Source organism: Ditibartonella choladocola, assembly GCF_002007565.1.
GTDB lineage: Bacteria > Pseudomonadota > Alphaproteobacteria > Rhizobiales > Rhizobiaceae > Bartonella > Bartonella choladocola.
On sequence record NZ_CP015625.1, the window covers coordinates 692,058 to 922,743 of the forward strand.

General features: G+C 45.2%; 191 protein-coding genes, 2 tRNA genes, 2 pseudogenes and 2 riboswitches (2 of these 197 only partly in view). Of the genes and pseudogenes, 107 read left to right on the top strand and 88 right to left on the bottom strand.

All coding sequences use genetic code 11. From position 1 onward, the window contains the following. On the top strand, positions 1-713 hold the 3' portion of the coding sequence (gene guaA, locus BBC0122_RS03125) for a glutamine-hydrolyzing GMP synthase (protein WP_077991235.1). 847 nt of this gene lie to the left of the window's left edge; the window shows 713 of its 1,560 coding nt (coding positions 848-1,560); the start codon falls outside the window, past its left edge; the stop codon is at positions 711-713. Between the two features lie 154 nt (positions 714-867). On the opposite strand, the gene trhP is transcribed toward guaA, so the two are convergent. From trhP to BBC0122_RS03165, 7 genes are all read right to left on the bottom strand, one after another. Continuing rightward, entirely contained in the window at positions 868-2,205 is a 1,338-nt protein-coding gene (gene trhP / locus BBC0122_RS03130; RefSeq protein WP_077970650.1) for a prephenate-dependent tRNA uridine(34) hydroxylase TrhP, read from the bottom strand. Between the two features lie 424 nt (positions 2,206-2,629). Next, on the bottom strand, positions 2,630-3,100 hold the full coding sequence (locus BBC0122_RS03135) for a hypothetical protein (RefSeq protein WP_077994459.1): 471 nt from the start codon (positions 3,098-3,100) through the stop codon (positions 2,630-2,632). Positions 3,101-3,320: 220 nt separating this feature from the next. After that, positions 3,321-9,071, bottom strand: coding sequence for an autotransporter outer membrane beta-barrel domain-containing protein (locus tag BBC0122_RS03140; protein WP_188318071.1), 5,751 nt, complete (start codon positions 9,069-9,071; stop codon positions 3,321-3,323). 837 nt (positions 9,072-9,908) lie between these two features. Beyond that, positions 9,909-11,240 carry an ATP-binding protein gene (locus BBC0122_RS03150; RefSeq protein WP_077991239.1) on the bottom strand — a complete coding sequence of 444 codons (1,332 nt, stop codon included), beginning with the start codon at positions 11,238-11,240 and terminating at the stop codon, positions 9,909-9,911. Beyond that, entirely contained in the window at positions 11,234-11,887 is a 654-nt protein-coding gene (locus BBC0122_RS03155) for a response regulator transcription factor (RefSeq protein WP_077991240.1), read from the bottom strand. The genes BBC0122_RS03150 and BBC0122_RS03155 overlap by 7 nt, the downstream gene beginning before the upstream one ends. A 3-nt stretch (positions 11,888-11,890) precedes the next feature. Then, entirely contained in the window at positions 11,891-13,537 is a 1,647-nt protein-coding gene (locus tag BBC0122_RS03160; protein ID WP_077991241.1) for a phosphoethanolamine transferase, read from the bottom strand. 3 nt (positions 13,538-13,540) lie between these two features. After that, positions 13,541-14,347, bottom strand: coding sequence for an acid phosphatase (locus BBC0122_RS03165; RefSeq protein WP_077991242.1), 807 nt, complete (start codon positions 14,345-14,347; stop codon positions 13,541-13,543). A 467-nt stretch (positions 14,348-14,814) separates the two neighbouring features. On the opposite strand from BBC0122_RS03165, the gene BBC0122_RS03170 reads away from it, so the two are divergent. Both BBC0122_RS03170 and BBC0122_RS03175 read left to right on the top strand, forming a co-directional pair. Beyond that, positions 14,815-16,191, top strand: a complete 1,377-nt coding sequence (locus BBC0122_RS03170; protein ID WP_077991247.1) for an amino acid permease — start codon at positions 14,815-14,817, stop codon at positions 16,189-16,191. A 766-nt stretch (positions 16,192-16,957) separates the two neighbouring features. Further along, on the top strand, positions 16,958-18,094 hold the full coding sequence (locus tag BBC0122_RS03175) for an iron-containing alcohol dehydrogenase (protein WP_077991259.1): 1,137 nt from the start codon (positions 16,958-16,960) through the stop codon (positions 18,092-18,094). A gap of 201 nt (positions 18,095-18,295) precedes the next feature. On the opposite strand, the gene ptsP is transcribed toward BBC0122_RS03175, so the two are convergent. Continuing rightward, positions 18,296-20,563 carry a phosphoenolpyruvate--protein phosphotransferase gene (gene ptsP / locus BBC0122_RS03180; protein ID WP_077991262.1) on the bottom strand — a complete coding sequence of 756 codons (2,268 nt, stop codon included), beginning with the start codon at positions 20,561-20,563 and terminating at the stop codon, positions 18,296-18,298. 102 nt (positions 20,564-20,665) lie between these two features. Further along, positions 20,666-21,919, bottom strand: coding sequence for an aspartate kinase (locus tag BBC0122_RS03185; RefSeq protein WP_077991265.1), 1,254 nt, complete (start codon positions 21,917-21,919; stop codon positions 20,666-20,668). A 181-nt stretch (positions 21,920-22,100) separates the two neighbouring features. Between BBC0122_RS03185 and ubiG the strand changes: the two genes are divergently transcribed. Further along, complete coding sequence (gene ubiG, locus BBC0122_RS03190; protein WP_077991267.1) at positions 22,101-22,847, top strand: bifunctional 2-polyprenyl-6-hydroxyphenol methylase/3-demethylubiquinol 3-O-methyltransferase UbiG; 747 nt, start codon at positions 22,101-22,103, stop codon at positions 22,845-22,847. Positions 22,848-22,892: 45 nt separating this feature from the next. On the opposite strand, the gene BBC0122_RS03195 is transcribed toward ubiG, so the two are convergent. Genes BBC0122_RS03195 through BBC0122_RS03205 form a run of 3 tightly spaced genes read right to left on the bottom strand, consistent with a single transcriptional unit; the run spans position 22,893 to position 24,338 of the window. Continuing rightward, the gene (locus tag BBC0122_RS03195; protein ID WP_077991269.1) at positions 22,893-23,318 is read right to left on the bottom strand and encodes a DUF1178 family protein; all 426 of its coding nucleotides are present in this window, start codon (positions 23,316-23,318) and stop codon (positions 22,893-22,895) included. Further along, positions 23,318-23,575 carry a glutaredoxin 3 gene (gene grxC, locus BBC0122_RS03200; protein WP_077991271.1) on the bottom strand — a complete coding sequence of 86 codons (258 nt, stop codon included), beginning with the start codon at positions 23,573-23,575 and terminating at the stop codon, positions 23,318-23,320. The genes BBC0122_RS03195 and grxC overlap by 1 nt, the downstream gene beginning before the upstream one ends. Before the next feature lie 43 nt (positions 23,576-23,618). Further along, a complete protein-coding gene (locus tag BBC0122_RS03205; protein ID WP_225868143.1) occupies positions 23,619-24,338 on the bottom strand; it encodes a ComF family protein in 720 nt (239 codons plus the stop codon). 248 nt (positions 24,339-24,586) lie between these two features. Here BBC0122_RS03205 and BBC0122_RS03210 point away from each other — a divergent pair, with 248 nt between their 5' ends. Next, positions 24,587-25,468: a methyltransferase domain-containing protein gene (locus BBC0122_RS03210; protein WP_077994460.1), complete on the top strand. Its 882-nt coding sequence runs from the start codon at positions 24,587-24,589 to the stop codon at positions 25,466-25,468. A 124-nt stretch (positions 25,469-25,592) separates the two neighbouring features. Here the strand turns inward: BBC0122_RS03210 and BBC0122_RS03215 are convergent, their stop codons facing one another. From BBC0122_RS03215 to BBC0122_RS03240, 6 genes are all read right to left on the bottom strand, one after another. Continuing rightward, on the bottom strand, positions 25,593-26,984 hold the full coding sequence (locus BBC0122_RS03215; protein ID WP_077991275.1) for an L-cystine transporter: 1,392 nt from the start codon (positions 26,982-26,984) through the stop codon (positions 25,593-25,595). A gap of 147 nt (positions 26,985-27,131) precedes the next feature. Continuing rightward, on the bottom strand, positions 27,132-27,389 hold the full coding sequence (locus BBC0122_RS03220; RefSeq protein ID WP_077991277.1) for a hypothetical protein: 258 nt from the start codon (positions 27,387-27,389) through the stop codon (positions 27,132-27,134). A 106-nt stretch (positions 27,390-27,495) separates the two neighbouring features. After that, positions 27,496-27,909 carry an 8-oxo-dGTP diphosphatase MutT gene (mutT, locus tag BBC0122_RS03225; protein WP_256435139.1) on the bottom strand — a complete coding sequence of 138 codons (414 nt, stop codon included), beginning with the start codon at positions 27,907-27,909 and terminating at the stop codon, positions 27,496-27,498. Next, positions 27,906-28,697 carry a GNAT family N-acetyltransferase gene (locus tag BBC0122_RS03230; protein ID WP_188318072.1) on the bottom strand — a complete coding sequence of 264 codons (792 nt, stop codon included), beginning with the start codon at positions 28,695-28,697 and terminating at the stop codon, positions 27,906-27,908. The genes mutT and BBC0122_RS03230 overlap by 4 nt, the downstream gene beginning before the upstream one ends. Further along, on the bottom strand, positions 28,678-29,916 hold the full coding sequence (gene argJ / locus BBC0122_RS03235) for a bifunctional glutamate N-acetyltransferase/amino-acid acetyltransferase ArgJ (RefSeq protein ID WP_077994462.1): 1,239 nt from the start codon (positions 29,914-29,916) through the stop codon (positions 28,678-28,680). Before argJ ends, BBC0122_RS03230 begins: the two co-directional genes overlap by 20 nt. 101 nt (positions 29,917-30,017) lie before the next feature. Beyond that, positions 30,018-31,010: a peptidylprolyl isomerase gene (locus BBC0122_RS03240; RefSeq protein ID WP_077991291.1), complete on the bottom strand. Its 993-nt coding sequence runs from the start codon at positions 31,008-31,010 to the stop codon at positions 30,018-30,020. A 446-nt stretch (positions 31,011-31,456) separates the two neighbouring features. Between BBC0122_RS03240 and secA the strand changes: the two genes are divergently transcribed. The 4 genes and pseudogenes from secA to prmC form a co-directional block, all read left to right on the top strand. Further along, the gene (gene secA / locus BBC0122_RS03245; protein ID WP_077991292.1) at positions 31,457-34,171 is read left to right on the top strand and encodes a preprotein translocase subunit SecA; all 2,715 of its coding nucleotides are present in this window, start codon (positions 31,457-31,459) and stop codon (positions 34,169-34,171) included. A gap of 318 nt (positions 34,172-34,489) precedes the next feature. After that, the gene (locus BBC0122_RS03250) at positions 34,490-34,906 is read left to right on the top strand and encodes a Fur family transcriptional regulator (RefSeq protein ID WP_077991294.1); all 417 of its coding nucleotides are present in this window, start codon (positions 34,490-34,492) and stop codon (positions 34,904-34,906) included. Positions 34,907-35,103: 197 nt separating this feature from the next. Then, entirely contained in the window at positions 35,104-36,183 is a 1,080-nt protein-coding gene (gene prfA / locus BBC0122_RS03255) for a peptide chain release factor 1 (protein ID WP_077991296.1), read from the top strand. A gap of 25 nt (positions 36,184-36,208) precedes the next feature. Then, positions 36,209-37,042 (top strand): annotated as a pseudogene (prmC, locus tag BBC0122_RS03260) (peptide chain release factor N(5)-glutamine methyltransferase); the annotation flags it as partial. A 49-nt stretch (positions 37,043-37,091) separates the two neighbouring features. Here the strand turns inward: prmC and BBC0122_RS03265 are convergent. Next, the gene (locus BBC0122_RS03265; protein WP_077991300.1) at positions 37,092-38,306 is read right to left on the bottom strand and encodes an MFS transporter; all 1,215 of its coding nucleotides are present in this window, start codon (positions 38,304-38,306) and stop codon (positions 37,092-37,094) included. A 226-nt stretch (positions 38,307-38,532) separates the two neighbouring features. Next, positions 38,533-38,739, top strand: a riboswitch (cobalamin riboswitch). 231 nt (positions 38,740-38,970) lie between these two features. Between BBC0122_RS03265 and nrdH the strand changes: the two genes are divergently transcribed. The 4 genes from nrdH to nrdF all read left to right on the top strand — a co-directional run bounded on the left by nrdH (position 38,971) and on the right by nrdF (position 42,751). Continuing rightward, positions 38,971-39,192, top strand: a complete 222-nt coding sequence (nrdH, locus tag BBC0122_RS03270) for a glutaredoxin-like protein NrdH (protein WP_077991302.1) — start codon at positions 38,971-38,973, stop codon at positions 39,190-39,192. A 1-nt stretch (position 39,193) separates the two neighbouring features. Further along, the gene (gene nrdI, locus BBC0122_RS03275; protein WP_077991303.1) at positions 39,194-39,610 is read left to right on the top strand and encodes a class Ib ribonucleoside-diphosphate reductase assembly flavoprotein NrdI; all 417 of its coding nucleotides are present in this window, start codon (positions 39,194-39,196) and stop codon (positions 39,608-39,610) included. Positions 39,611-39,687: 77 nt separating this feature from the next. Next, entirely contained in the window at positions 39,688-41,769 is a 2,082-nt protein-coding gene (gene nrdE, locus BBC0122_RS03280; RefSeq protein ID WP_236823810.1) for a class 1b ribonucleoside-diphosphate reductase subunit alpha, read from the top strand. A 13-nt stretch (positions 41,770-41,782) separates the two neighbouring features. After that, complete coding sequence (nrdF, locus tag BBC0122_RS03285; protein ID WP_077991311.1) at positions 41,783-42,751, top strand: class 1b ribonucleoside-diphosphate reductase subunit beta; 969 nt, start codon at positions 41,783-41,785, stop codon at positions 42,749-42,751. A 278-nt stretch (positions 42,752-43,029) separates the two neighbouring features. Here nrdF and BBC0122_RS03290 read toward each other — a convergent pair whose 3' ends face one another. From BBC0122_RS03290 to BBC0122_RS03330, 8 genes are all read right to left on the bottom strand, one after another. Continuing rightward, a complete protein-coding gene (locus BBC0122_RS03290; protein WP_077991312.1) occupies positions 43,030-43,938 on the bottom strand; it encodes an NUDIX hydrolase in 909 nt (302 codons plus the stop codon). A gap of 629 nt (positions 43,939-44,567) precedes the next feature. After that, positions 44,568-44,873 carry a hypothetical protein gene (locus BBC0122_RS03295; RefSeq protein ID WP_077991314.1) on the bottom strand — a complete coding sequence of 102 codons (306 nt, stop codon included), beginning with the start codon at positions 44,871-44,873 and terminating at the stop codon, positions 44,568-44,570. Positions 44,874-45,182: 309 nt separating this feature from the next. Then, positions 45,183-46,694 carry a UdgX family uracil-DNA binding protein gene (locus tag BBC0122_RS03300; RefSeq protein ID WP_077991316.1) on the bottom strand — a complete coding sequence of 504 codons (1,512 nt, stop codon included), beginning with the start codon at positions 46,692-46,694 and terminating at the stop codon, positions 45,183-45,185. Beyond that, the gene (locus BBC0122_RS03305) at positions 46,691-47,926 is read right to left on the bottom strand and encodes a putative DNA modification/repair radical SAM protein (protein ID WP_077991321.1); all 1,236 of its coding nucleotides are present in this window, start codon (positions 47,924-47,926) and stop codon (positions 46,691-46,693) included. The genes BBC0122_RS03300 and BBC0122_RS03305 overlap by 4 nt, the downstream gene beginning before the upstream one ends. A gap of 303 nt (positions 47,927-48,229) precedes the next feature. Next, positions 48,230-49,588, bottom strand: coding sequence for a Na+/H+ antiporter NhaA (nhaA, locus tag BBC0122_RS03310; RefSeq protein WP_077991323.1), 1,359 nt, complete (start codon positions 49,586-49,588; stop codon positions 48,230-48,232). A 345-nt stretch (positions 49,589-49,933) separates the two neighbouring features. Continuing rightward, positions 49,934-51,631 carry a hypothetical protein gene (locus tag BBC0122_RS03315; protein WP_077991325.1) on the bottom strand — a complete coding sequence of 566 codons (1,698 nt, stop codon included), beginning with the start codon at positions 51,629-51,631 and terminating at the stop codon, positions 49,934-49,936. A gap of 15 nt (positions 51,632-51,646) precedes the next feature. Beyond that, complete coding sequence (locus tag BBC0122_RS03320; RefSeq protein WP_077991328.1) at positions 51,647-53,695, bottom strand: hypothetical protein; 2,049 nt, start codon at positions 53,693-53,695, stop codon at positions 51,647-51,649. Positions 53,696-54,436: 741 nt separating this feature from the next. Beyond that, the gene (locus tag BBC0122_RS03330) at positions 54,437-56,152 is read right to left on the bottom strand and encodes a SulP family inorganic anion transporter (RefSeq protein WP_077991332.1); all 1,716 of its coding nucleotides are present in this window, start codon (positions 56,150-56,152) and stop codon (positions 54,437-54,439) included. A 195-nt stretch (positions 56,153-56,347) separates the two neighbouring features. Between BBC0122_RS03330 and BBC0122_RS03335 the strand changes: the two genes are divergently transcribed. The 12 genes from BBC0122_RS03335 to BBC0122_RS03395 all read left to right on the top strand — a co-directional run bounded on the left by BBC0122_RS03335 (position 56,348) and on the right by BBC0122_RS03395 (position 69,021). Next, the gene (locus tag BBC0122_RS03335) at positions 56,348-57,784 is read left to right on the top strand and encodes an MFS transporter (RefSeq protein WP_077991334.1); all 1,437 of its coding nucleotides are present in this window, start codon (positions 56,348-56,350) and stop codon (positions 57,782-57,784) included. 76 nt (positions 57,785-57,860) lie between these two features. Next, on the top strand, positions 57,861-59,633 hold the full coding sequence (locus tag BBC0122_RS03340; protein ID WP_077991336.1) for an SLC13 family permease: 1,773 nt from the start codon (positions 57,861-57,863) through the stop codon (positions 59,631-59,633). Beyond that, entirely contained in the window at positions 59,630-60,784 is a 1,155-nt protein-coding gene (locus BBC0122_RS03345) for an FUSC family protein (RefSeq protein WP_077991338.1), read from the top strand. Before BBC0122_RS03340 ends, BBC0122_RS03345 begins: the two co-directional genes overlap by 4 nt. Before the next feature lie 96 nt (positions 60,785-60,880). After that, positions 60,881-61,552, top strand: a complete 672-nt coding sequence (locus tag BBC0122_RS03350; protein WP_077991340.1) for a tetratricopeptide repeat protein — start codon at positions 60,881-60,883, stop codon at positions 61,550-61,552. 3 nt (positions 61,553-61,555) lie between these two features. After that, on the top strand, positions 61,556-62,983 hold the full coding sequence (der, locus tag BBC0122_RS03355; protein ID WP_077991341.1) for a ribosome biogenesis GTPase Der: 1,428 nt from the start codon (positions 61,556-61,558) through the stop codon (positions 62,981-62,983). Positions 62,984-63,239: 256 nt separating this feature from the next. After that, positions 63,240-64,547: a cell wall hydrolase gene (locus tag BBC0122_RS13385; protein ID WP_418214877.1), complete on the top strand. Its 1,308-nt coding sequence runs from the start codon at positions 63,240-63,242 to the stop codon at positions 64,545-64,547. Between the two features lie 231 nt (positions 64,548-64,778). Further along, entirely contained in the window at positions 64,779-65,198 is a 420-nt protein-coding gene (locus tag BBC0122_RS03365; protein WP_077991345.1) for an AtpZ/AtpI family protein, read from the top strand. An 11-nt stretch (positions 65,199-65,209) separates the two neighbouring features. Further along, a complete protein-coding gene (locus BBC0122_RS03370) occupies positions 65,210-65,968 on the top strand; it encodes a F0F1 ATP synthase subunit A (protein ID WP_077991349.1) in 759 nt (252 codons plus the stop codon). Positions 65,969-66,025: 57 nt separating this feature from the next. After that, positions 66,026-66,256 (top strand): F0F1 ATP synthase subunit C, encoded by a 231-nt coding sequence (locus BBC0122_RS03375; protein ID WP_075870187.1) that lies wholly within the window; start codon positions 66,026-66,028, stop codon positions 66,254-66,256. Positions 66,257-66,414: 158 nt separating this feature from the next. Then, positions 66,415-66,987 carry a F0F1 ATP synthase subunit B gene (locus BBC0122_RS03380; RefSeq protein WP_077991350.1) on the top strand — a complete coding sequence of 191 codons (573 nt, stop codon included), beginning with the start codon at positions 66,415-66,417 and terminating at the stop codon, positions 66,985-66,987. An 8-nt stretch (positions 66,988-66,995) separates the two neighbouring features. Continuing rightward, the gene (locus tag BBC0122_RS03385; RefSeq protein WP_077994464.1) at positions 66,996-67,475 is read left to right on the top strand and encodes a F0F1 ATP synthase subunit B; all 480 of its coding nucleotides are present in this window, start codon (positions 66,996-66,998) and stop codon (positions 67,473-67,475) included. Positions 67,476-68,712: 1,237 nt separating this feature from the next. Further along, positions 68,713-69,021, top strand: a complete 309-nt coding sequence (locus BBC0122_RS03395) for a YodC family protein (protein WP_077991354.1) — start codon at positions 68,713-68,715, stop codon at positions 69,019-69,021. 253 nt (positions 69,022-69,274) lie between these two features. On the opposite strand, the gene BBC0122_RS03400 is transcribed toward BBC0122_RS03395, so the two are convergent. From BBC0122_RS03400 to BBC0122_RS03420, 5 genes are all read right to left on the bottom strand, one after another. Continuing rightward, positions 69,275-70,186 carry a bestrophin family protein gene (locus tag BBC0122_RS03400; RefSeq protein ID WP_077991359.1) on the bottom strand — a complete coding sequence of 304 codons (912 nt, stop codon included), beginning with the start codon at positions 70,184-70,186 and terminating at the stop codon, positions 69,275-69,277. Between the two features lie 213 nt (positions 70,187-70,399). Continuing rightward, positions 70,400-72,694 carry a glycine--tRNA ligase subunit beta gene (glyS, locus tag BBC0122_RS03405; RefSeq protein ID WP_077991361.1) on the bottom strand — a complete coding sequence of 765 codons (2,295 nt, stop codon included), beginning with the start codon at positions 72,692-72,694 and terminating at the stop codon, positions 70,400-70,402. Next, positions 72,694-73,638: a glycine--tRNA ligase subunit alpha gene (locus BBC0122_RS03410; RefSeq protein ID WP_077991363.1), complete on the bottom strand. Its 945-nt coding sequence runs from the start codon at positions 73,636-73,638 to the stop codon at positions 72,694-72,696. Before BBC0122_RS03410 ends, glyS begins: the two co-directional genes overlap by 1 nt. A 135-nt stretch (positions 73,639-73,773) precedes the next feature. After that, on the bottom strand, positions 73,774-75,522 hold the full coding sequence (locus tag BBC0122_RS03415) for a tetratricopeptide repeat protein (protein WP_077991373.1): 1,749 nt from the start codon (positions 75,520-75,522) through the stop codon (positions 73,774-73,776). 120 nt (positions 75,523-75,642) lie between these two features. Further along, positions 75,643-76,659 carry a polyprenyl synthetase family protein gene (locus BBC0122_RS03420; protein ID WP_225868144.1) on the bottom strand — a complete coding sequence of 339 codons (1,017 nt, stop codon included), beginning with the start codon at positions 76,657-76,659 and terminating at the stop codon, positions 75,643-75,645. 173 nt (positions 76,660-76,832) lie between these two features. On the opposite strand from BBC0122_RS03420, the gene BBC0122_RS03425 reads away from it, so the two are divergent. The 12 genes from BBC0122_RS03425 (at position 76,833) to BBC0122_RS03485 (ending at position 87,702) form a co-directional block, all read left to right on the top strand. Beyond that, positions 76,833-77,057 (top strand): putative signal transducing protein, encoded by a 225-nt coding sequence (locus BBC0122_RS03425; RefSeq protein WP_077991374.1) that lies wholly within the window; start codon positions 76,833-76,835, stop codon positions 77,055-77,057. A gap of 19 nt (positions 77,058-77,076) precedes the next feature. Further along, the gene (locus BBC0122_RS03430) at positions 77,077-77,844 is read left to right on the top strand and encodes a tRNA1(Val) (adenine(37)-N6)-methyltransferase (RefSeq protein WP_225868145.1); all 768 of its coding nucleotides are present in this window, start codon (positions 77,077-77,079) and stop codon (positions 77,842-77,844) included. Positions 77,845-77,947: 103 nt separating this feature from the next. Beyond that, positions 77,948-78,796, top strand: coding sequence for a S49 family peptidase (locus BBC0122_RS03435; RefSeq protein ID WP_225868146.1), 849 nt, complete (start codon positions 77,948-77,950; stop codon positions 78,794-78,796). A 98-nt stretch (positions 78,797-78,894) separates the two neighbouring features. Next, a complete protein-coding gene (locus tag BBC0122_RS03440) occupies positions 78,895-79,080 on the top strand; it encodes a hypothetical protein (protein WP_077991375.1) in 186 nt (61 codons plus the stop codon). Positions 79,081-79,082: 2 nt separating this feature from the next. Next, positions 79,083-79,994, top strand: a complete 912-nt coding sequence (locus BBC0122_RS03445) for a 4-(cytidine 5'-diphospho)-2-C-methyl-D-erythritol kinase (protein ID WP_077991376.1) — start codon at positions 79,083-79,085, stop codon at positions 79,992-79,994. 15 nt (positions 79,995-80,009) lie between these two features. After that, positions 80,010-80,540, top strand: coding sequence for a molybdenum cofactor biosynthesis protein B (gene moaB / locus BBC0122_RS03450; protein ID WP_077991378.1), 531 nt, complete (start codon positions 80,010-80,012; stop codon positions 80,538-80,540). Between the two features lie 290 nt (positions 80,541-80,830). After that, complete coding sequence (locus tag BBC0122_RS03455; protein WP_077991380.1) at positions 80,831-82,912, top strand: hypothetical protein; 2,082 nt, start codon at positions 80,831-80,833, stop codon at positions 82,910-82,912. A 431-nt stretch (positions 82,913-83,343) separates the two neighbouring features. Continuing rightward, complete coding sequence (locus BBC0122_RS03465; protein ID WP_077991383.1) at positions 83,344-84,165, top strand: glycosyltransferase family 2 protein; 822 nt, start codon at positions 83,344-83,346, stop codon at positions 84,163-84,165. Between the two features lie 71 nt (positions 84,166-84,236). After that, positions 84,237-85,046, top strand: coding sequence for a lysylphosphatidylglycerol synthase domain-containing protein (locus BBC0122_RS03470; protein ID WP_077991384.1), 810 nt, complete (start codon positions 84,237-84,239; stop codon positions 85,044-85,046). Then, positions 85,043-86,509, top strand: coding sequence for a hypothetical protein (locus BBC0122_RS03475; RefSeq protein WP_077991386.1), 1,467 nt, complete (start codon positions 85,043-85,045; stop codon positions 86,507-86,509). The genes BBC0122_RS03470 and BBC0122_RS03475 overlap by 4 nt, the downstream gene beginning before the upstream one ends. Beyond that, complete coding sequence (locus tag BBC0122_RS03480; protein ID WP_210188148.1) at positions 86,499-86,897, top strand: HAD family hydrolase; 399 nt, start codon at positions 86,499-86,501, stop codon at positions 86,895-86,897. The genes BBC0122_RS03475 and BBC0122_RS03480 overlap by 11 nt, the downstream gene beginning before the upstream one ends. A 1-nt stretch (position 86,898) precedes the next feature. Next, the gene (locus BBC0122_RS03485; RefSeq protein WP_188318075.1) at positions 86,899-87,702 is read left to right on the top strand and encodes a glycosyltransferase family 2 protein; all 804 of its coding nucleotides are present in this window, start codon (positions 86,899-86,901) and stop codon (positions 87,700-87,702) included. A gap of 813 nt (positions 87,703-88,515) precedes the next feature. On the opposite strand, the gene BBC0122_RS03490 is transcribed toward BBC0122_RS03485, so the two are convergent. Next, positions 88,516-89,019 carry a hypothetical protein gene (locus tag BBC0122_RS03490; RefSeq protein ID WP_077991389.1) on the bottom strand — a complete coding sequence of 168 codons (504 nt, stop codon included), beginning with the start codon at positions 89,017-89,019 and terminating at the stop codon, positions 88,516-88,518. An 85-nt stretch (positions 89,020-89,104) separates the two neighbouring features. Between BBC0122_RS03490 and BBC0122_RS03495 the strand changes: the two genes are divergently transcribed. The 6 genes from BBC0122_RS03495 to BBC0122_RS03520 all read left to right on the top strand — a co-directional run bounded on the left by BBC0122_RS03495 (position 89,105) and on the right by BBC0122_RS03520 (position 94,906). Further along, complete coding sequence (locus tag BBC0122_RS03495) at positions 89,105-90,307, top strand: PA0069 family radical SAM protein (RefSeq protein WP_077991392.1); 1,203 nt, start codon at positions 89,105-89,107, stop codon at positions 90,305-90,307. A gap of 72 nt (positions 90,308-90,379) precedes the next feature. Beyond that, positions 90,380-91,033 (top strand): ribonuclease HII, encoded by a 654-nt coding sequence (locus BBC0122_RS03500; RefSeq protein ID WP_077991394.1) that lies wholly within the window; start codon positions 90,380-90,382, stop codon positions 91,031-91,033. Between the two features lie 12 nt (positions 91,034-91,045). After that, entirely contained in the window at positions 91,046-92,005 is a 960-nt protein-coding gene (locus tag BBC0122_RS03505; RefSeq protein ID WP_077991396.1) for an L-threonylcarbamoyladenylate synthase, read from the top strand. Between the two features lie 5 nt (positions 92,006-92,010). Continuing rightward, a complete protein-coding gene (locus BBC0122_RS03510; protein ID WP_077994473.1) occupies positions 92,011-93,420 on the top strand; it encodes an FAD-binding oxidoreductase in 1,410 nt (469 codons plus the stop codon). A gap of 151 nt (positions 93,421-93,571) precedes the next feature. Continuing rightward, complete coding sequence (locus tag BBC0122_RS03515) at positions 93,572-94,108, top strand: DUF6101 family protein (protein WP_077991397.1); 537 nt, start codon at positions 93,572-93,574, stop codon at positions 94,106-94,108. Between the two features lie 255 nt (positions 94,109-94,363). After that, a complete protein-coding gene (locus BBC0122_RS03520) occupies positions 94,364-94,906 on the top strand; it encodes a YcxB family protein (protein WP_077991401.1) in 543 nt (180 codons plus the stop codon). 347 nt (positions 94,907-95,253) lie between these two features. Here the strand turns inward: BBC0122_RS03520 and purD are convergent, their stop codons facing one another. Beyond that, positions 95,254-96,552, bottom strand: coding sequence for a phosphoribosylamine--glycine ligase (gene purD, locus BBC0122_RS03525; protein ID WP_077991403.1), 1,299 nt, complete (start codon positions 96,550-96,552; stop codon positions 95,254-95,256). 92 nt (positions 96,553-96,644) lie between these two features. Here purD and ubiA point away from each other — a divergent pair, with 92 nt between their 5' ends. Further along, on the top strand, positions 96,645-97,655 hold the full coding sequence (gene ubiA / locus BBC0122_RS03530) for a 4-hydroxybenzoate octaprenyltransferase (RefSeq protein ID WP_077991404.1): 1,011 nt from the start codon (positions 96,645-96,647) through the stop codon (positions 97,653-97,655). Positions 97,656-97,773: 118 nt separating this feature from the next. Here ubiA and pdxH read toward each other — a convergent pair whose 3' ends face one another. Then, the gene (gene pdxH, locus BBC0122_RS03535; RefSeq protein WP_077991406.1) at positions 97,774-98,397 is read right to left on the bottom strand and encodes a pyridoxamine 5'-phosphate oxidase; all 624 of its coding nucleotides are present in this window, start codon (positions 98,395-98,397) and stop codon (positions 97,774-97,776) included. A 76-nt stretch (positions 98,398-98,473) separates the two neighbouring features. Between pdxH and BBC0122_RS03540 the strand changes: the two genes are divergently transcribed. From BBC0122_RS03540 to BBC0122_RS03560, 5 genes are all read left to right on the top strand, one after another. Next, on the top strand, positions 98,474-98,944 hold the full coding sequence (locus BBC0122_RS03540) for an RT0821/Lpp0805 family surface protein (protein WP_077991408.1): 471 nt from the start codon (positions 98,474-98,476) through the stop codon (positions 98,942-98,944). 169 nt (positions 98,945-99,113) lie between these two features. Continuing rightward, positions 99,114-100,064, top strand: a complete 951-nt coding sequence (locus BBC0122_RS03545) for a DnaJ C-terminal domain-containing protein (protein ID WP_077991409.1) — start codon at positions 99,114-99,116, stop codon at positions 100,062-100,064. 59 nt (positions 100,065-100,123) lie between these two features. Beyond that, positions 100,124-100,588 carry a copper chaperone PCu(A)C gene (locus tag BBC0122_RS03550; protein WP_188318076.1) on the top strand — a complete coding sequence of 155 codons (465 nt, stop codon included), beginning with the start codon at positions 100,124-100,126 and terminating at the stop codon, positions 100,586-100,588. A gap of 557 nt (positions 100,589-101,145) precedes the next feature. After that, a complete protein-coding gene (gene fabI / locus BBC0122_RS03555; RefSeq protein WP_077991416.1) occupies positions 101,146-101,964 on the top strand; it encodes an enoyl-ACP reductase FabI in 819 nt (272 codons plus the stop codon). Between the two features lie 4 nt (positions 101,965-101,968). Next, entirely contained in the window at positions 101,969-102,562 is a 594-nt protein-coding gene (locus BBC0122_RS03560) for a histidine phosphatase family protein (RefSeq protein ID WP_077991418.1), read from the top strand. 183 nt (positions 102,563-102,745) lie between these two features. Here BBC0122_RS03560 and BBC0122_RS03565 read toward each other — a convergent pair whose 3' ends face one another. Continuing rightward, entirely contained in the window at positions 102,746-103,081 is a 336-nt protein-coding gene (locus tag BBC0122_RS03565) for a DUF1344 domain-containing protein (RefSeq protein WP_418214878.1), read from the bottom strand. A 221-nt stretch (positions 103,082-103,302) separates the two neighbouring features. Here BBC0122_RS03565 and aroC point away from each other — a divergent pair, with 221 nt between their 5' ends. From aroC to BBC0122_RS03580, 3 genes are read left to right on the top strand one after another with little or no spacing between them, the layout of a single operon-like run. Next, positions 103,303-104,397, top strand: a complete 1,095-nt coding sequence (gene aroC / locus BBC0122_RS03570) for a chorismate synthase (RefSeq protein WP_077994477.1) — start codon at positions 103,303-103,305, stop codon at positions 104,395-104,397. A gap of 10 nt (positions 104,398-104,407) precedes the next feature. After that, the gene (gene ribB / locus BBC0122_RS03575; RefSeq protein WP_077991419.1) at positions 104,408-105,520 is read left to right on the top strand and encodes a 3,4-dihydroxy-2-butanone-4-phosphate synthase; all 1,113 of its coding nucleotides are present in this window, start codon (positions 104,408-104,410) and stop codon (positions 105,518-105,520) included. A 7-nt stretch (positions 105,521-105,527) separates the two neighbouring features. Then, the gene (locus tag BBC0122_RS03580; RefSeq protein WP_077991421.1) at positions 105,528-105,785 is read left to right on the top strand and encodes an exodeoxyribonuclease VII small subunit; all 258 of its coding nucleotides are present in this window, start codon (positions 105,528-105,530) and stop codon (positions 105,783-105,785) included. Between the two features lie 94 nt (positions 105,786-105,879). Here the strand turns inward: BBC0122_RS03580 and BBC0122_RS03585 are convergent, their stop codons facing one another. Beyond that, entirely contained in the window at positions 105,880-106,371 is a 492-nt protein-coding gene (locus BBC0122_RS03585) for a DedA family protein (RefSeq protein ID WP_077991423.1), read from the bottom strand. A 289-nt stretch (positions 106,372-106,660) separates the two neighbouring features. Between BBC0122_RS03585 and dxs the strand changes: the two genes are divergently transcribed. Genes dxs through BBC0122_RS03600 form a run of 3 tightly spaced genes read left to right on the top strand, consistent with a single transcriptional unit; the run spans position 106,661 to position 110,580 of the window. Continuing rightward, positions 106,661-108,583, top strand: coding sequence for a 1-deoxy-D-xylulose-5-phosphate synthase (gene dxs, locus BBC0122_RS03590; RefSeq protein ID WP_077994479.1), 1,923 nt, complete (start codon positions 106,661-106,663; stop codon positions 108,581-108,583). 1 nt (position 108,584) lies between these two features. After that, positions 108,585-109,334, top strand: a complete 750-nt coding sequence (locus tag BBC0122_RS03595; RefSeq protein WP_077991425.1) for a TlyA family RNA methyltransferase — start codon at positions 108,585-108,587, stop codon at positions 109,332-109,334. Next, on the top strand, positions 109,327-110,580 hold the full coding sequence (locus BBC0122_RS03600) for a class I SAM-dependent RNA methyltransferase (protein WP_077991426.1): 1,254 nt from the start codon (positions 109,327-109,329) through the stop codon (positions 110,578-110,580). The genes BBC0122_RS03595 and BBC0122_RS03600 overlap by 8 nt, the downstream gene beginning before the upstream one ends. Positions 110,581-110,602: 22 nt before the next feature. On the opposite strand, the gene BBC0122_RS03605 is transcribed toward BBC0122_RS03600, so the two are convergent. The 4 genes from BBC0122_RS03605 to BBC0122_RS03615 form a co-directional block, all read right to left on the bottom strand. After that, positions 110,603-111,826, bottom strand: coding sequence for a YeeE/YedE family protein (locus BBC0122_RS03605; protein WP_077991428.1), 1,224 nt, complete (start codon positions 111,824-111,826; stop codon positions 110,603-110,605). 227 nt (positions 111,827-112,053) lie between these two features. After that, positions 112,054-112,248, bottom strand: a complete 195-nt coding sequence (locus tag BBC0122_RS12750; RefSeq protein ID WP_149866632.1) for a hypothetical protein — start codon at positions 112,246-112,248, stop codon at positions 112,054-112,056. A 154-nt stretch (positions 112,249-112,402) separates the two neighbouring features. Continuing rightward, positions 112,403-113,815: a metalloprotease TldD gene (tldD, locus tag BBC0122_RS03610; RefSeq protein WP_077991429.1), complete on the bottom strand. Its 1,413-nt coding sequence runs from the start codon at positions 113,813-113,815 to the stop codon at positions 112,403-112,405. Between the two features lie 125 nt (positions 113,816-113,940). Then, complete coding sequence (locus tag BBC0122_RS03615; RefSeq protein WP_077991431.1) at positions 113,941-114,483, bottom strand: invasion associated locus B family protein; 543 nt, start codon at positions 114,481-114,483, stop codon at positions 113,941-113,943. Between the two features lie 275 nt (positions 114,484-114,758). On the opposite strand from BBC0122_RS03615, the gene BBC0122_RS03620 reads away from it, so the two are divergent. The 6 genes and pseudogenes from BBC0122_RS03620 (at position 114,759) to rnhA (ending at position 120,411) form a co-directional block, all read left to right on the top strand. Continuing rightward, entirely contained in the window at positions 114,759-116,237 is a 1,479-nt protein-coding gene (locus BBC0122_RS03620; RefSeq protein ID WP_149866633.1) for a cbb3-type cytochrome c oxidase subunit I, read from the top strand. A gap of 565 nt (positions 116,238-116,802) precedes the next feature. Next, a pseudogene (locus tag BBC0122_RS03630) lies at positions 116,803-117,746 on the top strand (heme o synthase). 1 nt (position 117,747) lies between these two features. Next, positions 117,748-117,894: a hypothetical protein gene (locus BBC0122_RS12955; protein ID WP_188318077.1), complete on the top strand. Its 147-nt coding sequence runs from the start codon at positions 117,748-117,750 to the stop codon at positions 117,892-117,894. A 45-nt stretch (positions 117,895-117,939) separates the two neighbouring features. Next, positions 117,940-118,959, top strand: coding sequence for a 4-hydroxy-3-methylbut-2-enyl diphosphate reductase (gene ispH / locus BBC0122_RS03635; RefSeq protein ID WP_077991437.1), 1,020 nt, complete (start codon positions 117,940-117,942; stop codon positions 118,957-118,959). Positions 118,960-118,992: 33 nt separating this feature from the next. Next, positions 118,993-119,952, top strand: a complete 960-nt coding sequence (gene thrB / locus BBC0122_RS03640) for a homoserine kinase (RefSeq protein WP_077991438.1) — start codon at positions 118,993-118,995, stop codon at positions 119,950-119,952. Next, complete coding sequence (gene rnhA, locus BBC0122_RS03645; protein WP_077991440.1) at positions 119,953-120,411, top strand: ribonuclease HI; 459 nt, start codon at positions 119,953-119,955, stop codon at positions 120,409-120,411. Here the strand turns inward: rnhA and BBC0122_RS03650 are convergent. After that, complete coding sequence (locus BBC0122_RS03650) at positions 120,408-121,262, bottom strand: protein-disulfide reductase DsbD domain-containing protein (protein WP_188318078.1); 855 nt, start codon at positions 121,260-121,262, stop codon at positions 120,408-120,410. The two genes, rnhA and BBC0122_RS03650, sit on opposite strands and share 4 nt — an antisense overlap. Before the next feature lie 68 nt (positions 121,263-121,330). Here BBC0122_RS03650 and BBC0122_RS03655 point away from each other — a divergent pair, with 68 nt between their 5' ends. Next, the gene (locus tag BBC0122_RS03655) at positions 121,331-121,915 is read left to right on the top strand and encodes a YqgE/AlgH family protein (protein ID WP_077994480.1); all 585 of its coding nucleotides are present in this window, start codon (positions 121,331-121,333) and stop codon (positions 121,913-121,915) included. A gap of 269 nt (positions 121,916-122,184) precedes the next feature. On the opposite strand, the gene BBC0122_RS03660 is transcribed toward BBC0122_RS03655, so the two are convergent. The 4 genes from BBC0122_RS03660 to thrC form a co-directional block, all read right to left on the bottom strand. After that, on the bottom strand, positions 122,185-125,064 hold the full coding sequence (locus tag BBC0122_RS03660) for an EAL domain-containing protein (RefSeq protein ID WP_077991444.1): 2,880 nt from the start codon (positions 125,062-125,064) through the stop codon (positions 122,185-122,187). Positions 125,065-125,076: 12 nt separating this feature from the next. Next, positions 125,077-125,691 (bottom strand): GNAT family N-acetyltransferase, encoded by a 615-nt coding sequence (locus BBC0122_RS03665; protein ID WP_077991446.1) that lies wholly within the window; start codon positions 125,689-125,691, stop codon positions 125,077-125,079. A gap of 22 nt (positions 125,692-125,713) precedes the next feature. Further along, entirely contained in the window at positions 125,714-127,000 is a 1,287-nt protein-coding gene (locus BBC0122_RS03670; protein WP_077991451.1) for a M16 family metallopeptidase, read from the bottom strand. 80 nt (positions 127,001-127,080) lie between these two features. After that, positions 127,081-128,478 carry a threonine synthase gene (thrC, locus tag BBC0122_RS03675; RefSeq protein WP_077991452.1) on the bottom strand — a complete coding sequence of 466 codons (1,398 nt, stop codon included), beginning with the start codon at positions 128,476-128,478 and terminating at the stop codon, positions 127,081-127,083. Positions 128,479-128,668: 190 nt separating this feature from the next. Between thrC and BBC0122_RS03680 the strand changes: the two genes are divergently transcribed. Next, positions 128,669-129,214: a hypothetical protein gene (locus tag BBC0122_RS03680; RefSeq protein WP_077991454.1), complete on the top strand. Its 546-nt coding sequence runs from the start codon at positions 128,669-128,671 to the stop codon at positions 129,212-129,214. A 306-nt stretch (positions 129,215-129,520) separates the two neighbouring features. On the opposite strand, the gene BBC0122_RS03685 is transcribed toward BBC0122_RS03680, so the two are convergent. Then, the gene (locus BBC0122_RS03685; RefSeq protein ID WP_077991455.1) at positions 129,521-130,213 is read right to left on the bottom strand and encodes an HAD family hydrolase; all 693 of its coding nucleotides are present in this window, start codon (positions 130,211-130,213) and stop codon (positions 129,521-129,523) included. Between the two features lie 466 nt (positions 130,214-130,679). On the opposite strand from BBC0122_RS03685, the gene BBC0122_RS03690 reads away from it, so the two are divergent. Beyond that, positions 130,680-131,813, top strand: coding sequence for a site-specific DNA-methyltransferase (locus BBC0122_RS03690; protein ID WP_077991456.1), 1,134 nt, complete (start codon positions 130,680-130,682; stop codon positions 131,811-131,813). A 69-nt stretch (positions 131,814-131,882) separates the two neighbouring features. Here BBC0122_RS03690 and mutY read toward each other — a convergent pair whose 3' ends face one another. Further along, on the bottom strand, positions 131,883-132,974 hold the full coding sequence (mutY, locus tag BBC0122_RS03695; RefSeq protein ID WP_077991457.1) for an A/G-specific adenine glycosylase: 1,092 nt from the start codon (positions 132,972-132,974) through the stop codon (positions 131,883-131,885). Between the two features lie 111 nt (positions 132,975-133,085). Next, positions 133,086-134,405, bottom strand: coding sequence for an MFS family transporter (locus tag BBC0122_RS03700; protein WP_077991458.1), 1,320 nt, complete (start codon positions 134,403-134,405; stop codon positions 133,086-133,088). 1,043 nt (positions 134,406-135,448) lie between these two features. Between BBC0122_RS03700 and BBC0122_RS03715 the strand changes: the two genes are divergently transcribed. The 7 genes from BBC0122_RS03715 (at position 135,449) to BBC0122_RS03745 (ending at position 145,895) form a co-directional block, all read left to right on the top strand. Further along, positions 135,449-136,423, top strand: coding sequence for an SDR family NAD(P)-dependent oxidoreductase (locus BBC0122_RS03715; RefSeq protein WP_077991462.1), 975 nt, complete (start codon positions 135,449-135,451; stop codon positions 136,421-136,423). Further along, the gene (locus tag BBC0122_RS03720) at positions 136,423-136,944 is read left to right on the top strand and encodes a DUF721 domain-containing protein (RefSeq protein ID WP_077991463.1); all 522 of its coding nucleotides are present in this window, start codon (positions 136,423-136,425) and stop codon (positions 136,942-136,944) included. Before BBC0122_RS03715 ends, BBC0122_RS03720 begins: the two co-directional genes overlap by 1 nt. 99 nt (positions 136,945-137,043) lie before the next feature. Next, complete coding sequence (locus BBC0122_RS03725) at positions 137,044-137,778, top strand: DsbA family protein (RefSeq protein WP_077991465.1); 735 nt, start codon at positions 137,044-137,046, stop codon at positions 137,776-137,778. 77 nt (positions 137,779-137,855) lie between these two features. Continuing rightward, entirely contained in the window at positions 137,856-141,314 is a 3,459-nt protein-coding gene (gene smc, locus BBC0122_RS03730; protein ID WP_077991467.1) for a chromosome segregation protein SMC, read from the top strand. Positions 141,315-141,553: 239 nt separating this feature from the next. Further along, a complete protein-coding gene (ppdK, locus tag BBC0122_RS03735; protein ID WP_077991468.1) occupies positions 141,554-144,220 on the top strand; it encodes a pyruvate, phosphate dikinase in 2,667 nt (888 codons plus the stop codon). Between the two features lie 23 nt (positions 144,221-144,243). Beyond that, on the top strand, positions 144,244-145,113 hold the full coding sequence (locus BBC0122_RS03740; protein ID WP_077991470.1) for a polysaccharide deacetylase family protein: 870 nt from the start codon (positions 144,244-144,246) through the stop codon (positions 145,111-145,113). Further along, positions 145,110-145,895 (top strand): DUF1499 domain-containing protein, encoded by a 786-nt coding sequence (locus tag BBC0122_RS03745; RefSeq protein WP_077991472.1) that lies wholly within the window; start codon positions 145,110-145,112, stop codon positions 145,893-145,895. Before BBC0122_RS03740 ends, BBC0122_RS03745 begins: the two co-directional genes overlap by 4 nt. Here the strand turns inward: BBC0122_RS03745 and BBC0122_RS12755 are convergent. Continuing rightward, a complete protein-coding gene (locus BBC0122_RS12755) occupies positions 145,880-146,071 on the bottom strand; it encodes a hypothetical protein (protein ID WP_188318100.1) in 192 nt (63 codons plus the stop codon). The genes BBC0122_RS03745 and BBC0122_RS12755 overlap by 16 nt on opposite strands. An 8-nt stretch (positions 146,072-146,079) precedes the next feature. On the opposite strand from BBC0122_RS12755, the gene BBC0122_RS12760 reads away from it, so the two are divergent. After that, positions 146,080-146,202, top strand: coding sequence for a hypothetical protein (locus tag BBC0122_RS12760; RefSeq protein ID WP_418214879.1), 123 nt, complete (start codon positions 146,080-146,082; stop codon positions 146,200-146,202). Here BBC0122_RS12760 and BBC0122_RS03750 read toward each other — a convergent pair. Further along, positions 146,187-147,092, bottom strand: a complete 906-nt coding sequence (locus BBC0122_RS03750) for an MBL fold metallo-hydrolase (RefSeq protein WP_077991481.1) — start codon at positions 147,090-147,092, stop codon at positions 146,187-146,189. The two genes, BBC0122_RS12760 and BBC0122_RS03750, sit on opposite strands and share 16 nt — an antisense overlap. Positions 147,093-147,527: 435 nt before the next feature. Between BBC0122_RS03750 and BBC0122_RS03755 the strand changes: the two genes are divergently transcribed. Both BBC0122_RS03755 and BBC0122_RS03760 read left to right on the top strand, forming a co-directional pair. Beyond that, positions 147,528-148,034 carry a DUF2165 family protein gene (locus BBC0122_RS03755; protein ID WP_077991484.1) on the top strand — a complete coding sequence of 169 codons (507 nt, stop codon included), beginning with the start codon at positions 147,528-147,530 and terminating at the stop codon, positions 148,032-148,034. A gap of 408 nt (positions 148,035-148,442) precedes the next feature. Further along, positions 148,443-148,517, top strand: a tRNA-Gln gene (locus BBC0122_RS03760). Between the two features lie 316 nt (positions 148,518-148,833). Here BBC0122_RS03760 and BBC0122_RS03765 read toward each other — a convergent pair. The 3 genes from BBC0122_RS03765 to BBC0122_RS03775 form a co-directional block, all read right to left on the bottom strand. Next, positions 148,834-149,067, bottom strand: coding sequence for a hypothetical protein (locus BBC0122_RS03765; protein ID WP_077991486.1), 234 nt, complete (start codon positions 149,065-149,067; stop codon positions 148,834-148,836). Positions 149,068-149,163: 96 nt separating this feature from the next. Continuing rightward, complete coding sequence (locus BBC0122_RS03770) at positions 149,164-150,192, bottom strand: magnesium transporter CorA family protein (RefSeq protein ID WP_077991488.1); 1,029 nt, start codon at positions 150,190-150,192, stop codon at positions 149,164-149,166. Positions 150,193-150,195: 3 nt separating this feature from the next. Continuing rightward, positions 150,196-151,509: a methylmalonyl-CoA mutase family protein gene (locus BBC0122_RS03775; protein WP_077991490.1), complete on the bottom strand. Its 1,314-nt coding sequence runs from the start codon at positions 151,507-151,509 to the stop codon at positions 150,196-150,198. Positions 151,510-151,998: 489 nt separating this feature from the next. On the opposite strand from BBC0122_RS03775, the gene BBC0122_RS03780 reads away from it, so the two are divergent. Continuing rightward, the gene (locus BBC0122_RS03780) at positions 151,999-153,519 is read left to right on the top strand and encodes a helicase HerA-like domain-containing protein (RefSeq protein ID WP_077991492.1); all 1,521 of its coding nucleotides are present in this window, start codon (positions 151,999-152,001) and stop codon (positions 153,517-153,519) included. Between the two features lie 321 nt (positions 153,520-153,840). Here the strand turns inward: BBC0122_RS03780 and BBC0122_RS03785 are convergent, their stop codons facing one another. Continuing rightward, the gene (locus BBC0122_RS03785) at positions 153,841-154,551 is read right to left on the bottom strand and encodes a L,D-transpeptidase (RefSeq protein ID WP_077991494.1); all 711 of its coding nucleotides are present in this window, start codon (positions 154,549-154,551) and stop codon (positions 153,841-153,843) included. 393 nt (positions 154,552-154,944) lie between these two features. Between BBC0122_RS03785 and BBC0122_RS03790 the strand changes: the two genes are divergently transcribed. Then, positions 154,945-155,541, top strand: coding sequence for a superoxide dismutase (locus tag BBC0122_RS03790; protein WP_077991495.1), 597 nt, complete (start codon positions 154,945-154,947; stop codon positions 155,539-155,541). 119 nt (positions 155,542-155,660) lie between these two features. On the opposite strand, the gene BBC0122_RS03795 is transcribed toward BBC0122_RS03790, so the two are convergent. The 4 genes from BBC0122_RS03795 to msrB form a co-directional block, all read right to left on the bottom strand. Next, positions 155,661-155,999 carry a hypothetical protein gene (locus BBC0122_RS03795; RefSeq protein WP_077991497.1) on the bottom strand — a complete coding sequence of 113 codons (339 nt, stop codon included), beginning with the start codon at positions 155,997-155,999 and terminating at the stop codon, positions 155,661-155,663. Positions 156,000-156,030: 31 nt separating this feature from the next. Beyond that, on the bottom strand, positions 156,031-156,342 hold the full coding sequence (locus tag BBC0122_RS03800; protein WP_077991499.1) for a hypothetical protein: 312 nt from the start codon (positions 156,340-156,342) through the stop codon (positions 156,031-156,033). A gap of 386 nt (positions 156,343-156,728) precedes the next feature. Continuing rightward, complete coding sequence (locus tag BBC0122_RS03805) at positions 156,729-158,816, bottom strand: S9 family peptidase (protein ID WP_077991501.1); 2,088 nt, start codon at positions 158,814-158,816, stop codon at positions 156,729-156,731. Positions 158,817-158,848: 32 nt separating this feature from the next. Continuing rightward, positions 158,849-159,268, bottom strand: coding sequence for a peptide-methionine (R)-S-oxide reductase MsrB (gene msrB / locus BBC0122_RS03810; protein ID WP_077991503.1), 420 nt, complete (start codon positions 159,266-159,268; stop codon positions 158,849-158,851). Positions 159,269-159,674: 406 nt separating this feature from the next. Here msrB and BBC0122_RS03815 point away from each other — a divergent pair, with 406 nt between their 5' ends. Further along, positions 159,675-160,112, top strand: coding sequence for a Ros/MucR family transcriptional regulator (locus BBC0122_RS03815; RefSeq protein ID WP_077991505.1), 438 nt, complete (start codon positions 159,675-159,677; stop codon positions 160,110-160,112). Between the two features lie 160 nt (positions 160,113-160,272). On the opposite strand, the gene BBC0122_RS03820 is transcribed toward BBC0122_RS03815, so the two are convergent. Then, a complete protein-coding gene (locus tag BBC0122_RS03820) occupies positions 160,273-160,698 on the bottom strand; it encodes a SufE family protein (RefSeq protein WP_077991507.1) in 426 nt (141 codons plus the stop codon). A 126-nt stretch (positions 160,699-160,824) separates the two neighbouring features. Beyond that, a complete protein-coding gene (locus BBC0122_RS12960) occupies positions 160,825-161,208 on the bottom strand; it encodes a DUF5330 domain-containing protein (RefSeq protein WP_225868147.1) in 384 nt (127 codons plus the stop codon). 417 nt (positions 161,209-161,625) lie between these two features. Here BBC0122_RS12960 and BBC0122_RS03830 point away from each other — a divergent pair, with 417 nt between their 5' ends. The 3 genes from BBC0122_RS03830 to BBC0122_RS03840 all read left to right on the top strand — a co-directional run bounded on the left by BBC0122_RS03830 (position 161,626) and on the right by BBC0122_RS03840 (position 164,275). Beyond that, entirely contained in the window at positions 161,626-162,777 is a 1,152-nt protein-coding gene (locus BBC0122_RS03830; protein ID WP_077991509.1) for a sensor histidine kinase, read from the top strand. Positions 162,778-162,865: 88 nt separating this feature from the next. Continuing rightward, the gene (locus BBC0122_RS03835) at positions 162,866-163,720 is read left to right on the top strand and encodes a peptidoglycan-binding domain-containing protein (protein ID WP_188318080.1); all 855 of its coding nucleotides are present in this window, start codon (positions 162,866-162,868) and stop codon (positions 163,718-163,720) included. A 207-nt stretch (positions 163,721-163,927) separates the two neighbouring features. Next, positions 163,928-164,275, top strand: coding sequence for a DUF1491 family protein (locus BBC0122_RS03840; protein WP_077991512.1), 348 nt, complete (start codon positions 163,928-163,930; stop codon positions 164,273-164,275). A gap of 5 nt (positions 164,276-164,280) precedes the next feature. On the opposite strand, the gene BBC0122_RS03845 is transcribed toward BBC0122_RS03840, so the two are convergent. Genes BBC0122_RS03845 through BBC0122_RS03855 form a run of 3 tightly spaced genes read right to left on the bottom strand, consistent with a single transcriptional unit; the run spans position 164,281 to position 167,601 of the window. Continuing rightward, positions 164,281-164,814: a DUF1254 domain-containing protein gene (locus BBC0122_RS03845; RefSeq protein WP_077991514.1), complete on the bottom strand. Its 534-nt coding sequence runs from the start codon at positions 164,812-164,814 to the stop codon at positions 164,281-164,283. After that, entirely contained in the window at positions 164,807-165,403 is a 597-nt protein-coding gene (locus BBC0122_RS03850) for a DUF1214 domain-containing protein (protein ID WP_077991515.1), read from the bottom strand. Before BBC0122_RS03850 ends, BBC0122_RS03845 begins: the two co-directional genes overlap by 8 nt. A 32-nt stretch (positions 165,404-165,435) precedes the next feature. Beyond that, complete coding sequence (locus BBC0122_RS03855; protein WP_077991517.1) at positions 165,436-167,601, bottom strand: transglycosylase domain-containing protein; 2,166 nt, start codon at positions 167,599-167,601, stop codon at positions 165,436-165,438. 332 nt (positions 167,602-167,933) lie between these two features. Here BBC0122_RS03855 and BBC0122_RS03865 point away from each other — a divergent pair, with 332 nt between their 5' ends. From BBC0122_RS03865 to BBC0122_RS03875, 3 genes are read left to right on the top strand one after another with little or no spacing between them, the layout of a single operon-like run. After that, positions 167,934-168,164, top strand: a complete 231-nt coding sequence (locus BBC0122_RS03865) for a hypothetical protein (RefSeq protein ID WP_077991524.1) — start codon at positions 167,934-167,936, stop codon at positions 168,162-168,164. Between the two features lie 22 nt (positions 168,165-168,186). Beyond that, complete coding sequence (locus tag BBC0122_RS03870; RefSeq protein WP_077991530.1) at positions 168,187-168,852, top strand: response regulator; 666 nt, start codon at positions 168,187-168,189, stop codon at positions 168,850-168,852. Positions 168,853-168,866: 14 nt separating this feature from the next. Further along, positions 168,867-170,321: an ATP-binding protein gene (locus BBC0122_RS03875; protein ID WP_077991532.1), complete on the top strand. Its 1,455-nt coding sequence runs from the start codon at positions 168,867-168,869 to the stop codon at positions 170,319-170,321. Positions 170,322-170,577: 256 nt separating this feature from the next. Here BBC0122_RS03875 and BBC0122_RS03880 read toward each other — a convergent pair whose 3' ends face one another. Further along, on the bottom strand, positions 170,578-171,945 hold the full coding sequence (locus BBC0122_RS03880) for an NtaA/DmoA family FMN-dependent monooxygenase (protein ID WP_077991533.1): 1,368 nt from the start codon (positions 171,943-171,945) through the stop codon (positions 170,578-170,580). A gap of 240 nt (positions 171,946-172,185) precedes the next feature. On the opposite strand from BBC0122_RS03880, the gene BBC0122_RS03885 reads away from it, so the two are divergent. The 9 genes from BBC0122_RS03885 (at position 172,186) to BBC0122_RS03925 (ending at position 183,834) form a co-directional block, all read left to right on the top strand. Then, a complete protein-coding gene (locus tag BBC0122_RS03885) occupies positions 172,186-172,593 on the top strand; it encodes an RT0821/Lpp0805 family surface protein (protein WP_077991534.1) in 408 nt (135 codons plus the stop codon). A 99-nt stretch (positions 172,594-172,692) separates the two neighbouring features. Beyond that, positions 172,693-173,865 carry a c-type cytochrome biogenesis protein CcmI gene (gene ccmI, locus BBC0122_RS03890; protein WP_077991538.1) on the top strand — a complete coding sequence of 391 codons (1,173 nt, stop codon included), beginning with the start codon at positions 172,693-172,695 and terminating at the stop codon, positions 173,863-173,865. Positions 173,866-173,898: 33 nt separating this feature from the next. Next, complete coding sequence (gene ccmE / locus BBC0122_RS03895) at positions 173,899-174,393, top strand: cytochrome c maturation protein CcmE (protein ID WP_075914797.1); 495 nt, start codon at positions 173,899-173,901, stop codon at positions 174,391-174,393. Then, positions 174,383-176,365, top strand: a complete 1,983-nt coding sequence (locus BBC0122_RS03900) for a heme lyase CcmF/NrfE family subunit (protein ID WP_077991539.1) — start codon at positions 174,383-174,385, stop codon at positions 176,363-176,365. The genes ccmE and BBC0122_RS03900 overlap by 11 nt, the downstream gene beginning before the upstream one ends. Then, a complete protein-coding gene (locus BBC0122_RS03905; RefSeq protein ID WP_077991541.1) occupies positions 176,365-176,835 on the top strand; it encodes a cytochrome c-type biogenesis protein in 471 nt (156 codons plus the stop codon). The genes BBC0122_RS03900 and BBC0122_RS03905 overlap by 1 nt, the downstream gene beginning before the upstream one ends. A gap of 166 nt (positions 176,836-177,001) precedes the next feature. After that, positions 177,002-178,507, top strand: coding sequence for a Do family serine endopeptidase (locus BBC0122_RS03910; RefSeq protein WP_077991543.1), 1,506 nt, complete (start codon positions 177,002-177,004; stop codon positions 178,505-178,507). 123 nt (positions 178,508-178,630) lie between these two features. After that, positions 178,631-179,317 carry a response regulator transcription factor gene (locus tag BBC0122_RS03915; RefSeq protein ID WP_077994481.1) on the top strand — a complete coding sequence of 229 codons (687 nt, stop codon included), beginning with the start codon at positions 178,631-178,633 and terminating at the stop codon, positions 179,315-179,317. Then, the gene (locus tag BBC0122_RS03920; RefSeq protein ID WP_077991544.1) at positions 179,314-180,738 is read left to right on the top strand and encodes a sensor histidine kinase; all 1,425 of its coding nucleotides are present in this window, start codon (positions 179,314-179,316) and stop codon (positions 180,736-180,738) included. The genes BBC0122_RS03915 and BBC0122_RS03920 overlap by 4 nt, the downstream gene beginning before the upstream one ends. Before the next feature lie 174 nt (positions 180,739-180,912). After that, positions 180,913-183,834 (top strand): bifunctional [glutamine synthetase] adenylyltransferase/[glutamine synthetase]-adenylyl-L-tyrosine phosphorylase, encoded by a 2,922-nt coding sequence (locus tag BBC0122_RS03925; RefSeq protein ID WP_077991545.1) that lies wholly within the window; start codon positions 180,913-180,915, stop codon positions 183,832-183,834. 438 nt (positions 183,835-184,272) lie between these two features. Here BBC0122_RS03925 and BBC0122_RS03930 read toward each other — a convergent pair whose 3' ends face one another. Both BBC0122_RS03930 and pepN read right to left on the bottom strand, forming a co-directional pair. Beyond that, on the bottom strand, positions 184,273-186,597 hold the full coding sequence (locus tag BBC0122_RS03930; RefSeq protein WP_077991547.1) for a PAS domain-containing sensor histidine kinase: 2,325 nt from the start codon (positions 186,595-186,597) through the stop codon (positions 184,273-184,275). Positions 186,598-186,890: 293 nt separating this feature from the next. Continuing rightward, positions 186,891-189,518, bottom strand: coding sequence for an aminopeptidase N (gene pepN, locus BBC0122_RS03935; protein WP_077991549.1), 2,628 nt, complete (start codon positions 189,516-189,518; stop codon positions 186,891-186,893). A 303-nt stretch (positions 189,519-189,821) separates the two neighbouring features. Here pepN and BBC0122_RS03940 point away from each other — a divergent pair, with 303 nt between their 5' ends. Continuing rightward, positions 189,822-190,736, top strand: a complete 915-nt coding sequence (locus BBC0122_RS03940) for a DMT family transporter (protein WP_077994482.1) — start codon at positions 189,822-189,824, stop codon at positions 190,734-190,736. A gap of 17 nt (positions 190,737-190,753) precedes the next feature. Here the strand turns inward: BBC0122_RS03940 and BBC0122_RS03945 are convergent, their stop codons facing one another. The 13 genes from BBC0122_RS03945 to BBC0122_RS04005 all read right to left on the bottom strand — a co-directional run bounded on the left by BBC0122_RS03945 (position 190,754) and on the right by BBC0122_RS04005 (position 202,387). Beyond that, positions 190,754-191,587 (bottom strand): uracil-DNA glycosylase, encoded by an 834-nt coding sequence (locus tag BBC0122_RS03945; RefSeq protein ID WP_077991554.1) that lies wholly within the window; start codon positions 191,585-191,587, stop codon positions 190,754-190,756. Between the two features lie 354 nt (positions 191,588-191,941). Beyond that, on the bottom strand, positions 191,942-193,051 hold the full coding sequence (locus BBC0122_RS03955; RefSeq protein WP_077991560.1) for an acyl-CoA dehydrogenase family protein: 1,110 nt from the start codon (positions 193,049-193,051) through the stop codon (positions 191,942-191,944). A gap of 176 nt (positions 193,052-193,227) precedes the next feature. After that, on the bottom strand, positions 193,228-194,244 hold the full coding sequence (locus BBC0122_RS03960; RefSeq protein ID WP_077991561.1) for an endonuclease/exonuclease/phosphatase family protein: 1,017 nt from the start codon (positions 194,242-194,244) through the stop codon (positions 193,228-193,230). A gap of 37 nt (positions 194,245-194,281) precedes the next feature. Then, complete coding sequence (locus BBC0122_RS12965) at positions 194,282-194,422, bottom strand: hypothetical protein (RefSeq protein ID WP_188318081.1); 141 nt, start codon at positions 194,420-194,422, stop codon at positions 194,282-194,284. A 326-nt stretch (positions 194,423-194,748) separates the two neighbouring features. Beyond that, positions 194,749-195,270, bottom strand: a complete 522-nt coding sequence (locus BBC0122_RS03965; RefSeq protein WP_077991563.1) for an O-acetyl-ADP-ribose deacetylase — start codon at positions 195,268-195,270, stop codon at positions 194,749-194,751. Between the two features lie 110 nt (positions 195,271-195,380). After that, entirely contained in the window at positions 195,381-196,136 is a 756-nt protein-coding gene (locus BBC0122_RS03970) for a hydroxymethylpyrimidine/phosphomethylpyrimidine kinase (protein WP_077991564.1), read from the bottom strand. Next, positions 196,127-196,732: a thiamine phosphate synthase gene (locus tag BBC0122_RS03975; protein ID WP_077994483.1), complete on the bottom strand. Its 606-nt coding sequence runs from the start codon at positions 196,730-196,732 to the stop codon at positions 196,127-196,129. Before BBC0122_RS03975 ends, BBC0122_RS03970 begins: the two co-directional genes overlap by 10 nt. Next, entirely contained in the window at positions 196,732-197,502 is a 771-nt protein-coding gene (locus BBC0122_RS03980) for a thiazole synthase (RefSeq protein ID WP_077994484.1), read from the bottom strand. Before BBC0122_RS03980 ends, BBC0122_RS03975 begins: the two co-directional genes overlap by 1 nt. A 5-nt stretch (positions 197,503-197,507) precedes the next feature. Then, a complete protein-coding gene (gene thiS / locus BBC0122_RS03985; protein WP_077994485.1) occupies positions 197,508-197,705 on the bottom strand; it encodes a sulfur carrier protein ThiS in 198 nt (65 codons plus the stop codon). 5 nt (positions 197,706-197,710) lie between these two features. Beyond that, the gene (locus tag BBC0122_RS03990) at positions 197,711-198,673 is read right to left on the bottom strand and encodes an FAD-dependent oxidoreductase (protein WP_077991568.1); all 963 of its coding nucleotides are present in this window, start codon (positions 198,671-198,673) and stop codon (positions 197,711-197,713) included. A gap of 151 nt (positions 198,674-198,824) precedes the next feature. Continuing rightward, positions 198,825-198,952, bottom strand: a riboswitch (TPP riboswitch). Positions 198,953-199,133: 181 nt separating this feature from the next. Then, complete coding sequence (locus BBC0122_RS03995; RefSeq protein WP_077991570.1) at positions 199,134-199,496, bottom strand: DUF423 domain-containing protein; 363 nt, start codon at positions 199,494-199,496, stop codon at positions 199,134-199,136. A gap of 5 nt (positions 199,497-199,501) precedes the next feature. Further along, positions 199,502-200,623, bottom strand: coding sequence for a pyridoxal phosphate-dependent aminotransferase (locus tag BBC0122_RS04000; RefSeq protein WP_077991573.1), 1,122 nt, complete (start codon positions 200,621-200,623; stop codon positions 199,502-199,504). Between the two features lie 492 nt (positions 200,624-201,115). Then, the gene (locus BBC0122_RS04005) at positions 201,116-202,387 is read right to left on the bottom strand and encodes a porin (RefSeq protein ID WP_077991575.1); all 1,272 of its coding nucleotides are present in this window, start codon (positions 202,385-202,387) and stop codon (positions 201,116-201,118) included. A gap of 841 nt (positions 202,388-203,228) precedes the next feature. Here BBC0122_RS04005 and BBC0122_RS04010 point away from each other — a divergent pair. After that, a tRNA-Ser gene (locus tag BBC0122_RS04010) sits at positions 203,229-203,319 on the top strand. Positions 203,320-203,915: 596 nt separating this feature from the next. On the opposite strand, the gene BBC0122_RS04015 is transcribed toward BBC0122_RS04010, so the two are convergent. Continuing rightward, on the bottom strand, positions 203,916-205,274 hold the full coding sequence (locus BBC0122_RS04015) for an aminotransferase-like domain-containing protein (protein WP_077991579.1): 1,359 nt from the start codon (positions 205,272-205,274) through the stop codon (positions 203,916-203,918). A gap of 161 nt (positions 205,275-205,435) precedes the next feature. On the opposite strand from BBC0122_RS04015, the gene BBC0122_RS04020 reads away from it, so the two are divergent. The 8 genes from BBC0122_RS04020 to BBC0122_RS04055 all read left to right on the top strand — a co-directional run bounded on the left by BBC0122_RS04020 (position 205,436) and on the right by BBC0122_RS04055 (position 215,948). After that, complete coding sequence (locus tag BBC0122_RS04020; protein WP_077991580.1) at positions 205,436-206,392, top strand: ABC transporter substrate-binding protein; 957 nt, start codon at positions 205,436-205,438, stop codon at positions 206,390-206,392. 44 nt (positions 206,393-206,436) lie between these two features. Further along, positions 206,437-207,225 (top strand): deaminated glutathione amidase, encoded by a 789-nt coding sequence (locus BBC0122_RS04025; protein ID WP_077991581.1) that lies wholly within the window; start codon positions 206,437-206,439, stop codon positions 207,223-207,225. A gap of 41 nt (positions 207,226-207,266) precedes the next feature. Beyond that, on the top strand, positions 207,267-208,163 hold the full coding sequence (locus BBC0122_RS04030; RefSeq protein WP_075915929.1) for an ABC transporter substrate-binding protein: 897 nt from the start codon (positions 207,267-207,269) through the stop codon (positions 208,161-208,163). 13 nt (positions 208,164-208,176) lie between these two features. Next, positions 208,177-209,097 (top strand): amino acid ABC transporter permease, encoded by a 921-nt coding sequence (locus BBC0122_RS04035; RefSeq protein WP_077991582.1) that lies wholly within the window; start codon positions 208,177-208,179, stop codon positions 209,095-209,097. Continuing rightward, positions 209,090-209,878, top strand: coding sequence for an amino acid ABC transporter ATP-binding protein (locus tag BBC0122_RS04040; RefSeq protein ID WP_188318082.1), 789 nt, complete (start codon positions 209,090-209,092; stop codon positions 209,876-209,878). The genes BBC0122_RS04035 and BBC0122_RS04040 overlap by 8 nt, the downstream gene beginning before the upstream one ends. 292 nt (positions 209,879-210,170) lie before the next feature. Further along, complete coding sequence (locus BBC0122_RS04045) at positions 210,171-210,611, top strand: DDE-type integrase/transposase/recombinase (RefSeq protein WP_225868148.1); 441 nt, start codon at positions 210,171-210,173, stop codon at positions 210,609-210,611. A gap of 499 nt (positions 210,612-211,110) precedes the next feature. Then, positions 211,111-213,291: a DUF262 domain-containing protein gene (locus BBC0122_RS04050; protein WP_077991583.1), complete on the top strand. Its 2,181-nt coding sequence runs from the start codon at positions 211,111-211,113 to the stop codon at positions 213,289-213,291. A gap of 5 nt (positions 213,292-213,296) precedes the next feature. After that, complete coding sequence (locus BBC0122_RS04055; protein WP_188318083.1) at positions 213,297-215,948, top strand: DUF262 domain-containing protein; 2,652 nt, start codon at positions 213,297-213,299, stop codon at positions 215,946-215,948. Between the two features lie 816 nt (positions 215,949-216,764). On the opposite strand, the gene BBC0122_RS04060 is transcribed toward BBC0122_RS04055, so the two are convergent. After that, a complete protein-coding gene (locus BBC0122_RS04060) occupies positions 216,765-217,928 on the bottom strand; it encodes an MFS transporter (RefSeq protein WP_077991589.1) in 1,164 nt (387 codons plus the stop codon). A gap of 767 nt (positions 217,929-218,695) precedes the next feature. On the opposite strand from BBC0122_RS04060, the gene BBC0122_RS04065 reads away from it, so the two are divergent. The 3 genes from BBC0122_RS04065 to BBC0122_RS04075 all read left to right on the top strand — a co-directional run bounded on the left by BBC0122_RS04065 (position 218,696) and on the right by BBC0122_RS04075 (position 221,012). After that, positions 218,696-219,706, top strand: a complete 1,011-nt coding sequence (locus BBC0122_RS04065; RefSeq protein ID WP_077994488.1) for a putative FMN-dependent luciferase-like monooxygenase — start codon at positions 218,696-218,698, stop codon at positions 219,704-219,706. Between the two features lie 43 nt (positions 219,707-219,749). Next, the gene (locus tag BBC0122_RS04070; protein WP_077991592.1) at positions 219,750-220,334 is read left to right on the top strand and encodes a CMD domain protein; all 585 of its coding nucleotides are present in this window, start codon (positions 219,750-219,752) and stop codon (positions 220,332-220,334) included. A gap of 69 nt (positions 220,335-220,403) precedes the next feature. Further along, positions 220,404-221,012, top strand: coding sequence for an alkylhydroperoxidase domain protein (locus tag BBC0122_RS04075; protein WP_077991594.1), 609 nt, complete (start codon positions 220,404-220,406; stop codon positions 221,010-221,012). Between the two features lie 24 nt (positions 221,013-221,036). On the opposite strand, the gene BBC0122_RS04080 is transcribed toward BBC0122_RS04075, so the two are convergent. The 6 genes from BBC0122_RS04080 to BBC0122_RS04110 all read right to left on the bottom strand — a co-directional run bounded on the left by BBC0122_RS04080 (position 221,037) and on the right by BBC0122_RS04110 (position 227,669). Further along, entirely contained in the window at positions 221,037-221,822 is a 786-nt protein-coding gene (locus BBC0122_RS04080) for a heme ABC transporter ATP-binding protein (RefSeq protein WP_077991597.1), read from the bottom strand. Next, entirely contained in the window at positions 221,819-222,898 is a 1,080-nt protein-coding gene (locus BBC0122_RS04085) for a FecCD family ABC transporter permease (RefSeq protein ID WP_077991603.1), read from the bottom strand. Before BBC0122_RS04085 ends, BBC0122_RS04080 begins: the two co-directional genes overlap by 4 nt. A gap of 161 nt (positions 222,899-223,059) precedes the next feature. Continuing rightward, entirely contained in the window at positions 223,060-223,992 is a 933-nt protein-coding gene (locus BBC0122_RS04090; RefSeq protein ID WP_077991604.1) for a heme/hemin ABC transporter substrate-binding protein, read from the bottom strand. A 21-nt stretch (positions 223,993-224,013) separates the two neighbouring features. Continuing rightward, entirely contained in the window at positions 224,014-225,057 is a 1,044-nt protein-coding gene (locus tag BBC0122_RS04095) for a hemin-degrading factor (RefSeq protein ID WP_077991606.1), read from the bottom strand. A 14-nt stretch (positions 225,058-225,071) separates the two neighbouring features. Continuing rightward, positions 225,072-225,239 (bottom strand): hemin uptake protein HemP, encoded by a 168-nt coding sequence (gene hemP, locus BBC0122_RS04100; protein WP_077991609.1) that lies wholly within the window; start codon positions 225,237-225,239, stop codon positions 225,072-225,074. 228 nt (positions 225,240-225,467) lie between these two features. Continuing rightward, positions 225,468-227,669, bottom strand: a complete 2,202-nt coding sequence (locus tag BBC0122_RS04110; protein ID WP_077991613.1) for a TonB-dependent hemoglobin/transferrin/lactoferrin family receptor — start codon at positions 227,667-227,669, stop codon at positions 225,468-225,470. A gap of 378 nt (positions 227,670-228,047) precedes the next feature. Here BBC0122_RS04110 and BBC0122_RS04115 point away from each other — a divergent pair, with 378 nt between their 5' ends. Both BBC0122_RS04115 and BBC0122_RS04120 read left to right on the top strand, forming a co-directional pair. Next, positions 228,048-228,722, top strand: a complete 675-nt coding sequence (locus BBC0122_RS04115; RefSeq protein ID WP_077991615.1) for a hypothetical protein — start codon at positions 228,048-228,050, stop codon at positions 228,720-228,722. A 1,192-nt stretch (positions 228,723-229,914) separates the two neighbouring features. Then, positions 229,915-230,686 carry the start of an invasin domain 3-containing protein gene (locus BBC0122_RS04120; protein ID WP_077991616.1) on the top strand. It continues 3,425 nt past the right edge of the window, so only the first 772 of its 4,197 coding nucleotides appear in the window; its start codon is at positions 229,915-229,917; its stop codon lies beyond the right edge, outside the window.

The following is a 230,686-nucleotide window of genomic DNA, read 5'->3' on the forward strand; positions in this document are numbered from 1 at the left end:
ACGCATCCGATCTTTTTATCAATGCACTTGAAGGGGTGAGTGACCCCGAAAAGAAGCGCAAGATTATCGGCCGCCTGTTTATCGAAGTTTTTGAAAAAGAAGCCAAAAAGCTTGGTGGTGCGGAATTTTTAGCACAGGGTACGCTTTATCCGGATGTGATCGAGAGTGTGTCATTCTCGGGTGGTCCTTCGGTTACCATTAAAAGCCATCACAATGTTGGCGGTTTGCCGGAACGCATGAATATGAAACTGGTCGAACCGTTACGCGAACTTTTCAAAGATGAAGTTCGCGCGTTAGGGCGTGAGCTTGGTTTGCCGGAAAAGTTTATCGGCCGTCATCCTTTCCCCGGTCCCGGCCTTGCTATTCGTTGCCCCGGAGGGGTGACGAGAGAGAAACTCGATATTTTGCGTGAGGCGGATGCGGTTTATCTTGATGAAATTCGCAAAGCGGGCCTTTATGATAAAATCTGGCAAGCTTTTGCCGTTCTCCTTCCGGTACAAACGGTGGGTGTCATGGGCGACGGGCGAACATATGAATATGTTTGCGCGTTAAGAGCTGTGACCTCGGTCGACGGAATGACAGCCGACTTTTATCGTTACGACATGGATTTTCTGGCACAAGCTGCGAACCGCATTATTAACGAGGTGCGCGGTATCAATCGCGTCGTCTATGATATTACGTCGAAACCACCCGGAACCATCGAGTGGGAATAAAATAAACCGAATATTCGAGAATATAATATTGTAAATGCCATTGAGGAACATGTTTCCTCGATGGCATTTTCTTAAGTCATATCTTTGAAATGACTTTATTGAGCGGTTTCGGGGCTGAATGGTGAAGTCAGGAAAGCTGTTTTATCGGGAGGCTTCAAACATACCGCATCAATAAAGCATAATTCAATTGAACATCTTCAGGGATCGGAATGTAGACAATATGTCCGTCACCCGGGGCTACAGTAATGTCTTCGTTCTTTTTGTTTTTCAGCGATTTTATTGTAAAATTGATATTGCCATCCGGCGTCATCATTTCCACTTTGTCATTCAATTCAAAGCGGTTTTTAACAGCGACTTCTGCAAGCCCGTTCACGCGTTTTCCGGTAAATTCGCCAACAAATTGCTGGCGACCGGGAAGCGAGGAGCCGGTTGCATAATTCTGGTATTCTTTATGTTTATGGCGTTGCAAGAAGCCTTCGGTATAACCGCGGTGGGCAAGGGATTCCAGAACCACCATCAAATTGTCGTCAAAGGGGCGGCCGGCCAGAGCATCATCTATTGCCTTGCGGTAAACCTGTGCGGTTCGGGCAACATAATAATGCGATTTCGTGCGCCCCTCGATTTTTAAAGAATTGACACCGATGTTGATAAGTTTTTCGACATATTGGACAGCGCGAAGGTCTTTTGAATTCATGATGTATGTACCATGTTCGTCTTCAAACGCGGTCATTTCGGCTTCAGGCCGATTTGCTTCATGAAGCACAAATACCTTGTCGGTGGTTGGCCCTTCGCCAAGATCGGGCTGAATTTCCCCGCTTACCGTCTCTTCAACTTTGACAATTTCGCCCAGTTCATTCTCGACGCCTTCCTCGACACCATATTTCCAGCGGCAGGCATTCGTACATGTTCCCTGATTGGCATCGCGGTGGTTGATATAGCCTGAGAGAAGGCAACGCCCTGAATAGGCCATGCATAACGCACCATGAACAAAGACTTCCAGCTCTATGTCGGGAACATTTTCACGGATTTCTTCAATTTCCTTCAGTGACAATTCCCTTGAGAGAATGACGCGCGTCAATCCCATGCTTTTCCAGAATTTGACGGTTGCCCAATTGACCGCATTCGATTGTACCGAAAGGTGAATATCCACATCGGGAAAATTTTCCCGCACCATCATAATCAATCCCGGATCGGACATGATGAGAGCATCAGGATTCATGTCGATAACAGGTTTTAATTCGCTCACAAAACTTTTAAGCTTGCTGTTGTGGGGGGCAATGTTGACAACAACATAGAATTTTTTGCCCTCGGAATGGGCTTCGTCAATGCCTATCTTCAAATTTTCTTCATGATTGAATTCATTATTGCGCACCCGCAAGCTGTAGCGGGGCTGGCCTGCATAAACCGCATCCGCACCATAGGCAAAAGCGTAACGCATAGATTTCAATGTGCCCGCAGGACTTAACAATTCGGTTTTATGAAGTTTTGACATTGATTGAAAGAGCCTTGAAAATTGAGCTGTTGTTTAGCAGAACTGGCCTATCCATTCAACCTTTCAGGAAACATAATTTCAGAAGTTCAATCTTCATTGCAATATACGGTTTTACCGGAATTGAAGGTTGAAGCGGGAATAAACAGCGGTCAGAATTTTAAAAATATAATTTAAAATAAGCGGTAAAAAAGCATGGGTGAAACGGCGCGGTTGAAAAGTATGGGTAAAAATTCATAGGTAAAAATGCAGCAGTGAAACCGTTAGGAAAAAATGCGCAAGCAAAGAAAATATGCACTATAACGATCGAACTTTTTATTCATGCAAAAATTATCAATCTATGCCATAGACGATCAAAGCGTAGGTGGACAAGTTGGTGGCCATGGCTTAGGTGGACAATTTGATCGAAGCGGGATGAAAGTAAACCTCAATCACAAAAATAGGCCCATTGGAGAAGTGCCTGACGCTGGCGCGGGCGACAGAAAAAATCACCTGGGTCACAATTTTTCCTAAGCTGCGCGAGATGGCGGCGCATCTGTTTCCAACGTTTGATCTGCCGCTCGTCTTCACCCTCGATACGGCGACCCGAATAATAACGGCAATACCATTGGAACCAGCCGCGCGGGTCATCTTCATAAATCCAGCCTTTAGCCTTCCAATAGACAAGCGGTTTTCCGGCCAATACACCATAATAATTCAAGTCAGCCTGTTTGCCTTCCGGTGACAATTTTGCGTTTTGAAACCAGTTTGAAGGAAATTCGTTTCTGCAATCGGTCATATATTTTCCGCCGAAAACCCCCATTTCCAACATTTGCTTAGGGGTTAACTGTGGTTCAAAATCGGCTGAGAAGTTTTTTCCCTCTTCACACACGCGTTCATAGCGATAGCCATGCTGCATTTTGTCGTTAACGTTTACCCACAAAGACACTGAATTTGTTCCTTTTCTTCAAAGAATAAACGAATAGTTATATCGGAAGATAAAAAGTCCAGTGTTTGGATAAGAAAAGAATGAACGCGGTCATTGCATTCAGGCTAATTGAGTTTTTCGGTTTTTCAACCGGAACGGGCTTGAGGGATTATTCCCCATCGCATGGATGAAGAACAATCCCTCCTCAAACTCAGAATTTAATTCTCAAACCTGCTGTGCCGCCAAAGCTGTAATTATCGCTGATATTTTTGAAAGCACCGCGTATATTTGCTTCACCATAGAGTGACCAATTATCGTTATTCCAATTATAACTGCCACCCAATCCAAGTCCGGCTTGAAAATCTTCATTTTCATTCCGGAAAGAAGTGCCGGAAACATTTACTTTCGTTCCATCAAGAAACTCGTAGTAAAGATTGCCTATGCCATATAGGAGTGTGCGACGCCGGTCTCCGCTATCGGATATCCACGCATTATCTCTGCTAAAAGCGAGGCCGACACGACCTTCCAGACTGTCACCGTCTCTCAGAGATACTTTTGTATTCAAGCCATCGCGAAAACTGTCAAAATCTATCGACGAATAAGAAAGTTGGATTTGCGGCGTTATATCCCATGTTTCTGTCAATTTTAGCCGATGACCGGCCTCTGCCGAAAGAGCGTAGCCGAAGCCTTTTTCGTTTTTGGTATCCGAACGGGTATAATTCTTGGAATTGAAATCGGTTTCATACCAGGTGGCTTGCGATTGTAAATCGACATAGCTGCCATTGAAGCCATACCATGTAGCAGCACCCCCTATGCCATATCCGGTCGCCTCGACTTTGCCATGCCCGTCATCGGAACGGACAGACGCTTCCGCACGACCGAAATGACCGCTCAAAGATCCAATCAGGATTCCGTTGGCATTTTCGACGAGTGCACCATCAATCCCGCTTTGCATGCGCCAGAGATCAAGACCGTAATTTTCATCGGTCAGCGAGCGTGAGGGGGTTACTTTGCTTCTGCTTCCTTCCATGCGGCCCCAAAAGCCGCTGTGTTCAATAAGCGTCGAGGCTTGATCGGCGAGATGAACGGCATTTTCCGAATTATCGGTTCCATCCGTCCAAAAGCGGTTACCAATTCGTTGCTGCAACGTAGACAAACGATTGAGACTCGATAGCACTTGTGGATATGCTTCATAAAGCGGGACTGACGGGCCGTAATAAGGTTTCGCCGGTGTGGGTGGATGTTCCGGTCGGTCTGTACCACCTTGATTGTTTTCCCCGCCATGCGAGCTGTCACCGGAATTATTGTTTCCGCCGTCGCCGTTACCATTGTTATCGCCGGTATCGTTGTGATCGTCGTCGGAATTATTTGAATTATCTTGTCCGCTTCTAAGATACCAATCGTATGCGTATTCGGCGTCGTTATAGGCGTCGCGATCGCGCGCTTTCTTTAGCGGACCACGGGCAAGTATATAGGCATAGGCAGTATCGGATCCGGCAACAGCCATCACACCGTCGTTGCGCCGGTAGCCACGTCCCCAGCCAGTACCAATAACAAAGCTGTCTTCAGCAGTTGTTGCGCCATTTATTGCATCAACGACTTTTATTCCTTCATATTTTGTGATTTCACTTTTCGTGTTATCGAAGAGATCGTCGATCAAAAGGGTCGTCGTACCGGAAACAGTCCCTCCATCAATAATAACCATATCGGATGGAGCTCCATCATCTCCAAGACTGCTATTGAGCCGGATAGAGCCATTATCACTATGGTAATTGCCTTTGATGACCAGTTTGTCGGTGATGCCGTCGCCGGTTTTGTTCCCCATATCAATGAGACCGTTATTTGTCAGTGTCAAAGTTCCGGCTTTTCGAGTGTCATCTGCCTCGCTATAGAGTGTTGGCGCTCCGCCCGTACCGCGATACTTGGTGTGGTCAACAATCAATGTACTTTGCTTGCCGATTTCAAAATCAAGATCGCCATTTGTAAAAACATTATCTGTCAAAGTTAAGCGGGCGCCGTCGGTAAGAGAAATTTTATTCCAATCCGTGCCAAAATTTACGCCTTTGGTTAAGTCATCCTGATTGAATGAACCACCGGCTATGATTGTGTTTTGGAGTGTCAGTTGCTTGTTATTGCCTTGACCGGCCAATGCATGGCCGAACTTGCTTGTGTCGACAAGGCCGGAAATCGTTGCATTATCATTGTCTCCTTCTCCCATATCGAAGCCGCCTTCCCAACGTCCACCCGACCAGGTGAGGCTATCCGAACCTTTGCCGGCTTTAAGAAGTCCACGTATGTTTGAAGTGCTGTTTGTAAAAATGAAGGTGTCGCCAAGGTCACTTCCCCGTACGGCAACAGAAGTGGCTGATTGGGCAGTCAATTGCCCCGTATTGATGAATGTCGTTCCGGAAGAAGCGTCGGTCGGCCTATTTGCGAGGTCTACCAAAAGACCTTTGTCACTCTTCGAGTCAAGGATGCCGTCATTTTGGACTTTGGAAGCTGTACCGGCAAGCCAGGCAGTGCCGGTAGCCCCTTCTTTTAACCAAACAGTTGACTGGTTGATGACTTCGCCGCTGGTATTGGTACGCAAACCAATCGCCTGATCCGATACATTTATTGTATAAGCCGGTCCGATTATGGCGTTCGACTGAAGAACCGGATCGGATAGGCTTGCATTTCTTAAATCATAGCCGACACCATCGGCACCAACATTGATTGTGACGTTAGACTTTTGCAACACATTATTCTCATCCAGATAATGCGTAACAAGACCGACGGCTGTACGAATACCGGACCCGCTACCCTCGACATTGATTATTGCTTGTTTAAAAGCGATTTCGGCAGCGAACTCTGAGTCATTTGAAACGATGTTATTTTCTACACCATTACCCTTCCCGCCAGCCGCAACAGTTATTTCATCAACGCCGAGAACAATTCCTTTTGCATCCGAATTCAGCAAAACGCCATGGGCGCTACCCGAAACTCTAATCTTGCCCTGACTTCCGGTCGCATTTAAAAAAGCATTCTTTTCCAGATAAATGCCGGCTTTTCCGTCATTTACTGTTATAGTGCTGGCATTTGCGACATTTGCGCGCGTATCGGTGCCTATGAGGCCCTCTATATGCAGTCCGACACCGTTCGAGACAGTAATATCACCATGATTTTCCAAACGCCCACCCTCAATGACATGGATGCCGGTGGCATTGTTAGTGTTTGTCATGGTGATAACGCCGTGATTGACAAGAAGACCACTATTGCGCGCAATGAATCCTGTTACATTTTGTGAATCGGTGATGATTTTGGCGTAATTAACCAACTTGGTGTTCAGGTCTACTTCTTCGGTATAGGTCGTATCAATCCGGTGATAACGACCATCAACAATACCACCGATTGCACCATCTCCCGTGAGATAAATCTGGCGTTCTTTATTATCCTTATCGCTAATTTCTCCGTAAGCTCCGCCATTGATTAATACAGCAGCCGCACCTTTTCCGCTAACTGTGAGCTTTGCGTCCTTGGTAATTATTCGACTTGCAGTTCCGGAAGCGCTTCCTGCCCCCTCCAGAATGACGCTATTGTCACCGGAAGCTGTTAACTCTTCTCCTTGACCCAAAAAGCTTGCGCCCCCGTCAATACGGAAAAGATTTGAAGCAACCGTCGTCACATTCATCTTTTTTGTGCTGTTTACAATTTGACTTTGCGCACCGTAAACATAAAACCCGATCTGCTGTTTGCCGTTTACAAATTTCGGATTGGCTTTGCTCGTGACTTCTGCATAGCCACCATCCTTGACATAAACGCCGACCGCGCCGTCGCCTTCCAGTTCTATCGTTCCATCAATTATGGCACGAGCATAATGTGTGTCGTCGGGGCGGCCCTCCACCCAGACGCCGTAATTTCGTATCAATGGACCGTCCTGTTTCGGGCTGGAAATTTTGATGACACTGTTTTCGGTAAGCTTGACCAGAGCATCATTGGTATCAGTATCGGATTTTGCCAGAACATAGACGCCAACACCGTTATATCCATTAAGTTCGATAGTGCCGTTATTGCTAACTTCATTATATATGCCATTATTAATCGCTCTAATACCGAAGTTACGGGCGCTATTTAAATTTGAATCGTTCTTTACAGCACCATTGATGATGATGCTTCCGTTATTTATCAGCTTGAAATTGGTAGATTTATCGGTAGAAGCAATTGGAACATCGGCAGCCATAGCTACAGCATTTTGCATTTTTGAACCGATGATGATCGAACCGTTATTTATAGCTTCAGCATTGCCGGATGCCATGATGCCGTAAAATTGGGCATTATTACTATTGCTTGTATCATCCGTCTCTTCCGGCTTTTCAGTATTATATTGTGCAGCCCGTCCGATATAAATAACGCCGGCTTCGCCATTTGTAAATTTTGAAAGATAGCCCTCGATGGCGACGCCTACATAGCGACCGTTCAAGGGATCATTGTTGACGCCGATGTTTATAATACCATCGTTTGTTCCAGTGCCGACGCCATGCAGATAAAACCCGTTGCTATAAGCAAAGGTGGTTTCTGCTACGCGATTGCCTGCTACATTAATGATACCTTTATTCTCGATAGTTCCACCATAAAACGCTTCGACAGCCGTTCCGAAAGTATATTCCTGACTGTCTTTTGTGGTGTCATGTATACGGGATTCTCTGAACCCCGAATTGACCACACCGTTATTGGTACCAACAGTGTGGCCGTCATCTCCGTCTTGACCGAGGATAATTGTGGAATTTCGTCGTGACGAGACAATGGCACCGGACTCGACCTCGACAATGCCCCCGCGTTCTGCGACGAGTGTACCTGCCATTTTCCCTTGGTCGAACTCGGTATCGATCTGGCCACCCGATTTGACAACTATCTTACCACCATTGCTGGCATACATTGCGCGCGTATCACCCGTAGGCGTAAATATTTCATCATCTTTAGGATAATCGCTTCCCGGACCTTTTATGTTTTTTGCGATATATTTCGGTATCGCTTTGCTAAAAGCATCAGTATAAGCCTGTTGGGTTTTAAAATCGGGATAATCCTTGTTTTGAAGTGCATCTATCAGTTCGTTGTTGTAAGCTTTCAGATCATCAATAGAATTAATGGTTCGCGCGTCACCCTTGTAATCGGTAAAATTGTGCGGAAATTCAGGGACATTGATCCTGTTGATAACGTCATTGTCCTCGAGGTAATAAGCTCGTGATTCAAACGAGTTTTTTGAATGCCATTCTACGACACTGCCTTTACCGTCTGCCCATGTCAAATTCGAGTTTTTCAAAGAAAGATATACAGTTCGGGAGTCACCGTACGGGTTGTTTCCCTTGAAATCATCAAATTTTACATCAATGTGACCGCCGTTTTCAGCTTTTCCAAATCCTGAATTTACATATTGCTGGTCGTTGACCGCTTCCGATACCAGAACTTTTTCTTTTCCCCAATCAGAAACTTTGAAAGAATCATTGTCATATACATTGACCGTAGAAGATTGACCGGCGCTATCGGTCACACGAACAGCTTTCGTTTCACCTAAATCGAATTTGGTCAGCCCGTTAGCGTCCGGATCGTATTTTCCCAGCTCTTCGAGATTACTAATACCGGATTTTCCGATATTGATATCCGAAAGATCACCATTGATTGTTAGCGTTTCACCTGCTCCGGAAGCAAGAGCTGCTCCCCGATAATCGTCGCTATATTCCGGATTGAAGTTTTCTTTCGATACCGTACAGCTATTGTTTGTTGCAATCGTACCTGAAGACGAGCTGCCTTGCGTATTACAATAATTTTCAGCATAGACATTGCTTATCAAACTTCCTGCGAAGATGGCAGAAGAAGCAGCGAGCGTGGATAGTTTGCGTCTTAATCCCGATTTTGTGGAAAGAAAAATTCGACATCCTAGACCTTGATCGCAAAATTTTTTGTACGGCCTGGTAAACTTCGACATTATCGTCGGCTCCCTCAAATCTTGTGATTTTGCGTTCAAAATCATGGAATTATGGATTGGTCTTTGCGGTAAAACAAAAACCATCTCCTTTTTATTCTATTTTTACTCGATGATTATGGCATAAAACAGTAATACCTGCTATATATAAATTTTCCTGTCGGACAACCTGTGGTTTAAAATAGAAACAAAGCGCGAATTGATTTAAAACCTATGACATATTACTTGAAAAACATCAATAGGCATACAAATTGGCGCGTAACGTCACTTTACTACCCAGTAGAACCGGTTGGTCAAATTGGTTTGTTGTTGTACAAAATTCTACAATTAGAAGTTTAAATTTCGATTTTACAGAGTTGAAAATATGGAATTGAAAACGCGCCGCTCCTTTGAACTTGAAAGATGAAATTGTCTGGTGACAATTTTATTGTGATTGAACCGGGCGCCGCGTTTATCAGACTTTTCAGACGAAAGAAAAATCGACACGTTATAAGATACCGGCTTCAGTTTTCCGAACCTGCAAAGAGCGACAAGAAGGGGAGTGTAAAAGGGGCTAAGGAGGATAAGACGGGGGGCAGGAGAATAAGAGGGGGAAACGAAAACCTATTGATAAGAATTACGAGAAAAATCAGGATATATTACGAAAGAAATTGCTGAAAGAATTATTCATACATCGTATGATTTTTTCACAGGAACGAATAAGAATAGAACACTTTACAGCGGCGTATTCCAACGGCTCTCAATTTGAAATAATCTCTTGGCTGTCATTTTTCGATTTTATCTTCGGGGAAAGATTCCCGCCAGATATTGTTAGGCGGCAGCGGGAATTATAGCTATCAGTCACAGCTTGATTGTCACTTCAAAGCCTTGAGTGCTTCCCGAACGGGGAGATGAATAGTTGATTTCTATGGGCATCGTCTTTGTCAAAGCCTCGACTATGGATAGTCCCAGTCCCGATCCTTCCCTATGGTTGTCTCCGCGATAAAAACGTTGGCTCAGAAATTTTATTTTTGACGGGGGAACTACCGGGCAATCATTGGCTATAATGATTTTGTCCTGATTGATCGAAATATCCACCATTGAGCCTTCCAAACTATAGTTCAGTGCATTTTCTACGAGGTTGCGTATGATGACGCCGAATGCGTCACCATTAAGATGTTTTTCGAGAGCTGTTACAAAATAGGTGGTAACAATACGGCCTTTTGTCATATTGGCGCGATTGAAATCCTCGATAACAGCCTCGATAAACGGAATAAGATCAACAGGTTTTTCACTTGTACCGAGTTGGGCATCCGCGCGGGCAAGTTGCAGAAGTTTTTCACTCAATCGGCGTAGACGCTGCAAAGCATTTTCAACTTCTTTGGCTCGCGGGTGATAACGTTGGGGGGTTTCTTCAATAAAAACCTGCGTGTGTGCCAATGCTGCGGCAATAGGCGTTCTTATTTCATGCGCACTATTGGACGTGAAAGATCGCTCCGCTTCCAGTGCGGCCTTGAGCTTTGCCAGCAGGCTGTTGACGGAACCGATGATCGGCTGGAATTCGTCCGGCATAGATTGCGATTGAATGGCTTGCATATTGCCGGTGTCTTTCTTGGCAATTGTTTCGCTCAATTTTTTAATAGGGCGCAATTGGTTACGAACAATAAAACCGATCGCAAGCATACTGAGCGGAATAATAAGCACTGCGGGAATGAGCATTGCCGTCATAGCCTCGCGTGCGGCTTCACGCCGCTCTGAAAGCCTGTCGGCAACTTGTATGAGATAATCGCCATCCTGACTGACAAGCGAGTAAACACGCCATTTTCTGGTTTTGAAAAAACCTGTTTTCAATGGAACGCCATACGGGTTGGAAGGCGCATCTTCCGAGCGCATGACCATTTTCCCGTTACGGTCCAGAACCTGATAGGTTGTATATTCTGCCGGTGTAGAGTGGTTATCCGTTCTAACCAGAAGATCGGAATCATTGTCATTGTCGCGAACATCTTCGAGAGCAAGCGGCAGCAGCCGTTCAGCAGTGACCTGTAGCGTACCATCGAAGGATTCACCATATTCCTCATACATGACGAATGCAGCCATGAGACAGGCGATAACCCAAAAAACCAGATTGGCACAGGTAGCCGAAACAATAACACGACGTGTGAGGCTATTTCCCTGATGCCTGAAGCTCAACATAAGCTATACCCGCGACCATGATGGGTTTTGATGCGATCTTTACCTATTTTTTTACGTAAACGGCTAATATAAACTTCAACGGTATTGCTTTCAACTTCCGAACCGAATGCATAGATTGTGTCTTCAATCTGCGATTTGGTAATCAGCATATTGGGATGGGATGCCATATGTTCGATAATGGCCCATTCACGCGAACTCAATTCAACTTCTTTATCATCAATGAACAGCCGTTTATTTTCCATGTCCAAGGTCATGGAACCGATTTTTATTTCCGATTTTGCAAGACCGTTTGTCCTTCGTGCGACGGCAGCTATTCTGGCCGTTAATTCATAAAGGTCGAAAGGTTTGACGATATAATCGTCAGCACCGCTATTCAAACCTTCAATTCTTTCGCTAATCTGGTCATGGGCCGTGAGTATCACGACCGGCGAAGGCAAATTTTTTGAACGGATATTTTTAAGAAAATCCAGACCACTTCCGTCAGGGAGCCGCAAATCCAGCAAAATAAAGTCATAGTGGGTGGTTGAAACGGCGGCATAAGCATCTTCGAGGGTTTCAGCCCAATCAACAGCGTTATTCTGGTTAATCAGATGGTCGCGCACAGCACGACCAAGCGATTTATCGTCTTCAATCAGCAATACACGCATTGTTTATTTTTCCATGGCTATCTGACTGGCTTGACAAGATTTAAAAATATCAAGTCGATCATCCTTAAGAGTTGTTTTTACATTCATCATGGTCAGGACGGAAGGAAAAAGATTGTCGTGCGACATCTGTTTTGCTTCTGCGTCTTTCTTTACACAATCGAGATCAAGTTTCATCGAGCGGGCAAAGCCTGCCGATACCCATAAAACAAAGGGAATATGCGTCTGTTCTTCAGGCGCTACGGAATAGGGCATTCCATGGAGGTAAAGACCATTCTCGCCTAAAGACTCTCCGTGATCGGACATATACACCATGGCGGAATCGAATTTTCCTTTCCGCCCGTCAAGTGCGTCGATAATCGAACTCAGGAAATAGTCCGTGTAGAGTATGGTATTGTCATAAGCATTGCGAATTTCTTCGGGCTTGCATTCGCTGAAAACAGTATTCCGGCAATCAGGACGAAAACGCCTGAATGTTTCCGGATAACGCTCGAAATAGGCGGGGCCATGGCTGCCGAGCTGATGAATGAACAACACGCTGTCATGGTCGATATGATCGAGCCATTCTGTTAATTGTTCAAGCATGATGCCGTCCTGACATTCGCCATCAATACAATATGCAGGGTCTTTCCTTCCATAGAAGGAAACGGTTTTCACGCGATCTGCTACACCTTTGCTACCCGTGTTATTATCCCACCACTCGACATTCACTCCTGCATTTTGCAAAATATCGGGAAGGCTATTTGTTGATATTGCGCGTGCAACCGTGAATTCTTTTCGTGGAAAGGGCGAAAACATACAAGGAAGCGACTGGGCTGTGGCTGTTCCGCATGAGGTTGTGTTTGGAAAATAGACAATATCCCGTTTTTTCAATTCGGGGTTTGTTTCTTTATCATAACCTTGCAGCGAAAAATTATCCGCGCGTGCTGTTTCACCGGCGACAACAACCGTCACGCGCGGACGATGGTTTTGTGGCTCGAACGGCACGACCTTGGCATCAAGTCCCACTTGTTTGAAAATACGCGTTTTTGCATGTTCTCTGCGAACCACATATTTGACAGCATTGCCTATCGGAAGAACCGGGTTGACAATGCGCACAATTTCATTGTGTTCGCGCAATGTCGAGATGAGTTGGCGCGACGTAATCAAAGTACAGAATACCGCAATCAGCAAGCAGGGAACAATAACAGAAAGATTAAGCAGCACTTTCTTTATAATGGGAAAATGTTTTACCTTAACCCATAATATCAACAAGCAAGGAAATATGCCGGTCAAAAACAGGTGGAAGAAAAACAAAGGTGAAAGAAGGTCGGAAGCTTCTGCCGTGGTTGTCTCTACAGCATTGGCGATCATATCGCGGTCGATAATTGTTCCGAATTGATCGGTAAACCAGCTTGCGACACTGCCTGAAAGAATGAAAATGATAAAAACCGGTTTTATGAAATATTTGGCTGAAAATGTAACGGTCAATGCTATGAAGAGACAGGCAACACCAACAGCAATCGCGATAATGGGCGCATAATCATAATTGAATGCTTGCACCACATGTTGCCAAAAAGTGCGGTTAAATGCGACCAGCATATAAAGCGCAACGATGATTGACAGTGTCACACTACCGATAGCGGGGCGATATTTCAAAACAGCGCGAACCATAAATCACCTCACAACATTGGAGCGAAATTCTTGCGATAAAGACATTTCGATGGAAAACGGTTTGACATATTCGGCCGGAAATTTTTCGCATTGCCTGTTTGTTTCAGGCAGTTTTTCCAGCTTTTCCATTTCACTTCGTGCAGCCGACAGATCATTTTGAAAAGCCGGAAGCTTTTTCAGCCGGTCAACAAGTTTTTCCGAATAATCCTCGTCGACTTCAACGGCACTCACACTATGAACACCGCAAATAACGCGGCTTTCAGCTATGCTGCGGGCATGAGCAAAAATTGCAGCGCGATGTTCGGGGAAAAACTCGACCAGTAATCGTGCTGCTGTCCATCCTTCCATGGCATGACCGGACGGATAATCATATCCTGAAGGCTTTGTACAAGAAACACCGCCATAGGCAACATAAGGACGGGTAACCTCGAATAGCTTTTTGGATTTTCTTACGAGCTTTTCGGAGTCTTCACTCATTTTTGCAAAAAGCTTGAAAAAATCCGGCATGTTTTCAGAAGTTAGCCGGCGAGCCGTTGCACAACTGAACCCCTGGACAAGCTCGGCCGGTGTTGCTCGTGCGTCACTTATCGCCTGTTTCCAGCGGGCACTATCTTTATAGGAACGGGTGTGCAAAAAAACTTTTTCATCGCGTTTCTGTTCGACACTTCCGGCAGGGGGAGGGGTAATGTCGAGCAACATACGTTGTTCGCCATAACGGTTGAGATAACCGCCTCCGCTCATATAGTAGCCGCTGCAAAACAATATTGAACAGCCAATAACCGTTAAAGTGAGTTTTCCAGTTTTGCGCATTCACAGAGTCCTTTTCGATTTCCTCTCTAAGTGCGAAAACTGACAGTATCCTGAACAAGAAAAATAAACTTCCGGTTGATTTAAAAAATCGGATGTCCGATTTTCAAAAAAAATCTCTATTACCGGTTTTTCGGGTGAGGGCTGCTTGCCAAATATCTAATTTATCCGGAACGCGTGAGGGGCAGTTCAGTCTCTCGAACTCGTAAATCCGGCCATGTAACTCAAGTATTTCTATCGTAACTTCCGGAAAAATATTGATTTCGGATGAGAAAAAACATTAAAAAGAGAAGCCGAAGTTTTTCTGTCAAAACACGAGAGCGGCACAGCCGAATAATAGGGTTCGCATGTTATCAAAATAGAACACTATCATTATTCTGTTATAATCGGACAATCGGTTTCTTTATTTCTTGAATAATCATTGTCTTTTGCCTAACACATTGGAGTTGTTGCGGCGCAGAGGTTAAAAAATGCAGAACAGCTCGTTAAAACAGGGCCTGAACAAGCGGCATGTTTTTTTTATAGCCCTCGGTTCAGCTATTGGAACGGGATTATTTTATGGGTCGGCCGGAGCTATCAAAGTGGCCGGTCCCAGTGTTTTACTGGCTTATTGCATTTCCGGCGTCATGGCATTCATGGTTATGCGCGCGCTTGGAGAAATGGTTCTTCATAATCCGCTTCCCGGTTCGTTTGGCCGCTATGCCTCGAATTATATGAGCCCGTTTTCCGGTTTTTTGACCGGTTGGACTTATGTTTTTGAAATGGTGCTGGTTTGTCTTGCCGATATTACCGCTTTTGCAACTTATATGGGGTTCTGGTTTCCCGAAGTTTCCCCCTGGTTGTGGACGCTTGGAATTACGCTTGTCATAACGGGTCTGAATTTGACGGCTGTAAAAATCTATGGCGAAATGGAATTCTGGCTTTCGGTCGTAAAAATTGCCGCCATTATAGCAATGATTATTGCCGGCTTCGGTATTATGTTGTTCGGCTTTGGAACTGCCACCCATCACGCTACCGGCATTCACAATCTCTGGAGCAATGGCGGCTTTATGCCGAATGGGTGGGAAGGTTTTATCGCTTCTTTCAGTGTTGTGGTTTTTGCGTTTGGCGGGATTGAAATTATCGGCCTTATGGCTGTTGAAGTCAAAGATGCCGACCGCAATATCCCGAAAGCAATCAATGCTATTCCGTTCCGTATCTTGTTTTTCTATGTCGCAACCCTTGCGATTTTGATGTCACTTTATCCATGGAATAAAATCGGTCTTGAAGGCAGCCCGTTTGTGACAATCTTTGAAAGCCTCGGCATCAAATATGCGGCCAACATTCTCAACATTGTTGTCATTACCGCGGCAATCTCGGCAATTAACAGTGATTTATATGGTGCAGGCCGTATGTTGCACGGCCTTGCAGAAGATGGACACGCCCCCAAAAAATTGAATTTTGTTTCCAAAAAGGGAATTCCGGTTTTGTCGGTTCTGGCGATGTTCTGTGTGCTGGTCGTGGGAGTGGTGCTCAATTATTTTATCCATGACAAACTGTTTTTCCTGATCGCTGCCATGGCAACATTTGCAACCGTTTTTGTCTGGCTGATGATTTTGCTCTCGCAGGTTTGTATGCGGTTGAGACTTCCGAAAGCCGAACAAAAAAGCTTACGTTATCAAATTCCGTTCTGGCCGGTCGGTTCGATTGTTGCAATCCTTTTTATGGTTTTCATCATCGTATTGTTGGGTTTCTTCGAGGATACAGCAGCCGCTTTGATTGTTGGTATTATCTGGGTTGTGCTGATGTCTGTCATCTATTTTTTCATGAAGAAGACAGGTAAAAATACCGGAATAAAGGCTCATTAATCAGGATAAAAATTGCCGATAGAGATGATGCAGATAGCAGAGAAAGATCTATATCTGCATCGGCTATAGCCTATAGCCATGTGTTTTCAATCCTTGACTTTGTCTAATCCTCGATTTTTGCCGGATATTCCGGCTTTGCAAGCGGCTTTGCGATTGTCTTGGCGGTGTGGGCAAGTTTGTCTATAAAAGAACTCCGGTTGGTTCGCCTCTTGGAGGGACCATGCGGGTCTTGAGCTTTCTTTCTAAAAATGTCTGCGGGAACCGGTCAGGAACACAGCTCCTGTTCAGCAACGGGTTTCTGTCTCTCCGGCAGAACAGCAGGAGTGGAACGCTGCTCCATTGTTGCCACTCTTCTCACCTTTACAGAATAAGGCAAACCGGTTTTCCAATGTAATCTCTGATTTGATCCGGATTTGGGGTGAAACCGGCCTTTGTGCGCCGGATGGGGGGAATATTCCCTTTTTCAACAGGTTTGTTCTTTAAAAATGCGCTTTGGGGGTCGGTTCTATCAGTCATAATGTATTGAAGCCTTGAGGCCTTACGGAGCAGGCAAAATCTTTGGAAAAAGTTTCACAGTAGAACAATTGTGAGACATATATTTTTATATGTTTGCGTTAGAGGCGAAAAATACAAAAACAAGTGATTAGATATTCAAAGTGATAATAATATAATGAATATTTATATAACTTTGTAAGGAGGAAGACACCAACATCAAGGCGATATATTTTTAATTTTATTTCCGATAACCAATGTCAGGGAGGATAAAATGGCATTGATTAACTATTTGACAAGAATACAGTTCGGTTATGGTTCACTTGAAACTTTGAACGAGGAAATGGCACTTGCCGGAATAAAAAATCCTTTGCTTGTGACGGATAAGGGAGTGAGGCAACTTGGTATCATCGACAAGATAGAAAAGATTATCGGCAAAAAATTTGCTGCTATTTATGACGAAACACCGGGCAATCCGACTGAAGCGGCAGTCCGCGACGCCGAGCAACTGTTTAAAAAAATCAATGCCGACGGGATAATTGCTGTTGGTGGTGGTTCAGCGATAGATTTGGCCAAAGGTGTTGCAATTCTTGCATCCCATTCACGTCCTCTGAAGGATTTTTCACCGCTTCGTGGTGGCAGTGCAACGATTACATCCAAGAATTACCCGCTCATTGCCATTCCTACAACGGCAGGGACCGGAAGCGAGGTGGGGCGCGGCGCGGTTATCATTCTTGATGATGGCAGCAAAACTGCTTTGGTATCTCCCTTTATCATTCCAAAAGCGGCTATTTGTGATCCCGAACTGACGTTAAGTCTGCCAGCCCGCCTTACCGCAGCGACAGGGATGGATGCAATTTCACATTGCATAGAAACCTTTCTGGCCTCGGCGTTTAACCCTCCCGCAGACGGAATTGCTTTGGAAGGATTAAGAAGAGCATGGAAGAATATCAGGATTGCAACCAGAGAACCGGAAAACAGAGAGGCAAGGCTCAATATGTTGATTGCTTCGACTATGGGGGCAATGACGTTTCAAAAAGGCCTGGGTTGTGTCCATAGTTTGAGTCATTCCCTGGGTGGTCTTAATCCCAAACTACATCATGGAACACTCAATGCGATTTTCCTTCCAGCGGTTCTCACCTTCAACCGGTCTGCCGAAAGTGTCAAAGAGGAAAACAAGTTCGATCGTCTGGCCGAGGCTATGGGAATTTCTTCAGGTGAAATGGTTGAAGATGCAATCGTCGAGTTGCGTGAAGACCTCGGTTTGCCGGACAATCTTTCCAGTCTGGGTGTCGAACGCAGTCTTTTTCCCGCTGTTATCAAAGGCGCGTTGAAAGATTCCTGTCATCCAACCAATCCGAAAACGGCAACGGCGGAAGACTATAACAACATGCTGGAAAGTTCATACTGACCGATTTTGAACAAATGTTCCAACCCGTTCAGTGAATGATTTACGAACGGGTTGGGGGCACGAGTTCGACAATCGCCCCTTTCAATTCCGGTTGGTTGATCCCGCCACATGGCAGGACAAATACGTTTTCTATTATTTTTCGATGAAACGGAAAGAAAACGAAAAGAGTGGTTTCAATCAACGTTCTTAAGGTTGTAAATATTATAATGCGATATTGTTTGCTTCTGCGTATTTTATGAGCCATGGACGCAACGTCGATGTTGTGGTCTTGTCAAGCTCGGCAAGGAGCGCATTTTGTAAGTCGCCAATATCAAGTCTCAGCAACATGGCTTTGATAGGTCCTATTGCCGATGGTGTCATTGAAATGCGGCTGAAACCAAGTCCCAAAAGTGCCAAAGCAAGCAATGGCTTACCAGCCATTTCGCCGCATAATGTTACCGGTGTGTTATTGCGTTCTCCCGCTTCGATTATCTTGCGTAAAGCACGCAGGAACGGGGCAGAAAGCTGGTCGAAACGGTGGGCAATTTCCGAATTTCCGCGGTCGATTGCCATCATGAATTGGAAGAGATCATTGGAGCCGACCGATACAAAGTCGACAACATGCATGAGTTCGTCAAGCTGGAAGAGGAGAGCCGGAACTTCCACCATTGCCCCCAGTTTCAACTTTGTCGGCATTTTATGACCAAAGCGGGTAAGATATTTCACTTCGCGGTCGATCAATTTTCGTGTGTGATAGATTTCACCGACCTCGGTTACCATGGGCAACATCACACGCAATTCCCGCCCGCCGGAAGCTTTGAGCAAAGCGCGCAATTGTGTTCTCATCAGTGCCGGTTTGTCGAGTGTCAGGCGGATTGCACGCCAACCGAGAGCCGGATTTTCTTCTTTCCCTTTACTGCGGAAATAGGGCAAAACCTTATCACCGCCAATATCCAGAGTCCGGAAGGTGACAGGCTTTTCACCAATTTCCTGATAGACCTTGCGGTACAGTTTTTCCTGTTCATGCGCACGGGGAAATGTCGAAGCAATCATGAATTGCAATTCGGTTCGGAATAAACCGATGCCTTCAGCGCCCGATTCATCAAGTTGTGGCAAATCGACAAGCAAACCGGCATTGATTAAAAGAGTAATATGCCGGCCATCTTTGGTATCGGCCGGTACATCGCGCAAATTACGATAGATTTTTTGTTTACGTGCACGAAAACGGGCTTTTTCGACAAAAGCGCTTTCAACATCGGCCACAGGGCGCAGGTAAACTTTGCCATCATCACCGTCGATTATGACAGGGTCGCCATTTTCCGATAGAGACACGACCCCTTTAACCTGTCCAACAACCGGTATCGACATGGCACGTGCAACAATAGCAACATGGCTTGTTGTTGCGCCATCTTCCAAAACCAGACCACGAATGCGCTCGCGTGGATAATCAAGCAATTCGGCCGCCCCCATTGAACGGGCAACAATAATTGAATCCGTCGGTAAATCGGCATTGATTGTTTCGCGAGTTCGCCCCATCAATTGGTAGAGCAAACGGTTTGCCAGATCATCGAAATCCGATAGCCGTTCACGCAAATAGGGATCAGTCAGGTGTGCCATGCGTGCACGCGTATCACTCTGGACTTTTTCAACGGCCGCTTCGGCAGTCAAGCCGTTTTTGATCGCTTCTTCAAGGCGTCTTATCCAGCCACGATCATTGGCAAACATACGATAAGTTTCAAGAATTTCACGGTGTTCGCCTTCGCTGGCGACATCACTTCTCGAAAGCATATCATCAATTGAAAGACGCAACGAATTGATTGCTTTGGTAAGCTTTTCTGTTTCGGCACTGCTATTTTCGTTGAATAGATTGGTAACGACCAGACGCGGTTCGTGAAGAACAATATGCCCAAGGCCGATACCTTCATTGAGCGACTGGCCGACAAGTGTGAACGCACGGCGCATATCCACATCGACATTGGGGCGGGTGAGCCGCGGCAAGTCGCCCGCAGCAATCATTTCTGCGAGCACCATAGCAACAGTTTCCAGTGCTTCCACTTCTTCATCGCTATAGCCGCGTTTGTTGCGATTTTGCACAACAAGAACACCTAATGTGCGACCTGCGCGCAGAATAGGAACACCAAGAAATGATGAATAGATTTCTTCGCCCGTTTCAGGAAGATAGGCGAAAGCCGGATGTTTTCTTGCATCTGTCAGATTGAGCGGACGGGCAGTGGCTGCAATGGTTCCCACCAAACCTTGCCCCAAACGCAATTCCGAAAGGTGGACAGCACCAGGATTAAGACCTTCTGTGGCATAGAGTTCCAACATATTGTCGGAACGCAAAACATAGAACGAACAAACCTCGGCGTCCATATTGCGAGCGATTTCGCGGACGATGAGGTCAAGTCGTTCTTGTGAGTCCATGGCGCGTGCCATGAACTCGCGTAGTCGCTTCAGGATAACTTTGGGGCCTACATGGGTCTCCCGCATGATTTATCATATCTCCCATTATGATAGTTAAGTCTTATGCTCATGCTTTCAAAGGTCAACCCGCATTATTTCTTTAGAAGGATAAAGTCCAGAACTTAACCTTCAACCTTTATCCAATCCATAAACAGTATGTAATGTTCTTACTGCCAGTTCGGTATAGGCATTATCAATCAAAATTGAAATTTTGATTTCGGAAGTCGTAATTGCACGAATATTGATGCCTTTTTCGGCCAATGCTTTGAAAGCGGTAGCCGCTACACCGGCATGGCTGCGCATTCCGATACCGATAATCGAAACCTTTGCCAAATCTGTTTCAGACTGGATAACATCAAAGCCGATTTCTTTTTTGTTGGCCTCAAGGGTTGCTACGGCTTTATCAATATCGGTTGCCGGTACAGTAAAGGTCATATCGGTTTTGGAGCCATCTTCCGATATATTTTGTACAATCATGTCGACATTGACATGTTCCTCTGCCAAAGGCCCGAATATAGCTGCGGAAATTCCGGGGCGATCAGCCAAACGGCGTAGCGAAATTTGTGCCTCTTCTTTGGCAAATGCAATGCCTGTGACAACCTGTTGTTCCACGATTTCATCCTCGTCGCAAATAAGTGTTCCGGGTGGATTGATAGGGTCACCCATGCCCGGAGCATCAGGATCCTCGAAACTTGAACGCACGAATGTGCGCACTTTGTGAACCATTGCAAGTTCGACCGAGCGTACTTGCAAAACTTTAGCACCAAGAGAGGCCATCTCCAGCATTTCTTCAAATGCTACTTTTGGTAGACGGCGCGCCTTCGGGTCAATGCGCGGATCGGTGGTATAGACACCATCAACATCGGTGTAGATATCGCAGCGGTCGGCTTTGACGGCTGCCGCAACGGCAACAGCACTTGTATCGGATCCGCCACGGCCGAGCGTTGTAATGCGTTTATCCGGTCCAATTCCCTGAAAACCGGCGATAACAGCAACTTGCCCTTCTTTGAAACGCTGGATCAATTGTGAACCGTCAATTTTTGTAATGCGCGCAGCACCGTGGGCATTATCGGTCTCGATAGGAATTTGCCAGCCGAGCCATGAACGCGCATTGATTCCCATGGATTGCAAAACGATTGCCAGAAGACCTGCGGTTACCTGTTCTCCGGATGCAACAACCACATCATATTCGCGCGCGTCGTGCATGGGAGAAGCTTCACGTGTCCAGCCGACAAGCTCGTTGGTTTTACCGGCCATTGCAGAAACCACAACGGCAACCTCGTTTCCGGCATCGACCTCGCGTTTGACATGGCGCGCAACATTTTTGATGCGCTCGATATTGGCGACAGAAGTCCCACCGAATTTCATTACTATGCGCGCCATTTAAACAACTCTTGCCTCTAATATTTAAAATTGTTCCAAAGCCGGGCCTTGAAGGCATCGTGGCTATGCTGACATAGCCAATATTGAGAATTTAAGCAAGACTGACATATTTACTTGTTTGTCTCTTGACTTTGCCCCATTTAAGACAGAACTCATAAACGTAATATTTTAGGAGAGCCCCATGGCAGAAGCCCCGCGTACCACGATAGATCAGGCCGAAGTAGACCATTTTTCGCGCATTGCCGCAGAATGGTGGAACCCGCAAGGAAAATTTCGCCCTCTCCACAAATTCAATCCTGCACGACTTTCCTATATCAAGGAAAAAGTATGCGAGGCTTTTGACCGCGATCCGAAGGGGGCCCAACCTTTCAAAGGAATAAGGTTTCTTGACATCGGTTGCGGTGGTGGACTTCTTTGCGAGCCGATGGCGCGTCTTGGTGCTGAAGTGGTGGGGGCCGATGCATCAACAACCAATATCGAAGTGGCGAAAATTCACGCGACTCAATCCGGATTGAATATTGATTACCGCGCAACAACGGCCGAAGATTTGGCAAAAGCTGGCGAAAAATTCGACGTTGTCCTGAACATGGAAGTAGTCGAACATGTTTCGGATGTCGATCTCTTCATGTCCGAAAGTGCCAGAATGGTAAAACCACAGGGATTGATGTTTGTTGCCACACTGAACCGTACTTTGAAGTGTTGGGGTTTGGCAATTATTGGTGCGGAATATATTTTGCGGTGGTTGCCGAAAGGAACGCACGATTATAACAAGTTTTTAACGCCTGAAGAAATAACCGAAAAGCTCAATGGCGCAGGCCTCACAGTGATAGACAAATTGGGAATTACCTATAATCCTTTCAAAGATAGCTGGAACCGGTCAAAGGATATGGATGTCAATTATATGTTGCTTGCCCGCCGCTTGAAATAACGAGCCGAATTTTGTCCAAAAAGTCGGAATTGTTATGCCGGAAGGTTAATTTTCATCTTCCGGCAAGGTTGCAAGCGGCATAACAGGAATCCCGTCCTCGACAAGTGAAGAAACATCTTCCCCTGTCGCCTCGCCATAAATGGGGCGTTGTTTGACTTCTTTGAAATGAATCCGTCTTGCTTCTTCGGCAAAACGGTCGCCCACATATTCGGCGTTTTTGCGCACCTGTCTTGTAAGTTTGCGCATTTCCTCAATCATTCTTTTTTGCTCCGGGTCTAATCCCATTCCCACCTGTTCGTGCTTTTTCGATGTGGAAATGGCCGGAGCCATCAATGTTTTTTCAATATTTGTTGAATCGCAAACAGGACAGCGGATAAGCCCGGAATTTTTCTGATTTGAAAAATCATCATTATTGCGGAACCAACCGTCAAATTCATGCGCCTTATCACAATGAAGCGAAAAACGGATCATTATTTTTTGCCAAAAAGAAGTGTATCAAGCTCGCCTTTTTCATCAAGCTCGTAAAGATCATCACAGCCGCCGATATGTTTGTCACCGATAAATATCTGCGGAAATGTATTGCGCCCGTTTGCACGTTTTACCATTTCCGGCCGCTTTTGTCCGGAGGCGTCGATTTCTTCAAACGGAACGCCTTTGGAATTCAACAATTCCATGGCACTTTCGCAATAAGGGCAACCCGGACGTGTATAAATTGTTACATGCGGCATTTTTCTCTCCATTCCCGCTATATAAGTGCCTTTCCTTTTTTCCTCAAGAGGCGAGATCTTCGTACAAATCGGGTATGACCCGCGAAAAGGTGAGCACATCGACACTTTCCGCTCCTCCTCGCAACAAAGCTTTGGTTGCCGAGCGGAGGGTCGCACCCGTCGTAAAGACATCATCGATAAGCAGAATATGCTTGTCTCTTATTTTTTCCTTTTTTTTTTCGGGAACACGAAATGCACCGATCATGTTGCGTTGACGGGCTTTTTTAACGAGGCCAACCTGTTGACGGGTGTTTTTCCTGCGCATAAGAACCAAAGGTTCCAAAGGTTTTCCGGTTCTGTTGGCGATGTGTCGGGAAAGCTCGGTTGCCTGATTATATTTCCGTTTTAAAAATCGCCGGTAATGGAGCGGAACCGGTACAATCATATCGGCACTGTCAATAAGTTCTTTTCCTGCCGTCACCATCCATTCGGCCATGGATGGGGCAAGATCGGTGCGGTCGCCATATTTGAGCCGTGCTACCAGAGTGCGGGCAAGGCCGAAATGGGCAACAACCGAACGCGCCCGCCCGAATGGGGGTGGTGATTGGATAGCCTCTCCACTGAAAAAACCGTCACCAGGGTCATAAGTAAATGGAGTTCCCATAATCGGGCAATAAGGTTTGGTTATAAAATGCAGCTTTTGCCAGCATTCAGGGCATATCGCGCCATTCTTGTCGACAAAACACCCGCAACCGGGACACGTTGGCGGAAACAGCAGATTCATGGCCGGTTCGCCAATTCTCTCCTTAAATTCCTTTCCAAGACAACGTATGATTGACAAAATTTTGACCCTTTTCGATCGCTGTCTGCATCCGGAATATGATTGCATTCGACAAGAAAATTTCGGGATATTGTGTAACTATAGGCTTTCGGTCTATTCTATCGGCGACCGGAGATATTCCAACCGGTCAGATCTATTCCAACAATGAGTTGAGATTAACCGATTGTAGCTAAAATACAATATATTGAATGATGACAGACCCACGGATTTTTGACCAGAAGAGAATTGAGCAGTTTCGCAATCGCGCTTTTATCCGCTACGGCAATAAGGGTGATTTTTTGCTCAATCATATCGTTGAGGAATTGCTGGATAGATTGCAAACAGTCGATCGTAAATTCGCTCGCGCTGTCGATCTTTTTGGACATACAGGCGCTGGTGCCGAGGCACTCGTCAAATCGGGAAAAGTTGCTGTCGTCGACATTGTTGAAAGTGATAAGCGATATACGAGCGGTTCACACAAATTCTTGCAGCGTGGGAGGGAATTTCTCGACTTGCCCGCCCACTCTTATGATCTGGCTATTTCACTTTTGTCGTTAAGCATGACCAATGATGTTCCGGGAGTGCTTAGCCAAATTCGCAGAATTTTAAAACCCGACGGTCTTTTTCTTGGTGTGATGGCTGGAACAGGAACTCTTGGCGAATTGCGTGAAAGCTTGTTGGAGGCAGAAACCGAACTTTATGGAGGAGTGAGTCCGAGGGTCTATCCTTTCGCCGATATTCGTGACGCTGGCGGTTTGTTGCAAAGAGCCGGTTTCGCTATGCCCGTCAGTGATGTCGAAAATCTCACAGTTCGTTACGATACAGCTTTCCACCTCATTGACGACTTGCGTGCTATGGGAATGCAAAACGCATTGATTGGACGGTCGCGCCGTCCTGTAGGTAGAAAATTCTTCCAACGTGTTGCAGAAATCTATGCCGAACGTTTCAGTGATCGGGACGGGCGTATCAGGGCGAGCTTCTCGTTTATCTGGCTTTCAGGCTGGGCACCGGACGAAAGCCAGCAAAAGCCTGCCCGTCCGGGAAGCGCAACAATTTCGCTTGTCGATGTTCTGGGCGATAAATCGGCTCATTGATAGCGCGTAATAGTTCGATAAACTTTCATTTATCTTTGAAAGCCGGATTAAGCGTTTTCCGGCTTTTTCGCAGGCAATAAAGAGGAATTCGGGCGCAACCGTTTTATGACGGGTGGATTTTCCTTCAAGTGTTGGTGAGTTCCTTGTCATTGTCCGATTCAAAAATCGTTTTATCGGTTTCATGTAAAATTTGGCTGGTGATTGTTGCTGCTGTCATTGATCCGTTCACATTCAAGGCCGTACGTCCCATGTCGATCAATGGTTCAATCGAGATCAGCAATGCAACCAATGTTACCGGCAATCCCATGGTTGGCAGAACAATCAGTGCTGCAAATGTTGCACCGCCTCCGACACCTGCCACGCCGATCGAGCTTAATGTGACGATGCCAACGAGTGTTGCAATCCATACAGGGTCAAGCGGATTGATGCCAACGGTCGGGGCTACCATTGTGGCAAGCATTGCCGGATAAAGACCGGCGCAACCATTTTGACCGATTGTGGCGCCGAAGGAGGCAGCAAAACTTGCAATTGATTGGGGAACACCGATGCGTTCGGTCAGGGCTTCGATATTTAAAGGAATGCTCGCGGCACTCGACCGGCTGGTGAAAGCGAATGTGAGAACCGGCATCACTTTTGAAAAGAAACGCAAGGGATTGATTCCGGAAAGTCCGAGCAAAAGTCCGTGGACGCAAAACATGATTGCAAGTCCCAGATAGGATGCAACGATAAAGGCTAATAATTTCAGAATATCTTCTGCATTGGACGTTGCTGAAACCTTGGTCATAAGGGCAAAAACACCATAAGGGGTGAGTAAAATGACAAGGCGAACCAGTTTCATGACCCAGGCTTGCAATGTATCTATTGCCGAAATCACGCCTTTGCCTTTTTCCGGATTATCTTTCATTAAACGTATCGCGGCAGCACCCAGAAAAGCAGCGAAAATAACCACGCTGATGATCGAGGTCGGATTGGCGCCTGTAAGATCGGCAAACGGATTTTTCGGGATGAACGAAAGGATAAGTTGCGGCACACTCATATCGGCAACTTTTGACATGTAATTGGTTTGAATAGCACTCAGTCGGGCAGTTTCTGCGGTTCCCTGAACCAGTCCTTCAGCCGAAAGGCCAAAAAGATTGACCATCATGACGCCGACAAAAGCCGCAATCAACGTAGTGAACAACAAAATACCAATCGTGATCGTGCTGATTTTACCGAGCGACGACGCCGAATGAAGACGTGCAACGGCCGAAAGAATCGACGCGAATACCAGTGGCATGACAATCATTTGCAAAAGCAGAACATAACCATTGCCAACGATATTGAACCATTCGATCGACTTTTTCAGCCCGGCATTACCAAGTCCGTAGACGAATTGTAAAACAATCCCGAAAATGACACCGATAACAAGTCCGATCAGAACACGGCGGGAGAGGCTCCAACCGGTTCTGGACATCCTTGCGATAGCGATGAGTAGAAGAATGAATATGACGAGATTGGCGATAAAACCGATTATCATGAAAATCTGTCCCTTATGCCGGCATAACAGCACGTTTATATAAAATTATTTCCTAACACAGGATATAGGAGGCAGTTTCGTCGATCTCAAAGAAAGATATTTCAATAAATAAAGATAGTGAGCAAATTTATGCTATTAAAAATGTGGTTATTGAGAATCTTTTACCGTGGTGACTTGCGGGATCGGAGATTGTTTCACAGCACCGGTCATTGTTGTATAATCGACTTTATTCTGGAAAATCGATTGCGTGAATTCTGCATCCTTGCGATCACCCAACATCGGAACGAGAATGAGACCGAGTGCGACGGCAACGGATCCAAAAAGTAATACTATTCGCAAAACACCAGTTCCTGCCGATTGGGTTATGTCGTTACGGTTTGTTTTTGAAAACTCTTGGTGATGCATGATAATTCTCCAGAGTAATTATGAACTATGGTAAAAGTCACCTGTTAATAACCGCTTAACACAAAGCCGGCGTGACAAATTCACGTAAAACAAAGTAAACGATCAGTTAATATAGAATATCTTTCAGAATAGGTATTAACGGTTTATCGGCCGGTGGCATTGGATAGTGATCGAGATCTGCGGCCGAAATCCATTTGATATTTTGCCCTTCGGCTCCCTTTGCTATTCCTTGATAACGTCTGCATATATAGAGTGGCATAAGGAGATGGAATTTTTCATAAGAATAACTGGCAAAAGTGAGCGGTGAAAGGCATTCTTCTTTTACAGTAATTGCCAATTCTTCATAAAGCTCCCGAATAAGAGCCTCTTCAGGTGTTTCTCCGGCTTCCAATTTTCCTCCGGGAAATTCCCATAATCCCGCCAATGATTTTCCTTGTGGGCGTTGAGCGAGCAGTACCCGATTATCTGTGTCGATCAATGCACAGGCAACAACTATGAGAATTGGTTTTGAGATTGTCAAACGCCCGGTCTCCAATATTGATAATGGTAGATTGTTTTGAAACCGGCCGCGGTATAGAGCCGCCATGCTGCACTGTTCAAAGTTTCAACCTGTAACCAGAGCCGTTCGATCGGTACGTCCACAGATTTACGCCTGATTGTACTCATCAGGCTTTGCAGAGCAAGACCACCCAATCCACGGCCACGCAGATCCGGCACGATTGCAAAATCGATAAGGCCTACCTGCCCGAAATCGTTCACAGTAATGATATTGCCGATCACACGGTCATCCCGTTGCAGCTCGTAAAATGTCGGTTTTCCCTTGATGCGTTTTAAAAGCTTGAAATAGATTTCGGCATATCGGTTTTCATGCGTGTGGTTACGCACGGTGAGTTTGCAATAGTCTTCAATTCCGATGGCTGTGAGTTTTACATCCGACCCTGAAATATGGGGTAGCGGCTCCAGAGCCATCACCGCCACATCTTTGAAATTTGCCCATCCGTTTTGCTTCAGCTCGTCGAATAGTTCGATCGGAGCAAGCGGTGTCAAACGCAATGGTCGCCTGTAAACGCCATTTTCAAAACAGAGGCGCTTGACCCGTTCTTCGAGATTTTTATTATCATCAGGATCAAGCGGGGTTACCGAATTCACACGTGCCGAGGGAAAATCCGGCGTAGAGCGACAAGCCCAAACGCCATCATAAAATTCTTTTTCCGTAGGCCAGGCACGTGTGGAAAGTGCTTCAAGCCTGCGTATTTCGGCCAGAGTTGTACTCCGGCGTTCTCTATTATCAACTTCTGTAGTCACCATTAATCTCGACATATTCTTTGGTCAAATCGCATGACCATATCGTTGCAGAGCCATTGCCCAAGCCAATATCGGCTTTAATGACGATGTGGGAGCCTTTCATGTAGTTCGAGGCTTCCTCTTCACTATAATGGGGATCACGTTCACCATCAACCGCAAGACGGTGAGGTCCGAACCAGATCGACAACCGGTCACGATCAGCCTCCACACCGGCTTTGCCAACGGCCATAACCACACGCCCCCAATTGGCATCTTCACCAGCCACTGCGGTTTTTACCAATGGCGAATTGGCTATTGAACGTGCAATAATTTTTGCAGCTTCATTTGTTGTTGCACCTTCAACCCTGACTTCAATCAGATGGTGTGCGCCTTCACCGTCGGTGACAACTTGCAAAGAAAGCTCGTGTAAAATTTCATAAACCGCATCGGCAAGAATCGTGTAACGCGGGTCATTTTTTTGGGTAAGCGGTTTGATTTTTTCGTCGGCTGTACCAGTCGCAAATAAAAGCAGCGTATCCGATGTTGATGTATCACTGTCGACCGTAATGGCGTTGAAAGTATCACGAACCTTATCTGATAATATTTCCTGCAGGACGAGCGAATCGACTGGTGCATCGGTTACGATAAACGAGAGCATTGTTCCCATATCAGGGGCGATCATGCCGGCACCTTTGGCAATGCCATTGATGATGACAGGATGACCATCAAAATCGACAGTGCGTGTTGCAAGTTTTGGAAACGTGTCGGTTGTCATAATGGCTTTGACAGCCTCAAGCCATTTGTCTTCTTCAGCACTTTTTGCCATTTCGGGCAAGAGGCCGGTAAAGCGTGATGCGTCCATCGGTTCACCGATGACGCCGGTGGATGCAAGATAGATTTCTTCCGGAGTTGCGCCCAAAGCTTCGGCGGCCGCTTTTGCGGTAGCATTTGTTGTTGCAATGCCTTTTTTGCCGGTAAATGCATTGGCATTGCCTGAATTGATGACAACGCCGCGCGCAATTTTATGAGAGAGAATTTTTCTGCAATGGTCAACAGGAGCAGACGGGCATTTTGAACGTGTGAACACGCCGGCAACGCTTGCTTTTTTATCAAAGACAATGAGAAGAAGGTCGGTGCGGCCTTTATATTTTATGTGTGCTTCTCGCGTATCAAGACGGACACCTTTGATAATCGGCATTCGGGGATAAGTCTTTGGTGCAAGCGGAGAAATTTTACCAGCCATAGCAACCTCATTTAAAAAAGCGGAAATCGAGAAAAACAATAATGCCGGACAAAGCTTTTGAAAAGGCAATTGTCCGGCATTTCAAAAAATAAAGCCAAGTTTTATTGATCTTCTTCGTCGGATTGTTCTCCGGGAAGGTCACCCGTATCGCTATCCGGTTGCTGCATCAATTTGGCAACGTTTTCGTCAGGATATTTGACATCCATTTTACCACGCAATTCGCCTATCAATTTGACGTAGCGTTCCCGTGCTATCATATTGCGAATACCGTCTTTGACATCGGCAAATGCAGGTGGCTGTTTCTCGCGACGGTCTTCAACCTTGATAACGTGCCAGCCGAACGGGCTTTCAACCGGTGTCTTTGTATATTCGCCGACTTTCAAAGCAAAAGCGGCATCTTCAAACGGCTTGACCATTTGCCCGCGGCTGAAGTAACCGACATCGCCACCTGTTGTAGCAGCCGATTTTTCGCTCGATTTGGCCTTGGCAAGGTCATCGAATTTTGCGCCTTTATTCAGGCTTTTGATAATGTCTTCAGCTTCTTTTTTCGTCTTTACCAGAATATGGCGGGCGCGCACTTCCTGTTCTTTGGGAAGACCGGCGATTTCTTTTTCGTAACGCGCTTTGACATCATCATCGGTAATTTTATCGACAATGGAATTTTTAAAATAAAGCTGCTGAAGAACGTTATCACGCATAATAGCCATGCGTTTTTCGTATTCAGGTGTTTTGTCGAGACCATCCTTCAATGCTGAATCGGATAAAGTCTTCATATCGACGTAAATTTTCAGAACGGTAATCCGGCGTTGCTGGTCGGGCAAACGGGCAAGTCCCGGATCAATGTCATTGGCCATAGCGTCAAGGTCGCCTGCGGTTACGTCTTTCCCGTCGACAACAGCCATTACATGCGAAGGATCAACAGGCTTTTCGGCTTGTGCAGCAGGCGCAGATAACGGATCCGGCAATTTCGGTTGGGCAGCAGGAGCCGCAGCATTCGGCGTATCCGGTTGAGGCGTGTTCTGTGCTAGCGAACTCAAGCTTGTGCCAAGCAATAGAGCTGACGATAGCAACAGGGTAGTTGGAATGAATTTCATAAACGGTCTCCTTGTGAACGGACAAGCGTTCTGGACTGAAATTTTGGTTAAATTCGGGACAGTCATATCATGTTGTTCAGAAAGTTGATAAAAATGTTATGGGTTTTTAAGGAAAATTCACATCTTTTCTGTGGCTATTGTGTAAACGGGGTGTTGTTGCAATTTCCAAAATATGCGCAAAGTCTGTAGAAAGGGGTGCGAAGTCTGGAAAACAGGCCGGTTTTTACCCATATTTTCTATAGGCATAAACTTTGGTCTCAATGTTGACAGAAAAAGACTCCACACCTATCTGTGTCGTGAATATTGGGTAAACTTTAAGTTTCAAGATTTTATCGGCATTGGTGCACTCACAAGCGGTTGCACGCACTGCCGTTGAAGGTTAAAGCGTGTACGTCACTCAACAGGCGTTATAAAACGCCAGCAACTAACATCGGAAAGGACCAGAAATGGTCAGTTTAGGCGGCCTTGCGCGCAAATTATTCGGTTCAGCTTTTGAACGTCGCGTTAAATCTCTTCGACCAAAGGTTGCGGAGATCAACGCACTTGAAGAAAAATTCAAGAATTTGAGCGATAGCGAATTGCGGCAGAAGACCGATGAATATCGTAAAAGATTGCAGGAAGGGGAAACGCTTGATTCTCTCTTGCCGGAAGCTTTTGCAACAGCAAGAGAGGCTTCCAAACGCGTTTTCGGTTTGCGACCCTTCGATGTCCAGCTTATAGGCGGCATTGTTTTGAATAATCGCGGCATTGCGGAAATGCGTACCGGTGAAGGTAAAACCCTGATGGCGACATTACCGGTCTACCTCAATGCTCTGGAAGGCAAAGGGGTGCATGTCGTCACCGTCAATGACTATCTGGCAAAACGTGATGCCGAGACGATGGGCAAGCTCTATGGCTTTCTTGGCCTGACCACAGGCGTTATCGTTCATGATCTTGATAATGACCAGCGTCGCGCTGCCTATGCCTGCGATATTACTTACGGCACAAATAATGAGCTCGGTTTCGACTATTTGCGTGACAATATGACATTCGACCGTAGCCAGATGGTGCAACGTGGCCATCATTACGCGATTGTCGACGAAGTTGATTCTATCCTTATTGACGAAGCAAGAACACCGCTTATCATTTCCGGACCGCTGGAAGATCGTACCGATTTTTATAAGCAGATCGATACGTTTATTCCGCCGCTCAAGCCGGAAGATTATGAAATCGACGAAAAGCAGAAGACGGCAACTTTCACCGAAGTCGGTACGGAAAAAGTTGAAAAAATGCTTGCCGAGGCAGGCCTGTTGAAAGGCCATGGCCTTTATGACATCGAAAATGTCAAGATTGTGCATCACATCAACAATGCATTGAAAGCCCATAAACTGTTTACGCGCGATAAAGACTATATTGTGCGTAATGGCGAGGTCATGATTATTGACGAATTTACCGGCCGTATGATGCCGGGGCGTCGCTATTCGGAAGGGCTTCATCAGGCTTTGGAAGCCAAGGAACATGTTGCTATCCAGCCGGAAAACCAGACGCTTGCCTCGATCACCTTCCAGAATTATTTCCGTATGTATGATAAATTGGCCGGTATGACAGGTACTGCGGCAACCGAAGCGGAAGAATTCGGAAATATTTATGGTCTTGAGGTGATTGAGATCCCGACCAATTTGCCGGTCAAACGTATCGACGAGAATGACGAGGTCTATCGGACTGTCGAAGAAAAATATCAGGCAATTGTTCGCGATATTCGTGCCTCGCATGAACGCGGGCAGCCTATTCTGGTCGGTACAACGTCAATCGAGAAATCGGAACATCTGGCTGATCGCCTGCGGAAAGATGGTATTACCGGTTTTAACGTATTGAATGCCCGTTATCACGAACAGGAAGCCTATATTGTCGCACAAGCGGGTGTGCCGGGAGCAATTACGATTGCTACCAATATGGCAGGTCGTGGTACCGATATCCAGCTTGGTGGCAATGTCGAAATGCGCGTTGAACAGGAATTGAAAGATGTTCCTGAAGGTCCCGAACGCGATGCGAAAATTGCAGCAATCAAAGAAGATGTTGCAAAATTGAAAGAAAAGGCGCTCGCTGCCGGTGGCCTTTACGTTCTGGCAACAGAACGCCACGAAAGCCGGCGTATTGATAATCAGCTACGCGGTCGTTCCGGTCGTCAAGGCGATCCCGGACGGTCGAAATTCTATCTGTCATTGCAAGATGATCTGATGCGCATTTTCGGTTCCAATCGTATGGATGGAATGTTGCAGAAACTCGGCCTGAAAGAAGGCGAGGCGATTACCCACCCGTGGATTAACAAAGCACTCGAAAAAGCACAGAAAAAGGTCGAAGCACGAAACTACGAAATCCGTAAAAATCTTCTCAAATACGACGATGTCATGAATGACCAACGCAAGGTTATTTTTGAACAGAGAATGGAGGTTATGGATTCCAAAGACCTGACCGATATGATCGCGGAAATGCGCGATGAAGTTATAGAGGATCTCGTTGAAAAATACGTGCCACACGGCACTTATTCGGAACAATGGGATGCTATCGGACTTCGCGACAAATTGCGCGAATTGTTCAATCTTGATTTACCGGTCGAGGATTGGGCAAAGGAAGAAGGGATCGCCGAAGAGCAAATATTGGAACGCGTCAAGAACGCCATGGAAGAACGGGCAAAAGAACGTGCAGAACGCTTCGGTCCGGAAGTTATGGCCTATTTCCGCAAAGCCATGTTGCTTGAGAGCATTGATACATTGTGGCGCGAACACTTGGTCAATCTTGACCATTTGCGTTCGGTCGTCGGGTTCCGCGGTTATGGCCAGCGCGACCCGCTTAATGAATACAAGACCGAATCTTTCGAGCTGTTTCAGGCGATGCTTTCCAATCTGCGGCGCGATGTGGTTTCCAAACTCATGCGATTTGAAATCGTCGAGCAGCCGAGCGAACCGGCACCACTTCCTGAAATGCATGCCGATCATCCTGAATTTAACGGTCAGGATGATGCGGAAGGCCTGATTTCGGTAGCTACTGAAAATGATACCGTTGTTGCTCCCTCAAAACGGGATCCGAAAGACCCGACAACATGGGGAAAGGTCGGACGGAACGAACTTTGCCCTTGTGGGTCGGGCAAAAAATACAAACATTGCCACGGTTCGTTTGTTTGAACCGGAAATGATAGTGCCCTTCCGGTCAGGTGTTGATAGGCAGCAAAAATTCCGGTGTTGAAAACCGGAATTTTGCTTATCTGAAAGTCCGGAATTTTGAATTGATGCGCAAAGTGCGCTCGTTTATGTCAGGCATGTTTGTTGTGGTTGAAAAATATGATAAATATTTATAAGTCGAATTTGTAAGATAAGATTTTTCTTTAAAATACAGTATAAGCTTGTCCGATCTGTTTTTTAAAGATAATGTGCGGGGTAGAAGTTTGAACAAGAGTCCCGTTTCCTTTTACATGTAATGAAATTAACGGTTCTGAAGCTATCATGGAAGATAAACCCGATTATGAAAAAGAATTACGCAAAAGTGGCCTTAGGATAACAAGGCAACGACGTATTATTCTTGATCTTCTTAATAATAATCTGGATCACCCGAACGCGTTCGAGCTGTTCAAGCGGGCTAGCGAAAAGGACCCGACAATTTCATTGTCGACCGTTTATCGTACGATGAAAGCTCTGGAGGAAGTCGGGGCAATTGAACGGCACGAATTTGAAGGCGGACCATCGCGTTTTGAACAGAAAAACCGCGAGCATCACGACCATCTGATTGATATTGATACCGGCGATGTTATCGAATTTCGCTCCGATCTTATTGAAAAATTGCAAGAGGAAATTGCCCATTCGCTGGGCTATGACATTATCCATCACCGGTTCGAGCTTTATGGGAAAAAACGCAAACGTTAATGCCGCGTTTTGCGAGGAACACATGTTCTCGTGTTGACATGAATAATTCCAAATCATGACTTGTCGGGCATATTCCTGTTTTAGAAATGTCGTTTTGGCATTGGCAATCAGCATTTGCTGCATTATCACAGATTTGACCGGTCACAGCATATGACCATAAAAATAATGACCCATATCAACAAACAGGCCTTTTAAACATGGTTTCACTACCGCAAGAGCGCATGAATCAACTCGAAAAACATTTCGAGATGATTGAAAGCGAAATGGCTAATAATCCGGATGCCGAGACCTATGTAAAACTTGCTTCGGAATATTCCGAATTGCAACCGGTTGTGGGGTTGATACGGGAACTCAATAAAGCGCAGCATGAAGCCGATGATCTTGAGGCGATGCTGAAGGATCATTCAACCGATCCGGAAATGCGCAGCCTTGCGGAGGAAGAACTCCCAAGCATCAGGGATAAAATTGGCAAACTGGAACATGATGTCCAGATCGAGCTGTTACCGAAAGATGCGGCCGACGAAAAGAGTGCAATTCTGGAAATAAGAGCCGGCACGGGCGGCTCGGAAGCAGCACTTTTTGCTGGCGATCTTTTCCGCATGTATGAACGTTATGCGAGTTTGCACGGATGGAAAGTCGAAGTTGTTTCGGCAAGCGAAGGTGATGTTGGCGGATATAAGGAAATTATCGCTTCTGTCACAGGCAAGGGCGTGTTTTCGCGGCTGAAATTCGAGTCCGGTGTCCATCGTGTGCAACGCGTTCCGGAAACGGAAGCGGGCGGGCGTATCCATACTTCGGCAGCAACCGTTGCGGTTTTACCGGAAGCCGAAGAGATTGATGTTGAAATCAGGCCGGAAGATATAAGGATTGATACAATGCGTGCTTCCGGCGCTGGCGGTCAGCACGTCAACACAACAGATTCGGCTGTGCGCATCACCCATCTTCCAACAGGCATAATGGTTGTGCAGGCCGAAAAATCCCAACATCAGAACCGTGCGCGTGCCATGCAGATTTTGCGTGCCCGACTTTATGACATGGAACGGCAAAAAGCCGATACAGAACGGTCGGCTTCGCGTAAAAGTCAGGTTGGTTCCGGTGACCGCTCGGAGCGCATAAGAACCTATAACTTTCCGCAAGGTCGTGTGACCGACCACCGTATCAATCTTACACTCTATAAGCTTGATAGGGTCATGGAAGGCGAACTTGACGAGCTGATTGACGCACTGATTGCCGATCATCAGGCATCACTTCTTGCAGAACTTGGCAATAATGGCTGATAATGGCAAGCCTTTCTGAAGTTTTAAAAAAACACGAAAACTGTTTCGCGACAAAAAGCTGGACAATGCCGATCTTGATGCACGTCTTCTGGTCGAGTTTATTACATCGACAACGCGAAAGGATGAAATTCTCAATCCCGATCTTCCCGTTTCGGGGAAAGCTTTGCAACGACTTGATGAAGCAATTATCGAAAGGCTGAAGGGAAAACCTGTCTATCGCATTATCGGAAAACGGGAATTTTATGGAATAGAGTTTCATTTATCTGCCGATACGCTGGAGCCGAGAGACGATACCGAGGCTCTCGTCGATCTGGCGTTGCCGGAAATTCGCGCAATCGTTTTGCGAAAGGGACAAGCCGAAATTGTCGATATGGGGACAGGAACTGGCGCTATTGCAATTGCTCTTCTTGCAAATGTAGACGGCTTGAAGGCAACTGCCGTCGATATAGCCGATGATGCTTTGGCAACGGCAACGTTGAATGCTGAAAATGCAGGTGTATCGGATCGTTTCACGTGTTTGAAAAGCGATTGGTTTTTAAGCCTTTCAGGTCGCTTCGATATGATTATATCGAACCCGCCTTATATTCCGGAAAGTCAAATTCCTTCACTTGCAATCGAAGTGAAGGAATATGATCCGTTACGAGCCTTGGCGGGAGGTCAAGACGGCCTTCAATTTTACCGGAAGCTCGCAGAAGGAAGTCGGCCATTTTTGCATCCTGATGGAAAAGTTGCGGTCGAGATCGGCAGAGATCAGGAAAAAGATGTGATCGCAATTTTTCGGCAAAATGGCTTTGAATTTATCAAAGCGCGCAAAGATTTGAACGGTATTTTGCGCGCCTTGTTGTTTTCGGTTTGTTAAAACCTTGCTTTAAGCCTTCCGGACATTGATTATCCGGCGACAGCAACTTCTATTCTGTTTCACGCCGCCTCAAGAGATAGCAGAATACAAATTCGAGGATGACGAGCGAGCCGGTGAAAGCGATTACCATGTTCCAGCCGCCGTGGAACCAGAACCAGCCGCCAAATGCACCGATAAAGCTCGAACCGAGATAATAGAACAAAAGGTATAGCGCTGTTGCATGTCCTTTTGCTCCTATAGCTATGCGTCCCACCCAACTGCTCGCTACAGCATGGGCAGAGAAAAAGCCTATGGTGATACAGATAATACCGACAACAAACCAGAAGAGGCTATTGGTCAGGGTTAGAAGCAATCCGACCGCGAGGATGATAACCGAGATGAACAGTAGCGAACTCCGCCGGTATTTATTGGTCAGGTTTCCGGCAATCGGTGAAACAATAATACCTGAAATATAGCTCAGGAAGATGAAGCCGATCTCGGTCGGACTAAGAAAGAACGGTGCTCCGCTCATACGGAAGCCCGTATAGTTCAAAATCGCAACAAAATCACCGAATACCAGAGCAATAAACAAATAGATGTAAAGCAGCCGTACCGAACCGATATGGCCAATCCAGGCTCTCACATGGTGATGGATATTGATGCCGTGTACGGGAACAAAATATTTCGACGGTGGCAATAGAAAATAGAAAGCGATAGCTGCGACAAGGTCGATAATACCGATAATGGCCAATGCCCATTGCCAATTGAACCATTCGATGAGGCTTCCCATGCCAACCCGCCCCATCATGCCACCGAACGCCGTACCGCCGACATAAAGCCCCATAATTTTTCCAAATCCTCGCGGTGCGATTTCTTCGGCAAGATAGGCCATAGCAACCGCCGGTACGCCCCCTAAGAGAATGCCTTCTAAAGCACGAGCGACAAGAAGCCAATGCCAATTGGTTGCAAAGGCCGCGACAATATTGAGCACAGACGCACCGATCATTGATACGGTCATTAAACCGCGGCGGCCAAGCGCTTCTGAAAAGGCACTTGAAAGGAGAATGGAAAAAGCCAGAAAGCCGGTTGATATTGAAAGAGCCAGCGAACTGTTCGCTGGCGTTATGTGATAGTGGTTTGCCAAGGATGGCAGCAACGGTTGGACACAATAAAGAAGAGAGAAGGTGGCAAAACCGGCAAAAAACATTGCCACACTTATACGTTTATATTGAGCGGTTCCGCTTTGCACACCAGGTTCAGCCCCGTTGGCTGTTGAGGTAGTCATTTTAAACTCCGAATATCTACCTCCCCCCGATTTTTCCGCTATTATGGTGGAAAGCAATAATGCAAAATCGTTGAAAGTTAAATTCAATTCCAAGGACTGAAGCGTCAAAAATAAGTGACTGTCTAAAACGCAATTCTGCCTGATTTTTCTGCAAAAATCCAGACGGGCGAAATCAAAAAATTGCGCGTTATTTTTAAAATATATTGACGCAAATTTTATGTCGGATACTATATCTAGTGTTCGAGGTTCTCCTTGATTCGGGTTTGAATGAAGGAGCTAAGAGGGAATTCGGTCATTCTTCAAAAAGCCGAAGCTGCCCCCGCAACTGTAAATGGTGTGTCGAAACCGTATGCCACTGGGGTTTTACCTTGGGAAGGTGGTTTTGACGTTGCAAGCCATAAGCCAGGAGACCTGCCTTGGATTGAATGTCAACAGACGGGGTGTTCTGGTAATGGCCTTTCCGGACAAAGTTTTCCGGTATTTTGGCTTAGCCATATGCCCCTTATTACTTCGGGAAGGAAGTTTTATGTCCAAGATTCGTAAACATTTTTCTTGATCCGGTAAAGTCTGCCTTATCCGCGCAATTAATCAACATGCCCTTTGTGCTGCTTTTTGTCCACAGAAAGCAGGCGGGGTTCTATGACCAAAATCAAGAAAGAAAATCATGAAAATTACAATTTATAGCAAGCCGTCTTGCGTGCAATGCAAAGCAACTTACAAAGCTTTGGATAATAAACATATTTCCTACGATATTGTCGATCTTTCCAAAGATGCGGACGCTTTATCCTATATCGAAAGTTTGGGATATAAAATGTTGCCGGTGGTTATTGCCGGAAACAACCATTGGGCAGGTTTCCAACCCGATAAAATAAACGGGCTCGAATGATATGGCACTCCTTGTCTATTATTCGAGTGCGACCGGCAATACCGATTATTTTGTGCAACAAATCGGTGAACCGTCGTTAAGACTTTTCAAAAAAACTGCAATTCCGAAAGTGCTTGAACCCTATGTTCTTGTAGTGCCGACTTACGCCGGTGCCAAAGGCGACGGGGCAGTGCCCAAAACGGTCATCAATTTTCTCAATGACAGTGAAAACCGGCAATTTCTTAAAGGCGTTATTGCCGGTGGAAATCGTAATTTCGGCTGGGCTTATGCACTTGCCGGAAAAGTCATTTCTCAGAAGTGTCGTGTGCCCTGGCTTTATAGTTTCGAGCTCAGGGGGACAACAGAAGATGTGAACCTTGTCAGACAAGGATTAGGAAAATTATGGAAACAGATAGCCCAGAAAAAACAGACATTTTAGATAGTGACAAAAATTATCATTCCCAAAATTATCATTCTCAAAATTATCACTCCCAAAATTATCATTCGTTGAATGCAATGCTCAATCTTTTTGACGATAACGGCCTCATCCAGTTCGATAAGGATCGTGAAGCCGTACGGCAATATTTTTTGCAGCACGTCAATCAGAATACGGTGTTTTTTCATGATCTTGAAGAAAAGATCGATTATCTCGTGCGTGAAGGATATTATGAGAAAACCGTTCTCGACCGTTATGACTTTGCTTTTATCAAAAAAGCTTTCAAACGTGCTTATGCGTTCAAATTCCGTTTCCCTACATTTCTTGGCGCCTTCAAATATTATACGAGCTACACACTCAAGACTTTCGACGGGAAAAGATATCTCGAACGTTACGAAGATCGTGTCGTTATGGTGGCACTGACACTTGCTACAGGCGACAAAAAATTCTGCGAAAGGCTTGTCGACGAAATGATGACCGGTCGCTTTCAACCGGCAACGCCGACATTTCTTAATGCCGGTAAAAAACAACGCGGCGAACTTGTTTCCTGCTTTCTTCTGCGTGTTGAAGACAATATGGAATCGATCGGTCGCGCAATCAATTCTTCTTTGCAACTTTCAAAGCGCGGTGGTGGGGTTGCTTTGTGTCTCACCAATATCAGGGAACAGGGCGCACCGATCAAGCAAATACAAAATCAGTCGTCCGGCATTGTGCCGGTCATGAAACTTCTTGAAGACGCATTTTCTTACGCCAATCAATTGGGTGCAAGGCAGGGAGCAGGGGCAGTTTATTTAAGCGCCCATCACCCCGATATTATGCGTTTTCTGGATACCAAGCGGGAAAATGCCGACGAAAAAATCCGCATCAAAACGCTCTCGCTTGGAGTGGTCATACCCGATATTACTTTCGAGCTTGCACGCAATAACGAGGATATGTACCTTTTTTCACCTTATGATGTAGAGAGAGTCACGGGTAAAGCCTTATCCGACATATGTTTGAGCGAATACTATCGCAAATTCGTTGACGACCCGCGCATAACCAAGAAAAAAATCAATGCCCGCGATTTTTTCCAAACTCTGGCCGAAATCCAGTTTGAATCGGGCTATCCCTATATTGTGTTTGAAGATGCGGTCAATCGCGCCAACCCCATTGCCGGACGCATCAATATGAGCAATCTTTGCTCCGAAATTCTTCAGGTCAATGAGCCGAGCACATTGAATGCCGATTTGAGCTATCGTCATATTGGTAACGATATTTCATGCAATCTGGGTTCGCTTAATATCGCCAAAGCCTTCCAGTCCGACGATTTCGGAAAAACAGTTGAAACAGCAGTTCGTGCCTTAACAGCGGTTTCCGAAATGAGTGACATTGTTTGTGTGCCATCAATCGAAAAAGGCAATCGCGAGGCGCACGCTATCGGCCTCGGTCAAATGAACTTGCATGGCTTTCTTGCCAAAGAGCATATTTATTATGGGTCTCCGGAAGCACTCGATTTTACCAATCTCTATTTTTATACAGTTGCTTTCCATGCATTGAGAAGCTCGAACCTTATAGCAAAAGAAAAGGGCAAAACATTTCAAGGTTTTGAACAATCCGCCTATGCCGATGGGCGTGCGTTTAAAAAATATCTTACTCAAAAGTTCGAGCCGGAAACACAACGCATCAAAAAGCTTTTTGCCGATCGCCATTTCATAATTCCCACTGTGAAAGACTGGCAGGAGCTTGAGCAATCGGTGAAAAAATGGGGGCTTTACAACCGTTATTTACAGGCGGTTCCGCCCACCGGCTCGATTTCCTATATCAATAATGCCACAGCATCCATTCACCCGATTGTTGCAAAAATAGAAATACGCAAAGAAGGCAAGATCGGTCGTGTCTATTATCCGGCACCTTATATGACCAATGATAATCTTGAATATTATCAGGATGCTTATGAAATAGGACCGGAAAAGATCATTGATACCTATGCAGCAGCCGGTCAGCATGTCGATCAAGGCTTGTCATTAACACTGTTTTTCCCAGATACAGCCACGACGCGCGACATTAATAAAGCGCAAATCTACGCCTGGAAGAAAAAACTCAAAACCATCTATTATGTGCGGCTACGCCAAAAGGCATTGAGCGGAACCGAAGTTGAAACCTGTGTTTCCTGTAGCCTTTAAGGATAAAGTTCTGATGCTAACAAACCATTTAAAAACCATTCCAGCGATCAACTGGAATAAAATCGAAGACGAAAAAGATCTCGAAGTCTGGAACAGATTGACAGGAAATTTCTGGCTTCCGGAAAAAGTCCCACTTTCCAATGATGTTTCCTCATGGGCAAGTTTGACACCGGCAGAACAACAATTGACCATCCGTGTATTCACCGGCCTTACGTTACTTGACACCATGCAGAATTTTGTTGGCGCCATTTCGCTTTTGCCGGATGCGATCACTCCCCATGAGGAAGCGGTGCTTACCAATATTGCTTTTATGGAAGCAGTCCACGCCCGCTCCTATTCGTCGATTTTTTCGACATTGTGTCTGACGAAAGATGTCGACGAAGCCTATCGCTGGTCGGAAGAAAATGCTTTTCTCCAGAAAAAGGCGGCGCTCGTTCTTGATTATTATAACGGTAATGATGCTCTGAAGCGAAAAATTGCCTCGGTTTTTCTGGAAAGTTTTTTGTTCTATTCCGGCTTTTATCTGCCGATGTATTGGTCAAGTCGGGCAAAACTTACCAATACTGCCGATCTTATCAGGCTTATCATTCGTGACGAAGCAGTGCACGGTTACTATATCGGTTACAAGTTTCAAATCGGCTTCGACAAGCTTTCTCAAAGCGGGCAGAATGAAATGAAAGATTTTGCCTACGGGCTTTTGATGGAGCTTTACGACATAGAAACAAAATATACCGAACAGCTCTATGACGGGGTGGGATTAAGCGAAGAAGTGAAGGTGTTTTTGCATTATAACGCGAATAAAGCATTGATGAATTTGGGCTTCGAGCCTTTGTTTCCTCCCGATATTTGCAAGGTCAATCCGGCTATTCTTTCAGCTCTCTCACCAAATGCAGATGAAAACCATGATTTCTTTTCAGGCTCCGGATCATCTTATGTGATCGGTAAAGCGGTAGCGACAGAAGACGCTGATTGGGACTTCTGATAAAATATTTCATAAAAGAGGAGAGAATGCTTCTCTCCTCTTTTTCAACAGCGGTAAAACAAAAACGATTATCAAATAAAATAAAAAATAAAAATTCGTATTGGCGAAATGTAACGCGTTTGAATGTCAACTATGTTAACAGTCCCGTTGAATAAAAGCTATGCTGATAGCGAATGCAAACGGCAAGCTAAAATAACCAATTGCTATGAGAGAACAATCACGGAATTATTCTCTCATAATGGCAGGATTGCCGTTCATGCAAACAGCTATGTTCAACTTCACGAACGGGCTATTGGAAAACGCGATAGGGTGATGACGCACGATTCGATGACTTCCTGCTTGTACCGGTAAAGTTGGGCAGGTCTGCCGCCGGTTTGTGTCTCGCGCTCACCGACTTCTTCGATAATGCCCTGATGTTCCGTCAAGCGCCGGAAATTAGGTTTATGAAGGCGTATGCCGATGATGGCTTCGACCGTTTTTTGCAACTGTAACAGAGTAAATTTTTCCGGAAGCAGCTCAAAAATAACAGCTCTATATTTGATTTTCCGTCTTAATCTTGCGATAGCGGTTGCAAGAATACGTCGGTCATCGGCAAACATCGGCGTGCCGGCATATAACGTTCCGCCCGCTTCGGCGATCAAACCGGCTTCGTAAAGAAGCTCATATCTTTGAAGGATGAAATCTTCGTTCCACGAAAAACCGTCACATCCGAAAAGAAAAGAAATTCTGCGCTTCTTGAATTCACAATTTGTCTTGTCTTTATCGGCCCATTGATAGAGTGCGGCAATAATTTCATCAACGCATGGATGTTTTCCGTTACGGCAATCATCCCAGGGAAAGTGCTCATACCAATTATGCCATTCGACTTTCGGTAAAACTTTTTCGTGTTCACGAACCAATCCCAGATAACTTACAGACAATGTATCGGGGTGCTCATCCGACGATGCGCGGTTGCGATTGGTAAATGTATAAAGTTGTTCAAGAAAATCGACCGGATAATCTGTCCGGTTTTTGACCCAATCGCGAATAGTCGATTGTAAACTTTTGTGATCGGATTCGAGTGGTCCAGAGGGAAGTTTCTGTTCCGGTCCTACGGTAATGACTTTGGGCTGTCCATCAGTAACGGCAACAATAACGGCGATAAGCTCAATCTTGGAGAGAGCGGTGTGTTTAGTTTGGATTGTCATTTTTCAAAAATTTTGCTGTGGTTTAAAGTTTAAGGAAATATAAGTCGAGGGAATTCGCCGATTTTACATTTCTTCATGGAAAAACTCCCTTCTAGTGTAAGAAGGGAATTTTTTTCGCATATAGAGCGCCGATTTGACTCGCCAAGACTACTCTAGAACAAAAAACAATTTATTGCTGAATTTGACCGAAAAAATGCAATATATGTTAGAAAATTGAAGTTTTATAGAATTTTGTATTTTGTTTTTTGGATTTTACGGAAAAATTTTATTCGTGTAAAAGCATCTGCAAGCAATTCTAATCCGATTGATAACCAAAAATAGGAAGAAACCGGACATTGCTTGTCTGAAAATTATAATAGAGGTGTTCAACATCATTAACTGACAAGTAAATGCGGAATTAATTTTTTCTCGCGAAACCCGAAATGGTGAAAAGTTACAGACTCTTTAAAAGTCTGAACGCTGTTGACAGAGTGTAAAACGATCAGGAAAAAGTGAAACCGTTTGCAAGAGAGTGGAACCGTTTGATAGTGTGTGAATTGTGCAAGCAGTTGTTTTAAAACTTAATCAGTCATTTATAACAAAACCGGCTCGAAAGCCGGTTTTTGCAGTTACAGATTCCATTTTTTCGTTTAACGATGATTTACCGGTGAACCATCGCCGAAATGCGCCTCTGTTGCCGAAACGCCATGGGCGGCTTCGCCGGATTTCGGTGCGTGGCCAATTACATAACTGTCTTCAAGCGAACCGTCGCCAAAACCGTTGGCGCGGGTATAGGCACGCGAATTGCCGGTATAACCATGGTTGACACCAGATTGGGCTGATGCCCCGATAACATATGTATTGACTGGCGAACCATCGTCAAAAGCATAACCACTGGCATAGGCGCTGCTAACACCACATAAACTTGCAAGCGCAATAAACATCAATTTTTTCATTTTATTCACCGTCTTTTTGAGCCCTTAGCTGCGGCTAACGGCTTTCATTAAATTCTATAGAGCTGGACTTATTTTCCATGCTTTCTAATGCCTATATCTTCATTGCGAGGAACAATCTCAAATCACTTTAAAATGTCGCGATCACGTAAACGTGATAATTAAAAAGGGGTTATAAAACAGTGTGTTAATATGTCCGGATTATCAATCTTGCGAAATATTAGCCGAATTATATCACAAGCTTTGTGACGTGGCTTCAAGCGGCTTTTATCCGGTCGTGATCGAGGCTCGCCAAAAGTTCATTTTTGCGGTTTATTTTTTGAGTTCATTTTTTGGAAGCGTGTTTTTCAGGGCTGTTTTTTGTCTCACAAGCCGCAAGCTTTGTTCAAATTTTTCTATTTCCTGTTTCCTCGACTGTTCGGAAATAATCCGCAGTAAATACGAGGGGTGAACAGTTGCAAGAACGGGTATGTTTTCTTCAGTGGAAATGAGCCTGCCTGCATATCGGGTTATAGGTGCGATTAATCCCGTTAGTGAAAACAGGGCTGTGCTCCCCATTGCAACAATGAGCTTCGGTTTGATGATGGCAATTTCTTTCATCAGCCACCAACGACAATGTTCGATTTCGGTGCGATGGGCTTTTTTATGAAGGCGTTTGCGCCCTTTAAGTTCATATTTGAAGTGTTTGACAGCGTTGGTCATGTAAACCTCATCCCGTTTTAGCCCTACCTTGCGGGCAGCCTGGTCAAATACTTGCCCTGCCGGCCCCACAAATGGTCGGCCAACAAGATCTTCACGGTCGCCCGGTTGCTCTCCGACAATCATAAGAGAAGCATTTTCAGGGCCTTCACCACAGACAGCCTGCGTCGCCGAACAATGTAAGGGACAGCGCTTACATTGTCTGATGCTTTCATCGAGAATATCCAATGTTTCCGGTGTTGTTTCAGGTTGAAAATTTGTTTGAAGGCTATTTAGCCCAAACTTTCCGCTCAAGCGGGAATGGAAGCGGGGCGGGGGTAGAATTGGTTGTTGCTCCATGTCCCTGATACGACTTTCGGCATTGCCGACGAGACTATCAATCATTTGCGCTTCCGGAAGATTGCCCCAATATTTTTTAGGCATATGGCTTTGCATAGTTTTCACTTTCAGCCTTGCCGGATTGAAAATGCTGGCAAAATAGGTTTTCCAGAGGTCTTCGAGTTCATCTTTGCTTTCCGGTTTTTTAAGAACCGGTTCGCCTATCAAAAATGTGCCATTACAATAATATGCACTGCCTTTCGGCGTTAGAATTTGCCAATCCATGTCACCAAAACGTTTACAAAAGAAAGGGGTAGCTTCCGAAACAATGAAATGTTGTGGTTCATACCATGCCGTGAAACATCGCCTGAAGCTATCGGGATTGATGTTTCCAATTTCATTGAAACGTAAAAACGCATGCATATGGTGAATATCGTGGCAGACAGCTTTTTGCCGCGATAAAGCGGTTGCAATATCACTCTCGTAAATTTTTTCGAGAACTGTCTTGTCCTGCTGCAAGCGATAGAGAAGGCGATATAACAATGCCGCCGAATCTTCGCTTTCATGGCAGATGACGTTTTTTGCAAGATTAAGGAATTGTTTCGGTACAAAAAACTTTTGCGTTTTTTGGCGTGTGTCGGGATTTTTTGCCAAAGGCGAAAAGTTATCTGTTTCGTCGAATAAAGCCGGTTTTGACTTATAGCGCCAAAAAATATTTTCCGGACGTACTTGTTCCTGCAATAGCAGGCGCGCCTGTTTTCGCCATTCGTCAAAATTTCCCTGATTTTCGAGAACAACAGTTTTCATGTCGAAAAAAGATCAAGTTGGGTGGGGCGCGCACGAAAGCGCTCGACAAGGCGGGAACTGTCGAGAAGGTGTTTCGGTGTCCAGCGTTCGGCAATGACAAAAGGTTTTATTTTTTCAAGGCTGATATGGAATGTTTTCAAATCTGAAAAATCAAGTCGCTTGAATCGTCGTGCCGCCAATATCCTTTTGACATTACGTACCCCAAGACCGGGTACTCGCAACAGCATTTCCTTGTCTGCCTTGTTAATGTCGACCGGAAACCGGTGGCGGTTTTGTAACGCCCAGGCGAGTTTGGGGTCGAATTCGAGTTCGAGCATGCCGCCATTTGCTTTCGTGGTTAGCTCTTCCATTGAAAAACCGTAAAAACGATAGAGCCAATCAGCTTGATAAAGCCTGTGTTCTCTTAAAAGCGGCGGGCGTTTGACCGGAAGCAGGTTTGAAGCATCCGGAATAGGGCTGAATGCCGAATAATAAACGCGCTTTAGCCGGTATCCCGAATAAAGCTCGGCGCTTGATTTCAGGATTGTGGCATCATTGGCATCATCGGCACCGATAATCATTTGCGTGGACTGTCCCGCAGGCGCAAAACGTTGCGTTTTTTTAGTCTGCAAAGTCGCATCCTTCGAGGCTTCTATACCAATTCTCACATGAGCCATGGCTTGTTTGATTGTCAGAATCTTTTTTTGCGGTGCAAAGCGGTTGATGCTTTTTTCTGTTGGCAGTTCGACATTGATTGAGAGGCGATCTGCATAACGCCCCGCTTCCTTGATGAGCGCATCCGAAGCATCCGGAATCGTTTTCAAATGGATATAGCCGCCAAAATGGTGAATGGTGCGCAAATCGCGCGCAACTTTAACCAGTTCTTCCATAGTCTGGTCTGCCGATCGGATAATGCCGGACGACAGAAACAAACCTTCGATATAATTTCTACGATAAAATTCGAGTGTCAAAAACACCACTTCGTCGGTGGTAAATCGCGCCCGCTCGACATTGCTTGACGACCGGTTGACACAATAGGCACAATCAAAAATGCAAAAATTGGTAAGCAGAATTTTTAACAGCGAAACACAACGGCCGTCAGGAGTAAAGGAATGACAAATTCCCGCATTCGCGGTTGACCCCAAACTGTTTTTTTGGGGCGACGGGCGCGTGGAACCGCTAGACGCACAAGAAGCATCATATTTGGCAGCATCAGCCAGAATTGCCAATTTCTGTTTAAGCGTTTTGACCATTTATGTTCACTATTTGTTCTTTTTAACCAATATAGATGTGAAAAGCGGTAAGTAAAGGAAAAACGGCAAGTCACGACGAGCTGAAATCAATAATTCGCCGTAATATCCGCATCAGGCCGGATAAAGCCGGTTCAATCCGTCAAATTGTTCGTCATTCTGTTCCAGTTTGTAACGCTACCGCTGCGAATGATTTGAGCGAACCTTAATAATAAGCCCTGAATGGACAATCAATCGGGCAAGTTTTACTGTTCGCCTGAACTTCCATAAAACAAATAGTCTTGCGATAATTCGGGTGAGGAGATTTCATAAGGTTTTGCGTGGTTTATGTGTTGCGCGCCATTTTTGCGATAAGCCGTAAGCCAGTCCGAAAACCGCCGACACCAGAGACCCGCCAAGGATTGCGAGTTTCGCCGCTTCCAATTGTTCCGGATTGGAAAATGCCAGAGTTGCGGTAAAAATGGACATGGTAAAGCCAATTCCTCCCAATAATCCTACGAGAGCCATTCCATGCCAATTTATTCCTGCCGGAAGGCGGCAAAGGCCAAAACGCACGGCAATGAAACTGAAAAGTACAATACCGAGCGGTTTACCTATAACGAGACCAAGCCCTATACCAATCATAATGATAAAGGAAGAATGATTGTCAAAATCGACATTGGAAATATTGATACCCGCATTGGCAAGCGCAAAGAGGGGCATAATGAGAAATGAAACCCAAGGATTGAACGCGTGAACAAGCCTTGATACCGGCGCATCAATTGCTGCCAAACTCTTTCGTATTTCAAGAAGAGCAAAACGGCGCTTTAAAGCGCTGTCTTGGGTTTTTTCATTTTTCAATATCTCCAAAGCGTAAGACATTCGGTTGACAGGCGCAATCAGTGAACGGGGGGCAAGCGCCGGTGTCAATAATCCCGCTATGACACCTGACAGGGAAGGGTGGACTCCGCATATCATCAGTCCGAGCCAGAGGAGACCGACGGGAAGAACATAAATCAGTGCCGAATTTATTCCTATCCATTGCAAAAAAACAATGATGATAATTGCAAGACATGCAAATGGCAGACCTGCGAGATCAAAACTGCCGGAATAAAAAATAGCGATAATCAAAATAGCGATAATGTCGTCAATCGTGGCGAGCGCAAGCAAAACGATTCTTAAATTGGTTGGAACCGATTTTCCCAAAAGTGCCAGAATGCCGATTGCAAAGGCTATGTCGGTTGCAGTGGGCACAGCCCAACCATGGCTCGTTGGTGGCATAGGATTGGTAGAAAAATAAATGATCGCCGGTATTATAACGCCGCCAATAGCCGCAACGATGGGCAATAAAGCCTGACGAAATTCGCTCAAGGCCCCTTCATGAATTTCCCGCCTTATTTCCATGCCAGCAACAAGGAAAAACAGCGTCATGAAACCGTCATTCACCAGAAAGTGCAGGTCTTTGGAGAAGGAAAATCCGAAAGCTTCTATCGAAATTTTTTGTTGCCAGAATTTCTGATATGCGGCCGCATAAGTCGAATTGGCAAGCAAGAGAGCAACAAATGTTGCTATAACGAGAACAACGCCCGCCATCGCTTCAATATGAAAAAAATTGCGACAGGCTGAAAATATTTTTTCGGCAATAGCAGAGGCACGGTTAGGCAGGCGGCGGGATATATTATTCATGGCAAGTTCCTATGTGCTGGCGGCCCGACCAGCTTGAAACCTGCCCGAAACAATTTATCGAACACCCGTTGGCAACTATATAAAACTGACAGAAAACTACAATAACAATTTTCTATTTTTTATTGTCCGACATTTGTCAGAACAGAATAAAATTCCGGTTATCACTCTTTGAACGCGTCATTGAATTATATTATAAAGAGATATTTTACATAAATAAAAATTATAAATTTTTAAAAAACTAAAAATAAAATAACGGGTGGTATTTATTAAATATAGAATAATATTATTGAATTAAATTATTATAAAGGGGATATGATCCCCTTTATAAAACGGAATTTAGGACTTTCAGTTTTCGTTTTTTACCGTAAGGTTTACTTTGTTGAGCGCAGTTGCAAGATCGTTTTGCAAGGCTGTTTCAAGATCGGTAGCCGTTAGCCCTTTATTATCCTTGGCTTCAAGCGATATTTTGAGCGTTCCGGGTTTTTTAGCGAAAGCACCGAAAGCAGATGAAATCTTTTGTGCTTCATCATGATCTTTCAAAAGCATTGCCGGACTCTTCGTCATTACGACATAAAAGTCTTCATAAAGTTCCTGCTTGAGATCGTGTTTATTGTCATTCAAATTCTGGGCAAGATAGGTAAACAATTTGTCGATGAAGCCGAAATCGGAATAGCGCATATCAGCTTTGGTGATGCCAATCCGGTTTGCGGCGTCAAGGGACGCATCCTTATCGCCGGAAAACAATGCGGGTTCGGCATTGATGATTGTTGCCGACATCTGCCCCGAACCGATGCCGTTAGCAGTGAAAGAAAGATCGTTCAAAGCAAGCGTTTTGCCTCTGGAATTATAGGAAAAATCAATTTTTCCAGAAAGATCCAGTGTTTTGAAGCCCATATTTCTCAAAATTTCAAAATCTTTTTGCGGCATTTCGGATGTGTTGAGCGAAAGGCCGTTGAGCGACACAAGTAGACTTTCGGGAACCGGCTGATTCCATTCGCGTGGTAGAAGTTGAAATGAATTGAGGCTTGCTTTGATTTTCGGCAAATCAATATCAGCTTTTTCAACTTCAGCATCAATGGCAGTTATTGCCGAAACAAGTGTTACAAGCAGCGCGTTTCTTGCCGCCTTTTCATTTTTTTCGTCCCCGCTCTTCTTGGCTTCAAGATAGGTTCTGGCCAGAGTTTCCGGTACGTCCTGCATCGGGTGCATCTTCAAGCCGTTGGTTTTAAACTTGTCGAGTGAAAAATGCGCATTGCGGTTTGTACCTTCATACACATCAATTGCGATATCGCCTAATTCGACAGGACCGAAGACCGTCCGCCCCACCTTGTCGGGTTTGATCTTTCCGGCGAGGATTGAATAGGCGTAACCGACATCAATGTCATCGGCCCGCATGGCATTGCTTTTGCCGATAAGGCGAAGACCGTCGCCGCTATTTGTATCGGAATTTTTCAAACCGACATTGGTGCTCATGCCGTCAATGCCGACAGAGCCGATATTGCCTGCCTTCAAATTTGAAAGCCAGAAGCCCTTAATGTCCAGTTTTTCTGTCTCGCCGTTGGGATTGGCAAGAGATACTTCTATGTTCGGCGCATTTACAGATGATACATCAACCCTCATCAGAGCTTGTAAAACATGGGATTCGATTGATGTATCCTTGTCTTTAAGGGTTATGCCACTGAGAGTCACTTCCGGAATTTCGACGTGAATATTCTCTCGTTTCAAGTCGATATTGTAGATCGTGAATGAACCGGGGACAAAGCCAACCGGCGGACGACCGGAAATGGCACCGATTTTAAGCGTAACGCCTTCGGGCACTGGAAGTGTCACATTTTTGAGGTTGACATTACCGGCAACTGTCACTTCCGATTGATCGGCCTTGACACCATGTTTTACCATCTCGTCTTTGACAAAGCTGTTGAGGTAAGGAGCGGCCATATAAAAAGCGCCGACTGCCAATATGGCCAGAATGACCACGCCTCCGATAATATAAATTAACCAGCGTTTGAGTGTTGCTATCAACCAGCCACCGAAATTGGCCATTCTTTTCTTCCAGTCTTAATGTTGTACGTCTGCGCTCAAGTCGATCTTGTCGAACAGGCTCAACGGCGCAATTCGAGCCGCTAAAAAGTCTGCCAATCCGACACCTTGTCCGGATTTTGCTTTAGCATGGATATTCAAAGTTCCACCGCTTTCTAAAAAGTTTTGCACTGCTTCGCCAAATTTTTGTGAATTTTCCGCACCGAGGAAAATTGCAACAGCCAACCTGGTTTTGACAGCCGCCTCTTTGCGTTTGTCAGCAAATTTTTCGCCTGTATTCGCATCATAAAATTTTGCAAAACGATCAAGAAAATTATCAGCGTTTACGGTCAAGTCCATGCTCTTTGCATGTATAACAAGACCTGCTGCGGCAATAGTCATAACATTGTCCGAGAAAAATGCCGGATCGACATTAACGAACGAGCCTTTAAGAGACCAACGTCCTATGTCGGGATAATCCATAGTCAACTCCTTAATATCAAGAGTTTCATTGTCGGCGTTCCATGAACCATCAAAAATAAAATCCTCTGATATTGTCTTATAGCCGAGCTGACTGAGCAATCCACCGTTTGTTGTTTTAGAAAAGCCTAACTCGGTTAAAATGGGGAATTTCTTATCCCAATCTGCCGCAGAGCCTTGCAACCCTTTCCAGTCTATTTTTAGTGATGTCGGAATGGCTCCCAAGTTGAAATTCGCTTTCACGTCCAGAGAATTGAATGTGACAGGCGAGTTGTCAGAGCCGTTTTCCGAAGGCGGAGGCAATAATGAAAAACCGGACAGGTGAATAGTGTCGAATTGCGGCATCAAAGGAAGGTTCTCACTTTGAAGAAAAGCTTTGAAAACACGGCTGATACTATCAAAATCGCCTTTGTCCAATTTGTCCAATTTGGTCAGCATGTCGTTAATATGAGGAAAACGCAGTTGCGAGATTGAAAAATCGTCAAGCGTTGCTGTCTCGTTGTCTCTGTCTATGGTTTTGATGCCTTTCAACGCGATGTCGAATTTGCCATTATTGTAAGTAAAAGAGCTATCTTGAACATTTGCGCTGCTATCAGGGTGTTTTATAGCGAGTCCGGTCAAATGTATATCGGCAAAGCCGATAGACGGGATGATGGCAAGTTTCTCGGTGAGCAATCTTGCCTCATCAGATTTGCCGATGCTGCTATTGCTATCGGCATTGTCAAGCTGTTTGACCATTTCCGAAAGGGAAAATGGCAGTCGACGCACCGAAATTTTTGTTCCGGAAATTTTTTCGAGCGTTGTATTGCCGACGTTCTCGTTATCTATAACGTCGTCAATTGACAAAGTTTGAACTGACCAGTTGCCCGTTATGTCTTTAAACGGGTTTTCTGTTTCGCCAGCAGAAGACGGTTCGCTATAATAGCGAACAAGATAACCGATATTGAAATTGTCAATTTCAGCCTTGCCGGTTTTGGTCGATATAATACGATTGATCGTAGAAGCATCACTTTCACCGGCCAAACGGACTTCGCCCGAAAGACCATCGCTCGTCAATTTTTTGACAATTCCTTTGTCAATATCGTTGAACACAACATTATTATAAGTCATTGCCTCGCCACCGTTACCGGTTTTGCGTGTCACAATCATTGAAGGGGCGACAATTTTTTTTACCGCAATATTTGTAACGTCAAAAAAGACATTTCCATTATTGGCGCCGGTCTTTTCATTAAGTGCGAAATTTTGCACACTCATCGCGGGAACCGAGACTTCGGTTTTGCCAAATTGATAAGAAAGGTTTTCCAGTTTCAGATTTTTACTGGTTTTACCGGAAAAATTGACCTCACCCTTGATTGTTTCGACGTTCAGGCTTTCTTCGGACGAGAGTTTCACCTTTGCATTATGGGCAGTGAAATGACGCCGCCAATTGACGTCAAGTGAACCGACACTGATACCATTGGCTTTGAGAAAATTTTCAACATGCTTTTGTGCCGAGCGTGCAAGATAAAAGACAAAGCCGCCACAAATAAGGGCAATAATAACAAGGCCTGTAATGATCTTTTTCCAAGGCGATTTTTTTATAGTCTTATCTGCGGTCTGTTCACTCATTGAATTCACCCTCGATTGACACAAAGTTTTGTTGCAATACGGCTTGTCCCATTTCGTTTAATGCCAAACAATCGCGACTTTTTTCTGGCAGAACAATCCTTAATATAAGCGAGTGCCGGAGTCTCGTTCTTTTTTAAAACCTTAGCCCGACAATTGCAGTTTAAGAAATGGATTTTGAATGGTTGAACCGGTTTCGGGCTTGAAGCTGCGGTTGCAGAGCCAAACTTTAATCCTCGAAGCTCTTTGACATATTGTCGAAGAAATAATTATTTTCCTGGCAGCAAAATGGAAGCTTAATTACAAAATTTATTAATTGCTCTTTGGCTATAAACCATAAAGGAACCGTTCTTAGAAAGGCCTATTCAAACGAATATCTTGACATTTTCTGTTTGTCTGGCGGTAATTCTGTTCTGGTCTTTTCTTTCTAAGGAATAGTTATCGTTGGCTGCTATAGAAAATGGACTGACCAAACTTCGAGAAGTCAATTTATCAAGCAATTCAAAAATAATCGGGATTGCCACAATAACCGGAATTTTTCCGGCAACAACGATGCCACTTGTTAAAAATACCACTTGTTAAAAACCGGCCTAAACGCGATGGACTTCGTTGATACATTCGCCCCCGCTCTGGTCATAATTCATATGATTTATTCGGGAACACCGGATTAAAACAATTATCAGGCAAGCGAAAAACAATGAAACATCACGTTTTGCATGAATAAACGGCAAATGTTTTTGAAACTCAAGCAATAATGCCTTCGGGTTTAATGTATTTTTTTACGGCTTTTTCCAAATTCTTTTCAAGGTGAACCGAAGGTGGCTTGATCCCGTGTGAAATAAGGTCTTTCAGAACCTGTTCGGAAGCTCCACAAATAACAAGGGTAATGGCCTGTTTTTTAGCTTTTTCAGCCAGACTTTCAATGGTATTTGCGCCTGTTGCATCGAGAAAAGGCACTTGGGCAAAATCGAGAATCATCGTGCGATAATTGTCGCCGATGCGATCAAGAACCGAACCGATGGATGCTGCCGCACCGAAAAAGAAAGCGCCGGAAATATGGTAGATAACCGTATGGCTATTTTTCGATATTTCGCCTTCGTAGTTGTCAACCGGTTGTTTTGTAACATCGGCCATGTCTTCGGCAACCAGCGGCCGGTCTGTTGTGACGCTTGCAGCTTTCGACATGCGATGGATAAATAATAATGCGCCCAAAGCAAAGCCGATGATGATGGCTTCAGTCACATTGCGGAATATTGTCAATGATAACGAAACAAGAAGGACAACAGCATCGCCCGCAGACGCTTTGAGAAGAAGCAGAATGGCACGTTTGTCAATCATATTCCACGAAATAATGGCAAGAATTCCGGCAAGGCACGCCAATGGAATGAAGTTTGCAAGGGGAGCCAATATAACAAGGAATAAAAGCAGAAAGATCGAGTGAAAAATACCGGCTACGGGGCTTCTTGCACCCGCGCGGATATTGGTGGCGGTGCGGGCGATAGCACCCGTCACACAAATGCCGGTAAAAAAGGCCGAAGCGATATTTCCGACACCTTGGGCCACCAGCTCGCAATTCGACCGATGCCGTCGGCCGGTCATACCGTCGGCAACAACTGCCGATAACAGGGATTCAATCGCACCGAGCAACGTAAATGTCATGGCATTCGGAAAAACAGCTTGAATCTTCTCGAAACTGAAATCCGGCAATCGTGGAGACGGGAGCGTCGAAGGCATTGTGCCGAATTTTGAACCGATAGTGACAACATCAAGATTGAAAAAGGCTGTGACAGCACCACCAATAATGATTGAAAGCACCATGCCCGGCCAATTCGGACACAGTTTTTTCAGGACAGAGATAAATATGATCGTTCCTGCACAAAAACTGATCGAAAGCAGGCTACAAGTTCCGATATGATTCCAGATAACCGGCAATTTTTCCAAAATCGGTCCCGGCTCTTTTTCGGTAAGCTCAAGTCCGAGCATATTGATAAGCTGGCTTGAAAAAATAATGACAGCAATACCGGCGGTAAATCCTACCGTGACAGGATAGGGAATAAATTTGATATAAGTACCAAGCCGGAGATAGCCGAGCACCATAAGCATCAATCCCGACATCAATGTTGCAAGCAACAGCCCGTCCATGCCGTGTTCGGCGACGGTCGTTGAAACAACGATAATAAAGGCACCGGCGGGGCCACCGATCTGAAAACGGCTGCCGCCAAGAAGGGCAATGAAAAATCCCCCCACGATCGAGGTGTATAATCCCTGTACCGGTGATGCACCCGAGGCGATGGCAATTGCGATTGAAAGCGGCAGAGCAACGATGGCAACAGTCAGACCGGCAATAATGTCAGCACGCAAATCAACAAAATGATAACCTTCGCGTAAGACTGTTACAAGCTTTGGCTGGAAAAGCTCGCTAAAGGATATTTTGTCAACAGCCGTTTTTGATCGCACCATGATTTAACACAAATGAACCCCGAAAAGTAATTCAGGACTAATAGCATGGATGGTCTGGTCTATCTACTTTATTCAAGCAGAATAAAGCCGCTCTCACATAAATTTTATAGCTTGTTGGAGTAGAAAATAATTATCTCTTCATTATCATCGCAGCAGCAATAATATCGAAGCAAGAATAATAGAACAGTGAGCTTTATGCCTATAGCGGAAGAATACGATAAAAAAATTGGCGCGGAAAATGTCAGCCTTGCGCGATGGGTGGCAATTCTCGTAGCTGCTGCATTTTTTATGGAAAATCTTGATGCGACAGTTATTGCAACAGCTTTACCGCAAATGGGGGAAACTTTTCGTACCGATCCGGTCAATATCAACACCGGCATGAGCGCTTACATGTTGACACTTGGCGTTTTTATTCCCGCAAGTGGTTGGCTGACAGACCGGTTCGGTTCGCGCGCTATGTTTTCATTAGCTGTTCTCATCTTTACGCTTGCGTCTTTATTGTGTGGGCTATCTTCCAATTTGACTTTTTTCATCTGTGCCCGCATCCTGCAAGGCATAGGTGGTGCACTCATGGTTCCCGTCGGTCGCCTCGTCGTTTTGCGCGAAACCCCGAAGAACAAGCTTGTCGATGCTATTGCATTGCTCACCTGGCCAGGGCTGGTAGCACCGATTTTGGGGCCGCCGCTCGGTGGTTTTATCGCCCAGCATTTCCACTGGAACCTTATTTTTTATCTGAATATTCCGTTAGGTTTTATTATTCTTCTTTTCAGTTTGAAAATTTTCCCCGATGAAAAAAGTGAAGCACCGCGATCTTTCGATCTTATGGGGTTTCTGCTTACAGGCATAGGACTGGTGACACTTCTTTTTGCCGCAGAAAAAATCGGTGATAGCCATGGTCTCACACCGCTTGTTATCACTTGTTTTGCTATTGGTGTGACATTGCTTTTGTGGAGTATTTTCCATCTCAAGCATGTCAAGGCACCGCTGGTTTCGTTAAAAGCTCTTTCTTATCAAACATTTGCCGTGTCGATCTATGGCGGGACAGGTTTCAGGATGACAACCAATGCTGTCATCTTTATTCTGCCGTTGATGGCTCAATTGGCGATGGGATATAGACCGACCGGGGCGGGACTTCTGTTAATGCCGATCTTTATCGGTACTCTCGCAGTCAAACCGTTTACAACGCCGCTTATGCGTTATTTCGGTTTCAAACATACACTTGTTGTCAATTGTCTGCTCAATGCGTTATTTCTTGCCCTTTGCGGAACCTTTTCAAGCGATATGCCGGTTTCACTTATAGTGGCCGTGCTTACGTTAAGTGGCGTGTTCCGGTCTATCCAGTTCACAGCTTTGAATGCAATTGCATTTGCCGATATTCCGGGCGAGGAAATGAGCGGTGCCAACACACTGTTTTCAACAGTTTTTCAATTGGGTATCGGTCTTGGAATTGCATTGGGTGCAATATGTTTGCGAGCAGGCGTTGCGATAACCGGCGCCGAACTCGAGATGTCCCTTCAACCGTTCAAAATGGCACTTTATATCGTTGCTTTTATCAGTCTCTTGCCATTATGGGGATTGTTGCGGTTAAAACGCGACGCGGGGGATCTTGTCGCCGGACATGTGAAGAGCTAGATTTAAAAAAGCCATAAGCCGTCTTCCAGAACAGGCTGGCAAAATAGAACAACAAGAAGGTGGGCGGCATTTCATTATGACAACAGATCAGGTTATGGCTTTTTCCATTATTGGTCTCATGATGGCGGTCTTTATATGGGATCGGTTCCGCTATGATGTGGTAGCGGTGTTGACGTTGTTGCTTGCCTGTGCTGTCGGTATTGTAAGCCCTAAAGAAGCTTTCAGGGGTTTCAGTGATGATATTGTTATCATTGTTGGAAGTGCCCTGTTGGTAAGTGCCGGTGTTGCACGTTCCGGAATAATGGAACTTATTATCCAGCGTGTTTGGCCGGATGTGAAATCGGTGCGTCTGCAACTTTGTTTTCTCGTTATCGTGGTTACAATTTTATCTGCGTTTGTGAAAAATATCGGCGCTTTGGCAATTATGCTGCCGATTGCTTTCCAATTTGCCCGCCGTTCCAATGTTTCGCCTTCGGTTTTTCTTATGCCTATGTCATTTGGTGCTTTGCTCGGAGGGCTGATGACACAGATAGGAACTTCGCCGAATGTGGTTGTTTCTGCCATGCGGGAACATCTTGTCGGCAAATCGTTTACGATGTTCGATTTTACACCGGTGGGTGCAACTGTTGCGGCTGTAGGCGTTCTCTATCTGGTATTTTTCTCATGGCTGGTGCCGGCGCGAGCGAGAAAAACTGTCTCGACAAACAGTAGTCTGGCCGATCGTGACTATATTTCGGAAGCACGTGTGGTGACCGGCTCGACAGTCATTGGCAAACAGATCTCCGATCTTGTCAAACCGGCGGGCGGCGATGCAATGGTTCTACAAATTATAAGAAACAAGAACCTTATTTCACCGCTTCCGGATTTTTTACTTGCTGAAGGAGACACGGTGGTTCTTGAAGGCACACATGGCGGGCTTGATTCGGTTATCAATACGGCAAAACTCGATATTGCCAAAGGTCGCGATGTCCAGACAGGTGACAAATTGCGCCAGATAGATGTGGTTGAAGCGGTCGTTACAGACAATTCGCCTCTCATCGGCATTAATGCCAAACGGCTCAATCTGTTTGATCGCTACGATGTCAATCTTCTGGCTCTGAGCAGGCCGCAGGAACGCGTAAGACAGCGCCTCGGTGATATTGTCTTCCGGCTTGGGGATGTCATTGTATTGCAGGGGCGGGACGATATTATTCCCGATCTTTTGCAGGAACTGAAATGTCTTCCACTCGCCAAACGCAATATTATGTTCGGTAGTCTGCGTCATGGTTTGGTGCCACTTACCATTCTGTTTATCGCGATTGTAGCAACCGCCTTGCAGATTGTTCCTGTTGCTCTTGCTTTTTTTGCCGCAGCCGCTGCCATGATCGTTTTTCGTGTTATACCCGCGCGTGATGCCTATCAGGCTCTTGACGGACAAATATTGGTCATGCTGGCAGCCCTTATTCCGGTAAGCGAGACCTTGGAAAAAACCGGTTGCACAAAAATTATCGGCCATTGGTTAAGTATGTTTGCCTCCTCGCTCCCACCTTCGGGTGCTTTGGCAGTTATTCTCGTTGCGGCTATGCTGGTTACACCATTTCTCAACAATGCTGCGACCGTTATGGTGATGGCACCGATTGCAACAAGCTTTGCCGAATCGCTTCAATTCAAACCGGAAGCATTTTTAATGGCTGTTGCCATCGGTGCGGGGTGTGATTTTCTCACCCCCATCGGTCATCAATGCAATATGCTGGTTATGGGACCGGGGGGATATTATTTCAGCGATTATCCGCGACTTGGCGCGCCATTGAGTATTCTGATTGCGGTGGTTTCTGTTCCTATGTTGATGTGGGTGTGGCCACTGACATGATGACAACCGGTTTCAGAATCAAACTCCGGCAGGCGTTCAACCAGGTTCAGGCAAGCTGGAAAGATGCTTTATGTGCAGGTCTTGCGGCCGGACTTGCATGGTTTGTTTCCTTTCATTTCCTCGATCATGAACATCCAATTTATGCTGCAATGACGGCTCTTATCTGCCTTGCACCGGGAATTCCGAGTCATGGGCGGCAGGCGATCTATGTATTGGCTGGTGTCTTGACCGGTGTCGCTGTCGGCGAACTGACATTGTTATTGCCGCCGATGCCGACCGAAGTTCGTATTGCCATTGTGGGTTTTGCAGGAATGACGATTGCTTCGGCTTATTCGATCGTTCCGGCCATTATTATCCAAGCCGGTATTTCGGCGGTCATGGTTTTTGCTCTGGGGGCCGATGTCGCCGGTTGGACGCGGGCAATCGATGTTGCGGTGGGTACGTCGATCGGTCTTGTCTTCAGCCAGATTCTGTTCACTCCCGATCCTTTGAAAACACTGCATTCGGCGGTGGAACGTTTTTTCAAGGAAGTCGCTCTCAATTATACTCTTGCAACCGACGCACTTGAGCGGAATGATGTTGCCGCAGCAATCAAGGCAATGAAGAGTTGTAGTCGTACCCATTCGGCGTTAATCGGATTGATAGGCGCAATTGACGTTACAAGATCCAATGCACGATGGACATTGCGCGGCCGATTTTCGTCGCGCGAGGTTGCTTCGCTCTCGGCACGTTATGACCAGTCGGGTATCAGGCTTTACGCTTCGTCCTTGTTGTTTTGCGAAGCAATGGTCAACGCTATACGAAAAGGGCGGGAGCCACCGCCCGATTGGCTGGTGGAAGCCTTGAAGCTTATTGTCAAGAATTGTCGTTTCATTGCGGGAGAAGCAAATTCGGGGCAACAATTTGTTTTTCCTGATCGCTCTGACAGAGCCGAAGCGTCACTGACATGGCGTGAATGTGTTATCGACATTGAAATGGTAGAAACAACGCTTGCCCGATTCTATAAAAGCCGGACACGCAAACACCGTCTTGCCGCTTACAGAAAAAAGCAGATTCTGGATGCAGTCAGAAAAGAGATTGAAGAACGCAAACGCGAAGAAACGCTTCTCTCTGCTGAAGAGGACGAAAAAAGCAATAAAACACCCCTATAATCGACTTATTCTGTCCTTTTTTTGTGATAAGGACTACCATCTTTGCCAAATTATGCTTAAAAGCCCTAAAACCCCTTTTTTTGACAGGAAAAAATAATGTCGGATGAAAGTTTTATTCGTGAGGTCAATGAAGAAATCCGTCAGGAAAAGGCCAAAGCCTTATGGGGGAATTATGGGCCTTATCTTATTCTGGCTGCTGTTCTTCTCGTGCTGGGAACGGGTGTCTATCAGATTTACGACCATTGGCAGACCTCGAAGGCCGGTCATATCGGCGATACATTTCTTTCAAGTTTCGATCTTGGCAATGAGCAAAGTTTTGACGAAGCCTTGCAAAAACTTGATGACGTCGAAAAATCGGGTTTCGGAGATTATCCCCTGTTGGCCGGATTGAGAAAAGCTTCGATCTACATGGAACAGGGTGATCCGGAAACAGCGGTAGCAGAATTTGACCGGATAGCCGACAATAAAAATGCACCGGAAATGATACAAAAAGTGGCAAAGATCCGCGCAGCTTATATTCTGGTGGATAGCGGCTCGTTCGAGGATGTCGAGAAACGAGTCAAAGATCTTGCCACCGATGTTGACCCTACTCGCATAATGGCGCGTGAGGCTTTGGGGCTTTCGGCCTATAAAGCTGGAAAAATGGATGAAGCACATTATTATTTCCAGAAAATCGTCGATGAGAGACTTGACGGAATCAAGGCAACAGAGCGTTCGCGTCTCATGCTTGAGCTTATGCAAGGTTCCGGTGCTATTGCCAAGGAATAAAAAATGGGCTTGACCATTGCAATTGTAGGCCGCCCGAATGTCGGCAAATCCACACTCTTCAATCGCCTTGTCGGACAAAGATTGGCTCTTGTGGATGATACGCCAGGCGTCACGAGAGATCGTCGCCGTCATGAAGCGCGTTTGATGGATTTGCGTTTCGATGTCATTGATACGGCTGGTCTGGAAGAAGCAAAAAGCGATAGTCTGGAAGGGCGTATGCGCGCCCAGACAAAAGCGGCAATCGATGAGGCCGATCTTATCCTTTTTGTACTTGACGCGAAAAGTGGCATGACATCAAGCGATCTGAATTTTGCTTCGCTTGTTCGCAAGTCGGGTAAGCCGATTGTGCTCGTTGCCAACAAATCGGAATCGAAACAGGCAACGGCAGGCTTTTATGAAGCATGGTCACTCGGCCTTGGCGAGCCTTGCCCGATTTCTGCCGAACATGGCTTGGGGTTGCAGGATTTGCGAGACGCTATTGTTGCTGCCGTTGGCAGGCAAAAAGCTTTCGACCGGACAGAAACGGGCAAGCAAAACCGGCAAAGCGACAACGAATTTGGCGAGAAAATTGACGATCCGGAGGCGGAAGAGCCGGCTTATGATCCGACAAAACCCTTGCGGATTGCAATTGTCGGTCGCCCCAATGCGGGCAAATCCACTCTTATCAATTCAATGCTTGGACAAGACAGGTTGCTGACAGGTCCGGAAGCGGGAATAACCCGTGATTCTATTTCTGTTGATTGGCAGTGGAGAGGGCGGCAAATCAAGCTTTTTGACACGGCAGGTTTACGTCGAAAATCGAAAGTCGAAGGAAAACTCGAAAAGCTCTCTGTTGCAGAAACTTTGCGTGCAATACGTTTTGCAGAAGTTGTCATCATTGTTCTTGATGCAACTATTCCGTTTGAAAAACAGGATTTGCAGATTGCCGATCTTGTTATACGGGAAGGGCGTGCACCCGTCATCGCTTTCAACAAATGGGATTTGATCGACAACCGGCAGGAAACACTTGCCCGATTGCACGAAGAATGCGCCCGCCTTCTGCCGCAAGTCCGTGGATTGAGAGCAGTACCGGTTTCCGGTGAACGGGGCGAGGGGATTGATCGGCTTATGGAAAATGTCGAGATGATCCACCGTATCTGGAACCGGCGTGTGTCGACCGGCAAGCTTAACCGGTGGCTTGCCGAAATTACCGCCTATCATCCGGCTCCAGCCGTTTCAGGGCGGCGTTTGAAGGTCAAATACATCACCCAGATTAAAACCCGCCCACCGGTTTTTGTTATTTCCTGCTCGCGACCGGAAGCAATGCCGCAATCCTATTTGCGCTATCTTATAAACGGCTTGCGCGATTCGTTCGATATGCCCGGTGTTCCAATACGGTTGACCATGACAACCTCTGACAATCCATTTGCCGGACGGGCTAAAAAACGGTGAGTCGTTTTTAAAAAAATTCCGTTTGTACTTTATTTAGAAAGCTTAACACTATCGCTTTGTTTTTTTATCAAAGCCGGTAAATGCGCAATTTTTGCGTTAACCATTATCGTAAATTAAGGAAAAATTAAGCAATAAAATCAACGAATAAAGGGGTTTTTGTTAACCATAAATAAAGGTTGATGAGGCAATCTCCCAATCACAGAAAACAAGTTTTTCTTTTTGTTTTGCGTAAGCGTATTTGCGTTGGAGTGATGTGGTGTTTGAAGTGTCTTTCATACCGTCTTTGCGCCGTCATGGTAACAAAGGAGAGCGGACTGAAATGCTTCGCGCCGCATCCTCTTATTATATGCCGGAGGGGCGCTTTTATGACGCGCCGGTTGTTTTAAAACAGAAAAAACGCAAGTCCCGTGTTTTGCCGGTTTTTTTTGGTGCAAGTCTCTCTGCACTCGCTGCTACATCGGTGCACAAAGCAGATCTTGTCAATCTCGCTTCGCCTTATAAAGCTTTAATGGCGAATGGTTCCGAAATTCAGGCAAATAGCGTGGCAGCGAATGATAAAGAGATCACTTCCAATATAACTTTATCAAAAAACGAGCAGAAAGAGCCTCTTTCAAAAACAGATAAAGTCGACACAGACTATGTCAAAGCTGTTGATGCAACTGAAACAAAAACAACCAAAGAAGAAAAGAACACAGGCAAAAAAGCTGCCACAAAATTTGATCTGTCAGCCTCAACCAGACTGGAATTGCCACATATCGATATGCGGATACCTTATTCAGAACATCTCGAACAAGCCGATACATTCGCAATTGCACGGTACACGGAAAAATCGGGTGAAAAGTCAGGAACTGCCGACAAGAATATGAAGAAAATCGCTGACAAGGCCGAAACAAAGATCGCTCTTGTTATCCCGCAGAAAAAACCGGTTGCAAAACTGCCGGTACCAAAGATTCTTAAAAATCTCGTCACCAATGATAATCCCGATATTCTGGCGCTCGGTTATGCTCCTGCCAATGCAAAGGTGGATACAAGTGCATTTGACAGTGTCTTGACCGATCAACATTCGCCAATCGACCGGAACGGGCGCTTTATTCCGCCGATAGGGCGTAACGACCACGCGTGGGCCGCAACGCCTTTACCGGCTGAAGCTTTTACAGCGAAAGAACAAAAATGTCTGGCTGAAGCTGTTTATTTCGAATCGCGCGGAGAATCAATAAAAGGGCAAGCTGCTGTTGCCCAGGTTGTTTTGAACAGGGTCAGAAATCCGGCATATCCCAAGACAATTTGCGGCGTTGTTTATCAGAATACAAACTGGATCAATCACTGCCAGTTTTCATTTGCTTGTGACGGGCGCAAGCACAAAGTAACCGAGATGGCCCAATGGACAGTGGCTCAACAGGTTGCCAGAGCGGTTTCGGCAGGGCAGATATGGTTTCCCGAAGTCGGTTCCGCCACCCATTATCATGCTGTTTATGTGCGCCCCCGCTGGGCAAGTACAATGATTAAGGTGGACAAGATCGGATTGCATATTTTTTATCGGACCCGCTATGGCGGATGGATCTGATATTACGACTATTCTAAAGCAGAAAATATAATTCAAAACAGCAGGGTAATGCACAGTTTGAAATTCTGCTGGCAGAAAAAACAAGTTAATAAATGTCTTTACTTCCTTTTTTGAAGAAAAATCCTTTTGAACTTGGGGCTTGCGCCTTGACGAATGCCTCTGGTCACAATATGTTGCGCGCAACTCTAGAGGTCAGACCTTTACTTTGCATTCGGGATTGAGGGGCCAGAGATGGCAAAAGATGCCAAACCTGTTAAGCCTGAGAAGGGTACTCAAATGCCGGAGCAGGGGAACAGTCCTGAAACTTTGGATCTGGAAACACGCAGACGCAATCTGCAGGAAAAATTGGCTCGTTATCAAAGGGACAAAAAACCGGATCCATCGGAACAGGAATCTGGACCACCTAAAGGAATGGCACAGGCAATCCGGTTATCCAGCGAATTTTTGGCTGGTGTTGTGGTTGGTGTTATACTAGGGTTGGGATTTGATCAATTGGCAGGAACTTCGCCTTGGGGATTGATTATTTTTCTTTTCCTTGGATTTTCTGCCGGAGTGTTGAATATATTACGGTCGGTGGGGGCTGTGGCTCCCAGTCAAATTGGCAAAAACGGCGCATCGCGCCAAGATGATGGGCCCAATAAGCCCAAGTAAAAGAGGTTAAGGTGTCAGCGAGCGGTCCAGATCCTATTCATCAGTTCCAGATGTCTAAGCTGATTAATATTTCCGTCGGAAATATGGATTTATCATTCACGAATGTTTCGCTCTTCATGGCAATAACGGTGGTTTTTTCTTCGATGTTTCTATTTGCATCGTCGTCGAGTCGGGGAATAATTCCGACCAGGATGCAATCAATCTCGGAAATTACCTACGAGTTTGTCGCCAATATGTTGCGCGGTTCGGCAGGGGCACAAGGTATGCGGTTTTTTCCGCTGGTGTTTTCAATATTTGTATTTGTGCTCGTAGCGAACTTTTTAGGATTATTCCCTTATTTTTATACGGTTACCTCCCAGATCGCCATAACTTTCGCCCTCGCCATGCTGGTCATTTTTACAGTGGTTATTTATGGCTTTATCAAAAACGGGTTCGGTTTTTTAAGGCTTTTTGTTCCTTCGGGCGTACCGGTTGTCATTCTGCCGCTGGTGACAGTAATCGAAGTTATTTCCTTTCTTTCACGTCCGATCAGCCTGTCGGTTCGTCTTTTTGCCAACATGTTGGCAGGGCACATTACGCTAAAAGTATTTGCGGGCTTTGTTGTCTCTATGATAGGCCTTGGTGCAGCAGGCATTGGTGGTTCTGTTTTGCCTCTCATTATGACAGTGGCGGTTACGGCTCTTGAAGTTCTTGTGGCATTCCTGCAAGCTTATGTCTTTACTATTCTAACCTGTATGTACCTTGCTGATGCGGTGCATCCCGGACATTGATGAAACTGGTGGGGTTCCACCGCTTTTAAATGCGATTTTGCTTCAAAGGAGAATGATATGGAATTAGCACTCGCAGCAAAATATATAGGCGCTGGTCTTGCCTGCTTTGGTATGGCAGGTACAGCTCTTGGCCTTGGTAATATCTTTGGCAGTTATCTTTCGGGTGCGCTTCGCAATCCGTCGGCTGCCGATGGTCAGTTTGCACGGTTGGTTTTCGGCTTTGCTGTTACAGAAGCTTTGGGCATTTTCTCATTGCTCGTTGCCATTCTGCTTCTGTTTGCTGTTTAATAAATTGATTGCCTTTGGCTATTGCATTTGGCGGGGCAGGCGTGAAAGCCTGCCACTCGCTTTCGATGCTAAAGCCAATGAAATAGAAAACCTTGAGCTGCCAAAAGGCTGTTACAAATTGTATTAAAGCATTGGAGCTTGTGAGAGGGTAAAACGGGATGTTTCTATCAAGCGCATTTGCGCAAACTGTCGAAACGCCAGTAGAACATGCGGGCGAAGCTGCACAACATGCAAAGGGTGTTTTTCCGCCTTTTGATTTTTCATATTATGAGTCACATATATTTTGGCTTATTATCTGTTTCGGCCTGTTTTATATAATCATATCCAGAATTATTGTGCCGCGCATTGGAGGTACAATTGAAATCCGTCGTGACAGGATTGCATCCGACCATGACAAAGCCGAACGCATGAATATGGAACGTGAAAGTGCTATCGCTTCTTATGAACGAGAGCTTTCTGAAGCCCGTTCACGCGCCATCGCCATCGCCCAAAGCTCTGCTGATGAAATTCGCGGCAAGATAGACGAAGAACGTAAAAAGTCGGAAGCCGAACTTGATAAGAAACTTGCGGAATCCGAAGAGCGAATTAAAAAAATTCGCGACGGTGCTATGGGGAATGTGAACAAGATTGCCGAAACGACAGCAGCCGAAATTGTGGAACAACTGATCGGTACTAAAGTCAGTGCATCGCAAGCAACTGCAGCCGTCAAGTCTGTAAGCGGTGTGGAGTAAAAGCCATGATGACAGATACCTTCTGGGCGCTGATAGGATTGCTTCTTTTTATAGCTATCCTTGTTTACTATAAAGTGCCTGCACTTCTTAACCGTTTTCTTGATAAACGTGCAGAACTTATTCGCAGTGAACTTGATGAAGCCCGCCGCACACGTGAAGAAGCTCAGGAACTTTTGGCGGTTTATCAGGCCAAGCGCGAGCAGGCTGAAAAGGAAGCAAAAGAAATTATTGCCGCAGCAAAACGCGAAGCAGAATTGCTTGCCAAGGACGCACACCAAAAAATGGCCGATTATGTTGCCCGTCGTAATAAGATGGCCGAACAAAAAATTGCACATGCTGAATCGGAAGCTGTCGATGCGGTGAGGTCTTCGGTTGTTGATATTGCGGTCGCTGCCGCAAAAGAAATGCTTGTTAAAGAAATTGATGAGAAGAAATCTGCCAGTCTCATTAAAGAGTCACTGGCCGATGTTAAAGCGCATCTGAATTAGACTATTTCAATCAGGCCAGTTTCCTTTAGCTGAAATCGAACCACGCTTTATGCGTGGTTTTTTTGTGCCTTCCGTTAACAAGGTTTTCAGAATTGGAAAAATAGTTCCAATGTTATTTCTTTAAAGACACCATGAGCGCCGAAGTGGCGAAAAAAGCGGTAAAAATATTGAGAGATCCTAAATCAACCAAAGCGCAAAAATCGGTTGCTGCATCTGCCTTGGTTCAAGCTCCCGATAAAAGCAAAGCGAAAACGCCGGCTAAAAAAAAGCCGAAATCCGATCAAAAAAATCTTAAAAATACAAAAACAAGCTCGCCGGATAAGCCCTGTATAACCGGTCTTTGTCAAGTCTCCAGTTCAAGGAGCTTTTTATCGATTAACGCTGGCGATGAAGCGTGAAGTTTACTTCAGACGGTAAGGAGTGAAGTTTGATGCGGGCGATGAAGCGTGAAGTTTGGTGCCAGCGAAAAAGCACAAAGTTTCATGCAGACGATAATGCGCAACGTTTATTACCAGCGATGAAGTGTGAAGTTTAATGCGGCAGATAAGGTGTGACGGTTAATGTCGCCAATCAAGCTTAAAGTTTAATGCAGGCGATCAAGAGCAAAGTTTAATACTATTCAGCTTTCAGTTTTATGCCGCCGATAGAACGTGAAGTCTAGCGTCACCGATATAGTATGAAGCTTAATGCCGCCGATATAGTGTGAAGTTTTACGTCGACAATAATAGAAAAACCGGAATCGGGAACGGCGATTTGGTTTATGCTATAAAGCCGGAGCGAGGAGCTGGAAAATGCTTGAAATTCGGTTTTTCGGCGTCAAACAAGTTGTAGGAGAAACTTTTTTCGGCGCTTGGCTTCCGGTTACGAAATCTCTTTCAACTTCCATAAAAGCTTCTGTTTGAAGAATTTTAAACCGCGGCTCTTCGGGAAATCAAGTGGCAAGGGGAAAATGCCGGAGGGGGTAAAACAGGGGCAAGGAACTCTGGTTGGCATGTTTTTACCATTTTCAAGTCGGGGGTAAGAATTTCCGCCATTATGGTTGATAGTTTGTAGAACTCGACCCGACCGGATCGTTATATTGCGATTTTTTCTTAATGTTTACGGCAATTTGCAGGGTGGAGGCGAACAATTAAATATTTTTCTTTGCCTCATGGACAAATTGTAGAAACCAAAGCTAAAATATCCTCCGCTTAAAGCTTATATATAGTAAAATACGTTTTAAGAGCGGGGAGCTTTTATGACGTTGGTTGTCAAATTGGAGCGTTTAGAAGGATATAAAATGTTTAAAGCTGGCAATATTGTTCGGTTGAAATCCGGCGGTCCTAAAATGACTGTCGATAAAGTCAATAATAGCAAAATTTCTTGCGTATGGTTCAAGGATGAGCATTTGAAGACGGCGATTTTCCGCAAAGATACGCTCGAACTCATGGACGAGGGAGAAAAGCACAAATCTTCAAAGAATAAAGGCAAGATCAAAATTGAAGAAAATGGCAGAGCAATGGCCACGTTCAAGGCGGCAAAAAAAACCGAGAAAAAGTCTGTCTAGATTTCTCCCGATAAAAGCATCCGGTTTGTTTGAAAACCCGCTTTGAATTTTTGAAAAACCGCTTTGAAACCTGTTTTGATTGAAACAATCGGAACATTTCAAAGCGGTATTTTATGCCATAATTTCTGTCTCGTTTATTTCTTTTGTCGTTTTCATCATTTTACCAAGCGCAATTCAAATCCCTTTAGTTGTGGGTTCTATTACTTTTGGCGAGACTAGCGCACTACCAATGTTCCACTCTCGAAGAGTGATCCTATCTCAATATGAAATCGACCGGTTCAACAGGTTTTGGAAGCGGCAGGTGAATGGCTGCGCAAACATCACGCTCGATTGTTGTAGCCATTGAATACATAGGCAAGACATTATCAATGTTACTGAAAGGCTGTTCCAATTCATCGCTTAGTGCATCGAGGCCGAATAGAGTGTAGGCGACAAGAAGGCTGGCAACAGGTGTCCACCATCCGAGTATATCGGTGAAGCCGAATGGAATGAGGAAACAGTAGATATAAGCGGTGCGGTGTAAGAGAAGTGTATAGGCAAATGGTACACGCGTATTGTTCAATCTCTCACAGGATGTCTGGTTCTCGTTAAGTTCGGTCAGACTTTTATCGAACATTTGGAATTGAATGTCGCTCAAAGCCTTTTGTTGGTGCAAAACCGCCAGACATTCGGAAATGTGGTTGAGGATAAAAGAAGGCCTATTGTGACTTGCCTGATAGGCTTTAAGAAATTCCTCCGGATAGTCGGCTATCAAAGAGGGAAGCGAAGAGGTTCCCTTCAAATGGTCTACAAGGCTATGGGAAAACGCCGAAGTCAGTTCCAATATGGTTTTGCGGTCGGCTTCACGGTCGCACAATATCGTCGATTGACGAATCATATCGCGCGAACCTGAAATAATTTTTCCCCAAACTTTTCGTCCCTCCCACCAGCGGTCATAACAGGCATTGTTGCGAAACCCCAAAAAGGTCGACAGCGCAATGCCAAGCATCATGAACGCCGTCCCGTTATTATAGGTGGGGATGACGCGGGGATAAAAATGGTGGGCTAATACCAAAGCAGTTGAAAGAACGAGAATTGCGATAAGTTGTGGTGCAATGGCAGGAAGAATAGAGCCATGCAAAACGAAAAAAAGCCGCAAAAAACCCGGCCGCTTACGGATAATCATTTTATTCTCCATTGCCGGTGAGCAAAAACATAATCACCGGCAACAACATTATTTTTAAATTTTTTTACGGCAGTTTGAAGGCATTTGGTGACGACATTGCCTGATTATTGAAGAATATCAATTTGCGTTTTCGTCATTCTCACTGGCCTTCAATAATTGCGTCGCAAACTTGAGCTCCAGCCACAAACTTGAGCTCAAGCCACAAGCTTAGGGTCAAGCGGCAAGTTTGGAAAAATCCGCTACCAAGCCGGATAGTTTGGTAATGCGTTGTAAGAGCGACAATCTGTTTGCCCTGACTGCATTATTATCATCATTGACGAGTACTTTTTCAAAGAATGCGTCAACCGGTTCGCGCAATCCCGCAAGCACGAGCAAAGCTCCCGAAAAATCATTGGAAGCAATGTGCGATTGAACCTTGCTTTCAGCATCGGTAATCGCGTTGAAGAGCCGTTTTTCTTCCTCTTCTATGAAAAGTTCCGGATCAACATTTTCTGCAATCGACGTCTTTTTCTTGATCTCGGCTTCAAGAATATTGAAGGCACGCTTGAAACCGGCAATCAGATTATTCCCGTCATCTGTATTGATAAACGAAATCAACGCTTCAACGCGGCGCGCAACCTGCAAGAGGTCATCGGCATCGCTTTGCATGATCGCATCAATCGCATCATGACGTGCTCCCTCGTCTTTGAGATGAACCTTCAGACGGTCATGGAAGAAAGACAGAAGATCAGCGAGCACCGGTTCGGTTTTCGCTGCTATTTCCTTTTCAAGCTTTTTTTCTTCCATTGAAAGAGCATTGTCTATGTCTTCTGCCGCGTCTGTTTCTTTTGCATTTTCGCGACGCAAGCTATCTTCATAGAGGCTCAGTGCGCGCTCTATTGTGTGACGCGAAATAAGACTGATAGCCTGTTTGAAAATCGGCATGAGGTGGATTGTCCAGTCGCGGGAAAGAAGCAGGCGGATAACACCGAGACATGCGCGCCGCAGCGCAAAAGGATCTTTCGACCCTGTCGGTTTTTCATCAATAAGCCAAAAACCGACGAGCGTATCAATCTTGTCGGCAAGAGCAACAGCAATAGAAACCGGTGCACGTGGAACGCGATCTGTCGGACCTTGTGGTTTGTAATGTTCTTCAATTGCTGCGGCCACACTTGGATCTTCGCCCTGAAGCAGTGCATATTTATGCCCCATGACACCCTGAAGTTCGGGAAATTCACCGACTGCTTCGGTTTGCAAATCCGCTTTCGCAAGGAGTGCGGCGCGTTTGGCGAGTTCAACATCGGCTCCGACCAGTGGAGCAATCAGTGATGAAAGAGCGGCAATGCGTTCAACACGTGCTCCTTGAGTGCCAAGTTTTGCATGAAAAGTGACGTTCAGGTGGTCAAGGCGAGCCATACGTTGGTCAAGTGGCTTCTTCAAATCGAGGCCGAGTTTTTCGGCCGATAGTGTAAGCTCGGAAAGATCCGGCAGGTTGTGCTGGTCGGTATGCCAGAAATACAAGGCATCCGACAAACGTGCGCGCACAACTTTGGCATTTCCAAGGGCTATTTCCTTGCCACCATCAGGTGCTACGATATTGGACACCAGAATGAAGTGATTGGATAGTTTTTGCTCTTCCCCCTGTTTACGGGTGACAAAGCATTTTTGATTGATGCGGATGGTGAGCCTGATAATTTCGGCAGGAATTTGCAAAAAGCTTTCCTCGAACTCGCCCATAAGCACGACCGGCCATTCGACAAGATTCGACACTTCTTCGGCAAGACCATCATCTTCAACCAGATCAAGACCTTTGGCAAAACACAGATTGCGCGCATCCGCAAGGATGATTTCCTTCCGGCGATCACCATCAAGAATGACTTTCTCGTTTTCGAGCTTCGTCACATAATCTTCAAAGCGGCGAACCTCGATCGGTTTGCCATCGCTCATGAAACGGTGACCATAGGTGATATTATTGCTTTCAAGTCCTGCAACCTCGAAAGGAACCACCTCGGTCGCGTCATTTTCAGGACCAAAGACACACAGAATGTTTTTTAAAGGACGTACCCAGCGCAGCGCATTCTGTTTTGTGGATTGCTTTCCCCAGCGCATGGATTTCGGCCACGGGAAATTGCGAATGATGTCAGGCATAATATCCGCAATAATTTCTTCGGCAGTACGACCTTTTTTGACGATCCGCGCAATATAGAAATCACCCTTTTTGGGGTCGGTTCCGATTTCGGCTTCGCTAATATCGGAAAGACCGGCAGACCGCAAAAAGCCGTTAATAGCTTGTTCGGGAGCCTTGGTGCTTGGACCTTTACGTTCTTCATGAACGTCTTTCGAGCGGGCAGTCACGCCCCTTATATCGAGAGTAAGACGACGCGGGGTCCAATATTCTCTGGCAGCTTCGTAAACCAGACCATTGTCGACAAGACCGTTGGTGACAAGTTTTTTCAAATCGCCCGCAGCTTTGCGTTGCATACGAGCCGGAATTTCTTCACTAAAAAGTTCCAGAAGAAGGTCGGGCATCAGGCTTCCCCTTTATAATTTGCGCCACCGGCATCAGTTAACAGAAATGCTTCACCACAACGGCGTGCGAGATCACGCACGCGCAGAATATAGCTTTGTCTTTCTGTAACGGAGATGACACCGCGCGCCTGCAAAAGATTGAAGACGTGACTGGCTTTGATACATTGGTCATAAGCCGGCATAACACAAAGGTGAAGGCTGCCTTTTTCCTGCGGTTTTCCTGCTTCCAGAATAGCCGCACATTCGCGTTCTGCATCTATAAAATGGCGGTGCAAAAGTTCGGTATTGGCAAATTCGAAATTGAACCGCGAATATTCCTGCTCGGCTTGAAGAAATATATCTCCATAGCTTATTTTATCTTTGCCTTCGCGTCCGTTGAAATTGAGGTCGTAAACATTGTCAACGCCTTGAATATACATGGCAAGTCGTTCAAGACCATAGGTGAGTTCTCCCGATACCGGCGAGCATTCGATGCCGCAAATTTGCTGAAAGTAAGTAAACTGCGATACTTCCATACCGTCACACCAGCATTCCCAGCCAAGCCCCCATGCTCCCAATGTCGGGCTTTCCCAGTCATCCTCGACAAAGCGCACATCATGAATATCGGTATCAAGCCCGATAGCGCGCAATGACCCCAGATAAAGATCCTGCAAATCATCCGGCGACGGTTTGAGCAGAACCTGAAACTGATAGTAATGTTGCAAACGGTTCGGGTTTTCACCATAGCGACCGTCGGTCGGACGGCGCGAAGGTTGCACATAGGCGGCTTTCCACGGACGCGGTCCCAATGAACGCAACGTTGTTGCAGGATGGAATGTACCAGCTCCCACTTCCATGTCATAAGGTTGCAAAACGGCGCAACCATATTGCGCCCAATAGTTTTGCAACGTCAGAATGAGACCCTGGAAAGAGCGTTTCGGATCAAGATATTCGGGCAGGCTCACAATATTACCCTTTTAAGATTGATAAAAGAACAACCGGAAAGAGAAGGTCCGGCAAAAAATGTCTATTCTTTCGCGCCTCTATGGTCAAGGGACGAGACAAGTCAAAACAAATGTCGGACTTAAGCTTTATCCTTTTCAGTGTTGTGCGCTATCGGTTTTTTCGACCGTTTTTTCTTCAGGAATGTCTTTCAACCCCGTTTTCAGTTTTTCCTGAATTTTTGCCAGTTCCTCCGGTTCCGGTTTTCCTGCAATTGCATGGTTCCACTGGAATGTGGCTTCAAGTTTGCGCCCGACACGCCAATATGCGTCGCCGAGATGGTCGTTGATGGTTGCGTCTTCAGGGCGTAGTTTGACAGCATTTTCCAGCGTTTTTACAGCTTCATCATAACGCTTGAGCTTGTAATAGGCCCAGCCTAGCGAATCGACAATATAGCCGTCCTGCGCGCGCAGCTCGGCTGCTTTTTTGACCATATTCAAAGCTTCGTCGAGTTTTTCATTCCGGTCAATAAGTGAATAACCGAGATAATTCAAAACCTGAGGCTGGTTAGGGTAGAGCTCAAGTGCTTTGCGGAAATCCGGTTCGGCTTTATCCCACTCTTTCAATCTCTCTTCTGCCATGCCGCGTTGATATAACATCAACCAATTTTGTTTTTCGAGATGGGGAATGCGGGAGATCGCCCGATCCATGACAGCAACGGCTTTATCATATGCCTTGTCCTGCATATAAACGCCGGTCATTGCCATAGAAATGCGCTCGTCTTCCGGAAAATCTTTTTCCAGCGCCGCAAGATGGCGGATTGCTTCTTCACTTTTGCCCGTGTCGGCTAGAATGAGAGCAAGCCTCAATTCCGCATCGCGATAATATGGCGATTTGACCGGAATTTCCTGGTAAGTATCAATAGCCCGCTCGTTTTCCTCCAGTTTTGAGGAAATATCGGCAAGTTGGAAGAGTGTAGCATCATTGTGCGGCCGCAGGGCTTCAGCCAATTGTAAAAAAATGCGGGCAAATGCTTCTGCACCGCCTCGATTGATAGCAGTACCGAGGTCATAAAATACCTCTCCTGCACCCTCTTGAGGTGTTTTTACCAGCATATCAAGCGAACCGCCGGCTTCGACGCGTTGTCGAATATTCTTTAAAGCGTCCCGCCCTGTGAGCATTTTTTCACCTTCGCGCAAAGTGGCGAGAGCTTCATCGCGCTTGTTGTTGCGAAGTTCAAAAGATGCATAAGAAATGATGATTCGTTCATAGGTATCAGGTGCTGCTATACCACCCTGTTGGTCGTTGAGTGCCTGTTTGTAATAACGCTCGGCATTGTCTCTATGACCGGCAAGATCACTCATCAAGGCCATATGATAACTTAAAAACAAATCATACCAGACCGGTCCAAGCAATTTTTTGACTTCATCAACCGCTCCGGCCGTATTGCCACGCCCGAATGTTGCCCAAGCCCCCAGCAAACCGGATGTCAGTGTATCCATGTCGGAAGGGTCGGAAAATTTAAGCTCGCTTTTTGCTGTGATGTAGTTTTTCCGTATGAAGGCGTCACTTGCAAGAGTAAGCCTTACATAACGTTCGACATCGGTATTGCCTTTCAGTCGCTTTGCCTGTTTGACAGCTTCCTTGAAATCGCCTGCCGACAGCAGCGTCAAAAGCATATCCTGCTGCATAGAGACATTGTTCGGTTCAAATCCCAGCGCCTGTTTGAAATAGGAAATAGCAAGATCGACCTTGTTGTCGCTTGCAGCGATGCGACCCGCCAGATAGGCTCCGGCAAAAGACCCTGCTTTGACAGGTTCTTCCTTTTTTGCAACAGCAGATGCTGTCATCAATATCGTACCCGCAGTAAATAATGCAATCAGACGGGTTGCTTTCGCGGCTTGCATGAAAAAATCCTCTTTTGACTTAAAACAGGTTGGCCATATTTATAGAATATATCCAGCCAAAATATGCAAAAATATCATCCGCCACCGGTCATTTTTACGCGAACACTGTTTTATGGAAGATCAGTTTACGCGTGAAATACAAAATTCGATGACTTCGCAAAGTGCGGCTTTTTCTTTACTTGGAGCCAATCCGTCGAGCGCTTTCAAAGCTTCATTGCCATGGTGACGGGCGGCTTTGATTGTATCTTCAAGACTATGATGTTGTTGCATCAATTTTTGTGCGTGGGCGAGTGCATCATCATCATTTTTTCCCTCTTCAAGGGATTGTTTCCAGAATTTTTTTTCCGTCTCGTCGCCACGAATATAGGAAAGAATAACCGGCATGGTAATTTTGCCTTCACGAAAATCATCGCCGGTGTTTTTACCTAAATTTTCCGAATTGCCACCATAATCGAGCGCGTCGTCGACAAGCTGGAAGGCAAGTCCCAGTGACGTACCGTAATGTTTTAATGCCTGACGTTCCTGTTGCCCGCAACCGGCGATAATCGGCCCGACTTCTGCGGCCGCAGAAAAGAGGGCAGCCGTTTTGGCATTGATAACTTTCAAATATTCGTCTTCAGTTGTCGTCAAATGTTTTGCGGCGGCAAGCTGCATGACTTCACCTTCTGCAATAATGGCGGCAGCATTGGCGAGCACCGACAAAGCATCCATGGAATTGACTTCAACCATCATTTTGAATGCTTGTCCGAGTAAAAAATCGCCGACAAGGACACTCGCCTCATTGCCCCAAATCATTCTGGCGGTCGATTTGCCACGCCGCAGATCGCTATCATCAACAACATCGTCATGAAGCAAAGTTGCTGTGTGCATGAATTCAACTGCCGTTGCCAGTTTAATATGCCCCGATCCCTGATAACCGAACAAGCGGGCAGAAGCCAAAGTCAGCATCGGTCTTAATCTTTTACCACCCGAAGAAATCAGATGATTTGAAACTTCAGGAATCATTTCCACATCGGAGCCGGCCATAGCAATGATGAGCTTGTTTACTTTATCCATATCACTTTTTGTAATATCGATAAGCGGCTTTATCGACGCCTGATTATCGGTTTTTTTAACTGTTTTATTGTCAGCAACCAATGCTCATACTCCTGAAAAATCTTTTGATTTTTGCCTGCACCTTAATAAACCAAGCTCACCAACTCAAGCGTGATATTGCTTGAGATAGCGCGTTTCAAAAATTATTTAAGGAAAAATGCTAATTTCTTCTGCGACCGGGTGCCGCACAATCGTTAAATATGCAACATAGCCTCATGATCGAATTATTTGACACCAACGATATTGTCCTCATTTCCTTTGCCGAAAGTCTTATGAAATCGGCCGGAATACTCTATTTTGTAACGGATCAGAATACCAGTGTGGCGGAAGGTTCACTCGGAGCTATCCGTCGCCGTTTTCTGGTTGATAGAGAAAGTGCCGATGAAGCAAGACAAATTATGATAGATGCCGGCCTGGAACATGAACTCGCGCAAGGATAATAAATTGGAAACTTCTTCTATGAACGAAACAATAGATGTCTTCCATCGTGGCGGGTTTTATCTGGTTCAGCCAAAAAATGGCGGGCATCGTTCCGGCATGGATGCAATGTTGCTTGGTGGACTGGTGCCGACTGATTTTTGCGGAAAGCTTGCAGATCTTGGCGCCGGTGCGGGTGCTGCCGGTTTTGCTGTAGCCGCACGTTGCAAAAAAGCCGAAGTTACGCTTGTCGAACGTGAAGCCGAAATGGTTGCTTTTGCCAGAAAAAGCATTGCTCTTGCTCAAAACGCGGCCATTGCCAATCGCATTGACGTTATTTCTGCCGATCTAACCTTGCGCGGTAAAGAACGGCAGAACGCAGGACTTTTTGATAATGCATTCGATTTTGCCATAATGAACCCGCCTTTCAATTCGCCAATGGACCGGAAAACGCCTGATGATCTCAAAGCTGCCGCACATGTCATGACTGACCGGATGTTTGAAAACTGGATACGGACAGCTTCAGCAATTGTGAGACCATCCGGTTTTTTAGGCTTGATCGCACGACCACAATCGTTATCCGACATTTTGAAAGCATGTGAAGGGCGGTTCGGCAATATTTTGGTGTTTCCGGTCCATTCACGCAAAAATAGTCCCGCAATCCGAATTCTGATCCACGCAAAAAGAGCAAGCAAAGCGCCTTTGTCTTTGATGCCGGCTCTTTATATCCATGATAGTGACTTACATGCTTTTTCTCCGCTTGTAGACGCAATCAATAATGGAAAGAAGAGCATCTGGCAGAGTTTGTGAACACGATTTTAACAAAATATTGCTTTTTGCCGTTTACAACTTAAATGACAATGGTGCAGTTTTTTAGCAATAGAAGCAGATTTTCTTATCAGGAGTTCAAACTTTGTCAGGTTTTTTCAAACGTTTTATTCCACGCCGGTTCCGTTCCAACGCCGTAGAAATACCGGTAGTGCGGTTGCAGGGAATGATTATGGAGGCATCATCGCCTTTGCGCCAGACTTTGTCCCTGAGTTCTTGCGCCAATGCTCTGGAAAAAGCCTTTTCGGATAAAGAGGCACCGGCTGTTGCCATCGCTATCAACTCTCCGGGTGGTTCACCGGTGCAATCACGGCTGATTTACCGTCGTATTCGTGATCTTGCCGAAGAAAAACACAAACGCGTTCTCGTCTTTGTTGAAGATGTTGCAGCCTCTGGTGGTTATATGATTGCCTGCGCAGGCGACGAGATTTTTGCAGATCCATCTTCAGTTGTCGGCTCTATCGGTGTGGTATCTTCTTCATTCGGTTTTCCCGAATTGCTCAAAAAAATCGGTGTCGAACGCCGCGTTTATACAGCCGGCAAGAACAAAGTCTCGCTTGATCCGTTCCAACCGGAAAAAAAGGCCGATGTCGATCATTTGAAAGCTTTGCAGCTCGAAATTCATGAAACTTTTATCAATCTCGTCAAGGAAAGTCGTGGTTCCAAACTTGTCGATGACCCTGATCTGTTTACCGGCATGTTCTGGACCGGCAAAAAAGGAAAGGAACTGGGGCTGGTTGATGAACTTTCCGATTTGCGTTCGCTCGTCAAACAACGTTATGGGCGTGATGCCAAGATGCGTCTTGTTTCGGCATCCAGAAGCTTGTTAGGGCGCAAAACTCCGGCAATTTCGGCGGGTTTTGTCTCTTCAACTGTCGATGGTCTTATTCAATCGGCAGAAGAACGGGCTTTGTGGCAGCGCTATGGACTTTAAAAAGACAAATTTTTGCAGGAAGATATAACAATAGTTGTTTCAAGACTTGATTTGCGCTCATTAATTATCAAATAATGATATGGGAGCTAAAGGTGAAAATGTTGAGATTAGTTATTTATGGTCTGATTTGTGCAGCTGCACTTTATGCCTATCGTGCTTTCAAACGCGAATCGCAACGTGTTGCTTTGCGTGTCAAACATGCAGAAGAAGAACGCCGTAACGGCGCGAATGGCACATTGGTCAAAGATCCGGAGACCGGTGAATACTACGTCGAGCGGGATTAAACGTGGCTTCCGGAGTTGCAGGTCGAGCAACAGTAGTAACGCCGATTAAAATCAATTTGGCGCTCCATGTGGTGGGGGAGCGCAATGACGGGTATCACCTTCTTGACAGTCTGGTTTGTTTCAGCTTTGAAGGTGATGTTCTCCATTATGAAGCTGCCGGAACAAACAGTTTTTCCATTATTGGACCGGAAGCGGGTGTGCTGTCAGTAGACACGAATAATCAAACGCATAATCTGGTTGTGCGGGCGCGTGATATTCTTATTAGAAATTTCCCTTCAAAGTCAAAATCCTGCCGGTTAAGCCTTGAAAAAAATCTGCCTGTTGCTTCCGGTATCGGGGGAGGTTCCGGCGATGCTGCCGGTGTGTTTGCGCTATTGAAACAGCAATGGCAAATCGAAGCTTCCGATGAAAAGCTTCTTGAACTCGGCTTGACATTGGGCGCTGATGTGCCGATGTGCTTATCGGCCTTTTTAAATCGTAAATCGCTTCGTGTTTCGGGTATCGGCGAAAAACTTCAACCGGTTGATTGTTGTAAAATTCCGATGGTGCTTGTCAATCACGGGCAGTCGATCTCGACAGCGGAAATTTTTAAACTTTTGGGTAACAGGAAAAGCACGGCACTTGATATTGATGTTGCAAACTTGTCCAATCCTGCTTCACTTGTGAATGAACTCAAAAAAACGCATAACGACCTTTATGAATGTGCACGCTCTCTAGCCCCCGAACTTGATGATGTTTTAGGGATACTTGATGGAAACGGTGCTCTTCTCTCTCGTATGTCAGGGTCAGGTGCAACTTGTTTCGGCATTTATGAAAATATCAAGAGAGCGAAAGAGGCGGCGAGAAAGATAAAATCACAAAAACCGGACTGGTTCGTTAAAGCCATCGAGACTGTCGGCAAAATAAAACCATAATCAGGAATAGAAATCATGAGTCATATTGATGAAAATGCAAAGATGGAATCGCTCAATATTGCGGTTTTGTCAGTGTCGGATACACGTAATTCTAGCGATGACCGGTCCGGAGATGTTCTTGAGGAACGTATCAAAACAGCAGGTCATAATTTGGCAAAACGCGATATCGTTCGCGACGAGATTCCTGAAATCCGTAAAAAGATCGTTGATTGGGCAGCCGATCCCGATGTTGAAATTATCATCACGACCGGTGGTACCGGATTTACCGGCCGCGATGTTACACCGGAAGCAATAGAACCACTGTTTGACAAGCGGATGGATGGATTTTCGGCTATGTTTCATAAAGTTTCCTATGAGACAATCGGCATGGTGACGATACAGTCACGCGCAACAGCAGGGCTAATCAATGGAACATTTGTTTTCTGCCTTCCCGGTTCAACAGGTGCCTGCAAGGATGCATGGGATAATATATTGAAAGGCGAGCTTGATAGCCGCCAACGTCCGCATAATCTGGTTATGCTCATGCCTCGTTTGACAGAACGTTAAGATAATCCCTTTGATCCAGTCAGTATTTTGCAATGATGGAATTGAAAATCTGAATTTTCATTTTTTGCATATAAAGTAAATAGAAGAATTTTATTAATTCTTCTATTTACATATGCAAACGCTAAAAAATATATATAAAACTATACGTTCAAAAATATGATAAAGAAGTTATTTTTATATTTCTTTAGATGGAAAACTTTATTCTAACCGGGAATTTTTTGGTTGGAAATAAACCTCAAATAAGGTAACGCAAAGTTCGTATTTGGTGAACTATTCCGCGAGACTCGGCAATGATTGAAAAAATGTCCAACATCATTACGAACAAAAAGTTTTTAGTGCTTTATTTTCTATTGGTGCCGATTGTCATTTTTTTAAGTGGTTTGGGAAAAACACGTGCTCCGCATGACATATATGCGGTCTCTTTTTCGGTCCCGTTTTCAGAAGTTTATCTCGGTTCATTTTACGATCATAACAATTTGAGCAAGCTGAGATTTGATAACGGAGTGTATGAAAAGTTTAGCGGTAAACTTATAGTCAAAAGGCAAAAAGACGAGCTTCGTCCGTCGTTAACATATCAACTTCAAGAGACAAAATCGTTCCAACTGTTTTTTTTACATCCTGACGATCAGGTTTGCATCGATAAAACCTGTAATACCGTTACAGAGAAGAAAACATTGGGCGTTGTTTCGGATGGTGAAAATGGTTCTATATCGAGCACAGTTGCAAGAATAGAATCATGGGAGATTCCGAATTTTGAGCCATTCTATATTCATTCTGTGCAGGCTAAAGATTTAGTTTTAGCAGATGCTTCAACAGGCGAAGCACGGGAACTATCGTTGTTTAACGATAAGAGATTTAGCGTTGATTTTTATAAAAATACGTCGGATTACTTATTTTCAAACCAGTTAATGCTTCTTGCTTCTTCTATAATATCATCTTTATTCATATATGGGGTGATATTTATTTTATTAAAGAAATATAATAAATTAAATTTATTTGATATTTTTATATTGATATTAATTTTAATTGAGTATTTAATTTTGTTTCCCGGAATATTTACCGATGACGTAGCTTTTAAAGAAATACTATTAGGTGAATTTTCTATACATTATTCATCGATTTTTATGATATATAATTATATATTGTATATGGTTAATATAAAATTACTACAGTTTCCGGTTGTTATTTGGACTGCTTTGACGTTTATAATTATAGCACACTCGATTAGGCAAAAAACAATTCAGTATATATTTTACTATTTAATAGTATTTGTGATTTTAGTTTGTCCTGTATTCTATGCGGTGACATTTGTTTCTCAAAGATATTTCGTTCCACCAATTTTAACGATATTATCTATCTATTTCTTTCTTAAATCGATGTTTGTAAAAGAAGGAGATAGAAAAAATGCTGTTATTTCTGTTGTTATTGTTACATTTGTCGTTCTGTTGAGAAAAGAATATATAATTATACCAATATTATATCTGTCTATATTATTATTTTATAGGAAGGTAATTACATTAAAAACAAAAAAGTGTTTTTTGCTTGGCGGGGTGTTTTTTATTCTGGGTATAGTAGTGGTGAACCACGTTGTTCCGGCTCTTTTCCATGTAGATGTGGCGTATGATAATCGTAGGCTGGAGATGATATCTCTCTTGGATATGGTCAGACCTTATGTCCCTTGTCCAGGCAGTGTGGCTGAACGCAAACCGACTAAAGCGTCTGTTTTGCTGGTTCATGCCATTGATCTTACAGGTAGTACGAAAGCTTATTGCGATAGTCCAACGAGCGAACGTTATTTTTGGGATTCGGTTAATGTTACCTGGATAAGTCCATCTAATCAAAAAAAAGCAACAAAAGAACTTAAAAAAGGATTTGTTCGCTCTTTCTTTGAGCAACCTATGCCTTCTCTTTCGAGATTCAAAGATCGTGCAACCGCTATTTTGAACAAAGACGTGGGGCAATTGAGTGATAAATATAAAAGTCGTACTCTAGGCGATCTCGGCCCTCACGCTGCGGTAGCGGATAACCATAATCTTATATTGGATAAGACCAACACTGTGGTGAGACCGATGGAACAATTCCTGATAAAATTAGCGAACATGTTGAATGCGGATATCAATTATTGGAACTGGTTGTCGGCCTTCATATTGTTGTTTGTGTATCCGGTTCTCTTTTGTCAGCTGAGAGCCGTTTTCATTCTGAATTTTGCAATTATAATTTTGGCGTGCGGTGCTATTTTCCTGTCTCCAACGGTTAATTGGACATATATCCTTATGGTTCCTGTCTGGGTCTTTTTTGCTATACCATTGGCTCTTATGGAAAAAGACTGGTTGAAGTCGCTTAAAGAAAAGAGAAAATCTATTGTTGCATAGACTTAATTCTCTCAGTCGGTCATTTTTGAGATTTGCCTTTATCTCCGGATGTGGGTGGCTTATTGATTTTTGTCTTATGTTGGCGATGGTCTTTTTATTCAGCCTTAATGTTGGCACGGCAAATTTCATATCGTCTTTTATCGCCGTGACTTTTGTCTGGTTTGTTGCTCTTAGAATAGTTTTTACAAAAAAATACAAAGGAAACAGCTTTTTTTTGGCTATGTATTGGGGGTGGCAATTTGTATCAATTCTGTTTTATTCGTATTTAATATCGCAGTTTGTAAATATCGCTTATTTTATTGAGTTGTCGAGGTTTCTTCACATCGGGTGGCAGGCGCTTGCAAAAGTCATTATCACGCCTTTTAATCTCATGACGAATTTTCTTTTTATGTTTTATCTCACCCGTTTTATGGAAAAGAAAGGTTTGATAATTGGAAAATAAGCCACGCATTCTCGTGTTCATTCCCGCTTATCGTTGTGCTCCTCAAATAGGACGGGTGTTATCGCAATTCGATGATGAAGTTCAAAAATGGGTGGACACGGTGATGGTTGTTGATAACCGATCACCTGATGATACACCAGACAAAGCTATTTCCTCAGGGCGAGACCAACTGGATCATTGTCGTTTTATCGTATGGGAAAATGCCGATAATTATGGACTCGGCGGGTCTCACAAAGTGGCGTTCCAATATGCCGTTCAACATGGTTATGATTATCTTGTCGTTTTGCATGGTGACGATCAGGCAGATATCAGAGATTTGCTACCATTTCTGAAGCAGGGAATACATTTGGAAAATGATTGTCTTCTCGGAGCCCGCTTTATGACGGATAGCAAGCTTGAAGGCTATTCGGCATTTCGCACATTCGGTAATCGTGTTTATAATTGGCTGTTTTCAGTGGTAGCATTCCATCGGATTTACGACTTGGGTTCCGGTCTGAATGTTTACCGGTTGGATAAATTTAAGGAATTCTATTATAAAAAATTTCCGGATGATTTGACTTTTAACTATGTAATGTTACTTGGCAGTTATAACAAAGGGCAGAAGGTGCGATTTTTCCCGATTACGTGGCGTGAAAGCGATCAGGTTTCCAATGTCCGGTTGTTTCGCCAGGCGTTCAAGGTTCTTCAGTTACTAGGAAAATATTTTTTTATGCGTGGGCGTTTTTTAAAGTCTGATATGCGAACAGTCAAGCACGCATCCTACACAGGAAAAATTGTATTCACCACGCAAAAAGATGAAGACAGGCAATGAGGTACATTCTATCTATTATAGTCTGTCTTTCGGGATTGGCAGCATTGATCTGGCTCTGGCATTTAAGTCCAATGATCAGACAGACAATCAGCCAAGCGGACATTTTAAAACCGCTTCTCATTATTTTTCTTTATTTATTGAGCCATGTATTGCGCATGGTTCGACTTGCCAACCTTACTTTAGACCAACGTAGAAAAATACCTGAACTTTTGTTGGCTCATACAATCGCATCTTTTCCGGCAGCCGTTATTCCTCTAAAATTAGGGGAGCTTTTTCGGATTGGAGCTTTTTACATTGTATTTGATGGACATCAGAAAGCACTGGCTATCTGGCTTATAGAAAGAATCGGCGATGTTTTGACGTTGATTTTATTTATTTCGCTGTTAGGGGCTGTCGGCGTTGAAATACCGCAAACTGTGCGTAACGTATTTATCGTGTTTTCCGCAGTCTCGATATTAGCACTTCTTGGACTATATTCCTTGTCTCATACTTTTGTTTTTCTTAACCGATATCTGGTGCTCACAAGCTCTTCAGATCGAGGATTACGTCTATTGAAGTTAAGCTACGTTTTTAAACAGTTCGAGTTAACGATACGCGATTGCTTAAAAGGTCGGATTGCCGCATTCTGGTTATCATCTGCACTCATCTGGATCTTTGAAATATTGGCTTATTCCTGTTTTATGTCACAAGTATCCGATCGTGATATGCTGTCTGACAGTTCATTTGCTTTCGGACTTTTTGGAAGTCTTAGCAATCAGGTTCATGGTGCCGGCCAAGGGTTCGGCTTTTTTCAATCTTTCTCATTGGCATGTCTTACATTATGCGGCACTATCATCTTTTTAATTTTTAAATTTTTGAAGCTTGGAAAGCAACCGCGATGACTGCAATGAAGAGTGATTTGGTGATTATTATCGACGATCGCGAATGGGTGCCCGAAGTTTTAAGAAATATCGTCGGCCATAGGCGATTTGGAGATATTACGCTACGTCGCCGCAAATTGTATCATACATTGGTCGACAGTTTGCCCATTTCCATGCGAGATAATGTCTTTCATTTAACCCAAAACGATGACTGCAAAGCGTTGCATGATTTGTTTTCTGCTTCGAAAACACGTATTTCAGCTTTTGTCATTTCAACCAGAGCAGCTTTTCAGGATAGTGGTGATCTTGAAAAACTTGTATTGCGGTTGCCTTATGCTTATGAAAATTTTACTGACAAGCGTTTTCAGCCACTTTTGGCCTATTTTTATGACATGCATGATCTCATTGTAATGTGGGATTTGTTTTCATGTTCGCCAATTACTCGTTGGGAAAAATTCTGGAACGATGAAGCCCAACTGGAAGTCAATCGTCCAATAGATTTGGCAAAAATTAGCGATTTTTTACAATATTCATCCGGCTCGACGGAAACCCGCCATTTCAACAGTGTGAAAATTGATTCTTTGTACTATACGAAGTCTTCTGAAGATCGAAATAAAATGAAGGCTGAATATTGCTTTTATCATTTGGCATCCGAGAGAATGAAGCCATGGTTTGTCGAAACATTCGATTTTAAAGAAGATAACGATCAAAGTTCTTACCGGATGATGCGTTATTATTTTGCTGATGCCGCGCTCCAGTGGATTCATAACGCATTTACAGAAGAAACTTTTTTGCCCTTTATTCAACGGATAATGGCTTTTCTATCCGACCGTCCGCAAAAAGCAGTTGATCGTGATGAGATGTTACAGACAACACGCGAGTTGTACGTAAACAAAGTTGAAAAAAGAATAAAACAATTTTTAGATAGTCATTTGGGGAAGAAGATCAATTTGCAATTGTCTGCATCTGATGCAGAATTCGAGATCAAACATTTACAGTCCCGCTATCTTGATATTTATAGAAGCTTGGAGAAAAAATTACTGCTGGATAGTCTCTGTTTTGGACATGGGGATCCCTGTTTTTCCAATATCCTGTATGACCAGACTCATCATTTTCTGAAGTTTATCGATCCGAAAGGGGCTGTGCGAGAGGAACAATTGTGGACGCATCCTTTCTATGACATTTGCAAGATCTCGCACAGTGTTCTTGGAAATTATGATTTCATCAATAATGATCTGTTCCAGGTATCTTTTGACGATAAAAATCGTTTGTGTCTTGATTTGAAGTGTCCTGATAATCAAAAATTGAAAAATATTTTTATAGAAGAAATAAAAAAACAAAAATTGGATATAAAGCTCATCCGTTTGTGTGAAGCTTCACTATTTCTGTCTATGTTACCGTTACATTTGGACCATCCGAATAAAGTCATGGCATTTATTTTAACGGCAAAAAAAATACTAGATGAGGTGCAGGGTGAACAGTGATACTCCTTTAATTGACGGAACATTGATTGTTGATGTTGATGGTACGCTTTGTGCGTTAAAGACGCCTGAACAATCCTATTCTGATGTCACGCCGAATTTGTCACTCATCGAAAAGCTTCGTCATTATCAGTCCAAGGGGTACAAAATTCTTCTTTTTACCTCCAGAAATATGAAGACTTATAAAGGCAATTTGGCAGAGATTAACAAATACACGGCTCCTGTCCTCCTCGAATGGCTTGATAAATGGAGCGTTCCTTATGATGAAATTTTATTCGGTAAGCCTTGGCCGCGCAAAAACGGTTTTTACATTGATGACCGCGCAATAAGACCAGATGAATTCTTGAAGTTGAGCGAAGAAGAAATTCATGCGCTACTTGGGGAGAAATAATTTGTCACGCACCATAGTTATTACAATGGCGGGCTTGGGAAGTCGTTTTCGCAAAGCAGGGTATGAAGTCCCGAAATACGAGATTGAGGCGCACGGAAGATTACTCTTTGATTGGTCGTTATTGTCGCTTAAAAATTTTTTTAAAGACAGTCGGGTTGTCTATGTATGCCTTAAAGAAAATAATTCGTCCGATTTCTTGATAAAAAAGAGTGAGGCGCTTGGGCTTAACGACATTCGCATTGTTGAAATCGATAAGTTGACAGACGGGCAGGCAACAAGCGCGATATTGTCTTCTGAACATTGGTTACCAAATTCAGAATTGTTGATTTATAACATTGATACCTATGTCGAACCCGATGTCTTGACACCTCAGTCCATTAGAAAAAATTCTGACGGATGGGTTCCATGTTTTCGGGCAAATGGAGACCATTGGAGCTTCCTTTTGCCCGATCAGCAAGGATGGGCAGAAAAACTTGTAGAGAAGAAACGCATATCCGATTACGCAACTATCGGGCTTTATTGGTTTAAGTCGGGCGAAGATTATATAGCTGCATATAACCGGTATTTTTCTCATGCCGATAATCTTGTTCAAGGTGAACGGTATATTGCACCACTCTATAACACTCTTATTGAAAACAGGATGAAAGTGTCATTTTCAGATATTCCGATTAACAAAGTTCATGCTCTTGGAACTCCGGATGAATTGAATGCATTTTTAGCCGATTTTAAGCCGGAATGGGATCCTGCATATAGTTTGAAAAACAACGATGACGAACTCCGGATTGATCCCACAGTGAAAAAATAATGTATTCAGGTGAGAATTCTCAGGCACACACACTATTTGCGGCTGTCAAAGTGAACTTCTTTATCAGACTCAAAGCGTTGCTAGATAAAATGATTCTCTATTGAAAATTAAGAAAATTAAAGAGATCAGAAACCGGAATTGCAATGTTTGGATTTGCAATAAAAGCAAGTTAGCCAACACTTATTGCGTCGCTTCAGATCATGAAATGGTGGAGGCGGGTACAACACCCGGATGATTACAGACTAATTTCCTGATAGCTCGGCAAAAATTCCATGTGAAAAGGAACCGCCGACATCCTCTCATGGGGCAGTTCCGAAGTTCGATAGTCCGGTTGCTGAATACCTCTCCCGAAGGTCAGGTAGCTTCATCAACGACCGACCGGTTAAATCCATGAAACAGGAAGAGGGCTATGTGCTTTGCGATTTTTAAATCATGAAAAATTTATTTGCCGTGTCTTGGCAAAATAGTTTCAAATGATTCGGGTCAGCTTATCTCTCATCACCATGTGTCCAAAAACAGCGTGATAAAATTTCATTTGATTGATGAAAACACGTCAATTCGCTCGAAGTCGGATAAAAGCAGTGAGGTGAACTTATCAATTTGACGGTGATCCGGTCATTTCCAAACTTCGGCTGTAGGTAAGCAGCTCAATTTCAGGAGCAACTATATTTTGAGTCTGAAAACAATATATTCCAGTTCAAAAAGTCAATTTCCATTTCCGTTGTAGAAAAGCACCTCTGTTGTCTGTTGTGCTTTCTCCATGAATTCGTAGAGAACACACGGTGTTTCAACAAATTGCGTTGCGGTCTGAAATTATTGGCTGGAATCCAAGATCTGTATAGGCAGGGTGACGGGATTAAGCTTTCGCAAATATTTATGTAGTGGAGTTTGATTATTATAAATCGAAGCAATCTGATTTTTTGTAATGAGAAGCCCGCCTTCAAGTTGGCGATTTAACCCCAAAAATCGGCGTAATTTCGTAACCTTTTTCGTTCCAATTAATCGGAACTGGGCGGGTCTTGTTTCATTTTCAATATAACGACTTAAAATTTCCCGCCATTGGTCGAGTAACCGTGCACCCGGTACCAGAAAAAGCAACCATTTGCTTTTTGCCGACGTGATCGCAGTGCCTAAATCGCTGCGGGAGAGATAACGGCAGCCGGTATCATCGGCAACTGTCTTCAAGACATTGCTGTGATTTTCCGACCACAAAATAACCTCGCTAACAAGACCGAACACGCTGCCCGATACAAGCATTGCAAGGGTATCGGCCAAGGGATCTATGTCTTCATTTGCGTGAATAATAACACTAACCATAATCTTTCAATTAAATCATTATTTTGTCAAAAGCACGATAATTTATGTTCTTGTTTTGTTCGTATCACCATGGTAGATCGAAAGGATGGGAAAAGCACAAATCGATCAACATCTGGTAAAAGTCATCACCGAGGCCGACCGGCTGGCATTTGACGCAATGTCGGCCGCTGGCGGGAGTGCTTTTCTCGATCAATCCATGATAAGATTGGAAGACAAAAAAACCAGGGGAAGGGGAGCGGCGCTCAATCCTGCCGGAAGGTTCGAGAAACAGTCATGCGAACGTTTTTATGACGGTTGGGATATGGATGAACAGCTTTCTCCGCTTCAAACATCTGTAGAAACCGAAAAAGCCCGTACGATTATTACCCGCAATGTTTCCCCCGATATTTTCTTTGATCGTTCTATCAATCCTTATCGCGGGTGCGAACATGGTTGTATTTATTGTTTTGCGCGCCCGACTCATTCTTATATGGGACTGTCGGCAGGGATTGATTTTGAAACAAAATTATTTGCCAAACCCGACGCGGCAAAACTTCTGGAACGGGAATTGTCAAAACCCGATTATAAAGTCCGGCCAATAGCTATCGGAACCAATACAGACCCCTACCAGCCAATTGAAAAAAACTGGCAGATTATGCGGCAAATTCTTGAAGTATTGGATAAATGCAACCATCCGGTTTGTATCACAACAAAATCGGCACTAATTGTAAGGGATTGCGATATTCTTGAAAGAATGGCTGAGCGAAAGCTTGTCCGCGTGGCTTTATCCATAACAACATTGGACAGAAAGCTTGCCCGCCTCATGGAACCACGCGCCGCAACGCCGGAGCGGCGTTTATGGGCAATCAAAGAATTGACAAAAAAGGGCGTGCCCGTGAGCGTTATGATGGCGCCGGTTATTCCGGGATTGAATGACCATGAAATAGAAAACATATTGACCAAGGCAAAAGATGCCGGTGCGATTGACGCGGGGTATGTCATGCTCAGACTACCTTATGAAGTTGCTCCGCTCTTTAAAGACTGGCTGTTGCGTGAATATCCCGACCGTTACAGGCGGGTTATGCAGCTTCTGCGTGATATGCGTGGTGGCAAGGATTATGATGCGGATTGGAAAACACGCATGTCCGGCGAGGGGCCGTTTGCAAAACTCGTTGCCGACCGTTTTCGCTTGGCGCGGCAAAGATCGGGCTTGCATGAACGCCATCCAAAGCTTGAGACCGGATATTTCAAGCCACCGCTGAAAGTCGCCAAACAATTATCTTTTCTTTTGACGAAAAAGATTGATTAAGGATTTATTTCCCGCAATTCATACGAATGGCCGGACTTGTCCGAAATCTCCTGTAATGCAATTGGATTGTCCATGTCTCACAAAAATGATCTGCCGCTATTTCAAGATATTCCTTTAATGCCCGATTACGCGATCGAGGAAAGTCTTATTGCAAAAGGCTATCAGAACATTGCCGGAGTGGATGAAGTCGGGCGGGGACCTCTGGCCGGTCCAGTGGTGACGGCTGCGGTTATTCTTGACCGGAATAACATACCTGACGGCTTAAATGATTCCAAAAAGCTTTCGGCAAAGAAACGCGAAGCACTTTATGACGGGATTTTGCGTTCGGCAGTAGCCGTGTCAATTTGTAGCCTGTCGGCAACGGAAATTGATCGTACCGATATCAGAAAAGCCGCACTTGAGGCCATGAGAAGAGCGGTGTGCAGTCTTTCTGTCAATGCAGATTATGTTCTGGTTGACGGGCGCGATATTCCCCCGAAACTTGCTTATCCCGCTCAGGCACTGATAAAAGGTGACGGGCGGTCCCAATCTATTGCGGCGGCATCCATTATAGCAAAAGTCACGCGTGACCGGTTAATGGAAAAAGTGGGAGAAGTTTATCCCGCTTACGGTTTTGAAAAACATGCCGGATATGCAACGGCGTTTCACCGAGCCGCGATAGAACATGAAGGGCCGGTCAAAAAATTGCACCGTTTCAGTTTTGCCCCGATCAAGGGCGCGTTCTAGAGGATTGATATAATGATTATTCTTGCCTCGTCAAAAGACGCCGTTTCAAAAGCTGTTTCCTATCTTGATAAAGGGGAGCTTGTGGCGCTACCGACCGAGACGGTCTACGGGCTTGCAGCGGATGCTACAAATGGCAAAGCGGTTGCCAATATATTCAAAACCAAAGGACGCCCCCAATTCAATCCGTTGATTGCCCATGTCAGCGGTGTGGATATGGCGGAAGACATTGTCGAAATTGACGCAATTTCACAAAAGCTTATGGACACTTTCTGGCCAGGACCGTTAACATTGGTTTTGCCGCTGAAAAATCCGACACCGATAGACCCGCTTACCAGCGCGGGTTTGAAAACTTTGGCGGTTCGCAATCCTGTCGGGATATTCGCGACAATAGTAAAAGAACTCGGCCGGCCGGTTGCAGCACCGAGCGCAAATATATCCGGCCGTTTGAGCAGTACAACTGCGCAGGATGTTGCCGACATGTTCGGAGAAAAAGTGCCGCTTATTATCGATGGCGGCGCAACGCGTGTCGGCGTTGAATCGACAATTATCAAGGTAATGGAAGGACGCATCCTGCTGCTTCGTCCGGGTGGTCTTGCGACCGGAGAAATCGAGAAAGTAACAGGACTGAAGCTTGAACGTGTAGACCAGCGAGCAGCCATCGAAGCACCGGGCATGTTGAAATCCCATTATGCACCCAATGCATTTGTGAGACTTGACGCCAAAGACGTCAAAAACGGGGAAGCGCTTTTAGCCTTTGGAAAACAACAAACCGTAAATGCTGCACATGCTGTTGCAACGCTCAATTTAAGCGAGAGAGGGAATCTTGAAGAGGCGGCGAGCAACCTGTTTCATTATCTGAAGGAACTTGATAGAAAAGATGTTGAATGTATAGCTGTCGAGCCGATACCCTTTACCGGCTTGGGCGAGGCTATCAATGACCGGCTTCAACGTGCAGCCGCACCGAGGAAATAGAAATGATGGACAAAAAGCTGATTGAACGGTTTATAAAAATTGTCGGAGTCAATCACGCTTTGGTGGATCAGGATGTGATTTCATCCTATCTTGTCGAACAACGCGGTCTTTATCACGGGCGCACACCGCTTGTTTTGCGCCCTTCCTCGCCACAAGAAGTTTCGGAAATTATGAAACTTGCGAGCGAAAGCGGAACCCCCATTGTTCCACAAGGAGGGAATACCGGTCTTGTCGGGGCGCAACAACCGGACGAAAGTGCTAACGAGATTATTGTTTCTATGGAGCGTTTGAACAGAATCCGCTCGATTGATGTCGAAGGTAATCTGGCTTTGGTGGAAGCGGGAGTGGTTCTTCAGACATTACAGGAAAAGGTTGACGAGAAGGGGCGCTTTTTTCCTTTATCACTTGGTTCGGAAGGGACTTGCCAGATCGGGGGCAATCTTTCATCCAATGCCGGTGGTACGGGTGTTCTTGCTTATGGCAATACGCGCGAACTCTGTCTGGGTCTTGAAGTTGTTCTGCCGGACGGGCGCATTCTCGACGATTTGCGCTATGTGAAGAAGGATAATAGCGGCTATGATCTGAAAGACCTGTTTATCGGCGCTGAAGGAACGCTTGGTATTATCACCGCTGCCGTTATGAAGCTTTTTCCAAAACCGCAAGGAAAAGCGGTTGCCTATGCGGGCATGAAAAGTCCGGAAAAAGCGTTAGAACTTCTGCTTCTTGCCCAGAAAAAAGCCGGTTCCATGCTTACCGGTTTTGAACTTATGGCAAAGGTCGGAATGGAAATGTCTTTGCGCTATGTCAAAGGCGCTCATGCTCCAATTGCGCATGAAAGTGAATGGTATGTACTGCTTGATCTTTCTTCTTCCCATAGTGACGGTGAGGCGAGCAACACGATAGAAGATATTCTGGCAGATGCACTCCAACAGGGGATTATAGAAGATGCCTCCATTGCCCGTTCGGTGAGCCAGCAGAAGGAATTCTGGCGGCTTCGCGAAGATATGTCACCGGCGCAGAAATTGGAGGGCGGTTCGATCAAACATGATATTTCTGTTCCTATCGCCTCGATTCCTGATTTTATCAGTGATGCGGCGAAAATCATTGAAGCCATCTCGCCGGGTGCCCGCATTGTCTGCTTTGGTCATATGGGCGATGGTAACCTGCATTATAATGTGTCGCAACCGGTTGGTGCCGACAAACAAGCCTATCTTTCCCTTTGGGGGGAAATGAATCACCGTATCCATACACTGGTTATGAGTTATAATGGTTCATTTTCGGCCGAACACGGGATCGGGCAATTGAAACGCAAAGAACTTGTTGCCTTCAAATCTCCGGTAGCACTTTCTCTCATGCGTTCGATCAAACAGCTATTCGACCCGAAAAACATCATGAATCCGGGCAAAATGCTATAAGTTTTGGTGAATAATAATTTAAAGCGCTGTTTGTAATTCGATAACCAAAAAACAAACCAATAATTTTTTAACCTAACCTTTTAACAAACCTATTAACAAAGCTCGCTAAGGTGTTCCCGATTGAATTGAAGAGGATATTGGGGACAAATATATGGCCACTCAATGGGCTAATCGGGCAAAAGCAGGGCTTGAACTGAGACTGGATCCCTGCCATCTGCCACAATATGTTTCTTTCGATGTTCAGGATAAGACCATTGTCTGTTCACTGAACGAGCGTGGAGCAGCGTTAAAAATCGAAGATGAAAACGGTGCTTCACGTGTGTCGCGTCTGGTACTTGCCCATCAATTCAAAGGTGTTGCTGCGCGCGCTGTTGTGACTTCTTCAGGGCAAAAAGCGGTTTCTCTGGAGTTGTTACACCGAAATCATGATATATGCATTCCGCTTCTTGTTTCGCGCGATCTTGATGATGTGCTTCTCGATTGGCGACTTTGGGCAGATACCTATGATTTGCCGATGCTTCTTCTCAATGATGATGGTTCGGTTATTCCTGTCAAAGATCGCTCGCCGCTTGAACATTTTTTTGGTAAACACCCGCACCAACACGCAAAAAAGAACTTTTCATTGAGGTGTCGGGGATGCTCTCTGGGCATAAGACTGGTTATCAACAATCAGGTTATGCTTGGATAACGCAATTAAACCACATCCGGAAACGGTCACACTTTTCGCTGCAAGCCTGTCTTTGGTGGAACGGATCATGAAAAGCTTGTAATTTCGATCAAATCGCATTTCTTTAAAGACGACAATGATCCGATAATTTTGAAGGATAATGGTGTTCGGTTTCGGCAATAGAAAATAAAAGTTGCGGAAATTTTCGTTTATTTTTTTGCCATTTGACAGTGAACCGGTGTTAAGCTTACCAGCGGTTTTAAACCGGAGGACCGAATGACGCGGCAAATTATTTTTATACTTGAAAAGCAGGATGCGATTGAAGCGCTTACAGCCTATTATCGCGATCATGCCCTATCAAAACGGACATTTACCAGTCTTTTTCTCCTATGGATAACGGCGGTTGCTGTCATGTCGGCGGTTCTTGTGGTGATTGATGGTGCCGATTGGTATCAGAACTGGGGGCATTCGCTCTATAGAATTTCAGCCATTTATGCCGCGATTATCATTGCAATCTGGGCACTGAATTATTTTGTTCTCATCCCCCACCATGTCAAACAACTGGTCAAAAATGACAAACAGATCGGGCTTGAACAAACCTGGGTTTGGGATGACCATGCAGTGGCAATAAAAAGCTCCTATATCCGCGGGACATATCCTTTCCGCCTGTTTTCCGGTTGGCGGGAATATCCGACATTCATCGCATTATATATATCGCCCAAAAAATTCAATGTATTGCCCAAAGCACCGATAAACGAAGAACAGTTGGAAGATTTGCGCAGCATTTTCAAACGCGAAATAGCGGCTGAAGAAAAATAGAATAAGCGACTTTTGATAAATTCACTTTGAAACCGGATCAGAAGAGCCCGCCACGTTGTAAATAAAACGATTTTGTTAAACCCGACCGGTAAAATGAATACCCGTCCTATAAAACCGTCGAAAGTGAAGCTGTCTTTTTTGAAAATGCTTCACATTATCCGACACACCCTTTAATGCCCGATTTCCTTGATGACTTTTACCGGACAGGCAACGAATGATGCACTGTTTGCAACATCCTGTTTTATAGTCATTCTGATTTCATTATCCAGTATCAGGAAATTATAACGCACGAAACGGAATGACAGCCCGCTTATATCAAACGATGTTTTTTCCGGATATTCGGCGTTTTACCCGATCAATCGGTTTTTAGCTGCTTCTTCCCGCTCGATTGCGCGCCAGCCTATATCATGGCGATAAAATCCCTCCGGCCAATCAATCAATTTTATCGCTTGATAGGCTTTTTGCTGCGCCTCTTTTACAGTTTTACCGGTTGCTGTGACATTCAAAACCCTGCCGCCATTGGCTATGATCTTTCCGTCTTTCAATGCCGTACCGGCGTGGAAAACTTTCACGTCAGGAAGTTTATCCGCTTTTTCTATGCCGGAAATAATACTGCCACGTTGAGGAGCTTCCGGATAACCTTTTGCGGCCATAACAACAGTCAAAGCTTTGTCGGTTTTCCAGTTGAGTTCGACATTTTCGAGATTACCCTTTGCGAGGGAATAGAGAACCGGTAGAAGATCGCTTTTTAACCGCATCATCAGAACCTGACATTCAGGGTCACCGAAGCGGACGTTGAATTCGATAAGTTCGGGGCCTTTTTTTGTAATCATCAATCCGACAAACAGAACGCCGCTGAATGGACAACCAAGATCGGCCATGCCACGAATGGTAGGCTCGACGATTTCATTCATAACGCGCTTGGTCATATCTTCGGTCATAACGGGTGCCGGTGAATAAGCACCCATGCCACCGGTATTGGCTCCCTTGTCACCATCACTCACGCGTTTATGGTCTTGTGCAGAACCAAAAGGAATGGCCGTTTTCCCGTCACAAAGGCAAAAGAAACTCGCTTCCTCGCCATCAAGAAATTCTTCCACAACAATTTCAACCCCCGCTTTACCGAAGGCTCCGGCAAAACAGGCGTCAACCGCTTCAAGAGCTTCCTTTATTGTCGTGGCGACTGTTACACCTTTACCGGCAGCCAAACCATCGGCTTTGATAACGATCGGCGCGCCTTTTTTTTCGATATAACTTTTAGCGTCGTTTGCATTTTTAAAACGTTGGTAAGCGCCGGTTGGAATATTATATTTGGCGCATAAATCTTTGGTAAATCCTTTTGATCCTTCAAGCCGTGCAGCGAGTTTACTTGGCCCGACAACAAGAATCCCGGCATTACGAAGGGAATCTGCAAGCCCATCGACAAGAGGTGCTTCCGGACCGATGACAACGAGTTGAATGGCATTGTTCTTGCAAAATTCGCCAACCACCTTATGGTTTTTTACATCAAGTTCGATATTGTCGGCCAATTCGAGTGTTCCGGGATTTCCGGGTGCACAAAAGAGCTTGCCAAGAAGGGGAGAAGACGAAATTTTATATGCCAATGCATGTTCGCGTCCGCCTGAACCAATGAGAAGAACGTTCATTGCTTGCTCCTGCTGAAGAAGATGTTAAAACCGTTGCTCTTGTCATAGAAACGAAATGCTTTAGCTTCAAGGTAAAAGGTGTGCTGTTATAAATGGTAAACAACAAAAATATGACTTCCGCGAGCTTGAGCAATGGCGAAACAGTCCAAAAGGAAGGTGTGAGAGGGCGTGTCTTCGATGCGCCATCCGGTCATTGGGTCTATCACTTTTTACCGCGTTCCCTTTGGCCTTATGCCCAATTGGCACGTTGGGACAGACCTATTGGTTGGAAGCTTCTGATGTGGCCGTGTTTCTGGTCATTGATCCTTGCCATGGATGCGCCGGTTTTTGCCGCACAACCGCATCCATATGCGTTTATTCTGGCAATATGGTATCTTTTTCTTTTCTTTATTGGTGCGGTTGCCATGCGGGGCGCCGGTTGCACATGGAACGATCTCGTTGACCAGAAAATTGATAACAAAGTCGAACGGACACGGTCGCGGCCTTTGCCATCCGGTCAGGTCAGCCGGCTTCAGGCGAAAATTTTTATGGGGCTGCAATGCCTCGTCGGGCTTCTCGTACTGGTACAATTCAATCTGTTCAGCATTATTTTAGGTATTTCATCGCTTGTTGTTGTGGCGATTTACCCGTTTATGAAACGTGTCACAGACTGGCCTCAGTTTTTCTTGGGCCTTGCCTTCAATTGGGGGGCATTGATGGGGTGGGCGACAATTTTCGGCCGTCTTGATTTTGCACCTCTGTGCCTCTATTGCGGTTCGGTTTTGTGGACCATCGGATATGACACCATCTATGCCCATCAGGATAAGGAAGATGATGCAATTGTCGGGGTTCGTTCCACGGCAAGGCTCTTTGGTGAAAATACCAAACCTGCTCTTATCGTCCTTTATAGCGGTTTTATAGTGTTGAGCCTCGGTGCGTTTATTCTGGCCGGTGTTCCAACTTTAGCCTATCTTGGCATCGCCCTTGCAGCCATTCACATGTTTTACCAGATTATCACAATCGACATTGACAATAATAGCGAGTGTCTGAGGTTGTTCAAATCCAATTCCATTGTCGGCTGGCTGATATTCCTTGGTCTGGTGTCAGGCTATTTCGCACGCTAATTTTGTGACAATCAAGCCAATCCGGTCAATCAATCAGATGTATCAATCCGGCTCTGTAATCTAATCAAAGCCGGACAAAGTCGTTTATTGGAAAGCGTGCCATTCGTGGCTGAAATGCTTACGGGTATAAACGGTGTTTTTCCCACGATTTCACATCGGGTGAAGGACGGGAAAAAACCACACGGTCATGAAGCCTGAACTGCCTGTCATGCCAGAATTCTATTGAAAGCGGCTTGATTCTGAAACCCGACCAGTAAGGCGGGCGGGGAATGTTGCCGATCGCATATTTGGCCGTATATTCTGCAACTGCTTTTTCCAAAGCAAAGCGGCTTTCAAGCGGTCGGGATTGTTTGGATGCCCATGCACCGATGCGGCTTCCTCTTGCGCGGGATTGATAATAGGTATCAGCTTCTTCATCGCTGACTTTTTCAACCAGTCCACGTACTCTCACTTGCCTGCGCAATGATTTCCAATGAAAGCATAAAGCGGCCTTCATGGTAGCAAGTATTTCGCGGCCCTTATTGCTTTCATAATTGGTATAGAACACAAAACCATCCGTGTTGACAGCCTTCAAAAGCACCATACGCACATCCGGAAGCCCCGTCGGATCCACCGTTGCAAGAGCCATGGCATTGGGGTCATTAACCTCGCTTTTTTCCGCGTCATCCATCCATGTTTTGAACAGTGCGAAAGGTTCATGAGCCTCGACAAAGTCACCAGTTTTTAACGTTTTATCTGTCATAATGCATCCGAATTATGTGTTTTGCGTATCATAAAGTGTTGTCAAACTACATGGCCGACACAGAAAAAAGTGAGCTATGGAAGCTTTTTTTAATTTGAAAAGCCGGCTTTGTCGTTTTGTCATTTTTGTCACGATCATGTGGCCAATGCAAGGCTGTATCATATCGGGTGACAAACTTGATAATATGGGTTCGGCGCTCTCGTCGCGAGAAAACAATGTTGATACATCGTTTGTCACCGGTTCGGTCAATTCTCAAGCCACATTGCCGGGCGATCCTATCGTCCAGTCCGACGAACTTGTTATTCGCGACGAAATCAGAACAATCGGAAATCTTGACACTGCCCCCGAAGAATTGAAATGGGATAACAGCATTACCGGTAGCGAGGGGACAATCAGCGCGATTGTCGAAAACACCGATAAGGGACGCAAATGCCGCCGGTTCAAAACAACCCGTTCAGCCTATGATGGCGAGAACCTCTATCACGGGCAAGTCTGCGAAATAGCACCCGAAGTCTGGACAATGACCGCCTTTGATATGGTGCATTGAAGTTCGTAATCGGGGCAATCAAAAACGCTTTAAAAAAACATTTAATGATCTGGTATTTTTGCTATTTGATAGGCATATAGAGAATGAGATATTTTCCACCTTCAGGGTGGAGTAGTTTTTATAAAGCCGTTTTGGGTAAAGCCCATTTTCGGCTGGAAAGAGGATAAATATGCGTGATCCCTATACGGTTCTGGGTGTGGCGCGCACTGCCAAACCGCAAGAGATTAAGTCTGCATTCAGAAAACTGGCTAAACAATATCATCCTGATCTTCATAAGGATGATAAAAGTGCTCAGGATAAATTTGCCGAAATCAATCAGGCCTATGAAATTCTAGGAGACAAGGAAAAGAAAGAAAAGTTTGACCGTGGCGAGATTGATGCCGAAGGCAAGCCGGTCTTTCAGGGGTTTGCCGGTGGCGGGCAAGGTTTTGGCGGCGCTCAAGGATTTGGCAGTCGCAGCAGCCCGTTCGGCAATGGCTCCAGTCATTTCGAGTTTCGTTCGGGCGGCGGAAATAGCGGCTTTGACGCGGGTGATATTTTTCGCGATCTCTTTGGTGCAGGAAATGGCGCGAACAGGGGCGGCGGTTTTTCGGGCTTTGGCAGTCGCAGCCGTGCCCAAGCTCCCAGACAAGGAGCCGACATTCATGCAAGTCTCGATGTAACATTGGAGCAGCTTGTCGGTGCCGATAAAGTCGAAGCCATTTTCCCGAATGGCAAGAAACTTAAAATCAAACTTCCCGATTATGTCGAGGATGGTCAGACAATCCGGTTGAAAGGGCAGGGTGAAACGACACCTTACGGTCGGCCGGGTGACGCTTTGGTGACGATCCACATCAGAAAGCATCCCCATATCCATGTCGAGGGAAGAGCACTTCATCTCGATTTGCCAGTCTCTCTTAAAGATGCTGTTCTGGGTGCCAAGATTCCGGTTGATACGCTTGACGGGCGCATTATGTTGACGATACCAGCATGGTCGAGTTCGGATAAAGTCTTGCGCTTGAAAGGACGGGGGCTACCTCTCAAAACGGGTGGTCGGGACGATCTTTATGTTCATGTCCGCATTATGCTTCCGGAAGGTGGCGATGCGGGACTTGAACAATTCATGAAAATGCAAGCTTGAAAATTAACGGTTGGAGCGATCACAACAACGCTGCAATAAAAGCGGGAATGAGGATTGTCATGAAGATAAATTTGGTTCTCGCTTTTTTGCTTTCACATCTGTTTTGCCAGCCTGCATTATCTGAAAACTTCACGAAAGGCGATATCACTGTTGAAAGCCCGTGGGTACAAAAATCCGATACTGGAGAAAATCGTGCAGAAGGATTTGCCCTTATCCATAATGGCGGTTTCAATGAAGATCGCTTGTTATCAATCAGCGCGGATATTTCCGATCACGTGGTGATTCACGAAACCATCAAACAATATGGCAAGGTCAAGATGCAAAAGGTTGTAGAACCTCTTGCAATCGAGCCGAACGGTTATCTTGAATTCAAACCCGGTGATTATCATTTCATGTTTTTCAACTGTCGTGATGAATTACGCGAAGGTGAAATGATTCCCGCTGTTTTGCATTTTGAAAAAAATGGAGATGTAAAAGTCAATTTCACCATCGAAACACCCGACGATGTTCCCGATAATCCTTGACGGGAAAGTCGGCTGTTCTTTTAAAACCGATAACCAGCGCAATCGAAACTCTTGTCACCAGCGCCTCCGAAATCCGGCCTTATTGTAAGGGGGTTAATGTCGGGCAAATGGTCTTTTTCGTCCTATGATAAATTATTATAGACATTTTATCGGCAATCAGGGGGCACGATAGGCAACAATTTTCTGATTTTTCCGATTAAAGGCAAGCAGGCAAAATAAAACGGAATTGTCTGTTTTTTTAACTCTGATACCGTTCGGGTTGCAGGTTTGATTGTTAAGGGGGGCGCTTGTTTCCTGTCTGTTTTACAATCTTTATTGCAGCGTTATCTTGGCGGCAAAAAAATCAGTTAAAAGGGAGCCGCAAGTTAGCTGCCATTGTCGGGGGCTTTACCGGTTAAAACTTGAAACCGGTTGGCATTTTTAACAATTTTTTGTGTTTACGTTGCATAATTATGGGTTTCCACGAACAAATTGCACCAATTACTTGAAGAAATGCGTGAGCTATGTCATAGGGCAAAAAGCGAAAACTGATATCAAGCAATTATGAGGCAATACCAATGGGTGACAGTAACGGTTTGTTGCGTGGCAAGCGCGGTTTAATTCTTGGGCTTGCAAATAATCATTCAATTGCATGGGGTATCGCAAAAGCTGCACACAATGCCGGTGCCGAACTTGCTTTTACCTATCAGGGGGAAGCACTTAAAAAACGTGTGGTACCGTTAGCAGAAGAGGTCGGGGGATTTGTTTGTGGCCATTGTGATGTAACGGATGCAGCGTCAATTGATGCAGCATTCGATGCGGTAAAACAGAAATGGGGGAAAATCGACTTTCTCGTTCATGCAATCGGTTTTTCCGACAAGGATGAGCTGACAGGACGTTATGTTGATACGACGGAAAGAAATTTCAACATGACGATGAATATTTCTGTCTATTCCCTTACAGCAGTGACCCAAAGGGCAGAAAAATTGATGCCTGATGGTGGTTCCATTCTGACTTTGACTTACTATGGTTCGGAAAAAGTCATGCCGAATTATAATGTTATGGGGGTTGCCAAAGCCGCACTTGAAGCGAGTGTAAAATATCTTGCTGTCGACCTTGGGCCTAAAAAAATTCGTGTCAATGCTTTATCGGCCGGTCCGATCAAAACATTGGCTGCGTCAGGTATCGGTGACTTCCGGTATATACTCAAATGGAATGAATACAATGCGCCCCTTCGTCGGACAGTTACGATTGACGAGGTTGGCGATTCCGCACTTTATCTTGTTTCGGATTTGTCCCGTTCGGTAACCGGCGAAGTTCACCACGTCGACGCCGGATATCATGTCATTGGTATGAAAGCAGTCGATGCACCGGATATTTCTGTTGTAAAGGATTGAGAAAGTGTCCAAGCGTCCACTTATTTATTTTTCCCGTCATGGTCAGACAGACTGGAACATTACCAAACGCATTCAGGGGCAGATTGATCGGGATATTACCGAATATGGTCGCCAGCAGGCTGCACGTAATGGCCGGTTGTTGAAAGAGCTGTTGGGGGAAGCTGAAGGCTTTGATTTTGTTGCCAGTCCGCTGCGGCGCACCCGTGAAACTATGGAAATCATCCGTGGTGAAATGGGGCTTGATATTCGCGGCTATCGCACGGATCCGCAGTTGATGGAAATGCATTTCGGTGATTGGCAAGGCACAACCGAGGATGACATAGCAAAAGTTCATCCCGAATTGATTGCCGCACGTGTAGCCGACAAGTGGAATTTCTTACCCCCTGGCGAAAAGGCGGAAAGCTATGCCATGCTTGCCAGACGTGTCAAGGATTGGGTCGAAAAGGTTCAAGGTAATACGGTTTGTGTGACCCATGGCGGGTGTCTGCGTTCAATCATGCATATTTATGGCGGATTGAGCGAAGCGGAAGCTGCCAATTTTATGGTCGATCAGGATCGTATTTTACGTTTTGACGAACACGGGTTGGAATGGCTTTAAGTTATTGCCCGACCTTGCGGTAAAACCATTATACGCACACCGGATTCGACAGAAAGAAACGGTGTGCAACCGCAGGATTTATATGAAACTTCGGCGTCATGTGTGCAACTGCGGTGTTAGGTGGGCAACTGCACGATTTTGCGTGTTTTATTGAATAAAATAAAAGCCGGTCGGGAACGATTATCAACCTTCCTGCGGTTCAATATCGGTGACGTAACGGTTGTTACCTTCTGTGTCATAAAACACAATGACTTTCATACCTTCATTGAGCACGGAATAATCGAATTCACCTGGTAAACTATATGTTTTTCCATTATCAAGCTCGATCGTATTATTGTCCTGGTCGATAACTGTTATCGTTCCCTTGACATCATCAGCAAAGGCTAACGCTGGAAAAAGAAACGTTGCTAGTATACCCGCAAAAACCAGTTTTCTCATAATAGACCTTTCAAAATTATAGGATTTCAATTCCAAATCAGCCTGATTAATGTCAACCGATTGTGTCGAAACCATAGCCATAGGTCAATCAAAAATCGAGTATATGAAATAATACGGCAATTTTGTCGAAGAATTGCTATTCCGGCCTCATTATAAAACAAGGTCAAATCGGAATTGGCAGGAATTGTGGAAAAATTTCCAATTATCGAGCAAAATTGTTCTTATCCCGCTTTGCTAATGTTTGACCGGAAGCAAAAAGGTTAATAGAACAAACAAGGTTGCAAAGTTGGATTGGCGTTTTCATGTCATATAATACATTCGGTGAATTGTTCCGCGTCACAACATGGGGCGAAAGCCATGGACCGGCTCTCGGTTGTGTCATCGACGGTTGCCCTCCGGGGATTAAATTCTCGGTTTCCGAAGTCCAAAGCTATCTTGATAAACGCAAGCCCGGACAATCGCGCTACACAACACAGCGTCGCGAGGCCGATCAGGTCAAAGTTTTATCGGGCGTGCTCCCCTGTGATGACGGGGAAAAATTGGTTACGACCGGAACGCCTATTTCCATGATGATCGAAAATACCGATCAACGGTCAAAAGATTACGGGAATATTGCCCGCGAATATCGTCCCGGACACGCCGATTACACTTATGATGTAAAATATGGCATTCGGGATTATCGGGGTGGCGGGCGTTCTTCTGCCCGCGAAACGGCGGCGCGTGTGGCTGCCGGCGCGATAGCGCGCAAAGTTGTTCCGGATGTGCGTATTCGGGGTGCGATCATCGCCATTGGTACAATCGATATTGACCGCTCACGCTGGGATTGGGATGAAGTCGAAAAAAATCCTTTTTTTACGCCTGACAAGGTCGCTGCTGAAAAATTTGCGGCCTATCTGGACGATATTCGTAAAAAAGGTTCTTCAATCGGTGCTATAGTGGAAATTGTTGCAGAAAATGTACCGGCCGGTCTTGGTGCACCCGTTTATGGGAAGCTCGATCAGGATATTGCGTCTTTTCTCATGTCGATCAACGCTGTCAAGGCTGTCGAAATCGGTGAAGGATTTCATGCTGCACGCTTGACAGGCGAAGAAAATGCAGACGAAATGCGCCATGGGGAAAATGGAAAACCGGTTTTTTTAAGCAACCACGCCGGTGGTATTCTGGGAGGAATTTCCAACGGTGAACCGATAATTGCGCGTTTTGCTGTTAAACCGACATCATCAATATTGATACCGCGGCGTTCTGTGGATGTTGACGGAAATAATGTTGATGTTGTGACAAAAGGGCGGCACGATCCTTGTGTTGGAATAAGAGCTGTACCGGTAGGAGAAGCAATGGTGGCATGTGCTATTGCCGACCATTATCTTAGACATCGTGGCCAAACTGGCCGGATCTGAAAGGACTATTATGACATTCAACCAGAAATCGGTCGTTGACGCTATAAGGGCATTTGAACGGGGCGAAATTGTCGCTGTTACGGATGATGACGGACGTGAAAACGAGGGCGACCTTATTGTTGCAGCCGTTCACTGCACACCGGAAAAAATGGCGTTTATTGTGCGCAATACGTCCGGTATCATCTGCGCACCAATGACGGGTGAAGAAGCAAAGCGCCTCAATTTGGCGCCAATGGTTTCAAATAATGATTCGGCCCATCATACAGCTTTCACAGTTACAGTCGATTTTCTGCATGGCACGACAACCGGAATTTCCGCCGAAGACCGGACGCTGACAGTGCGAAATCTCGCAAACCCGAATGCCAGCGCATCCGATTTCAGTAGGCCGGGACACGTATTTCCGCTTATTGCCCGTGAAGGTGGCGTGTTGATGCGCTCCGGTCACACCGAAGCTGCCGTCGACTTGTGCAAACTTGCAAATCTCCCGCCTGTCGGTGTGATCGGCGAATTGATGAATGACGATGGAACCGTCAAGCATGGCCCAGAGGTGAGAAAATTTGCGAAAGAACACAATCTCCATGTCGTAACAGTGGCCGATCTTATTGCCTATCGTCAACGCAAGGAAACCCTTATCGAACATGTTGACGAGATGAAAGTCGATACACTTGTGGGACCTGCCGTCGCCCACAGCTATCAATTGCCTTGGGAACCGATGCAACATGTTGCAGTTGTCTTCGGCGACATACGCGATGGTGAAAATATTCCTGTCCGTTTGCAACGTGAAAATGTTGTTGCCGATGTTTTTGGCAAAAAACACGAAATTGAATCTGTTCTGCGGCTTATGGCCGAAAAAGAAAAACGCGGCGTATTTGTCTATCTCAGAGCCGGGTCTGTCGGGGTTGGTTCTGCCGATGAAATACGCGACCGCGAAATGGCTATGGAGGGACTGGAGACGCATGAACAGGCTGTTGCGCGTGAGGAAGAATGGCGCCAGATCGGCTTGGGCGCACAAATTCTAAAAAGCCTCGGTATTACTTCGGTCATTCTTTATGCCTCGCGCGAAAGACATTATGTCGGTCTTGAAGGCTTTGGTATCCATATTGAAAAAACAGATATTTTGTGAGGCTTGAATGGCAGAAGAGAAAGACAATGCGGACGTTTCGCAAATGAGCTTCGAGAAAGCACTTGGTGCTTTGGAAGAGATTGTTGAAAAGCTTGAACGGGGAGACGTTGCGCTTGATGAGACGATCCGCATTTACGAACGCGGCGAAGCATTGAAAAAGCATTGCGACCAACTTTTGAAAGCAGCAGAAAACAAGGTTGATAAAATCCGTCTGTCACGTGAAGGTCAACCGGAAGGTTTGGAACCGCTTGATGCGGAACATTAACTGGAACGTTAACCGGAAGGGCGGAGCCGCTTGATGCGGAACACCAACTGGAACGTTAACCGGAAGGGCGGAGCCGCTTGATGCGGAACCCTCGTCAAAAGAGGAATTTTACGAGATAGGGGCCGCCTCCCCAAACAAGAGTCCACGAGGCTGCCCCGATAATATTGGCGACCAGAAATTTCGGAAAAGCCATGCCGCCGGAACCTGCAATAATCCCGTTCAATTGACGTAAAACTACAATGAAGCGGGCTGTTGCGACAAAGAAAAAGCCGCGTTTGTCAAGCATTGCCTCGAATTCTTCAAGACGTTGTGGTGTCAGTTTGACGTAATGTCCGTAGCGTAACAACAGTTTTTTGCCACCGAAATGGCCGATGGCATAACCTGTACAGTCGCCCAGTACGCTACCAGAAAACGCGCATATCAACATGGGTAACAGATCAAGCTTTCCAGCAGCCGCCATAAGCGAACCGGCGATGAGGCCGCTTTCTCCGGGAACAGGTGCTCCGAATGATTCGAGATAGAGGATAAAGAAATAGGCAAACGGGCCATATTGCGAAATCCAATGCTCTAAATATTGTTCAACCATTGCCTATCATCTAACTTACGCTAATCTTATAAGAATAATCAGAAAGCCTGACTATAATTTGGCCATATGTCGCATTTTCGATCGTAATCAAGTTCATCATAAAACTCGAAAAATGTGTAACGTCGATCAAATCGGGTGGGGGTGAGGAGATAATCATCACAATTTGATGAACGGCGGAACATAATAAATTAAATTTTTTGAGTTTTGAGGTGCAAATATCTTCCAAAAGCTGTAAAGCTTCAACAGTCGGTAAAATATGTTAACAGTTGAAAAAACCAAGGAAAATAATTTGTCGCGACCATCAACACCATTGTTGGACAAGATACATCTGCCGGAGGATCTGCGCCGTTTGCCGGAAAGCTCCTTGACAGAAGTCGCTAATGAATTGCGGGCAGAAACTATTGATGCTGTATCGGTAACAGGGGGGCACTTGGGCGCGGGGCTGGGCGTGGTAGAACTGACTGTTGCCCTGCATTATGTTTTCAACACGCCTGAAGATCGTATCATTTGGGATGTTGGCCATCAGGCTTACCCGCATAAGATATTGACCGGAAGGCGGGATCGTATCCGCACTCTTCGTCAGGAAGGCGGGTTATCGGGTTTTACCAAACGCAGTGAAAGCATTTATGATCCGTTCGGGGCGGGGCATTCCTCTACGTCCATTTCTGCCGGATTGGGTATGGCTGTAGCCAGTGAACTTAAACAGGAAAAACAGCGCAATGTTATAGCCGTTATCGGTGACGGTGCAATGTCGGCCGGTATGGCCTATGAGGCGATGAACAATGCCGGTTCGCTTGACGCACGCCTCATTGTTATTCTCAACGACAATGATATGTCGATTGCTCCGCCAACCGGTGCTATGAGCGCTTATCTTGCACGGCTGGTTTCAAGCCCTTCATACCGCAATCTGCGTGAACGCGCCAAAGCTTTGAGCAAAAAGCTTCCCAAATTTTTCTGGGATAAAGCCCGTCGCGGGGAAGAATTTGCACGCGGTTTTCTAACCGGCGGAACACTGTTTGAAGAGTTGGGGTTCTACTATGTCGGACCGATCGACGGCCACAATATCGAGCATCTCCTGCCGGTTTTGAAAAATGTCCGCGAGCATCCGAACGGTCCGGTTCTTGTCCACGTTATTACGCGCAAAGGCAAGGGCTATGCTCCGGCTGAAGCAGCAAGTGACAAATATCACGGCGTTAGCCGTTTCAACGTTGTAACCGGTGAACAAATAAAGGTTCAAAGCAAAGCTCCCTCCTACACCAAAGTATTTGCCGATTCTTTGATTAAGGAAGCAACGCTTGATGACAAAATTGTTGCGGTTACGGCTGCAATGCCTACCGGAACGGGGCTAGACAAGTTTGCCGCAAAGTTTCCTGAACGTATGTTCGATGTCGGTATTGCCGAGCAACATGCAGTCACTTTTGCAGCAGGCATGTCTTGCGAAGGTATGAAACCTTTTGTGGCTATTTATTCCACATTTCTCCAGCGTGCTTATGACCAGATTGTTCATGATGTTTCAATACAACAATTGCCGGTGAAATTCGCGATAGACCGTGCCGGTTTTGTCGGAGCCGACGGTTCAACCCATGCCGGAAGTTATGACACGGTCTTTTTGTCTGCACTTCCAGGGTTTGTCGTCATGGCACCTTCGGACGAGCGCGAATTGATGAATATGGTGCGCACAGCCGCTGCCTACGATCAGGGGCCGATTTCATTCCGCTATCCACGCGGTGAAGGTATCGGCTTGAAATTGCCGGAACGTGGCGAATTGATTGAAATCGGTAAGGGGCGTATTGTGCGCGAAGGCAATAAAGTTGCACTTTTGGCCTTTGGTACCAGATTGCAAGAGGCACTTGCTGCCGCTGATGAACTTGCCGCTGCCGGACTTTCGACAACTGTTGCGGATGCCCGTTTTGCAAAGCCTCTCGATGAAGATCTTGTTCGCCGTCTTGCTCAGGAACATGAGGTTCTTGTCACGATTGAAGAAGGCGCGGCGGGAGGTTTCGGTGCACAAGTCTTGCAATTCCTTGCAAAAGACGGATTGCTCGACAGGGGGTTGAAAATCCGCACTCTGACATTGCCGGATAAATATCTCTATCATGGCCCGCAAGCGAAAGTTCTTGCCGATGTTGGTCTTGATAGACGCGGCATTGTGAATACGGTTTTTGCTGCTCTTGGCCGCGAAGCATTGGCAACACCGCAAATCAGAGCTTGAAATGCCCGAACGGCCAAGATTGGACACGCTTCTGGTTGAAAGGAATTTCTTTTCAACGCGTTCACGTGCCAGAGACGCAATTTCAAGAGGCACGGTAACAATCAACGGCATTGTTGTAAAAAAGCCGGGTCAGCCTGTTTTGGAGAACGCCGATATTGCGGTTTTTGACCCTGCACAACATTATGTATCCCGTGCTGCTTTGAAACTGATTGCTGCACTTTCATATTTCCCTGTCAAAACAAAGGGTGTGACTGCTCTCGATATCGGTTCGTCAACAGGTGGATTTACAGAGGTTTTGCTTGAAAAAGGAGCAAGTCACGTCATAGCAGTCGATGTCGGGCACGGGCAACTTCACCCTTCGCTTGTCGGTCACCCTGCTATTACCCTTTACGAGGGGCTAAACGCCCGCGACCTTGAAGACAGGCATCTCGAAAATCGCCAAATCGGGCTTGTGGTTTCCGATGTGAGTTTTATTTCGTTAAAATTGGCTTTACCACCAGCCTTGGAACTGGCAAAACCGGGCGCTCAGGCAGTGCTTCTTGTCAAACCACAATTTGAAATCGGGCGCGAGGGCATTGGCAAAGGTGGCATTGTCAAAGACCCATCCCGCGCGGAAAGTGTGGCTCGCGATCTTTTTAACTGGCTTGACGGACTTGATAAGTGGCATGCAAAAGGGCTGATTGCTTCACCGATCGAAGGTGGTGACGGAAATCGCGAATATTTACTTTTTGGAGAAAAAAGCAATGATTGAAGAGGTCGTGATCGACCATGTCGGTGTTGCCGGTGATGGTGTTGCAAAGACGAAGCATGGCGCAGTCTATGTCCCGTTCGCACTTCCTCACGAAGTTGCCAATATTGCCGTCGAAAATGGTCACGGGACTATCATCGCTTTAAAAAAAAGCTCGCCCGAAAGGGTTGAAGCAAAATGCAGACATTTCGAGGCCTGCGGTGGTTGTGCCTTGCAGCATTGGGCCGATGACCCCTACCAAATGTGGAAAAGGTCTTTGGTTGTTGAAGCATTGGAAGGGAGAAAAATTACAACCGATGTGGAGCCGGTTATTCCATGTGAGCCGCATACACGCCGCCGCATGATATTGACTGCCCGCGTAACGCCGAAAGGACAAATTGTCGGGTTCAATCGTTATCAGTCACATGATGTTATAGCAATCGAGGAATGCCCCGTCTCGCGTCCGGAGCTTGTTGACGAACTCGCCGCTATCAGATCGCTTGCTGCTTTATTGGCAAATTACGCGAAGGAAATACGGATTAACGTGACATTGGCGGAAAACGGAATTGATGTCGCATTGGAGGGGTGTAAAATCAATGACGAAAAATTGCGCCAGCGGCTTGTAGAAGAGGGCTTGAAGCAATCCTTCATACGTTTGACAGCAGATGGCGAGATCATCATAGAGAAAGAAAGGCCGGAACTCCATTTCGGTTCGGCCACTGTCGAACTTGCGGCAGGCGGTTTTTTGCAAGCAACCAAAGAAGCGGAAGAGTTTATGGCGAGCCTTGTCATGCAAGGTTTGAAGAAAGCAAAAAACGCGGCCGATCTTTTTTCCGGTGCGGGCACATTTACATTCCGCATGGCCGAAAAGATGAAAGTTCATGCTGTCGAAAATGATGATAGCGCTTTAAAAAGCCTTGATCGGGCCTATCGGCAATCGGTCGGGCTGAAGACTGTAACCTATGAGAAGCGGGATTTATTCCGTCGCCCGCTTCTGCCGCGTGAATTGGAAGCTTTTGACGGGCTTGTTTTCGACCCGCCGCGGGCAGGTGCAGAAGAACAGGCGCGGGAAATTGCCAAAATGAATATACCGCATGTGGTTGCGGTTTCCTGTAATCCGGTCACAATGTCGCGTGATTTGTCTATTTTGGTCGAAGGCGGCTATACAATCGAAAAACTCGTGCCGATAGACCAGTTTTTATGGTCACCCCATGTCGAGGCCGTCGCTTTGCTTAAAAAGCGCAAGCCCAAACCGGGCTGGCGCCTTTAAAGAATTAAAACAGCTATAATCTCTAGCAGGATTTGATTTGAGGTGCGGTTTGCGGATTTTTATAGAACACCGGCCTTAAATAAACGCCGGCAGTGTTTCCGAAAAATGCCGCAACAACCCAGAGCCAGCCATGCAGGCTTCCCGACGCAATGCCTGAAAAATATGCACCGATATTGCAGCCGAAGCCAACGCGGGCACCATAGCCGAGAAGCAACCCGCCGATCACGGCAGCACATGCAGAGCCGATGGGCATACGGAATTTGAATGCAAAACGACCGGCTAGACCAGCGGCCAACATTGCACCGGCAATAATACCGAAATCCATGACCGATGTGACATTGGAAAATATGCTTGAGGCGAGATTTTTGGCATTTCCGGGGTTTTGCCAGAACTGCCAACTTGCGACATCGACACCGAGAGCAGAGCTGATCTTCGCGCCCCAAATCGGAAAGGCGCCGGCAATGCTCCACGGTTTACCGGAAATGACCAGTGTCAGATAATTGAGGAGCGCCAAGGCAACGCCGCCCCAAACCATTGGCCAAGGGCCGCGGAAAAACCGTTCAAGACCTTTATGAGTGGTCGCCTTTTCGTGTTCAAGCTCGCCGTGACGACGTTTTTCGATGACAACGGTCAGTGCGGCAATAATTGCAAAAAGGACGAGCGAAACAACAATGCCTAATGGCGCGCCGAGGGTTTTAACCAGTGACACGGGTTGTAAGGCGGGCATATTTGCCCAGAATGATGCATGTGCCGTTGAAATAAAGCCGCCAAGCACAAAAAATGCGAGAACGAGAAGCATACGGGCATTACCGCCCCCAAGGGTAAACAGCACACCCGAAGCACAGCCACCTGCAAGTTGCATTCCGATGCCGAACATAAAGGCTCCGATGATAACCGAAAGGCTCAAAGGAGCGAGCGAGCCATTGACGGGATGTCCGAAAACTTCGCCAAGGCTTAAGGTCGGGAAAAAAAGCAGGACGGCAATTGCCAGCATCAGCATTTGCACGCGCAAGCCACGCCCGCGGCCATCAAGGATGAAATTGCGCCAGGCGGATGTAAAGCCGAATGATGCATGGTAAAGCGTTATTCCAAGAGCTGCACCGACAAGAAGCAAAAGCCCTTGCTCGACACTATAGGCAGCCGAGAGCCAAATTGCAGCAAGCACAATGAATAAAGCGCTGATAATTTTAGGAAGTGTAAAATGATGAGACAGCTTTTGAGGCTGACCAGACACGACCGTGTACATGGAAATTCCTTTCAATCATGAAAACCCACATGGGGCGATTTCATTACTTTGCCTACAAAATTCGGTTTCTATTTTCAACGCAAAGTACAGAAAAAACAAGATAATTACGTCACAGAAACAAATTTTTCCGAATTATTTTTTGCGAAATAAAAGGCCGGTTTGTACTATCGGATCGGCGTCTCCCAATTTTCCATGTTGTCGGTCAACCACCGGATAGGAAAAGGAAATTATTTTGAATTGAAATCTGAAGAGCAAATTGAACTATAAATAATAGAGGCGCGAGCCTGTTCGGGAGACATGAAAAATAAGTGCTTCCTGTTGTTATCCGGCGCCGGAAGAGGTAGTCTTTGGAAACCACTTTGTTCTATCGGGATTTCAAGCATAATGGTCATGGCAGGTTCAAAAGGTTTAACTGTTCCCATCAGGATTCGACGCTCCCGCATGCATCGACACCCCTGCGCCGGTCATTCGGCCAGAATAGAGGGCGAATGTTCAGCAATTGCTATAGATGCAGAAATGGAACTGCTATAGATGTAGAAACGGAACAGGTTTTTTGAACAACTTTGCATCAAGCGTTCAAACGGCAGTGCCACCAATCGTCATTGCATTGATACGCAAATGCGGAAGTCCGACGCCGACAGGAACACTTTGACCGTTTTTCCCGCATGTACCGATACCATTATCAAGTTTCGGGTCGTTACCGATCATTGTGATGCGCTTCATGGCTTCAGGGCCATTGCCGATAAGTGTAGCCCCTTTGATCGGGGCAACGATTTTGCCATTTCTGACGCGATAGGCTTCGGTGCATTCAAACACAAATTTTCCCGAAGTAATATCGACCTGTCCACCGCCGAAGGAAACGGCATAAATCCCATCCTTCAAGGAGCCGAGCACTTCTTCAGGTGTGTATTGGCCGCCTAACATCATTGTATTGGTCATTCTGGGCATTGGCGCACAGGCATAGGATTCACGCCGTCCGTTGCCGGTGGGGTGCATACCCATCAAACGCGCATTAAGCCGGTCTTGCATATAGCCGACAAGCTTTCCGTCCTCTATGAGAACATTACGTGCGGAAGGTGTTCCTTCGTCATCAACCGTGAGCGAGCCGCGACGCCCTGCAATCGAACCGTCGTCAATAACAGTCACGCCTTTTGCGGCAACCTGTTGCCCCATGAGGCCTGAAAATGCAGAAGTTTTCTTCCGGTTGAAATCACCTTCAAGCCCGTGCCCGACTGCTTCATGCAACATGACACCTGGCCAACCGCTTGCAAGAACAACATCGAACGTGCCTGCCGGCGCAGGCTCTGCTTCGAGGTTCACCAAAGCCATGCGGAGCGCTTCATCGGCTGCCATTTGCCAATTGTCTTCGGTAACAAAGCGGTCGAAAGCTTCACGACCGCCACAGCCGTAAAAACCGTTTTCAAGTCTGTCGCCTTTGGCTGCAACCACAGATACGGCAAGGCGCACAAGCGGGCGAACATCATGCACAAGCTCGCCATCGGCGCGCAAGATTTCGACTTGTTGCATCGAACCGGCTAGCGAAACAGAAACTTGCCGGACAGCATCATTTTTGTTGCGAATATAGGAATCGATCTTTTCGAGAAGCGCGACCTTTGATTCAAATGAAGGTGAGGAAAGGGGGTTCAGTTCGTCATAGAGTTTTTTATTGGTGCCACGCGGTGCAGCACTATAATTTCCGTGGTAACCGTGGGTGACAGCTTTTGCAGCATCGGAAGCTCTGTTCAAGGCTGCTTTTGTCAGTTCTCCGGAATGGGCATAGCCCGTTGCCTCACCTGCGACAGCACGTAAACCGAAGCCCTTATCCTGATCGAACGAGCCATTTTTCAATCTTCCATTATCGAAAAGGAGTGACTCGCTTTCACGATATTCAAGAAACAATTCACCATCATCTGCATCTTTCAATGTGTTCTTTACGATTGACTGAACATCATTGGCTCCAATGTCGAATTGTTCGATCAGCGGTTTCATAAAATTTTCCTGTCTTTTAAACGGCCATTTGTATTGTTTTATATAAAAAGCGCCAAAGCTTTTATAAAGGCCGCTTCAAGCTTTTATTCATGGAAAAATATTTCATTGGCATGACCGTGTCTTCATCACTCTTTGGGGAGCGCTGCATAGGCTTCCTTCAAGCCGTTAAGATCAATCATGCCGCCGACGCCTTCCTCAGGCGTTGTGAATATGAAATAGGTTGCCATTTTTCCGTCAAGGAAAGATTTCAGATCATCGTCTTTCAAGAAGGCTTCGGCTACGCAATTGTCACCTAGACAACGGCGATATTCCATTTTACCCATATCTTTATTGTCAATCTTGATACCAACGCCCAAGCGCAATTCTACTCTGATCGGAACGAAAACCCGCATCAGCGTTCCCTGATTTTTAGGCAACTTATAAAGTGTCACACGAAAAGCAATGTCGGGGCGGTTTTGTGCCCGAACATTTTGTACGACCTCGCATTGGACATTGGGTGTGCCCGGTGGCAGAGAGCAAACCTTGGTCCAGGCTCCAAAGGTTTTGGGTGCAGGAACTTCCTGTTGATTTGGCGTTTGCGCCACTGTCACGGGAAGACAAAACCCGATTGTTGTTAAACAAAACGCCGCAACGCTACAAGCTCGTTTGAAGAATTGACGAAGTGACATAAGAACTCCTGCTCGAATCATCATGACGTTATCGTGCTTAAGCCTTCATGAAAAGTGCCCAACAGCTCTAGAATATAAACCATACACAACTGATATAACATAGTGTTCAATTCTTGGGCGAGAACATGGCAAAAACTGGAAAATTTGACAATTAAGGCGATGAAGTGTTTCTATTTGGGTCTGTTTGTCGCATTGTTTTGATATTGAAATGTTGTTAAAGCAGTGAAAAAGTGGTTCCGCAGTCGCTTGATTGCTTGATTTATTTGGCAAAATTGATGTCTGAATACGTAAAAAAAAGTTTCTTTTCATCGATATTGAACCTAGATAGCAGGGCAATCGGTACGCTCTATCTGGTGCTCGCCATTGTTGCAGGTGTCATCGGTGCAGTCTTTTCTTTTGTTCTACGGCTTGCTCTCAATGGCTCCGATCTTGCCTTTCTATCGCTCATCGTTCCATCCGATCCGGCTTTATTGTCTTTTATGAACACCGCACACGCACTGATTCTGGTGTTTTTCATGGTTATGCCGGCATTGATCGGCGGTTTTGCCAATTGGTTTGTACCACTCATGATTGGCACGCATAATGTGGCATTTCCTCGTGCAAATCTGATTGCCTTTTTATTGTTGTTACTCACTGTTCTTTCAGGTTTCGCTGCCCTCTTGTCGTTTGGCGATGAAAGCCGGTTCAAAATTTTAATGTTGGCGAGCATTTTCATAGGCTCGATGTCATTTATTATCAGTTTTATCAATTTCATCACGACAATCATAACAATGCGTGCACCCGGTCTCACACTTGCACGTTTGCCGGTTTTTGTCTGGTCGGTGCTTGTCGCTTCTTTTCTCGGATTGATGTCGGTTCCGGCGATGTTGGCGGCGTTGACCGGATTGGTATTAAGCGGACCTGTTTCTGTTGATAACCCGTCAATGATGGTATGGTTTTTCAGCCATCCCGAAATCTATGTTCTCCTGTTACCGGCTTTCGGAATTGTCAGTGAAATTCTGGTGACATTCACGAAACGTCGCCTCTGGATGGAAAACGGTGTTGTGGCAGCAATGGTGTTTATCGGCACCATCGGCTTTATTTTATGGATGAATGATCTTTTTGAATTCCGGACACCTGATGTCATGGCCCGTTATTTCAGGGTTGCTTTGCCTCTTATCATTTTGCCAACCGCTTTTATCCTTTTGAGCTGGTTTGTGACTTTGGTTAAAAGCCGTTTCAAATTCGAGATGCCAATGCTCTGGGCTATGGGTTTTTTCTTTGTTGTTTTGATGGGGCAGCTTTCTGCATTGCAGCTTGCAGCAACGGGCAATAGTGTAAACGGGGCAAACCAGTCCGCTTTTGTTGCGCATTTTCACTACATACTGTCATTGAGTGCGGTTTTCGCGATTTTTGCGGGTTGGTATTATTGGTTGCCGAAAATGACCGGCTATATGTGTCGCAGTCTCACAACGCGGATACACTTCTGGTCGCTATTTGTCGGCGTGAATGCTATTTTTCTGCCACAGCATCTCGATCAATTGACCAATGGACTTATCTTCGGTTCAACAGCTTCGGGTATTTTCTCTTCTGTCGGGGCAGTTCTTGCTGCTTTTTCCGTTATCGTATTTGTCTATGGTGTGTGCGAAACATTCGTTCGGAAGACGAAAGCGCAGAGCAACCCGTGGGGAGAGGGCGCTTTGACACTGGAATGGCAGTTGGCTTCTCCGCCTGACAGAAATGTTTGGGAAAAAGTGCCCGTTATCACGAAATGATGGCGGCTATTGAAAATAACCTCATGTGACAGCGTTTATCGAGGTAGCCGGACTTTTTGTGAATTCGGATCGGGCTTAACTGGCCGGACGACAGTATTCGAGCCAATGTGGAAGAAACCGGTTGATACTCTTCGCCATATCGGCGCAACGATGTCATCAGGCTATTGCTTCCGCCGGTTATTGATTTGGCCGGCAGTCGATTTTGTCCGGCAATTGATTTGTTTCTCATTGTTTTAATCAGGCATCAATCCGGATTTTTTAAAAACCGGATTATTGCCGTGTTATCCGATGATTTGTTGTGGCAATCAATTTTTCCTAATTTAAAACGAAATGGGAAAGGCAGGCAGATCGCGAGAAAATCTGTTGGCTTGCCTGAATAAATAATTTAACGGTTGCGTTTCTTTGTTAAAATAGTTTTTATGAAAATGTGGCTTGCACGTTCGTAAGTCACAAAGTTGTTCGCCAATCAGGAAGGAAAAGCCTGACGCAAAAAGGTTACGTGTAAAAAACAAATTATAAGTGTAGAATAGTGACTGATAAAGGTTTGTAAAAGAACGGTTTATATATGTCTATATCGAAGCAAGCATTGCAAAAACCGAATGTGCCCGTCCCGTCTCAAGCAGATGCGAATGACTATATAATCCTTTTGAAACCAAGGGTGATGTCGCTTGTGGTATTTACTGCACTTGTCGGCATGATGGTTGCACCAAATCCGATTAATCCGGTTTTAGGTTTTCTTGCCATTTTATGTATTGCTGTGGGCGGTGGTGCATCCGGTGCTTTGAACATGTGGTACGACGCCGACATTGATGCGATCATGAAACGCACGAAAAAACGCCCTATACCGGCGGGCAAACTGACCGGCGGTGAAGTGCTGGTTTTCGGTCTCGTCCTTTCGGCATTATCAGTGCTGACAATGGGTGTTTTTATCAACTGGTTTTCTGCCGCATTTCTTGCCTTTACAATATTCTTTTACGTTGTGATTTACACGATGTGGCTGAAACGTTCGACGCCACAAAATATCGTTATCGGGGGCGCTGCCGGTGCTTTTCCTCCAATGATCGGATGGGCTGCGGCAACAGGCGCGATCAGCATTGAAAGCATTGTGTTGTTTCTTATCATATTTCTGTGGACCCCCCACATTTTTGGGCGCTCTCGCTTTTTGTTACAACCGATTATGGCGAGGCGCATGTTCCGATGATGCCCAATGTGAAGGGTGAAAGATCGACAAAAAACCAGATATTTGTTTACGCAATTATTATGGCCTTATGCGGCATTGCACCTTATTTTATCGGTTTTGCCGGAATAACCTATGGTGCTTTGTCAACGATTTTGGGTGTTATTTTTGTCTATCGTTCCTATGAGCTTTGGAAAACGGTCACTCGCGAACAAACCGTGGCATGTGCGAAAAAGCTGTTTTTCTTTTCGCTCTTTTATCTTGCGGCTCTCTTTGCAGTATTGCTTGTAGAATCGCTGGCTACTCGCCTCATGAGCTATCTGGGAGCATAAGATGGACGGGCAAAAGCACCTCGATCAGATCGAACTTACAGAAATCCAGAAAAAAGCCCAACGTCATCGGGCAAAAGGGTTGGCAATTGCACTTTTTCTCTTTGTTCTTCTTGTATATGCCGCCACAATGGCGCATGTGGGTTCCTGAAAAGGCCTTTAACCTCGAAGAACGGGTGCCCCTCAAGGACAGATTATGACATCAAAACCTCCATTAACAATTCGCCTTTGCGGCCCGCGCGGCTTTTGTGCGGGTGTTGACAGGGCAATCCAGATTGTCATTCTGGCACTGAAAAAATATGGTGCTCCGGTCTATGTGCGCCATGAAATTGTTCATAACCGCTATGTGGTCGAAGGTTTACAGGCGCGCGGTGCAATTTTTGTCGAGGAACTGGACGAGATACCGGCTGAACACCATAATCAACCGGTAATTTTCTCGGCTCACGGTGTACCGAAATCGGTACCTGAAACCGCGCGATTGCAAAATCTTTTTTATCTTGATGCAACCTGTCCGCTGGTTTCAAAAGTGCATAAACAGGCTATGCGTCACCAGCGCAACGGCCGCCATGTCATTCTGATTGGCCATTCCGGTCATCCGGAGGTTATCGGAACCATGGGGCAGGTCGAGCCTGATACAGTAACCTTGATTGAAAATGTTGAAGATGCTGAAAAATACCAACCTTTGCCGGGGCAAAAATTGGGATTTGTCAGCCAGACAACTTTGTCGGTTGAAGATACTGCCGAAATTATTGCCGTGCTCAAAAGACGTTTTCCCGATATTGAACCACCTGCTGCCGAGTCGATTTGTTATGCCACAACCAATCGTCAGGAAGCGGTGAGGGCGGCAGCACCCGGAAGTGACCTGTTTTTAATTGTCGGCGCGCCGAATTCGTCTAACTCGCGGCGCCTCGTCGAGGTTGCCGAACGTTTCGGAGCAAAACAGTCATTGCTTGTCCAGCGCGCTTCCGAAATTGATTTTGCGCATTTGGATAATATCCGTACAGTCAGCCTTTCGGCCGGTGCTTCGGCACCGGAAATAATTGTTGACGAAATTATCGCCGCATTCAGAAAACGCTTCGATGTAACCATAGAAATCGCCGAAACGGCAGTTGAAAACGAAACATTTTTGGTCAATAGGGAATTGCGCGAAGTCGTTTTGACACCGGAAGACATGGAGTTTGTCAACGGGAAGGGTATTCCCGATAAAGACAAGTGAAGGGAACATGAAATTCATCATGTGGGGCGAATAATGGCTGTTTATACCGATATAAATGAAGATGAATTAACAAGCTTTTTGAGCGATTATTCAATCGGTTCTTTACAATCCTATAGAGGAATTGCCGAAGGTGTCGAGAACTCGAACTTTATGCTCGATACAGAAGCGGGGCGGTTCATCCTCACGCTCTTTGAAAAACGTGTCAAGAAAGAGGAACTGCCATTCTACCTCGAATTGATGAATCACCTTGCTCTCAAAGGTATTTCATGTCCTCGCCCTATCAAACGTAAAGACGGAAAAATGATAGGCGAACTCGTGGGAAGACCCGCCACAATTGTTTCTTTCCTTGAAGGGGTCTGGCTTAGAAAACCGAATGTCGAACATTGTCGGGAAGTTGGAAGAGGCATGGCAAAAATGCATCTTGCGGGGCTGGATTTTCCACTTGAACGAAAAAATGGCCTTTCTATCGAAGCCTGGCGACCATTATGGAATTTAAGCCGCGCACGCGCTGAAGAACTGGCTTCGGGTATTGTCAAGGAAATTGACAAAGAACTCGATTATCTGGAACGCAACTGGCCACATGATCTGCCGAAAGGCGTCATCCATGCCGACCTCTTCAACGACAATGTTTTTTTCCTGAACGATCATATGTCAGGCATTATAGACTTCTATTTTGCGTGCACAGATATGCTTAGCTATGATCTTGCCGTTGCGCTTAACGCCTGGTGCTTCGAGCGGGATTATTCCTATAATGTGACGAAAAGCGAAGCGATGCTGAAAGTCTATTGTGCTGTTCGCCCACTCCAGCAAAACGAGATCGACAATATACTGGTTCTTGCACGTGGAGCCGCTATCAGGTTTTTCCTGACCCGCCTTTACGACTGGTTCAATACGCCGCCAGACAGTTTGGTGGTAAAAAAGGATCCGCTTGAATATTGGCGCAAATCGAATTTTTTTAAAGACGTCAACAAACCTTCCGAAATCGGGCTATAAATGGTTGATAGCCCGCTTAAAAAAGTTGAAATATTTACCGATGGTGCTTGTTCGGGTAATCCGGGGCCGGGCGGTTGGGGTGCCATTTTGCGTTGGAACGGGATAACCAGAGAACTCTATGGGGGCGAGCGGGATACCACCAATAATCGTATGGAATTGATGGCCGCAATCAATGCACTCGATGCGCTGAAAGTACCTTGCTACGTCGACCTCTATACCGATTCTGTTTATGTACGGGATGGTATTTCAAGCTGGATAGATGGCTGGAAGGCAAGGGATTGGAAAACTTCAGCCAAAAAACCGGTCAAAAATGCCGACCTTTGGCAACAACTGGATTTGGCGCGTTCACGCCATGAGGTAAACTGGCACTGGGTCAAAGGTCATGCGGGCCACCCCGAAAATGAACGCTGTGACGCACTCGCCCGAAAAGGCGTTGATGAAAACCGCCAGAATTCTTAACGCTTGTATGAAGTCAATGTCCCGCTGAATGAAACAGGCTTGGCCTCGACCGTATAGAAAAAGGTGAGTGGGGTAGCCGAATTTATCGCAATGATCGGAGCGGTGAAAATTGTTTGTTCGGCACTTTGTTTGACCAACTTCGCAGGTCCGATTTCATTTTTTTGCCCGTCAAGGTAGATGGCCGTGATGTCCGTTTTTTCTTTACCGGTTATGATAATTGTGAGGAGCTTTCCATCATCATAAGCTTCAAGCGAGGTATTTTCAGGCACATTTTCCGGAAGTTTGTCTTTCGCCAATGCTAGAAGCGAATTTGAAAGCGCAATTTTATCGTCAAAATCGGAAAAGTCGAATGGAACAACCAGTGGCAAACATATCTCTTTGCAGATGCCGATTGTGAGTTGGCCTTTCAAACCTGATTGACCGGCTGTCCGGTCGACAACAAAAGGCAATAAAACGCTATTTTTATAGCCGATTGACCAATCATTTCCGTCTTTGAAGAAATGTGGAACAGGAAATGAAATGTGATAATTGGCAGGAGGCTGAAAATCGAAAGAAGGAGCCAAACCGGATTCACCGGGATTTTGCCAATAGGTTTTCCAGCCCGGCTTGAGATTGACTTCAATTACACCGCTGAAAGTTCCATTTTCTTGAACAGGTTCCAATGCAACACGAACGCGTCCCCCCTCAAGCTCTTGCCAGGGAGTGGCTAATAGTGTCGATGTAGCATTTGATTGGGAAAATGCAGAAGAAGATAAAAGTACAGTAAAAATAGAAAAGGCGATGAACTTGAAAAATTGGTGCAATTGCAACAACTTTCGGTAAACAGTCAATTTTATCTGGACTTTCGACAAAAAATTCACTTTTCCCTTGCAACTATTCAATACACGGTTACTCTTAAAGTATGGATAAAATTAGCACAATGAAAAAACGTGACGGCTTTTTGAATGGCCATCTGCTCATCGCAATGCCCGGAATGGGAGATGAACGTTTCGCCCAAGCTGTTATTTATATTTGCGCCCATTCGGACGAGGGTGCAATGGGTATTATGTTGAACCGGCGTCAGGATTTGAAATTTCCCGATTTGCTTTTGCAGCTTGGCATTATAAATGAAGCGCAGGCTATCCATCTCCCCGAACCGATAAAGCTTTTTCCTGTAAGAAATGGTGGCCCTGTCGACCGCTCGCGTGGTTTTGTCCTTCATACAGATGATTATGCATGTCGAACAACAATACCGGTGACCAAAGATATTTGCCTGACTTCGACAACCGATGTTTTGAAAGCTATGAGCATGGGGAAAGGGCCGGAACGTGCAATTATTGCGCTCGGCTATGCCGGTTGGGCAAGCGGGCAACTGGAAGCTGAAATTGCCGCCAACGGATGGTTGACCAGTCCTGTTGATGCAGACTTCCTGTTCGCTCAGGACTTTGACCACCAATATGAAAAAAGTTTGCGCAAAATGGGAATAGATCCCACTTTTCTTGTCGGCGAGGCCGGTCACGCATGAGTGAGCCGAAGTTTCGACATTTTGATCGGCTTTTCAATGACCGGTCATCGTGTTTCAGGCTCGATTATGCGCCACTTCCCGATGTAATCTTGTCTACAGAATTGCCTCATTAGCCAACCAACCGGTCAACCGGCATTTCTCCCTCTTACAGAAACCTTTTGTGTTGGAATTTTCAGTTGCCTGTTACATGAGGCATCCTTGGCGCATCCATAGTCCATCCCGTAAGATTCGACACAGAAACGGTATGCGGGTGGTTTTTGAATTTCAACTCAGGCATTGGCCTTGGGATGTTTCATGACAAGCGTAATCAGATCTTCAACCCCGACAGGTTCGGTAAAGACATTGCTCTGGACAAATTCGCAGCCTTCTTCACGCAACATGACTGCCTCATTTTCTTTCTCGACACCTTCGGCAATGACTTTCAGGTCAAGATCATGCGCCATGGTAATGATTGATTTCAAAACCAGACGTTTTTTCGAGCTGTCAACCTCCAATAGTGAACGATCCAATTTTATCATATCGAACGGATAACGTAACAGGAAGGCAAGTGACGAATATCCGGTGCCGAAATTATCAAGGGCAAGCCCGATGCCGAGCGCTTTGATTTTTTCCAGAAGATTGGATGATTGTTCAGGATTTTCTATCAGAATGGATTCTGACATTTCCATCATCAAACGACCTTTATTGACCGGATTGCGCATGAGAATTGCTTTTAATTCGTTTATCAATTCCTGATGAACCATTTCGGCACTGGGAATGTTGACAGAAACGAAGAAGGATTGTTTGGGAAAACGGTCCTGTATATGTGCGAGATCGTCGACGACGGTTCTCATTGCAAAGTGGGCAAGGTCCATGACAACATGTTCACTTTCGGCGGTGTGGATAAAATCGACAGCCGAAAGATTTCCGTGACGGGGATGATGCCATTCCAGCATGGCCTCGAAGCCGACAATCTGCCCGTCGTTGAGATCAAGAACCGGATGATAAAGTATTTTGATTTCATTGCGTTGGAGGGCGTAACGGATGTCATTTCCCATGCTGTTACGTTCAAGCCCCAAAGTGCGGAAATTCGGCCGGAAAGGCTCGATCTTGTTGCCACCGGCTTTTTTGGCATGGATCATGGCAAGCTCTGCATCGCTCAACATATCCTCGGCATTGGAGTTTCCCTCTGTCCAGGTAATAAGACCAATTGAAGCAGATAATTTGATTTCACGTTCCGAAAAAAGAATAGGCGCTGCAACCGTTCTTTGTAATTGGTCGGCAAAAGCAGCAATTTTCGCAGGGTCGGTCTGGCTCGTCAGAACAATTGCAAAACGGTCTGTTGACAGGCGTGAAAGCGTGTCTTCAGGCGTGATAAGGCGGCCAAGACGACGGGCAATGGTTAATAGAAAAGTATCGCCTACCGACATTCCGAATTGATAATTGATATTACGGAAACCATCAAAATCTATAACAAACACAGTCGGCCTGATTGCGCGTCCCGCAACCGCCAGATTGACATAGGTTTGCAAATGGTCAAGAAAAAGCTGCTGGTTTGGAAGACCGGTCAGATTGTCGTGGACGGAATCTTGCAACAGGCGTTCTTCTGCCTTCTTGTGATCTGTTACATTGACGAGTGTTCCTACAACGCGCACAATTTCGCCATCCGAACCGATAACCGGTCTGGCTCTTAGCGAGAACCAGTAATAATGTCCATCACCGGAACGCAGCCTTAATGTCTGGTCTATCCGCCCTTTACGCGTGTCGAGAATCATATCGAGTATCGCACGGAACCGGTCGCGGTCATCGCTATGCAAGGCTTCGATCCAGTTGCGGATCGTGCCATTCAATTCACCTGCGGTAGATCCGAGATAAAGAGAAAGATCGGGGTTGATGACCACGCGGTCGCGGCGCACATCCCAATCCCAGACGATGTCTCCGGCTCCCATGACGGCAAGTGCCTTTCTTTCGAGGTCGGAGAATATTCCCTGATGGAAAGCGCCGCCGGAAAAAGCATGTTGCATGACTGTAAAGGCAATCAGAAGAACGATAAGAACCAATCCACCGGCGAGCGCGGGTTGGACAATGTCATTATCTAGTCTGCCGGTCACGCACACATAGGCTCCACAAAGCCAGAAAATAATAAGAAGCCATGTGGGAATTAACATAATCGCGCGGTCATATCCGCGAATGGAAAGATAGCCTATGAGAACAATTCCGAGAAGAGCGGTGAGTCCGAATGAAAGCCTTGCCATACCGGCAGCGCGTGTCGGATCATAAATCGCAAAAGCGCCAAGAGCACATAGAGCGATAATCCAGGCAGCCGCACCATAGCTGAAATGGTAGTGCCACCGGTTAAGATGAAGATAGGTGAAGAGGAAAATGAAAAGCGATGCGGCAAGCGCTACCTCGGTTGCAGCGCGCCAGATCGGTTCTGTTGCAGCCGAAATGACAAAAAGCTTATTGAGAAAATTGAAATCTATGCCGATATAGGCAAGCACAGCCCAGGCAACTGCGGCGGTTGCCGGAAACAATCCGGTGCCGCGCACGACAAATAGGACACTCAAAAGAAGTGCCAGAAGGCCGGAAATACCAAGCAATATACCGTGGTAGAGCGTATATGAGTTGATCGTGTCCTTATAGGCTTCCGGTTCCCAAAGATATACTTGCGGCAGTTTTGACGAACCGAGTTCGGCAACAAGTGTTACAACAGCTCCCGGATTGATTGTGATGCGGAAAACATCCGAATCGGGACTCGACTGGCGATCAAGAGCAAAACCTTCCGAAGGTGTGATCGACTGGATACGTACCGAACCGAGATCAGGCCAAATCAATCCTGAGCCGGCCATACGATAATGGGGAGTGACGATAAGGCGATCAATCTGGTCATCGGTCGGGTTGGCAATGGCAAAAACAGCCCAGTCGCTTTCGGTGCGATCACCATTTCCCTGCATTTCGATGCGCCGTACAATACCGTCGGGACCGGCGGCTGTCGATGTCTGGAACGTGTTTCCTTTGATGTGATGGATTTCGACTGCACGCGATAAATCAAGTGCTGTATCCTGCGAAGAGATTTTAACAGGTTCAATAGACAAAGCCGTCTGGCAAAGCGCGATAGCTGCCAATGACCAGAATAGAAAAATGCCGATGGTCTTGCCTATTGTCTTCACAACGCCTCACTTTCAAACTGGCTTTATTGGTCTTTCGGTTTCCAGCAAAGAATAAAGGTAATGATCTTGCCAGCAACCATGTATTTTAACATAAGAGCGCATCAACCCCTCTCTGACAAAACCGCATTTTTCCAGTAAAGCAATGGAACGTGTATTTGTCGGAATCGAGGCAGCTTGCAAACGATGCAACTTGAGCTGTTGAAAAGCAAAATCAATCATCAGGTCAAGACTTTCATGCATAAATCCATGGCCGGAATATTTTTCACCACACCAATAGCCGATCTCTCCTGATTGTACGACACCCCGTCTGATATTGCCGAGGCTTATTCCACCGATAAGATGATCTGTTTCATTGGAAAATACAAAAAAGACAAAAAATTGTCCGTTTTTGCGTCCCTCGATATAGCGATCGAGATGCATTTTGTAACGGATGAGTGTGTGTGCATCGGCAGGCCAAAGCGGTTCCCAAGGTTCGAGAAATGCCCTGCTTTCCATTCTCAGAGTTGCCCACTCCTGATAGTCGTCAAGCATGGGGAAACGCAAATAGATATGTTGCGCTTTCAAATTGGGAAGGCGGATTTTTCCCTGTTGTTTACGGGCCTGCCGCCGGAAGGGCATTTTGAACATGCCATTGCCTTTCTGGCTGCCCTTAATAAGGACGCCGTCCGGCGCCCGAAGAAAGAGCTGCAACAAGATCACCATAACTCATAATTGGTCCAATTGCTCCTACTGCTGCCAATGTCGGTTTTGAATCAATAAATAAGCGTTCTGCCAGATCGGTCAATCTGTCGACGGTAAGAAGGGACAAGCGTTCCAATGTTTCGGATGCGGGTATCGGATGACCATATAGCAGCATTTGTCTTGCGATGGTCTCGGCACGGCTTGACGGGCTTTCCTGCGACATGACAAGGCCAGCGCGATATTGTTCGCGTGCACGGTCAAGTTCATTTTGTCCGATTTTTTCGCTGACTTTATAAAGCTGGTCAAGAATAACGGGGATCAGGTCATGTAGCCCATCTTCGCTTGAAGCGGCATGGACACCAAACAAGCCGATGTCCGAGAACCCCCAGTGGAAAGCATAAATTGAATAACAAAGGCCGCGTTTTTCGCGCACTTCCTGAAACAGACGCGAAGACATTCCTCCACCAAGGATGATGGATAAAATTTGCGACGCATAATAGTCGCGGATATGGTAGGCGCGCCCTTCAAATCCCAAAAGTACCTGGGCGTCTTTGAGGTTACGGTATTCACGGAAATCGCCACCGACATAATTTGCGAGATCGGCAAGAGGGGCAGGAGAATGCGCGCGATAATTACCAAGCCGCTTTTCGACTTCTTTGACAAAAGATTGGTGGTCAACCGCACCGGCTGCCACAAATATCATGCGGTCGGCGCTATAATGTTCATTCATGAAGTTACGCAAATTATCCGCAGTCAAAGCGCGCACCGATTGGGCAGTACCAAGGATAGGCCTGCCGATCGTTTGGTGGCGGAATGCCGTTTCGGTGAAATGGTCGAATACAATATCTTCAGGCATGTCATTGGCTGCACCGATTTCTTGCAAGACCACCTGTTTTTCGCGTTCGAGCTCATTTTCGTCAAATTTCGGCGAGGTGATAATATCGGCGAGAATATCCACAGCAAGCGGTATATCGTTCTTCAGGACACGAGCATAATAGGCCGTGGTTTCAACACTGGTCGCTGCATTGATTTCGCCGCCAACATCTTCGATTTCAGCCGCAATTTCATAGGCTGTGCGATTTGTTGTACCTTTGAAAGCCATATGTTCCAGCATATGGGCGACACCATGTTCATCAAATTTTTCGTTACGGGAGCCGGATTTTACCCAGATGCCGAGGGCAACGCTCTCGATTTGGGGCATCGTATGCGTGACGATCGTCAAACCATTGACGAGTCGGCTGATTTCTACACCCATACTTTTGAAACTCCTTCATTCAAAACTTCAATAAAAAACCACATTGTATGTTTGCTGTCTTTTGGAAACAACGAATAGGGTTAATGGCAGGCGCGGGAATTTTTCAAAATATAGTCTTTGACGAGTTTTTCGTCGTTTTCGAGTGTTTCGTAACGTTCCGGCTTTTCCATGAGGCCGTCAAGCCACTCTGGAAGTTCAGGAGTTTGCCCGCAAGCTTTTTTCACCGCATCAGGAAATTTTGCCGGATGAGCGGTTGAAAGTACAACCATGGGTATCGTTTTTTCCATATGTTCACGGGCAACTTTTACCGCAATAGCTGTGTGTGGATCAGCAAGATAATGACTCTCTTTATAAAGCTCGTCGATCATGCGGGCCGTCTGTGTTTCGGTGGAAAGACCGGCTGAAAACAAAGTGCGGATTTTGCTCAAGATTGCATCATCAATGAAAAATTCACCCGATTGCTTGAGATTTTCCATGGCATTGCGGATCAAAATCGCATTACGCCCTGAAGCCTCGAATAAAAGGCGCTCGAAATTCGACGAGACCTGAATATCCATAGATGGTGAAGTGGTGTGTTTGAGTGAGCGTATCTGGTAATTGCCGGTTGAAAGCGTACGTACCAGAATGTCATTATCATTGGTGGCAATCACGAGACGGGCAATCGGTAATCCCATGCGGGATGCAACAAAGGCTGCAAAAATATCGCCGAAATTACCGGTTGGAACTGTAAAGGAAACAGCCCTGTCAGGCGCGCCGAGTGAAATTGCAGAAGTGAAATAATAGACAATTTGCGCCATGATCCGCGCCCAATTGATCGAATTGACACCCGAAAGGGCTGTTTTATCCCGAAAAGCGTGATCGTTGAACATGGCTTTGACCAAAGCCTGACAATCATCGAAATTTCCTTCAATGGCGATTGCATGCACATTGGTATTGTTATTGGTTGTCATTTGGCGTTGTTGGACGGGCGATACATGCCCTTTGGGAAAAAGAATAAAAATATCGCAGCGTTCGCGACCGGCAAAGGCTTCGATCGCTGCACCGCCGGTATCTCCCGATGTTGCGCCGATAATCGTAGCGCGTGTGTTCTGGCGCTTGAGAATGTAATCCATCAAACGGCCAAGCAATTGCATGGCAACATCCTTGAATGCCAATGTGGGGCCATGAAAAAGTTCCAATATAAATTCGCTTGTATTGGTCTGGACAAGCGGACAAACGGCAGGATGACGGAATGTCTGATAGGCTTCATCCACCATAGAATCGAAAGCATCGCGTTCAATTTCGCCGTCGACAAAAGGCCAAAGAATGGTCTTGGCAATTGTTGCATATGATTTTCCGCGCAAAGCTTTCAGCGAATCCGGCGAAAAGTGGGGATAACTTTCCGGCAAATATAAGCCGCCATCGCGGGCAAGTCCGGTCATGACAGTTTCACAAAAGCCGAGTACCGGCGCATTATCTCTTGTGCTGATATATTTCATTCATAGACTCCTCGGCTCATCGACCAACGTGAAATGTTTGCATTCGCATTATCTTGCAACCTTTACGGGACTGAAAATGTCCTCTATTTTTACCAGACTTGCCAAATTATAGAAAAAGCGAGAAAACAACAAATCACTATTATTGATCGCTGATATAGAACAGGTTCACTACTCTAGGAAAGTCCACTTCATGGATAAAAAGTCGATTTATCGTTTTTCATTGGGCTTTGGCCTTGTTATTGCCGCTGCTTCAACTTTGTCGGGATGTTTTATCCATAAGAAAGTGGACAATGTTCCGCCCGAACCACAAATAACCGAAGCACAGTTGCGTGCCTATTGCCCGATTGTTCTTATGCGGGATGATACTGCTTTTTATGATGTTTATGAGCGTGGTGGCGAGGGTGACGCCAATAAAGTCATGTATCAGGCTGCTATCAGAGATGTGACGAGAACCTGTAACACGACCGATACAACGCTTTCGATGAAAGTTGCCGCTTCCGGTCGCGTGGTACCGGGACCAATGTTTAAAAAAGGTACAGTGTCACTGCCGATCCGCGTCACGGTGATGCAAGGTGATAGTGTGATATATTCCAAATTGCGCAATTATCCGGTTGAAATCAGTAACGGTGTCGATGCAACGCAATTCATATTTTCTGACGATCAAATTTCTTTTCCCAAACCGACATCCAAAAACATTCGCATTTTCGTAGGATATGATAGAGGCCAAAAGAAATAGCTTCCGGTGCATCCGGTGATATTTAAAGATCGTTTTGCCAATCTGTTTTGATTAAAAAGGCTTTGGTCTTCCAAAGCCTTTTATCATGTCGGGATAAATTTCCCGAAATTGCGATGTTTATCTTTCAGATTCGTTCAACGTCAAAAAATTGAATGAATTAAAGTTATCAAATCTGTTTTATCTTCAAATTCCGCATATGGATTTTATGCTTATTCAACAATCGGCATTCTGCTGTGTTTTTAACCGTTTGCCTGACATTATCAGCGAGATTTTTTACGGGCGGAATAGATTCAGACATCTTTCCATTCAGACATCTTTCCATTCGGACAAGGCTTTGAGGACGGCCGGCAAGTCCGAATGGTGGGCAATGACTGTTTCCGCGCCCGCTTCGGTGAGGACATCGGCAAGACCGTGATAAGCATGTGAACCACCGGTAAAACCGATAACCCGCATACCCGCTTTTACCGCACCGCGCACGCCATGGACCGAATCCTCGATGACAATTGTATTTTCCGGTTTTGCGTGCATTTTTTCAGCCGCATAAAGATAAACATCGGGTGCCGGTTTTACTTTTTTTGTTCCCACTTCCGGTGCCGAGAAAATTTTGTTTTCAAAAAGATCATAAAGGCCGACGATCGTGAGCATACGCTTGATGTCTTCGCTTCTCGAATTGGAGCAGATACAATAAGGGTAGAGTTTGGCAACCGCTTCAATAGCCTCGCGCGCACCGTCAATGCCAACCAATTCATCTTGCATGCGTTTTTTGAAAAGTTCCGGTACTTTTTCAATCAGGCTGACAGAAAGCGGAACATCCGACTGTTTTTCTATCTCTTTGAGAATGTCGAGAAAAATCAGTCCTGCATAACGTTCGGATAGTTCTTCCGGCGTAATTTCAAAGCCTGCCTCAGCCAATAATTGCGATTCAATCTGGGCTGCCAGATATTCTGAATCGACAAGCACACCATCACAATCAAAAATAACCAGATCTATCTGCGGCATCGGCTTTTGTCCCGTAAACTCGTATATTATTTGTCAACCTTTTAGACGGTTCAACTCGTCATTGGCAATAGTTTATAAAAATCTATCGTTCCCGATTGTGTGTTCATTTAATTTCACAAAATTCTTCAATCGGGGCGTTGGCGATAACGGGCAGTAACGTTCACAATCATAAAAATACCGGTCTTCCCGTTCACAACTTCAGCTCGCTATATTCAAACACTTTCGATGATAGACAATTGAAACATTGGAGATGATCGTCGAATATCGAAGATAATGGTCAAATATCGGAAATAATGGCCAAGCATCGGAGATAAAGGTCAAACATTGAAGATGATGATACCGGGTTTTTGAAACCGGTGCTCTTTAACGCGATATTTACCCTATTTCGTCAATTTAGGCTTGTTGAAACCGTGATTCGATTTGTCACGGAGTTTATTTGTTTTGAGTATGTGTGGTCGAGTATCCTATGACAGTTGTCCGTCTTGTAAAAGATCTCGTTCAGGCTTCGCCGGAAGAAGCATGGCGTAACCAGATTTTAAAGGGTGATTGCGTTGCAGCGCTCAATAAGCTGCCAAGTCAATCGGTTGACGTTATTTTTGCCGATCCCCCCTATAATCTTCAACTTGCAAACGCCCTCCATCGCCCCGACCAATCTCTGGTCGATGCTGTTGACAATGATTGGGACCAATTTGAAAGTTTCGCCGCTTATGATGCATTCACACGTGCGTGGCTTCTTGCCTGCCGCAGGGTTTTGAAGCCGAACGGGACAATCTGGGTTATCGGTTCCTATCACAATATTTTTCGGGTCGGTACAGCATTGCAGGATCTGGGCTTCTGGATGCTGAACGACATTATCTGGCGCAAGACCAATCCGATGCCCAATTTTAAAGGGCGGCGCTTCCAGAACGCCCATGAAACACTGATTTGGGCGTCGCGCGACCAGAACGCTAAAAAATATACTTTCAATTACGAGGCAATGAAAGCCGCCAATGACGATGTCCAGATGCGTTCCGACTGGTTGTTTCCGATCTGCACAGGGGCAGAACGTCTGAAAGACGAAAACGGTCATAAAGTTCATCCAACCCAGAAGCCGGAGGCATTGCTTGCCCGTGTTATCATGGCATCAACGAAACCCGGCGATGTTATACTGGATCCATTCTTCGGCTCAGGCACAACGGGTGCGGTAGCCAAGCGATTGGGGCGCGATTTCGTCGGTATCGAACGCGAACAATCCTATATTGATGCCGCAATGGAAAGAATCCTTGCGGTCGAGCCTCTGGCGAAACCGGAACTTGCAATTTTAACCGGAAAAAGAGCAGAACCCCGTGTCGCTTTTGTCAGTCTTCTCGAAGCGGGATTACTGAAGCCGGGTAGCCTGCTTTACGACAAAAAACGCGAACATGCTGCAATTGTTCGCGCGGATGGAACCATCGTTGTTGACGGGGAAGCCGGTTCAATTCACATGATGGGGCGAAAGGTTCAAAACAGTGCAAGCTGTAACGGTTGGACGTTTTGGTACGTTGAAAAAGAAGGTCGTCTGGTTCTGATTGACGAATTACGCGTTGTCATAAGGGAACAAATGGCAAAAAGCGGCGTTTAACATTTTAACGATCGGGTAATCCTCCAGTCTCCGGTCAAGAAAAGGCGTGCGCATCCATTGCGCCGCCTTTTAATTTTTTCTTTTTAATTTTCCCGAATTTGTACCTTTGATTTTAAAACTCTCCGGAATAGCAACCGAGATTGCCTTTTTCATAACAGTAGGAAGAGCTTCATTGGCCAATTCATTCACAGAGCACCACCAACCATTGCCCGCAGCGGTTTTTTCGACATTTTTGGCCAAATAGACATCAAGAACGAGTGAAAAATGGGTAAAGACGTGCTGCGCTTTTCCTTTCAGGATCCAATCGGCTTGAAACGGAGCGTCATTGACCGAATAATGATTCCGTTCACTGAAATGGTTGGGGATTTGCGTCATTCCGCCGAGGAGTCCTGAACTATGCCGTTTTTCCAGATAGATTTCATCATCTTTGTTTAATGCCACAAAGGCAACGCCATGGCGTTGCGGGCGCTGCGGTTTGGGCGGTTTGACCGGATAGGCTTCAGGGTTACCGCTGCGCTTTCCCTCGCACAGGCTTTCAACCGGACATATCATGCATTTCGGTGTGCGTGGTGTGCAAATTGAACCGCCTAGATCCATCATGCTCTGGGCAAAATCACCGCAACGCTTTTCAGGCGTTAATTCTTGCGTTCTCGCCCTGATTGTCATTTTTGCCCGCGGCAATGGTTCATCAATTGAAAATATACGGGCAATGACGCGCTCCACATTTCCATCGACCACAGCTACCGGCTCGTTATAAGCAATAGAAAGAATGGCAGCGGCCGTATAATCGCCAATGCCGGGAAGGCGTTTCAGGCTTTCTAACGAATTTGGAAAAATGCCATTATAATCGGCCACTATCTGTTCGGCACAGCGTTTGAGATTTCTTGCCCGTGAATAATAGCCAAGGCCGGCCCAGGCTTTAAGGACATCGTCCAATTCGGCTTTTGCAAGAGAAAAGACCGTTGGCCATGTTGTAACGAATTTTTCAAAGAAGGGTTTGACAGCCTCGACAGTTGTTTGTTGCAACATGACTTCCGACAGCCACACCCGATAGGGATCATTTTTTTTGCCGTTCAACAAGTCGGCCGGCGCAACGCGCCATGGCAATATACGATGGTAACGGTCATACCATAAAAGCAGCTTTCCGGAAAAATCACTCATGGATTTCTCCAATCATAATTTATCAAAAAATCAAAAGGAAAAGGCAAGCCTTTAGCAGGCTTGCCTTTCTTTTTATCAATCTGTTCAAGATTGACTGCCGATAACGGTTTTTCAATCGATGTGATGGCCCTGAAGGTAGCCGCCTTTTCTTGCATCATTCATTTTATAAGCGCAGACAAAAGCAATCACCATCATGATTGTAACATACCAGTAGAAATAATTGCCGACACCCTCGTTCTTGAACCATAGCGCAACATATTCAGCCGAACCGCCGAAAAGTGCGTTGGCGACAGCATAGGAAAAACCGACCCCCAACGCCCTGACAGAAGCTGGAAACATTTCCGCTTTAACGATGCCGCCAATGGAGGTGTAAAGGCAGGATACCGCAAGCATGACAACCATCACGAAGAAGGCTGCGAGTTCGCTATGCGTGGATCCGATGAATGATAGGGCAGGAATGGTCAGGATGATTGAAAGAGCCGACCACATCAACAACGAAGTGCGCGTACCGATGCGATCTGCCAACATGCCGAACAAAGGCTGTAAAACCATGAAAATAAATAATGCAGCAAGCATCATCGTATTGGCATCTTTAGCCGAAAAACCGGTCGTCGTAACAAGATATTTCTGCATGTAGGTGGTGTAGGTATAAAATGTCAGTGAACCGCCGGATGTGAAGCCTACAACGAGCAGGAAAGAACGGGTATGGTTTTTCAACAGGCTGATGAGGCTTCCGGCTTCAACGCTGGTGCGTGATTTTTCGGTGGAAGTCTCGTGGAGTGAACGGCGTAAATAAAAGGCGATGATTGCTGTCAAAGCGCCAATAACGAAAGGAATGCGCCAGCCCCACGCCCTTATCTGCTGGTCATTAAGGAACATTTCCAGAATAACGACAACCAGGACGGCAAGAAGTTGTCCGCCGACAAGTGTCACATATTGGAAGGAACTAAAAAACCCTCGCCGACCTTTTAAAGCAACTTCACTCATATATGTAGCGGTTGTCCCGTATTCTCCACCGACTGACAATCCCTGCATCATGCGGACGAGCAACAAAATAATGCCTGCCGCATTCCCCCATGTGGCATAGGTTGGTAGAAAAGCGATGATAAGCGAGCCTAAACACATCATCACCACCGAGATCATCATCGATAATTTACGGCCATAACGGTCGCCTATACGGCCGAAAATATAGCCGCCGATCGGACGCATCAAAAATCCGATGAAAAATATGCCGGCAGTTTTTAGAAGTGCTGCAACCTGGTCATTGCCTGACGGATAAAACTGGTTGGCAAAATAAATGGATGCAAAAGCATATATATAGAAATCATACCATTCGACGAGGTTGCCCGACGCACTTGCTACAATTGCAAAAATTCGCTTGCGCGTGTCATGAGGATCAACCGTGGAAGCCGTCTCTTTCGTGTCAGTCATTAATATCTCCCATAAGGTACAGCTATTATCAGGGTTATTGTTATTCGTTTTATTGACGCAAGTTGACTGAAAACAGAAATAAAAACCTTTAAAGATACACAATTAAAAGTGATATTTCCCCTTAAAATGATGTTTTGAAGTGATGTTTCCCGAAACGGTTTCTCCAAAGTAAGTCATCCGGCTTTCGATTTTTTTAAAATTCGCAATTATAGACATCGCGAGGCAAAAAGGCGGAAATAGAGATTGGCAGGTAAAATTGCTGTTAATGCTGTTTGGTGCGGGAAATGCGATGAAGACACGGCAAATTCATTAAAGGCGTTTAGATCGTCGGTTCAAATGGATAATTCTGAATTGATCTTTTTTGACAAACTTGCAAAATGTCATAACTTTCATTTTTACTCCCCTTATGCAATCGGAACATCGAGGATAGGTTGAAAATCCCCGTTTATATAATCAATCCTGATTGCTCGAATGACCGCTTCCAAAAAGTTTCCCGACCGGCAGATGGAGTTGGACAGGATTATCATCTTGTGAGCGCGGCTCACGGAAATAAAATCGACTTTCGGATTTCGTCTCTGATGAATATCAAACGGTTCTGCCAGCAACATGGAAAGAAAATTCGATTCTATGAAGCAGGTTGCTATTTTTGTCACCTTCGCCGGATTTTCCCGTAAAATGACCGATATAACGGATAGTGTTTCCTTTGGCCGATTTCCTGTCAGACCGTTATCGAGTACGGTTGGTTATCAGGTAACCGGCGAGGTCGCAAAGAAGCTGCATGATAAACGGAACCCGATGCTTTTGCACCTCAACGTGGATGGAGCCGGTATAATGTTTTTCCGGACAATTATACAATTTTACAATCTGAACGGTTCAACAATCGTTAGGGCAAAGAAAACTTGTCATAATATATGTCAGGCGAATATATGTTTGCCGAAATGGTCGTGAACCGGTACTGTGTTTTTCCGGTTGCCGGATGATATTTGCCGTATCATCCACGGGCTTTTACGCAACCCGCTGAAACTGAAAGATAAGGTGTCGAAATGAAAGCAATTGTCACAGGTGCTGCCGGTTTTATCGGATTTGCAACGACGAGAGAATTGCTGCGACAGGGGTTCGAGGTTGTCGGCGTTGATAACCTCAATCATTATTATTCTGTCGAACTTAAAAAAGCACGGTTGGAGAATATAGGCGACACTTCGGCATTCCGTTTTGTCAAAGCCGACATTTCCGATAAAGAACAACTTGAACTCGCGATAGGCAGTGAAAAAAACGTTGATGTTATTGTTCATCTCGCTGCACAGGCAGGTGTTCGTTATTCTATCGAAAATCCTTCCGCTTATGTCAGTGCCAATGTGGAAGGCGAGGTCAGGGTTTTTGAACAGGCATTGAAATATAGTTCCTGTCCGCCGGTTGTTTATGCAAGTTCTTCATCTGTTTACGGCGGAAATAGGAAAGTGCCATTTTCGGAAGATGACAGGGTGGATGATCCGGTTTCGGTTTATGCTGCCACCAAGCGGGCAGGAGAACTGCTTGCCCGTTCATATCACCATGTTCATAAACTCAAGACAACGGGTTTGCGGTTTTTTACAGTCTATGGCCCGTGGGGCAGGCCTGATATGGCTCCATGGCTGTTTACGGATGCTATTTTGGAGGAGCGTCCTATAAAACTATTCAATTACGGAAAAATGCAACGCGATTTTACTTATATTGATGATATTGTTGATGGCGTCGTAACCGTGACAAAAAAAATAATGAAAGAGCCGGAAAAAGTGGCCGACATTTATAATCTCGGCAATAACAAGCCGGTTCCTTTGATGGAGTTCGTCGAAGCGATTGAACAGGCGACAGGCAAAAAGGCGTTGACAGAACTCTGCCCTATGCCGCCTGCCGATGTTAAGAAAACCTATGCCGATATTTCCAGAGCCGAGAGAGATCTGGAATACCATCCGACAATGTCGATTAACGAAGGTATCGTAAAGTTTGTAAACTGGTTTAAACGTTATCAAGGCAAATAATGGGCTGGAAACCGAAAAAAAGTCATTTTTCTTCTCTTGCTGAAACAACAGCCGGTTTGCTTGATCCAATTTTGCGTAAAAAAACCGGTCTTAGTGTGGAGCTTATGCAAAATTGGCCGCTGCTTATCGGAGAAGAAATTGCAGGAAGTACGATTCCCTTAAAAATTCTATGGCCAAGGCGTTCGAGTATTGATGATCCGTTCAAACCGGCAACACTTGTCGTTGGTTGCGAGGCTTATGCTGCCATGATTTTGACCCATGAAACGACTGAAATTCTGCAACGTATCAATGCCTTTTTCGGGTTTATTGCAGTGAACCGGATAAAAATAGAACAATGCGTTATCGAGAAAGAGGAAGTTGTTCGTTTCAAGCGCCCTCCGGTAGACGAAAATGATCGCAAGTTTATTGACGAAGTGACAATGCAAATTGATAATATCGGGCTCCGGAACTCTTTAAGCGATCTTGGTCTATCTATATTTGCAGAGAAACATACCGGTCATGACAAAAATTTTAATAATTAATCCAAGACAATTCTTGATGAATGCCGTATAAAATAACAAAGCTTGCCTTGAATTTAGCGAGTTTCAAGTTTGAACATAATAAAAAGAAAAGGTACTGTTATGCTTAATACAAAAAACAGTCGGCATTTACGGTTTTTTGCCGCCGCTCTAGGGTTATTTGCAACAACCTGTTTTACTGTTTTACCTTCTTATGCGGCAGAAAATAAACCTGCTGAAGCAAAAACCGATGAGGCTAAATCTGCCGACAATAAAGCAAGTGTTGCCAAAACAACCGAAGTCAAATCGTCGGGTACTGTTGATATGACCAAATTGCTTGAACCCGGTAAAGGCAAAGAAATGGTCGAGGGCAAAGCAGATGCTCCGGTAACCATCGTCGAATATGCTTCTGTTACTTGTGGCCACTGTGCTGCTTTCTATAATGAGACGCTGCCATCCATCCGTGAAAAATATATCAAAACCGGTAAAGCGCGTCTGGTATTCCGCGAATTTGCGTATGATCCGAGGGCACAAGCCGGCTACATGCTTGCTCGTTGTGCACCGGAAGACCGGTATTTCCCGATGATTCAGGTGCTTTTTGAAAAGCAGATGGAATGGGCGGCTGCTTCCGACGCATTGCCTCCATTGAAAAAAATAGCTGCAATGGCCGGTCTTGATGACAATGCTTTTGAAGCCTGCTTGAAGAATCAATCGGTGCTTGACGAAGTCAAGAGTTCGTTTGAACGTGGTAAAGAGTTCGGCGTCACGTCGACACCGACATTTTTTATCAATGGCAAGAAATATGAAGGCGCGTTGTCTGTGGATGACATGTCTTCTGTGATTGATAGTTTCCTTTAATATGATGATTGTGGAATAAGAGGCAGGATGCAGTTACATTTGACTGCATCCTTTTTTGTAACCCCGAAGGTAGGTTCATGCAGTTTACCAAGCTGCGGCTGGTAGGTTTTAAATCTTTTGTCGAAGCTCAGGAGTTCGTAATAGAACGCGGGCTTACGGGCGTTGTCGGCCCTAATGGATGCGGGAAATCGAATCTCGTTGAATCTCTGCGCTGGGTTATGGGTGAAAACTCCTATAAAAATATGCGCGCTTCCGGCATGGATGATGTTATTTTTTCCGGCTCGGCGACGCGGCCGGCGCGAAATTTTGCCGAAGTTACATTGTTTCTTGATAATTCCGACCGCAGCGCGCCAACGGCTTTTAATGATACCGATGAGTTGCAGGTTTCCCGCCGTATTGAACGGGATGCCGGTTCGGCCTATCGTATTAATGGCAAAGAAGTACGGGCAAAAGATGTTCAATTATTATTTGCCGATCAGTCGACAGGGGCACGTTCGCCTTCCATGGTCGGGCAGGGGCGCATTGGCGAGCTGATACAGGCAAAGCCCCAAGCACGCCGTGCATTGCTGGAAGAAGCAGCCGGTATTTCAGGCCTTCATAGCCGCCGCCATGAAGCGGAATTGCGGCTTCGTGCGGCAGAAGGCAATCTCGACAGGCTTGAAGACGTAGTAGGCGATCTTTCATCGCGGATTGAAAGTTTGAAACGCCAATCACGGCAAGCAAACCGCTTCAAAACTCTATCCGCCGACATAAGACAGGCGGAAGCCGGTCTGTTCTATTTGCGCTGGTCAGAGAACAAATCCCAGGAAGCCGAAGCAATAAGCGCTCTGAATGGTGCAACAAAACTTGTTGCGGAAAAAGCGCAGGCGCATATGCGTGCCGAAAAAGCACAGGAAGAAAGTAGAAACAAACTCCCTCCGCTGAGGGAGGAAGCAGCAAAAGCCTCTGCCGCTTACCAGAGATTAAGCATCGAGTTGAAACAGCTTGACGAGGAGAAAGACAGAAATCGTCAGCGGCAATCGGAATTGTTGCGCAGGCTTGAACAACTTGACGCCGACATCGTTCGTGAAGAACAACTTGCCAATGACAATCAGCAAAGTTTTGAACGGTTGAACGAAGAGGAAGAGACATTACGGCTTGAAGCGGAAAACCAGCAAGAAACCGAAATGGAGCTTACCCTTCATTATGAAGAGCTGCAAAGCAATTTAAGCGAAAGCGAAGCACAAGCGGGCGAACTTACAAAATTACAAGCCGAGGCCAAGGCCGAAGAATTACGAATAGCCGATCAGATTGCCGATTTTATAAATCGGGGCAAACGTCTTGATGAGACGATTATTGATATAAAAAACCAGATAAAGGCTTTGGAAGAGGAGCTGAACTCTTCCGACAGAATTGCCGAAGCCGAAGAAAAACTCGCGGAAGCCGTGGCACAACTTGCCCAGAATGAAGCATTGTTGCAAGAATGCGAATTGGCCACTGAAAACGCACGTGAGGCAGAAAATAGAGAGCGTCCTCTGGTGGCTGATTGTCGTGACAGGTTAAATGGTCTTACAACTGAATCGCGCACCCTTGAACAGCTTTTAAATTCCTCGAACAGCGCAGAATTTCCGCCGGTTGTTGATGAAATCACTGTTAAAGAAGGCTTTGAAGTTGCTCTCGGTGCAGCTTTGGGGGATGATCTTGAAGGGTCGTTAAAAGAAGGTGCACCAATTTTTTGGAGTGGCCGCACCGGAATAGTGATAAGTCCCGCGCTTCCTGACGGGGTGAAACCGTTGGCAGATTTTGTGAAAGCGCCCGAACAATTGAAACCGGCACTTGCGCAAATCGGAGTTGTCGAGGAGGAAGAAGGCGAGCGCTTGCAAACCAGGTTGCAAGTGGGCCAAAAACTGGTGAGCCGGAGCGGCGCAATCTGGCGTTGGGATGGGTTAAAGACGCGTGCAGATGCACCATCTGCAAGTGCTCAACGTCTGGCACAAAAAAATCGTCTCCAGATTTTGGCAGAACTTGTCGAGGAAGCAAAGCAAGCCTTGAAGATTGCCGAAACGAAATTGCAACAGCTAACAAAGCAGGTGGAAGATTCAGCCCTTTATGAACGCGAGGTAAGGGCGAAGTTGCGCGTGAGCCGTGACAATCGCGATGCCGCACAACAATTCTATAGCAATGTTGAACGCGAAGTGTCCGAACACCGTTTGCGCCTGTCTTCTCTTGAAGAGAATATCGGCAATCTGGAAAGTGAAAAGACAGAGATCTCACAAAAACTCGAAACGGCCTTGATTGAGCAGAAAAAATTGCCCGATATGACGGTTATGGAGGCGAAAATCGCTTCATTTTCGACAAAAATATCGTCCGAACGCAGAGCCGTCTCGGAAGCATTGGCTGCATTACAAAGCTGGAAGCAAAACGCCAGCGCGCGGGTGCGTAGACTTGAAGCGATTGGCTCGGAGAGGAAAAATTGGGTTAGACGTATAGAAAACGCGAAAAACCAGATAGATGCGTTAAAAGCACGTCGTGAAGAAGCAATGATCGAAGCCGAGCAATTGGCGCAAACACCTGAGGGGCTGGAGGAAAGACGGCAAAATCTGCTTGATGCCATTGCAAAGAAAGAAGCGGATGGCCATGCGGTAATGGATCGCCTGTCACAAGCAGAAGCAATAGAGGCTACGCTTGATAAACAGACGTCGCAGGCTTTTGCCGCACTGTCGTCAAGTCGCGAAGAACGCGCCAGAGCCGAAGAAAGGCTGAATGCTGCTGTCGATCGTCGAAAGGAGATAGAAACACGGATAAACGAAACTCTGAACTGCGCAGCACACGAAACATTGGCTCTCGCGGGGCTTTCGGTTGCCGATGAAATGCCCGACATCAATACACTCGAACACAAACTTGAACGATTGCGCATCGAGCGCGAACGTCTTGGAGCGGTGAATTTACGTGCCGATGAAGAAGAAAAAGAGCTTCGCACGCGATTTGATTCGATCACCGGTGAGCGCGACGACGTGGTAGAGGCAATCAAAAAGTTGCGTGTTGCAATTGTCAATCTGAACCGCGAGGGGCGGGAAAGGCTGCTTGCTGCCTTCACAAAGGTAAACGACCACTTCCAGAGACTTTATCATCATCTTTTTGGTGGCGGGACAGCGGAACTTCAACTGATCGAATCGGATGATCCTTTGGATGCGGGTGTCGAAATTCTGGCACGGCCACCGGGTAAAAAACCGCAAACCATGACACTTTTATCAGGCGGCGAGCAAGCATTGACAGCAATGGCATTGATATTTGCGGTTTTTTTAACGAGTCCTTCGCCTATTTGCGTTTTGGACGAGGTTGACGCCCCCCTTGATGACCACAATGTCGAACGTTACTGCAATCTCATGGAGGAAATGGCAAAATCGACCGAAACGCGCTTTATCGTGATAACGCACAATCCGATAACAATGGCGCGCATGAATCGCTTGTTCGGTGTCACAATGGGTGAACAGGGCGTATCACAACTTGTATCGGTCGATCTGCAAACCGCAGAAAAAATGCGTGACGTTGGCTAATGAAAAGAATTGCGTTCCGATCTTTGCTTGCAAGTGTAAAACTTTCGTTATTCAATCGGTTTGACTTTTCTATTTAATCGATTTGTTTGTTCTGTAAAGAAAATTGATGTTGGCGTAGGGGCAAATGTCATTTAAGCTGACACTGGTAGTTGGTCTCTTAATTTGTCTTTTCACAAAATAGGTAAAGTCTATTTTTTAACGGGCAGCTATTACAGTCAATCGGAGGATGTTTATTTAAAATGACAAAATGGGTTTACAGCTTTGGTAATGGAAAGGCTGACGGGGCGGCATCTGAACGCAATCTCTTGGGTGGTAAAGGTGCAAATCTCGCGGAAATGAGCAATCTCGGATTGCCGGTTCCTCCGGGTTTTACAATCACCACAGAAGTCTGTACCTATTTTTATAACAATAATAAAACTTACCCCGACAAACTCGATGAAACTGTTCAAAAATGTCTTGCAGAAGTCGGTAAACTGACCGGACGCCGGTTCGGTGACAAGGATAAGCCTTTGCTGGTATCGGTTCGTTCGGGAGCGCGCGCTTCCATGCCCGGTATGATGGACACGGTTTTGAACCTCGGTCTTAATGATGAAACTGTCAAAGCAATAGCAAGAGAAACCGGTGACGAACGTTTCGCCTATGACAGCTATCGCCGTTTCATCCAGATGTATTCAAATGTTGTGCTGGGAATCGATGGCGCATTGTTTGAAGAAATTATAGATGATGCCAAGGCGCGCCATGGTTATGAGGTCGATACCGAAATGACCGCCAAGGATTGGCAGGATGTGATTGCCTCTTATAAAGAATGTGTCGAAAAAGAAATCGGAACGCCATTTCCCCAAGACCCTGAAAAACAGCTTTGGGGCGCAATCGGCGCAGTTTTCCAAAGCTGGATGACACCGCGCGCCGTAACCTATCGCGAACTTCACGATATACCGGAAAGTTGGGGTACTGCGGTGAATGTTCAGGCCATGGTGTTTGGCAATATGGGTGATGATTCGGCAACCGGTGTTGCTTTCACCCGTAACCCTTCAACAGGCGAAAACGCACTTTTCGGTGAATTTCTTGTCAATGCACAAGGGGAAGATGTGGTTGCCGGTATCAGAACGCCGCAAAACATCACCGAAGCTGCACGTATTGCTGCCGGTTCCGACAAACCTTCGCTGGAAAAGACTTTGCCGCAAGCTTTTGCTGCATTTAACGACATTGCCCACAAGTTGGAAAAACATTATCGCGATATGCAGGATATGGAATTTACCATTGAAAAAGGTAAATTGTGGATGCTGCAAACCCGCATTGGCAAGCGTACGGCGCGAGCGGCACTCAAAATGGCTGTCGATATGGTTGACGAGGGGCTCATCGATCGCACCGAAGCCATTTCACGGATTGATCCGAAATCGCTCGATCAGCTTCTCCATCCGACACTCGACCCCAAAGCTAAAAAAGTGGTTTTGGGCACAGGGCTTCCTGCTTCTCCGGGGGCTGCAACCGGCGAAATTGTTTTTTCGTCTGAAGAAGCGGAAAATGCAACCAAAGAGGGGCATAAAGTTATTCTGGTGCGTGTGGAAACAAGTCCGGAAGACATTAATGGTATGCATGTTGCAGAAGGAGTGTTGACAACACGTGGTGGCATGACGAGCCACGCCGCTGTCGTGGCTCGTGGCATGGGAAAACCGTGTGTGTCGGGTGCCGGCAGTATCCATATCGATTATCGTAGCGGCACATTGAAAGCCGGTGGCGAGACTTTCCATAAAGGTGACATCATCACAATTGATGGTGGAAATGGCGAGATTTACAAAGGCAAAGTCGCCATGTTGCAACCGAAAATGTCGGGCGATTTTGCAAAACTCATGTCATGGGCCGATGAAAAACGCCGTATGCATGTTTGTGCGAATGCCGAGACACCGGCGGACGCACGTATGGGGCGCTCTTTCGGTGCCGAAGGAATTGGTCTTTGCCGCACCGAGCATATGTTTTTTGCCGGTGATCGTATCATTTCGATGCGTGAAATGATTTTGGCCAATGATGAACAAGGTCGTCGCAAGGCCTTGGCAAAACTTCTGCCCATGCAGCGTTCCGATTTTATCGAATTGTTTGAAATCATGCATGGTCTACCGGTAACAATACGTTTGCTGGATCCGCCGCTTCATGAATTTTTGCCGAAAACAGACGCCGAAGTTGCCGAAGTTGCCAAAGCAATGTCAATTCCGGCCGAACTTATCAAAGAAAGAGCAGCAGAACTTCATGAATTCAACCCGATGCTGGGATTAAGGGGTTGTCGCTTGGCAATTACCTATCCTGAAATCGCTGAAATGCAGACGCGCGCAATTATCGAGGCGGCGATTGAAGCTGCCAAAGAGACCAAGGAAACGGTGATACCGGAAATTATGGTGCCTCTGGTAGCACTCAAAACCGAGCTTGACTATGTCAAAGAGCGTATTGATGAAACAGCAAAGGCGGTCATGAAAGAGCACGGCGTTACAATCGACTATCTCGTCGGAACGATGATCGAATTGCCGAGAGCTGCAATTTGTGCCGCCGAAATTGCCAAATCTGCAGAGTTTTTCTCTTTCGGCACCAATGATCTTACGCAGACGACGTTCGGTATTTCACGTGATGATGCCGGTCCGTTTCTTTCGACCTATGTTAAAAAAGGCTTGCTGGAGCAGGATCCGTTTGTATCCATTGATCGCGATGGAGTCGGCGAGCTTGTAAAAATAGGCGCAACACGCGGCCGCAGCCAGCGTCCCGATATTAAACTTGGTATTTGTGGTGAACATGGTGGCGATCCGATGTCTATTGATTTATGCGAAGAAAACGGGTTGAACTATGTGTCCTGTTCGCCGTTCCGTGTGCCGATAGCCAGACTTGCAGCAGCTCAAGCAGCGATCAGACACCAGAAATAGGTAATGCCAAGCATAGGTAATAAATGTTGCGATATATCCGCCGGTGGGTGTTTGCCGGTATAATAGCTCTGAATGTACCGGCCGTAAGTGTGGCCGGTACGGTCGAACCGACATTGCATATAGAAAAAGGTGCAGCGTCAAGCCCGCAAGTGGCTTTGACGCTTGACCTTTGTATGGGCGATATAGACCTCCGTATCTTCGACATACTGGTTTCCCGCCAGATTAAAGCAACTCTGTTTGTTACAGCGCGGTGGTTGCGAAGAAACAAACCGGCTGTCGATGTCATCAAGGCTCATCCTGATCTGTTTGAAGTTGCAAATCACGGGAAAAATCATGTGCCCGCTATTGATAACCAGCCGGATATTTATGGTCTCAAAACAGCAGGCAGCCTCGAAGCAGTGTGTGAAGAAGTCAGAGGTGGAGAGGAAGGTCTGGCAAATGCAGGTTTTCCCCAATCAAAGTGGTATCGTGATGCGGCAGCACGTTATTCGGATGATGCGATCAAACTCGTTCATGCCATGGGCTACGAGATAGGCGGTTTTTCTCTTAATGCCGATATGGGGGCATCTCTGCCAGCAAAAACGGTTGCCCGGCGTATTTCATCTGCTAAGAATGGTGATGTAATTATTGCCCATATGAACCAGCCCAAACGTGCATCCGGTCAGGGTGTTGCAGACGGTATTCTGGAACTAGAGAAAAAGGGCTTCAGTTTTGTGAAATTGTCGGATGCGGTAAAGCCAGTGGAAAGACAGACAAGTGTGAGCGATTGTAATGCATTGCAAGGGATCAAAGCAGTCGATAAAAAAACTGTGTTGCAAGAAAAAAATCCATTACAGAAAACTAATAGGCTAGACGGGGCGAGCACATTATCAGGGAAAATTGACGGACAATGAGAAAAAAATATGTTCGTTTGACATCCTATGCCGCTTTGTGGTCGCCGCGTTTTGGTGGTGTCAGCCTATTGGCACTTGTTATTTTGTGCCTCCTCCACCGATTTTCGCTTATTCGGACAAATGTTTTTATCGGGTTTTCGGCTATTGCCGGTGCGTTGGCACTGATAGCATTTGTTCTGGCTCTGAAAGGCCTTTACGATCTTTGGGAAAACGGTGATCGTGGCGGGCTGAAAGCCTTAAAGGGCATCGTCTATTCATTGATAACTTTGACCCCGATTTCAACATTCCTTGTAATGTGGTGTGTGTTGCCGCCACTGAACGACATTTCAACCGATACCGATACTCCGCCACATTTCATTACAGGTACCAGACCAGCCGATGCTTTGCCTGTTGCTTCCGAATTAACCGCGCAGGCCGCATTGCAACTGGAAGAATGGCCGGAGCTTTCAGGACGCCGTTACGACGGGTCGCCTGACCGTATTCTCAAATCGGTGCGCAATGTTCTTGATGCCCAAGGTTGGCCGATCAGGGCACAAAAGGGTGTCGATGGTGATGATGAACAGCTATTTATAGAAACAGAAGCTAAAACTTTTTATCTGGGGTTTATATCCGACATTGTCATTCGTCTGACTGACGAAGGGGATACAACATTTGTCGATATGCGTTCGGCATCGCGTTATTTACATCGCGATCTCGGAGTCGATGCAGCATTTATTCTGACTTTCATGGATGCTCTCGATACCGAAATGCTTTCGACACCAACCGATCAGGATAATGAATAATAAGCCGAGAGAGAAAGTGGTTCCTCGACTTTGACAACACCGCTTGCCACCAGTGATTCGAGATGCGCAAGAACCGAAAGTGAAGCAGCTTTGTAAAGACGTTGGTCAAGCGAACGGTAAATTGCCTTGACGATCTCGCTTATTGTCCGGTCTCCCTCGCTTAACCGTTCAAGAATAGCCCTTTATGCGTTCGCCATCACGTTATTTACATCGCGATCTCGGAGTCGATGCAGCATTTATTCTGACTTTCATGGATGCTCTCGATACCGAAATGCTTTCGACACCAACCGATCAGGATAATGAATAACAAGCCGAGAGAGAAAGTGGTTCCTCGACTTTGACAACACCGCTTGCCACCAGTGATTCGAGATGCGCAAGAACCGAAAGTGAAGCAGCTTTGTAAAGACGTTGGTCAAGCGAACGGTAAATTGCCTTGACGATCTCGCTTATTGTCCGGTCTCCCTCGCTTAACCGTTCAAGAATAGCCCTCTCGCGCATTTTCCTGTGTGCAATGATGGCACGGACATAAGCTTGCGGTTTAAGCACCGGACCGCCGTGGCCGGGAAGATAAATCTTGTCATCCCGTTTCAGGAGTTTATCAAGCGATTTCATATAATCCTGCATAGAACCATCCGGCGGAGCAACGACAGTTGTTGCCCAGGCCATGACATGATCGCCGGTAAAAAGCACACCTGTCTTATCGAGGCTGTAGGCCGTATGATTTGCCATATGTCCAGGCGTGGTGATAGAGGTGAGCTTCCAGCCATCTCCTTCAATGGTTTCACCATCTCCAAGGGTTATATCGGGCGCGAAATCACTATCGCCACCCGAATCAAGAGTCATTGATATGTCTGAAATATTAGCCGTGGCCGGTCTGTGGCTCCCCTCGGCAACGATTTTTGCGCCTGTCAGCCGACTTAACCGTTTTGCTAGCCCCGAATGATCGCTATGGCTATGGGTGATGAAAATATAATCCAGCCTATGCCCTTCGATTACACCGAGCAACATTTCAAGCTGTTCATCATCATCAGGGCCGGGATCTATAATAGCAAGGTCATCGGTACCGATGATGTAACTGTTGGTGCCGGTGAATGTAAAAGGAGAGGGGTTATGTGCTGTAATCCGCCTGACGTGGTTATCAAGAACAACCACGTGACCATATTCAGGGTCGAAATCGTTGTTAAAACCTACGGACATCAGCTCTCCTCGTCAATTACGCCAGATATAGTCCACTAAATGCAATCATTTCAATTTGGCGATTAAAAGTAAATAACATTGTTATGACTTGTATGGTGCGATTCCGGTGACAGAAATTTTCCAATTTATTATTTTCAGGAAGAAATTTTGAAAAATTTAAAAATCGGATATAATGCTTAAAACAAATGTAAATTACATTTAAAATTATAATAAAACATTAGTTACAATATATATTTTATTGATATTTTTATTTATGTTTTTCAACTATTAATTGTTATTTTAACTAATAATTGAGCATGAAATATATTCGATCACAAAAAAATTATCTTTAAAATAGTTAATTATACGTGTTTTTTCTTCAGATTTCTTGCGTTAAAGGCTAATTCCGGACTTCAAAAACTTTGATGTTCCAGGTTTGAAGGAGTGTGGGAGATCATGCTTATTGTTCGCTTGTCAAAATCGGCGTTTGTCGCCGCAATAGCGTTGTTCGCAACATTGGTAGCTGTTGAAAACATTTTTTATTCGTCAATTAATTTTGCCTATGTCCATCATGTGTTTTTAATGGATAGTGTCTTTGCTGATGCGCCGACAAAGTGGCGTTCCATTGAAAATATAACCATCCAGAATATCGGTTATTGGCTCATTGTTACATTCGAGACGTTGACGGCTATCTTGTGTTGGATTGGTAGTGTGCGCATGTTGCTTGCTATAAAAGCCCCCAAAAACACGTTCCAATTGTCAAAACGTTGCGCAATCGCCGGTCTGACACTGGGGTTTCTGGTTTGGCATGTTGCGTTTATGTCTGTGGGCGGGGAATGGTTCGGAATGTGGATGTCCAAGGAGTGGAACGGAGTGCCCGACGCCTTCCGGTTTTTCATTACCATTATATTGGTGCTGATCTATGTTGTCATACCGGACGACAAAATAACCGCAGACAATTGAGACAGGGCTGACCGGTCGTCTTCGGTTCTATTACAACGTCAAAACTACATAAGTCGAACCGGAGCATTAAAATCTCCGTATTCGCACCGCCGACGTAAGGGAGATGTCATTCTATCTGGCAAATAGTTGCCAGATAGGAGACAAAACACAACAGCAGGAACATCCGCATTATCCGTTTCACGCCATTCGGTGAATATCCGGATTTCCCGACGCCGGTCTGTTTTCTGAAAAAACTTTCTTGATTAGCCGATGATGACGTTCACACCGCGTTATAGAGAAGCTGTTTTAATACTGTCGGGACGAAAAACCCCGATTCTCAAAAAAAAATTGTAGCTGGCGCATGAACATATTGCACATTTTTACCGAACTCGTTATAAGGCGCGCAGGAAGTATGCCATGCATAGTTTTTGGGGTATAGCCAAGCGGTAAGGCACCGGTTTTTGGTACCGGCATTCCCTGGTTCGAATCCAGGTACCCCAGCCACTTTTCCCTCTATAAATATTTATGATTGATTTCGCTTCAGTAAAAAGCTGTTGCGGTCAAGTGACTGAAGCTCCCCACCGGTAAACACACAATAATTCGTCAAACAAGCCACAATCCGTCTAACAAGCCACAATCCGTCAAACAAGCTGCGCCGGATTATATGAACCGGAGCGGAACCGGAATGAACGCGACTTTTTATTTTATAAGAAAAGCGCTTTTATTTCCGGCTTTAAGCTTTTCCCGTTATTCAAAATAACGCACCGAAAACCAGAAAAATATAATTTATTTCAGCAGCACCAGAGCGCCTGATTTTTGTTTAGCGTTTCAAATTGATAATTTGAGCCATTGTCTCGTCAGCAACCTGAAAAACACGAAAATTGGCTTTGAAATTGTGCTCGCCCATATTCAGATCAATCATATCATCACCCGGATCGTAAGTTTGGCGCTCGACCGTCGTACCTCTGGCAACATTCAGAGCTGTTTTATCAAGTGAATCAACCTGTCTGTTCATGCCAGTTACCGAAATACGCATTGCGGTCTCAATAGACATTGAAATCACTCCTTTGATTGAGGTTCATTGCCATCAATAAAGTTAATATAATAGACAGAACAACAAATTTCCAGATGGGGAAAGTAATTCCGCAGGCTAAAGCCAGCCTTTCTTTCTGAAATAAAGAATCGGGATAACAGCCGAAATAATCATCAGAAAAAGCGCAAAAGGATAGCCCCATTTTTCATTGAGTTCCGGCATGAATTGGAAATTCATTCCATAGATTGATGCAACCAGTGTCGGCGGCATGAAGCCCACGGCTGCAACCGAGAAGAATTTGATAATGGCATTTTGTTCTGTCGAAATCATCCCGACGACAGTATCAAGAAGAAATGTCATTTTTGCTGACAAGAAATCGGCGTAATGCTCAAGTGACTGGGTGTCCTGTTCAAGTGATTTTACCGTCGTCTTCATGTCTTTTTTAGGCGTGACAGTTTTGCCGTCGGCTTCAATATATTTTGGCGTAACAGTTTTTCCATAGGCTTCCACATAAACGAGAAGACGGCTGACACCGGCGATGCTTTCTCTAACCATTGAAAGCAACGTTCCCTGATTGCCGATCTGGTTAAGAATTTTACGAAAATCGACAGTCGACATCGGCATCGCACCTTCATCACGATGGAAGATGTTGCGCGAAGCCTTTTCTATGCGTGCAGAGACGGCTTCGAGGAGATCGGCAAGCCGGTCTGTTGCCGCTTCCATAACCGCAGTCAAAATCGTTAGACCGGTACATTGTTGCGTAATAACCCCGTTACCGGCTTTGGTAACGCGTAAAATGAAAAGTTCGACAGCTTGCGGATGACTATAGCGAACAGTCACCAATCGCGATCCGGTCAGAATGAAAGTCACCGGCGCAATGTCACGCTTGTCCCCGTCAACTGTATAGATTAAGGGCGCAGTCATATATTGCGCCCCGTTTTCCATATAAAAGCGGCTGGATTCTTCGATTTCTGTCATGTCATCATGGGTTGGAATGGGAATCCCAAGCCATTTTTCCAGCTCTTTTTCTTCTCCCGCAGTCGGATCGGAAAGATCAATCCACAACACATCGTTTTCAGGTGTTCCATCTTCTTTCAGAGGAACTTCGACAAGTCGGTCAGTCGACGAACGAAAGCTGCGGATCATATATTAATCCTTCGTAATTTCCACCGGAGCAATTTTTTGAACTTCCAGAAAGTCTTGATCCCAACGCCCAGATACCAAGGGATGGCAATGGGAAATGCCTTCTGCTGAAAAATGAACAGCTTTGGTATCGACAATGCCGAAAGGAGCCTCGTCACTTTTCCGGTATTCGGATGTACCAATGATCGCACGTTCGTTTTTATGATAACTTGCAAGTCGCAGATCGCGTGCTTCTTCAATGCGTTTGGCGAGGTTGCCGTCTATCAGACTTTGCATGACGCCACCCTCGTCTTCAAGCCGGGTAAACTCGACCCAGGCTGCTTCTGCAAGGGCATCCGCATCATTATCGCGACGATTGGCATGTTTCGCGAGAGGGTTCGCCAGTTCATCGACAAAAACAAGTTGGCTGTTGCGGGCAATACGGCGGGCATTTTCGTCCGGTAAGCCAAACACAAAACTATATGGCAATACGGATAAAGACGATGCGCCGCCAAGAATTGCAGCATAGGCGGCAATAGAAGAACGCGAAATATTACTTAGCGCATCCTGTCTGGTCATCATCCGCATGGATGTTTCAACATGGATAATGGCAGGGAAAGGCGATGAAACGCCACGTTCTCCCTGAAGACGCCGCCACAGCAACCTGATTGCCCGCATTTTGGCAAGTCCCATGACCGGATCCTGATCGAGTGCAGTAGCAAAACCGATATGCGGCAGAGCGTAAATAATATGGTGACGCGCTTCTTCAACCATCTTTAAATGGGCGAGCGCAACCGACATCATAGCGCCGATTTCCTGTGCAGGTGTTGCACCGGCATTATGGTAGGGGCGGCCGTCGGCTTCAAGCACAACTCCGGGAATGCCGGAGGAGAAAAATACCGACATTGACTGCGGCAGTGATGCTTTCAATGCCTCGATTGACATTTTGAGTTTGCCGGTTGTGGCCAGAACAGCAGTGGGGTCGGTGCTGAATGTCAGTTTTGTGCGCGTCGGGTTAATGCGTCTGTGTTGAAGATAATCGATAAAACTGTCAGCAATGACACGACCGTGCGGATGGTTATCCAGACGAATATGAAGACCATCCAGACTGACACCATCAAAAAGTGTCGGTATTGTTTCGGCCTTGGCCGGTAGCCCGAATCCATAGGCGCTGTTGGCGCCTTCAAAAATAAGAGCAATACCGGTAGCACCATTGGCTATGTCTTCCTTGAGTTGGAAGCGGGCACGTTCAATATCGGGGTCATCAGCACGTTGCATGACGGACCAGCCTGCTTGACGCGATTGTAAATTGTCGGATGGAAGGGATTGTTTCGAGCTCATGAGCAAATCAAAATCCTACTAAATCGTTTTTACACCATCTTTAAGAGGTACTCTAAAAAAATCACAAAGCCCTGAATGGCGCAAGACCAACCTACCGCAATTTCATTTAGAATTCATTTAATAAAATTCCATCCGGACGCATAAAATGATTTTTGGTGGAAGCGACCATTCTGTATTGCCATTCAGAAATATAACAAGTGTAAAACAGAATTTACAGATTTATATAATGATAGATATTATCATATATATTTGGATGGATAAATAATTATAATAATAGCAAATATATAAATATGAATATTATAAAATATTATAAATTGTCATTTTATGTAAAAATAGAGACCAATAGAGATATTTGTTTCAGGAAAAATCTGCCGACAAAAAAGGCCGTCAAAAAACAAATTCATTGAAGCCACATAAAAGACTTATTGAATTTGTCTGATTCTGGTACATTTATGCTGATTGGAAAATCAGGCCGAAGGATAATTGGGTATGATCGACAAGAGCGGAATTTTTCTTGGTGCCAGTCGCCAAAAACGGGATAATAGCCTCAAACCGGAATATATCTGGCTAAAATATGCAAACCGCCACGGATTGATAACAGGGGCTACGGGAACCGGAAAAACAGTAACACTTCAAGTCATTGCCGAATCTTTTTCTGCAGCCGGCGTTCCCGTTTTTTGCGCCGATGTCAAAGGTGACCTTTCCGGCATAGCCAAAGCCGGTATTTTGAATGATAAAGTGCGCGCACGTGCAGAAAGTGTCGGACTTTCGTCAATCGAGATGAAGGCTGCACCGGTTATTTTCTGGGATCTTTTCGGTGTTGACGGGCATCCGATAAGGGCAACTGTTTCGGAAATGGGACCATTGCTGCTTTCCCGTTTGATGGATTTGACGCAAGCGCAGGAAGGTGTGCTCAATATTGCATTCCGCGCAGCCGATGATGAAGGCTTGTTACTGCTTGATCTCAAGGATTTGCAAGCAATGCTCAATCACGTCGGAGAAAAGGCGGCAGAGCTTTCGACCCGTTACGGCAATATCTCGAAATCTTCCGTGGGATCTATACAACGTCAATTATTGGTTTTCGAGGAGCAGGGGGGCGAACATTTCTTTGGCGAACCTTCGCTGAAACTCGAAGACATTATGCGTGTTACGAATGACGGGCGAGGGGTTGTCAGCGTTCTTGCGGCTGACAAGCTTATGTCCAATCCGCGCCTTTATTCGACATTTCTTTTGTGGCTTATGTCCGAACTTTTTGAACAATTGCCTGAAGTTGGTGATCCCGATAAGCCCCGCCTCGTATTCTTTTTTGACGAAGCCCATTTGCTGTTCGATAATGCACCGAAAGCTTTGATCGAACGCATTGAACAGGTTGTCCGCTTGATCCGCTCGAAGGGAGTAGGCATCTACTTCATTTCACAAAATCCTCTGGATGTGCCCGAATCGATTCTGGCACAGCTTGGCAACCGTATCCAGCACGCATTGCGGGTGTATACGCCTCGCGAAACGGCGGCGGTAAAAGCCGCAGCTTCGACTTTCCGAGCCAATCCGGATTTTGACACGATGAAAGCGATCTCGGATCTTGGAACAGGTGAAGCGCTGGTATCAACTTTGGAAGATAAAGGTGTTCCTTCTATTGTCCAAAGAACCACTATTCGCCCGCCGTCATCGCAAATCGGACCGATTACGGTGCAAGAGCGGCAAAGTTTGATGAAAACAAGTCCGGTGAGCGGTAAATATGACGAGACAGTCGATCGCCAATCCGCCTATGAAATGTTGCAAAAAAATACAGAAGAAAAGCAATCCAACAATAATCAGGAACAGGGCGGAAGCTTCTGGGATACGATTTTCGGCGAGGATAAAAAGAATGGTCGCGGGCAATCGGTCGCAGAAACCGCAGTGAAATCAATTACCCGTACCGCCGCCAACTCTATCGGCCGGTCAATAGCAAAAGCCGGTGAAAATTATTTGCGCGGTGTCTTGGGAAATCTTCTGGGCGGCAGACGCAAATAAATGGCAATGCAAGGGCAGAGGGGAAAATCGGCTTTCGCTATGTTTCTCGATGTGAGCGTTTCCGGCTCTTCAAGTTCGACCTGATTGAGCTTTCCTGTCTTCTATAGGCATTGACGGCAGAGGCTATATAAAGAACCTTGGCTGACAGGAAGTTTACGGCAAGCTTTTGAGAAATTTCACCCGGAAAAGTGAAATTTTATGGCGTTATGATTTTCTATTCCGGATGATCTTGGGGCTTCAGAAGGACTTAACTTTAAAAACGTCATGCAACAAATCTCATCTAAAGATATGAGTGCTGGTCTTTCAGTCTCGCATCATAAATTAAACGACAAGAACCGGCGCTTTTTCCGGAACGCGTTCGTAAAGATCTATAATATCCTGATTGATGAGCCTGACACAACCGGATGAAGCGCGCTTGCCGATAGATGACCAATCGGGTGAACCGTGAAGGCGGTAGAGCGTGTCTTTACCATCCTGAAAAATGTAAAGGGCACGTGCGCCAAGCGGATTTTTCAATCCCGGTTTCATGCCGCCATTTGCAGCACTATATTTTGCAAGCTGCGGTTGACGGGCGATCATATCGGCAGGCGGTGTCCATGTTGGCCATTTGCGTTTATATTCGATAATGCCACGCCCCGACCATGCAAAACCTTCTTTTCCGACGCTCACACCGTAACGGATTGCTTTACCGTTGAGACGGACAAGGTAAAGATAACGCCTTTTGGTGTCGACAACGATTGTTCCGGGTTGTTCGCCGGTCGGATCGTCAACAATCTGTCGCAAAAATTGCGGATCAATATGTTGATAGGGAATTGCGGGGAGAACAAAATCGCCATCTCTCATTTCTCCATACATCGACGCAAAAGGAGCTAACGCATTATTTACGGGTGTATTAACAGATGCAGGTGGCGTCTTTACAGGTGCCAATGCAATATCTTTCAATCCCGAAGGCATGCAGGCAGAAAGGCCTGTTGTTGCTGCACCCATAGTCAGTGTCTGTAAGAAAAAGCGCCGCGAGACAAGGGAAGTCATTCATCAATCCAATTTGTTTTTCTTTTTCCATATTTGACGGAAAAAAGTTAAAAACAAACAAATCCGGCTGTTTTCAATTCCGGCAGAGATGTTCGAGCGACAATCTCGAAAGGCTTAAAAAGCTGAAAAGGCTTAAAAAGCTGAAAAAGCTTAAAAAACCGAAAAGCCTTAAAAACCGAAAAGGCTGTTGCGTGCTATTTATGGGCTGCCCTTCAAGACGACAATAGGTTACTGTTAGACTTGTATCCCATCTGATGGAAAGAGGAGACATTTCAGCCCGACCGGTCAAACTCTTGTGAAAAGGGCAATTTCCCTTGCTTTTACCCAAGGAGCGCACCAAATAAATAATCGCACCTATTCCGGCAGAGACTATATTTTTAAGGAGTATTGAAAATGGCTTTTGAATTGCCTGAACTACCCTATGCTTATGATGCGCTTCAGCCTTATATGTCACGCGAGACACTTGAATACCACCATGACAAGCACCATCAGGCCTATGTCACCAACGGCAACAAATTGCTGAAGGATTCCGGGCTTGAAGGCAAAAGCCTTGAAGAAATTGTCAAAGCAAGCTTTGGCAAAAATCAGGGGTTGTTCAACAACGCCGCACAACACTTCAATCACACCCATTTCTGGAAATGGATGAAAAAAGACGGCGGTGGTAAAAAATTGCCGGGCAAACTTCTCAAGGCAATTGATAGTGATCTGGGCGGATATGATAAATTCCGTGAAGACTTTCTTGCCGCCGGAGCGGCTCAATTCGGTTCGGGATGGGCTTGGCTTGCTGTGAAAAACGGAAAGTTGGAAATCTCGAAAACACCGAATGGTGAAAACCCGCTGGTTCATGGAGCAACGCCGATTCTCGGTGTCGACGTTTGGGAACACTCCTATTACATTGATTATCGCAATGCCCGTCCGAAATATCTTGAGGCATTTGTCGATCATCTGATTAATTGGGATTACGTGCTGGAGCTTTTTGAAAAAGCCTGATTTTGTTTTTGTAACCGAATAAAAAACCGCCATTTTTCCAATGGCGGTTTTTTTATATCTGCCGGTTTTCCGGTACTTCCAACTTTTTACCGGTTGTCTTGCGAGACAGCAATCACTCTTTAAAATTTGGTGCACATGCTCGCGTCAATGGATTTGTCATTATAAAGATAATTCATCGTTTTTAGCCAGGATTTGCATTCGTTCATCGTTTTGAAACAATGATAGCGTTCTACCGGCATAAGACCGGAACCGCGGTTCTGGAACGGTGTTTGTTCCCATCCGCGGAAAAAACCGGCGACTATTCCACTTCCCTTCTGAGGTGTCGAACAGCGCTTTCCGGCATATTCACTGGTCATATTTGCTACTTTTGCGGGGTCTCGACCACTTGCATAGACGCTTTGTGACATTGTCAGAAAGCCGAGGCCGATTGTAGCAAAAAATAATAGTCCATATTTCATAGAAAACAGGCCTCCCTCAGCCTTTTGATAATCAATATCGTGTACACAATGTGGCCGTTGGTGGTGGTGAGCCGTAGAGTGACTCCATTGTATAAAGCCAGCCACGGCATTCATCCATCGTTTTGAAACATCTGAACCGGTCGACAGGAACGAAACCGTCAGAGCTTATAATCGGATTATCCGTAACGCCGCTGAAATATCCCGCCACAATGCCGCTTCCCTTTGCCGGCGTATTGCAACGGCTTCCGGCATATTCATCAACATCTTTCCTAATTCCGGCAGCATATGCCTGTGACAAGAAAAAGCCGATCAACAACAACAGCAATAGGCATGAAGTTTTCATCACTTGGTCGCTATTCCATAAAATGCGGATTGGTTAGCTGTCTGTCAAAACAGCTATATGAAACTATTTGGTAGCTTTATGAGCAATAGGCAAGTGCATTGTTCGTTCTGCCTTAAAAATATATCGGAACGGATAACCCGTTAAAGCATGAATGCTCCGACTGGAGTTGCCAGCACTTATTTTTTCCTCTCCAGTCATTGGTTACAAAGGACAACGAAGACTTCAGGAAAAGTTGTGAAGACAAACGGAGACTTCAGGGGAAGTTGTGGTGGCAAGAAGAGCTTAGAAAAAATTGTCCCGCGGCAAGGCAGCTTCCGATCTCAAGAGATATGAGAGATCGGGTAAGCCGCCTTTAATCCGGTAATTTCAAAACGATGGTAGAAGGTTTAAATCTTTCCTGCAACCTTGAGAATAAAAGCGTAGATATAAGCACTTTCTTCAAGACGCGAAAACCGTCCTGAAGCACCTGCATGGCCCGAATCCATATTTATTCTCAGTAAAACGGGATTATTTCCGGTGTTCAACTCGCGTAATTTTGCTACCCATTTTGCCGGTTCCCAATAGGTGACACGCGGGTCGGTAAGACCACCCATTGCAAGAATGGCGGGATAATTTTGTGCGCGGACATTATCATAGGGTGAATAGGATGCGATGAGTTTATAATCTTCCTTCGATGCAATCGGATTTCCCCATTCAGGCCATTCGGGCGGCGTAAGGGGAAGCGTTGCATCAAGCATGGTCGATAATACGTCAACAAAAGGAACAATGGCGACAATAGCCTTGTAATCTTGAGGAGCCATATTGGCGACCGCGCCCATCAACATGCCACCGGCTGAACCGCCTTCAGCAATCAACCGGTCATGCGAGGTGAAATGATTGGCAACCAGAAAACGCCCGCAAGCGATAAAATCGGTAAATGTATTGCGCTTGAACAAGTGCTTTCCTTTTTCATACCAGTCAAAGCCTTTTTCTTTTCCGCCCCTGATATGTGCAATTGCATAGACAAAGCCACGATCGACAAGTGACAATGCATTGGAATTGAAACTATCCGGCATAGAAATACCATAAGCTCCATAACCATAGAGCAGACATGGCGCAGTGCCGTCGAGTTTTGTATTTTTGTGATAGAACAGTGAAACGGGAATTTCAGCACCGTCTTCAGCCTTGGCCATCAAACGCCGAGTAATATAATTTTCGGGGTCGTGTCCTGACGGCACTTCCTGCCGTTTTAACATGACGCGCTTTTTCGTGCCCATGTCATAATCATAAAGTTCGGACGGCGTTGTCATTGACGAATAGGTGAAGCGGATTGTGTCGCTGTCATATTCGGCTGCGCCATGAAGTCCCAATGAATAGGTTTCTTCGTCAAAAGCGATGCTATGCTGCTTTCCGTTACGACGATCAAGAAGTTCAATTCTCGGTAATCCGTCGCGACGTTCAAGCCAGACAAGAAAATTTTTATAAGCATCATGGGCAAGAATAAGTCTTGATGGTTGATGGGGAACAACCTCTGTCCAATTTTCTTCTGTCGGTTTGTCGAAGGGTGTCGACATTATTTTGAAGTCTTTGGCGTTGTTGATATTGGTGAGAATATAAAATACGTCGCCACCTTCAGTCAGGCTATATTCAACGCCTTTTTGACGTTTTCTGACGCATTCGGGCTTCATCGTCGGCTTGTTTGCAGGAATAAGCCAGACTTCCGAAGTTTCATGGTCGTGGATGTCAATATAGATGACATCATTCAAGGACGAACCGCCAACGCCTAAGAAAAATCCCGGATCTTTTTCTTCAAAGATCAACAGGTCATCTTGTTGTCCGGTTCCGAGTTTGTGATAATAAAGTTTTGACGGACGGTGATTTTCATCGACACTCGTATAGAAAAAACCTTCCGAATTCGCGTCCCAAACAACATCGCCCGATGTATTTTCAATTGTTTCACAGCGGTCAGACAGCAAAGCCATGTCACGTAGCTTTATTGTATAGAATTCCGAACCCTTGTCATCATAGCACCAGACACATTTACTGTGGTCGGGAGAATGTTGGACAGTTCCAAGACGAAAATAGTCTTTACCTTTTGCCAGTGCATCGCCATCGAGATATATTGTGGCCTCTCCGCCATTGCGAGGTGTCCGGAAGTAACGGGGTTGTTCACCACCTGTCACAAACGAGACACCGTAAGCATAAGGACCATCTTTCACCGGTACCGAACTATCGTCTTCTTTGATACGCCCTTTCATTTCCGAAAAAAGCTGTTGTTGCAGCTTTGTCGTATCAGCCATTTGCGCTTTTTGATAAGCATTTTCCTTATCAAGATGTTGGCGTATCGCCGGATCAAGCAATTCGGGCTGTTTGAAGACTTCCTGCCAGTTTTTGGCTCTCAACCAGTGATAATAATCATGACGGATTATGCCATGATGCTCTTCGCTATGGTCAATTTTTTTTGTTTCGGGTGGCAAAATTACTGATTCGGTCATTCTTCATCCTAAATGGCGGTGTTGGCGTCGAATTACTTTGTTGTTTTATCCTGCTGGTATGTCAGAGCATAGCCATTCATGCAATAACGCAATCCTGTGGGCTCGGGACCATCAGGAAAAACATGGCCAAGATGCGATCCGCAATCGGCACACAAGACTTCCGTGCGCTCCATGCCATGGGAATAATCTTCCTGAAAGACAACAGCATCGGGGTCTATCGGTCGGAAAAAACTTGGCCAGCCACTACCGGATTCATATTTGGTTTCAGACCTGTAGAGCGGTTTACCGCAGCAAACGCAATAAAATGTTCCGGGCTTCGATGTATCGAATTCAGGTCCCGAAAATGCTCTTTCTGTGCCTTGCTTACGTGTAATATCATATTGTTTCGGCGTTAGTTGCTTGCGCCATTCTTCATCGGTTTTTGTAATCTTGAATTGATGTTTATCACTCATGAATTTATCCTCGCACAAATATATTAAATTTGCCGGCTAATCAGTCAATCTCTTTGACAGCGGAAACAATAGCTGCTAGAAGCTGAAAAAAATAGCAATCTTTCCCTTTTATATGATATCTGTGTATATGAATATCAATCTATACTAGAATTTTCGATGTGGATTCGCATTCATTATGTAAAAATGGGACACTTTGCCATAATTTATATATAATTCGCATAACAAACTTACAGAAGTTTAATAAAAAAACTAAAAAATAACTTGAAAAAAAATTGGAACCTTTGTTTTATAGAGTTGTTTGATGTTTGTAATTGACAAGGTTATTTACATAGCTATATGAAGACAACATTTGCTTGCTTGGTTCAAGCAAGCCAAAACAAAAATGAAGTAAAAAAAGGATAAGAAGATGGATGAACAAGCCGTCGGCGAGAATGAAAGCGATTTCATTATTACACTGGTTGCTGATGTTGTAGCTGCTTATGTTGGCAATAACTCAATCAGACCAGGTGAGTTGCCCAGTTTGATCGCGGACGTTCACACTGCATTTGTTAAAGCTGGTGGAGAAACAGCTACAGAGGCCGAAGTTGAAAAACAGAAGCCCGCAGTTAACCCGAAACGTTCTGTTTTCCCTGACTATATTGTCTGCTTGGAAGACGGCAAGAAGTTCAAGTCGCTTAAGCGCCATTTGATGACGCATTATGAACTGACCCCTGAACAATATCGCGAGAAATGGGACTTGGATCCGAATTATCCAATGGTTGCACCGAATTATGCAGAAGCCCGTTCTTCTCTTGCCAAACAGATGGGATTGGGACGTAAACCTGGAAAAAGAAAATCAAAATAATTCAAATTTCAGGTCGGATTTTATTAACGGGCGCATTTAATATGTGCCCGTTTTTTAAATCGATTGAAGTTGAGGGGTAAAAAAATAGCTTTTTAGGCTTGATCGAACGATTTCAATGATCGATCGAACGGTTTTAATGATCGTTTGTGGACTATTCCAACTATTGTTTGTGGAGTGTGTTCGAGGCCTCAAGGCGAATGCGTTCAACCATAGAACGTAAACCGTTGGAGCGTTGCGGGGTCAAATTTTCGTCAAGTCCCAAGGTTTTTAAAACTTTTTCAATATCGGCATCAAGAATTTCCGATGCCCGTTTGCCTGAATAGTAAGTTGTCAAGATATAGACGAGACCGCGTACAATATGGGCATCTGAATCGCCCTGAAAAGTCATGACCGGGTCGTCTCCTTCACCTCTTTTGGTTAACAGCCAGACCTGGCTGACACAGCCTGGCACCTTGTGAACATCATCACGGGCTTCTTCAGGATAGGGCGGGAGTTCACGTCCGAGTTCAATAACATAACGATAGCGGTCTTCCCAATCATCAAGCAGGGCAAAACTTTCCAGAATATCGTCTATTGTATCGGTCATGATTTATTATAAATTTTCGTTGGTTCGATTGTACAATGGTTATAGTCGAACCATTTACTCCGTCTTTGTAAAAAAGTAAATTTTTAACCGAAGGCACTTTTTCGTGTGGCGTGGCACGGGTTTCATTTATTCGCCTTTTACAACCGGATGTGATTTTGTCTCTTTAGATGGAGTTACCGGTTTTTGAACTTGCTTCATCGCCGAATCCGATTTCAAAGGCGCGTTTTTTTTGTCTGATTTGCCGTGCTCCTCATGAGTGTTATCAGGAGTGATGGAGCCGGTATTGATATTTTCCGGTGGCAGTTTGTTTTCAACTTTATTCTCGACTTTGTCGGATCCGAATGTTCTGTCGAGATATTCATAGGCAATGCGCGCTCCATCACGTGCACGTTCTCCGAGCGAGCCTAGAAATGTTTTGCCGGTCTCGCAAGTATCGGAATTGCGTTCGCAAAAATTGCCAAGGTCGTTGACAGTGTCTTTGACTGCCAACAACGCTTCGACTGTATTCATATATTGATCCGGCTGTGATCCATTGTTCTTTCCCGATGTACCGAGAAAAGAAATGATAACCAGAAAAAGAGTTAGAAAGCAGAATGATTTTATAAAAAACCGTATCATAACGCCCCGACACAACGCAGTTACAAATGAGGAGGATAATGCCAAGTGTAGCGTTTTATGATTGACGAAAGATTGACGAAAATCGGTTTTTTTCAAGATCCCACAGGGTTTTTGGCTATTTCCCGATGAACTTGTTAACCATAGCCGAAGAGAGATGGGAGATGCATCTTCGAGATGCTGTTTATTATCTTTTCATTAAAAAATTGACGCCAGATTGGCAGAAGACAAGCAAAAAAGTTGTTTTGAATGGCCCCGAAGCATGGAAATAGCGTGCAAGAGGCTTAAAGCGACAAGGTTTTAATTGGAACAATGGAAACATTGAACGCAACTCTAACGGTGAACAGTCAAGGCATTGTGCTTCAAAGTGCCATGCCGGAGAGCTTTTTAGGCTATTTAAGTGAACGTGATTCTTTACCCGATCACGTTCATATAAATGATCGCATTATTCTTTTGTCATTTCTGGCAGATGTGCGCGAAAACCGTATTACTTCTCCAATTTCCATCCGCTTGAACGGACCTGATCGCAGAAAATTCATGCCGGTTATCATTTATTGTATTTCGGCAGACGATAAAGCCATTCAGCTTTCCGTCGAAACAAATTGCAGCGAAACCGGCAATATCGATATGAGTGCAGTTTCGCCTTTTGCTCGTGCTGCTCATGAAATGCGCACACCTTTGAATGCAATATTGGGGTTTGCGGATCTGCTCGATTATGTCGATCACCAGAATATAAAGAACGACAAACGATATGAATATATCGCGATGATAAAAAAGGCAGGCAATCACCTTTTGCAAATCGTCAACAAAACGTTGCAAGTCCACCAGCAACAAGCAGATGCGGCTATTCCGGATGATCTTTGTCTTGTTCCCGATCTTATCAATGAAACGCTCGAATTGACATTGCCTCTCCAGGGGCACAGGAAAATTACCCTCAAAGGCCTTGAAACGCCGGTTGCCTGCTATCTCGATACATTATCATTCCGTCAGATATGCTTTAACCTTATTTCCAATGCCATCAAATATAGCAGAGACAACGGACATATCGATATTTGTATTGGTGTGCAGGACGACGACTTCTGCGCCATCACAATCGAAGATGACGGAATAGGCATGGACGAGCACCATATTGCACGTTTGGGTTTGCCATTTTTGCGCGCATCCGATGTGGTTGCCTGTAACATCGAAGGGGTGGGCTTGGGGCTTGCAATGGTATTCGACCTCGTCAAACGGGCAAATGGAAAAATTTCGTTTGAAAGCGAGAAGGGAAAAGGCACACGGGTAACATTGCTTCTGCCTCTCGTTCACACAAAGCCGGTCGGCACGTTGCACGATTCGCCGATCAATCCGGTCATAAGAGAAGAAGCGGGCGATAACGGATATTTTTTAACTCCAGAAACAAAACTTAGGAACAATGGTAAGACAACGGAAAACACCAAGAACCAAGTCCGGAAAACAGCGTAGTTTGCTTTTTGCTATTCTTGCCGGAATAGGACATTTGCTGGTTTTGTTTGCCGGGTGGACATATCGTCATGCCCGAAAGAATCCGCTAATGGCATGCGGTTTTTTTCTGTTTTTGGTGGGATTCGGTTTCGTTACATTCAATGCATTGTTCTATCAAAGTACAAGTCATCATGCGGTTTTTATCCAGACACGTCCACTTGCTGCCCAGACAGCCGCAACAGCGAGCCGGAATATGCCGGTAAAAGCCGATCAACCTTTGAATAATACCCCTTCGGCAGCGCAATCGGCGTCAACTCAACCGCTAACCACAACACCGCCGAGTGTTGCAGTTGATAAAACGCTACCTGACAATTTGTTGGAAGCGCAGAAAAAACTGGCCTCAATGGGGCTTTATGATGGCCCTATCGACGGCCTTGACGGGCCAAAAACAAGAAGCGCTATTACACTGTGGCAGCAGAAAACCGCACAGGCTGGCGGTCAGAGCGGAACTCTAAAGCAGCAGGATGATATAGCTTCACTTATCAGCGGTTCATTGGCAACAGCCGGCAATGTCGATAAGGTGACGACGCAATCTCTTACCAATGAAAAACCGGCTCTTACCAATGAACAACCGGCTCCTGCGAACCAGCAACCGGCTAACAAAATCGCAACCAATGCTAATGAAATGCGAGTGATGAGCGCTGCACCACAAGAAATCTCGAAAGCTGCACCTTCGCAAAGATTGCAAAACCAGGGAGGTTTCAAGGCGGATACGGCCGATATTATGCGCGTTCAGGCGGGTTTACGTGCATTTGGAGATGACCATGTTGTCGTGACCGGCACAGAAGATGAAAATACAGCCGAAGCGTTGAAGAATTTTCAAAAAATGTTTAGCCTGACAGTAACCGGAAAGATAAATCAGGAAGTTATCGATAAAATGAAGGATATTGGTCTTATCGGATAGACGAATACATAAGTGGTCATAAAAATCTTAACAATGCTTCCGTTATTCTATTTAAATTCAAATCAATTCTGAATATCAATCGACAGTGGATTGAATATTTTATTTTTATAAAGAAAATTCATAAAAATATTTGAAAATACCTGTTTTTATTAATCATCATAAATATAGATTGTGCATTATCGTTTTATACGGTTTTTGGAGCGTGATATGCGTTTGACATCGGATTTCTGGACTGCAGCTTTAATGCGCCGGGTTCGGGCGGAGGGTGGCTTTGCCTATCTCACTCGCCGTGGTTCCAATGAAGCGGGTACAATCTTTATTCTGGATCGCCTTTCGAGCGGAGATGTCGACCTTTATGGACCGGCACCACAGAGCTTTTACACGGACGAGAGTGATCGCGACGAACGTTGTTTCATAAAAATTCTGGCCGGTGTGAAAGAAGCGGTTGCAGTCGAGAAGCTCGAAAAAGAACTCCAATTCGACGCCGATTTGTGGTTGGTCGAATTTGAAAATTATAACCCGCAACAATTGCCTTTCAATATTGTGAAAGCCTGAAACTTTTAATAATCGAGTAAGTCGCAATGGGTGTGATTGAGGAAGTTGTCACTGTCACTTGCCATTTTGGATTTTAGACTGCGTAAAATAACGAAACCTTCCGACAAATTTTCGCCTACCAGTACGGAATTTTCAACACTATCGGGGGTTGATTGCTTCAGTTCCATAATTTGTCCCGGATTTCCAATGACGAGATCGAGTTTTCCGTTTGGCATAGTGTGGTTGTTCAAACTATAAAAATTTGTTCCATTCCGATCATAAACAGACATTGACCAGAACGGAGCCGAGCCTTCGGCTTTGATATGGACGGGCCCGTCATCGAGGTCGAACCGGCACGCTTTCAAATGGAACAAAGGATCACCCGACTCTACAATCGGATTATTCGGGGCGAGTGCTGCGAACTTATATTTGTTATCGTCCGCAATCAAACGCTTCCATGTGTTGAGTTCATTGAATTGTGGAACGAGCAGTACAACGCAGATGTGGACAATCACAGCACCAACGATTCCGGCTATCAGAGCATAAACAAGTTTAGTCACAATCACGCTCTCCTGCGGGAACAACTTCGACAGTCGGCATATTCAATTTCTGCAATGCAGTCGAGGTGACAATCGGCGTGTCATAAAGTGTCAGGATCAGGCCATATTCGTTTCGCCCCCGCGTAGCCAGCCAGTTACCCGCCTGAGCTTGCGGTGAAACCAGAACATTCAGTTTGCCGTCCTGATCCCATACGACATTGGCACTTGATAATTCGGTAGGTAATTGATCCTCGATCCATTGCGCACGCAGTTCGTGATCTGCCGCGTAAAGAGTGAACAATCGGGTTTCCGGCAAATAACCTTTCAGGCGATAAGTGCAATGCCCCTTTAAAGGATGGTTATGATTATCCCGCCAGAGCCGGAAAACCAGTCCTTCAGTTCTGCCCAAAGAAATATCGCCGCGTTTTGCCGCACGGGCACGCGCATAAGCATCCGCTTCTTCGGTTCCTGCCTGCGGATAGGCTTCCCATTGACCTATTTTCAAACGACCGAAGCCGTCGAATGTATCAAGTACATAATTGACACTCAATGCACCGCCACCAATAGCAATAAGAAGGCTCGATATAATGAGAAATATACGATAAAACATAACCCGTTTTCTCTGTTCCTGACTTGTCTATTCTAGCGTATCTGGCTTGTCGAAGAAGAAACGACATGTGCAGAACTTGCCGGAGTGAGCAGAGGTGCCTTTTCCAGGTCATCAATAAGTGACTGGATAACCTTGGAGGAGGCGGGCGAAAGAACCTGCGGCAGGTCAGGAGCGATATTGTCGTTGGAATTGTCATCCTTGGATTGTTTTACATTCGATAAAATCGAGTTTTCGACACCGAAAAGCGGTTTGATTGTCGTATTCTGATGGGCGTAAAGCATGATGCGGTTCCACATCATTGCAGGAACGACACCGCCGAAGGCACGGTTCATAGAAGAAAAATCGTCATTTCCCATCCAGACCGCGCCGGTATAATTTCCGGTAAAACCGACAAACCATGCATCACGATAGGCTTGCGACGTTCCGGTTTTTCCGGCAACAAGCGTCATAGGTAATTGGGCGCGTTTGCCAGAGCCACGCGTGGTCACGCCCACCATCATCTGGTTCATATAGGCGGCAGATTGCGCACTCATCACCCGATGCGGTTTTTCGCCATCCCGTGACCAGTCCCAAATAATTTTACCATCGGAAGTCATAATCTGGGTAAAGCCGTGGCGGTTACCCGCCATGCCGCCATTGGCGAAAACATTAAAACCGGTTGCCTGATCGAGCGGAGTCATGTTCGACGTACCAAGAACCATGGTTTTATGGGAAAAAATATTGGCATCAATGCCCATATTTTTAATGAGGTCACGAATGGGTTGGGTATCACGGTTAAGATATTGATAGGTGATGCGAACCGGTACTGTATTGATTGAAAAGGCGAGAGCCGTTGCAATGTCGACATTACCGCTATAGCGACCTGAATTGTTATGCGGTGACCACCCGCCCCAGTTGATCGGCGCATCCGAAATAATTGTTTTCGGTGTAAGACCGCGTTCCATTGCAACAGCATAGACATAAGGTTTGAAAGATGATCCGGGCTGTCTGCCACCTTGCGTCGCGCGGTTGAACTGGCTTTGTTGATAGTCCCGTCCGCCTACGATTGCGCGTACCGAACCATCATTATCAAGTATCACAGCAGCCGCTTGAGTGGCTTTATACTGGGCACCATATTGCTGGAGATAATATTCGATGGATTCTTCGGCAGCTTTCTGTATTCCCTGATCGAGGGTCGAGCGGACGACAACATTATGGTTCGGTAATTTGTTACCGAGTTTTCTTACTTCATCGAAAGCCCAATCAAGGAAATAATTCGGCTCGTTATTATCAAGCTCTGTAACAACGCTGGCAGGATGGCGCCGTGCACCGATCACCTGTCCTTCGGTCATCAAACCGTCATCAACAAGGTTCGACAGCACAACATTGGCACGCGCCCGCGCTGCTGGCAGGTTGACATGCGGGGCATATTTTCCGGGGGCTTTGAAAAGTCCGGCGAGCATGGCTGCTTCGGCAAGTGAAACATCGCGTATATCTTTGCCAAAATAGAACCGTGATGCGGCGGCAATTCCGAATGCGCCACCACCCATATAAGCGCGGTCGAGATAAAGTTGCAGGATCTCTTTTTTCGAGAGGTTCGCTTCAAGCCATATTGCAAGATAGGCTTCCTTGATCTTGCGTTCCAATGTCCGCTCATTGCTCAAAAATAAATTCTTTGCCAATTGTTGGGTCAGCGTAGAGCCACCTTGCACAACGCCGTGAGCGCGCAAATTCTGGCTGAATGCGCGCGACAGGCCATAGAAATCTATGCCCCAATGTTCAAAAAACCGGCGATCTTCGGTTGCAAGGACGGCTTTGATAACAAAATCGGGCATTTCTTCTATCGGTACGGGCTCACCATGAAGAGCACCACGGCTGCCGATGTAATTGCCATGCCGATCAAGAAAATTGACTGCAAAATCTTCCGGAGAATGCCAGTCTTTTTTTGTTAGCGAGAAGACCGACACGCCAATGAATGTAAAAATAGCAAAACCGATGAGGCCAAGGGTTAGTCCCTCATCGACGATTTCGACAATGAACCTTTTCCAGCCGCGCACACGGAAACGGCGCGATATAATCGTCGCATTTTCCCAAAAAACGGCAATTGCGCTCTTTAATCTATAAAGGCCGGAATCAATCCACGAATCGATTCCGATGAAACGCGGGCTACGGAAGCGCTTCCTGTCACTTTTATTGTTATTTTTTCTAAAACCGAACATGGAAGCAATCCGTGTAATTGATGACCGCTTTATGGCAAAACGAAAAATCTTTTGTATTTTAGCTTATCGAAGCGAAGGAACAAAAGAGTTTTTTCTCTCTTTAGGATTAATATTGGGTGAAAGGTCGGGGAACCGAAACCGTTTCCTTGAAAAACAGGCCGGAAAAGGTTGCATTACCATTGAAAAATCGCGGTTTTTCCTAATATTAGAAACCATGTAACAATTGCATATATCGGGTTTTCCGAAAATTATGGGAAGTCCAAACGATCAGGCAATAAATAACGCGTTTGTTCATTTTGTATTCAGACAAAATAGGGTATGACTACGTTACCATGAAAAAATATCTGTTTTTTTTAATATTGACATGTCTTGCGGGAACGACTGCCGCTCATGCAGCCGATTGCACCGAAGTGGGAAAACGTGTAGCAAGCGAGCAGGGGGGGACATTGGCCCGCGCCACACTTGATACACAAAATGGCAATACCTGTGTTGTCATTGTTCTCATTCCCGCCCGTGATGGCGAAAAGCCGAGACGTGTAGAAGTTGCCGTACCTGCCAATTAGAATCTCGTCAGAAAGATAGTCGATGAGAATTCTCGTGGTAGAGGACGATCGGGATTTGAACCGCCAATTGGTCGAGGCGCTCAACAGCGCCCGATATGTTGTCGATCGCGCATATGACGGGGAAGAGGGCTATTTTCTCGGCGACACCGAATCTTACGATGCTGTTGTGCTTGATCTCGGCTTGCCAAAAATGGACGGTATCAGCATTGTCGAGCGCTGGAGGGAAAATTCCCGTTCAATGCCGGTATTGATTTTAACCGCAAGAGACCGCTGGTCGGACAAGGTTGCCGGTATTGATGCCGGAGCTGACGATTATGTCGTGAAACCCTTTCACATGGAAGAAGTCCTCGCACGGTTGCGCGCGCTGATAAGACGCGCATCCGGACATGCATCAAGCGAGCTTGTTTGCGGGCCGATAACGCTTGATACAAAAACGTCGCGCGTCACAGTCAATGGTGTGCAGATCAAGTTGACCTCGCTCGAATTTGCTCTTCTATCTTTCCTTATGCATCATCAGGGTGAAATTGTATCGCGCACCAATTTGACAGAGCATCTCTACGATCAGGACTTTGATCGGGATTCCAATACAATCGAAGTGTTCATAGGACGGCTGCGCAAAAAATTGGGTGTCGATGTTATAGAAACAATACGTGGTATGGGTTACCGCCTGAAAGCACCCGAAGAATAGAAAATGTTTTGCCCATGGAAACGGTAAAAGGCGAAACAAAGTGGAAACATTTTTTCAAGACGATCAGTAAATCACTGGGTCTTCGGGTTAATATATTTTTGACTTTGTGGATCATTGCGGCGCTGGCCTTCATTTCGGTCGTGAGCCTCATGTTCTATCGCCAATCGAATAATGATTATCTGGAACGCATTTTAACAGCCCATCTCTACAGTCTTATATCGTCGGTTAATGTTTCCTCCGATGGCAAGTTGCAAGGAAATCCGGAACTGGGGGATATACGATATTCCGATCCTTCATCCGGCTGGTATTGGGAAGTGGTGGCACTATCGGGCAATCTCAAAGGCAGGTTGACATCCTCTTCTCTGGGGACAAAGAAAGTCGCCTCGCCAAGCGAGAAGACAGACCCTTTCGACCAGAAATTTTTTCGTTCATATCGAATAATTGGTCCTGAAGGTCAGCATTTACGCGTTGTCGAAAGCGATGTCATTCTTGACAACAAAAATCGTGTCGCACGTTTTCGTATCATGGGCAATATTGATGAAACGCGTGCAGAACTTGAAAAATTCAAAAAGACATTGCTTCTCTATCTGTCATTATTCGGCGTTGCAAGCATACTGATTAACCTTGTTATCATCTATATCAGTTTGCGTCCGCTCAAACGGATAAGACATTCATTGGCAGATATTCGGGCAGGCAAAGCCAATCATCTTGACACTGATTTGCCACTTGAAGTGATGCCGCTTGTTGGCGAAATGAACGCTTTGATTGATAATAACCAACGTATCGTCGAACGCTTTCGTGTTCAGGTCGGTAATCTTGCCCATTCGTTGAAAACACCCTTATCTGTCATTGCCAATGAAATCGATCAAAGCTCCACCAATAGTTCTGATCGTCATGAAATGAATGTCAAACTTCTGAAAGAACAGACGGATATTATGCGTGCCCAGATAGACCGTTATTTACAACGCGCCCGTATCGCTGCCCAACGTGACAGTGTCATCTATCGCACGCCACTTAGACCATTATTGGAACGACTCGTAAGAGTGATGGGAAAACTCAATTTTTCAAAACAAATCTCTTTTTATATGAACGAGCCGGATATTATCTTTATAGGAGAAAAAGAAGATATTGAGGAAATGGTTGGCAATCTTCTCGAAAACGCCTGTAAATGGGCTAAAAAACAGGTGGTGTTGCGGTGCGAAACAATGGATGAAAGACGTGTCGATGCCGATCGTGTTCATCCCATGTTTTTTATCTCGGTAGAAGATGACGGTTCCGGCCTTCCGGAAGACCACCGAGAAGATGTTTTCAAGCGGGGAAAAAGACTCGATGAAAGCAAACCGGGAACGGGTCTTGGTCTTTCGATTGTTGCCGAACTCGTAGGCGAATATGGCGGAAATGTCGAATTGGCCAATTCCGGACTCGGTGGCCTCCGCGTAACCCTGACACTACCTTATGCCAAGTCGTAAACCCACTTATCAAGACGAACATATATCCGGCTTTTTTCCTCATCATAAACTTGCGCAAATTCCAAGATCGGTGACTTTCATAGAAGCCCGTTGAAAAACTGTGGGAGACAGTGCGAGCAAATTATCGGCATCAAATACAAGCGGTAGCGCATAACATTACACGCACATGCGGTAACGCATAACGTCACATGCGGTAACGCATAACGTTCATTGCCGGTTTGACGGGAGAGTCGGTCTAAGCGGAAGTTTTACCGGATCAATGATGGGTATTTGAAGCTTCCATGGCGATATAATGTCTCGGCGCAACCGGATGGGAAGTTTCGTTCTCGTGAAACGGCAATTGATAGCGCTTACGCAACAATTCACCCTCTTCGGGTTTTATATGCAAGCCTCTGCTTTCAAGAAGCGGAATGACACTTTCAGCAAAAATATCAATATCGTTGGGGAGAGAAGGAAACAGCACATTAAATCCGTCGGCGGCTCCATTTTCAAACCAATATTGCATAGTGTCTGCAACTTCTTCGGCAGTGCCAACAAGAAGAAGATGGCCGCGCGAACACATAAAACGCCCGATCATTTGTTTCAGCGTCAGCTTGCGCAGGCGCGCGTCACCAAGGATAATACGCGTACGGCTTGGTGTCTTCGGGTCATCCGCCATTTTCAATAAAGTTTCCGGCAAAGGCTTATCAAGCGAATATTCCGACAAATCCCTATCGAAGATATAGGAAAGACGCTGAATACCCGATTGCGGAATTGCAAAACTATTCAGATAATTGAATTTCGCTTCAGCTTCTTTGTGCGTTTTGCCAATGACAGGAACAATGCCGGGAAACACCAGTACATCTTCATTATTCCGTCCGAATTCTTTGGCACGTTGTTTAATGTCTTTATAAAATTGCTGTGCACCGTTCAAATTGGGCTGAGCTGTAAAAGCCAAATCGGCATAACGGGCAGCAAATGAACGGCCTATATCGGATGCACCACCTTGTGCCAATATCGGCTTTACCTGCGGCGAGCGCGGAACCGAAAGAGGACCGATCGAACGGGTGTATGAGCCTGTATAGTTGGCACCACGAACAGCCGAGGGATTAAGATAAAGCCCGGTTTTTTTATTCGCAATGCGTGCGCCCGGTTGCCAGCTTTCCCAAAGTGCCATAACGGCATTCAAAACATCTTCGGCACGGGCATAGCGTTCCTGAGAGGGAGCAATAACATCGCGCCCGAAATTTTTGGCTTCCGACAATGTGGTCGATGTCACGACATTCCAACCGACACGGCCATTTGAAATATGATCGAGCGAAGCAAAACGCCGCGCGATATGATAGGGATGGTCAAAAGTTGTAGAGGCTGTACCGATAAGTCCTATTTTGTCGGTGATAGCAGCTAATGCCGATAAAACCACAACGGTATCAAGTGCACCGCTTACGCTATATTGCACTTCGTGTTGAAGCGCCAGAATGTCTCCGAGAAAGAGCGAATCGAATTGTCCTTTTTCAGCACGTTTGGCTATGTCGGTCCAATAGGACAGGCGTGTAATTGCCAGTGGATCAACGTCCGGTAAACGCCAGGAGGCCATATGGCTTCCCAAACCGAACACCATGGCGTTCAAATACATCCGCCGCATTGATCTTAATCCTCTTAAACATTACATATGGGATGGAAAATTTGTTTCATTTGATACGCGTTATACGTTATTTTGTTTCCAATTTTCCATAAAACATTCTGTGAGTGTAAATATGTTCCTGTTTTTTAATTGTTTTTTCAAATTATAGGTCATTTTGTGACGAAAAAAAGTTTTGTAATCCCGCTTTTAACCCGATATGAGAAATAACAGAAAGTGGTGACGGAATTTGTTGGTGTCAGCATGAAAATACGCAGTCTCGTTCTGTTGGTTTCTTTTGGAATTTTATCGGCCTGTAGCCATGATCGCGCTACCGGACGTGTAACCAATCTTGCTGATACGAAAGTTATTTTGCAAACCATGGGTAACGGGTTGCTAGGCTCCTCGATACAGTCGCTTTCCAAGGAAGACCGCAAGCAGGCTCTGGAAGCCGAATATAAAGCACTCGAATATACTGATGCAGGCAAAGCGGTTGGCTGGACATCTTCCAAGGATGGAACATCGGGAAGTGTAACACCGGGGCAACCTTATCAGGTCGGTTCACAAAATTGCCGCCAATATAGCCATTCTTTCGTTATTAATGGCGTTCCACAAACGGTTCATGGTAGTGCATGTCGTAACGCAAACGGTACATGGTCGCCGCTCATTTGACACATTTCAGCGATCCTGTCCGATATATTCAATCAATTTGGTGCGAGATAACGGCGTGGGTTCTAGTTTTTTGCCAAGCGTTTCTATATTGAATTCATTATGACATACTGGGTTTTTGTATTGATTTTCACAGCTATCGTCACGTTAGTTGTGCTCTATGCCGTTAGCCTCCCGATGAAAAAAGGGCAGGAGCGAATGGTTGTGGATTCGCCCGCTTCCGACATCGAGATCTATAAAAACCAGCTATCCGAAATTGCAGCAGATTTGCAGCGTGGTCTGATTGACAAGGAAAGCGCGGACGAGGCGAGGCTTGAACTTTCGCGCAACATATTGGCCGCCGGAAAACAGAAGAAGGACACCGGCTTTATCAATCGTCGAAGTCGTGGATTGAAAATTGTCATTACCATTGCTGTTTTATGTGTGCCGCTTGTTACGATCGGGATTTATGGCTTTTTGGGTTCACCGGGACTTCAAAGCCATCCCTTCAACGATCTTATGATGAAAGATCCCTCAAAACTGACAGCAGAAGAAAAGCTTGTTCGCACAGAAGCGCTTTTTGCGCGCGATCCCGATAATGGAAAACTGGCAGATGAACTTGCAACCGGTTATCTGGTTGCAGGACGTTTTCAGGATGCTGTCAATACTTATGTGAGTGCCTTGCGATTGAACGGAGATGCCGCCCCCCGTCTGGTCGGGTACGGAATGGCTCTTGTCGGCTATAATGGCGGAACGGTCAGTGAAGACGCAGAGAAAAGTTTTGAAAAGGCGGCAAAGCTTGCTCCCGATGACTTTTATCCGCGCCTCTTCATTGCTGAATCTCTCCGTCAGGCGGGGAAAATTGATGAAGCAATAACAGGGCTTAAAGATTATCTTTCCCGACCGGTGAAAGACAGCGTCGGGCGCCAGCGCGTTGAAATGATGATTAAAGAGCTGGAAAAAGCAAAAATTGACGCTGCTTCTCGCGCAAACGGGGCTAAAAACGGGGCGATTTCGGGTAGCGGCGAAACATCTTCCGGCACTGCAAACCAGCCTGTTGCCAATCAAAATGATAGCAGTGATAATATTCATGCAATGGTGGAACAACTGGCACAAAAACTTGAAAAGAACCCCGACAATCTTGAAGGTTGGAAACAATTGATCCATTCATGGCTCGTTTTAAAAGAAACCGGAAAGGCAGTGAATGCGTTAAAAGAGGGAATATCGAAACTTACGAAAGATAAAGCGGCAGAGCTTGAAACTTATGCGAAAGCGCAAGGGCTTGTCGCCGAATGAAAATCGTAATGTGAAAGTCAGGAAAACAGGATTATGAGCAATGAAACAGCCGTACGTTTGACAATCCAGAAAGGGTTGCGGCGTCGTAAGACAAAACGCCTGATGATGATTTTGGGCGGCCTCGTCGTACTGGCAGTTGCAGCGGCGCTTGTTCTCTACGCCATGCGTGGCACTGCAAGTTTTTTTCGTATGCCTTCTGAAATAACCGGTGAAGATATTTCATCCGGCAGGCCTTTGCGGCTTGGTGGTTTTGTTGAAAAAGGTTCGGTTAATAAAGAAAACGGAACCAGAATAACTTTTGCAATTACCGATTTTTCCAACAAGGAAACGGTGAAGTTCGATGGTGTTCTGCCCGATCTTTTCCGCGAAGGTCAGGGCATCATTGCGGAAGGCCATTTTGTACCGGATGGCGTTTTCGTTGCCGATCGTGTTTTGGCAAAACATGACGAAACCTATGTGCCGAAAGATATTGTGGATAGGCTCAAAGCCCAGGGGTTGTGGGAGGCCTATCAAAAACATGAGCGTTGAGATCGGTTCTCTTGCACTCTGTGCGGCACTTGCAGTAGCGATATTTGGAACCATCATTCCGGTTGTTGGCGTTTATCGTTCCGATCGACGGTTGGTTGATGCAGCGTCCCCCATTGCGCATCTTGTCTTTGTGCTTGTGCTTATCGCATTTGCCACATTGATCCACGCATATGTTGTTTCGGATTTTTCAGTTCTGAATGTCGTGCAAAATTCACATTCCGAAAAGCCGCTTCTTTATAAAATAACCGGTGTGTGGGGAAACCACGAAGGCTCGATGCTGCTTTGGGTTTTCATTATCACATTCTTTTCTTCTCTTATTGCACTTTTTGGCGGTAACCTGCCGGAGCGGTTGAAAGCACTGATTTTATCGACACAGGCCTCGATCACCACGGCATTTTTGCTTTTCATTCTTTTCACTTCAAATCCGTTCATAAGGGTCAATCCACCCGCTCTTCAGGGGCGTGATCTTAACCCCATTTTGCAGGACATCGGTCTTGCTATCCATCCGCCGCTTCTCTATCTCGGCTATGTCGGCTTTTCAGTGTGTTTTTCGTTTGCAATTGCAGCCCTGATTGACGGGCGTGTTGATGCAGCCTGGGCGCGTTGGGTGAGGCCATGGACATTGGTGTCGTGGGTGTTTTTGACCGGTGGTATCATGGTCGGCTCTTATTGGGCCTATTACGAAATGGGGTGGGGCGGCTATTGGTTTTGGGATCCAGTAGAAAACGCTTCGTTGATGCCGTGGCTTGCCGGTACAGCACTTCTCCATTCTGCAATCGTTCTGGAAAAGCGTGGCGCCTTGAAAATCTGGACGCTGTTTCTCGCAATTTTAACATTCTCGTTGTCGCTGATGGGCACTTTTCTTGTCCGCTCCGGTATTCTCACCTCGGTGCACAGTTTTGCGGTTGATCCGGCTCGTGGACGCGCCATATTGGCAATTCTGTTTTTCTTTATCGGCGCGGCATTGGTTCTTTTTGCTTTGCGTGCTTCGTCGCTTAAAACAGGTGGTTTGTTTCGCCCGATTTCGCGCGAAGGATTATTGGTTTTTAACAATCTGTTTTTGACAACGGCGACAGCAACGGTGCTCATCGGCACACTCTACCCGCTGCTTCTCGAAACATTGACAGGGCAAAAAATCTCGGTTGGCGCGCCATTTTTCAACTTGACCTTCGGGCCCCTCATGGTGCCGCTATTGTTGATGGTTCCGTTCGGCCCCCTTATGGCATGGAAAAGGGGTGATATGCTTGCCGTTGCCGAACGGCTTTCCGGTGCTTTTGTACTGGCAATTATCGCAACATTGATCGTTTTTTATCAAACGTCTTTAAGATCCATTCTCGCCTCGTTGGGAATTGGGCTTGCAGCCTTTGTTTTTTTGGGCGGCCTCTATGATCTCTGGTTCAAAAGCGGGACAAAAAGCACAGGATTTTTCGTAAGGCTACGGCGCCTTGGCAAATTGCCGAGATCGAATTACGGCACAGCTCTTGCTCATATCGGTTTGGGTATTACGCTCTTCGGCATCGTTGCAGTGGCCACCTTCGGACAAGAAAACATATTGAGGATCGAGGCAGGGCAAAGTGCCAATATAGCCGGTAAACATGTCTTGCTCGAAGGGGCGCGAAATGTGAATGGCTCGAATTATTCGGAAACCCAATTCCGCTTTTCTGTGTCAGAGGCGGGTAAGGATATGGGGAACGTCACAGCGGCCAAACGCTTCTATCCCTCGCAGAACATGCCGACAACCGAGTCGGGCATAAAAAATTACGGATTATCGCAACTTTACATCGCACCGGGAGATGTTAACAACAACGGATTGGTGGTTCATATCTGGTGGAAGCCGGAGGTTGTCTGTATCTGGCTTGGCGCAGTGTTCATGATGATAGGCGGCGTCTTTTCACTGACCGACCGGCGGTTGCGTGTGGGCGCCCCCAAACGCGCCAATACGCGTAGCAAACGACCGGAAAAGGGGGCTTGATGCGGTTTTTTCCACGACTATTGGCTGCTTTTGCTTTCATATGTTTTATGAACAGTGCCGCATTGGCAGTATTGCCCGATGAAGTGTTGCAGGATCAGGCACTTGAACAGCGCGCGCGCGACATTTCTTCGCATTTGCGTTGTCTTGTCTGTCAAAATGAATCGATTGACGATTCCAATGCGCCACTTGCACGTGATTTGCGCCTTTTGGTGCGCGAACGATTGAAAAGCGGTGATACAGATAGTCAGGTTGTCGACTATCTGGTGGCTCGTTATGGCGAATTTGTCTTGTTAAAACCGCGGTTGAATGGTGAAACGTTACTTTTATGGCTGGCTCCGCTTTTGATTATCGTGATTGCCGGTTCATCGATTATTTGGCGTGTAAGGCGTCATAAACACAATAAGTTGATGCCTTTAAGCGAGGCAGAAAAACGCCAGCTTGACCGGATTTTGAAGTCAAAAAACCGCTAATTGTTATAGTGCAGTCAAAGGAATGTGGGATATGCGGCAAAAACCGCACGCTCTTCCTGCCAATCTTACAAAATTTTAATAAAACGGACAGGCGATGGTAAGGTTTGACATCTTATCTTTCCATCAACACATGCGTTAAAGCGCAGTCTAAAAGGAGATTATAAGAATGCAGATTTCCCCAATTCGCAAAACGTTGGCAGCGATCACGATGTCAACAGCTTTGGCGGGAACGATGATTTTCGCGGGGCCGGCTTTTTCATTGAATATTGCCGAGGCCAAACCGGTCTATGTTGAAGGTGTCCAACAACAAAGCTTTGCAAATGTTGTTGAACAGGTGAAGCCCGCTGTCGTTTCCGTGCAAGTCAAAAGTGATAAAAAAAATGACGATCAGGGATTTACGGGATTTTTTGGTGGTCCGGGTATAGACCAGTTACCGGATGACCATCCACTCAAACGCTTTTTTAAAGATTTCAACGATCACCGTCGCCCGCCGCAGGGGCGCTCCACGCAACGTTCAAAACCACGGCCGGTTGCACAGGGTTCGGGCTTCTTCATTTCGGAAGACGGTTATATCGTCACCAATAACCACGTTGTTTCTGACGGAACAGCCTATTCGGTTGTGCTTGATGATGGAACAGAACTTGATGCCAAGCTTGTAGGAACAGATCCCCGCACAGACCTTGCAGTATTGAAAGTGAATGACAAACGTAAATTTGTTTATGTCGATTTTGCCGATGATTCAAAAGTTCGCGTCGGTGATTGGGTGGTCGCTGTCGGTAATCCATTCGGATTGGGTGGAACAGTGACAGCCGGTATTGTTTCGGCGCGTGGTCGCGACATCGGTGCTGGCGTTTATGATGATTTCATCCAGATTGATGCAGCGGTCAATCGCGGCAATTCCGGTGGCCCGACTTTCAATCTCAACGGTCAGGTTGTCGGCATCAATACCGCTATTTTCTCGCCTTCGGGCGGTAATGTCGGTATAGCTTTCGCGATACCCTCCTCAACAGCAAAACAGGTTGTAGACCAGCTCATCAAAAAAGGCTCGGTTGAACGTGGATGGATTGGTGTTCAAATTCAACCCGTTACCAAAGAAATCGCCGACTCGATCGGTTTGAAAGAAGCCAAAGGCGCAATGGTTGCCGATCCGCTTGATGGCCCTGCTGCAAAAGCCGGTGTCAAAGCCGGAGATGCCATCATTTCGGTGAATGGCGAACAAGTTGCTGATGCGCGTGATCTTGCCCGTCATATTGCGAATATTACGCCGGGAGACACCGCAACGCTTGGTGTGTGGAGAGATGGCAAACAAACCGACATAAAGGTTAAAATTGCCGCTATGCCGAAAGACGAAAACAAGAGTGATGGCAAGGTTCTTCCACAGGGTGAAAACGGTTCATCGGAAACGCTTGATGATTATGGTTTGACAGTTACACCCTCCGAGGAAGGGGAGGGACTTGTCGTAACCAATGTTGATCCGGATAGTGATGCGGCGGATAAGGGCATTCGTCCTGGCGATGTTATTATGACGGCCAATAATCATCCGGTGAAAAAAGCTTCCGAATTTGTTGACGCAATAAAGGAAGCAAAGAAGTCCGGTCGTACGGCCGTCTTGTTGCAAGTCGAAAGCAATGGACAAAACCGCTTCGTGGCTTTGCCAATTGCAAATAAATAGACTTGAAGTAGAAAAAATGGCTATGGCATAATTTTGCCATAGCTTGATAGCTTGCTATTTCCTGATTGTTGCCTGATGCCGGATTGTTGCCTGATAATGACCGGTCAAAGTGAGGTGTTCTTTATGAAAGTTCTTGTTGTCGAAGATGATCGTGAAGCACAGCGTTATCTGGAAAAAGCGTTAAATGAAGCCGGCCATTCTACCGATGTTGCCGGTGATGGTGAAACAGGACTGGCTTTGGCAGAAAATGGCAAATACGATGTTTTGATTATTGATCGTATGTTGCCCAAAAAAGATGGGTTGTCGATTATTATGGCATTGCGGGCCAAGGGTGTCGAAACGCCGGTTCTCATTCTCTCTGCATTGGGGCAGGTTGACGACCGCGTGACAGGTTTGCGAGCCGGTGGCGACGATTACCTGACAAAACCCTATGCTTTTTCCGAACTTCTTGCCCGTATTGAAGTTTTGCAGCGACGCAAAAACCCGAAAGAAGCCGAAACCACTTATCGTGTGGGTGATCTCGAACTCGACCGTTTGTCGCACACAGCCAAGCGTGCCGGTCAGGATATTATTTTGCAGCCAAGAGAATTCCGTTTGCTTGAATATCTGATGCGCCATGCCGGACAGGTTGTTACGCGCACTATGTTACTCGAAAACGTCTGGGACTATCATTTTGACCCGCAAACCAATGTCATTGATGTCCATATTTCGAGGCTCCGTTCAAAAATTGAAAAAGGTTTCGATACGCCGCTTCTTCATACCGTGCGGGGTGCCGGCTATATGTTGAAGGCGGTTGATAAACCATCATGAACAGGATCAAAAGCCTCCTGCGTACAACGGCTGTGCGTCTATCGGCTCTTTATGTCATTCTTTTCGGGCTGGTTGCTGTCGGACTTTCAATCTATATGACATCGCTTGCCGTTTCTATGTTGACCGACCAAACCGAACAGACTTTGAGTGAAGAGGTGGGCAATATCGAGCATGCCTATCAACACGGGGGATTGCCGCTTCTCGTGCGCACCATCGACCGCCGGTCACGTCAGCCGGGGGCTTTTCTTTATCTTGTTGCAGACCCGCAAGGGCGATTTTTGGCCGGTAACGTGCAAAGCATCGAACCGGGGCTTTTGAGTGGCAGCGGCCTGTTACGAAACTCGGTTGTGTATTCGCGTTTTGGTGACAGCGGGGAAAAGGTGAAGCATCGCGCTATTGCCACTGTTATTGATTTACCGAACGGAATGAAATTATTGGTCGGGCGCGACATTGGCGAACCTGAAAAATTCATTACGATTATCAGAAAAGCGTTGATGTTCGCATTGGCTGCAATGGCAGCAGGTGCATTGCTTATCTGGTTTTTTGTTGGAAGGCGCGCATTGAAACGCATAGATCAGGTCACAGCCGCTTCCCAGCGCCTTATGGCAGGCGATCTCACAGGAAGGCTTCCGGTTTCGGGGGCGGGTGATGAATTTGACAGGCTTTCTGCAAATCTCAATGTTATGTTGGAGCGTATAGAGGAACTTGATAATGGCCTTCGTCAGGTGTCCGACAATATTGCCCATGATTTGAAAACGCCTTTGACAAGGCTGCGTAATCGTGCTGATGAAGCGCTTTCCCGACGTGACAAAAATGTTGATTATCGCCAGACGCTGGAAGCAATTATATCAGAGTCAGACCAACTTATCCGCACTTTCAACGCTATTCTTATGATTTCCCGTATCGAAGCGAGCACTTCGGTTGAACATCTTGAAAAACTTGATGCCCGTCCGATTGTCGAAGATGTCGGTGAACTTTATGGACCGGTTGCCGAAGAAGCAGGGGTCAGATTCGAGATGGGAAAAACCTTCGACGTGGAGTTATTGTTAAATCGTGAACTTCTTGCGCAGGCACTTATCAACCTTATCGACAATGCGGTTAAATATGGCGCGACCACAACAGAAAAAGCTCCTCAAGTTTCACTGTTTATGGAACAAAAAGACGGTCATATCAATATTTGCGTGAGTGATAACGGCATGGGTATTCCGCCGGAAGACAGGGAAAGGGTTACCAAGCGTTTTGTCAGGCTTGAAGATAGCCGTACAAAACCGGGCTTCGGTATAGGTTTAAGTCTGGCAAAAGCTGTTATGAAGCTCCATGGCGGAGAACTCGTTCTGGAAGATGCAAAACCCGGACTGAAAGCGGTTTTGTCTTTCCCTGAACTTCCAAAAGAAAAAGCAGAGCAAAAAAAGCCATCATAAAAAGCTCCATTTTCTTGAAACCATAAGCAATATAATTCTGTAAAAGCAGTCGATCATCCTAAGAAGTTCAGGTTTAACCATTGCCGTTTCTGAACAAATGGTTTTCTATTGATTTCTAAAGAGTTTGAAGAATTGTTTCAAACTTCGGGAATGAAGCAGGGAAGATGAATAGTGATGCAAAACGCTTTTTGGACTATGACGTTGAAACATTTAACCCCGCTTAACGAAACCGGCCCGCAATGGTTGTCGGATATGGCAGAGAAAGCCCGTGAGGAAAATCTTCACCAGCTTGCAGATGAAATCTCCGGCGGGAAGGGGCAATCGGAATTTCTGGGTACAATCATGACGCTTTCACCTTTCTTGCGTGAAACCATGATACGTAATCCCGACTTTATTGCTCCGCTTCTTGATAAGGACATATCCGAACGACTGGAAGAATTGCTTGCAGAAATCGGCGGGATAGATAAAACGGCGGATATAACCGAAGCGCTGTTGATGGCGCAGTTGCGCCGCAAAAAGCTTGAAATGCATGTGTTGATTGCATTGGCCGATCTTGGAGGATTGTTCACATCGGCAATGACATCGGAATGGTTGACAAGACTAGCCGAAGCCACATTAGGGGCGGCATTGCGGTTTTTATTACGGGAAGCGCATCATCAAGGTAAAATCAATCTTGCCGATTACAACAATCCGGAAAAAGATTGCGGGCTTATTGTTCTTGGTATGGGCAAACTCGGCGCACGCGAACTCAATTACTCTTCGGATATAGATATTATTGTTTTTATCGACGAAATGTCGCCGCATATCGGCGATCCTTACGAGAGTATCGATGTTTTCTCGAAAATGATGCGCAGGCTTATCCGTATTATGCAAGAACGCACTGCCGACGGTTATGTCTTTCGCATTGATTTGAGATTGCGTCCGGATCCGGGTTCAACGCCGCTTGCTCTTCCAGTCAGTGCCGCGCTCCATTACTATGAAAGTCGCGGGCAGAACTGGGAACGCGCCGCCATGATAAAGGCACGTCCGGTTGCCGGTGATGTCAAAGCGGGTGAAGCGGTTTTGCATGAATTGTCGCCCTATATTTGGCGCAAATATCTTGATTATGCGGCCATTGCCGATATTCATTCGATCAAACGGCAGATTCACGCCTATAAAGGTCATGGTGAAATTGCTGTTCGTGGACATAATGTCAAACTTGGCCGCGGCGGGATTCGTGAAATCGAATTTTTTGTTCAGACCCAGCAACTGATTGCCGGTGGAAGATTTCCCGAACTTCGGGGAAGACGCACGGTCGATATGCTTGCCGAACTCTGTTCACTTGGCTGGATAAATGCCGAAACACGTGATGTTTTGACTGAAAAATATTCATATTTGCGCAATGTCGAACATCGAATCCAGATGCTGGAAGACGAACAAACCCACATTCTTCCGGAAGATGACGAAGGTTTTACCAGTGTTGCCTATCTGATGGGCTATAACAACACCAATGATTTCACGCGTGATTTTCTGGAAACTCTCACCACTGTAGAACACCATTATGCGGCCTTGTTTGAACAGGAAAAGGAACTGGGTTCAGACGCCGGAAATCTGGTTTTTACCGGTGAAGACGATGATCCGGGCACACTTGCGACATTATCCAAACTGGGGTTTTCGCGTCCAAGCGATATTTGTCGTATCATCAGGACGTGGCATTTCGGGCGTTATCATGCAACCCAATCTGCCGAAGCTAGAGAAAGATTGACCGAGTTGACGCCTGCGCTTCTCAAAGCGTTCGGTGCAACCAAAAGGGCCGACGAGGCATTGTCGCGATTTGATGCATTTTTGCAAGGGCTACCCTCCGGTATCCAGCTTTTCAGCCTGTTACAATCCAATCCTTCATTGCTCGATATGCTGGTTCTCATCATGAGTTCGGCACCGCGCCTTGCCGATATTATCACCAGAAAACCACATATTTTCGACGGGATGCTCGATCCGGCAATTTTTGCCGAATTGCCGACGAAAACCTATCTTCAAAACCGGCTGGAGTTTTTTTTAAGTGGTGTCACCAATTATGAAGATATTCTCGACCAGTTGCGGCTTTTTGCCAATGAACAACGTTTTCTCATCGGTATCAGACTTCTGAATGGAGCTATTGAAGGTGAACGTGCGGCGCGTGCCTTTACCGATCTTGCCGATTTGATGATTGCCAATACACTTGCTGCGGTCGAAGCCGAATTCGGCCGGGTGCATGGTTTTGTCAAAGGCGGACGCGTTGGTATATTGGGAATGGGTAAACTCGGCAGTTACGAGCTTACCGCAGGCTCCGACCTCGATCTTATTCTTCTTTATGATTACGACAATGAGACTGAAATGTCGGATGGTGCAAAGCCGCTTTATATTTCCCAATATTATATGCGTCTGACGCAACGTCTGGTATCGGCTTTATCTGCACCGACAGGCGAGGGGGTTCTTTACGAAGTCGATCTGAGGTTGCGTCCGTCGGGAAATAAGGGGCCGGTTGCGGTTCCATTCGAGGCATTCGGGAAATATCAGCGCAATGATGCATGGGTTTGGGAGCATCTGGCCTTGACGCGTGCGCGCGGTGTGGCAGGCGACCAGATGTTTTTGCAGCAACTTGAAGATGAAGTGGCGGCGATCATCGCGTTGAAGCGCGATAAAGAAAAAGTTGCCCACGATGTGCGCGAAATGCGCGAACTCATTGAACAGGAAAAACCGCCATTAAATATATGGGATTTCAAAACAATGCGGGGCGGGCAGGTTGATCTTGAATTTATTGCCCAATTTGCCCTCATTACGCATCAAACCGAATTTTTGGCGGGGCGCACGACAGGCGAAGTGCTGGAACGGTTGCCGCAATCCTTCCTGTCTATTTCATCAGTGGGCGAACTTCATCATGCTTATCGGATATATACAAACTTGAGCCAGATTATGCGCCTCTGTCTGAATGAAAAGCTCAATCCCGACGATATGCCACCCGGTTTGGCTGATCTCTTACAAAGAACTGTTGGCGAGCCGGATTTGAGCCGCGTTGAAAGCCTGATTTCCGAAATGGCAGAGATTGTCGGCACAATATTCGATGAGGTGGTTGTCTGATTTTTCCCCGATTAGGGCTTTGTCATTCATTTTATGGTTGCGCAAAAATATGAGATGAAAAATCTATAAGGCTTGAAATAGAGCGAAAAATGCTTTTCTGCCCGTTTTAGCCTGTTCATGGAAAAATTGACGGAAGGCCCGATCAATGTCGTGCGCCTATGTCGGAGAAAATGCATTTTCTCGGCAATATGCCGGTTTATCATTCGGCCAAATTGAAAGTGTTGTTCAAGGTTGGATACTTTAATGCTGGTCAGAATTGGCAGAACAAATTTGATTTTTGTGACAAGAGGTTAAACGGGTAAAGGTGGAAGGTGTTACGGGCGTGGGTAAGACATAAGGGTGAAGTCACCGCGATTTAATCATCACTTGTCAAAACATGTCGGGATTAGAAAAGTGCTCACCGTTTCCTATTTTTGCCGTCAGGAAACATAGAGGTCATTAATGCTTCTGTGTCATAGGCAAGGTGATGGTAACGGTTGTTCCTTTACCTTCTTTGGAAGCTATATCAAGTTTGCCGCCATGCAGTTCAACGAGAGAACGGGAGATAGCAAGTCCGAGACCGGAACCGGCATGGGTTTTGGTAAACTGGTTTTCAACTTGCTCGAAAGGTTGGCAGAGTTTGGCAATCGCAGCTTCAGGAATGCCGACACCGGTATCGGAGAAAACAAAGATAAGCTTGTCGTCCCGCTGATAGCCTTTAACGTCGATATGTCCGCCTGACGGTGTGAATTTGACTGCATTGGAAAGAATATTCAGGAATACCTGATGAATAGCACGGCGATCAATGTCACCATGAAGTTTGGGTGTAATATCGGCGGTGACAGTGATATTTTTCTCTTGTGCCTGCGGTGTCAAAGTGCGCAATGTCTCGCTGATAATCGGCTCAAGATCGGCATTTTCACTTGATAGGGTAAAGCGTCCGGCTTCAATTTTGGACATATCAAGAATATCATTGATAAGTGTGAGCAAATGTGTACCCGAATTATGGATGTCATTCATATATTCGGCATAACGTTCCGACCCCAAGGGGCCGAAAGTGCCCTGTATCATCATTTCCGAAAAACCGATAATGGCATTGAGCGGGGTTCTCAATTCATGCGACATATTGGCCAAAAATTCGGATTTCGCCTTATTGGCACTTTCGGCGCGTTCTTTTTCGGATTGCAGACTTTCGTTCAGTTTTTCAACTTCGGTCGCACGTTGTTGGGCACTTTGGCGGGCAAGTTTCAATTCCTGAATGAAGGAATAAAGCCGTCTCTCGCTGTCTTCCAAACTCTTTTGTTGTTGTTTGAGTTCGGAAATATCGGTTCCAACCGAAACCAGACCGCCGTCCTGTGTGCGTCGTTCGTTGATTTTTAGCCAGCTTCCGTCAGCCATCTGGCGAATGCTGGTAAAGTTACCTGTATTGTCATGTTCAACCGACATTTCGTTGATTGCAGGCTTTGCCATGGCTTCGACTGTAGCCCGTTGGACACCCGGTTGTAACATGTGGTCGGGCAGTGAAGCATATTCGCGGAATTTGCTGTTCGACATGACCAGTCGACCTTCCGAATCCCACAAAACAAAGGATTCGGAAATGTTTTCTATTGCATCGCGAATGCGCAAGTCAGCCTGTGCCGTTTGTTCAGCAAATTGGTGTTGCTCGCTTATGTCAAATGAAATTCCGACAAGGTGGGCTTCTTCTTCTTGGGCAACTTCGGCACGAATGCGCATCCACACATAATGGCCATCCGCATGGCGCATAGGAAGATTGATGTCTATGTGATCTTTTTCGCCACTCATCAAATCACGTGCCAATTCATAAAGATCGGCATCGGCAGGATTGATAATGGATGTAATCTCGGAGATTGACAGAAGTGCATCTTTCGGTTTGAAGCCGAGCATTTCATACATGGAGCGTGACCAATAAACGCGCCCGCTTGCCATGTTCCAGTCCCATAAACCGCAACGCCCGCGCATCATCGCCATATCAATACGGTTCTGGATTTTTTCAGAAATGAGATCGGTATCGCGAACACGCGCAGCCTGGGCATAATATGCGTAAAGGATCGCCAGAATGACACCGACTGTTCCGGCGAATATAGTGATATTGATTGAGACGGTCTTGCGCCATTCAAGATATATCTGTTCGGTTTCTTCCCCTACAAATACACCGAATTTCCCTTGTCCTGCCTGATCGAACGACGCCAGCGATGCTTTTCCGCCTATCTTGACCTGCATAACACCGGCGCTGCGACCAAGAACAAAGAGAGCCTGCGCATCGCCAACTGTATCCGATAAAGGATGGCCGATAAGCGTTTCCATTCCTGAAGCTGCAACAACAATACCGGCCTCGTCAACAATGGCAATGCGCGCCGAACTGGTAATCAAACCCTGTGTACGGAAGTCTATTAAAATATTCTGTAAATCGTTGTTTGAAAGTGAAGCCGGATTCTGGCTGTCTTCCTGTTTTGTGTAAAAGGAACGATCAATCGAACTGCCGATATGTCCGGTTGCGAGCATGATGGAAGATCTTGCTGTTGTGTCAATTGTTTGGCGCCACTCATAAAGCTGAACCAGACGTGTTGCAGCAAGCAAAACAAGAAAAACCAGAATAATAAGAGGAATAGCACGTCTAAGCCATGGCTCGATAATGAGCAGTCGCTTATAGGCAGGTCCAGAGAGCAAATCGACATGCGCTGACCCTGCCTTGCGCTTTTTGAGCGAAGGTTTTGAATCAACAAACGTCCCAGTGGGCGCGTCAAACGCGTCCAAATGTGCCATTTCTGGCCCCCTCTATCATTAACAGATTAACCGGAGAACTGATTCGGTACGCAAAACACCCGAACAAGGCCAATGAATCAAAACTGATTCGTCCTGTCCAGCTTTTTCTTTGCTCAATAACGTTTTTCATTGATGAAGCTTAGAACAAAAGCTTTAAGAAAATTTTAATGACGAGTTTTCGAGTGGACCCCGATTGGTACTCTAACTATCTCTATTTTTTAACAAATTTAAAAAATATGAACGAAAAAAGCGGGAAGCATGCGCTTCCCGCCTGAATTTTTTAAGCTTTATTGTCAACCCAATGTGCGGCTTACGATGTCTGAAACGTCAACCGAAAGCTTCGGTGCTTTCAATATCCGCTCCAATTGTTCCTTGAGCTTGCTTTGGCGCTTCGGCTCCAGTTGTTTCCATGACCGCGTGAATGTTGAAAGGCGCGCTGCAAGTTGCGGATTTTCCTTGTCGACCGTCAGGATAATATCGGCCAGCAATTTATATCCTTCACCGTCAACCCGATTGAAGCCTGTCTGGTTCGATGCAGCAAATGAAGCTATCAGTGCACGTGTCCGGTTCGGATTATCAAGCGAAAAGAGCGGATGTTTCATAAGTTCTTTGACGTGATCCAGAGTTTTTTCACCATGGACCGTCGCCTGAACAGAGAACCACTTATCCATAACAAGCGGGTCGTTGCCATAGCGTTTTTCAAAATCGGATAACGCTTCTTTGGCTTCATTTGTTTCATTGAAGAGATGAACAAGAACGGACAATCCCCCCATCCGGTCTGTCATATTGTCGGCCTTCTTATAAGCCTCGAAAGCCCGAAGAGGGGTCGCTTCGGCAAGCGCAAGATAACCGAGTATCGTGTTTTTCAAGGCGCGTTTACCTGCCGGTTCGGCTTTTGGCGAATAATGACCTTCCGTCTTCATCTTGTCGAAGACATGCAGCATTTTCTGTTTCAGATGATCTGCCAAGGATTTCATAAACGATTGGCGGACATTGTAAATGCGGTCGGGATCGACATCGTGGCCTATCATACGTGCAAGCTCGATTTCCGAAGGCAATTGCAGGCATAGCGAGCGGAAAGCAGGTTCCAATGTGTCATCGTCAAGAAGGGCTTCAATCAGTGTTTGAAGCTTTTCGGGCATAGCCGGTTTTTCATTTGAACGGTCGGCAATTGCATTGACCAGCGCCTTGCCCATTAACTTGTTGAGCGACTCCCAGCGATTGACTTCGTCAGTATCAAAGTGGGCGCGGAAGGCAAGGTCATCGTCGCTTTCTTCCATCTTCAGATTGATTGGAGCCGAAAAACCGCGCAACAGTGATAAAACAGGCTTTTCTTTCAGATCGCGGATATGAACAGTCTGTTTTGCTTCGGACAAAACAATGACATTGTTTTCTATGTGATTATCGGCCTGATAGGGCATATCTTTGCCGTTTTTGCCCAAAAGACCGAAGGAAAGCGGAATAACCATCGGCTTTTTATCGGATTGTCCGGGGGTGTCGGGAACGGTCTGGGTCAAATCAAGTGTCAGGACACCATCTTTATAATGGCTATCAACTGTTACTGTGGGTGTTCCGGCTTGCTCATACCACAGCATGAATTGTGAAAAATCACGTCCTGAAACATCGGCAAAACAGGCGATGAAATCTTCAATTGTGCAAGCTTCACCATCATGGCGCTGGAAATAGAGGTCCATACCTTTGCGGAAAAGCTCGTCGCCCAGCATGGTATGAACCATACGCACGACTTCTGCACCTTTTTCATAGACGGTTGTGGTATAAAAATTGTTGATTTCGCGATATTGCCGTGGGCGAACCGGATGAGCCAGCGGCCCTGCATCTTCAGGAAACTGTGCAATTTTCAATACACGAACGTCGGAAATCCTGTGAACCGGACGCGAGCGCTGGTCAGACGAGAATTCCTGATCGCGATAGACGGTCAAACCTTCTTTCAAGCAAAGCTGGAACCAGTCGCGACAGGTAATACGATCACCGGTCCAGTTGTGAAAATATTCGTGTGCAATAACGCGTTCTATGCCTGCATAATCGAAATCGGTTGCTGTATCGGGGTTGGCAAGGACATATTTATCATTGAAAATATTCAGCCCCTTATTTTCCATTGCCCCCATATTGAAGTCGGAAACCGCAACAATGTTGAAAATATCAAGGTCATATTCGCGCCCGAACTTTTCTTCATCCCAACGCATTGCGCGTTTGAGTGAATCCATCGCATAGGCTGCGCGTTCTCTTTTACCTTTTTCGACATAAATTCCGAGTTTTACTTTCCGTCCCGACATAGTTGTGAAACTATCATCATAATGGTCTAGTGCACCACCGACGAGGGCGAAAAGATAACAAGGTTTTGGGTGCGGGTCTTCCCAGATTGCATAATGCCGCCCGTTTTCCAGTTTTCCGGTTTCCAACAAATTGCCATTGGAAAGAAGTACCGGTTCATTCTTTTCATCAGCTTCGATGCGGGTTTTGAAAACCGAAAGAATATCGGGCCGATCATAAAAATAAGTGATCCGGCGGAAGCCTTGTGGCTCGTTCTGGGTGCAATAAACGCCGTTGGAAAGATAAAGCCCCATCAATTGGCGATTTTTCTTCGGATTGATCTGTGTCGTGATCTGAACAATAAAATTGCCTGAAGGAGGTGTGTGAATTTCCAGTTTTTCAGGTGTTGCCGAATAGTCTTTGGAAGCAAGTTCGTGACCATTGATTGCAACCGACAACAATTTCAACTCATCCCCGACAAGGACTAACGGTGTGCCGGGTTTGGTGTTTTTTCGTGGTGAAAGTGAAAGTTTCGATTTGACAATCGTTTCAGTAGGATGAAGCGAAAAATCAAGTTCGGTATGTGAAATTGCGTAATCGGTGGGCTTGTAATCTTCAAGACGATATACGGGAGTGTCGGATTTGGTCATAAATCATGCCTTTTTCTAGGAGTTTACCTGAAAGGTAAGCATATTTGATTGAAACGACAACCGACTTGAAAAGAAATCTCGGTTCATGCACACCAATGTGATTACAAAATTTCATTTGGCAAAGCCGACCGACATTTATTTTGATTGGCAGGTCGTATATGAATGGCCAAGGCTTCGCATTAAAAACCGGCTCAAAATTTTTCAGGCACAGTCTTATTGAATGCCGGATGAATGCCACCCGACAGGAGAGAACACGTGCAAAAACAGTCACCGGAAATTCCGCAAGCCCCTTCGGGCAATGTTATGCTCGGAATCTGGATGAAGATTTTATCAGTTGCCTGTTTTGTTGTTATGTACAGCTTTTTGAAATCGGCAAAAGGAGTTCCGGCAGGTGAACTGAGCTTCTTCCGGTCGTTTTTCGGCATTGTCCCGATTATTCTTTGGGTCATGTCGCTCAAACAGCTTAAAACGGTGCTTTATACCAAAAATCTTACCGGTCATGTCTTTCGGGGAATGTTCGGTACTTTTTCAATGCTGTTCAGCTTCTATGCACTTACACTTTTACCGCTGCCTGAAACTGTCGCAATCGGTTATGGTGAACCACTCATTCTTGTCGTCTTATGCGCCATCTTTCTTCATGAAAAAGTATATTTTTACCGTTGGAGCGCGGTTATTGTCGGCCTTATTGGTGTTTTGATTATCGTGTGGCCACGCCTGACTGTTCTTGGTTCGGCAAATGCCGATCTCGGTGCATCGGTTGGCGCACTTTCTGCCCTTGGAGCCGCTATTATGGCGGCTATTGCGATGTTGCTTGTCAGAAAACTGGTCTTCACCGAAAAGACAACAACAATCACCCTCTATTTTATGATAACATCAAGTATTATCTCTTTGGTGACACTGCCATTCGGTTGGGTTGTTCCCGATTTTTATCAGGCTTCCATGCTCATTCTGGCGGGTTTATTCGGTGGTATTGCGCAGATTTTCATGACGCAGGCCTATCGGCATGCCGAACCTTCAACGGTTGCACCTTTTGAATATACGTCAATGTTATTAAGCCTTTTGAGCGGTTATTTTATTTTTAATGAAATCCCGACGCTTGCAATGTTGTTCGGAGCGTGTCTGGTGATCGGCTCTGGTATTTTCATTATATTGCGTGAATCCCATCTTATCGGAAAAAACCACACACGCCACCGTGCGCTGTTTCATAAACATCGTTGATTGCAACGTTCTGCTTTTTACGAAAGCCCGTTCAATGCATTGCGGATTTCCAGAAAATCCGCCCATGCAAGTTTTTTCTGGCTTGGCGTTCTTAACAGATAAGCAGGGTGGAAGGTTGGCATAACCGGAATGGATTGGCCGTTTTCGAGTTTGTGCGAAAGCCATTTTCCTCTTGTGCGAATGATGCCGTTTTTGACACCGGTCAGGACTTGCATTGCCGGCCCGCCGAGAGCAACCAGAATTTTGGGTGCAGCCAATTCGATCTGGCGTTCGATAAACGGGCGACAGAGTTCGGTTTCCATCGGTGTCGGGGTACGATTACCAGGCGGCCGCCATGGTATTGTATTGGCAATATAAACCTCTTTACGGGTAAGGCCGATAGCGCCGAGAATACGATTGAGCAACATTCCGGAGCGTCCGACAAAAGGAATACCTTGTAAATCTTCTTCCCGTCCCGGCGCTTCGCCGACAAGCATAAGGTTTGAATTCGGTGTGCCGTCGGCAAAACAGGTATTTTTTGCTGTGAGTTTCAATGTGCAGCCATTGAAAGATTTGACAGCTTCAAAAAGTTCCTCAAGATTTTTGGCGTTGCGGGCAAGCTCTGTTGCTGTTGCGACCTGTCCTTCAACAGAAATACGAGGTTGAGGCGCTGGCCGGGGCGGGCGGTGAACAGCCGTTTTTTGCTTTTGTTCAGTCGTTTCGTTCGCCGCCGCAACGAGCCGTTTTGCAATTTCGGCAGATTGCTTGAAACGATCAACGGGGGTGTCGGACAGGGGGGTATCAACTCCGGCTTCCGAATAAAAGCCGAGCAATTCTTCAAAAGAAATCGTATTGTTGAGCCGGTCTGACATCGTAGCCTTATGTTTCCTGAAATTCATGAATAGATCAAGCGGTAAAACTCTGCAAGGCCGGATATGAAACGTTCCGGATGGCTAACTATGTCAGAGTGTGAAATAGTAAAAATGATGATGCAGTTTTCGTGTGATACGTTGTTTTATTGTGCCATTTTCAAAAAAGCACAACAGACGAAATTCATGAATGTCGTAAAAAATCGGATATGTCGTGAAAAACCGGATAGAGCGTCGCCAATCCGGCAATGGAGAGAAAACATTATCTGTTAAAAAGATATTCTAAGACGGATTGCGTCCGTTTCCGCCATTTCTCTATTACATAAGAAAGCTATAAAGCCTAATTCGAGAAACCGGCTACCAAAGCGGTTCGCCATGCCTTTCCATGAGAAAACCGGCCGCCTGTAAAAGGCGGGCATCGGGGGCAATATGGCGAATAAACATTGAAAGGTCACGACGCATCCGCTCTATCGGGCAACGTTCAATGAAGGCTTCCATACCCAATGATTTTTCGCAAAGGTTTAAAATTCTAACGCAGACATCCTCCATCTGGTCGTGTGCCAGCAGGCAGGCTAAAACAGCATCGTCAATATTCGATTTCGTGGGAGAGCGTGTAGCCTCTTCAACAAGACACGCGGTTTTAAACAGCATAGCAGATGCAGCAAGTGTTTCGGAACGCGCTTTTGCAAGACGCGTAAGCTGAAACGGATCATCAAGCCGATTTTTCCGGATAAGCATCTCCCGCCAGGTATCTATAATTGCTTCTGCCCCGCCAAGATGGACGACACTATGACGCCAGACGCCGCCGATATAGTGTGGTTCCTGATGATAATCGCCCGGTTCCCCTAAAAGGTCGCTTTCTTTTATTTCGATGCCTGAAAAATCGAATGAACCGGTAAGTGTCGGGCGCATACCCGAAGCATCCCAATATTCGATCATTTGGCGGGATGTATCGTTGACTTCAACAATTGCAAGCTGATCGGCGTCGTTTCCGTTTTGTCGCAACCGCACAATTGCAAATTCGACCAATCCCAATCCGGTGACCAGCCGTTTTGTACCATGTAAAAGTAATTTGCCATTTGGCAAAGTCGTCAATGTCAAAGGTTGATTGAGACTGGCACCCCAGACACCGAGAAGAGCACCTTCCTTCACCTTGGAAAAAATGTTCTTTCTCAAACGTTTTTCGGCGTAAAGTTCGATGAGACGCACTGCATGGAGATGCCCTTCAAAAAGGCGGGCAAGTGAAAGATTGGCTTTACCAAGCCGGCGCAAAAAATCGAACGCCGCTTTTGTTTCGGTTTCGTTTTTGTTCAATGCCCAGTTCTGTCCGCCGAATTTTTTGGGAAGACAGGCAAGAAGTGCACCATTTTCGTTGAGCCTTTGCAAGTCGACTGTCAGCCCGTATTCTTCCACATGATCGGCGCTTTCCCTTATCAGCTCGAATAGGGCATCATCATTTGTCAACATTGGCTCTGTTCCTGAATTGAGAGAAAATCTCTTTAGGAGAAAATATTCACAAGCTTAAATGCGCAATGCTTGCTCAAATTCAAAAGTAAAACTTGAAAAGAAGTATTTCTTTCTAAAAGAAAAAGCTTTTTACAATTCAATTCATGAAAATGTCGGAATTGGATAAACTTCTTGTATCAATTCAGGTCATCATTAAACTGGAACTCGACCATGACCGGTAGATGGTCAGAGCCGAAGAAAGGAAGGCGCGTGACTTTAACGGGATCAAATTGTGAAGAAAGCAGAATCTGGTCGATCGGTAGTCCAAGATATGGGCGTAGAGAATTGGGAAATCGGTATGACAACCATGTGGGGCCGATGCCCGAAAGGTGACGTGTGGCGGTAAGCTCTTCCATTCGCGATACCGTGTTACTCCACGTTACGCTATTAAAATCTCCGGCAACAATTCGGGCTGAATTGTCGTTGGCCAATTCATTTTTGAATGTGCCGTTTTGAAGTTCATCCATTTGTAAATTTTGCCCGAAAGGCCAGGGCCAGGAAAGATGAGCCGATATGATGTCGAGTGAAAATCTGCCGGTTTTTTCAGGGCGTAATTTTATTTTCGCAACATAACCTTGTGTAGAAGAAGCATTGTAACATGTAAGAACGGGAGAAGCGGAAAAGCCGGACAGGCTTAAAAACCTGTCGGATAGAATAAATCCTGTTGCACCGGCGCGATCATTATCGGCAACGCAACCGATAACCGTCAAACCATGTTGTTTGAAAAAATCCCGCCATCTCGCAGAGGCTTCCTGAAGCGTGATGATGTCGGGTTTTTCGTCCTGAATGAGAGCCAATAGTTTTTCCGGCGTATTGTTGTCGAAACGTAAATTGACTTGCAAAAGTTTGAATGTCGGGCGTGTGGCGAGTGCAGGTTTTGGCAACAGGCCGCCGCTATTCAGGCTTAGACTGATGATGATACAAGCAAATATAATCAGCATAAGACTATATCGACGTGCTTTTGTAAAATTGAGAGGAATTGCCGTTATGATTGTGAAAAGGGCGAGAGGGATGCGAATATCGGCAAGTGAATCAAAAAAGGGATGAATTGTTACAAACAGACTGGCCAACACTGGCAGAGTGGATAGAGCAACGAAAATCAACCATATGGAGGTAAAGGTTTTACCGTCTGATTTGCCATTATAATTGTTCATTATAATTTGCTGTCATTCAAGCAGCAGAATTAAACTATTATTTTGTGGAATTATTGGCTAACGGAGCAATGATGGGTTTCGCATATGCTGGCGTTTTTGCATGAAACAACGCAAAAGCTCCCAACGCTGCCACAAATACCAACGCCAAAAACAATATAGAAAAGCGACGAATCAGCATAATTGGCTCCCTTCATTAACCATATTGCATAATTTATTTTTATTGGAACCGGTTATTTTTGTAAAAATTCGTTTCTCTAACAATTTTTTAAATATTTGATGGTTTCGGGCAACATTGTTTTATACGAAGGCAAAACCTTCAATTAGAGTAATCAGGGAGAGCAGACCGGTTTCAACTATAGGAAATTTTATATTTCGCTTTAACGCGTCAAACACGATAAACGTTTATATTTTTTCAGTTATTAAAAGCGTGTCAAACAGCTTTACAAACGATCGGCATAAACCCGTTTTTTCCCTAATAGTTGCGCTTCTTATCCATTATCGTTGTTATGAGGAAGACAGGTAAAGGCCGCGATAAATTTCTTCCATATCCTTTGAAAAACAACAAAATATAACCTTCTGCGGGAAATCATTTTTTTCAAGAAATTTGATTGTGGTCGAAATGGCGATTTTTGCAGCTTCTTTGGCAGGATAACCATAGGCACCGGCTGAAATTGCGGGAAATGCAATGGTTTTGAATTGATTGTTTTTGGCGATAAGAAGCGAATTTTCATAACACGATTTCAGTTTTTCCGCTTCATGGTCCATTCCGGCATACCAAATTGGTCCGACTGTGTGGATAATGAAACGGGCAGGCAACCGATAGCCTTTTGTCAACTTTGCTTCACCCGTTTTGCAGCCATGCAATGTTTTGCACTCGGTCAGAAGTTCAGACCCTGCGGCTTTATGGATAGCACCATCAACCCCGCCGCCGCCAAGAAGGGTAGAATTTGCGGCATTCACGATGACATCGACATTCAATGTCGTAATATCACCACACATGATGGAAATGCGGTTCTTATCTATCATCAAATTTGCCTCAACCCGTTATAGACCTCTAAAACCCTTTAAATGTAATGCAATTGGAAGATGTCTAAAAGGTAGAGAAGGGCATAACAACAGGGTTTTTAGCCGTTCTTTCAAACTGCTACAGGTTGCATCCGCAGCAATTCAAAGACATAGGCTTTTGCTGTTCCAACAGCTTGTTCGATTGTTTTTCCCTTCGCCATTTCACAAGCAATTGCAGTCGATAGCGTGCAACCGGTTCCCCGCATTGTCGCATTGAGGCGCGGAATTGAAAAATCACGAATACTGTCGGATGAAACGAGGCTATCTGTTGCAAGTTTGCCGGTTTCATGGCCGCCTTTGGCAAGCACAAATTTTGATCCGGCTTCTACCAGTGCTTTTGCTTGCATGATCGCATGGGCATGATCTTTTGCGAGTCCGTGATCTGTCAGAGCGGCAAGTTCTTGCAGATTGGGCGTGGTGAGATAACAATATTGAAGCAAATCCTGTTTGATGGCTGCAACGGTCATATCGTCGGCAAGAACACCGCCGGATGAAGCCCGTATCACCGGATCAAGTATAACCGGAATATCAGGAAATTCGGCAAGAACGCCACAAATTGCATGAACAATTTCAGGCGTTCCGGTCATTCCCACTTTGATCGCCGAAATGCTGTCAGCCTCAAGGGCGGCCAGCATTTGTCCGCGAATAAAATCGCCATACATTGGCAATTTCGCTTCAACGTGAAGGTCATTCTGGATATTGACCGATGTGACGGCAAGTCCGACTTTTACCGAGAAATGGCTTGCCGTTTCTATATCACGGACAATACCGGCACCTCCCGTAGGGTCGGTTCCGGCAACGATCAATATTTTGGGGCTTAGCGCCATTTTTGTGTTGCTTCCAGCCACTGTTTTACCCGCTGTTCCGGATTTTCACTCATAATAATATCTGTAACAACAGCAGCGCTGTCTGCTCCTGAATTCAATGCCGCCTTGGCGCGTTCGGGATTGAGCCCTCCTATTGCGACGAGAGGGAGATCGCCGATCAGCTTTTTCCAATGGGCGAGTTTGTCCAAACCTTGTGGTTGCCACTTCATTTTTTTCAATATGGTTTGGTATATCGGCCCCAAGGCGACATAATCCGGCTTGGCAGCAAGCGCTTTATTCAGCTCGCTCGTGTCATGTGTACTGATACCGAGTTTCAATCCTGCTTTTCGTATCTCGTTGACATTGGCATCAGCAAGATCTTCCTGTCCCAGATGGACAAAATCGCATTTCTCATCAATTGCAATTTTCCAATAATCGTTGATAATCAATTGACAATGGAATTGTTTACATACGAGTTTCGATCTTTGTATATGTCGGCGTAATACTTCATCGGGTGTATTTTTCATTCGCAACTGCACCAGCTTGACACCTAGCGGTATCAGCTTTTCTATCCAGTCTGCACTGTCAACAATGAGATAAAAAGGATCCAATTTAATCAAAATACTGCCTTTCCGAAAACCGGTGTTGAAGGTACGGCGACATCCCGCGGATCCAGCATTCCGGCTTTAAAAGCATTTTGTCCGGCTTTTACAGCATCTGCAAAAGCTTCTGCCATTAATACGGGATCTCCGGCTTTGGCGACAGCGGTGTTGAGTAAAACACCGTCGTAACCCAATTCCATGGCTTTTGCCGCATGTGACGGGCGGCCAATTCCTGCGTCAACAATCAGAGAAAGTTCAGGGAAATTGGCGCGAATTGTGCGCAGTCCATCAACATCCCGTGGGCCTTTTGCCGATCCGATAGGAGCACACCAGGGCATAATAACGCGGCAGCCAACATTTGCCAGTTTTTCCGCTACGATAAGATCATCTGTTGTATAGGGAAACACCTGAAATCCATCTTCGTTGAGAATGCGGGCTGCTTCAACCAATGCAAATATGTCGGGCTGAAGCGTGTCGGCATTGCCGATGACCTCAAGTTTTATCCACGGTGTTTTAAAGAGGTCGCGTGCGAGTTTTGCTGTCGTCACCGCTTCTTTTACTGTATAGCAGCCGGCCGTATTAGGCAAAATTGATACGCCAAGAGATTTTATTAGTGAAAAAAACTGTCCACCCTGTTTTCCACCGGCTGTTTCGCGGCGCAAAGACACCGTTACAATTTCCGTACGGGAAGCACGGATCGCATCTTCAAGAATTTTTGGAGAAGGATATTGCGCCGTTCCTAACAGAAGATGTGAATTGAAATTTTTGTCATAAAGTTCAAGCAACGTATTCAACCTCCCTGCATAGGGCTTAAAATTTCTATTTTGTCGCCATTATTAAGTTTGAAAAGGTCACGTTCACCCGCACTGACAAGCTCGCCATTGACCGCTGTTGCAAGCCAATCCCCTTCATAATCAAGCTCTTTCAAAAGGGCTGAAAGTGTTTCGGCAGCGACTTGTTTTTGTTCGTCATTCACGAATATTTTCATGGACATTAACCCATCACAATTTCTGTCACTTGACGCGCCATTTCAGGCGAGATGAGATAACCATGGCGATGCATTCCGTTGACATAGATGTGGTTGTCTTCCTGTTTTACACGCGGGAAGTTATCTTTATAGGCCGGTCTTACTCCCACACCTATTTCAACAATTTCGGCTTCGCCAAAGGATGGATGAATCGTATAGGCAGCATTCAGAAAATCCATCATTGAATGGGCTGTGATAGGGCGATTGTCGTCGCTCTCAATCATGGTTGCACCAATCATGAAAATTCCGTTGTCTCTTGGGACGATATAAAGCGGAATTCGGGGATGAACGAGCCTGATCGGTCTTGAAAATGAAATATCCCCATTATGGACGAGCAACATCTCGCCGCGAACCCCACGCATGTCATGATCCTGATCTATACGGGCAAATCCGGTTGCATCAACAATAAAATCAAAGCCAGCTTCATCGGCGTCAATGTCAACAAAGGTGGCTCCCATATCTTTCAATTTCTGCTTCAACGCCAGCAAGGCTTTGCGCGGGTCAATATGCGCTTCGGTTTCATAAAAAAGACCGCGACTAAAACGTCCTGCAAGATCGGGTTCAAGCTTTGCAATTTCATCTGCGCCGATTTTTCGATGTCCGCCTGTGCGCCGGGAAAAACGTTCCAATTCCGCACTATCCCTCGGCGGAGCAACAACAAGAGTTCCTTTATGAGTAACAAGATCAGGCAGAGTTTCGGACCACCATTTCATTGTCTGTAACCCGAGTGTTTCGACACGGGCTTCAGCACTTTCTCTCTCGCAATAAGGTGCAAGCATCCCGCCGGCATACCAGCTTGCAGCACCACGGGGAGAATCTGCCGGAGCGGAGATCGTTATTTCAGCTCCCGCTTTTGCCAACATATAGGCACTCGTCAATCCGGCAACGCCACATCCTTTAACGAGTATTTTTTTCTTCACTTTTTGCATTCGCTTCATCCAAAATCAATGCGTGTTGCGCCTTTATCTGCTCCCCCCCAAGCAAAAGAAGAACCAGATAGACAATCCCGCTATGCGCGTCGGATTGCTGTGAAATTATGTTGGAGCGATTGGAAAATAATTGGCATTTGCTCGACGAGTTGCCAAATATAACTACCATCCCTCCGCCAGTCCTAACTGGTTCAGGTTCAATGGGTCACTGTAGAACGTAGACATAAGCTGCCAACGCGTTACAGACTCTCAGCCTTATCGGCTCCCCAAGGTCGGGGCGTATGTTTGGCTTAAAACTCTCTTTTGTCAATAATAATCAGAAACGAATTTCAATAGGGTGAAATATAGGCTGATTTCCGAAAACGACACTGTCAATCAGAAGCTTCGACATATTTCTTGAGGTCATTATTAAAATGCGATGACATTATTAAAATGCGATGACCGGCCACACCGCAATCAATTAACTTTCTTTTTCGTAAGGCAAAAATGCGGCAATGATGAGCAACAACCAGCCGAGAATATTGATCGTTCCTCCGAGTGGCGCGGCATAAGGAAAAAGCCGTGTTTCAGCAAATTCCCGACACATGATGTCGGCGGCAAAAAGTGCAACACCGATAATGATAAGAAAACCGGCAAGCCGCATGACGATATTATTTTTGGTTGCAACCGAAAGACCCAAAAGTGCCGCGGCATTGCCAAGCAATACAGGTGCTACAGCTTCGTAATAACCGCCGATGTGTGATGCTGCTGCGTAAGCGGCAATACCTCCGGCTCCATAAAGTCCGGAAAAGCCGCTTAATATACGTTTATTCAAATCAGACATATGTTTCACCCCTTATCTGCCGCTATAAGTGCGGATGCAAAAGCTTCTGCAAATAGATCCAGCTCTTTTTTAGGGCCTACACTTACCCTTATGAGACGATCAAGTACCGGAACAGATGGTTTACGTACAAATATACCCTGTTGAATAAGTCGATCCAGTACAGCGTTAGCAAATTTGCCATCGCGGCCACAATCAATAGCGACAAAGTTGGTCGCCGACGGCAATGTTTTCAATCCGTGATTGTTGGCAACTTCTTTGATTTGCTGCTTTGCATTATTGATTTTCCCGATCACTTCATCAAGATATTTCTGGTCGGCCAATGCATGAAATGCAGCAATTTGAGCCATTTTATTGATAGAAAAATGATCGCGGACTTTATCAAACATGGCGATCCGTTCGGGAAGTCCTATTGCATAGCCGCAACGCAATCCTGCAAGCCCGTAAACTTTGGAAAAAGTCCGCATACGCAAGACATTCGGCCATATTTCCGACATCGGAGGCAAGTCGCCTTGAGGCGCCAATTCACCATAAGCCTCGTCCAGAATGAGTAAAGTGGATTTAGGTAGACTGTTTATGAAAGCTTCAATATCGCTTTTGTTATGCCACGTTCCCAACGGATTATCTGGATTTGCAAGATAAACAATTTTCGCCTTATGTTCGTGTGCAGCTTTCGCGAGTGCCTGAAGATCACATTTATCATTTGCATAGGGAACGTTGACGAGTTTTCCGCCAAAACCGGCAACATGGTAATTGAAAGTCGGATACCCCCCAAGCGAATTTACAACAATGTCACCCGGCTCGATATATTGCCGCACAATCAATCCCAATAGCGCGTCCACTCCGGGGCCGACGGTTAACTGATCGGGATCCAAATTGTAATGTTTCGCAAGCGCATGAATGAGATCATAGTTCTCAGGGTCACCATATTTCCATATTTCACCAAGCGAGTTTCTTAAAGCGTCCAAAACAGATGGAGCAGGACCGAAACCGTTTTCATTGGCACCCAATCGCGCACGAAATAAGCGGCCGGTTTTTCGTTCGATAGCCTCCGGCCCGGTAAACGGCACTGTTGCGGGTAGGGATGCGATAAGAGGTGTGACAGCCGGGAACTCGAATTTTTCTGACATAATTTAGTCCAGTTACAGCGGATACGGGCAACAGCACGTTCCACAATGATTAACACAAACAGTTTTGCTCACGACATCAATAAATCGTTATAGCCGCGTGTTAAATCGTAAAAACGACAATTCTATGTAATCCTTTGCAATGACACTGCCACCGAATACGTAAGCTAACCACGTATTTTATTTAGCAATGATTGGAGTGAATAGTTTTATTTTTTCTTGTTGAAACAAAAAGATTAATGAATGAATAAAATAAAAAAATAAATATAATTAATTTATGAAGAAAACAAATAAAAATAATTCGTATTTATATTTTTATATAACATGCTCATAAATCATATAAATTATTTCTTAAAAATATTATATCGAAGAATTACGTCAAAATAAATAATTCAGAGACAGAGCTTACAGACAAATAAAAAGTAAAATTTTGAAAATACCAATAAAAAAGCCGGTGGAAAAACCACCGGCTTTTTTTAATAATTCTCTTAAGAATTAGAACGAACGTTGGATACGAACCATACCCTGGAAAGCATCCTGATTCTTGAGGGAGCTGGTATATTTTGCATTTGCAGCTTCACTGCGAATGCCATAATCATCATCCCAAGAAATATATGTCAATTCAGGTGTAATTACCAAGCCTGGTACCAACTCGTATTTTACGTTGATGGATGCTGCAAAAGTATCTGTGTCATCGTAAGCAACTTGTGCATTGAAGCTGGCCTTCTTGTTGAATTTGAAGGTTGTGCCGCCCCAAACTGCCCAGTCGCCACCCCAATCACCATAGATTGAGTTGACCTGACGATAAATACCATACTTGAGGACGCCGTCGCGGCCAATACGTGCAGCATGGCGTCCGTTGCCATCCTTTAGACCATATGTGTTATCGAGATCATAGTAATCATCAGCAGATTTATATCCGCCCATGACCCAAACACTCCACTGGTCGGTAACGTTCAAATCCAAACGAGCCTTGGCAGCCCATTCTTCATAATAAGCGTCGTAAGCACCAACAACAGAAACGCCACCCCAGCCTTGAACGAACTTCAAGCCACCAACAACATTCGGTGTATAGTCATCAATCTTGCTGCTGAGTTTATAGCGTTTAAAGTTGATGTCGCCGTTATCCAAATGGGAGTAACGATAACCATACTTGTCCGCATCATCATTGCCTTGTTCAACACCCAAGATAGCGGAGAAACCGTTTCCTGCGTTGAATGTGTAGCTGATAACATTGGTACGTGTGTAAGCCATCGGGGTCAAGATGTCGTCATTGATGACGTTACCAAAATAACCTGTCCAGTGGTTGAAGATGGATTCATCAAGACCAACGCGGATACCACCGAGTTCGATGAAAGCAAAACGAAGCTGACCTGAAGCAGAGTCCGCATCTTTCCCGTCGTATTCTGCACCACGATCCCACTGTGAACGCAATTCGATGAATGTGCGCAGTGTTCCGAGTTCAGTTTCAGAAGCTGTGTGGAAACGAAGGGTTGCACGTGTACGCCAAGCGTAGGTATCACGATCAATTTGGCCACGTTTACGAGCGCCGACATAGTCACCGCCCTTGATGTCTGCACGGACATAGCCGGAAATACGCATGCAAGTTTCGGTTCCAGGAATGTAGAAATATCCTTCACCGTATGCATCGCAAACGCGTACATATTCAACGGGCTCTGGCTCTGCAACGACTACGTCAGCTGCACGAGCGCCAGAAACTGCAATGAGAGCTGCAGCGGAGCCGAGAAGAAGGCTCTTAATGTTCATATCTGACCTCCAGTCAAAGTTAAAATTGGGTCGGGTTCACGAAGTTCAGAAAAAGTTGAATCCCGATCCCCTTAACCGAAAAAGTCGCACACAAGCGCTCCTTCTTCATGAGACGAACATACCTGACATGATTTTCGATTCAACCGCCAAATAAGAAAAACTGGGGAGGAAGCGCGCGTATCGTGGTACCTTGTTGCAAAAATGACACAAAAATAATGGGGGTTTGCAGTTTTATTTGTGGATTATTAACCATATTTTTCGCGTTAATTTTTGGTTAACTATCGAATTTCATTGTTTCTAGCTGTTGTTTTCGAGTCGTCATAGCGTTTTATCTCGATATGGAACAATTTTTTCAAACTTCACAAAAGTAACACATTTCGTCATTTTTGATGTGTATCAATTCTTTATTTCAGTGATTTTGGTGCTTCCGTAAAAGCACAGGTTTTTCGACCAAGTTTGAAAAACTTGCCAATAAAAATAATGTCAGTTTCAGGATGGGTTTGCAAAGAGTGGGAACGGGTAGGGCTTCTCCCATTCTCGAACTTATAAGAAGTTATCGGGCATTCGGGATTATATAATCTGTCGGTTGTAGGACATTGACAATTAACATGCGTGTTGAAAAGTCGAATTTTGGAAAAGGCGCATTTTGGATATGATTAAGCCGACGTTATAGGAGAGGGGAAACAGGAAAAAAGGAAAAAGCAAAAGCCGTCGCCGTGAGGAGAAGGAAGGAAGTAGCATTCGTGCGATGCGAGGGAATGAATTATTAATATGTATAAAATTTTAGAAATTCGCGAAAATTGCTTGAACTTCCATTAAAGAATGTTTATTGGCTCCTCTTGGAGAGGTGGCCGAGTGGTCGAAGGCGCTCCCCTGCTAAGGGAGTAGAGCTCAAAAGGCTCTCGAGGGTTCGAATCCCTTCTTCTCCGCCACGCAAGTTATGAATTTCACTGCATAACTCTCCATCCACTGGATAGAAAACAAAAATATCTGTTGGTGAGCGGTTCGTTTCACGGTCGAGACGGTTTTCCATAGGTACGATTGACGTCTTTCAGGCAGAAGTCTGTGTTCGGGATTTTTGCCGATGCGGTTTTGATTTCCTGTTTCTTAAAATACAGGGAATTAACAGGAAATTTTTTTTAAAATCGTTTTTTACTGTCATTTTATATCAGAGCTTGCCCTCGATCGAGCGGTTTATAGGGAAGGTTATGCCTGATGCATGTACTGACAGCTTTTCATGAACAGGAAATCGGGATTGGTGAAGGGGAACGCTCATTCTGATATTGTGTTGTGATTCCATCTCTTGGTCTTTTGAAAACCGGCACGCGCTCGTGCCGTCGACTTCTGGCGGCGAATGGAGAAGTGGCTTCTATGGAGGAACTATGAGAATGATGAATGATTGGCTGTAAGGAAGAGATGTTCCTGTTTGTTCCAATCGGGGTCTATCAAGTTTCCAACGGGTTTTTCAAGGAAAAATCTTATGCTTTTTAAAAAATGACCAACGCGTATCTTTTTGGACAAGCGAGAGTTAATCCGGGAGCTTCAATGCCAACCTTACAGCTTTTGCCACATAATCATAATTGTCCACCAGATTGGATGTAGATATACGTAATGCCTGCGTTCTATAAACAGAACACTTGCTACCCGGCAACACAGCAATCCGCCTTGAGGCCAATGTAATCATGGCAAATTGTTCATCGGGAACAGGTAGCCAGATACTAAAACCTTCACCACGGCACGGAAACGCATTGACACCATATTGATCGAAAGCTTGATAAAGAGACTCGCGACGCTGCTTATATATTTTTCTTGCCTTTTCCAATCCCTTTAATGTTGTCTCATCTTGCAAAAGCCATGCTGTTGCCGATTGCATAATCCGGCTTGTCCAACCTGAACTGAACGCACGAAAGGATTGTATTTTAGATATGATAGAAAGTGGAGCTGACAAAACAGCAACACGTAAATCCGGCCCAAGTGCCTTGGAAAAAGACAGAATATGCACGACACGATCGGGAAAATATTTCCCAAGAGATAAAGGTGGCAATGATGAAATATCGCCAAGGCCATCATCTTCAATAATCATCATTTTTGAATTTTCCAGTATTTTAGCCAATGACTTCAATCTTTGCGAGGTCATTTTGGCTCCAAGAATGGAATGAAGTCTTGGTTGATAAAGAAAGGCTTGCGGCTCCTGCTTTATAGCTTCTGAAAGCGCATCCGGTATCGGGCCATTCTCATCGCAAGCAACCGGAACGGGTTCAACTCCCATATCTTCAATAATATCCAAAATCCGTATAGGTGTCGGATCTTCGACCGCAATCTTGGCTCCTGCAAAATAAAGTGCATGCAATATGGCATGGATCGCACTATAACCGCCATTGGTAACAAGGAAACCTTCCGGCTTATAGGACCAACGGTCTTCAACTGCCTCGCGCAATTCAGGCAGAATTTTTTCACGATCATAACTGTTCAGATTGGCAACTTTGACGCCGTGCTGCATCGCTTTATCCAGTGATGGCAACAAGTCGGGATCAGGCACCGACCAGCTGAGATCAATAGTATTGCTATCATAATTACCGGCCTGTCCCATGCGAGAGGGATGCGCATTCAGAAAACGGGACGGCCCCGGAGATGTACGCACACCACTGATCCATGAACCGTTGCGTCCTTTGCCGGTGATTACACGATGTTTTCGCAACTCTTTCCATGCATTGGATAATGTAGCGGGACTGACTTTCATAACATAGGCCAGTTCTCGCAACGGCGGTAATTTTGCACCCAATTCAAGCTCGCCACTTGCAATGAGATTGCTCGTCCGGGTTGCGATTCCTCTCGTTGTACGATCGCTGATCTGACCAGCCAACCATTCTGTATCAATGTGCTTCATATGCCAAACTTAATCTTTCCCGATTTTGTTCTTTCCCTACTTTTTTATCGTCTAATATTTTAATTGTTCAATAACATAATAGTATTTGAACAATTATAACTAAACAATTAATCTTCAATATAGGGATAGAATATGCCGTTTATCTGGGGTTGGAGGATTTTATGGCTAAAATCAAAATACGTGCTGCTTTTCGTGATTGGGATTATCTGACGCCCTTGCTCATCGGTGATATTCAATCCGATCATGTCGATCTTGAGATTGAACGCGTTGGAACACTCGTAACCAATCTCGCAGAAAGTGACAGTTATGACGTTGCAGAAACATCTTTCAGCCGCTATGCCTCTGCACGCGCTGCTCATGATGACCGGCTTATCGGTGTGCCGCATTTTCTGATGCGTGGTTTCCGCCATCGTTGTCTTATCACACGAAAAGATAGCCCTATCACCACTTTTAACGAGCTTGCAGGCAAGCGTATCGGTGTCACAGGATGGCGTGATTCAGGTAACGTCTGGACACGTACGGCGCTTTTTCATGAAGGCATAGATGTCGAGGATGCCTATTGGTATGCGGGGCGTCTTACTGAAGCACATCCGATCACAGACCGCCTTGATGGCTTTGGAAGGCCTGGCCGCATAGAAGCTGCTCCTGATGAAAAACCGATGGTTGAACTCCTTGAAAATGGTTGGCTCGATGCCATCATGACACCCTTTATGCCGGATGGCTTTTTCAATTCATCAACATCTTTTAGGCAGTTGTTACCGGATTTCAGAGCTAGCGAACAAGCCTATTATGACAAAGTCGGATATATTCCGGGAATTCATATGTTGGCTTTCAAAAAAGACTTTGTTGAAAAACATTCCGAAGCTGTAGTCGAAGTTGACCGCCTGTTGAATGCGTCCAAAAAATTGTGGCTCAATAAACGGCGCAAATATGCAGAGACAACACCGTGGATATTGGATGATCTGGAATATAGCGCCTACCGCCTTGCCGCAGACTGGGATTCAAGCGGGCTGGAAACGAACTCCAGAATGATAAGAGATTTTACTTCAGAGCTATATCGGCAACAAATCCTGCCGCATAATTTGACTGTCGAGGATCTTTTTCCACACAGATTCTGACTGATACATCGTTTCAACGTCACGATATTTTCAAAGGAACTAATATGAAAATCGCATTAGGGCAGTTTGCAGTCGGCAAAATATGGGAAGAAAATTTGGAAACGGTCCTTGGTCTGATGGAAAAGGCCAATCAACAAAATGCAGAGCTTCTTGTGCTGCCGGAAGGTATTTTGGCACGAGATATTGCGGATCCTGAAATCGTTCTCAAATCGGCGCAACCACTTGATGGTCCCTTCATCAGCGCAGTGATTGAAAAAAGCAGGACGATGCCTATGGCTGTGGCAATGACTGTACATACAACAACAGGTGAAAAACGCGTTCATAACAATCACCTTGTCATTCACAAAGGTAAAATCATCGCATGTTATACAAAATTGCATCTTTATGATGCCTTTAACATGCAAGAATCCGCCAATGTCGAACCTGGCACCGAAGTCCCTGCATTGGTTGAAATCGGCGGTTTCAAATTCGGATTGATGACGTGCTATGATGTCCGTTTTCCGGAACTTGCAAGACGATTGGCTGCAGATGGTGCCGATGCTTTCCTATTGCCGGCAGCATGGGTGCGTGGTTTAGGCAAAGAAGCGCATTGGAACATTCTTGTCACCGCACGCGCCCTTGAAAATACCTGCTATATGATAGCTGTCGGTGAATGCGGTGAACGCAATATCGGCGCCAGTATGGTCGTTGATCCTCTTGGCGTTGCCATTTTACAAGCTGGCGAGGCTCCCGCTCTCGTTTATGCAAATCTTTCAAAAGAACGCATTGAACACGCACGAAAAATATTGCCCGTTTTAAAAAACCGGAAGTTCAAAACACCTGAACTCACATAAGATCAAAAAGAATACGGGTAAAACCAAAAAGGATATGGGGAATGAAAAATAAGTTAACAAAACTGGTCACTTGTCTTTTTCTGATGATTGGCTGCACATCTTCTTTTGCACAGGACATCACAATTCCAAAGCAGAAAGTAAATGAAGAACTTCGCGCCAAATTGCCTGCCAAGAACCTTGAATCAGGAAAATTAATATCCGTCAATGGTGGTTCTTTCCCGCCCTATATTATTGCAAAAAGCAATACAGACATTGATGGTGCCAGCGAAGACTTTTCACAAGCTATATCAGAACTTCTTGGCTTGAAAATCGAACATCTGACGGTTTCCGGTCTTGCTGCCGAACTGAGCGGCGTCAATTCAGGTCGCTATGATCTGTCTATCGGGCCTGTCGGTGACTATCCTTCCCGTCAAGGTGCAAATGATTTTATCGATTATGTACAAGAATTTGTTGTTTTTGCCGTCAAGAAGGGCAATCCGGAAAACATCACCAACCTTGGCGAAACATGTGGCAAACGCATTTCCGTTATGGCTGCCGGCTCGGCCGAAAAAGTAATCAAACAACAGTCGGAAGTCTGCATCAAGGATGGCAAACCGGCAGTAAATGTCTTGTCTTTCGCCGATCAGCCAACGGCTATTCTTTCTGTTCGTTCAAATCGCGCAGACGCTTTCTTCTCGTCTCAGGCTCCCCTTACTTATTTTGTCCAACAGGCAAACGGACAGCTTGAACTTGCCGGTATTGGGCAAAAAAATGGCTTCGAGGACATTTATCAAGGCGCAGTTGTCGCCAAAAACAGTCCACTGGGTAATGTTTTAAAAAGCGCATTCAATGAGCTTATTGCCAATGGAACCTATGAAATCATCATGAAAAAATGGGGGCTTGAAAATAATATGGTCAAGTCGGTCGATGTGAATATGGCAACAGATATGAGCAAATAAGGGCAAAATAGTCATGCGTGAAGAGACCGATCATAATGACTGGCAGAAACGTGATGTTGTCAATGCTCATCATGTTGTACCGCTAGGACGTATTGTTGTCTGGATCGTCGTACTCCTTATTGCAGGCATCCTGTTGTGGCGTGTTGCAAACAATCCCAACTTCGGATGGCCGATTATCCGGGAATGGTTTACCGAATATTCAATTATGAAGGGGTTGCTGACGACTTTATGGCTTACAGTCATATCCATGGTTCTCGGTGTCGCAATTGGTCTGGTAATTGCTGTTGCACGCTTATCAAACGACTACCTTGCACGAAGCGTTGCCGGTCTTTACATCTGGTTTTTTCGTGGCACTCCACTCTTAGTACAACTGATTTTCTGGTATAATCTTTCTACGCTGGTTCCAAAAATCAGCATCGGTATCCCGTTCGGTCCTACTTTTATTTCATGGGATACGAATGACCTGATTACACCATTGACTGCTGCCATTGCAGGTCTGGCTCTTAATGAAGCAGCCTATATGGCAGAAATCATACGCGCTGGTCTGTTATCAGTTAAAAAGGAACAATATGAAACGTGTGATGCATTCGGCATGACAAAGATTCAGGCATTACGCCGTATCATTATTCCACAAGCTATGCGTTCTATCGTACCTCCCACGGGAAACCAGTTAATCAGCATGATTAAATCAACATCGCTTGTCAGCGTTATTGCCATGTCTGATATGCTTTATTCAGTCCAATCTATCTATAACCGCACTTTCGAGGTTATCCCTATGCTGATGGTTGCCGTGATCTGGTACCTCATCATTACGTCGATCTTGAATATCGGCCAAGGTTTCATCGAGCGTTATTATGGACGTGGAGAGAAAGGAACACATCCGCTTCCAAAAAGAACCGAGATTGTAACCGCCGGGGGAACTGAAAATGGTTGAAAAGCATATAAACTCTTCAGAACCGCCTTTGGTTGTCGCACGAAATATTCACAAATCCTTCGGCGATCTACAAGTTCTCAAAGGTCTTGATGTCGACGTTAGAATAGGTGAAACAATCGTGATATTGGGGCCTTCCGGCTCAGGAAAATCAACATTTTTGCGCTGTATCAATCGTCTTGAGGTTATTAATCAAGGCATGATTATGGTCGGCGATGAACAAATCGGCTTTAAATGGAGCCATAACAAGCTTATGCCGCTATCCAGTCGCGGCATTGCCAAACAACGGCGCTCTATCGGTATGGTCTTCCAGCAGTTCAATCTCTATCCGCACATGACGGTGCTGGAAAATATTATTGAAGCACCAATACATGTTCATAAAATCACGCGCCAAAAAGCATGTGAACACGCATTGGAATTGCTTGATAGGGTTGGTCTCGGTGATAAGGCCGGTTTCTATCCGTCACAACTTTCCGGGGGACAACAACAACGTGTTGCTATTGCGCGCGCACTCGCTATCCGGCCAAAACTTCTTTTGTTTGACGAACCGACATCTGCTCTCGATCCGGAGCTGGTTGGCGAAGTCCTTGAAACCATGCGCGACCTCGCCAAACAAGGCATGACCATGATTATCGTAACACATGAAATAGGTTTTGCACGCGAGGTCGCAGACCGTGTTATTTTTATGGATGATGGCTATATTATAGAACAGGGTAAACCTGAAGATGTCATAGGAAATCCTCAAGCACCAAGAACAAAAGAATTTCTCAGTCGTTTCATCTGAATATTTTATTGTTTTGAAATCAATATCATAAGCATATGTAAAGGCCTTGGCAGAATAACTCTGCGCATTGCGGTTGGGCGCTAACATCGGGAAATAGTCAAGTCGGATCGCTTCAAATATTTCAAAACGTCATCCGAAATCATCCAACTGGTAGTGATGGTTTACATGCGATAGATATTGTCGGAATAACAGCTTTGGCAGATGATTGGCTCGTTTTATCGTTAAGAAGCGTAACGGGAAGTGTCCAAACCGGCAATGGCATCCGGATCAAAATGGTTAAACGATCAACAGCGTGCAGCATTATTTTTGGCGTGTTGTCGATTATGAGGGTGAAGTTCAGAGATGCCATGTTTCAAAGAAACGCAATATCAGGGGTGTCGGAAAGTCCTTCCTGAAGTCCGTGAAAAAGCACGCTTATCCAAAGATCATAACGATTGAAAGGCTCGCTTCCTATGGAGCAGTGTTCAAAGCAATCGGCATTGAGAGAATGGAGAAAACGGGGCGTCGTTTAAAAGAATTGCTGCGAGAATGCATTCGCATTTTCCGTTCTGGTAACGGGAGAGGGCAATGCAACGCTTCAGGAGCATGGCAAGTTTACAAAAATTTACACATGGTCAAGGACAAGATAGTCAAGGACAAGCATGCAACCATTTTGATCTGGAATGGCATCTTGTTCGCAGGCAAACATAAAAGCAAAGATGAACGATCGCGTTCAATGGGTGGTGCAATTTAACCATTGCGTAAAGCAGGTCCATCTCACGCCTTTCAGACAAGTTGCAATGAGGCTGACAATAACGCCATGCCATCGTGAAAATTCTCTGACATTTTATGTAAAAGAAATATGCGAAATTACTAGTTAAACTATATCAGTCATTTTTTCCGAACGCATCCGTCAATACAATTCATTACAGTTTTTAAATTTCCCTTGTCTATTCAGCGTAACGATAGTTTAAGTGGAAATCATTTTTGTTGTTTCTTTGTCCACATTGTTTTGCCGACTGTTCGGGGTTTTCATGACTTCCGGAAAGAACGATCTATCAACAAAGATGAAAATGAAAATAGATGAATTAAGTCCATTAATTGATGAAACGTTATAAGTGATTGAGACATAATTTCGGTATTGAATTTTTAAAAATCTTTATGCACTTCTGTTTCAATAATTGCGTACCGAAACGAAACAATATAATTCTTGTTCAGAATTTTTATTTTTTAAAGATTGTCAGAAAATCAATATGGATAAAGAGCAAGATACAGGAAATACCGACGACGAACATTCCAAGCGACTATCTGGAAACAGTGGTGAATTACGTGCCCTTAACGAGTTGAAGGGAAATTTTATTGTTCCCGGTTATCAGCGTGGTTACCGATGGAATGACCAACAGATTAATGACTTTTTAAATGATATTTTCGAGTTTTATGAACAATTCAAGAATGGCAAAGAAAACAAAATCTATTTTCTTCAACCTATTATGGTTGTGGAGAAATATAGCGATGGAACCGGTAACGAAGAAAAAGATCCCGAAATAAATATTGTTGATGGGCAACAACGTTTAACGACAGTGCTTTTATTAAATTCGGTTCTGTTGAACAATTATGTCGGGGAAAAAATCGGTTATGGTAAGTCAATTAACAAACCAGTAGACCGCGATGCCATTTATCTCGATTATTTTGCAAAAGCCACTTACTATATTTTCCCCGACGATATTCAGAAAAAAAACGATAGTTCACGTTGCGATAGTGAAAAAAGTGATTTTATAAATTACACTCTAACCATTAATACACGGGATGAAAGTGATAGACTTTTAAAACGTATAGCAAATGGTATAGAACCTACAGAAAAAGACTGTGGGAGTATAGATTTATATTTTATCTACAATGCTTACAGAAATATAAAAAAATATATTGATAAGAAGAATGAAGAAGGTATCGACTGGTCAAAGTTTTATGAAACATTTGCTAAGCAAGTAAAAGTACTTTGGTACGTAATTGATGATAGCGATTCCAGTGGTGAAATAGCGGCATTTACACGTTTGAATAGCGGAAAAATTCCCTTGACGAATGCCGAGCTAAGCCGCGCAGCACTCCTCAATCCTGCTTATTACAAATCGCAAAATAATAAAGACGCTAATGAAAACTTGCCGGATATTGAAACGGAGCGCGGCTTGATTAGCGTCGGGTGGGATAATCTCGAATACGAGTTGCGAAAACCGGAATTTTGGGGATTTCTCGGTTTTTCGGAAAATGATTATTCGTCGAATGTTAAAGATCGACGAAACAAAAGTTTTGAAGATGAACGTTATCAAACGCGTATAGATTTTCTTCTGGATTTTCATTTTAACAAAAAAAGCGATGAAGATAACAAACTTGCTTCTTTTATGGCACTCGAAAAAGAATTAAAAAATGCGGAAGCAGAGAAGTTTGCCCAAAAAAATGTCAAACAGATATGGGAAGCAATCCAGCTTGATCTATGGAAGTTACAAACCTGGTATGACGATAACGACCTTTATCATTGGATTGGTTATTTATTTGCTCAAAAACAAATGAATCAATACCTGTTTTCGGACTTTAAAGATCTGGAAAAAGACAAGTTAAAGGAAGAAGTTAAAGGTAATATCAAAAGTTTTTATCCCGATCTGGAAACGGTTCTCGAATATACGTATGAAACCGATAGAGCAGGATGCCAAAGAGCCTTATTTTTATATAATGTCGAATATGTGAGAAGTATGAAAACAACGGGTAAAAAGCCCCGATATGACTTCTCTGCCCATCACCAAAAGAAATGGTCAATAGAACACATCAAGGCGCAAAATGTTGAGGAGCTCAATACAAAGGAACAATGGTTGACTTGGTTGGAAGGCCATCTGGAAGTAGTGGCGAGCATTTCTCCGCGCGGTGAAGACCGGAAAAAGGATGACCTTAAAAAGGATGGCTCCCGGAAAGAGGACAACCTTCAAAGCGATAATCTGCGGAGAAAAGATGATCTTCAGCCCCTGTCTAAACACGTTGAAGAGTTGATGGACAAGCTCAAATCTTCGGAATTATTTGAATATTCGGAGCCATTCAAACTTCCTGATACGAAAGAAGAGTTTTTAAGGTTGTCGAAACGCATATTGGAATTTTTTGATAATAGAGCAGGCCCGACCGAAGTGATTGATAACAGGTTACATGAGTTGTCAAACCTTGCGCTTCTGGACCGTACGGCAAACAGTGCTCTGAACAATTCGATTTTTCGTGTCAAACAGAACAAAATTGTTGAAGAAATGAAGCAAGGCAATTTTATTCCGCCCGCTACCCAAGCTGTATTCTTGCGCTTGTTTAGCATGGAAGAACAAGGTCATCTGTATTGGACAGCGAAGGATCGTAAAGCATATCAAGACGACATCAAAGAAAAACTTGAGTATTTATTGGGATGAACATCATGGGGAGTAGCACGGTCAAAAGCTTTTACCAACTTTTGAAAGAAACTGAAGTTGTTATCCCGATGATACAACGTGATTATGCGCAAGGACGTCTCACAGAAAAGGTAAAGTCTATTCGTCATGACTTTTCGGATGCACTTTATAATGCGTGTAAATATAAAAAGCCGTTACATCTCGATTTTATCTATGGGGAGGAAGATAAGAGACAATTCAAGCCGTTTGACGGGCAACAACGGTTGACCACATTGTTTTTATTGCACTGGTACGCTGCAGGAAAAGCCGAAAAATTAGCCGAGGAAAAAGAATTTTTTAACCGCTTTTGTTATGAAATTCGTGAAAGCACGCGGATATTTATTAAAAAACTTAATAATGAATCCGGTTTTTTATTTAAACGTCTTTCCGACGACAAGGACATTTCATCAATTATCAAAAAAGCTCCCTGGTATGTTGCGAGGTGGAAATTTGATCAATCAATATCCGGTATGCTGGTCATGCTGGATGCGATCCATACGAAATTTAAAGATATTCCAGATCTTTGGAAAAGATTAACAGAAGAACCACCGCTTATCACATTTTTTTATAAGCCATTGCACGACCTGTCATTGAAAAGCGATGAACTATACATAAAAATGAACGCGCGCGGCAAACAACTCACCGAATTTGAAAATTTCAAAGCGAAATTTGTGGAACACTTGAGAGAAAAATCCTTAAGAGGTGAACTGAAAATCAAAACGCCATTGAACGAGATAGAAAGATGTTTTGATACGTCATGGATCAGCATTTTTTGGGATAATATCTGTTCAGGCTATAAATTTTATTACGTTGACAAAGCGGTTTTATGTGACAAGGCATTTGCGCGTTTTTTGCGTTATATTGGCACTATTTTATATCTCTTGAACGACGAGCAAATCCGCTCGGAAGATAATCAAGCAACAAATATGTCAGACGATGTCCGAACCATGAAGTTGTTCGAGATATTCTATCATGTGGTTGGAAAAACATCTTTTTTATCTAATATAGACGGTAACAATATTGATGGGTTAAAACGTTTATTCGATGCAATAAATGACATCGGTAACGATAAAATAGATTGGATACTCAAAGAAATATTTTATAAAAAGGATTCGGATAGTAGCAACGAAATTAATAATGATAATTCATTCTTAAAAGTTGCTTTATTCAATAATGCTGAAGAAAATATTTTCGATCATTTAATCAATAATGAAAAGGAAGAGCCTGTTGCTGTTCGTCTTCTTTTATTTGCGCTTTTATTGTTAATATGGCAAAAAATTTCATATGATAAGGATGCCAACTTGGCAATTGACGCAGAAGATATAAAAGCGATGCGGGAATCACTGCGAACCATTCGCAATCTTCTTGAAAATGCGGCCGACAATCTTCGATATGAAAAATATCCGGCGCAATTATGCGAAATGGTGAAGATTATTTTAACTGATCCATTAAATGAAAAAGAGGATATTGTTTCACGCGATCTGTTGAGCAGTGGTCCGCGGGATCGGGTCGACAATGAAAACCAATGGATCAGGGAAAGCAGTTTCAATGTTTATCAAATAAATGAAGAAGCGGTAAAATTGAAACTGCGCCGGGAACATAAAGATGATGAAAAATTGCTGAACGCATTGAACCGGCTTGAAAATCACGAATTTTTCCGTGGTAATTTAGGCGCATTTTCTCTGTGCGAACAGCAGGAAACAGAAGAGCGTGAGCAGCCGGAGCCAGAAAAGTTTATCTGCTTTGATCGTAAAATTATAGAGGCAGGAGATAAACTTTTCAGTCACTTTGCGGACAATTCCGACAGTGAGTTACTAAAAAACTCCTTATTATGCGAAGCCGATTACGCATGGCAAACCGGTTCCTACTTTACCTATGGAGCAAGAGAGAGCGGTGGGCATTGGAACGATATATTCAGCAGAAGCATATATAATCAAAGGATGGATTGTCGGCGAGCAGTCACAAAATTATGCCGCTATATTGCAGAACAGAGCGAAACGGAAAAAGAAATAGAAGATATACTTTATGAAAAAAATAAAGAATGGCTTATAGAGTGCGAGCAGTCTGAAGAACTTTGCTGGAGATATTATTTAGTAAAATATTCTGATCTTTTTATACCGAAGGAGTCAAAATATAAGCTATTGAGATGTAAAGAATACGGTCATATATTTACCAGCAATGTATATTTTAAAAAGAATGTGAGAGTGTATTGGAACCCGTTTCTATTTTGTGTTGCTGAAAAAATGAAGCAGGAATTTGATAAAGAAATAGAATTTCTACCGTGCGGGCCTCGGGATGAAAGACCGGAACGCGATTTTGAGGATGAAGGTCTGGAAATAGAAAAAGGAGTTTATCTCCATGGGGTCGAAACCGGTTGGCAGCTATCATCTTCACCGACTAATAGAGATCAGTGTAGCGACGAGCTAAAAATGCGCTTTAGAGACGAAAATGATCTCGCTCCTTTATTCAATAATGATGATGTTAAGTCGTCTGACCCCGAAAAAGGTATTATAGTATTGAAAGGGGAAGATGGGTATTTACATGAAAAAGGTGATGAAGGGGAGGGGACATGTCGGTTGTATGACAAAGTCGATCGTATTGATTATATCGTCAAATTTTTCAAAAATCGTATAAATTAAACGATAGTGATAACTATCATGGCATAAAGTGCTTTCAATATCATAAGGTATTATGGACTCGTTTCCTGTAGTCCAATCGGAATATTTGACTGATTTTGGAAGGCAAGCGTTTCAGCCGGTTTGCCGTATTCTTGAGAACTGAAAATTTATCGGCATATTTACGTATATGTCGGGATTTTTATATCGTGATTTTGTTTCGGGGAACTGCCGGTTCGAGATCTTGAATTGATTTTCAGTTGTAAAACGGGAATTCTTCCTGTTCCGCTTATTTTGTAGGGCTTAAGGTGGTTAAAAATTCATCCCACTCATATTTAGTCGGTTCTGTTTAAGCTTATCTCACGAATTTTCCGTTCAACAGTGCTTACGCTAAAGGATGACGGAAAGAATGCTCATTCTTTTTTATTAGCAGGCTTGCCGGTGAGCCTTTTTAAACATCAATCACAAACGCTTGGAAAATGCATATGAGTGCCATTCCACGCGGTTAGATCTGCGGAGCGGGTCAGCCTTTGACCGATAAAGAACTATCGCTGCCTTTTACAAAAATTGCTCACACATAAATTGCTCACACATATTTTAAAGAACGAGTGAACGAATGTCGCTAGAATATTTTGGGCTGCTTTGGCTCTTCCTGAAGAGAAAACGCTCGTGCGGTGCGCGGTGAATTTTACGGGTTAAAAAAATGGTCTTAGATAAGATGATTATTTTTGCGAGTTCCTGAAGCCGCGCCTTCCGGATAAGGTATTAGTTTAAAAAACCAGTCATTCAAAACGATAAAACCACAGGGAACAACGAGCAGGCACGCTCTAATGTTTAGTACTATCCGTCCACAGAAGATTTAGTTTTACCCGTCCATAGAAGGATAAGAGCAATAATAACAGGTAGCATAAAATAAGCGGGCAATGTTGCGGGATAAGCCCCGTATGAAACAAGAACGCCACCAATCATCGACCCTATCGACCCTCCGAGATATACGGATGACTGGTTTAAACCGACAGCCAGATTACCATCGCCTTTATCTTCCCTAAGTTTTATGAGTTCATTGTTCTGGGGCACTTGCAACGCCCAGCCAACCGCACCCCATATGACGAGGGGTAAAGCTATCAACGGCAGATAGATATGTGACAGCAAAACCAATCCCAGAAATGACAGCAAAAGCAATCCGAGAATAATGAACAGGATTTTCTTCAGATCATAGTCATCGACAAAATATCCGATCAGAATGCTTCCGCACACGCCCCCTAAGCCCCAGTACCATAAATAAACCGTGACATAGGCCTCTTTATTTATGGCGCTCACAAATGGTGACAGAAATGTATACATTCCCAAGCTTGATATTGCTGCAAAAAGAGAGATCAGTAAAACTCTCACGACAGGCCATTCGGATAAAAGAGCAAAACGGGATTTTTCGGATTTTATCATTGTTGATGGCAAGGCGGGTAAACATAAAGATAAACCGATGAGAGCGATACCACCAAGAATGCTCACGATTATCATAGCGCTTCGCCAACCGAAATGATCGGCTATAACGAGTGAAACGGGTACACCTATGACAGTACCAATTGCCATGCCCGCCATTATTGTTGAAATGGATTTGCCCTTGTTTTCGTTAGTGCTCAATCGGGTTGATGCTGTTATTCCGCAAGCAAGAAACGCACCTGCAGCAACTCCCGCTATAGCGCGAAGAATGATTAAAGAATAAAATTCCGGAACAATCACACATGCGGCATTGGCAATAACAAACACCCCAAGATAAACGCAGACGTTGTTTTTAAGATCATGATGTCCTGTCATTCCCACCAGAACGGGAGATAAAAGACCATAGGGTAACGTAAAAGCAGTTACCAACTGTGCGGACAAACCGATCGAGACATCAAAATCGTGACTAATCAGAGGGATCAAACCGGCTGTCATATATGATGAAAGCCCCAGGGCCAAAGCCGATAAGGATAAACAGACGAGTGATATTCTAATAGATGACATGTCGCAACGCTCTTTCTCATTCCGGTATTTTTTAGCTTTTAGCGTTGGCCGTTATAAAAATAATGAGAGCGGAACGTTTAAGACTTGAAATAGCGAATGGTAATCTAATTTTTGCAGGAAAATATCGCGGTATCAGAGCTTTCTTGCATGAAAGACTTCGCCCATATGTTCCGGAGCTATGATATGATGACCGGAATATCGACATGTAAAATCAAATATATTTTACCTTCCGTTTTTTCTCAACTTTAAACAGAAAATTATAAACTACCAGATCACCCATACTGTCAGACGGGGTGTTTATCGGACGTGTTGATATGGTTAGAAAAAAATATTATAAAAATTTAACAATATTTATAATATAAAAATAGCAATAATAATAATTTTGTAAAAAATATATAAATATTAAAATTGAAATATATTAAAATAATTGATTTATTTAATTATGATAACATGATAAATATAAAATTTATTAACCGTATAATTTTTTATGTTACAAAATTATCTATAAAATATATTTTTTATTTATTATTATAGGGGTAAATTGTTAAATTTTCTAAAGTCGAATGATACGCAGTTTTTAAATTCATAAAACCGGAAGGCTTGGAAAATAGATGGATTCATTTTCTAACAAATATAAAAAAAATATCAGTTAAATTTTTGTCAATGCAAAAAAGGAGAAATCCATTCTTTGCCGCTTGCCTGCCGAGCGTTTAGGATTTTTGCTGGAAAACATTTCATTTGATGTTTGTGAAGAATGGATTTTTATAATGGCAGATAACCAGAAAAAGCTCGGCTTCTTTTCGCGCCTGCTTGATGCAGTACCAGCGGGAGAGCGTTACAAGTTGGCTGAAGAACAAATAATTTTTGCGGAAAAATTGGGTTTTGAAACCGCATGGGTTGCTCAGCATCATTTTCATCCGCAAGAGGGTGGGCTTCCTTCACCTTTGGTTTTTCTTTCAAATATCGCTGCAAAAACCAAAAGGATAAAGTTGGGGACGGGTGTTATCACATTACCTATGGAAAATCCGGTACGTGTTGCAGAAGATGCAGCGGTTATCGATCTCTTATCCAATGGCCGTCTGGAATTGGGATTTGGTACCGGCGGAACACGCGAGTCATTTGAAGTGTTTGGCGTCAATCCGGATAAACGTGGTGAAGTCTATGGCCACCATCTAAAAGTATTGCGACAGGCTTTTGCCGGTGATGACCTGTTAAAAGGCAACCGTCTTTATCCAAGTGCGCCGCATTTGTTACGTCGTTTCTGGATGGCAACGTTTTCTCCGTTCGGCGGTAAGCTTGCAGGCGAAACAGGTGACGGGCTGATGTTATCGCGTACCCAGCCACGTCCGGCGGATAACCCTGATGCCACGCTTGATGAAATACAAAATCCGATTATTGATGCCTATCTTGCAGCACTGCCCGCAGGTGTCAAACCCCGTATTATGGCTTCTCGAAGCCTATTTGTCTCTCGTGATCGTAACTACGCCCTCAAATTGGCGGAACAAGGATTGAAAAAGGCAGCAGAGCGGTTGGGCAAAGCTATATCGAATGTTAAAGGGAACTCGCTTGAAGATCTTATTGTCGCGTTCGATCAACATGTCGGAACGCCGGAAGATGTTATTGAATCACTGAAAAAAGATACCTCGCTTAACCGTGCAACAGATGTTGTCTTTCAGGTTCACTCTGTTGATCCGCCGCACGAAGACATATTGAAATCGTTGGAACTGACGGCAAAAGAAGTCGCTCCTGCATTGGGGTTGACGCTTGCGACACATTGAAAGCGGATATGTCTGGAAAAGTTTGGCCATAAGGAAAAAGCAAATGTCCCGGTATGATGTAATTGATGAACTTGTTGGCGTGCCATTGGAGCTACGCAAGCGTCGGCCAATTACCAAAGAACAGGCACAAAAGAGTTTTGACGCGCTGTTTTCAAACGTCAAAGATGGCGACTTTTCTTTGAAAGATCGCTTTGCAATTGCAACTTTTGTTTCACGATTGCATAATTTTGACAGTGCCATCAAATTTTATGAAGACGAATTGAAAAAATTCCAACCGGATTGGGCAAAAGTCATTCTGGAGGCAGCAAATTCTGCAAAAAGCACAGGGCCGTTCGGCGACTATCCCGATGGCCCGCTCGTAAAAGAGAATACAACCGGAAAAACCTGGCATGCTGAGGCAGAGGTAAAGAATTCTTTAGGAGAAAAGTTGGCAGCCGCATTGACCCATAGTCATCTTCTGGTTTTTCACCCGCGCGATTGTGAAGCAAGCCATCTTGAAGCATTGAAAAAAGCCGGTTGGAGCAATGATGAAATCGTCACTCTTTCGCAACTGGTTGCTTTTTTGAGCTTCCAGTTAAGACTTGCTCTGGGGCTAAAAACACTGGCAGCGAAAAAAGAAGCAAATTAACGGCAAATTTCAAGCTTCGTTGAAAAGCTGCATAATAATCTCACTTTTATAATCGGGAATCGAGCAAGAATGAACACAAAGCCAAGTAATTCGACCAAAGAAATCAAAAGACCCAATGTCTTTACGCGCGACAACCTTGATTGGATTGCGTGGATCGAACCGGTTGCAGAAGAGAGTTTGAGCGAGCGTCAACGTGACTCTTTGGTGGAACCGGCTCGCGCAAAATCCGATTATTTCCGTTTGCTGGCGCGCGATCCCGACATATTGGAAGCGCGCACACGGACAGATAAGGATATTTTTTATAATACTGTCGATGGCTTGCCCCGTGCCGAGCGTGAGCTTGCAGCCGCTGCGACATCGCGCTTCAATGGCTGTATTTATTGTGCTTCCGTTCATGCCCGACATGCGGCTGTTTATTCAAAAAAACCGGCGGATGTTGATGAACTCCTTGATAAGGGCATCTCCGCCGATTTGGGTGAGCGCTGGAACGCCATTGTTAAGGCTGCGACCACTCTCAGCCAAACACCGCCGGTCTTTGGAAAAACAGAAATCGACGCGCTTCGCGCCGCAGGTCTTGATGATGATGAAATTTTCGATGTTATCCACGCTGTCAGCTTTTTTAATTGGGCCAACCGGTTGATGCTATCACTGGGCGAACCGGAACTTCAGCAAAAATAAAAACGTCTGAAGTTCATGCTTCGATCATAAACAAGCCGATTGAGGGAGAACAAAAGGCACACCCTCGGCAGGTATTTTGCCGACGGTGAGCTTGCAATGATAGATTTCACGCAGCATTGGCGTGGTCAAGACTGCTGCCGGCGAACCTTCCTTGACAATATGTCCATGGTTCATGACAATGATTTTGTCGCTATAATGGGCGGCCAAATTGAGATCATGCAAAATAGCAATAACGCCGCCACCGGCTTTTGAAAAATCGCGTGCAATATCCATAACCGCGAGTTGATGATAAATATCCAGACTTGCAACCGGTTCATCCAGAAATAACCAGCGTGGAATGCCATTGAAAACCGGTTCCCAAATCTGGCACATCACGCGGGCAAGTTGTACGCGGGCCTGTTCGCCGCCCGATAATTCATGATAAAAGCGTCCCTCATAACCCGCCAAATCTACCTTCTCTAAAGCCATTTCAGGCAGTTGTTTTTTAATAAATTCGGGGTGGAGACTGTTTAAAAGACCGAGCGCTACGACTTCCCTGACGAGGAAAGGAAAACTCACATCGGTTGATTGTTGAAGTACCGCTCTTACCAATGCCATTTCAGACGGTTTTTTTCGGGCTATGTCGTCGCCGTTAATTGTTATTTTTCCGCTATAGGAAAGTTCACCGCTTAAAGCTTTAACAAGTGTTGTCTTTCCCGAACCGTTGGTTCCGATAATCGTGGTTAGATGTCCGGCTTGTGCCTTGAAATTCAGGCTGTGCAATATATGGCTTTTTCCGAGGGTGAGTTCGAGATTTTCGGTTTCGATCATTGGTTGAAGTTTCCACGTTGTTTAAGCAAAACCCACAGGAAAAACGGGCCGCCGATCAGCGAGGTGATGATGCCGATAGGAAGTTCGGCCGGTGCCACAATGATGCGCGAAACAGTATCGGTTAGAATGAGCATGGAAGCACCGAGAAGAGCTGAACAAGGTATGAGAAAACGATGATCGGGGCCGATTGTGAGGCGTAAGATATGAGGCACAATAATTCCGATGAAACCGATATTGCCGCTTACAGACACAGCACCACCACACATAAAAGCGACAAGAAAAATCGTTAAATATTTCAAGCGTTGAACCTCGAACCCCAGATGTCCGGCAACAGCTTCGTCAAGCGATAGCGCGTTCATTCCGCGTGAAAGAAATGGTGCAATAAGAAGACCGGTTAGAATGAAGGGGCAGGCGATTGCAACACGTGACCATGTGGCACCTGCGAGTGAACCAAGGTTCCAGAAGGTTATATCCCGCAATTGATTATCATTGGCAATGAAGATGAGAAATCCCGTTAGAGCCGCACATAAGGCACTCAATGCAATTCCGGCAAGCAACATCGTAGCAACGGATGTCCGGTTATTTCTGGTTGCGATAAAATACAAAATAATGGTTGTCATCAAGCCGCCAAAAAAGGCACCGGTGACAATCGTGAAACTTCCAAGGACGTTTATGAAAAACGGGGGCAACAGGCTTGAACCAACAATGATGATAACGGCTCCCAATGCGGAGCCGGACGATACCCCCATAATTCCGGGATCAGCGAGAGGGTTACGGAATAAACCTTGCATAAGCACGCCGGAGATAGCGAGTGCAGAACCAACCAATGCGGCAAGAATAACGCGTGGTGGACGGATGTTGACGAGCACAAGATAATCACGCGATCTGGAGCTTTCTAAAAAGCCATTTTGTATAACCGATTTAAAAAAGTCGGAAATTGAAACTTTGTAGGCGCCGAGAACGAGGCCGCAATATAGGGACGTGAAAAACAATGCGACGAGTAAAATTACGGCTATTTTTCCCCGAATGCTGCGATCGCCTTTGACCGGACGATATGAAAACAATGTCGCTACCATGTTGTTTTGCTCATGCGTGCCTGTTCAGATAAAAAGTGCTCGAAAAACCTCGAAAAATAGCGAAACAGGTTTTAAGGAAACAGATGTTGAGCCAACCAATCCCTCCGGTACGATTTGAGCGGCCCAATCGCCTTTCGGCTTTACAATCCGGCATAATTTCGTCACTCGCTTTTATAGAGAGTTTGAATGACTTCACGTATGGCAAGAGGCGTTCTTGGACCAAAGCCTAATAGATAAAGTCCGTCCATTTGTTTTATTGCTTTGTTTTTGAAAGCAGGTGTCGTCTCGATTGCCGGTATTTTATATATATCGTCGACTGTTGTGCTCGTAGCGGAATGAGCCATCAATAAAATCAGATCCGGACGGGCTTCAATAATGGCTTCATCGGTAAGAAGCTTATAACCGTTAAAGCCGTCAATGGCATTTGTTGCGCCCGCCAGTTTGATAATACCATCAGCGGCGGTATTCTTTCCTGCCGCCATGAGACGACCATTTTGTATTGTCAAAACGAAAAGGATGCGTTTTGTGTGGGGTAAATCTTTTAATAGCGCATCGTTTTTTGCAAATTCTTCATCAACGGTTGCTATCAACTGTTGTGCTTTTTGTCCTTCATGCAAAGCATGACCGATTTTCAAAATCTTGTCGTTAATTCCTTCCCTTGTAAAATGTTCAGCGACTTCAAGCATCGGCACGCCGGCATTTTCCAAAATTTCGATTGTCGAAGCGGGGCCACTCTGTTGATCCAGCAAAATGGCTTCAGGGCGAAGAGACAAAATGCCTTCAGGCGATAAATTCCGCATGTAACCGACATCAGGCAGTTTTTGTGCTTCCGCCGGATAGGTGCTTGTTGTGTCGCGGGCGATCAACCGGTCACCGGCACCTAATGCATAAACAATTTCTGTCAATGTTCCGCCGATTGATATGATCTTTGCATTTTCAGGAAATTCATCGACCGGATTGGCTATCGCGATCACCGGAAAAAGCACAATGACAAGTGTTGATACAAACCAAAGAATTATGCCGCGCAGATTAGGCCGAAAAATATCCGGCCAAATAGAACGCGCATAATCGTTATCAGCGAAAACATATTTCATCGTTATCAATTTCCGTGAGTGTTATGCGACGGCCATTTCCGGCGCAGGAGGAAGCTCGCTTAACAAACTGCGCCAATCTTCACGCTCCTGTTCGCCTGCACTCCGTTTTCCGAAAAATTGAATAATCATTTCGCCATTCTGGTCGAAAACTTCCAAAGAACTGACATAACCGTCGCTGGTCGGTTTGCGTACATTCCAGATGCGTGAAATTCCCGATGTGAGCAGGTGAAGGTGAAATTTTTCATCCAGAATATTGAACCAGCCGTCAACTTTTTTGAGTTTTTCAACTTTTCCGGTAAAAATCTGGATGCATCCCTTATTACCCACAAAACACATGATAGGAACTTCCCGTTCGGCAGCACTTTGTAGAAGAATTTCGACTGAATCGGCACGTACTTCATTGGCAAATTCGCTACCAACAAGTTTGACTGCGTCGTGTCGGCCAATTTTTAGTTCTTTCAATATGTCATGAAGCTGGTGAACGTCGGTCATTTGCCGCCAGCGGTTGCGAAATTCTTCAATATCCGCATTGTGTGTCGACGAGTTATCATAGGGTGTCGCTCGTAAAACCTGCAATTGTTCCTTCGGCGCATCAACCTTTAAAAGGCCAACAAGTTTGTTCCATTCGTCAAGATTGGTTGTTGGTTCGGGATAGAGTTTGAAGACAGCCTCGCCATAAGCATCGAAAAACTGGAGGCTATCTACAATCCTGTCATGGACAGGCATGGTGCGCACGAACGCGAATTTCCAATTGTTTTGGAAAATGCGAAGGTCAATTTGGCCAAGCGTCATAGAAACGTCGCTTCCGGGGAAAACATTCTGGAAATGGCCTTTTTTTTCACTCACCGCATATTCATTGCGGGTAAGAGCCATTATTTCGCCAAGCTTATGAGCATTTTTTAGCAATAATGGAACGTCGACTTTGAGCCGTTGCGCTTTACCGGTCGAGATGAAAGCTTCAACCAGTTCAGCTTCCGAAATACCTATAGATTTTACAAATTCCCTATCCCGTAAATTCTTATTTTGCTCACGCAGTGAGAGGATAGTTCCGCTCTCCAGTGTCATGGGGGTTCGCCTTTCTATTTATTCAGAATAAGTTTTCCAAAACGGGTGATTTTCAGCCGATAAACGGCTCCTTCGTGATGGATCAACACTTCTTTGTTCGCGCCGAATAACGCTTTGCTTTCGATCATCGTTGAAGGTTGGTTCATCGGATCTCCCGATTGCAATTCAAGGTGTTCCTGCATCAGTTTGTACCTAACTTTTATAAACATGATAATTTTTATCATGTTTTACAAAATGGCAATACACTTTTTCGTATGGCCGGAAGTTGTTTCGTATGGCCGGAAGTTGGAATGTTCATTTTGTGTTCAAGTCACAGCTCTTGCAGCTATTTTCAGAAGCCGGATTGTTGAAGCCGGCTACCTCGCGATCGGGTTCGGTACGACCCGGCCCGCACCCGATCGCTGATTGCATCAGAATTTTTGTGTGAAAGATATTTTGAATGTGCGTCCGGGCTGACTGTAATAATCTTTCGGCGATGCCGGAGCCGAAGGAAGGTCGACTGCATTCCAATAACGCTTGTCAAAAAGATTATAGATGCCTGCTTGTAATCTGGGGCCTTTTTTGCCGAGAGGTTCCCACCAGCCGGTAAGATCAACAAGTGTATAGCCCGGAGTTTTTGCAAAATCGGAGTTTTCTTCAACTTTGTTGCGCTTTGCAGCAGCCGTCAACGAAACATCCGAACCCCATTGTTCACGGGCATATCCGACACCGATGATCCCTTTCAGCGCTGGTATGGAATTGAGATGTTCATCATTGTCGGTGTCTTTTCCTTCGGCATAGGCGAGAGCCGCATTGGTATGCCAACCGTTTGAAAAAACAATATGTCCTTTGGCCTCGATGCCGGAGATGCGAACGTGAGCACGATTGATATAATTCAAACGTTGAAGCATGAATTCGCGGTTCGCACCCAAATCGATTTCATCAATGAAATTGCGGTAATAATTCGAGAAAAGGCTGACAGATCCTCCAAGATCATCATTGCCGAGCCTTGCCCCTATATCATAACCGTTACTGGTTTCGGGTTTTAGGTCGGGATTGCCGCGTGTGTAATAAAAACCCGGATTGGTATAGTTCAGATAAAGCTCGGTAACGCTGGGAGCGCGAAATGCCTGTGCCCATTGTGCGTAAAGCGTGACATCGTTTCGTGTATCCCATTCTGCTCTAAGTTTTGGCGACAAGTGTGAATGGCTGTTATTCGGCGGGTAGCCCTCGAAACCTGCACCATGTTCATAAGCATAAGTGTCTTGCGGACGATGATCGTACCAATCGTAACGTAATCCGGGCGTCAATCTTAAACGGTTAGAGAGAAAGCCGATTTCATCTTCAGCAGACAAACCGAAAATGGTGCTGTCAGTATTCGGAGAATCCGATTGGTTGATGTGCATGAATTTGCATGCCATGAAAGGCCCTTTAAACGGCGGGGGAGGGCAGTTATCCGCTCCGGCAGCATATTGTTGGAATTTTGAAGATGATGCTTCGGTTGCCAACCGCAATGTGTGCGTTGTTGCCCCTGCTTCAAGTTTTTTCAGTCCGGCAATATTGATACCATAGTCTGTGTCGCGGATAAGGTTGTCCCGCATATAATAACCTTTTGGAATGGATATGCGGTCGGATTCCGATTTTTCATCAGTGCGTTGCCGTTGCCAATAAACAATTCCGTGGGCTTCATCAAGAAATCCGCCTCCATTATAGTCATAAGACAGTGAGAGACGCTCACGGCGTTTTTCATCATCTTCTGTTCCCGAACCGGGGCGGTAGGTGGATGTCGACAAATTGTAGGTATCAATGTCTTTGGAAAGATTGAAACGCTCGGCAGTGAAGCCGACCCGTTGGCTGCCATCGATATGTTGATATATTTTAAAAAGCAAATTATCCTGATCAAATGTTGTCGGGTTCATATCGACACGGTTTGCACCATATCCTCCACCGCTTCCGTTGTTTTCACGCTGTTTCCCGCGTGTATAGCCACCCTGGAACAAAGCGTAGGTCTGTTGTGCGCGCATTGCAAATGCTTCGTTTATGCGCCAACTGCGATCGGTTGAATCATAGCTGCCTTTGGTCAGGCTTGCCCAATTCTTGTCAGTTGTCAGAAGGTCTTCGGGATCAAGTGTGCGTAGTGCAACGACACCGCCCAATGCTCCCGAACCATAAAGGCTTGAATCGGCTCCATGAATAATATCCAACGTTGAAAGCGATGAAAAATCGAAAAGCGATATGCCATTTTTGACTTGTCGTGATCCGTCATAAAGCCAAGGAAGACGAATACCGTCGATCGTTGTCAGTACACGGTTCTGGTCTAGCCCCCTGATGTTGAAACTGTCGCTTGCAGAATTATAGTTGATAGCAGCATCAAGCCGATCAATATCATGAACATCGTCAACCTGTTTGTCGGCTATGTCTTTGGCAGTCTTACGCTCGGTTAAAATAGTCGCATTGTTGAGCTTCATTAATTCGGATTTTGATTTAACAATGACGGGATTGAGCTGCGTGCCGTTATTTTCCGCGTCCTGTGCAAAAACAGACATAGGACTTGCGATTGTCAGGGAAATTGCGGTTGTCAGTCCGCCTAATGCAGCACATGTTTTCAGTCTCGTCCCGATCTTAAGCAGCATTCTCTCGTCCCTCGCTTTTAAGAATAATATGCATTTGGAAGAAGCGCCTGGCTTGCTGGATTTTTAACCGGCTGGCTGAGCATAATTTTCAACGCCCCGAACGTTGATCGGTCGCTTATACAAAACATGATAAAAATATTCAAGAAAAAACATTTCATAAAACGGACTGACACGGGACAGTTCTTTTTATCTGTTTTTTTAAATGGACTGGAATACGCAGCCTCGACCATAAACGGGATGCAACTTACAAAAAGGTTTTTTGAACGGGTGACGTTTTATGGTCGTGAGTGATTAAAGCCGAAAAGGATAAAAAGCCGTTGTATGCGCAAACCGGTTTGATTAAAACAACTGCTATCGCACACGTCATAGGAAATGTTGATGTTCATTCGTAAATTTTTCTGGCCCTCACTTACAGTGATTGTTTTTATAATCGTTATGGGGCTGTGGTTCGGAATAGGGGGGCAGGAAAGACGTCTTTCCAATGAACTTCAAGAGCTTGGCGCGCAAACAAAATGGCTTTCTTACGATGTTGACGGATTTGATGTAACTTTACACGGTTATGCACCTGATAAAGATGCACGCGATAGCATTCTTGCAAAGGTAAAAGCATTCAGGAATATAGGGAACGTCGATTCAGACATCATTCTTCTGTCCGATCAGACAAATAATTATCTCATGTTTATCGTAGACGATGACGGTATCACCGTTAGAGGTACGATTCCGGTAGGTATGGCAAGGTTCACAGTGATAAACCTCATATCAGCACAAAAACCGGGTCTGATGGTCTATGACGAGTTGGATACGGGTGCCATTATGCCTGAAAAATTCAAACAGGCTTTTTCTTTTTTTCTGAATGTTTTGCCGATTATGAAAAACGGAGTTATCGCTGTTAAGGACGACCAACTAACATTTGACAGGGTAACTCTTTACAGGCTCAAAAACTCCCGGAATAGAGATGAAAGCATAGCAATTCCGACAGATTTTACGATTGACGAGACATGCGTCTGGGACAAGCCGAATGGCGGCTATTGGCAAAATCCGTGCTTGAACTAGGCAACTATTCTTTTTGAGCATGACATATTACATCCGAAGATTATTGCTTATATGAGAATTATATTTGGAAATGAGTTTCCACTCATTATCAAGAACTCGTTCAAGCGGGTTTTTATTATTTTTTGCGCCGACAAAATAACGGAATTTCTTTCTTGGAAACGTAAATAGGTTTAATTAAACTCATTCCGAGAATAGATGAATAAACTTTGATGATTCGACAATATTAGTAGTGGTATATAACTTAAGAAAAACTCAAAGTGAAGTTATCTTATGAATATAAATGAGTATTGCATTATTAATATAATTTGTTTACCTATGGATAACCAATTTTAAATGTGATAGATATAAAGTATTGATTCGATGTTTAAATCGAATTGAGTATAAGTAAAGTCAGTTCTAAACATTTAGTTAGAGTCACGGTAAAAATAAGACAGGTATCGGTGGGGCCGTTAGCGTGAAAAATAGCGTCATACACTTTCAAACATTCAAAATGTGAAGACAAGCCGGTTCGGCAGGTCATCGCGATGTTCACAAACCTTATTATTAGTGCCGCACGTTACAAAAAAATAGCAGGCGTCATAGAAAAAATATCATATGACAAAAAAATAAAAATTAACCGGAAGTATTGGGTGGTATGCGCTTCATCAAAAAAACTGTTAAAAAATAAAAAATCCGTTTGTTGGTGTTTAAGTAAATAAGTATATAAAATATAATTGGATAAATAATTGATTATTATCAATTATGAACAGAAAAGGAATCTAAATATGCATCATATAATTGAAAAAATATTTAAAAAGGATGTTATCAATATTAAAAATATTATAAGCGTAAAATAAAATATAAAAACAATGAAGATTGTAAATATTATAATATTTGTAATTATTTATTAAATTATTAATAATTCAAAAAAATTAATATAAAAAATAGCGGAGTATATTGTAAATATGAAAATTAAAAAATTATCGATGAAAAATATTCATAAAAAACATTATTTTTGTAAAAAATAATAAAATAAAGCGATTTAAAAAACATTTTTATAATAGAAAATAAGTATAAAAATATAGTTAATTATTATAAAAATATCATATGATTCTATTGTATATGCGTTGATAAAGAATCGATCGAAAAAATTTAAGTATTACGATAACAAAAAATCGAAGCGATGAGAAAAGTATAATTATCAGGATAGATCATGAATATGTGGGGTGGTTTTTTAAGTCGTTTTACAAACAAAACGATTTCGTGGCTTACGATATTTTTTTATGTTTGTTCGACGTTTCTTCTTTCGATCGCACAGGCGGATGCAGCACAGAGAAGCCTTGATCGTCAGTATGAGGGGGCTTATGATAGCAACTCTTATCACGGTGCGGGTTATAAGGGTGGCGATTATCAATCCCAAGGGTTGAATCCTGATAGTTATGGTAGTTCCTCGTTAAATGATACCTATTCGACGCCGGTGATGACACGCGCCTATGTGTTGGTGTCCGGCGATACGCTTGATAGCGTTGCCAAACGTTATAATTTGAGTGTTGAGGGGTTGCGTCGTCTCAATTTGGATCGGTTTTTCAAGAACGGTTTTGACAAAGTAACGGTGGGGGATACGGTTTATGTTCCGCTGTCACCGGTTTCTGATGACATGGCGCATTATCTCGAAACGGGATCCTCGCAGGATAGTGCAATCAGTTCGCTGGCAACAAGGGCAGGGCAATTTCTTTCCAATGGAAGCCATAGCAGCGAACTGGAAAATATGGCCAAAGGATATTTTTCGGGTAAGGCCAATGGCGAGATCAATCGCTGGTTCAACCAGTTCGGCACGTCCCGCATCCAGTTGAATGTTGATGATGGCTTTTCATTAAAAAATTCGCAATTCGAGATGTTGTTGCCGGTTTATGACAAAGGCAACAGTCTTGGCTTTACACAAACCTCCATTCATCGCACGGATGATCGCACCCAGAGCAATCTGG

Coding starts and splice junctions, on each gene's coding strand:
- BBC0122_RS04040 (WP_188318082.1), top strand. CDS start 209,090: ATGGTTGAAAAGCATATAAACTCTTCAGAACCGCCTTTGGTTGTCGCA.
- BBC0122_RS03545 (WP_077991409.1), top strand. CDS start 99,114: ATGCGTGATCCCTATACGGTTCTGGGTGTGGCGCGCACTGCCAAACCG.
- BBC0122_RS03775 (WP_077991490.1), bottom strand. CDS start 151,509: ATGAGCTCGAAACAATCCCTTCCATCCGACAATTTACAATCGCGTCAA.
- BBC0122_RS03210 (WP_077994460.1), top strand. CDS start 24,587: ATGACAGACCCACGGATTTTTGACCAGAAGAGAATTGAGCAGTTTCGC.
- fabI (WP_077991416.1), top strand. CDS start 101,146: ATGGGTGACAGTAACGGTTTGTTGCGTGGCAAGCGCGGTTTAATTCTT.
- ptsP (WP_077991262.1), bottom strand. CDS start 20,563: ATGCGGGAGACCCATGTAGGCCCCAAAGTTATCCTGAAGCGACTACGC.
- BBC0122_RS03540 (WP_077991408.1), top strand. CDS start 98,474: ATGGAAGCTTTTTTTAATTTGAAAAGCCGGCTTTGTCGTTTTGTCATT.
- BBC0122_RS04085 (WP_077991603.1), bottom strand. CDS start 222,898: ATGGTAGCGACATTGTTTTCATATCGTCCGGTCAAAGGCGATCGCAGC.
- grxC (WP_077991271.1), bottom strand. CDS start 23,575: ATGCCGCATGTAACAATTTATACACGTCCGGGTTGCCCTTATTGCGAA.
- BBC0122_RS03290 (WP_077991312.1), bottom strand. CDS start 43,938: ATGACAATCCAAACTAAACACACCGCTCTCTCCAAGATTGAGCTTATC.
- BBC0122_RS03670 (WP_077991451.1), bottom strand. CDS start 127,000: ATGGGTGTAGAAATCAGCCGACTCGTCAATGGTTTGACGATCGTCACG.
- BBC0122_RS03155 (WP_077991240.1), bottom strand. CDS start 11,887: ATGCGTGTATTGCTGATTGAAGACGATAAATCGCTTGGTCGTGCTGTG.
- pepN (WP_077991549.1), bottom strand. CDS start 189,518: ATGACCAAATCCGACACTCCCGTATATCGTCTTGAAGATTACAAGCCC.
- BBC0122_RS03740 (WP_077991470.1), top strand. CDS start 144,244: ATGTTGCGATATATCCGCCGGTGGGTGTTTGCCGGTATAATAGCTCTG.
- BBC0122_RS12760 (WP_418214879.1), top strand. CDS start 146,080: ATGCGTTCGCCATCACGTTATTTACATCGCGATCTCGGAGTCGATGCA.
- BBC0122_RS03800 (WP_077991499.1), bottom strand. CDS start 156,342: ATGAAAACTTCATGCCTATTGCTGTTGTTGTTGATCGGCTTTTTCTTG.
- BBC0122_RS03815 (WP_077991505.1), top strand. CDS start 159,675: ATGGATGAACAAGCCGTCGGCGAGAATGAAAGCGATTTCATTATTACA.
- BBC0122_RS03915 (WP_077994481.1), top strand. CDS start 178,631: ATGAAAGTTCTTGTTGTCGAAGATGATCGTGAAGCACAGCGTTATCTG.
- BBC0122_RS03785 (WP_077991494.1), bottom strand. CDS start 154,551: ATGACTTCCCTTGTCTCGCGGCGCTTTTTCTTACAGACACTGACTATG.
- BBC0122_RS04070 (WP_077991592.1), top strand. CDS start 219,750: ATGTCCCGGTATGATGTAATTGATGAACTTGTTGGCGTGCCATTGGAG.
- ispH (WP_077991437.1), top strand. CDS start 117,940: ATGACATCAAAACCTCCATTAACAATTCGCCTTTGCGGCCCGCGCGGC.
- moaB (WP_077991378.1), top strand. CDS start 80,010: ATGAGTCATATTGATGAAAATGCAAAGATGGAATCGCTCAATATTGCG.
- BBC0122_RS03965 (WP_077991563.1), bottom strand. CDS start 195,270: ATGATAGATAAGAACCGCATTTCCATCATGTGTGGTGATATTACGACA.
- BBC0122_RS03580 (WP_077991421.1), top strand. CDS start 105,528: ATGGCAGAAGAGAAAGACAATGCGGACGTTTCGCAAATGAGCTTCGAG.
- BBC0122_RS03425 (WP_077991374.1), top strand. CDS start 76,833: ATGATCGAATTATTTGACACCAACGATATTGTCCTCATTTCCTTTGCC.
- ubiA (WP_077991404.1), top strand. CDS start 96,645: ATGGTAAACAACAAAAATATGACTTCCGCGAGCTTGAGCAATGGCGAA.
- BBC0122_RS03510 (WP_077994473.1), top strand. CDS start 92,011: ATGGACAAAAAGCTGATTGAACGGTTTATAAAAATTGTCGGAGTCAAT.
- ccmE (WP_075914797.1), top strand. CDS start 173,899: ATGAGCAATGAAACAGCCGTACGTTTGACAATCCAGAAAGGGTTGCGG.
- BBC0122_RS04090 (WP_077991604.1), bottom strand. CDS start 223,992: ATGAAATATGTTTTCGCTGATAACGATTATGCGCGTTCTATTTGGCCG.
- argJ (WP_077994462.1), bottom strand. CDS start 29,916: ATGGCTGGTAAAATTTCTCCGCTTGCACCAAAGACTTATCCCCGAATG.
- BBC0122_RS03780 (WP_077991492.1), top strand. CDS start 151,999: ATGATCGACAAGAGCGGAATTTTTCTTGGTGCCAGTCGCCAAAAACGG.
- BBC0122_RS03655 (WP_077994480.1), top strand. CDS start 121,331: ATGAAAAAACGTGACGGCTTTTTGAATGGCCATCTGCTCATCGCAATG.
- BBC0122_RS03515 (WP_077991397.1), top strand. CDS start 93,572: ATGGCCACTCAATGGGCTAATCGGGCAAAAGCAGGGCTTGAACTGAGA.
- BBC0122_RS03365 (WP_077991345.1), top strand. CDS start 64,779: ATGGCAAAAGATGCCAAACCTGTTAAGCCTGAGAAGGGTACTCAAATG.
- BBC0122_RS04050 (WP_077991583.1), top strand. CDS start 211,111: ATGGATAAAGAGCAAGATACAGGAAATACCGACGACGAACATTCCAAG.
- BBC0122_RS03820 (WP_077991507.1), bottom strand. CDS start 160,698: ATGACCGATACAATAGACGATATTCTGGAAAGTTTTGCCCTGCTTGAT.
- trhP (WP_077970650.1), bottom strand. CDS start 2,205: ATGTCAAAACTTCATAAAACCGAATTGTTAAGTCCTGCGGGCACATTG.
- BBC0122_RS03345 (WP_077991338.1), top strand. CDS start 59,630: ATGATGACAACCGGTTTCAGAATCAAACTCCGGCAGGCGTTCAACCAG.
- BBC0122_RS03165 (WP_077991242.1), bottom strand. CDS start 14,347: ATGCGCAAAACTGGAAAACTCACTTTAACGGTTATTGGCTGTTCAATA.
- BBC0122_RS03395 (WP_077991354.1), top strand. CDS start 68,713: ATGACGTTGGTTGTCAAATTGGAGCGTTTAGAAGGATATAAAATGTTT.
- BBC0122_RS03600 (WP_077991426.1), top strand. CDS start 109,327: ATGATTGAAGAGGTCGTGATCGACCATGTCGGTGTTGCCGGTGATGGT.
- BBC0122_RS03135 (WP_077994459.1), bottom strand. CDS start 3,100: ATGCAGCATGGCTATCGCTATGAACGCGTGTGTGAAGAGGGAAAAAAC.
- BBC0122_RS03475 (WP_077991386.1), top strand. CDS start 85,043: ATGACTGCAATGAAGAGTGATTTGGTGATTATTATCGACGATCGCGAA.
- BBC0122_RS03455 (WP_077991380.1), top strand. CDS start 80,831: ATGATTGAAAAAATGTCCAACATCATTACGAACAAAAAGTTTTTAGTG.
- BBC0122_RS03340 (WP_077991336.1), top strand. CDS start 57,861: ATGACAACAGATCAGGTTATGGCTTTTTCCATTATTGGTCTCATGATG.
- BBC0122_RS03470 (WP_077991384.1), top strand. CDS start 84,237: ATGATCAGACAGACAATCAGCCAAGCGGACATTTTAAAACCGCTTCTC.
- pdxH (WP_077991406.1), bottom strand. CDS start 98,397: ATGACAGATAAAACGTTAAAAACTGGTGACTTTGTCGAGGCTCATGAA.
- BBC0122_RS03505 (WP_077991396.1), top strand. CDS start 91,046: ATGATTATTCTTGCCTCGTCAAAAGACGCCGTTTCAAAAGCTGTTTCC.
- nrdI (WP_077991303.1), top strand. CDS start 39,194: ATGGCACTCCTTGTCTATTATTCGAGTGCGACCGGCAATACCGATTAT.
- BBC0122_RS03765 (WP_077991486.1), bottom strand. CDS start 149,067: ATGTCTATTGAGACCGCAATGCGTATTTCGGTAACTGGCATGAACAGA.
- BBC0122_RS12750 (WP_149866632.1), bottom strand. CDS start 112,248: ATGGGAACAGTTAAACCTTTTGAACCTGCCATGACCATTATGCTTGAA.
- BBC0122_RS04030 (WP_075915929.1), top strand. CDS start 207,267: ATGAAAAATAAGTTAACAAAACTGGTCACTTGTCTTTTTCTGATGATT.
- aroC (WP_077994477.1), top strand. CDS start 103,303: ATGTCATATAATACATTCGGTGAATTGTTCCGCGTCACAACATGGGGC.
- BBC0122_RS03700 (WP_077991458.1), bottom strand. CDS start 134,405: ATGACTGACACGAAAGAGACGGCTTCCACGGTTGATCCTCATGACACG.
- nrdF (WP_077991311.1), top strand. CDS start 41,783: ATGCTAACAAACCATTTAAAAACCATTCCAGCGATCAACTGGAATAAA.
- BBC0122_RS12960 (WP_225868147.1), bottom strand. CDS start 161,208: ATGAATACAGTCGAAGCGTTGTTGGCAGTCAAAGACACTGTCAACGAC.
- BBC0122_RS03910 (WP_077991543.1), top strand. CDS start 177,002: ATGCAGATTTCCCCAATTCGCAAAACGTTGGCAGCGATCACGATGTCA.
- BBC0122_RS03830 (WP_077991509.1), top strand. CDS start 161,626: ATGGAAACATTGAACGCAACTCTAACGGTGAACAGTCAAGGCATTGTG.
- purD (WP_077991403.1), bottom strand. CDS start 96,552: ATGAACGTTCTTCTCATTGGTTCAGGCGGACGCGAACATGCATTGGCA.
- BBC0122_RS03300 (WP_077991316.1), bottom strand. CDS start 46,694: ATGAAAACTGTTGTTCTCGAAAATCAGGGAAATTTTGACGAATGGCGA.
- BBC0122_RS04095 (WP_077991606.1), bottom strand. CDS start 225,057: ATGACACTGGAGAGCGGAACTATCCTCTCACTGCGTGAGCAAAATAAG.
- BBC0122_RS03940 (WP_077994482.1), top strand. CDS start 189,822: ATGCTCGGAATCTGGATGAAGATTTTATCAGTTGCCTGTTTTGTTGTT.
- nhaA (WP_077991323.1), bottom strand. CDS start 49,588: ATGAATAATATATCCCGCCGCCTGCCTAACCGTGCCTCTGCTATTGCC.
- nrdE (WP_236823810.1), top strand. CDS start 39,688: ATGCTCAATCTTTTTGACGATAACGGCCTCATCCAGTTCGATAAGGAT.
- BBC0122_RS03230 (WP_188318072.1), bottom strand. CDS start 28,697: ATGGTGACTACAGAAGTTGATAATAGAGAACGCCGGAGTACAACTCTG.
- BBC0122_RS03295 (WP_077991314.1), bottom strand. CDS start 44,873: ATGAAAAAATTGATGTTTATTGCGCTTGCAAGTTTATGTGGTGTTAGC.
- BBC0122_RS03840 (WP_077991512.1), top strand. CDS start 163,928: ATGCGTTTGACATCGGATTTCTGGACTGCAGCTTTAATGCGCCGGGTT.
- BBC0122_RS03750 (WP_077991481.1), bottom strand. CDS start 147,092: ATGTCCGTAGGTTTTAACAACGATTTCGACCCTGAATATGGTCACGTG.
- nrdH (WP_077991302.1), top strand. CDS start 38,971: ATGAAAATTACAATTTATAGCAAGCCGTCTTGCGTGCAATGCAAAGCA.
- BBC0122_RS03205 (WP_225868143.1), bottom strand. CDS start 24,338: ATGAATCTGCTGTTTCCGCCAACGTGTCCCGGTTGCGGGTGTTTTGTC.
- BBC0122_RS03960 (WP_077991561.1), bottom strand. CDS start 194,244: ATGAACAATTATAATGGCAAATCAGACGGTAAAACCTTTACCTCCATA.
- BBC0122_RS03920 (WP_077991544.1), top strand. CDS start 179,314: ATGAACAGGATCAAAAGCCTCCTGCGTACAACGGCTGTGCGTCTATCG.
- BBC0122_RS03265 (WP_077991300.1), bottom strand. CDS start 38,306: ATGACTACCTCAACAGCCAACGGGGCTGAACCTGGTGTGCAAAGCGGA.
- BBC0122_RS03400 (WP_077991359.1), bottom strand. CDS start 70,186: ATGATTATCCGTAAGCGGCCGGGTTTTTTGCGGCTTTTTTTCGTTTTG.
- BBC0122_RS04075 (WP_077991594.1), top strand. CDS start 220,404: ATGAACACAAAGCCAAGTAATTCGACCAAAGAAATCAAAAGACCCAAT.
- BBC0122_RS03835 (WP_188318080.1), top strand. CDS start 162,866: ATGGCATGCGGTTTTTTTCTGTTTTTGGTGGGATTCGGTTTCGTTACA.
- BBC0122_RS04115 (WP_077991615.1), top strand. CDS start 228,048: ATGTTCATTCGTAAATTTTTCTGGCCCTCACTTACAGTGATTGTTTTT.
- BBC0122_RS04020 (WP_077991580.1), top strand. CDS start 205,436: ATGGCTAAAATCAAAATACGTGCTGCTTTTCGTGATTGGGATTATCTG.
- BBC0122_RS03875 (WP_077991532.1), top strand. CDS start 168,867: ATGGAAACGGTAAAAGGCGAAACAAAGTGGAAACATTTTTTCAAGACG.
- BBC0122_RS03905 (WP_077991541.1), top strand. CDS start 176,365: ATGCGGTTTTTTCCACGACTATTGGCTGCTTTTGCTTTCATATGTTTT.
- BBC0122_RS03615 (WP_077991431.1), bottom strand. CDS start 114,483: ATGTCACTTCGTCAATTCTTCAAACGAGCTTGTAGCGTTGCGGCGTTT.
- BBC0122_RS03690 (WP_077991456.1), top strand. CDS start 130,680: ATGACAGTTGTCCGTCTTGTAAAAGATCTCGTTCAGGCTTCGCCGGAA.
- BBC0122_RS03430 (WP_225868145.1), top strand. CDS start 77,077: ATGAACGAAACAATAGATGTCTTCCATCGTGGCGGGTTTTATCTGGTT.
- BBC0122_RS03500 (WP_077991394.1), top strand. CDS start 90,380: ATGTCTCACAAAAATGATCTGCCGCTATTTCAAGATATTCCTTTAATG.
- BBC0122_RS03970 (WP_077991564.1), bottom strand. CDS start 196,136: ATGGCGCTAAGCCCCAAAATATTGATCGTTGCCGGAACCGACCCTACG.
- BBC0122_RS03195 (WP_077991269.1), bottom strand. CDS start 23,318: ATGATCCGTTTTTCGCTTCATTGTGATAAGGCGCATGAATTTGACGGT.
- prfA (WP_077991296.1), top strand. CDS start 35,104: ATGGTTTCACTACCGCAAGAGCGCATGAATCAACTCGAAAAACATTTC.
- msrB (WP_077991503.1), bottom strand. CDS start 159,268: ATGAGTGATAAACATCAATTCAAGATTACAAAAACCGATGAAGAATGG.
- BBC0122_RS03305 (WP_077991321.1), bottom strand. CDS start 47,926: ATGGTCAAAACGCTTAAACAGAAATTGGCAATTCTGGCTGATGCTGCC.
- BBC0122_RS03385 (WP_077994464.1), top strand. CDS start 66,996: ATGACAGATACCTTCTGGGCGCTGATAGGATTGCTTCTTTTTATAGCT.
- secA (WP_077991292.1), top strand. CDS start 31,457: ATGGTCAGTTTAGGCGGCCTTGCGCGCAAATTATTCGGTTCAGCTTTT.
- BBC0122_RS03605 (WP_077991428.1), bottom strand. CDS start 111,826: ATGTACACGGTCGTGTCTGGTCAGCCTCAAAAGCTGTCTCATCATTTT.
- BBC0122_RS03150 (WP_077991239.1), bottom strand. CDS start 11,240: ATGTTGAGCTTCAGGCATCAGGGAAATAGCCTCACACGTCGTGTTATT.
- thrC (WP_077991452.1), bottom strand. CDS start 128,478: ATGAAATATATCAGCACAAGAGATAATGCGCCGGTACTCGGCTTTTGT.
- BBC0122_RS03415 (WP_077991373.1), bottom strand. CDS start 75,522: ATGCAAGCCGCGAAAGCAACCCGTCTGATTGCATTATTTACTGCGGGT.
- BBC0122_RS04005 (WP_077991575.1), bottom strand. CDS start 202,387: ATGAACATTAAGAGCCTTCTTCTCGGCTCCGCTGCAGCTCTCATTGCA.
- BBC0122_RS03380 (WP_077991350.1), top strand. CDS start 66,415: ATGTTTCTATCAAGCGCATTTGCGCAAACTGTCGAAACGCCAGTAGAA.
- BBC0122_RS03350 (WP_077991340.1), top strand. CDS start 60,881: ATGTCGGATGAAAGTTTTATTCGTGAGGTCAATGAAGAAATCCGTCAG.
- BBC0122_RS03855 (WP_077991517.1), bottom strand. CDS start 167,601: ATGTTCGGTTTTAGAAAAAATAACAATAAAAGTGACAGGAAGCGCTTC.
- thiS (WP_077994485.1), bottom strand. CDS start 197,705: ATGAAAATATTCGTGAATGACGAACAAAAACAAGTCGCTGCCGAAACA.
- mutY (WP_077991457.1), bottom strand. CDS start 132,974: ATGAGTGATTTTTCCGGAAAGCTGCTTTTATGGTATGACCGTTACCAT.
- BBC0122_RS03955 (WP_077991560.1), bottom strand. CDS start 193,051: ATGTTGACAAATGATGATGCCCTATTCGAGCTGATAAGGGAAAGCGCC.
- BBC0122_RS03495 (WP_077991392.1), top strand. CDS start 89,105: ATGGGAAAAGCACAAATCGATCAACATCTGGTAAAAGTCATCACCGAG.
- BBC0122_RS03795 (WP_077991497.1), bottom strand. CDS start 155,999: ATGAAATATGGACTATTATTTTTTGCTACAATCGGCCTCGGCTTTCTG.
- ccmI (WP_077991538.1), top strand. CDS start 172,693: ATGACATACTGGGTTTTTGTATTGATTTTCACAGCTATCGTCACGTTA.
- BBC0122_RS03160 (WP_077991241.1), bottom strand. CDS start 13,537: ATGGTTCGCGCTGTTTTGAAATATCGCCCCGCTATCGGTAGTGTGACA.
- BBC0122_RS03140 (WP_188318071.1), bottom strand. CDS start 9,071: ATGTCGAAGTTTACCAGGCCGTACAAAAAATTTTGCGATCAAGGTCTA.
- BBC0122_RS03620 (WP_149866633.1), top strand. CDS start 114,759: ATGTCTGAATACGTAAAAAAAAGTTTCTTTTCATCGATATTGAACCTA.
- BBC0122_RS03520 (WP_077991401.1), top strand. CDS start 94,364: ATGACGCGGCAAATTATTTTTATACTTGAAAAGCAGGATGCGATTGAA.
- BBC0122_RS04110 (WP_077991613.1), bottom strand. CDS start 227,669: ATGCTGCTTAAGATCGGGACGAGACTGAAAACATGTGCTGCATTAGGC.
- BBC0122_RS03335 (WP_077991334.1), top strand. CDS start 56,348: ATGCCTATAGCGGAAGAATACGATAAAAAAATTGGCGCGGAAAATGTC.
- BBC0122_RS03490 (WP_077991389.1), bottom strand. CDS start 89,019: ATGGTTAGTGTTATTATTCACGCAAATGAAGACATAGATCCCTTGGCC.
- BBC0122_RS04065 (WP_077994488.1), top strand. CDS start 218,696: ATGGCAGATAACCAGAAAAAGCTCGGCTTCTTTTCGCGCCTGCTTGAT.
- BBC0122_RS03925 (WP_077991545.1), top strand. CDS start 180,913: ATGCAAAACGCTTTTTGGACTATGACGTTGAAACATTTAACCCCGCTT.
- BBC0122_RS03680 (WP_077991454.1), top strand. CDS start 128,669: ATGGATAAAAAGTCGATTTATCGTTTTTCATTGGGCTTTGGCCTTGTT.
- BBC0122_RS03995 (WP_077991570.1), bottom strand. CDS start 199,496: ATGTCTGATTTGAATAAACGTATATTAAGCGGCTTTTCCGGACTTTAT.
- BBC0122_RS03880 (WP_077991533.1), bottom strand. CDS start 171,945: ATGCGGCGGATGTATTTGAACGCCATGGTGTTCGGTTTGGGAAGCCAT.
- ubiG (WP_077991267.1), top strand. CDS start 22,101: ATGGCAGAAGCCCCGCGTACCACGATAGATCAGGCCGAAGTAGACCAT.
- BBC0122_RS03885 (WP_077991534.1), top strand. CDS start 172,186: ATGAAAATACGCAGTCTCGTTCTGTTGGTTTCTTTTGGAATTTTATCG.
- smc (WP_077991467.1), top strand. CDS start 137,856: ATGCAGTTTACCAAGCTGCGGCTGGTAGGTTTTAAATCTTTTGTCGAA.
- der (WP_077991341.1), top strand. CDS start 61,556: ATGGGCTTGACCATTGCAATTGTAGGCCGCCCGAATGTCGGCAAATCC.
- BBC0122_RS03215 (WP_077991275.1), bottom strand. CDS start 26,984: ATGATAATCGGTTTTATCGCCAATCTCGTCATATTCATTCTTCTACTC.
- BBC0122_RS03930 (WP_077991547.1), bottom strand. CDS start 186,597: ATGGCACATTTGGACGCGTTTGACGCGCCCACTGGGACGTTTGTTGAT.
- BBC0122_RS03240 (WP_077991291.1), bottom strand. CDS start 31,010: ATGAAATTCATTCCAACTACCCTGTTGCTATCGTCAGCTCTATTGCTT.
- BBC0122_RS03250 (WP_077991294.1), top strand. CDS start 34,490: ATGGAAGATAAACCCGATTATGAAAAAGAATTACGCAAAAGTGGCCTT.
- BBC0122_RS03865 (WP_077991524.1), top strand. CDS start 167,934: ATGAAAAAATATCTGTTTTTTTTAATATTGACATGTCTTGCGGGAACG.
- BBC0122_RS04000 (WP_077991573.1), bottom strand. CDS start 200,623: ATGTCAGAAAAATTCGAGTTCCCGGCTGTCACACCTCTTATCGCATCC.
- BBC0122_RS03320 (WP_077991328.1), bottom strand. CDS start 53,695: ATGAGTGAACAGACCGCAGATAAGACTATAAAAAAATCGCCTTGGAAA.
- BBC0122_RS03725 (WP_077991465.1), top strand. CDS start 137,044: ATGCTTAATACAAAAAACAGTCGGCATTTACGGTTTTTTGCCGCCGCT.
- BBC0122_RS03685 (WP_077991455.1), bottom strand. CDS start 130,213: ATGCCGCAGATAGATCTGGTTATTTTTGATTGTGATGGTGTGCTTGTC.
- BBC0122_RS03315 (WP_077991325.1), bottom strand. CDS start 51,631: ATGGCCAATTTCGGTGGCTGGTTGATAGCAACACTCAAACGCTGGTTA.
- BBC0122_RS03715 (WP_077991462.1), top strand. CDS start 135,449: ATGAAAGCAATTGTCACAGGTGCTGCCGGTTTTATCGGATTTGCAACG.
- BBC0122_RS03595 (WP_077991425.1), top strand. CDS start 108,585: ATGCCCGAACGGCCAAGATTGGACACGCTTCTGGTTGAAAGGAATTTC.
- BBC0122_RS03990 (WP_077991568.1), bottom strand. CDS start 198,673: ATGCAAAAAGTGAAGAAAAAAATACTCGTTAAAGGATGTGGCGTTGCC.
- BBC0122_RS03185 (WP_077991265.1), bottom strand. CDS start 21,919: ATGGCGCGCATAGTAATGAAATTCGGTGGGACTTCTGTCGCCAATATC.
- BBC0122_RS03220 (WP_077991277.1), bottom strand. CDS start 27,389: ATGCATCACCAAGAGTTTTCAAAAACAAACCGTAACGACATAACCCAA.
- BBC0122_RS03945 (WP_077991554.1), bottom strand. CDS start 191,587: ATGTCAGACCGGCTCAACAATACGATTTCTTTTGAAGAATTGCTCGGC.
- BBC0122_RS04055 (WP_188318083.1), top strand. CDS start 213,297: ATGGGGAGTAGCACGGTCAAAAGCTTTTACCAACTTTTGAAAGAAACT.
- tldD (WP_077991429.1), bottom strand. CDS start 113,815: ATGAAACCGCTGATCGAACAATTCGACATTGGAGCCAATGATGTTCAG.
- thrB (WP_077991438.1), top strand. CDS start 118,993: ATGGCTGTTTATACCGATATAAATGAAGATGAATTAACAAGCTTTTTG.
- BBC0122_RS03375 (WP_075870187.1), top strand. CDS start 66,026: ATGGAATTAGCACTCGCAGCAAAATATATAGGCGCTGGTCTTGCCTGC.
- BBC0122_RS03550 (WP_188318076.1), top strand. CDS start 100,124: ATGAAGATAAATTTGGTTCTCGCTTTTTTGCTTTCACATCTGTTTTGC.
- BBC0122_RS03170 (WP_077991247.1), top strand. CDS start 14,815: ATGCAGAACAGCTCGTTAAAACAGGGCCTGAACAAGCGGCATGTTTTT.
- BBC0122_RS03805 (WP_077991501.1), bottom strand. CDS start 158,816: ATGACCGAATCAGTAATTTTGCCACCCGAAACAAAAAAAATTGACCAT.
- rnhA (WP_077991440.1), top strand. CDS start 119,953: ATGGTTGATAGCCCGCTTAAAAAAGTTGAAATATTTACCGATGGTGCT.
- BBC0122_RS03755 (WP_077991484.1), top strand. CDS start 147,528: ATGCTTATTGTTCGCTTGTCAAAATCGGCGTTTGTCGCCGCAATAGCG.
- BBC0122_RS03870 (WP_077991530.1), top strand. CDS start 168,187: ATGAGAATTCTCGTGGTAGAGGACGATCGGGATTTGAACCGCCAATTG.
- BBC0122_RS04015 (WP_077991579.1), bottom strand. CDS start 205,274: ATGAAGCACATTGATACAGAATGGTTGGCTGGTCAGATCAGCGATCGT.
- glyS (WP_077991361.1), bottom strand. CDS start 72,694: ATGCCCGACCTTCTTCTGGAACTTTTTAGTGAAGAAATTCCGGCTCGT.
- BBC0122_RS04035 (WP_077991582.1), top strand. CDS start 208,177: ATGCGTGAAGAGACCGATCATAATGACTGGCAGAAACGTGATGTTGTC.
- BBC0122_RS04060 (WP_077991589.1), bottom strand. CDS start 217,928: ATGTCATCTATTAGAATATCACTCGTCTGTTTATCCTTATCGGCTTTG.
- BBC0122_RS12955 (WP_188318077.1), top strand. CDS start 117,748: ATGGACGGGCAAAAGCACCTCGATCAGATCGAACTTACAGAAATCCAG.
- BBC0122_RS03850 (WP_077991515.1), bottom strand. CDS start 165,403: ATGTTTTATCGTATATTTCTCATTATATCGAGCCTTCTTATTGCTATT.
- BBC0122_RS12965 (WP_188318081.1), bottom strand. CDS start 194,422: ATGCTGATTCGTCGCTTTTCTATATTGTTTTTGGCGTTGGTATTTGTG.
- BBC0122_RS04025 (WP_077991581.1), top strand. CDS start 206,437: ATGAAAATCGCATTAGGGCAGTTTGCAGTCGGCAAAATATGGGAAGAA.
- BBC0122_RS03330 (WP_077991332.1), bottom strand. CDS start 56,152: ATGGTGCGATCAAAAACGGCTGTTGACAAAATATCCTTTAGCGAGCTT.
- BBC0122_RS03175 (WP_077991259.1), top strand. CDS start 16,958: ATGGCATTGATTAACTATTTGACAAGAATACAGTTCGGTTATGGTTCA.
- BBC0122_RS03790 (WP_077991495.1), top strand. CDS start 154,945: ATGGCTTTTGAATTGCCTGAACTACCCTATGCTTATGATGCGCTTCAG.
- BBC0122_RS04080 (WP_077991597.1), bottom strand. CDS start 221,822: ATGATCGAAACCGAAAATCTCGAACTCACCCTCGGAAAAAGCCATATA.
- ppdK (WP_077991468.1), top strand. CDS start 141,554: ATGACAAAATGGGTTTACAGCTTTGGTAATGGAAAGGCTGACGGGGCG.
- BBC0122_RS03440 (WP_077991375.1), top strand. CDS start 78,895: ATGTTGAGATTAGTTATTTATGGTCTGATTTGTGCAGCTGCACTTTAT.
- ribB (WP_077991419.1), top strand. CDS start 104,408: ATGACATTCAACCAGAAATCGGTCGTTGACGCTATAAGGGCATTTGAA.
- BBC0122_RS03720 (WP_077991463.1), top strand. CDS start 136,423: ATGGGCTGGAAACCGAAAAAAAGTCATTTTTCTTCTCTTGCTGAAACA.
- BBC0122_RS03665 (WP_077991446.1), bottom strand. CDS start 125,691: ATGTTCAAAATGCCCTTCCGGCGGCAGGCCCGTAAACAACAGGGAAAA.
- BBC0122_RS03585 (WP_077991423.1), bottom strand. CDS start 106,371: ATGGTTGAACAATATTTAGAGCATTGGATTTCGCAATATGGCCCGTTT.
- BBC0122_RS03565 (WP_418214878.1), bottom strand. CDS start 103,081: ATGGCTATGGTTTCGACACAATCGGTTGACATTAATCAGGCTGATTTG.
- hemP (WP_077991609.1), bottom strand. CDS start 225,239: ATGCAGGAACACCTTGAATTGCAATCGGGAGATCCGATGAACCAACCT.
- BBC0122_RS03770 (WP_077991488.1), bottom strand. CDS start 150,192: ATGATCCGCAGCTTTCGTTCGTCGACTGACCGACTTGTCGAAGTTCCT.
- BBC0122_RS03900 (WP_077991539.1), top strand. CDS start 174,383: ATGAGCGTTGAGATCGGTTCTCTTGCACTCTGTGCGGCACTTGCAGTA.
- BBC0122_RS03745 (WP_077991472.1), top strand. CDS start 145,110: ATGAGAAAAAAATATGTTCGTTTGACATCCTATGCCGCTTTGTGGTCG.